This is a genomic window from Sphingobacterium sp. WOUb80 (genome assembly GCF_050058145.1).
GTDB lineage: Bacteria > Bacteroidota > Bacteroidia > Sphingobacteriales > Sphingobacteriaceae > Sphingobacterium.
This window is the reverse complement of record NZ_CP165617.1, coordinates 6170843-6401528: the sequence shown is the minus strand read 5'-3', so window position 1 is coordinate 6401528 and position 230686 is coordinate 6170843. Positions and strand designations below refer to the sequence as shown.

The window sequence follows — 230686 nt, the reverse complement described above, 5'->3', positions numbered from 1 at the left end:
GGGTTTGCTTTTCAATATCGGGAAAATTCTCTTCTTTGGGATAAATTACTGAAGGGAAAATCTGCCCGGATCATTACAACACTCGATCAACCCAGTTGGTATTATACACTGGTTTACGGTAAACCCAGCGTTAACCAACTAAAGAGATCGACACTGCTATTCTGTGGAATATCGCCAGTGAAAGTTACTTATATCGGCATTATCAAAACCTCAGATCCTATTAAACGGGATAAGTGGCTACAAAAAGTAAAACAGCTGGGACACAAACAAGCTTAAGCTCAATCGATGTGCCTAAAGGGTACTTCACAAAAATATCAAGCTTCACTTTTTGCCAAATGACAATTGTCCCCAACTTCTCAAACCCTAGCTTTGTACATAAATTCAAGACAAAAGCAACATGGACATTTTAATTGGGCTCCAATGGGGAGATGAGGGCAAAGGAAAATTTATCGATCTGATCGGGCGTGACTATGACATTATCGCACGGTTCAATGGTGGAGCAAATGCCGGGCATAGTATCTATTATCAAGACGAAAAGATTACCCTAAAACTGCTTCCTTCGGGAATTTTTTCTCCCCATATCAAAAACATCATTGGTACCGGCGTAGTCATTGACCCCCTCTCTTTGAAAACAGAAATTGAAGAAATAGCGCAAATTATCCCGGAACAAGATCTCTTAAATAGAATTCTGATATCCCAAAAAGCACATCTTGTATTACCCACTCACCGGTATTGGGATATCTATATGGAAGAGTCTGCATTATATCGGACGATAGGAACGACCAAGAATGGCATTGCCCCAAGCTATTCCGATAAAATAAAAAGACAGAATCTACGCGTGGAGGATATTTATTCCGACAATTTTAAGGATGACGTATATCAAATTTTAAATCGTCAATACAATGAACTGCAACATTTGGGACAGGAAATGCCAGCCTTAGAAGAGCTTTATCACAGTTTTATGCAAGGATGCATTTTCCTCAAAAAAATACAGATTACAGACACTGAAATCTTTCTAAATAAAGCGCTTCGAAATGGACAAAAAGTATTGGCAGAAGGAGCTCAGGCAACATTACTTGACATCGATCATGGTAGTTACCCCTATGTTACCTCTTCCAATACCCTTGCCTCCGCAGCCTGTGTGAGTCTAGGAGTATCACCGAAGCTTGTGGATAAAATATACGGCGTGACAAAAGCCTATTGCACCCGCGTGGGTCATGGCATCTTCCCAACAGAGATAACAGGCCAAACTGCCAACGATTTGCGTGAAAAAGGAGGCGAATTTGGTTCCAATACAAAACGTCCACGTCGCATAGGCTGGCTCGATCTGCCTGCATTGAAATATGCCATCATGTTGAATGGGGTTACCCACCTTGTATTGACTAAAGCGGACATTTTAAATACAATAACCGAGATTCCTGTTTGTACCCATTACGAAACAAAGGGTGAAAAGATTGCTTTGGCATTGCCTGCATGCAAGGATCAAGAAATTAAGCCTGTCTGGAAATATCTGAGCGGATGGAATACAGTGCTGACGAATGTGAGTCAGGCGAAAAATCTTCCAGAAGCGCTAGCAACATTCATCACGTTTCTCGAAGCAGAACTAGAGGTTCCCATAAAGTACCTTTCAACAGGCCCTCAACGAGAGGAATTGATTAACTTAGCTATATAATATAAAGTAAAATGGAGCAATTGCTGGAATACATCCGAAAATTTGGACAGCTCGATTTGCGGGAAGAGAATCTCATCCGGCAGGCCTTTGAAAAAAAAAGCATCCCAAAGGCAAGCTATTTTGTCGCCTGCGGGAAAGTAAATAATAGCATCGCTTTTGTGGAATCGGGGGTATTCCGTTCGCTCTATTACAATAGTAAAGGCGACGATTTTACGCGTTATTTTATCTATGAAGGTCGTTTTATTGGCGATCTGCAGAGCTTCTTGGATCGAACACCTTCCAATGACTATATAGAATCCCTGACAGACACTGAAATCTGGAGTTTGGACTTCGATAACTTCGCCTTGCTGGAAAAAGAAATTAAAGTTTGGCCACTGTTGATGGCCAAACTTTATGGTTTTGTTGTTGAAAGCAAATTAAAAACCGCGAATACCATGTTGAACCTCGACGCCAAAGAGCGATATCTGCTCTTCTTGAAGCTCTATCCCGGTTTGGCCAATCGCGTCCCATTAGCGATGCTAGCTTCTTATTTAGGTATCACCGCATCTTCACTGAGCCGTATTCGAAAAAACATCTAAGTTTCGTTTCAGAATTTGAAATAACACAGAAATCACCAATCAAGAATCGCTTAGGTTCAATTTTGATTTGATACAAAGTTATCCTCGGGATCTTGCTAAATGTAGAAACCAGACCTTCTTTTACCAACGGTATTGCATTCTAGCCGTAAAAACATTGTCTTTAATATCTGTGGAAAAATTTGTTAGACTTGTTGCCTCATTTGTTACATGTTCATTGTACACCGTAAATTTAAGCCTATTGCTAAATTGATAAGCGACACCATAACCGAGCGTGCTAAACTTGACATCACCATCAGCGGTAAAATTACCAGCCATGCCTATCGTTGAGCCACTCGCCTTTGTATTGGGATCATATACGTCATAGGCAACCATTGCTGTAAATCCTGTATGGCCAATTTCTTGTGTTAACCAAAGGTAGTAACCGTTAAATTTACGTTGATAAAGGTCTGTGGTCGGCTGAGTCGTAAAACTTCGACTTGCATAAGGTCCTTTGATATCGGCACCTCCCGCGACTCCTGGCTGGTCACCTGCAACATATTCTGTTTTGAAACTAGATTTTCCAAAGCTATTATCAAATTCAACCTGTAAGTTTGCCCCATAATAATTGCGGCCGATTGCCTTGCCTTCATTGTCATCGCTTGTATGTGCTGTATACCCATTATTGTTGGGCGTATAGTAGGTTTTGGTGTCATTACGGACCGACCCTTTATAGAATGAACCACCAAATCCAAGATGAAGTTTTTTATCGGCGAGGCTATCAAATTTAAAAGCAAGATTACCAATTAGATCTTTTTTAGAATCATAGTCCTTAGCGGAGTGGCCACTACCGTTCACCAAGGCCAGATCTAAGTTTAGGAATTTAGCTTTACCCCCGGGATGATAACTTACCATTCCCCCCAAGTCGCGTTCCCTAGGCATCAGCGTCTGAAATACACGAGCTCTTTCTGGAAAATCACGGTAGCCCGACGAATACACAATAGAGTATCCAAAAGGTCTATTGAAAAGACCGGCGGTTAAACTCAGCCCCTTTTGATCGGGATGCCGCAATTGAATAAAGGCATCCATTAACTGTACGCCATCCTGGGTTGCATCCAATTGAAAGACAATACTGGAATATGTATCCACACGGTCAATCTTAAGGCGTCCCCTGCGGATCATAAATCTGTTATCCGAATTCTTTGAAAAATCACCGCCCGAAAACGAAGTAATTCCCGGAGACTGCGCTTTTTGGAACTGTGTCTGTAGATATCCCGTAATCTTGATATCGTGCGGATCATAGCTAGAGGGCGCATTGTTATTTTGCGCAAGAGCTACAACGGGCCCTATCAGAGCGGCGAGTAAAAATACTTTTTTCATTAGCATTCAGAATAAATTATTTTTTCAGATATGATGAAGGCTATTTAGATCGTTTTTATTGGTCCAGCGCCTCATCATTTCAACGGCGTAAAAATAGATTCTCAATATTAAGTTAATATTAATAAATTGTTAGTCTATTAATTTATATACATAAAATTAATGATTTGGTAATAAACAAAAAATCACCTCAATTAAAGTTGGCGCACAAGAGAAGTTAAAAATCATTGATTTTATTCATATTTGCTAATACATTAGAATATTTTAATCATAAATGGTCAACAAAAACTTGATCTATATGTAGCACTTATATGCCCACTATCGTATAGTTACTAACTAAATCACAATATTAAACGTTAAAATTATGAAGATAAGTAAACTATTTGCATTAGTTGTTCTTTGTGCATCCTGCAAAAAAGATCATGAATCCTATCAAGACCTATATAGTAAAGCGGACAAAAAACTTACAGAAATAGAAGATTTAATTAAAAAATCATCCTGCAACGAACTTAGCAATTGGCAAGTAGATACTATTATGGATGGAATTGGCAGCGGACACAGGTATTTTCCGATAAACAACACGATTAGAAGTGACTATGAGAAATTAAAAGCCACTTATCTTGAATTATTAAATTCTGCAAGAAAAACAGATCCACGTCCCATATTGAATGATATTTTTACACCTGAAACTCATTTTGAAATCGGCTGTATTGATGGACATCCCAAAGTACTTTTAGCTTCGGATTTTACGGTTGAGCAAGTTCGAGATCGCTTGAGTTCAAATATAGAAGAGCTAGAAAAATTCTATTCTAATAAGACGTGTAATGGATCAAATAATTGGTATGCAAGGCCAATAGTAAAAGACTGTCAAATAAAATACGTATTACACTATATTGGGACCGATTCAGGAGATAACTTTGCCTTTTATGTTAAATACAATCAATATAAAGCATTGTCGTCCAGATTAGCCCAGTTAGACTCCAATTATGCAGCATGTGAAAATTCGTTAGCTCCCCAAAAACATGTTACATGCGAAAACCATATCCCTGTGATTATAGATTAGTCCATTTCTGTACGTCAACTATGAAGGACCTATCGTCGTAATTTAATTGGCACCAAAACAACAGCTATACTGAGACCAGTAAAAAGGGGAGTCCATATATGGACTCCCCTTTTTTAATTTAAGTAGGAAGATCTAACTAGTTTACATCCCAAAATATTGCATTTTTTTGAGGATCAATCGTGCCTTCGGCTAATACATTGGTACTATTATAATTATATTCACTTTGAGGATACATCAAGCGCAAAGGAATTTTTCGCGTTCCGACAGTTTGATTTACAGAAAGTGGAACGTCTTTTGGATAGCCTAATCTTCTATAATCCACCCACGCTTCGAAGTTATTTATTCCCGGCAGAGCTAAATATTTCTGATTAATTATAAGTTCCAATTTATTTGATGCGGATGCCCATGATGCAGATGCATTTAATAAATTAGTAGCTTCAGTAGTAGCATTAGCCACATTTAGATAAGTAAATGATTCTTTTACAGCATTCTCATAAGCAGCTTTAGCATCTCCAGTTATCCAACCTCGTTGTATGGCCTCTGCCTGTAAAAATAAACTCTCCACAGATGTCATTAACCATAAAGAACCGGTACCATCCTTTAAAATACCAGAGCCAATAACACGGGATTCCTGTGCGGAATTGGTTCCCACAACGGTCGGTGCTCCCAACACCTTACCAGCGGCCCAAGGTTCATTGGCATTAATTGGGTTTAGCGCTTTTAAAAAGAAATATTGGTAGCGGATATCATTGTTACCTTTGTATCTATTCAATAGATAGGGACTAACACGATTAAAACCATCTGTTTCCGCCCCTGATTCATCAGCAACATATTTCGAATAAACTGGGTTTACTTTATATTTATCATTTGAGAAAACAATAGACAATTTTGCCGTCTTCCCCGCATCAATGAATCCCGCTCCGTCACTAATAATCTTTGCAATTTCATCTTTAGGATCTTTTTTAAATTCTGATTGATGAATCAATAATTTTAATGCTTGAGTGTTCGCCAATTTTCGCCAATTTGTCAAATCCCCGCCAAACAGAACATCCGCTTTTTTTGCTTCATCAGAAAGAGTCAAATTTGCAGATTTGAGAAGAATACGAGCAGAGTCCAATTGAACCAATAGATCTTTATAAACATCTGCACCTTTATCATATTTAGGAGCAATAGATTCATCTCCACGCAAAGCATCTGAATATGGTACATTATTATACATATCGACAAGATACATAAAACCAATCGCCTTCATAACCTTAGCCGTAGCTACGTAAAAATCTTCCTTTTGAGCTCGACCTTTTTTCTCCAAAAAATTCGCATCAGTCAACACATCATACCAGGTGTTCATAGAGGTAGAAGTACTAGCCCAATGAGTTATCTCAAAATTGGTTGTAATATCATAATTCTCAAGAGGTAAGGAAGGTCCAAAACTACTTCCTCGCCCATAATAGCCTGCCCAAGAAGCTGCAAAACTATATTGAGACCCCATTCTTGCCGCAGTTTGCTCTATTACCATAGGTAATAGGTAGCTAGGTTTTATTAAGGGATCAGTTGGTTTATTGGGATTTGTATTTATATCGAAGAAACTATCTTTACACCCCGTAAAAGCTAACGCGGTAAAAAGAATCCCTATTAAAATTTTATTTTTCATTTTCGTAAATTCTTAATCATTAAAACTTAGCATTAACCGTAAATCCAAAATTTCTCACTGGAGGATTAGCGTCTGAATTTATATTTCCATATGCATTTTGATAATCAGGCATACTGTCAAACTCTGGATCCATAAATTTATTCGCTTTAGGTAGCCACAAGGCTAAATTACGCCCTACCAAAGCAATCGACAATCCTTTAATCACTTTTTGGCGAGCAACTAGCCAAGTTGATGGGACATCATAAGTTAGAGAAAGTTCTCTCAATCGCCATTGGTTTGCACTTACAATGAAGTTAGAAGCTGTATTTTTAAATTCACCGGTATAATAAGCTTCAATAGGATTATTTTTCCCTTCTCCTATCTTAGCTGTTGTATTTTCAATATATTTCCCTGGGTTATTTGGATCGGCTATTACAGAGTTTGGTAGGATAAAAGGATTTCGATCATTATAGATAGTAGCTTCCGAAACCCCAGTCCATGCCATATCGCTTCCCAAGCCGAAGAAAGAAACCACATGTCCCCCCTTATGCTCAAATAAAGCAGATAAATTGAAATTCTTCCAATTTACAGAAGGATTTAATCCTAGAATCCATTTTGGTAAAGTTCGCCCAAAGTTAACATTTTGACTAGATGTAGAAGGTCTCCCTGTTGTCGCATTAACAATAATTCTTCCTTGATCATCACGGACATAGTCCGTAGCACGCATTTGATAAGCAGCAAGTCCTACAATCGCATAATTTGACGCGGCATTGTAACCTCCAATCTGAAGTTGGTTTAATTCCTGTTGTTTATAAATGCTTGTCACCTCACTATCATTCCACAGTGCATTGGCCTTAAATTTCACACTACCATTATTAAATTTGATTAACGGGGATAAGTTAATATCAAATTCCACACCTTTGCTGTTAAAAGACGCTGCATTACGGTAACTTCTACTATATCCAGATGCCTCTGATATACTAATATTAGCAATTTGGTCTGTATTCTTTGAATAGAAATAGGTTGCTTGAACTGTCACACGATTATTCCATAACCCCGCTTCAAACCCCGCTTCAGAAGTATTAATTCTTTCAGGTTTTAAATTAGGATCATAAGTAGTATTACCCGCGGTAACACCCGAGACCGACCCAAATGGGAAACCCGTTTCTGCCTTCTGCGAAAAAACAGCAGCTAACAAATAGGGGGTAATATCTGCATTTGCAGTTTTGGTCCATGCTCCACGTAATTTTAAATAATTGAACACTTCAGATTTAATTTCCGGGATTGCATCAGATAACACAACCGCTGCATTCACACCAGGATAGAAATAAGAATTGTTAGCCATACTTAGCAAAGAAGTCTTATCCCAACGACCTGTCACTTCGACATTTGCCCAATTCTTATAATTTAGCCCTGCACTTGCATAAGTAGAAAATAGCCTTGATCTAAAACCATCTGAAGAGCCAGTTAAATTTCCTACACGATTTTCCAAGTTATACAAATCACTAATGACCAAATTAGAAGCTCCGACATCAGTAGCACGATAATCATTTTGTCGCACATATGTACCCAATATACCATTAAACTTAAAATCCTCGTCAATATTAAAGTCCACATTGGCAAAGAAATCTGATGATAAAATTGTCTGATTATAATTATACTCTTTCACGGCTGCTGGAATCAAACTTTTATTTCTTTTAAGACCAAAAGCACTTGGTGTTACTCCTTGAGTTAATGTTCTTTCAGCTATATTACGTGAATTCAAAGAAGCTCTATAAGTAAAACTTAACCAATCTGTAGGTTTTAAACCCAACTCTAAATTGGTTAATAAATCTTGTTTCTTACCATTCTTTCTCCAGTTTCCAAGAGAAAAATATGGGTTTAAACCATAATCTGTAAACCAAGTATCATAAGTAGCAAACTGACCATTTAAATAATCCTTATACTGTAAAAGAGGTATATTAGCTGCTGTATTTAGCAGTTGACTAAATAGCCCACTATTACCACCTGTATTTTTAGCAGAATAATAATCTGCTTGCCCTCTTTGATTATAAACATCATAATTTTGCTGAGCATAATTAAAGTTTAATCCAGCTCTAAAAATTCCATATTCTTTCTGCGAGTTTAAACGCACACCAGTTCTTCTATTTTTATCACCTGGTACAATCCCTTTTATCTGAGAATCTTCCAAGCTTAAGAAAAAATCTTTAGACGTTAAAGACAAATTTGTTTGATTTGTCACTCCCGTATCGTAAAATTTTTCTCTATCATCTCGTGCTGAATACGCAATTTTTTGTTGACTGCCATCAGGTAATACAGGTCCCACTTCCACCATGGAGCCATCAAATGCAGGTCCCCAATTCCAGTTTTCAATAGGATCATAAACACGTTCGGTACCATCAGTATATCCCTGTCCAAAACGTTTTTGCATTTTTGGAAAGAAGGAAATATTTTGCCATTGCGTAGAATGACTTAAATTAATGGATGGGGCATCGGAGCCTTTCTTTGTCGTTACCATAATAACACCATTCCGTGCATCTGGTCCGTAAATAGCGGCTGAAGCAGCACCTTTGAGGACCGATACATTGTCGATATCATTCGGATTTATGGAAGATAAATATTTTATATCCATTTGAACACCATCCAACACCAATAGAGGTTCATTTTTACCAGTTAAAGAACGAATACCTCGAAGATTAATTTTCACATCTTCAAATACACCAGAATTGGTGGTCGTGACATTTAGTCCTGAGACCTTTCCTTGGAGTCCATTAATTGTATTAACTGCACTTGCTTGTGTAACCGTCTTAGAAGAGACTTGATCTGCAGCATATCCAAGATCTCTTTTCTCACGTTTTACGCCTAACGCAGTAACAATTACTTCTTCTAAGTCACGATTTGAATTATCCAAACTTACATTAAAAGCAGACTGACCTTCTTTTACAATTAAAGTTTTATCAGCAAATCCGACAGAACGAAATACGATAACTTTTCCTGTTGGCACAGATAACGAATAATTACCATTCGCATCCGTTTGAGTGGCTACGTTAGATCCCTGTACAGCAATCGTCACTCCAGCCAATGGCTTACCATCAGCTCCAGTTACACGACCACTAACTTTTTTCTCTTGCGCAAATGCAACAGAAGTCAGAATCATACTACCCACGAAAAAACTGAGTAATTTGTGTTTCATATGTTTACGTTTATTAAAAAATGTTTATTCTTGATAAAATACTTTGGTTAGCAATATACTCTCCAATAATTTATATATGTTATAGTTAGTAACATTTTTCACTTTGAAATGTTTCCACATGTTAAAAAATGTTAAAGGCAAAATTATAACTTTTTTTAACATTTGCAATGCAAGCATAACTTTGTGATAACAATTAATTCACGCAAACACACAATACGCTGATTAATAGTGATTTATTTTTAAAAAAAAATAATCTGAAAGTAACATTGTTACATTTAGGTGCAATAACCATTCATAAGAGAAACTTATGACACCTTGTAAAACACTGCAATCATAATCATAGCCTCATTACTTCATCGCCGTACGACTTTCCCTATTATCTTCGGGGCAAAAACTTATCATCCCTTTTTTCTCATACATCAGCACGCCAGCATCGCGTATCACAGCATAGACCTTTTCCCGATTGGTCCTGTAGCACACAGTCGTACTTATGAGCTTATTCGGTATGCATTTCATATTTTTGACCGTAAATCCATGCCAGCGGCTCATCTGCCAGACAAATTCTGTCAGTGGGACATCTTTGTATTCACGTACAGCATTCGCTCATTGCGAAATTTTTTCGAAATCTCCGTTCGCTAAATTAAAATAGACTACCCCGTCGTATTTTTTACCCTTCGATAGATAGGGTTTGGCAACAACAACTTCGTCTAAATAATAAAGCACCTGCTTTTCGTTTGATCTTCGATCAGAGAAGAAAAACTTTTTATATGATTTTGCCCATGTAACTTGGCATAAGAGGCTAATTCAAACGTTCCGTAATCACTCGAAATTTTTCCATTGTCAGTTTGTATTACCATCACACCCCTAAACAGTTGGCTAGGTATATCTATAAGTGCCTCGCTCTCGATAAACACATGAGTACTATCTCCTTGCGTCAACGGATAACGAAGAGTTGGTTGGGCATTTAGCCGGACCCGCATACCGTAAGGGAATTCTATAACACATTGCTGACGGGCAGCTGTCCTGATCACGATAGCCGTATCGTTTGTATTTACTTCCCGCCCGCTGGATGATTTATCAACTTCCAATACCCCCTCGGTCTTGGCGAGCGAAATACCATTTAAATCAAGCAATACTCCCGTTGCATTCGTATCCAATCGAATTATAGATGAATCAGCAAGCACTATTGTACCAGCAGATTCAGACAATGATGCTCCGCACCAAAGGACATATTAGCACATTCCAACCCAATTTCAGTCCTATAATTTCTGTGTTTTGAAATCAAGATTACACTCGACACTAAAACAAATAAAACCGCTGCCGCAGCACGGCCCCACCATAATTGCCCTTTCTTCTTCCGAGCTGACCGATCTCCCACAGCCCGGATCTGTTCAAAATCAGCCCGCCACTCGATGGATAATTCGTTTAACCGATCATTAGACATTTCTTCGATCACCTCAGCATCTGTTGTACTATCCAAATTGATAAATTCATAAAAATAATGATGATCTTGTTTCCATTGACAATTCCACTTCGATCTATCAACATGCTGGCAAACTTCTCATAATCGTAGCGCAAAAGTTTCCTAACGGAATAAGGAAGATCAAACACAAATCTGTTAAATTGTCCTTAATGAGGAATATCTTTACTATTAAGATTATAAAGCCTATCTTCAATCCCTCCATTGATATACCTTAAGTAAGATTTAGTTGTATTCAACCGACCAATATGCCAATTGAACGAATGATAAATAGAGCTGTTTGGCTAATATTTGGCAATGACATTATCTTTGAGGAAATACTGTAGTTTTATACTATCTGATAATCTACCAATTAAGTCTTATTGAAAACTTCTATAGGTTTCCCCTGATTGAAAAACTATCATTAAGTACAAGCATGTCAATAGCATGCCATAGGCGTGCTTATAATCCTCAAAAATTGAAAAGCATTTTAAAGTCCGCTGAGCGATCAAACCTAACGAAAAAGGCAAGGATCAACACGAAACTTTCGAATCGAGCGTACTGATTTAAAACACTTTAAAACAAGCCATTTTAACACCATTTCATGTACAAAGTCAAGATCACTTACTTTCCGAATAGCGAACGTTGGAATGGTATTTAATCATCGGAAATGGAGCAGGTTTCTCAAAGAGTCGTCTACTATTCTCATATTATTACACCCGATCTAAGTTTGAGATCATAGAGAAGTATGGAAGGACTTTAAATCAGAACTTCAAAAATAAAATTCCCGAGATGAATGAGTATTTTAATGAACGTCTCCCAAAACAATTGGATGATAGCCAAACGTTAGAATATTGGAAATAAAAATATTATAATTTCCTTGAGAAATATAATGCACTTTTAGAGAGATAGAAATAATTTCTCTAAGAATTAAAAAAAAAGATTACTCGAAACTGTTACAAGTTGTAGAAATTGGAAAATATTTCTAAGTGTATTTTTTGGAAGATATTCTTCTAGAGTACGATGTGACAAATTTACTACGCATTAGTACATAAAAGCGGCAATTTCTTTCGAAATTGCCGCTTTTATTTGCTTATAAATCTAAAAGATTATTTCACGTCCCACCAAACTGGCTCATATAAAAACTTGATACCAGGGAAGTTACCATTGCTAGTCACCTCATTTTGAGGATATGGCAAACGTAATGGCCAACGTCCAGCTCCCAAACGCGATGCTACAGAAACCTCGAAGAAAGTCGGATAACCGGTTCTTCTCCATTCTGACCAGGCTTCAAAACCTTGACTACCACACATGGCATAATACTTTTGTGTAATAATGGATTCCAACTTAGCCGTTGCCGATTTGTCTGAGAAGTCTTTTGCATCAACAGCATTAGCCAAATAAACATCTGATTCCGCATCTGTTAATTTAGCAGCTTTAAAGCTTTCTTTTACGCCTTGATTAAACAACGCAGTTGCATCTCCGCTCCCCCAACCTCTGACGATCGCCTCTGCTTGCAAGAATTTTGATTCTGCACTTGAGAATAACCATACAGGTGCTAAAGCTGATTGTGCATCATTTGCATTTCCAGCAACTAAAGCCGATGGAGGAGAAACTAATTTTTCAGAATTAATTTCAAATGACCCTTGTGGAATATAAGCTATTGTATCTTGCTTAGGCAATATACTAAAGAAAGCATAAAGTCTTGGATCGTTATTTCTCTTAAAAGCTTTAGCCACAGTTGCACTTGCTACGATATTTTGTGTTCGGCCCAAACCGATCATCTCATTATACAAGGGGTTTTCATTTCCACCTGTACTTGTATACGTGATCGATACACCTTTATCCAAAAAAGTTGCTTTGCTATCGTAAAGCGCTTTCACACCAGCCGCTGCTTTAGTTGCATTCTTTTCACTTAATCTCAAATATGCTTTAAGCTTAAGAGTGTTTCCAAAAGCAGTCCATCGTGTTAGATCACCACCAAACAACATATCCTGAGTTCCTACTGCATTTGCATTAGGTGTTTTTAACAAAGCCAACCCTTTATCTACAAAATTGAATACGGAGTCATAAACAACTTCTTGTGAATCATATTTTGGGCTTCTGTGCTCTGCACCTGTCAAGGCTTCAGCAACTGGAACATCTCCAAAAGCATCGGTTGCCACTTGAAATGTATATGCTTTCAACAAATAAGCAATACCTTTATAGTATTCATTTTTAACCTCTTTACTATCGATGATCATCTGCGCATTATTCAATGCGTTTCTGTACAAAGCAACCCAAGCGGTATTGGTATTCGCATTGGAAACTTGGTATTGATCGACAGTCTTATACTGTGAAGAAGATGGGCTTTGAGTCCAATATTGAGCCCAAATACTTCCATAAACCTGAAGTGAATTACCGACGACCTGACTGATAGAAGCCTCTACTGTAGGTAATAGTAGGCTAGGATCAGCTTTATCGGGATTATTTGGATTGGTGTTCACATCCAAAAATTTATTACATCCGGATAGCCCAAAAACTGTTGAGGCAACCAGAACAAGTCCAAGACTTTTTATTTTAATATTTTTAATATTCATTATGATCAAGAATTAGAATGATACCTTTACGTTGACACCATAGTTACGTAATGAAGGTTGTGCTGTAAAGTCAAAACCTTGTGCATTTCCCGCTCCTGAAGAGTTCACTTCTGGATCAGCAAATTTGTTTGCTTTAGGTGTCCAAATAAATAAGTTATTACCAAAAAGACCGATGGTTGCAGCCCCAAATGGAGTTTTCTCTAATTGATGTTTTTTGAAGGTGTAAGAAACTGTCAGATTGCGCAATTTCACATAAGAACCATCAATTACACTCATACCTGTTTGGAAATTATTCCCGTAGTAAGAAGCTTTATCATACTTTACAGAAGTATTTTCTGTAAAGTTTCCATTTGCGTCCTCAATAACTGAATTAGGGTAAATCAAACCGATACGTTCACCACCTGTCTCCTCAGATGCGCCAACGAATGCCAGTGTATTTTTTGTTCTTGAGAAGAATACTCCTCCTTGCTTAGCATCAAACAAAGCACTTAATGACCAATTTTTGTAAGTCACATTCGTACCCAAAGAAGCTTGATATTTCGGATTATAAGATCCTAAATATTCCGCTTTTGAAGTCGCAACAGGCAAACCTGTTTTGCCATCCACAATAGTACGTCCTTGCGGGTCTTTCGCTTCAGTAACAGCATAAAATTCACCATAAGGGCGACCTACAGCAGCTACGATAGACATTCCAGAGAAACCACCGACAGAAACTTGCTCAACACCATCCATCAATTCAACGACCTTACTGTTATTTTTGGTATAAGTACCATATAATTCCCAGCTAAAATTGTCTGTTTTGATAGGTGTACCACGAAGTGTTAACTCAACACCTTTGTTTTGAACTTTACCCGCATTGATCACACTAAATCCATAACCTGTCGATGCCGGAATAGGAATACTTAAAATCTGGTTTTTAGAGCTATTGTTATAATATGTAAAATCTACATACAATCTATTTTGTAAGAAACCTAACTCAGTACCAAGCTCAAATGAATTTGTAATTTCCGGCTTTAAACCCGCATTTCCAATAGTAGAGCTTGACATTAAAGCAGAGACATTACCAAAAGGAAAAGTTGTACTACCAAATCCACCGTTGATTGTTGTACGGGCAAAAGTAGTCAACAATTGATATGGATCAGTATCTGACCCCACCTGCGCCCAGTTTGCACGGAATTTAGCGTAGTTCCAAGTCTTTTTGATGTTCTCATTGAAAAGCTCAGAAAACACAAATGAACCACTTACACTTGGATAGAAGAATGAATTATTATCCTTAGGCAGTGTAGAAGACCAATCATTACGGCCTGTAACCTCTAAATAGGCCATGTCTTTATAGGATATATTTGCATCCGCATATACGCCTACTAATCTTCTATTTGACCAAGTATCTTCAATCAAATTTAATGGACCGTTTGAATTTGCTAAGTTATACCATCCTGGCACCACCAAACCACCACTAGCGTTTGTTGCTGTACTGTTGCTAGTTGTTTTGCGTTGACGGATGTTATTACCAATCATTAATGATCCTTTCCAGTCGTCATTGAAGTCATGCGTTGCGGTAGCCATAAAATCATGAACGATCTCATTAACATTAAATTGATCAATACGATAAGATCCTACTCCCGAAACACGGTTTCCGTTGCTATAAGGAGCGGCAGCATCTGTTGCAACATAGTTATATTTTGGAGACTCATTTCTACGGCGATCCGAATAGTTATCCAAACCAACGCGCTCTTGGAATGTCAACCAAGATGTTGGCTTGTAATCAATATTGAAATTACCAACAATACGGTTCACATCATTGTAGTTTTTGAAGTTATCCAATATCCAGTATGGGTTAAGTGTGTAAGCTCCATAATAACCATACTCATTACTGTGTACCAAACCGTTCGCATCTGTAAATCCATATGCATTGTAAGGATTGTTCAAGTCTTTTAGTCCTTTGATATCGATATCACGAGGTGTTTGTAAAATCGCATTGTAAACAGATCCTCCACCTTGACCACCACCGACATTATTACTATTGATTCGGTTATAGCTTACAGAAATTCCTGCCGAGAATTTATTTGAAAATTCAGTATTTCCATTAAAACGTACACCATACTTGTTATAGTTATCGTTTTTACCAGGATAAACACCATTTGAATTCAAGGCATTCAATCCCAAATAGAAGCTAGATTTTTCTGTTCCTCCAGCGAAACTCAAATTGTTATCCGAAGCAATACCGGTATCGAAGAAATCACGAACATTGTTTTTTACAGCAGAATAAGGTTTTTGCTGTCTAACTCCGTTGATCGTTTGTCCCCATTCCTGCATCTTGCCTGTAAATGCCGGTCCCCAAGAACCATTTTCCCTTGGATCGTTGACATAAGTTACATCTCCGGTAGTCTTATTGATATTGTAATATCCCTGTCCATAGTCATTTTGGAAATCAGGTAATTTCAAAATGGATGAAAATGTATTTACTGTATTAAAAGTGATTTGATTCTTCGCGCCTTTATTACCACTTTTCGTCGTGATGATTAGGGCACCATTTGATGCACGGGAACCATACAACGCAGCAGCAGCTGGCCCCTTCAATATAGTTACAGAGGCAATATCGTCTGGATTGATATCATTCCCTCTATTTCCAAAATCCACACTTGACAAATCACTTGCGCCACCTACTTTACTTGTATTATCGATAGGCATACCATCAACAACGATCAAAGCTTGGTTGTTACCGCTGATTGACGTTCCACCACGCAAAACCACACGAGAAGAACTACCAGGTGAATTTGATGTTGATGTGATATTTACACCCGCAACTTTACCGGCTAAAGAGTTGATAGCACTTGAATTACCTCCCTCACGTAATTCATCCGCTTTAATTGTTGGAGCAGAATAGCCTAACGAGCGTTTCTCACGCTTAATTGCATTAGCAGTGACTACAACTTCTTGCAAAGCATTGTCTTGACCCGATAAAGAAACATTGAATACTGTACTATTGTTATTAACAATAATGGTTTTATCGTCAAAACCAACGGAACGGAATACAACAACTTTACCTGCCGGTACACTCAGAGAGTAATTACCATTAGCATCAGTTTGTGTTGCTTGATTAGTCCCTTGCACAACTACTGTTACCCCTGGTATTGCTTTACCCTCAGCAGATGTAACACGACCACTAATCTTTTTTTCTTGAGCGAATGCAACCGAAGTCAGAATCATACCGCCAACAAGAAAACTTAGTAATGTTTGTTTCATGTTTTAGTTAGTTAATTTTATTATTTTTTCTAATCCTATATATTGATATAAATTATATCCGTTATCATAATCGTCTAAACATAAATTGTTTAGACAATAAACTACAATGCGCCAAATAGCCCCTTGCAGTTCATTCAGTAACAGTTGAAAATACTATTGGAAAAGTGAGCCCAGGTAGATGCAGGGTCAGTCCTTAGATAAATATCCAGCTGTAAAATTTGCTCTTTTCAGCATTTACAGTAAATAATAGTTAGTGCGATTTTTATTAGCGGTGTCAAATATATAAAGCCAAAGTTGCTTTTACAAGTTTTTTAACATAATCTCCAGAAAACAGGAAATACCGCAATAATAAGTTCACAATCTTACAAATTAACACAAGAGAATCATTTTAGAATAAAAACTCATCAAACTATTTTCAAACAGAATTTTATACGGAATCAGCTATATTTAACAAAACATTAACAATGCTATAAGAAATCGTTAACACACTATTCTGTTATTTTTTTGCATTAGAAACTCATGTAATTTATAATGATTCTAAACACTTTAAAATCGAGTTATAACAAAAAAAGACGCTCTACCTTCTCAGGCTGAGCGTCTTTCGTTTTTATATTAAACAAGCGCAAAAGCAACTTATTTATTGCTATTTAATCAATATACTCAAATTTCGTGTACGGAACCAAAACTGCAGGAATCTTAATTCCTTTTTCCGTTTGATTATTCTCCAATATTGCCGCCACAATACGTGGCAAAGCCAATGCCGAACCATTCAAGGTATGTGCCAGTTGCATCTTGCCATCGGCATTTTTAAAACGTACTTTCAAGCGATTTGCTTGGTAGGTTTCAAAATTAGAAACCGAAGACACCTCCAACCAACGTTTCTGAGCAGAGCTATATACTTCCATATCATAAGTCAATGCAGAAGTAAAACTCATGTCTCCCCCACAGAGACGCAATACACGGTAAGGCAACTCTAATTTCCGCAACAGTCCTTGTACATATAAACTCATCTCTTCCAGCACCGCATAGGATTTATCTGGATGCACAATCTGCACCGTCTCTACTTTATCAAATTGGTGTAATCGGTTTAATCCACGTACATGTGCTCCATATGAACCTGCTTCACGACGAAAACAGGGTGTATAAGCACAATGTTTGATTGGAAACTGTGCTTCTTTCACAATCTCGTCTCTATAAATGTTGGTGACCGGAACTTCAGCTGTAGGGATCAAATATAGGTTGTCGTTACCCACATAGTACATCTGCCCTTCTTTATCCGGTAATTGTCCCGTAGCAAATGCAGAATCTTCATTGACCAAAATTGGCACCTGTACTTCTTCGTATCCTTCTTCTGCAGCCTGATCCAAAAAGAAATTGATCAATGCGCGTTGCAATTTAGCACCTTTACCTTTATAGATGGGAAAACCTGCACCTGCAACTTTTACGCCAAGCTCTAAATCAACAATATCATATTTGTTCAACAATTCCCAATGAGGCAATGCATCCTCTGACAAGGCGGGGATTTCCCCATGAGTCAAAACAACTTCGTTGTCCTCAGCACTTACACCCGCCGGAACGGATTGATGCGGTAAATTAGGTAATTGTACGATCTTCTCATTCAATTCTGCCTCAATTGTACCCAATTGATCTAAAAGTTGCTTCACTTGCTCTTTATATCCCGAGGATTTGGATTTAACGGTTTCAGCTTCTTCTTTTTTTCCTTGGCGCATCAGATCTCCAATCTGCTTTGCTGCCGCATTAGCCTCTGCCGAAAGTGCGTCTGATTCCGATTGGATCTTACGGCGCTCTTCATCTAAACTGATGATTTCGTCGACCAATCCAATTTCCTTGAAATGCTTGACAGCCAATCTTTCGATTACCGTATCCCTGTTCTCACGGATATAATTTAATTGCAACATAATATAAATGTGTTATTTAAAATAGTGAACAAACTTAGATAAATTTGCCTTTATTTACAAGCAATTTTATTCCTAAACCACCATCCAAAAGCCTTTTTAGCTGCTTTGCGGCTCTCTATTTCCATTGCACCGCACCGGTTAACATCCGTCAACCTATTGAAGACTGATCTTCAACGGGATCGGTATTTACAAGCTATAATCTATAGAAAGAGCGTATCCATTAGACTGCTAATCGATACGCTCTACAATTCGATCTATATGACAAACCCTGTCGTAAGATTCAACCTGATAGACTCATGGAACGCGCATTTGCTAAGCTATGCTTACCGCATCGCATAAATAAACATCCTGAATGGCGTGTAGTAGCTCTACACCTTCATTCATTGGCTTTTGAAAAGCCTTACGGCCGGAGATCAAACCTGTGCCACCTGCACGCTTGTTGATAACCGCTGTTTTTACAGCTTCCTGTATATCATTCTGTCCGGAAGCCCCGCCAGAGTTGATCAATCCTGCCCTACCGGCAAAGCAATTGAGGACCTGGTAGCGACATAGATCAATAGGATGATCGGAAGAAAGCTGTGTATACATACGTTCATCCAGCTTTCCATAACTGCTTTTGCCCATATTCAGTGCTTTGAAACCGCCATTCAACTCGGGGAGTTTTTGCTTGATAATATCCGCTTTAATTGTTACGCCCAAATGATTGGCCTGTCCGGTAAGATCCGCTGCTAAGTGATAATCTTTATCCCCTACTTTAAAAGCCGAGTTGCGCAGATAACACCATAATACCGTCGCCATTCCCAAGGAATGGGCTTCCTCAAACGCTTTTGCCACTTCTATAATCTGACGGTCGGATTCCTCAGACCCGAAGTAAATCGTTGCCCCTACCGCAACAGCCCCCATATTCCAGGCCTCACGAATTGTTCCGTACAAGATTTGATCGGCTCGATTAGGATAGGTCAATAGTTCATTATGATTGATTTTAACCAAAAACGGAATCTTATGTGCATACTTTCGGGCAACAGCGCCCAAAACACCAAAGGTAGAAGCTACAGCATTACAATTTCCCTCCAAGGCCAGTTTCACAATATTTTCTGGATCAAAATACTGCGGATTCGGAGCAAAAGAAGCTCCGGCACTGTGTTCGATACCCTGATCCACTGGCAATATCGAAAGATACCCGGTATTGGCTAACCGCCCCGTTCCAAAAAGTTGACCCAAACTCCGCAAGACCTGAGGGCTCCGATCACTTGAACTATATACTTGGTCGATAAATGCCGCTTGTGGAAGATGAAGCATTGTTTTGGGAACTGCGGGTTGATCAAATTCTAACAAATAACTCGCTTCAGCACCTAGATGTGCTTGTATTTTTTCAATGTATTGCATAATTTATTTAAAATAAAGTGATGGAGTTTACCATTATCTTTAAAATAGAACTCCAAAAAGCACAGAATGTTTTAGCGCAAATTATATAGTAAAAAAAACTTAACTTTGACCATGTTATATTTAGTTCCAACACCTATTGGCAATCTGGAGGACATGACGCTCCGTGCGATCAATGTCCTGAAAGAAGTGGACCTCATCTTAGCAGAGGATACAAGGACCAGTGCTCCGCTATTGAAGCATTTTGGAATCGACAAAAAGGTATTTGCGCATCATCAGCACAATGAACATAAAGCCGTATCTGAAATCATTAAATTCTTGAAAGAAGGGCAAAACATTGCATTAATTTCGGACGCAGGGACACCAGCGATCTCGGATCCGGGTTTTTTATTGGTACGTGAGGCCATTAAAGAAGGACTCGAAGTACAGTGCTTACCAGGTGCAACAGCTTTCGTGCCTGCGCTTGTCAATTCGGGACTTCCCAACGACCGTTTTTGTTTTGAAGGTTTCCTACCCGTAAAAAAAGGTAGACAAACACGCTTAAAAGCTTTAGCAGAAGAAAAACGAACGATGATCTTTTACGAGTCGCCACATCGTATTCTTAAAACCATAGAAGAATTTATCACAGTTTTTGGAGCTGAAAGACAAGCTTCGATATCACGGGAATTGAGCAAACTCTATGAAGAAAATGTTCGCGGAACATTAACTGATTTAAAATTACACTTTGAAAACAATCCGATTAAAGGAGAATTTGTATTTTGTGTAGCGGGATTGGAATAAATTTTGACAATCTTTAGGTATTAAAAAGTATTTGACATGAACATGGAACAATTTGCACAGGACGGGCAGGACATAAAAATCATTGAAAAATTGGTTACTAAAGTCCAAGATATGCTTACTCCAGGGGAAAAAATAGATTATATTGCAGTTCAAAAAAAACCTGCAGTAACCATTTTACCAGACAGTATCACCATCAGTAATAAACGCATTTTTATGTGTGAATTTACTAAACTTGGCTTGGCTACTGATTTTGAAATCTTTGGTTGGCAAGATATCAAAGATATCGCCTTCAAAGAGGAGATATTTGGATCGAAAGTTACGGTTATCCCTTTTACAGGAGAAAATCTAAGTATAGACTATATCCCAAAAGTTCAGGCCAGAAAGCTGTATCAATATATTAAAGCCGCTCTTGAAAATTATAAAAAAGCCGAATTAGCTGCCGAAAAAGAAAAAATAGTCATCGCTCCAACAGTTGCGAAGGAAGTGGTTTTTGAACGGCCAGAAAGTAATATACCGGTTCAGCCAGCGGTCACTGCACCTGCCCCATCAGCACCACAATCTTATGGGTCTGCTCAGCCAACTCCACCGGCGCCTATTCAGGCACAGCAACCGATCGGATCTACCCCTACTGTTCCTCCAGTTTCGGCAGCTCCTATCGTCCCACCAACTGCCGCAAAAGAAGAGGAAGATGATGAAATTACCTTAAAGCTCAAAAAATTAAAGACACTCTTCGACAAACAATTGATTACCCAAGAGGAATACGAGAGTAAAAAGAGAGAAGTTTTATCCAGTTTATAATCATAAATGGGAGAAAATATATAGTGAAAAACAACTATCTACTGGCACTTTTAAGTGCCTTTTTATTGTGGTTGGGTTGGCCTCCAATCCCTTATTCCAGTCCATTGTTATTTATTGGTTTTGTGCCTTTACTCATTGCTGTGGAAAATATTATCCGCAGTGAAACTTTCAAAAAGAAAGGCCGAAAAGTATTTCTTACTGCAGGACTCACCGCAGTTGTCTGGAACACGGCCTCAATTTACTGGGTATATAACTCCATTTCGGCAGTTATGCCGCCATTTGCCGCTGTTGTGATCAGTCTGATCCCTTTTTGTCTTGGCGCTGCTCTAATGGCACTGGCTTTTCGGCTATATGCGCAATTACGACGTAAAACGAACATCCTGTTATCCCTTTTCGGGTTAATGGGATTCTGGATAAGCTATGAATTTCTACACGAATCCTGGGATTTAGCCTTCCCTTGGATGACATTAGGCAACGGTTTCGCAAGTTTCCACCAATTGATACAATGGTATGACATCACAGGTGTCTATGGCGGAACAATATGGATCTGGCTGGTCAATATCTTGGTATTTACACTTTATCTCAATCGAAAAGGACTTTATCCGATCAAACGTAAGATTGTTCCGATTGCTTCTTTAGCTGCAGTATTGCTACTTCCTAGCGCCTACTCGTTAATGCGGTATTTCAACTACGAAGAACACCAAAACCCGGCACAGATTGTGGTCGTTCAACCGAATATTGACCCTTATATTAAATTCAATTTAAGTCCTGAGGAACAATTAAATACCTTACTCTCCTTATCAAGTTCAGTCGCCAAACCCAATACGGAGTTTTTTATCTGGCCTGAAACTGCACTTTCACAGAACGGCTATTTTGATGAGGAAAGTTTTCGTGAAACCTATTCATACCAGCGTATCTTAAAATTTTTAGATCAATATAAAAATGGCAATGTACTTTCAGGTATTGAAAGTTATCAGTTGTACAACTATGCAAAAACACCTACTGCGCGTGAAATAGCTCCTAATGTATATCAGGATAATTTCAATGCCGCAACATTGATCGATTATTCCTCCAAACTACAGTTTTACCATAAGTCCAAACTCGTGCCGGGCGTAGAGCAAATGCCTTTTGGCGCAGCGATGAACTTCTTGAAACCTTTATTTAAAGCATTCGGTGGTACCACAGGGGGCTATGGAAAACAGGCTGAACCTTCGGTATTCTATGCCCAGAGTGGTATTGGTGCTGCACCCGTAATCTGTTATGAATCCATTTGGGGCAATTATGTTTCTAAATACGTCAAAAAAGGCGCTCAATTTATAGCGATCATTACCAACGATGGCTGGTGGGGCAATACTTCGGGTAAAGACCAGCATTTACAATATGCGAAACTCAGAGCGATTGAAAACCGCCGCTGGGTTGCTCGCTCAGCCAATACAGGGATTTCTGGCTTTATCAACCAACGTGGCGATATTATACAGCAGACCAAATGGTGGCAGCCTACAGCCTTAAATCAGGAAATTAATTTAAATGAAGAAATTACTTTCTACACACAAGCAGGTGATATTGCGGCCTATTTGGGTTTGGCGCTCGCGATTGGAGGAATTGTGATGCTCATCGCGGTCAGACGAAAAAAAGAACTTATCTAAATAAAAAGTAGCGCCAAACTGAAATAATAGATTGGCGCTATATTTTTTTATCAGATCGGAAAATTACTCCTCCTATACCATTTACGGCAAAAAGAACCTAATTCTAACGAGACCCCATCACGCCAACACCTATCAGCTATAATTAGGAAAATAAAATGATAAAAATAAGTCATTTAATACCTTTAATTTACTTTGGAGATTTGTAATTTTGCAGCATGCAAGTATATTTTGATAATGCAGCGACTACAGCCTTAGATCCTGAAGTAATAAAAGTAATGGTCGATGTGATGGACAATAACTTTGGAAATCCATCTTCTATCCATAGTCACGGACGACAAGTAAAAACAATTGTAGAAAAAGCTCGTAAAACGATTGCCAATCTACTTCATGTATCTCCAGCAGAGATATTCTTCACATCGGGTGGAACCGAAGCCGACAATATGGCCATTGTCAGGTCAATTGCCGACTTTGGGATAAGCCATGCCATCACCTCACCAATAGAGCACCATGCGGTATTGCATACTTTAGAGGAGCTGGAGAAAGCCGGTAAAGTACACCTTGATTTATTGGAAGTTGACGAAAAAGGTAATTTAAACCTCAACCAGCTGGAAGAACTTTTAAGTACCAATCCGCGTACCTTCGTTTCCATTATGCATGCTAACAATGAAATCGGAAATCTCAACGATATTCAACGTATCGCCGAATTATGTCAAAAATATAATGCGATATTCCATTCGGATACTGTACAGACTATGGGTCATTATCCCCACGATCTTGGCAGTCTTAAAATAGATTTTATAACAGGAGCTGCACATAAATTCCATGGTCCAAAAGGAGTTGGTTTTCTTTATATCAATGCCAATAACAAGATCAAACCATTGATCTATGGCGGAGCGCAGGAACGCAACATGCGCGGTGGAACAGAAAATGTCTATGGTATAGCAGGACTTGCCAAAGCCCTGGAACTTGCCTATGAGCACATGGATGAACATCACGCTTATATTCAAAATCTAAAATCTTATATGATCGACGAATTGCAAAAAGCGATCCCAGATATTGATTTTAATGGTGTTATTGAACCCGAAAAATCATTGTATACTGTACTGAATGTTTCATTCCCTTGCAGCGACCTTGCCGACATGCTCTTATTCAATCTGGATATTGCAGGTATATCTTGCTCGGGTGGCAGCGCCTGCAGTTCAGGCACAGACATCGGATCGCATGTATTAGGTGCTATCAAATCCAGCTCAGAACGTCCTTCAGTTCGTTTTTCATTCTGCAAGCATAATACAAAGGAAGAAGTCGATTTTGTGGTAGCAACGTTGAAAGAACTTTGTACAAAGAACAAATAGCACTTACAGGTAAAGCTTCAAGAATGACCCGCAAGTGAAGAATAAATTATCAGGCTTGCAGCGAGAAAGAACTTATCTATAGCCGAAAAACAGCTATAAATCCAAAAACATAAAAAGCCGAAAGTATACTTTCGGCTTTTTATGTTTTAATATATCCCTTAGGCTACATATCAATTTTTTGTCAATACATAATATTTGGAAATATCGCCCGTAATGTCATTTCCAGAGAGATCCAGCTGACTGAGTATCCGATTTCCTAGTTTGAATTTATAATCAACCCCATCCAATGTGACGATATTGCCGTCCAATTTCCATTTTCCCTCCCGCACAAAGACATCATCACTCTTATTTAGATATTTGGATGAATATTGGTAGGTGTTGTCAGCATGTAATGAAATAAGTGTTTCAATCCCATCACAATCCGCACAAGGCATGATACCTTTATATTCTCCAATTACTACTTCCGCCTTATCTCTTCCTTTAAGGTCTTGTAAATTATCCTTATAGGCAGCCACACTTTGTTTGGGATTATCACATCCCACCATTCCAATTGTCAACAACAAACCCACAATCCAAATATACCTTTTCATCTCATTCCAAATTCAAAAAAACAGCATCTAACAGTTACACCAATAAATTCATAACAAATTAAATACCAAAAATTTAGAAAAGATTAAAAATCATCTTCATCTTCGTCTGTTATAAATGATAACGCACCCTGTAACTCGCCCAAAGCATGGAAATTGCGGGTCTTACGAGCGATCTCAATTCCGGCTCTATAAATAGCAGTCGCTAGTTCCTGTTTATTCAGTTTTTCGTATAGCTTACCCAAGTGATAATAGGTTCCTACATAATCTGGGTCCGTCTGTACTAAATTCTCAAATCTTGACATGGCCTCTTGCTCATTCTCCTGCTTGAGATATTCCGCTGCAATCGCGTATTTTAAAAAAGGATCTTCGGGGCTCTCTTTCAAAAATTCATTCAGTTGATCCAATCGTGTCGACATATCTTTTTTATTTCAAACTTAGACAAATTGCATTTTATATGCAATTTAATTGTGTATCCCCTAAAATAATCACCGCCCTTTCCGAAGTACCCAAAAGCTTTTCCAAACCGAACCTCGGACAAATTTTGCGCGGACACCTAAAATTACTATGCTAGCATATAAAATGACAATTTACTGACGTAGTAAATCTATTGTCAAAAACCAGCTATTTAAAATAAAATTTTACAAAAAAAACAACAAAACACCTCAATATCATATCACATCAAAAAAAATACAAGAAAAGAGCTGGTAAAATTAAAAATTCATCAAAATCACAAGAAGACTCTTTAGCAGAATTTAAAACGCCCTAACGCTTTTTAATTGAAAGAAAATATGGTAAGTTTGAGTAAAACCAATCGTATATGAAAATATTAGTTTGTATAAGTAATGTCCCTGACACTACATCCAAAATCACTTTTACAAATGACAACACTGCATTTAATACAGCTGGTGTACAATTCATTATAAACCCTTATGATGAAATTGCTTTATCCAAAGCAGTTGAGTTGGCCGAAGGTGGAAAAGGAACCGTAACTGTCATCAATGTGGGCGATGCATCTACAGATGCAACCATTCGAAAAGCATTGGCAATTGGCGCAGACAATGCTGTACGGATTAACGCCGTTCCGCGCGATGCTTGGTTTGTCGCGAATCAAATTGCACAATATGCCAAAGACAATGCATTTGACTTAATTTTAACTGGCCGTGAATCCATCGACTATAACGGTGCTCAAGTGGGGGCAATCGTAGGAGAACTGCTGCATATCCCTTCTGTTTCCATTGCCAAAAAAGTTGACATTTCGGGCGACGCAGTCACAGTTGAGCGCGAGATTGAAGGTGGAAAAGAAGTATTGACAGCAAAGTTGCCAATCGTCATTGGTACAGCAGAAGGTGTTGCCGAGCCAAAAATACCGAATATGCGTGGTATTATGAGTGCGCGTACGAAACCATTAGATGTGCTGGAACCTTCCACTATAGACGTTCTTGAACACATTGTCAGCTACGAGACACCTGCTCCACGGGGTACGGTCAAACTTGTTGACGCTTCCGAGGTGGAAAAATTAGTTTCTCTTCTTCACGACGAAGCTAAAGTTATTTAATCTTTAAACGCTAAAACACTATGTCTATACTAGTATATGTAGAAAATACCGATGGGAAGTTCAAAAAATCAGCTTTTGAAGTTGTTTCTTACGCAAAATCCATCGCCGATAACATACAGACTGACCTTGTTGCCATTTCAATCGGGAATGTTGCTGAAGACGAACTTGCTGGTTTGGGCAAGTATGGTGCTTCCAAAGTATTAAATGTCGATAACGAACGGCTTACTTCTTTTGTAAATCAGGCCTATGCAAGCATCATCGCTGAGGCTGTCAAAAGCACTGGTACCAAGCTACTTGTCCTATCCAACTCGTTTTCGGGCAAAGGACTTGCTCCACGTATTGCAGCCAAATTGGAGGCTGGTCTTGCCGATGGCGCACTCGAATTACCGACAATCAATGGCGACAAACTAACTGTCAAAAAAACTGCATTTTCCAATAAGGCTTTCGCGACACTAGAGCTTACTTCGGCCACCAAAGTGATCGCTTTAAGTCCAAATGCTTACGAAACCAAAGAAGTTGGTGGCACGGCGACAGTCGAAACTTTCGCGCCAAATATTGATCAACTCGATTTTACAACCTTAGTCAAAGAAATTGTTCGTGCAACAGACAAAATTTCCCTACCGGAAGCTGAAATCGTCGTCTCTGCGGGCCGTGGACTAAAAGGACCTGAAAACTGGGGAATGATTGAAGAACTCGCCGATGTGCTTGGCGCAGCTACAGCCTGTTCAAAACCAGTATCCGATGCTGGCTGGCGCCCCCATTCAGAGCACGTTGGCCAGACAGGTATTGTGGTGAGCCCCAATCTTTATATTGCAATTGGTATCTCCGGAGCAATCCAGCATTTGGCTGGAGTAAGCTCTTCTAAAACAATCGTTGTCATCAACAAAGATCCAGAAGCGCCCTTTTTCAAAGTGGCCGACTATGGAATTGTAGGCGATGCCTTCGACGTCGTTCCGAAATTAACGCAGGCATTGAAGGCTTACAAAGGTATTTAAAGCTTTCATCCGATATATTCTCCCCATTTATCCAAAATGAATGGGGAGTTTTTAGTTGTTATAATTGCATATAAAAGCAAATTTATCTAAGTTTGTAGACCGCTTTGGAATTAAAATGAAGAAAATCAGATTAGATATCGTTGGTTTATCCTATAGTCAAACACAATCTGGCGCTTATGCTCTTGTATTGGGAGAAGTGGAGGGCAACAGAAGATTGCCCATCATTATCGGCAGCCATGAAGCTCAGGCTATTGCTATTCGGATAGAGAAAATGATTCCTAGTCGTCCGCTCACACACGACCTATTTCAATCTTTTGCAGATTCTTTTGGTATTAAACTCATTGAAGTACTGATCTATAATTTGATTGAAGGTATATTTTATGCTAAAATTATCTGTTCCGACGGCAATAAGATTGTCGAGATTGATGCCCGCACATCCGATGCTGTTGCATTGGCTGTACGGTTTGAAGCGCCGATCTATGCCTACGAATTTATTATGTCCTCTGCTGGAATTATCATTGAAGGACATGAGTTTGCATTTTTGGAAAACCTGGACAAATCCAACAAAGTTCAGGATCCAAGTGTTGTTGAGGTCGAAGAAAAAACGCCTTCAAAATCCCCACAAAACCCTTTCTCCTCGTTGACAGATGAGCAACTGGAGCAAGCACTTAATCAGGCATTGACCGAAGAAAACTACGAGCAGGCCGCCTTGATTAGGGATGAGATTTCCAAAAGAAAATAACTCCTTTCATTAAAGCGAAACAAAAATTTTAAATAACATCGATTTATGTCTATTAAATTAAGATTGACCATTATGAGCTTCTTTCAGTTCTTTGTCTGGGGGGCATGGTTGATTACAATAGCAAACTATTGGTTTGGCACAAAACAATGGGATGGTACACAATTTGGAGCTATTTTCGCAACCATGGGGATCGCTTCTTTATTTATGCCTACCCTGATGGGAATTATCGCCGATCGTTGGATAAATGCCGAAAGATTATATTTTATTCTTCACTTATGTTATGCAGGTGTTTTATTCTATTTACCGCAGGTAAATGATCCAAACACCTTTTTTTATGCAATGCTTGCGGCGATGTGTTTTTATATGCCGACTTTGGCCCTATCCAACTCCATTGCATATACGGCATTGAATGAAAATAACTACGATTTGGTCAAGGCATTCCCGCCTATCCGGGTATTCGGAACGATAGGCTTTATCGTCGCCATGTGGATTACCAATTTAACCGGCAACAAGGCTACAGCTTATCAATTTTATATCGCCGGAACCGCAGCCTTGGCCTTAAGTCTCTATGCTTTTACATTACCTAAATGTCCACCGAAAAAATTACAACAGGAAGATGCTTCCTGGACACAACTATTAGGCTTGGAAGCATTTAAACTTTTTGGAAATTATAAAATGGCTTTATTCTTTATTTTTTCCATGTTCTTAGGTGCCGCACTCCAATTGACCAATGCCTATGGTGATGTATTTTTGGATGAATTTAAATTCTACCCTAAATTTGCAGAATCTTTCGTTGTGAAATATTCGACTATCATTATGTCGATTTCGCAGATATCCGAGACACTTTTTATTCTTGCTATTCCATTTTTCCTCAAAAGATTCGGTATAAAAAAGGTCATGCTGATTTCGATGTTTGCCTGGGTATTACGTTTTGGATTATTCTCATTTGGTGACCCTGCAGGCGGACTTTGGATGATTGTATTATCCTGCATTGTCTATGGTATGGCATTTGATTTCTTCAATATCTCAGGTTCCTTATTTGTCGAAACCTCGACAACATCAAGCATCCGCAGCTCGGCACAAGGCTTGTTTATGATGATGACAAATGGTTTTGGTGCCGTTGTAGGCAGTTTTGCATCAGGTTGGATCATTGACCACTACTTTACCAAAAGTTTTCAAAACAGCAAAGATCTCGCACAATACCTGGATACAACAATCGACAATACCCATTTTCTACATTTTCTGCAGGAAAAGAGTATTTCAATCTTACCTGACGGCATGTTAAGCGGTAACCTCATGCTAAAAGACTGGCATGATATCTGGCTAGCTTTTGCCATCTACACCTTGGTTATAGCCATCTTCTTTGCTGCATTCTTTAGACATAAACACGAGCGTGAACCGCTAAATTCAAAATAACAAAAAGCCGCTAATTGCGGCTTTTTGTATATTTGTAGCATGCAAAGTACAGCAACGGAATTATTCAAAGATTCCCAATCCCACATCTATAACTGGACATTTCAATGGATTAAACAACTTGGCCTCGATAATCAGAGCAGTCATTTTGTTAACTCTATTGTTTTGCTCTTACTGGTTGTCTTGTTTTTGATCATCATTGACTATTTCACCAAAAGAACATTATTACTGTTAACGATCAAAGCGATCAGACGTAGTACAAACCGCTTTGATGACCTATTGATCCGCAATAAAACACTGAAACTTATTGCTCATTTTGTCCCGATCTTAGTGGCACAATATATCATGCCCATTATCTTCATGGGGTTTCCAACCTGGAAAGAAAATAGCAATAAAGTACTTGACATAGCGACGACTGTCGTCAGTTTAATGATTATTCATTCGCTCCTGAAAAGTTTACGGGATATGTTGCGCATGAAAAAATCTTTTGCCGACAAGCCCCTGGAAAGTTATTTACAGGTCTGTCAGATTATCCTATTATTTATCGGTGGGACGATCTGCTTTTCGATATTAACAGGAAAATCGCCCTGGTCCTTCTTATTATCCTTGGGTGCCGCGTCAGCAATCTTGATGTTGGTATTCAAAGACACTATACTGGGATTTGTTGCCAGTATACAAGTTTCGGCCAATGATTCCATCCGTGTAGGCGATTGGATAGAAATGCCCAAATATGGTGCTGATGGAACGGTCAAAGAGATTAACCTCAATAATGTGAAAGTACAGAACTTTGATAAGACCATTACCACAATACCAACACATACGTTATTGTCGGATTCGTTCAAAAATTACAGGGGCATGCAGCAGTCGGGCGGAAGGCGCTTAAATCGGGCCATAAATATCAAAATTTCCACGATTCGCTTTTTGGAAAATGAAGAAATTGAAAGGCTCAAAAATATACAGATCCTCAGGCCTTATATCGAAGAGCGTGCCAAAACAATTGACGAATTCAATACGGAACGACAGATCGATCAGTCTAGTCCCATAAACGGTCGAAAAATGACTAATTTAGGAATGTTCAGAGCTTATACGCTCACCTATCTGCGGCAGAATCCCAATATCCACAAGACCATGCCTTTGATGGTGCGTCAGCTTGCCTCTACCGAACATGGTGTTCCAGTCGAGCTATATTTCTTTGTAAACGACATCCGCTGGGAATATTATGAAGGAATCGTTTCGGACGTATTCGACCACCTATTTGCCGCCACAAAATACTTTGATCTGGAGATCTTTGAAAATCCCGCATCGGATGATTTACGGCATGTTATCCGGCAACAAAGCCTTCATGACTTCGCAGACCAACAGCGGTAGAAGCGAACTGAAAATTCTTTCCGGCGAATAACATCAGTCGCTTTCAGAAAAAAAAGCAGCTACCGCACTAACATTCATATACCAGGTTAACGGTTTAACAAAGTTTGTAGCTGCAAACCGAATAAAGTGTAAAAATAGATTGTAGTATAAGGACTTAAATTTTGGCAGCATAATTTAAAGTGAAAGGTCTAAAAACAGTGAAAGGTAATCTGGGGAGATTACCTTCACTTTAAAAACAAACTAAATTTTCAGACGTGTTTCACAACAGATCTACACATTAACCCTAACTCTTTATGAATCAAAAATTACTCTACACAAATATAGGATGGTTATGTTAAGTGCATCTTAAGCTATCTTTAAACTTAAAACAACTCTACAGTCGGTTATTTATCTCACCTCAATAGTCTTCGTTGCTAGGTGTACTCTATTGAAAAGATCAACCGCTTGAACCTCAATCTGATTTTTACCAGCTTTGAGTTTTGGCAAATTAGCCGTCCACAAGTGACTGGATTTTTCAGGGTTTGAAGGTCTACGGGTATTCTTTAATTCGGTTGCTGTATCGTACTTCGCCAAAGAATTTAGAAATGCTGGATCGTTTTCATTGACAAAGTCCATTTCTTTCCATTCGCCCTGATTGATTCTATAAGTTACCTTGTCACCTTCCTTTCCAATAAAAAAATTAGCGTAGATTGGATATCTCTTTGTGTACTTTTCTGGAACTACCGAAGCACCATACAGATCTATCTGATAAGTAGCGGGTTTACCTACAACCTTATAATCAAAACTGTATTGGTTACCCTCGATTTTTAAAATGGCATACCCTTTTGGTGTACCATCTCGCATCGTAGAAACAGGAATTCCTTTGTCATTCAACTCACCCGAATACCAGTCGCCAGAAGTTGTACCCACATTATATTCGTGATGTGGCTTTTCTTGTTTCCATCCGTCCTTTTGTCCATAAAAATATTGGCGCTGAAAGTGGGTATGCGCGGATAAAGACAAGCTGTGCTTAAAGGGAGCCAAAATATCGAACAGACGTTGTCTATCTTCGTTACGAAAGACATCCGAGTTTTGATGATATAAAGGAATATGGAATGCCAACACAATCAATTTGTCTTTAGCAACGTTTTTTAAGTCATTTTCCACAAAATCAAGCTGATCTTTACGAAATCCGCCTAAATAGCCTTTACCTGTCCGTGGATTCGGATAAATGATATTATCGAGAATGATAAAATGCGTGTTTCCATAGTTGAACGCATAGTTATTGGGACCAAAAGTTTGCTCGAACGATTCATCGGAAAGACTATCCACTTTAGCATCATAGTTCATATCGTGGTTTCCCATGACATTATACCATGGTAAGCCCATCGTGGAAATCACCGATTTATATTTTGGTTGAAGTGAAAGATCGTCCCCCACCAAGTCGCCTAAGCTGATGCCAAATTTCGCAATTGTCTTATCGGAAATTTCATTGATAACACCATTTTTGAAATAAGCCAGCTCTTCCTCCGTGTAAGCTTGTGGATCACCAAAAACAAAAGCTGAAAAGTTAGGATCCTCTTCTTGCTGGTACAATGCAAAATTTACAGCAGCCGGGATTTTTCCTGTAGCAGCAACAGCAGGGTATTTTGAAACTGGACTACCGTTTAACTTATGGATATAATAGAATTTTGGATGATTATTTTCATCCAAAGGCAAAGCATATCCTGTCGGTTTAATCACGAAAATGATGTTATCATTTCCAATGGGCAACTGATAATTACCATCTTTATCAGTTGTCGTCACCTCACGTCCATTACTAACAGCAACGGATGCAAGGCCCTTTTCGTTTTTATCCAATTTTCCGTTTTTGTTTACGTCCAGATAAACTTTTCCTTTTGCAACATCTTGTGCCTGTACAGCGTTGACGCATGCCCAGGAAATTGCTAATGCCAAAAATGCTTTCATATGAAATTTTGTTTTGGCGCTAAAGTATTCGATTCAGGTTAAAGGAGTATAAAGAGAATATCAAGAATTCATCAAGAAACAAAGGGTATAATATCATATCAACTTATTTATTAATACATATTTAATACTAAAGTTATAGGGACTTTATCCGTATTTTATACGATTTTATCCGAATGAGGTCCCTATCAGGTCCCTATTAAGTCCGTATAAAACCCCTATTAATATGGATATTGTTAACTACTTAAATCCTTCCTCCCCCTTTGTTTTCAGACGGATATTGGGCACAAAAAAAGAGAAACCAATTGCTTGATTTCTCCTTTTACCTTCAGTGTCTATTTTTTAACTATCTTGCTTGCGCAGTTGCCAGCATGCGGTTGATTTCATCAATCATTGATTTTGCGGCGTCATGCATACGAGGATTACCTGCGAAATCTGCATCTAAAGTTACATGTTTAGATTTATCTTTATAGTTGAACTCCAGATAAAAACGTGGAACCTTAGAATTTGTCGAATCCTGCTGCCATTCGGGACCTGTCATATCTGTATCCAGATTCCAAAAGCCGAGCTCCATTGCTTTGCGATGCAAGTACAATAAATCGTCTTTTGTAAATTTTACAGTATCGGTAATTAAAGAATCTTTTTTGTCTAAATATTTATAGATACGCGTTTTTGAATTGTATTCGTTGACCATATGGTTCGGCTCGCCGTATTTGAATTCTATGGATTCAAAATCAGCAAAACGAAAAGGGGCATTTTTGATCATATTACTATAGTAATAAACACAATACATCAAAAACGGCACAATAATACAAAGGCCCAAAAAAATCTTCTTACTCTTTATTGTCATTTCTATAAAATTTTGACAAAAATAAGGATTTATATAGGGTATAAAAGTTTATGTCAAGATATGACATAAAACCTACATGAAATTCACGTGTTTAGATATTTGGAGAGCCCGCGTCAACAAAGGTCTTGGCATACCAACTGTCAGAAAGATCAGAGATAATAACGCCTTTGCGTGTTGAAACATGAACAAACTTATTATTATGAAGATATACCCCCACATGATCTATCCCATTTCGTCCGAAAGAAAAGAAAACGAGATCTCCCTCTTCAAGTTTATCGACCTTTTTTCTTTTTACTATCCCTTCCATGTCACGTGAAGTCCGCGGCAAATTCCCTTTGTATACTTCGATATAGAGCAAATTAACAAATCCCGAGCAATCTACCCCCGATTTGGTCTGTCCACCCATACGATGCGGTATCCCCATCCAATCGTCGATAAATGAGTAAAGGTGCGGATTTAGTTTTTTGGTACTCACATTGAGTAAGTCTGCATAATTGTCAAGCCGTGATCCGGAAAAGGTTTTTCCGCGCGCTGAACTCGCATCTGTCAAAACAGAACCATTGGAAGAATGTGTATTGGAGCTAAGTACCTTTTTCTTCGTTGAACAACTGCTCAAAAATAGAACTGCACCTAAAAAGAAGATAAAATAAGATCTGACACTCATGCTGTTCGATTTACGTTCTTGCTTAACAAACTTACTTGCACAACAAACTTAATTAAATTGCTGTTTATATGCAATAAATTTGCTTGCCCCCCGGGGATTGCTTTTCTTGATAAGAACGTCAGATAAGAAAAAGAATTGTTCAGAAATCGTAACTTTGACGCCTAATTTATTTGAGAATGGAAAAATTAAAAGGTGCATTAGCTGTCTTTTTAGGTGCGAGTAGTTTTGGGATACTATCAACGTTTGTTAAAAAAGCCTATGGTAAAGGGTTGACTTTAGGAGAGGTAACGGGAATTCAGGTATTGTTTGGCATGCTTATACTGTGGCTTATCTATATTGTCATCAAAGTCTTTTCTGCAAAGTCATTTCACTCTTCAAGCAAGAAATCTTCATGGATCAAGATATTAATCAGTGGTACTTCGACTGGTTTGGTGAGTATTCTCTATTACAAATGTGTACAGCTCGTTCCCGCCTCGTTGGCGATTGTACTGTTGATGCAGTATATCTGGATTGGTGTGGTGATCGAGTTTATCTTTTTCAAGGCAAAGCCTTCAAAAAACAACCTGATCGGCATTGGCATTGTACTCATTGCAACATTATTAGCGACTGGACTTCTTGAAAAAGGATTACAACACCTCAACTTAACAGGTGTCTTATTTGGTCTATTAGCAGCGACTGCCTATTCGGTCTTCATGATCGTCAATGGTCGTGTCGGCAATGACTATCACCCTATTCAAAAAAGCGCTATTATGGTAACGGGGTCCTGTATACTGGTCTTCACCTTGTTTCCACCGGCCTATTTATGGAATGGTCAATTTGATGGTAACTTCCTCTATTTTGGCTTGATCCTTTCGCTATTCGGCACCGTCATCCCGCCTTTATTATTTGCTTATGGCTTACCCAAAACGGGCTTCTCCTTAGGCGGAATATTGAGTTCGGCTGAACTGCCTGTAGCCACCTGTATGTCGTTTTTTATACTTCATGAAAGTGTATCTACAATACAATGGCTCGGCGTACTTTTGATCTTGGGTACCGTCATCTGGTTGAACGCTGCAAAGAGCAGTACGCATTAGAGGTACCGATCAACTTCCGGTCAGATTCCTGCCGTCAATTTGATCAGAAATACAACAGCATACTGCAATCAACGGGGGAATTATGGAATTCCCTTTAATGAAAAAAGGCAATCTTCTCTAATAAGATTGCCTTTTTTTATGTTATAAATCTTTCGTGGACTAATGTGCCAATGTCTCCGGAATTTCTTCCACCTCCACTTCACAGGAATCCGTTACTTCCATAAATTTAACTGGCACGACCTCATTCACCAATAATGGATCGTATAAGGTCCGTACTTTGACATAGTTTTTAGAAAAACCATGCATATAACCGTCTTTCTCGTCAGCCTCAAACAAAACATCACCAGTCTCACCAAGCTGTGACTCATAAAAAGCACGGCGCTTCTTCTCCGAAAGGATGTGCAACATTTTGCTTCGGTCACTACGTTGAACTCCCGGTACAGCACCGTCCATTTGAGCAGCAATGGTATTCTCTCTTTCTGAATAAGTAAAGACATGCAGATAAGAAATATCCATATCATTCAAGAAATTGTATGTATCGATAAAGTCTTCACGTGTTTCTCCCGGAAATCCGACAATAACGTCAACACCAATACAGCAATTAGGCATCAATGACTTGATAAATGCGACGCGCTCCGTGTAAAGCTCTCTTTTGTATCTTCTGCGCATCAAACTCAGAATTTTATTACTTCCAGACTGCAATGGCATATGGAAATGTGGAACAAAACGTTTTGATTGTGCCACAAACTCAATAATATCATTGGAAAGAAGATTGGGTTCTATCGAGGAGATACGAATTCTATCAATTCCTTCGACTTCATCCAATGCCCGTACCAAATCCAAGAATCGGTCTTCACGCTTGCCATCCCGAATACCAAAATCGCCAATGTTTACGCCTGTCAAAACGATTTCTTTGACACCTGATGCTGCAATTTCTTCCGCTTGACGGACAATATCTTCGATCTTACCCGAGCGGCTTCCGCCACGTGCCAAAGGAATCGTACAAAATGTGCATGAATAATCGCACCCATCCTGTACTTTTAGGAAGGTACGCGTACGATCACCAATCGAATAAGCCGAGACAAATTGATTGGTCTCATCGATTGGACCATTATAAACAATCGTTTTTTCCTGTTTCGTCAAATCATTGATATGCTCAATGATATTAAACTTTTCAGCTGCACCTAAGACCATATCCACTCCGGGAATCTCTGCAATCTCTTTTGGTTTTAGCTGCGCATAACAGCCAACAATCGTAATATAAGCATTGGGAGAGTGCTTTAAAGCTTCCTTCACTACTTTTCTACACTTCTTGTCTGCATTATCCGTTACCGAACATGTATTGATTACATAAACGTCTGCACGGCTATTGAACGCAGTGGTATCATAGCCCGCATCTTTAAATAAACGACCAATGGATGATGTCTCCGAATAATTCAGTTTACATCCAAGTGTATAAAAAGCTACTTTTTTATTCTCCATAATATTTTGCAAAATTACATTTTTTTTCAGTAACCCCTCTTATCATTTTAAGTTTTGACTTTCTCGTTATAAGGATTTTCCTTAGTTTTGACTATCTTGAAAGGCTGAATGCATCAATAGCTTATTAATGGCTGAAGAAATCAATTCGAACATCATGTATTCAAATACCCTCCGATTGAGAATCAAACATATAAAATAGCGCTATTCGATCCATTACAGTTCGATGATAGCATTGATATTTAGTATTTAATAATTACTTTTTTACAGATGAAACAATATTTAGATTTACTCAGACATGTATATACGAATGGTGTTGTAAAGACAGATCGTACAGGCACGGGCACCAAAAGTGTCTTTGGATATCAGATGCGTTTCAACCTTCAGGAAGGTTTTCCTTTGGTTACTACCAAAAAATTACACCTGCGATCCATTATCCATGAGTTGATCTGGTTTCTAAAAGGTGAAACCAATATTCAGTATCTCAAAGAAAATGGCGTAAGCATTTGGGATGAATGGGCTGACGAACAAGGAAATTTAGGTCCTGTATATGGATCACAATGGCGTTCTTGGCCGACACCCGATGGCCGTCATATCGATCAGATCGCACAAGTTATCAACCAGCTCAAAAATACGCCAGATTCCCGTCGTATTATTGTATCTGCATGGAATGTCGCCGAAATAGAGCATATGGCATTACCGCCCTGCCATGCTTTTTTTCAATTTTATGTCGCTCCAGCACAACCTGAAAAAGGAATTTTTAAACCACAATTGTCCTGTCAACTCTATCAGCGTAGCGCAGATATATTCTTGGGGGTACCTTTTAATATTGCTTCATACGCACTTCTGACTATGATGGTTGCCCAAGTGTGTGATATGGAAGCGGCAGAATTTATTCATACCCTGGGCGACGCACATATTTATAGCAATCACTTTGAGCAAACGGAATTACAGTTGAGCCGGGATCCAAAACCCCTGCCGCAACTAAAAATTAATCCTGACGTGAACGATATTTTTGCGTTTAAATTCGAAGATTTTGAATTGTTAAACTACGAATCACACCCGCATATCAAAGCGCCGGTGGCCGTTTAGTAATCAAGGCTGACAATTTTGCAATAACGTTATATTAGAGGACGACTAATCACCCTATCAAAAATGAGTAATCCAACGATCACATTAATCGTAGCTGCTTCGGAAAACAATGCGATTGGCATCGATAACCAGATGCCCTGGCATTTACCCAACGATTTTAAATATTTCAAAAAAAATACCATTGAGCACTCGGTTCTGATGGGTAGAAAAACCTTTGAAGCCATTGGCAAAGCATTGCCGGACAGAAGGAATATTGTCATCACACGCAACGCAAATTTTCAGGGCGAAGATATTGATGTCGCCAATAGTATCCAGGAGGCACTTTTATATTGCCGTGACGAACGTGAGGTATTTATTATTGGCGGCGCAAACATCTATCAACAGGCCCTTCCACTGGCGAACAAAGTGCTTTTAACACGGGTGCATACAACCATCAAAGGAGATGCTTTCTTTCCTGAATTACCCGCCGAAGAATGGGAATTAGTTTCTTCAGATTCACATCAGGCCGATGAGAAACATGCATTTGCTTATACCTTTGAGGTTTATACAAGAAAATAGATTCATGTGTATTAAAAACAAGTTGCGTACATGCTCCGGAACGTCCAGTTATGCATTGTCTATGTTATGTTTCGGGCTTGTTATGCTAAGTAATCTGTCGCAAGTTTCTGCGCAATTTCGTCCCCCATCCAGTATGCGTACACCAGGAGGAAATATTACGATACCAGGGTCGTATGCTCCGATGCTCTATTCTTTCGACCGCGAACCGATTAGCAGTAGGTACAAATTTTATATCGTTTTAAAAAATGACAGCACTGTCGTTTCAAAAACCAAAATAAAATTGAGAACGGCAACCAAACCCAGTGAGATATCTTGGCGGGAAAAAGGCAAAAAATACACCGTAACACCAGATCAAACAAAAGAAATTTATCGGATAGATTATTGGAATAAGAAAATTAAAGGCATTCCACAAGATAGCTGCTGGTTATTTTTGGTGGACACCGTTAGTTACGAAAGGCGAATCCGTCGCTATAGCATGACCGCTGATATCAATCAGCCCGCGATATCGCATTTCAAGATGGAAAAGGCGAATGAAATTTTACCACTAAAAAAAGAGACCCTAGAGCCTTATGTTCAGGAAAATGAAAAAGCAAAGAAGCTGCTATTGAAAGACCAGCTCTTAAAAGCCATAGAAGAATTTAACCGATAAGGCTACACAAGCGTAAGACTTAGATTTAATTAAGCTTTCTTTTGATTTACCTGTCTTGAAAATTTAAAACACGAAATGATTAGGCACATACACAAATTTTTAACCCTCATTTTTATCTTATTCATGTCAGATGCATACGCTCAAAAGGTAGACACCATATACTTGGAAAAGCTGCTTCAAAGCCATCCGGATCTATTTCAGAAGATATTAAGTCATCCGACTAAAAACGAGGTACAGATCCTTTACACGCGGATTGATCGTGATAAATCTAATATACCGCATTTTAAAACCTATAGCTATCGCCTTAATCCACATTGGTATTTTTATCCGGCAAGTACCGTAAAACTTCCGACAGCAATTCTAGCACTGGAAAAAATCAATGACCTACAGATTGCCGGTCTCAGCAAAGACACTCCGCTACGCATTGATTCTGCCTTCGAGAAACAGACAAGAGTATCCGTTGACGAATCTGCTGCCAATGGTCTTCCTTCCGTAGCGCAATATGTAAAAAAAATCCTATTGACCAGCGACAACGATGCCCAGAACAGGCTCTTTGAATTTATTGGCCGTGCTGAGCTCAATGCAAAACTTAAAAAATACGGCACTCAATACAGCCGGATCGTCAACCGTCTCGCTATAGGTGACAAGGGCATCTGGGCCAAACATACCAACCCGATCACCTTTTACAATGAGAAGGATATTATATATAAGCAAGAAGCACAGTTCGATCCCAAAGACTATACCATAGAACTATCAAATACCCTTCAAGGAAAGGGCTATATGAATGACAAAGATGAGCTAGTCCATGAGCCATGGAGTTTTGAGGGGCTTAATGTCTACGCACTTGAAGATCAACAGCTCATCCTGAAGAAATTGTTATTTCCTGAAGTGTTTCAGCCTAAAGATAGATTTAATCTAAAAAAAGAGGATTATGCCCTACTCTATGACTATATGTCGCGCTACCCCTTTGAATCGGATTTCCCGAAATATGACTCAACAGAATTCTGGCCAACGTATAGCAAGCTCCTTTTTTATGGTCGCGAAAAAAATGCAACCTTAAATCCCAACATCCGGATCTTCAACAAGTATGGCGATTCTTATGGCTATAATATTGACAATGCCTATATTGTTGATTTCGAACATGGGGTAGAATTTATGCTCGCTGTTGTTGTGCAGTCCAATGAAAATGGCATCTACAACGATGGACTCTATGAATACGAAACGGTAACCTACCCATTTTTAAAAAATATCGGGCAGGTAATCTATCAGGAAGAGCTAAAAAGGGTGAAAAAATTTAAACCTGACCTATCTAAGTTTGATTTCAGAAAATAAAATACAAAAAGAAGGCTTTCAATTTTTGAAAGCCTTCTTTTTGTATTTTTACTTACCGCTGCATATTTTTATCCGCTGCAATCCCACAAACCCTCGTTTCAGGCCCATTAAAAAAAGGACAATACTATTTCGATTGCAGGGCTGTTTCGATCAATTCGCCGTAGAAATCACCTTCCTTCATTCCAAAAGCCCTTACTTGCTGCGGGATAAAGCTTTGTGGAGTCTGCCCAGGAATAGTATTGATTTCGATAAAATAAAATTTATCGGTTTCGTTTTCCAAAAAGAAATCTACACGGACCATACCTTTGCAGTTCAATCTGACATAAACCTCTCTCAAAATACGTGCAGCACGCTCCTGCTGTTCAATAGTCAGCTCTGCCGGAGTAATCTCTTCGGTCAATCCGGGTACATATTTCGCTTCGTAATCAAAAAACTCACGTGTAGTCCGTACTTCCGTAGGAGGTAAAACAACCAGCTCCCCTTTCGAATTGCGAAAAATTCCTTCCGAAAACTCACGTCCGGTCACAAACTCTTCGACAATCACCTGTTTCCCTGTATTTTCTGCATCAAAAGCTTTATCGATCGCTTCTTGCAGTTGTGCCGATTCCTTTACTTTGGTCATTCCGATACTACTTCCACCGGCATTAGGTTTGACAAAATAAGGGAGTGAAAGATTGCTTTCGACGATTTTGAGCGCCTCAGACCGCTGCGATTCGAATAATAGGACCGATTTTGCTAAATGCAATTCTGGAATATCCGTTAAGATCGCTTTTGTATACCCTTTATTCATCGTCAGCGCGGAAGTCAGGGCATCACAAGATGTATAAGGAATATCTAGCAAATCAAAATAGCTCTGAAGTCTTCCATCCTCTCCAGGTACACCATGCACCATAATAAATGCCAAGTCAAAGGTCAGGGTTTCCCCGTTCAATGGAAGCGTAAAATCTGCTTTTGAAATCGGGTGACGCTTACCATCTAAATCTTCATAGTACCATGCTTCTTTGCTCACTGTAATTAGATACACATCATATTTGTCGTGATCAAGCTGAGAATTGACAAAGGCAGAACTTTTAAAAGAAACTTCTGCCTCCCCTGTATAACCTCCAGTTATTAATGCTATTTTTGCTTTCATAAATTTTAGCGATTCGAATAGCAAATATAATTTGCTATACACGGAAAAACGAATAATTTTGTGAGGAATAATTTTATTTAATCATTCTGCAAACTTGGCTTTAATATTGCGGTTCTATGCAGAATTAATTTTTATCAAACAAAGAAATGTCCAAAGTCGTACAATATCTTCAGACCCCCACTTTCAGGAAAAATCTTATTGCCGCTCTCATTGCGATAATATGTCTATTCCTTTTCGTATATGTAGGACTGAAAATATATACCAAACATGATGAATCTATTGCCGTTCCAAAAGTGAAAGGCTTGCATATCAGTGCAGCCATTCAAGCACTTGAGGATGCTGGACTGGAATATCAAATTGATTCCGTTTATCAGATGGATGCCAAGCCAGGTCTAGTCATAGAACAGGATCCTGAACAAGGGTTCCATGTAAAATCGGGCCGCACAATTTATTTGACTATTATCACGCAGGTAGCCCCTGAAGTTGCCTTTCCAAATATAAAAGACAAAACGCTGATCGAAGCAACTGCGATACTGAAAAACCATAACCTTAAAATTGGTGATACTTCTTATGTCGCGGATATCGCAAGAGATATTGTATTAGACGCCCAATTTGCGGGGCAATCGATCCGCAATGGACGTATGATTCCGAAAGGATCACGTATAGATCTAGTTTTGGGAAATGGGCTTGGAGCAAATGAAGTTGAAATACCCAACTTAATAGGTCTTCCTTTAAACGAAGCGAAGTTTGCCTTGTCTGGCGCCGGCCTCGGTCTAGGTACCGTGACATATGATCCGAATGTTACAGATACAGCCACCGCAGTAATCAGTGTACAATCGCCAGGGATAGAAAAAGGCCTGACCAGCTTAGGTGCCAAAATTGATGTTACACTTTCGTTGACCGCACCGGCGCCAACAACAGGTACTCCTTCTGGCACAACAACACCTAAACCACAGGCAAACCAAACTCAAGTTACTCCACCGGCGGCGAAGCCTCCGGTCCAGTCGAAACCTGTTGCTCCAGCGAAAAGTACAACAACGAATACGCCAGTTGCTAAACCGACAACGACGACACAACCTGCTGGACAGAAAAAAGAAAAAGAAAATAAAGGGAATAGTCTAGGCTTTTAAGTTTATTGACTCAAAAATGAAACTGCATTGAATGATCTCCACAATAATGGATTAGCGTCCTTGGCAGATTCAGGAATAGTATAAAATATAAAGATGAAACCGATCTATATGTGTGCGATTTCATCAACCAGTGACCGCTAAAGGCTGTATAAATGCCATGAACAGCGAACAACAGTTGAATAAAAAATTTTAGAATGGAAAATAAAAAAGGAATACCAAGTTGGTTAAAAATCATTGCGCTGATCGTTATCGTTGTCGGAGGTTATTTTGCTTGGACATTTTATAAAGCATTTTATGCTTCGAATGTATCGGGAGAGAAAAAGTACCTGTACATACACGAGGGTGAAAAGTATGAAGATGTACTGAAATCAATCAAAGATTCAAATCTAGTGGATGATATCGCTTCCTTTGAGCGTGCAGCACAATATAAAAAATATGAACAAAGTGTAAAACCCGGACGTTATCTGTTAACCACAGGGATGAACAATAGACGCTTAGTCGGCAATTTGATTGGCGGTTACCAAGAACCTGTAAAATTCAGATTCGCCAATGTTCGACTAAAAGAGAATATGGCGGCGCTTCTAGGAAAAAGTTTTGAAGCTGATTCTGCACAATTTATCGCTGTACTGAATGATGAAGCTACCGCGCAGAAGTACGGATTTACAAAGGAAAATCTGATTTCTATGTTTATTCCTAATACTTACGAAATTTACTGGAACACCAATCCGGAAAAGGTCATTGCCCGTTTTGATGATGAATGGAAAAAATTCTGGAATGCGGATCGCACGGCAAAAGCAAAAGCGCTTAATCTGACACCACAACAAGTCAGTACCTTAGCTTCCATTGTCAAAGGTGAAGCCTTACATCAAGATGAAATGCCCATGATCGCTGGACTTTATTTAAACCGTCTAAAAAAGGGAATGTTATTGCAGGCAGACCCTACCGTGATCTTTGCTAATAATGACTTTACCATTAGAAGGGTATTGAATAAGCACCTGAGAACAGACAATCCTTACAATACTTATATTTATAGAGGATTGCCTCCAGGTCCGATCTCTATCCCAAGCATCGCGGCAATTGATGCGGTCTTAAACTTTAAGCAACACGATTATATTTACATGTGTGCAAAAGATGATTTCTCAGGTTACCATAATTTTGCCAAAACAGAGGCTGAACATCTGATCAATGCGCGCAAATTCCAACAGGCTTTGGACGCTAGAAATATTAAAAAATAATGTTTGTATTCGACCATCAGATTCGCGTTCGCTATGCAGAAACAGACCAAATGGGCTATGTCTATTATGGCAATTATGCAGCATTTTATGAAATAGCAAGAACTGAAATGCTGCGGAGCACGGGGATATCGTACAGGGAACTGGAAGAAATGGGGGTCATGCTCCCCGTTGCCGAAATGAAAACCAAATATCTGAAACCGGGCAAATATGATGATTTGATCACCATACGGGTAACCATCCGCCAGAAGCCTGCCGTTCGTATTATTTTTGAATACGAGCTCTTCAATGAGGAGGGAGAATTACTCAACCAGGGAGAGACAACCTTGGTCTTTGTCAATATGGAGAAAAACAGACCTTGTATGCCGCCACAGGTCTTCCTGGATAAAATGAGTAAATATTTTAATTGATATGGGGAAAATCCACCAATGGCTATTAAATTTTGAACCTTATTTTAGATTAATCGAATGGAGTAAACGTGTCGTATTGCCGGGCTTTGGCTCACTACCGCTTTATACAGTGGCGGTATTTTTCTTCCAGGAGCTTTCTAGAGATTCGATAGTCAGTAAGGCTTCTTCCCTATCCTATAGCTTTCTATTAGCCATTTTCCCAGGGATTATCTTTCTCTTTACATTGATCCCCTATATTCCGATCAATAATTTTCAGGAACAGTTGCTGGATTTCCTTGCGGTAGTAATTCCCAAAAATGCTTTTCTGGTTGTTGAAACGACTTTGGAGGATATTATCAAAAACCAAAATGGCGGGTTGCTATCTTTCGGTTTTGTGTTTGCGGCCTATTTTGCGACCAATGGTATGGCCTCTCTTATGAATGCCTTCAATAAGGCTTCGTTGATGACGGAAAGAAGACCCTGGATCAGAAAACGATTGCTTGCCCTAGCCTTGGCTTTCCTGATTATTTTTGCGTTAACAGCGGGGATGACGATATTTACCATAGCTGGCATTACGATAGACTACCTCAAGGAAACGACAGGTATTAAATCCAGCTTCTGGGCTATTCTACTTAAAGTAGCCCGATGGTTGATTATATTTGCTATCTACTTTTTCACAGTAAGCTGTATTTACAAATTTGGCCCCTCCAACTCCAATAAATGGAAACTCTTCAGTCCCGGAGCATCTATGGCTACCATTTTAGCGATATTGACGTTTTCCATATTTACCTTTTATATCAATCATTTCGGTGCATATAACAAACTGTATGGATCCATTGGGACATTGATCGTCATTATGCTCTGGATTTACCTGAATACGCTTATTTTATTATTGGGGTATGAGCTTAATGCGGCCATAGCACTATCTAAACAAACCATTGTTATTGCCAAGCCACGCATTTTCAATTCTTTTAAAAGAGAAGACTAAGTTGTCTTAAGTCACTTAAAATCTATTTTATCGGAAAAGGATTTCCGCAAATAAAGTCGAGAATTAGCAATAGTACAATTCAAATACCATCCCTTGCGGGGTTGGCGTGTAAAAAGTCCCCTATAACTGAAAGTCTTTCAATAAAATAAGAAAAATAAAATTTTGCATTTAAAGTTTTTTTGTACCTTTGCAACTCCTACAAAGTAGGAAAAAGGAGAAAATTAATTAATGGCAAAAAAACAAGAAGCAGAAAAAGAATTAGCAGCGAAAAACGCAGAGCTACAAGGGGCTGACACTAAAGTAGTGAAAGACACTGAACAAATTGAATCAGAAGCTGATTCAAACTTAATCGACGAAATCAAATCAAACACTTGGATCACACCAGAAGGTGAATTTGACTGGGATGCAAATGATAAAGGTTTCGGAAATTATAGCGAAGCTGAACGCGCTAAACTTGAAGCACAATACGCAGATACTTTCAACCAAGTTAACCAAGGTGAAATTATTGAAGGTACTGTAGTTTCTATCAACAACAAAGACGTAGTCTTAAATGTTGGTTTCAAATCTGACGGTTTAGTTTCTTTATCAGAATTCCGTGACTTACCAGAATTAAAAGTTGGTGACAAAGTTGACGTATTCGTTGAATCTCAAGAAGATGCTAACGGTCAATTAGTACTTTCTCGCAAACGTGCTAAAACTCAAAAATCTTGGGAAGCTATCAATGAGGCATTGGAAAATGATGCAATCATTACTGGTTTCGTTAAGAGCCGTACTAAAGGTGGTCTTATCGTTGACATCAAAGGTGTTGAAGCATTCTTACCTGGATCTCAAATCGATATCAAACCTATCCGTGACTACGATGTATACGTAGGTAAAACAATGGAATTCAAAGTTGTGAAAATCAACCACGAATTCAAAAACGTTGTCGTATCACACAAAGTATTAATTGAAAACGACTTAGAAAACCAAAAATCTGAAATCGTTGCTAAATTAGAAAAAGGTCAAGTATTAGAAGGAACAGTTAAAAATATCACTGACTTCGGTGTGTTCATCGATTTAGGTGGTGTTGACGGTTTATTGCATATCACAGATATCTCTTGGGGTCGTATCGAGCATCCAAAAGAAGTTTTATCGCTAGATCAAACAATCAACGTTGTTGTATTAGACTTTGATGACGAGAAAAAACGTATCGCTTTAGGCTTGAAACAATTATCTGAGCATCCTTGGGAATCTTTAGATACTGCATTAGAAGTTGGTTCTAAAGTTAAAGGTAAAATCGTAACAGTTGCTGATTACGGTGCTTTCTTAGAAATCATCCCTGGTGTTGAAGGTTTGATCCACGTTTCTGAAATGTCTTGGTCACAAAACTTACGTTCTCCACAAGAGTTCTTGAAAGTTGGTGATGAGATCGAAGCGCAAATCTTAACGTTAGATCGCGATGAGCGTAAAATGAGCTTAGGTATCAAACAATTGACTCCAGATCCTTGGAAAAATATCACTGAGCGTTACCCTGTAGGTTCTAAACAAACAGCTGTTGTTAAAAACATGACTAACTTCGGTGTATTTGTTGAATTGGAAGAAGGTATCGATGGTTTGATCCACATCTCTGATTTATCATGGTCTAAAAAAATCAACCACCCTAACGAATTCACTAAAGTTGGTGAAACATTAGACGTAGTTGTTTTAGAATTAGATGAAGAAAACCGTAAATTATCTTTAGGTCACAAACAATTGGAAGAAAACCCTTGGGATACTTTCGAGACGATCTTTACTGAAGGTTCTATCCACGAAGGTACTGTGATCAAAGTTGGTGACAAAGGTGATATCGTAGCTTTACAATATGGTGTTGAAGGTTTCTGTCCTTCTAAACACTCTGTTAAAGAAGACGGTTCTTCATTGAAAGTTGATGAAGTTACTTCATTCAAAATCATCGAGTTCAACAAAGAGAACAAACGTTTGGTAATTTCTCACTCTCGTATCTGGGAAGAAGAGAAAGAAGAAGCTCGCAAAGAAGAGTCTAGCAATCGTAAAAAAGACGCTAAAGCTGAGTCTTCAGCTGTGAAAAAAGTAAAAGATTCTGTTGAAAAATCTACTTTAGGCGACTTAGACGTATTAGCTCAATTGAAAGAGCAAATGGAAAATGATAAAAACGCTAAGTAATTAGCAATTTCAATCCATAAAAAGCGGCTGTTCCAAAAGGACAGCCGCTTTGCTTTTATAGGGATGCTTTTGTAATTTTGTACCAATAAACTTTATTGTTATGTCATTCAAATCAGCCTTAATTAACCCCTCCGAACTTCATGAATCATTGGGACAGCATACAGACATTGTCCTCCTTGATTGCACCATCGACAAAGTTGGCCAATCCATCAAGGATACCAAGTTCGAAGTACTTCCCCATTCTCAATTTTTTGACATCGAAGGAAAACTCTCGGATGCTACTTCTAAATTACCGCATACTCTTGTATCTGCAGATGTATTCGAACGGGAAATGCAAAACCTCGGAATCAATCAGGGCAGTACGGTCGTATTATATGACAGATGGGGCGTTTATTCAAGCCCAAGAGCCTGGTGGATGTTTAAGGTCATGGGTTTTGAACAGGTATTTATTCTAAATGGTGGTGTTCCTGCTTGGAAAAAAATCAAATTGCCACTTGTAGACCAGTATACAGCTGCTGTAAAGCCTGGTAACTTCAAAGCCCAATTTCAAGCAAACCGTTATGCTGACAAAGAATATATCTTAACACATTATCGAAATTCCGACGTTAATATTTTCGACGCTAGAAGTAAAGGTCGCTTTAGTGGTTTAGTCGCTGAACCTCGTAAAGGCCTCCATGGTGGGCATATCCCCCATTCCAAAAACCTCCCTTTCGACGAACTATTTGATGGAATCGTTTATAAACCCATTGATGAACTGAAACAGCAATTTGATCATTTTAATGTGACCGGAAATGAATATGTATTCTCCTGTGGGTCTGGTATCACGGCCTCAATCTTAGCATTTGCTTGTCATCTTGCTGGTCACGAGCAAATCCGCGTATACGATGGTTCCTGGTCAGAATGGGGCCAAGAAGAGCTTAATCTTCCCATCGAAAAATAAGTTAAAACAAGGTATTCCAAGAATAGAGATTATCCTCCAGACGAATTTTTTCCGCATCTAGGAGATCACGGATAATCTCTATTCTTTGATTTTCTGTACCTATCGTCAAGCTCGCAACCAAATCGTGAATATTTTTAGGCCCAGCGAGCAAACTGTTTTTAATTTCGGCTTTTATGCTTGTCCGTTGCTTTTCCTGATGATTACGGATCAGACACAGATCGCATACCTGACAGAAACCAGCATTTTTCTCACCAAAATATAACAACAGCGACTGGCTGCGGCAATTGCTGTGTTCAATGTAACCGATCATGCCATTGACTTCTTCTTCCTTCACCTGATGGCGATCGCGAATAAAAATATGATCGATATGCAGGTGTTTGTAATCGACACGGTTTTGTAAAAAGGTCAGTTGTGGCGCATCTGTAGAAGGTAGATAACTCGCTATTTCCAATGTCTCTAACGACTTCAACAGCTCGACAACACGATCATAAGACAGACCTAACTTACGTGCAAATTCATATTCATTGATCAGGATATAGTTCTCAAAAACACCGCCATAGCTGCGCAAAATAGCCTTAATGAGCTTATCATATTTCACATACTGCACTTGAACTTTATACAATTCGGCACTATCAATCTCAAACTTAAAGCGGGAAGGTATTGTTACAGCTTCTGACAGTACCAACCAGGTATCCCGCTCCAAAAACTTCAGCGCATTCATAACGGGGACCAAAGGCAACTGATATTTTTTGGCAAAAGTCACAACATCAAAATCCACAGTCACTCCTTCTCCAGAACCATAGGGAATTTGAAAATGATTACATAGGTAATGGTAAGTCTGCTGAATAAATGGAATATCAGGAAAACTAGCTTGCAAATTATCAACAAGTTTCCGCTCGTCGGTCTTTTGATAAAGAATAACAGGATACGCCTTTTTTCCGTCTCTTCCCGCCCTACCCGCTTCCTGATAGTAAGCCTCTAGGGAATCTGGTAAATCGAGATGGATCACAAAACGCACATCTGGTTTGTCAATGCCCATTCCAAATGCATTGGTAGCAACAATGACGCGAACATTGTTCGCCATCCATCCTTTTTGTTTCTGATCTCGCTCCTGCCCCGAAAGCCCAGCATGGTAATAATCTGCCGAAACGCCATTATTGACTAAAATACGGGCTATCTCCTGCGTTTCTCGTCTATTTCTGACATAGACAATACCGGATCCCCCCAACTTATGTATAATCCGTACCATGCGTCCCATCTTGTCCTCTTCTTCAATGGCCATATAAGCCAAATTGTCGCGGAGAAAGCTTTTGACAAATACATTTTCTTTCGGAAAATTCAGTTTCTGCTGTATATCGCTAATGACACGCTCCGTTGCGGTCGCTGTAAGAGCCAGAAAAGGGATCTTGGGATGCAGTTCCCTTAACTTAGCGAGTTCTAAATAGGGCGGTCTAAAATCATATCCCCATTGAGAAATACAATGTGCTTCATCTATGGCGAACAAGTTGACATTCATAAATCGAATGCGCTCTTTCACCATATCATTGTACAAACGTTCAGGAGAAAGGTAGAGAAATTTAATTTGCCCATAGACGCAGTTATCCAATGTAATATCCACCTCTCTCTTCTTCATTCCAGCATAAATGGCGACCGCCTGAATTCCATTCTTTTTCAAATGTTCGACCTGATCTTTCATCAATGCGATAAGCGGTGTAACGACAATACAAATCCCTTCTCGCATCAAGGCAGGTACTTGAAAACAAATCGACTTTCCGCCGCCAGTCGGCAATAAAGCCAGTGTATCTTTACCTGAAATGACCGATTGAATAATTTCTTCCTGCAGGGGTCTAAATGAATCGAATCCCCAGTATTGCCTTAAGATTGATATACTATCTTGCGTCATAAGTTCTCCTTATCCCAAACATACGCAAAATTATCTTTCATGAGATAATTCTGTATTCCCAAACTATCCAACATACGTTTTGTATGCTTGGATTTCTCCATTGAATTGGATCCATCCAGTATAACAAGTTTTGGTCTAATTTGCTTCAATAAACGAGGTAAACCATTTAGTAAATTTTTTCTGACAATGACAAGGTCAGCATGTGTCATTGTTCCCCCTGCATGCAATAAAATAGCAATTCTACCTAAAGGGAGCGTAACAAGGTAGTTTTTCCGCTCCTGACCATTCAAAGCTACAAACTGAACTTTTTCCCTCGTCAGTAATTGGATTTCTCTTCCACATGCATATTGCAAGCCTCGGGATTGCAAAGAATCAAATGTACTGTAAACGATTCCGCGCCCGCTTTTAAAATACCCGATCGTCAGCTCATGTTTCGTATTATAGACCCGAAACCGTTCTACATCTTTATTTTCTAGGTATTTTTGCGCAGTGATCAATAGTATTCCAATTGCACAGCATCCCCCTAGCCAAACGTATTTTTTATCTTTCCATTGAAAAGCATATAAAAAAGAAAATAGTGCAAAATAGGTCAAAAATAGAAGCTCCAGTCCCATAGGTTCAACTTTTATTGTTGAAAAAGCCAAGTGGTCAATAAATTTCAAACAGTATAAGATGAAAGTAATGAGATGCTCCAAAAGGAAACCCAATAAATCGTTGAGCCCCTGCATTGGATTGATTGTCATAATAAAACCGAGATACATCGCTAGTGTTGAAGGGAAATCGACTAATACATTGGCTACCAGAAAATAAGTTGGAAATTGTCCAAAATAATAAAGGCTCAGTGGCGTTGTCAATATCTGCGCAGCAATAGAAACAGCCAATGCATCTCTCAAAAGCCGTAATATCGGTCTTTTAACCGGAAGGAATCCTTCGACAAGCGGCGAACATATCGTCATACCCAAAACGGCTAAAAAGGACAGCTGAAACCCCACATCAACAACAGCCCGGGGAATGACCAGTAAAATCAATAATGCGGCAATAATAAGCGAATTCAGTGTTGAAAAGCTTCGTTTAAAATGCTGTGCACACAGCACAAAACTAATCATAATAGCTGCCCGCGTAATGGGCGGATCAAGCCCTGCAATAAAAGCATATATCCAGATCATACTCCATAATAAAATTAGTGGCAGCCATCTGAGATAGGAAGGCCAGGCAATTCGCTTGAAAATAAGGGATAAAAAACTGAATAAAACAGCAACATGCATTCCCGAAACACTTAATACATGTATCGTTCCCGTATTGGTGAAGACCTGGATGCTTTCGGCACTGATATCGCTCCGAGAACCATATAATAAAGCTGACGCAATAGCAAAGTGTTCATCCCTTTTGATATGGGGCCGAAGCTTAACCAAAAAATATCTCCTCATTTGTAAAGCAAGCCCAGTCAAGGAAAAAGCCATTGCTTCTCTCCTACTGATCAGCTTATAACGACCAAAGACTGCGAAAGCTTCATGATAAATATGCTGTCTTTCCAAATACTCTCGATAGTCAAATTCCATTGGATTGAATGGCGGAGCTATTTTCTTTACTTGACCTTTTAACCACAATAGATCACCAAACTGCAGTGGGTTCTTCTGGCTAGATTTTAAAGATAACATTAGTCGACCTGTAGTTTCAACAAATTCACCTTTTTGGTAAGCCCCTAATACTTCTGCCGAAAAACGAATGATATCCCGCTTCACCTTGGGTTCTTCAATAATTTTGACTACATAACTATCGGTCACTATATGGGAGAAATGACTGATTGTAACCAAAGGGTCCTCGCGCCAAAATTGGAAAATCCCAAATAATACAATAGACACATAATACCCGTAGATGTAGCCATATTGGCGGATTCTTCCCTTTAATAAATAACAACAAAATGTTATCAAAACCAGCACAACCAATAGCTGCTGAACGCATTGGAAAATATGGAGCGACATAGGCAATCGAGGTGCAAGAAGAAGCGTCACAAGATATGGGACAGTAAGCTTAAGCGTAGGAAGTCGCTCCAGTCTTTGCAGAAAACTCAACGCTTTCATAACTGCCACCGCAACTGCATCTTAACCTCTGACTTTCTATTGCCCTCAATTTGATCTAATCCAGTCCCGATACTCTCCCGCGATGGATAGTAATAGACCGCATATTTGGCCCATACCTGAAGATGGCGGCTTAACCGATACTGCAGATTGAAATACATTCTCCATCCCCTTGTATTGTACATTCCATAACCAGATGCATATAATACATCCTGCTCATAAGCATAGATCCGATTATCATAACTTGCCGCATCGAAATACGCAACGCGTATATTCGACTGGAATTTTCCGGCCCTAGACTTCCAGAACACATCCTGGTAAAGCATATAACCGAAACTATTTCCCTGATACTCTTTTTGGAATAGATTGGCTTCAACACGGGAGCGAATCGTCCATATTGAACTTAGGCGGTAATGAAATTCTACCCTGAATTGCTGTTTGCTGGCATTCACAAGCCCGTGCTCGGTTTGTCCCGCTCCCTGGTAATTAACTTGTTTCAATCGGTTACGATAGCGCAATGAAAGTTGGCCTTTTTTATACCACATGTAACTCAGCTGACTAAAGAAATCAGCGCCGGTAGATAGCGTATCAGCCTGATACTTTGCTCCTGGAAAACGAAATATATCGGCATAATTCGACCAGAGCAATTTTCGTCCCAATTGATACGTTAGTCCCAAATAAGCTCCCTGTTCGTTGGAGGTGTTATCCGATTCACCAAATCCCTGTCCATAAAAAGTATGAAAGTTCTTCTTATAGTCTCGAAGCAATATAACCGATGATAAACGTGGATGTAAACTGATGATAGATCCGGCTAACGATGATGAACCTCCATCCATACTGTTCGCATACTCACCAAATAAATAGGTATTTCGAATGGTATAGTTTGCATACAGACTTATATTTCGCAAAAGATCTCCCTCAAAGTCAGCTTCCTGCCGTAATCCCATTCCCTTTGTTTTAAAAGCATCCAACTTTGTCTGATTGAAATGAACACCTACTTTGAGCCGTCTATAACGCCACAATACATTCAATCCATAGGTCATTTGAGATGCCGCATGACGGTATCCCTGTTCAGTTGGAGTACGATGCAGACCTGTACTTGCGATTGTTGAAATCGTCGCTGGAAAAACTGTGCGGTTAACTTTTCCATCAATGGATTGGTAAGAAAAGTACGGGGTAATTTCAATGTGATTTACCTGTAAGGTCCCAGCTATACCACGCATAAAATTAGCTTCATTTAACGAAGTATATGACCTTACACCAATACCTTGCCTTGCCGTATTCTGTACTAATCCCCCTTTTCCGAAATTCAGACCATTCCACATGCTAAGTCCCTGACCGAATTGTAGCGCATAGTCGCCGATCACAATATTCTTGAAATGGCCTACGGTCTTTATTGATAAACTTAGGCCATAGAAATCAAATCCCATTTTTTGCTTATCCCTAAAAAAGGGTTCCCCTGCATCTTTCTCCATATTGACGGCTAGGTGAATTCGATCGTTTAATTGGGCTCTGTACCTTAGCGCGTAGCGATTGGCATCACCGAGATAACGGGATCTCATGGTATCAGCGATACGATACCCCTTTGCTTTTTCAAGTATCCGGGCATATCTTACCGTAAATTCCTGTTTAAAATTTCTTACTTTCAGGGTTTCAAGAGGAGATTCAGCGCCTATCCTGACAAAAGGTAACAGTAAGTTGACCATCCGTTCATTAAAACCATCAATGGATTGTAATTCAAGCAGGTTGATAAAATTACCTGAAATGGTCCGATGTTCCAGCAGCTGCTCAATTAATAAAGGATTCAGGAATTGCAATTCAGCGAGTTCTCTTCCATCGGTCTTGTTGAGATCGATCGGATGTTCGAGATAGTAGTGCCACTTTTCCGTCAGTTCGCTCAAATCGGCATCCTCTGGAAGTTCTTCCGATAAGCTTTCAAATAAATCTTGGAGATCGACTTTTTCTTTTGTCTGCGCCATACAGGTTATGCCAATAAAACAACCTATAAAGAGCAAAATCTTGCTACAATATTTCATAATAGGTTTTAATTAATATTGGCTAAATGCTAGGCCATGAACCCTTTATCCCGGCAGAAAAGTGATTCACTCTTATGAAATTAGGAAATATAAAGGAATAAAAAAAGCCCGATGAAAAATTTCATCAGGCTTTTTTTTATTCCTTTATGAGAATATCAATTAAATATCAATTTTAGCATAACGCGCATTTTTCTCAATAAATTCACGACGTGGAGCAACTTCGTCCCCCATTAGCATAGAGAAAATTCGGTCACATTCCGCAGCATTTTCGATAGTTACCTGTCTCAATGTACGCGTTTCAGGATTCATGGTTGTATCCCATAACTGTTCTGCATTCATCTCTCCAAGACCTTTGTAACGTTGTACGTGTACACTGTCCTCTTTACCGGTTCCTTTCAAACGCTGAATAGCATTGATACGTTGGTCTTCATTCCAAGCATATTCATGTTCTTTTCCTTTTTTCACCTGGTACAGCGGCGGTGTCGCAATATATACATATCCTCTTTCAATCAATTCTTTCATGTATCTGAAATAGAATGTCAAGATCAATGTTGTAATGTGGGACCCATCCACATCGGCATCGGTCATGATAATGATACGGTGATAGCGCAATTTCTCAAGATTCAATGCTTTAGCATCTTCGGCAGTACCTACGCTCACCCCCAAAGCTGTAAACATATTTTTGATCTCCTCATTTTCGTAGATCTTATGTTCCATCGCTTTCTCGACGTTAAGTATTTTACCACGCAAAGGCATGATTGCCTGATGCTTTCTATCCCGACCTGACTTCGCAGTACCGCCCGCAGAATCTCCCTCAACAAAATAAATTTCGCATTTTGTAGGATCATTATCTTGACAATCGGCTAATTTACCAGGAAGTCCAGAACCGCCCATTACGGTTTTACGTTGCACCAAATCACGGGCTTTACGTGCAGCAGCACGTGCCTGAGCAGCGATTACAACCTTCTGAACAATAGACTTTGCTTCACGTGGATTCTCTTCCAAATAAACACCTAAGATCTCGCCTACGGCAACATCAACAGCGCCCATCACCTCGGAGTTTCCTAATTTTGTTTTCGTTTGACCTTCAAACTGAGGTTCTGCAACTTTGACCGAAATAACGGCTGTCAATCCCTCACGGAAGTCATCACCTGTAATTTCTACTTTTAGGTTTTTAAGCAAACCCGACTTATCCGCATAAGCTTTCAATGTACGGGTCAAACCACGACGGAAACCCGCCACATGTGAACCACCTTCAATCGTATTGATGTTGTTCACGTAAGAATGGACATTTTCAGAATAAGTATCGTTATATTGTAAAGCCAGTTCGACAGGAATACCCTGTTTTACACCTTCAACATAAATAGGCTCAGGAATCAACGACTGACGGTTACCATCTAAAAATTTTACAAACTCTTTTAGACCACCTTCAGAATAGAACGTTTCTTTCTTTTCAGAGCCATCTTCGTTGGTTTCGCGCTCATCATTCAAAGTCAAGCTCACACCTTTATTTAAAAATGCAAGCTCACGAAGACGGTTTGCTAAGGTATCGTAATTATAGACAGTAGTCTGCGTAAAAATCGTTGCATCCGGATGGAATGTTACAATAGTACCAGTCTTATCCGAAACACCAACTTCCTTCACATCATACAAGGGCTTACCAATTTGGTACTCTTGTTGAAAGATCTTTCCATCGCGATGGACTTCAGCTTTCAAAAGGGTAGACAAGGCGTTTACACAGGAAACCCCAACACCATGCAGACCACCAGAAACCTTATAGGTATCTTTATCAAATTTACCTCCAGCGTGCAATACTGTCATTACAAGCTCTAAGGCCGATTTATTTTCTTTTTTGTTGATTCCTGTAGGAATACCCCGACCGTTATCGCGGACAGAAATCGAATTATCTTTATGGATAGTAACAAAGATATCTGTACAATACCCTGCTACAGCTTCATCGATTGAATTGTCAACTACCTCGTATACCAAGTGGTGTAATCCTTTTACACCGGTGTCACCGATATACATGGATGGACGCTTACGAACCGCCTCTAAACCCTCTAATACCTGAATATTATCGGCCGAATAGGTGGATGCATTTTTATTTTCTTCGCTCATTGAAAACCTCTTAAATGTAATATTCAAAAATACGAAATTTTGGCCGATTTATCAAGTCCGTGAACAAGTATTGAACCGATATTCTGAATTGGCAATAGGTCGTATAATTTTACTTTTTTATTACTAAAAACTAAAATTTCGATTTTTTTATGTTAGGTTTGTTTTCAGTAATAATTTGCAAATAACAAAAAAATGAACACTATATTTTCAATTGTATCGAAAGTTTCCTTTGGCCTTTTATTGGTTGGAACAATTGCATCATGTAATCAAGGTGCAAAAACATCAAACGAACCTGCTAAAAACGATTCCAATACGGTAAGTAAAGAAAACCAAGGAAGTAGCAAAGATAAAATCGTCTATTTAAACTCGGATTCCCTTTCGGAAAAATACCAATATTTTAAAGATATTAAATCAAAGCTTGAAAATAAGGTAAAGAAAGCACAAGCGGATCTTCAATCAAAAAGTACTGCTTTCCAACGTGAAGTTGCCGAATACCAAAAAAATGCTGCTACAATGTCCGCTGCTGATAGACAAGCTACTGAACAGAAGCTAGCACGTAAACAAGATGAGCTTGCGCGTTTAGACCAAACGGCTTCTTCCTCTATTGCAAAAGACGAGTCTGAAGAATTCAACAATGTTTATAATAAAATTACCGAATTCCTGAAAAAACATGCAGCAGAAAATGGCTACAAATTGGTGCTGACCTATTCAAAAAGCAACCCAACTGTATTGTATGCTGACCCATCTTTGGAAATCACGAATGAAGTAATCAAACAGTTAAATGAAGAATATAAAACTTCAAACAAATAGAAGATCATAAAAATTCAGAAAAGCCATCAACTCCGTTGATGGCTTTTTTTATTTTCTTTCTTATCTTGTCCTTGCTAAAATTAGATTTATGGTCAGAACGATTGTTGAAAAAGAAATCGCAAACTACGAATGGATAGATATCTCTGAACCGACCTCAGAAGATTTCACCTTCATCAAAGAGCGCTACAATTTAAATGAAGCTTCTATCAAGGACTCCAAAGAACCTGAGCATCTACCTAAAATCGAAGAATTTGAGAACTATACTTTCGTTATTCTTCGTGTCATGTCAGACAATTTCAAAGAAAATTCCGACAGCATCGGCGAGATTACTGACCGTCTGACCATATTCTATGGAAATGATTTTGTCATTACAGTACACAAACGTCGAATCGAATTCTTAGAAAAGCTGAAGAACATTGAATTCACATCTATCAAAACAAAGAATAGTCGTAAACTAGCTGTATTTATCACGACTGCTGCTGTATTCACCTTTAGCCAAACTTTGGAGCAGCTTTCAACCCGAATTGATGCATACGAGGAATTGATATTTTTGAAACGGATGAAACAACAACCTATATTGAAAAACCTCTATTTTATCAAAAGGCAGATTGATGTTGCACGAAAAGTGATCTTTCTCTACAAAGAGGTTGTCGAGCATTTTCATTCATCATCCAAAAAGGATGTATACACACGGGATTTAAAAGATCTTCAGGTCCGTACATCGACTTTATACGAAAACTTATCGGAGAATGTAGCTCAACTGCTTAATGTGTATTTCAACATCTCGTCTAATCACACCAATGAGATTATGCGTATCCTGACGATTTTCTCCGTATTTTTTATGCCCATCACTTTTGTGGCAGGAATTTATGGTATGAACTTTAAAAATATGCCGGAACTCGAATGGTACTATGGATACCCGGTCGCCATGGGGATCATGGTTGCGATATCCCTGGCTATTTATTTATGGTTCAAAAGAAAAGGTTGGCTATAATAAGCCAACCTTTTTCTTTGCTGGGGTAACCAAAAAATCTTTAAGATAGAATGGCTCGAAATAAGCAATATCCTCAAACTCTTTCCGCTGAAATTTATCAAAGGCCAACGTCGATAAAAAAGCCGCAGAATCATTAAATCCGCTCAGCACATCCACGCGATCCATTGCGCTGAACAAATCGTCAAATTTATCGGCTCCCGATCCAAATAAATGGACACGATGATAGTTCAGCAATAATTCATTGAAATAATCAACATCAATAATTTCGGCAGATGTTGCTTTCACCAATGCAGCATTATGGTCATAAACGGCCGTATATACTTCCATACGACGGGCATCGATCATGGGAAGATAAGCTTCACCTTCTGTTATACCAAATTGTCCCTTATACCCTAGAAACAAAGCCTCTAATGTATTAATAGCGATTAAGGGTATATCTAAGGCATAACAGAGACCTTTGGCCGTAGACACCCCTATACGTAAACCTGTATAAGAGCCCGGTCCCATGCTCACCGCCACAGCACTTAAATCCTGCATCGTTCGGTTTGTCTGTGTAAGGATTTCCGCAATCAAAACGGTCAATTTAGCGGCATGGGCATTCGGTTCATCGAGATCGATAACCGCTAGTGTCTCACCATTTTCACTTAGGGCAACCGAGCAAATCGTGGTTGAAGTATCAATTTGTAAAATTAAATTATTCATCGTCATTATTGAAATCATGGCACAGGATCATGTCCATGCCCACCCCAAGGGTTGCAACGTGCAATTCGTTTTAAAGCCATCCAGCCACCTTTAAAAGGTCCATATTTCAGAATAGCCTCCTTTCCGTATTGAGAACAGGTCGGCGTATATCTACAATTAGCACCTAAAAATGGTGAAATAAAAACTTGGTAAAACCGAATAATAGCCAAGAAAATAAAACTAAACAGGGGTTGAATCCCCTTTTTCCAAATAAGCTTCAGCACATTCATCCTGCAATTTTTTCAGCATTTTATTCATTGCGGTGCTAAACACATCATACGTTAAGATCTGCTTGCCTACATATTGAATAGCCAAATACAAAGTTACATTATGTTTCAACAAAAACGGAATCAAATCATTCGATTTTTGCAAACGGTAACTCTCACGCATCATTCGCTTAATCGAATTGCGATCAACTGCTCTTTTGAACCTACGTTTGGATACGGAAATGATAGACTGACTGGAGGGAATATCGTCAGCCCCATTGTTTTTTTCGAAGAGAAAAACAACTCTAAACGGATACAAGACAAAAGAAGAACCGCTTTTAAAAAGCGTATCAATACGCCTTTTCGCACATAACCGTTCTTCTTTTGTAAATGTATTTTTCATACGATGACTTAATCTTATTAGAAAAAGCTCTTATAAGCGGCCACCGATCCTTGTCAAAGATTAACCTTTGTGACGGTATTCGTCAGACACTGTAAGACGTTTTCTACCTTTGGCTCTACGTGAAGCTAATACTCTTCTACCGTTTGCAGAGCTCATACGCTCTCTAAAACCGTGTTTGTTTCTTCTTTTTCTTTGCGATGGCTGAAATGTTCTTTTCATGACGCTATTATGCTAATTTGTTCTTACTTCAATTAATACAAAACTCCCCAAGAGGAATGCAAAAGTAAAGTTTATTTTAGACAAAAACAAACAATATTACGAACATTTAAAGTTAATGTGAAGCGGACAAGCTAATTTATTCAGCTACAGCTTCAAAAAACAATTTTTCAACTACCCTAAAATAAAAATCAGCACAGTTTGACTGTGCTGATTTTTATAAATGAAGTATATATCCTACCCTATTTATTTTTCAGAATATCTCTGATCTCAGTCAAAAGCGTTTCTTCTTTCGTCGGTGCTGCAGGTGCCGCTGGAGCTGCTTCCTCTTTACGTTTCAATGAATTTAAAGCCTTAATAACACAAAAAATACAGAATGCTACAATTAAAAATTGAATAATTACATTAATAAAGTTTCCATAATTAATAGATACTTCAGCTTGTTTAGTAGCTTCATCAGCAGCTTTCAAGATCAATTTTTTGGATGAAAAATCAACACCACCTGTTAAATAACCAATAGGCGGCATGATAATATCGTCAACCAATGAGGTGACAATTTTACCAAAAGCTCCACCGATGACAACACCGACAGCTAGATCTACTACGCTGCCGCGCATTGCAAACTCTTTAAACTCTTTTAAAAATCCCATATTTAAATTTTTTAGTCCATGAATTATGACAAAACTAATAATTGTCACATAAATCTAATTAAAATATGCTAATTTTTTATCGTTAAACTCATATTGTGCTATATTTTCTGGCCCATGTCCTATTTTATAAAAAAGATATGTACCTCGCACCCCACTAATTTTTATTAACTTAATTTCTTATATTTGCCCGTTAACTAGTAAAATATCAAGATATATTGTATATTGTTAGTACTTTATTTCATACAGTAATTAAAGCCCAGCATCAGATAGCATATCTATGAAAAAGATTCTTATAGCAGACGACCACGGCATTGTACGATTAGGAGCCTCCGTTATTATTAAAGAAACTCTTCAAAAAGCAGAAATATTCCAAGCTGAAACCTTTGACGAGGTTCTTGAAAAAATAAAGGTAGAGGATTTCGACCTATTATTATTGGACATTAATATGCCGGGAGGAAATAATATACGTGTCGTTGAGGAAATCCTTCAAATTCGGCCAAGCATTAAAATTTTGATTTTCTCATCTTATGACGAATCACTTTATGCTTTACGTTATATCGAAGCCGGAGCAGTGGGTTATCTCAATAAAACAACAGCAATGGCTGAACTTTCCAATGCTATTTTGGCTATTCAGGATAGAGGGAAGTACATGTCGAGCACTGTACAGGACCTATACATTCAGAAATTGACTCAGAGCAAGTCTGAACTGACTAAACTAAATCCGTTGGCACGTTTGTCAAATAGAGAGGTGGACGTTGCCAAGCAATTGATAAAGGGACTGGGAATTATTGAAGTATCTAGCTTGTTGGAGTTAAGCCCTTCAACTGTGAGCACGTATAAAAGTAGAATCTTTGAAAAACTCAATGTTTCTAATATTCCTGAATTGATCGAGCTTTTCAGAATACACTCCAACAACTAGTAATTTTGTTGGAGTGTTTTTTTATTCGACTAACTTAAGTCAGCCATTGTAACGACCGGAATATCTTTTACGTTCAGGTCTTTTAAAGGTTGAGATTTCTTATAAGAGTAGCCCACCTCAGCTTCTAGATCCCATAACATCGGCGCTAAAAAGTTAAGACAGGTAGTAAAGCCTTGAACTGTTGCAGAAAAATCACCTGTATCTTTCGAATTTTTAGCTTCATTTTCAATTTCAAAAGGCCCACTGAAACCACGTTCTTGCAATAAGTCAACAAAACCTCTCCAATCCATACTGTCAGAACCACCAAAACCCGGCAACATGGCTTCGTAATGATGTCTATCCCAGTCATGGCCTGGTATACTTACATTGGCTTTTTTAGCCAATTCCGCATCAACATGTTGCATTGGATACATCCCGCCCCAATCAATGCGTGCTGCAGTCTGCAAATTACGTGTGGTTTTCACATGTATACGTTGCAGTCGTGCAATATCCGTATTGCGGATTACCTCAATTGGATTTGTATTTTGCCAGACATCATGTGAAGGATCATAGATTTCGCCATGAGCTTTGCTTGGTATCATCGCATACATTAATTTACGAGCGGCTAGCACTGCAGGAAGATTGTTATAGGTAGAGCTATAACGTGATGAACGCCAGCCTTCCATTGGGCAGTTCTCATAAAGAATGGTTACACCTAAACTCTCTGCATAATTCACGATAGGGGCAAATACACGTTTGTATTCTTCAAGATTTTTCTGAAATCCATCGATTTGATTTCCCAGTTCGTGATTATAACCGACAAATGTCCCTACCTTGACGTTATTTGCGTCACCACCAAGCAAATGTGCTATGCGGATCAGTTTTAATAAATGATTTTGATTCTTTACGCGTTGTTCAGGATCTCCACCAATCATATTTTCAAAAGCACCAAGCGAAAGTTTTAAATCAGCCTGATTGAACAGCTCAATTATTTCCGTCGCTTTTGCAGGAGTAAAATCATCATAATCCAAATGTGTTGCGGTATGATCTTCACGAGTACCATCTTTTCTAAAGACACAAAGGTCTATACCACCGGCTCCAATTCTCTTGGTTGTCTGAATCAACTCTGGTAAGGATAATTTATCAAATGCAGAACTCATCACCCATACAGGGTTATTTAATTTTGTAGTCATAGCTTATATAGTTGTCTTATATCGGTATTTAAAGATACTAAAAAAGCCATCCGATCGGATGGCTTTTTGATATTTTATAGCGAATCTACTAATCTACATTATCATGTAGAAAAGAATTGTTCGGTCTGATTTCAGTATTTCCATCTTCAAAAGAAAGAGTAAAACGCGATACCTGAGACTGCGAAGAATGTGGTGTATCTTCCAGCGACATTTGCTTTCTTTTATAAGCAGGCTCATTTTCTAACTCATGTAGACCATTAGAGGATTTTAGCTTCATGCTCAATTCCTTAAGACGTAAGATGCGTTCTTTGGTACGGACCAACTGATCTTCAAACGAAACCTGTTCTTCTTCCACTTGAGGGACCTCTACTTGCTCATTTGTTGTGCTTGATGAAAAGGTAGGTTTCTCTTCATATGCCGATGCAGAAGGAGCTGTGTAAGAATCAAAAACTGTTGGCATCTGGAATTGAAACACAGATGGCGAAGTTTTCAATTGAAAATCACTATCTCCAAATGAAGTCTCTTCTTCATAACCACCATCAAAACCCAAATCATGACGTATCACTTGTGGCTCCTCAACAGCTACTTGTTGTTGTACCGCATTTCTTGGTGAAGTGAACAAGTCAGATTGCAAATTATTTGGAGTTGAAGTATTTGTAGAAGGTGCTGGTGTATCCACACGTTGAACCGGAGTTACGAAACTATTCGTAGCTGGAACTTCTCTTGGTGCTACCTGAGAAACAGGTTTGATAAAAGAATTAGCCGGTTCAGCGGTTAAGGGCATAGACACCTTTGTATTTTCACGTTCTTTATCACGTTCTTCAGATGTTTGAAAACCAGTGGCAATAATTGTTACCGACAATTCGTCTTCAAAGTTTTCATCAATACAGTTACCCCAGATTAAATCCGCTGACAAACCAGCTTTTTCCTGAATGTAATCCGTAATGATCGCAACCTCATCCATAGTTACCTCTTTCGTTCCAGAAGTAATATTTAATAAAATATAGCGAGCACCTTCAATCTCGTTGTCTTTCAACAATGGCGAAGCTAAAGCTCCTTCCACCGCACGTAGTGCACGATCCTCACCTTCTGCAATTGCATTTCCCATAATGGCAACACCACTATCGTTCATAACCGTGCGAACATCTTTAAAATCGACGTTTACATAACCAGGGATAGTTATAATTTCGGCGATACCTTTTGCCGCAGTGGTCAATATATCATCTGCTTTTGCAAAAGCCGCAGTCATCGTTAAATTACCAAAGATTTCGCGAAGGCGGTCGTTTGAAATCACAAGATAAGAATCTACATATTTACGCAATTCAGAAAGCCCTTCTTCCGCTTGTGAACGACGACGTTTACCTTCAAACGTAAATGGTGTAGTAATAATCGCAACAGTTAAAATACCCAATTCTTTGGCAGCTTTCGCCAATACTGGACTAGCCCCAGTACCAGTACCACCGCCCATACCAGCTGTAATAAACAACATCTTGGTGTTGGTACCCAACATACGTTTGATATCTTCAATACTTTCGATAGCTGAATTTTCACCTACATCAGGATCAGCTCCTGCTCCCATACCTTCGGTTAGACTTATTCCCAATTGAACTTTATTTGGGATCGGGCTCAATTCCAATGCCTGCGCATCAGTATTACACACGATAAAATCTACCCCACTAATTCCTTGCTTATACATGTGGTTTACGGCATTGCCGCCACCACCACCAACCCCAATAACCTTGATTATTGAAGATTGTTCTTTTAACATTTCAAACTGTATTGACATAACTTATCCCTATTTAACTTACAATGAAGATGATATCAAACCGAATCAAACCCACTATATGTAATGTAATAATAATATAATTTCAACAAAAGTTTTCCACATTTGTGAAATTGTGGAAAACTTCAACTATTGTGGAAAACTTACTTCTTATCTAAAAAACTTGCATCATCGATTTCATTGCCGTCTTTGATAAAACGTTTGAACCATGACAATAATCCTTGCTCTTTCTGTTGTTGTTCAGAAACCTCTTTTGTCGTCACCGTAGCGGCCTGCACTTTTTTAGATGGGGCGTGCATTTCTCTACGACTATCTTCCTCTTCCTCATGCGATTGGATTCCCTTAATCAACAAGCCGATACTTGTCGCATACAAAGGACTTTTCAATTCTTCAAACAACGGTTTTGGTAAAACTTCATTCTTAGAAAGGTATTCATTCGGAAACCCGATACGGCAATCTATTCCAGTAATATATTCAACAAGTTGTACCAGATGTTTCAATTGAGCACCACCGCCGGTAATCACAATACCACCGATCAGTTTATTTTCGTATCCAGAAGATTTAATTTCATAATACACATGCTCAATAATTTCCTCCATTCTAGCTTGAATGATATAAGCCAAATTTTTAACGGAAATTTCTTTTGGCTCACGACCTTTCAATCCGGGCACACAAATCACCTCATTTTCTTTGTTTTCATCAGCTAAAGCGGATCCAAAGCGAGTTTTCAACAATTCAGCTTGGGAGCGCAAAACAGAACAGCCCTGACGGATATCTTCTGTGACGATATTACCGCCTAAAGGAATCACAGCCGTGTGACGAATAATTCCTTCATGGAAGATGGCAACATCTGTGGTTCCACCACCGATATCTACTAATACAACACCAGCATTTTTTTCGTCTTCATCCAATACAGCTTCGGAAGACGCTAAAGGTTCGAGAATCAATTCAGCAACTTCCAGATTGGAATTATCAATACATTTTTTGATGTTTTTAATATCTGTTACACGTCCCGATATAATATGGAAATTTGCTTCAATACGACGCCCTGCCATACCGATTGGTTCGCGAATCCCCGGTTCGTTATCTACCGTAAATTCCTGTGGTAAAACATGTATAATTTCTTCTCCTGGAGGCAGTACCAGTTTATACATATCCGAAATCAGTCGTTCGATATCGCGTCGAATGATTTCATCGTCACCATCGGTTTTGGTAAATATTCCCCGGTGTTGAATACTTTTGATGTGTTGGCCAGCAATTCCCACATTCACCACTTTAATATCCACATTGGACTGTGCTTCGGCTATCTCAACAGCCTCTAAAATACTTCCCACAGTTTTCTGGATATTAGCAACTACTCCACGGCTTACACCGGCAGAGTCAGCTTTCCCCACACCTAATAATTCAATTTTGTTTCCTGAGCTACGTCTCCCAACCGTAACACAAATTTTGGTAGTACCAATATCGAGTCCCACGATAATTGGGTTTTCTCTTTCAATTTCTGCTGCCTTTGAGTTCATAATTTCCTGTATTGTTGCTGTATTACTATAATGTATTATTTGCTACTTTTTTTGTTTGATCATCCGAAAAACTCCAGTTTCCACGTTTTTCGCAGATGATCTGACCTCCATATTTCACGTTGACGACACCATAAGCATTTATACCTACCTTTGGCATGATCTGCGTATAAAAGGTCTTTAATAATTCAAATTTCTGTTCCAATGAATCTGCAGATCCGACAATCAATTGCTGTGTCCCTATACGAGGCACAAGTTCAATATCCTTATCCGAATTCACATATATCTGCACCACCTGATTACTCCATAATTCGTCGTTTTTGATAAACTCCACAACCTTCACCAAATCCTTAACTAAAGGTGTTGATATGGTATCCAGTGCTTCATTATATCCTTCCGCGATGTTACCTGTAGCGACCATAATGTGAGGTATATACTTCAATGTTGTCGGTATTTTCAATCCTTTGGGATCCACATAAAATTCCTTTCCATTTTTGTTGATAACCCGCATGACAGCCTCGCGCTGACTAATGTTAATTCTGATCGTACCATCCATATCGGCATGTATACTGGCATCGGAAACATAAGGTAATTTACGTAAGGTTTTTTCAACCTTCTGAAAGGGGATTCCATTGACTTTCTTCCCCACGAAACTACCATAGTTCTGTTCTATTAACTTAGAGATATCCGCCTGATCAATAAAGGCTTCTGTACCTTCAATGACAATCTTAATATCTTTACAGGACTGCTGCTCATCACGTTTACCCACAATAGTCATAATCACGACGACAACAATTACACCGATAAAAAACAGTGTAAAGTAGAGGACACGATTCCATTGTATGTTACGTAATTTTTTAAGCATGCTCTAAAATTGCCTGTAACGGTTTAACCAATTTGTCAATATCACCTGCCCCAACTGTAACAATTAGTTCCGGCTTTTCATCGCGTGCGAATTCCAAGACTTCTTCTGCAGTTACAAGCTGTTTTTCCGCTGCCGTAATTTTATCCAATAACCAACCCGAATTGATCCCTTCAATAGGAAGCTCCCGCGCTGGATAAATTTCCATTAACAACAGATTGTCTGCCATGGACAGTACCTCTGCGAAACCATCCACAAAATCCCTTGTACGGGTAAATAAATGCGGCTGAAAGACCACATTTAGTTTTTTTGTAGGATACAATTTACGCATCGAAGTTAAAAATGCACGCAGTTCCTCCGGATGGTGCGCATAGTCATCGATATACACCGTTCCAGGTTTACGGACAATATATTCAAACCTTCTTTTTACTCCTTTGAATGTTGTCAATGCCTTCTTGATCGCTTCATTTTCAATCCCAAGTAAACGGGCTACTGCAATCGCGGCTACCGCATTTTCAACATTGTGGGTACCAGGAATACCTAAATGGATATCATCTATCCGCCCGTTGGTATCTTGGTAATCAAAAAAGAACTCTCCATCACGTACATGCACATTGGAAGCATATGCATCAGCGATTTCATGGCCCGAATAACTGATTTGCCCCTTAAACTCGAGGCCTTTTTTTATAATACGTGTACCTCCTTCAACAACTTTATCCAAGAACAATTGGAACGATTCAAGCAAATGGCTCCGATCGCCATAAATGTCTAGATGATCAGCATCAGAAGAAGTTACTATTGCGATATTGGGGTGAAGCGTCAAAAATGAACGATCAAATTCATCTGCCTCAACCACAACTGTATTATTATTACCATAAAGCACATTAGTACCATAGTTAGAGCTGATTCCACCCAAAAAGGCCGAACAGTCGTAACCCGAATCTTTCAATACATGTGCCACCATTGTAGAAGTTGTCGTTTTACCATGTGTACCCGCAACCGCTACCGTAAATCTACTCTCACTAATGATCCCCAAAACTTGAGATCTCTTATAGAGGATATGTCCCTGGGATTCAAAAAAAGCTTTAATCTTTGAATCTTTAGGAATTGCCGGAGTAAAAATGACTAATGTCTCCGCTGTAGGAGCATGGAAAATAGCATCAATCGTATTGACATCGTCTTGATATGATATAGCAATACCTTCATTGACCAATGTTTTAGTCAATTCAGTTTCTGTACGGTCATATCCATTCACCTCACAGCCCAAATGCTTAAAATAGCGTGCAAGACCGCTCATGCCTATACCACCTATTCCGATCAAGTAAACTTGTTTTATTGCATCGAGATTCATACGCTTCGTCTATTTTTTATTTACCAATTTATATACCTCCTCAGCAATCTGCACATCAGCATTCAACTTACCGAGTTTTTTAATATTTTCACTTAATTGCGCGACATGATCGGCTTCATTTAATAAATTTAAAGCAGCAGGCACCAAGTCTTTTTTCGCATCACTATCCTTAACCAACAATGCAGCATCTTTATTGACCAATGCCATCGCATTCTTGGTCTGATGATCTTCAGCAACGTTGGGTGAAGGCACAAGGATGACAGGTTTACCAACCACACAGAGCTCAGAAATCGTCCCTGCCCCCGCCCGACTAATAATTAAATCGGCAGCGGCATAGGCATAATCCATATGCTGCAGAAAGGCCATCATCTTGACATTGTCCGGAAGCTCCCCAATTAACTCCTCACGTAACTTTTCAACGTAGAAACTACCGCATTGCCAGATCAGCTGCACTTCCTCTCCCCTTAATTCATTCAGGTAAGCAACCACGCTTTCATTTAATGTTTTAGCCCCCAAACTACCGCCGAGTACCAAAATTGTTTTTTTGTGTGGATCTAACTCAAAGAACGCTAGAGCCTCTTCTCTTTTTCCCGCTATCGCAATGGACTCTCGTCTTATTGGATTGCCCGTGAGCAATACTTTCTCAGCAGGAAAAAATTGCTCCATCCCTTCATAGGCTACACATATTTTTGCTGCCTTTGCCCCAACTTTTTTATTGGTCACACCTGCATAGGAATTTTGTTCCTGCACAACGGTTGGCACCCCCAATTTATTAGCCATCATTAACAAAGGTCCAGAGGCAAAACCACCTACACCAACAGCCACATCCGGTCTAAAATCCTTAATTATGCTCTTTGCTTTATTTAAACTTTTCATAAGCTTAAACGGCAAAAAGATATTCTTCCACAGCTGCTTTCTATTTATTCCCTGAATATCGAGTCCAACAATCTTATATCCCGCAGCCGGCACTTTATCCATTTCCATCCGGCCATTGGCACCAACAAATAGAATTTCATTTGCAGGATCCATTGCCTTCAACGCATTTGCAATTGAAATCGCCGGAAAGATATGTCCTCCGGTCCCACCACCACTGATAATTACGCGAATTGCCATGCTTAATTTATTATTATGCCGGAATAGATCCTATCACCACTTTTTTGGGTTTAGGCTTTTCATCCAATTCCTCTTTACCTTTTAATTCTTCTATATTTCTACTCACGCTCAGGATAATTCCCAAGGCGACACTCGTAAATAAAATCGAGGTTCCTCCCATACTTACCAAAGGCAACGGAACCCCCGTAACTGGACCTAAGCCTACAGCAACAGCCATATTTGCTAATGCCTGAATCGTCAAACTAAATCCCAGACCCGCAGCCAAAAAAGTACCAAAAGCTTTGGGACTCATCGTGACAATACGTATACATCGATACATAAATGCCAGATACAGAAATAACAGAATTACCCCGCCGACTGTTCCATACTCCTCGATGATGATCGCATAAATAAAATCGGAATAGGGATGCGGCAACACGTTACGCTGCACACTGTTTCCCGGTCCTTTTCCAAAAAGTCCTCCAGTTGCTATGGCAATTTTCGCATTATTTGCCTGATAGTTTTTATCATCCTGGAAGGACACGGTTTTATCTACTTTTTCAGTATGAAAAAAAGACTTTACCCGGCTAATATAGGTCGTCCTACGAGGGCCAAAGAAGATGACCATCATTAGTAGCACTCCTCCACCACAACAAACAATGGCAATCTGCTTAAAACTGATCCGACCGATCAAGAGCAATAAAACACTCACACCAAACAGCATCAATGCTGTAGATAGATTGGCCAAGGCAATCAGGATAAATACACCACATACCGAGCCCATAATGGGTAGGAACGACTTTTTCACATCTTTAATCTCTTCCTGTTTCCGGGATAACATCCGCGCAAGAAAGACGATAAGTGACAACTTGGCTAAATCTGACGTTTGAAAGGTCAAACCTATACCGGGGATAGTCAACCAACGACTAGCCTCATTCACTTTACTACCAAATAAGAGAGTAAACAACAACAAAGGGATTGTAATACCCATCATTATTTTAGATATGCCCGCATAATACCGATAATCCAGCTTATGGGAAAGATACATCAGGATAAACCCAATGGCAATAATAGAAAAGTGCTTTAACAGATACATTTCAGTCCCTTTCCCCTCTTTATAAGCCAACGTACCTACCGAACTGTATACAGCCAAAAGCGACCATCCCGATAAGATAATCACAATGATCCATATCCATCGATCACCCTTCAATTTAGACATTATATTCTGTAGCATATCCTTCCTCCTCTTATTGGGTTACACCATTTATAATTCCATGACTGCAGCTTTAAATTTGTCGCCACGATCTTCATAGTTCTTGAACCAATCAAAACTAGCACATGCTGGCGATAGCAATACCGTATCCCCTTTTTGCGCCAAATGCGAAGACAATACTACGGCATCTTGCATGGAGGTACTGTTGACAATAATCTCCACATCTTGTTCAAATGCTTTATGAATTGCTGCCGTATCTTTTCCCAAACAAACAATAGCGCGCACTTTGTCTTTGACCAAATCAGCAAGCATACTGTAATCATTTCCCTTATCTACACCACCTAATAACAATACAATTGGCGTAGAGAAACTTTCCAAAGCATACCATACCGAATTTACATTCGTTGCCTTTGAATCGTTAATGTAATTTACACCGCCGATACAGGCTACATGTTCCAGGCGATGTGGAATATTCACATACGAGCCCATGCTCTCTTTCATCACTTGATTTCTCAATTCCTGCACTTTCGCAATTAACCCAGAAGCCATGCTATTATAAATATTATGCTTCCCCTGCAATGACAATTCCTCAGCTCTCATAGTGAATGTATCGTTATTTGGTGTATTAATAATTATTGTTTTATTGGCATTTAAATAAGCGCCCAATTCAACAAGTTGTTCCTGTGTAAAAGGCAAATAGGTCCCTTTACTATGATGTCTTTCCAATCCTTTAATTGTTTCTGGATCGTCCAGGCAGTATATAAAATAATCGTTCTCCGTTTGATTCTGAATCATCCTGAATTTTGAATCCACATAATTTTCCATTTTATGGTCATAGCGATCCAAATGATCAGGCGTAATATTCAATATAACAGCAACATCTGCTCTAAAATGGTACATATCATCCAGCATAAAGCTTGATATTTCCAAGACATAGCAATCAAACTTTTCTTTAGCTACCTGAAGCGCAAAGCTCTTTCCGATATTGCCTGCCAGTCCGACATTTAAGCCTCCGTGTTTGAGCATCTCGTAGGTCAGCATGGTTGTCGTAGACTTCCCATTTGATCCTGTGATACAGATTAATTTTGCATCTGTATACTGCGCTGCAAATTCAATTTCCGCAATCACAGGTATATTTTTTGCTTTCAACGCGACCACCAAGGGCACAGTCTCTGGAATACCAGGGCTCTTCACAACCAGCGCAGCATTCAAAATCCGTTCTTCATCATGATTACTTTCTTCAAAAGCTATTCCCTCGGCTTTTAGTTGTTCCTTATAATGGTCTGCAATAAGCCCTTTATCTGACACAAATACATCAAATCCCTTTTCTTTTCCAAGAATAGCCGTTCCAACACCGCTTTCGCCGGCGCCTAAAATGACCAAACTTCCAGATTGAGGATAATATGTTGTTGCAATGTTTGACATCATTATCTAATTTTCAATGTTACAATAGTAAGAATGGCCAATATGATTCCTACAATAACAAAACGTGTTACAATTTTCGCTTCGTGATAGCCCTTCTTCTGAAAATGGTGATGTAATGGCGACATCAAAAAGATCCGTCTCCCCTCACCATATTTCTTCTTTGTGTATTTGAAATACGACACCTGAAGAATAACAGAAAGATTTTCCAACAGAAATACACCACACAAAATCGGAATCAACAATTCTTTCCGGATCAGGATAGCAAAAGCAGCAATTATACCTCCTATTGCCAAACTTCCCGTATCACCCATAAAAACTTGGGCTGGATACGTGTTATACCATAAGAAACCTACGCAGGCCCCCACAAATGCCCCGGCGAAAATCACGAGTTCTCCGGAATTGGGGATATACATAATATTGAGGTAATCTGAAAAGATCACGTTACCCGACACGTACGCCAAAATGGCTAAAGTAACACCAATGATAGCGGATGTACTCGTAGCTAAACCATCGATACCGTCCGTAATATTTGCACCGTTTGAAACTGCCGTAACGATAAAAATAACGACAACTAAAAAGACGACGAAAGTCAGATAATCGCTCTGTAGTCCGAATATTTTAAACACCTTAGCATAATCAAACTCGTTATTTTTATAAAACGGAATATTTGTCTTAGATGATTTCACGTTTTCAGCATAGGTCTTCTCCCCTGTGCCTTCATTGATAACCACTTCAACGGGCTTGGTAGAGGTTGGTTTATCCACCCCTTTGCGAACAACGATATCTGGATGAAAGTACATCGTACAAGCAATAATAGCTCCCAAGCCAACTTGTCCAACTACTTTAAACTTACCAGCTAAACCTTCTTTATTATGTCTAAAAACCTTAATATAATCGTCCAAAAATCCAATTGCACCCATCCAAAGTGTTGTCACAATCATGATAATCACATAGATATTCGTCAATTTCGCAAATAACAAGGTAGGAATAAGGATACCTGCAATGATGATGATCCCACCCATTGTTGGCGTACCAGCTTTCTTTTTTTCTCCCTCAAGCCCCAAATCACGAATTGTCTCTCCGACTTGCTTATTGTGCAAGAATTGAATCAATTTTCCCCCAAAAACCGTGGTAATAATCAATGAAGCAATTACAGCCATAGATGTCCGGAAGGAGATGTATTGAAACAAGCCTCCCCCTGGTATATGAATGTATTCACTGAGCCACGTAAAAAGATGGTATAACATATTTCTATTTTTCGTTAAATGTATTCTCTAAAACTTCTTTGTCATCAAAATGATGTTTCACACCATTTATATCCTGATACTTTTCATGTCCTTTTCCTGCTACAAGGATAATATCACCCGGATTAGCCAACTGATAGGCTACCCGTATCGCTTCCTTCCGATCAGCTATAGAAAGTGTCTTCACCTTTTGATCTGCTGCCACACCAGCCTCAATATCTTTAATAATCTGATAGGGATCTTCTGTACGTGGATTGTCGGAGGTAATCAAAAAACGATCGCTATAAAGCAAGGCCGCTTCAGCCATTTCAGGCCGTTTGGTTTTATCCCGATCGCCTCCACATCCCAATACAGTAATGATTTTTTGTTCTGGGCGTCTCAATGAACTGATGGTCTTCAACACATTTTCCACTGCATCAGGCGTGTGTGCATAGTCTACAATTCCAAAAACACCCGAAGCCGATTTCATCGTTTCAAATCTTCCTTCAGCTCCCTTTAGCGTACTTAGTGCAGTCAATACTTTCACCGTTTCCTGCTCAAGCAATATCGCAGCAGCATAAACCGCCAAAAGGTTATATGCATTGAAATCGCCGATCAATTTCACCCATACTTCCTGTCCGTCAACACTCATCAACATACCATCGAAATGGCTTTCGATCACCTTTGCTTTAAAATCTGCACCAGAACGCAAACCATAGCTTTTCCGGTGTGCCACTGTATTTTGAAGCATGACCTGACCATTTCTATCGTCAGCATTTGTCAAAGCAAAAGCATTCGCGTCCAAATCATCAAAAAACTTCTTTTTCGCTTTAATATAGTTATCAAAAGTTTTATGAAAATCCAGGTGATCATGTGTAATATTCGTGAATATTGCACCCGCAAATACCAATCCTGCAATACGTTCCTGAACGACAGCATGCGAACTAACCTCCATAAATGCATAGTCACAGCCATCATCAACCATATCCCGTAACAATTTATTCAATTGAATAGGGTCTGGGGTTGTATGCGTTGCAGGTATAATCTTCGTTCCAATCTGGTTTTGCACCGTAGATAATAAGCCTACATGGTAGCCCAACTCAGTAAACAGTTGAAACAACAAGGTAGCTACTGTCGTTTTACCATTTGTACCGGTCACACCTACAAGTTTCAGCTGCTCAGCAGGATTTCCGTAGAAATTAGCAGCAGCCACCCCCAAAGCATAAGCAGAATCCGCCACTAAAATATAAACCACAGAATCCAATGTTTCTTCTGGTAATTCCTCCACAATAACAGCTCTGGCTCCCGAAGTAATCGCTTTATCAACAAATAGGTGACCGTCTGTTTGAACACCCCGCACTGCGATAAATAAACTTCCCAACTCCACTTTCCTGGAATCAAAGCACAAAGAGTGCACATCAACCTCTTCAAGGTTCCCTACAACCTGCTGTACAGGAATAGCATGCAATACTTTTTTTAAATCCATCATTACTTAAGTTCTAAATTTATCGCCGTTCCAAAAGCCAGTTTCTGTCCTGCAGCTAACGACTGCATTCCCACTCTTCCTTTTCCTGTCACGTGCGCTTTAAATCCTGCATTCTCCACAACATATAAAGCATCCATCAATCCCATTCCGACAACATTCGGAACGATTCCTTCTTTATATTTTAAATCTATGAATGGTACGCCTCGTGTCGATGTATCCACCTCTCCCCGTGCAATTGTATCCCAATTCACGGTATTAATTCCCAACCTGTCGTATACTTTTTTACTAGCTTCCTTCGACCCTTGTAAAGTCAATGGCATTCTTCCGCCCACATTGACCGCTTTAAACGTCTTTTTCCCTTCCATCTCCATATCGTTGGCATAAACCATATCGGCAAGCTCTTTAAACACTGGCCCCGCGATAGATGCACCATAATATCCATTTCTCGGGTTACGAATCACCACAATAATGGAATATTTTGGATCTTCAGCCGGAAAATACCCTGCAAATGAAGATTGGTATCTTCTTGCACCATACCCTCTCGAGCCATCAGCCATCTGTGCGGTACCTGTTTTACCACCAGAGCTATACAACGGACTGGCAACACTTCTGCCAGTTCCTTCAGTCATGACACCTTCCATCATTCCCCGTACCTCTGCTAAAGCATGGTCTGAGGCTATCTTTTCGTTAATCACTTTCGCCTGAAACGTTTGAATTGTATTTCCTAAATGCCGAATTTCTTTAACAAATAGCGGCGCTATCAATTTACCGTTATTGGCGACAGCATTATAAAATGTCAAGGTTTGCAATGGCGTTATTTTCATTTCATAACCATAAGCCATCTGCACAAGCGACAATCCACTCCAGCTCTTGCTTTTCGATGATTTTACCAAGGGTACACCTTCCCCTGGAATCTGTAAATCTAAAGTCTTACCAAAACCGAAAGAATGCAGTTTCGAAGTAAACTGATCTGGATTATCTTTATATGCCTGATAAACAAACTTAGTGACACCCACATTTGACGATTCCTCAAAAGCCCTTTTCGCTGAAATTATAGACTTCTTAGGCGCATGTGAATCACGAATGGTATGCTTGTAAATTGGCCAATTACCATTACCAATATTCACAGTTGTACTCGAGTCTATTTTCTTATCATCAATCAAAGCTAGATAAGAAGCCAACTTAAATGTTGAACCCGGGTCTGCACTTTGCGCAATTGCAAGATTGAACTTTTCACGATAGACACCATCTTTATCTCGCATAAAATTAGCCACCGCACGCACTTCGCCTGTTTTCACCTCCATCATCACAACACAGCCCTCATCCGCATTACTCGTAATCATCTGCTTCTCCAGAGCCCTTTGCGCCATATCCTGCATATTCACATCAATGGTAGAGATAATATCAGACCCATCAACCGGGGCAACCTCAATATCTTTGTTAACAGGAATCCACACCCCACCGGCGATCCGTTGCATCAACCTCTTTCCACTTTTTCCGTCTATATATTCACCATATGCCCCCTCCAGTCCAACATGAATATTTTCCTTCACATTTTTATAACCGATGGTTCGAGCAGCGAGATTGACAAAAGGTAAAATACGTTTGTTCTGCCGATCTGTGATCAAACAACTTGGAAAACGCTCCTTGTTGACACGAGCAGATTTAAGCAGAGGAAATTGTTTTATCCGTTTTAAATCCTGATGCGACACATTCCGTTTCAACAACAAGTAGCGCTGTTTTTTATTTCGCGCTTGTTTTAATAATGTCAAATACTGCCGAGATGATTTATCTTTAAAAAAATCAGCAAGTTTAATGGCCAAGGAGTCAACCTTCAGATTGAAATACTCTTCACCTTCTTCCGGAATAGCCATTGCATCAAAACGAAGCTCATATTCAGGTACTGAAGTAGCCAACAAGCTCCCATCATTTGAATAAATATTACCACGAGCAGCTTCTACCTCCCGTTCCTGAATAGAAAGGCTATCTGCTAAAGCTTTCCAATGCTGCCCATCGACATATTGCAATTTGGTCATTTTCCCAAATACCAAAAACGCAAGCAGTACAATAAGCCCGAAAGCAAAGTAGACGCGAACAAGAATCGTATTTCTGATACTCATAACTCTTCCTATTTATCTTCTTTATTCTCTATAACTTCAACTTTGATCGGCGGCTCCACACGCTCTTTCAACCCCAAAGAATCCACTCGTTTTGCAATTTCTGTCTGTGTAGACATCTTCATCAGTTCGGCAGAAAGAGACTTATGATCCCAGCCCAATTCCTTCACCTCTTTACTTACTTTATCGATACTCCGAATAGTTCGCTCTGCAAAATGACGATTGGAAATATACAACAACATCAGAAAGGCGATAAAGGCTCCGAAAGGCAAGTACTGCAATATTTTATTTAACGAAAGGTCTCCAACGGTAAAAAGCGTTTTAATAAACGCTTCTGTTTCTTCCGCCTTTTCTTCGACAGTTTCTTGTAGTTCTTCCTGAACTTCTTCACTCAATTCTTTCTGTCTTATCGTATTTCTGCTCATCCTCTCGCTCCATTTTAAGACAAATCCAACTTTTCAGCAATACGCAGTTTCGCACTGCGCGATCTATTATTTACCGCCAACTCTTGCGCAGATGCCGTAATTGCTTTACGGCTCAACACATGAAATGGCTTAATTTCATTTCCAAAAAAATCCTTTTCAACTTCCCCTTTAAACTTACCTTTGGCCATAAAATTTTTAACCAAACGATCCTCCAAAGAGTGATAGGACATCACAGCCAATCGGCCTTCCACACCGAGCACATCAACTGTCTGCAACAAAAATTCCTGCAAAGCCTCCAACTCACGATTCACCTCTATACGAAGAGCCTGAAATACCTGCGCATGGTACTTATGTTCTTTACCTTTTGGAACCAGACGTTGAATCACCTCTTTCAATTCAGCAACAGTCTGGATCGGCTGTGATAAACGCGCAGTAACAATTGTTTTCGCAAGCGACTTGGCATTCATGATCTCACCATACATACCAAAAATACGATGAAGATCCTCCTCCGAATAGGTTGCCAACAGCGACTTCGCATCCAGATCACCAACTTGATCCATACGCATATCCAGGTCTGCATCAAAACGAATGGAAAAGCCACGGTCCGCAGCATCAAATTGATGCGAAGAAACACCCAAATCTGCCAAGATACCATCTACAGAACGTACACCTTCCAAACGAAGACTATTCTTTAAAAACCGAAAGTTTTGATGTATCAATGTAAAACGAGGATCGTCAATTGCATTTTCCAATGCATCCGGATCTTGATCAAAAGCAAACAGCTTCCCCTTCGGCCCTAATCTCTTCAGAATCTCCCGAGAATGACCACCACCACCAAAAGTCACATCCACATAGATACCCTCCGGCTTTATAGCCAAAGCATCCATGCATTCTTGTAACATTACCGGAACATGATATACATTCTCCATACACTTATAATCCAAAATTAATATCTCCCATTACCTCAGCCGCCAAAGATGATATATCCTCCACTCCGCCATCACCCATCAATTCGTCATACCCTTCTTTTGACCAAACCTCAATCTTATTAAACTGACAAGCCAAAACCAACTCAGTGTTTATACCCGCAAATTCCAACAAACTTTTGGGTAACAAAACACGACCCGCAGCATCCAATGTCAATTCTGTGGCGCCACGTGTAAAAGCACGGACAAACGCACGAACTTTAGGATCAAATTGATTCAATTTCGCCAGCTTGGCTGTCATCAAATCCCATTCCTCCCGCGGATAAAATACCAGATGTTTCTCAAAACCGCGATTCACCACAAGACCATCCCGCTCTACATGAGGCATTTGCCTCTTGAGCGCAGCTGGCAACACCATTCTTCCTTTGGCGTCTAACTTGCATTCGAATTCTCCGATCAACTGAGTCATATCGTCAATTATCCTATTCTAATTTAAATGTAAAAGTATACACTTTCTCCCACTTTCCCCCACTTTATCACATAAAAAAGTTTTCCACATCGAAAAATAGCTACAACAAACAGAAGTCGACTTCAGAAGAAACATGTATAAAACCTTATTTACAAACAGTTAAACACCTATTTATCCAAAAAAAAAGCTATTATACAAAACATGATTTATCGCACTTTTTTTTGTCAAAAACAGAAATGAATTGTAAAAATTTCCTCTTTAGAAATTTAATTTTACCTAATTTTTCTCAAAAAAGGGGGCAAAGTGGGAGACATCAAAAACAGAAACAAAACATGTGGAAGAAAGTGGGAGGAGGCTACTCAAATAACCTAAACAGAATTCGTTATTGTCGAGTAAAACCAATAATTTTGCGTCAAATATAATTTTCATAACGATATGCACAGAACACACACTTGTGGAGAATTAACACTAGCTGACTTAGGGAAAACGGTTACCCTAAGTGGATGGGTTCAGAAATCGCGCGATTTGGGCGGTATGACTTTCATCGATGTTAGAGACCGATATGGTATCACACAATTAACGTTCAATGCAGATGATGATGCTTCCTTGCGCGCAAGTGCCCGTGAGCTCGGAAGAGAATATGTCATCAAGGTAACCGGAGAAGTTATCGAACGTTCCAATAAAAATGCTAAAATCTCTACAGGAGATATTGAAATCAAGGTTTCAAATCTTGAAATATTAAATGCCGCTAAATTACCTCCTTTTACAATAGAAGATGAAACAGATGGTGGTGATGACATCAGAATGAAGTTTAGATACCTGGATTTACGTCGTAACCCCGTACGTGAAAACCTTATTTTACGTCATAAGACCTCACAAGAGGTACGTCGTTATCTTGACTCCCAAAACTTCCTGGAAGTAGAAACCCCATACCTGATTAAATCAACTCCAGAGGGAGCACGCGACTTTGTCGTACCTTCCCGTATGAATCCTGGAGAATTTTATGCGTTACCACAATCCCCACAGACCTTCAAACAATTATTGATGGTTTCAGGATTTGATCGCTATTTTCAAATTGTAAAATGTTTTCGTGATGAAGATTTGCGTGCAGACCGCCAACCAGAATTCACGCAAATAGACTGTGAAATGTCTTTTGTAGAACAGGAAGATGTATTAAATATCTTTGAAGGACTTGCAAAACATATCTTCAAAACAATCAAAGGTATCGACTTAGGGAATGTTCCGCGTATGACTTACGCAGATGCGATGCGCCTTTACGGATCAGACAAACCGGATATCCGTTTCGGAATGCAGTTTGTTGAACTAAACGAGGTTGCCAAAGGAAAAGGTTTCCCTGTATTTGATGCAGCAGAGTTAGTGGTTGGTATCAATGCGGAAAATTGTGCGCATTATACCAGAAAACAACTGGATGCATTGACAGATTTTATCAAACGTCCACAGATTGGTGCAACGGGCTTGGTATATGCGCGTGTGAATGAAGATGGTTCAGTCAAGTCGTCCGTTGATAAATTTTTCACGCCAGAACAACTGTCGGCAATTGCAGAAGCGTTCCACGCGAAACCTGGCGACTTATTGTTAATTATGGCTGGTGGAACAGACAAAGTTCGCAAACAACTCAATGAATTACGCCTTGAAGTTGCGTCACAACTTGGTTTCCGCAACAAAGAAACCTTTGCACCATTATGGGTCGTTGATTTCCCACTATTGGAATGGGACGAAGAAAGTGGCCGTTTCCACGCCATGCACCACCCATTCACTTCACCAAAACCGGAAGATATTCCACTTTTAGATACCAATCCCGGAGAAGTAAGAGCAAATGCCTATGACTTTGTTTTAAACGGTGTAGAAGTCGGTGGTGGATCAATCCGTATCCATGACAGAGAGCTTCAATCGCTCATGTTCAAACATTTAGGATTCAGTCCTGAAGAAGCAAAAAAACAATTTGGATTCCTTATGGAGGCCTTTACCTTCGGTGCTCCCCCACATGGTGGATTGGCCTTTGGTTTTGATCGACTAGTATCCTTATTGGCAGGTTTAGATTCTATCCGCGACGTCATTGCCTTCCCAAAAAATAACTCGGGAAGAGATGTTATGATTGACGCCCCGTCAACCATCCACCAAGAGCAGCTGGACGAGCTAAGCTTAAATATTGCGATAAAAGCATAAATTATTTAACTCGATTTTCGAGAAACAATTTATTAACAGTATATTTAAAAGTTGGTAATTTTTACCAACTTTTTTTGTGAAAAATTAGCAGATTAGATGGCAGAGAGTACCGCTAATACGTTTATTAAGGAAAGTGCGCAAAAAGCATTTGACACCAAACACCGCGATATTATCAATTACAATATCGACAAATACAGCATGGCTTTCGAAAAAGGCAAGAGCAAATTTGCGGACCTTGAAAATAGCAAGATAAAAGCGAACCTGATCAAATGGAAGGTCATGGAAAATCTCGATCGTTATTTGTTGCAATTTGAAGCAAACTTCACGGCTCGAGGCGGAAAAGTAATCTGGGCCAACGATGCTACGGAAGCCTTAGACGAAATCTATTCGATCATTGCACGTAAAAAAGCAAAATCTGTCGTAAAGTCAAAATCGATGGCGACAGAAGAGATCGAGCTTAATCATTTTCTGGCCTCCAAAAATATTGAAGCCATAGAAACTGATCTTGGCGAGTATATCATTCAGCTACTGGACCAAAAACCCTATCATTTTGTTACGCCGGCCATGCATCTGAGCCTGGAAGATATTGCCAAGCTTTTTCACGAGAAATTTGACACACCGCTAGATGCATCTGCGGAGCAACTTACAATGAAGGCCCGTGAATTACTTCGAGATCGCTACCTATCGGCAGAAATTGGGATTACAGGAGCCAATTTCTTAATTGCCGAAACTGGAAGTATAGCAATTACCGAAAATGAAGGAAACGCCCGATTGACATCGACCTTCCCCAAAACACATATCGCCGTCGTTGGAATAGAAAAAATCATTCCCAACGTACAAGATTTGGAAGTCTTTTGGCCACTCCTATCCACACATGGCACGGGTCAAAATCTAACGGTATACAATACGCTACTCACTGGGCCAAAACAGCCTTATGAATCGGATGGCCCCGAAGAAATGTATGTTATACTGCTTGACAATGGCCGCAGCAAACTCTTAGCGCAAAAAGAACAACGTCAGGGCTTATATTGCATCCGCTGTGGTGCTTGTCTAAATGTATGTCCAATCTATCAGAATATCGGTGGGCATACTTATGAAACGACTTATCAGGGTCCAATTGGATCGCTCATATCGCCACATTTAAATGGCATGAAAGAATTCAAACACCTAAGCTACGCTTCCACACTCTGTGGAAAATGTACAGAGGTCTGTCCCGTTGGTATTGACATACAGCGCATGCTTCTCGTCAACAGAAAAGATTCAGTTGATCAGGGGCTGGCAACAAAAACGGAACAAAAAGTATGGCAGTGGTTTACCTACGGGATAATGCGCAGAAAACTGATCGATTTCTTTGGTGGGAAATTCAAAAATTTCTTCCTCAAAAAACTCTTTCAGAAAACCTGGGGAGATCAACGGGAACTACCCAAATTGGCCGACAAATCTTTCTCCAAACAATGGAAAGAACATCAAAAAAATAAAGAATAACAAAAAAGTGGCATTAGACGATCAAGCTAATGCCACTTTTTTTGTTAGCTTCGCTCCCAAACCTCATTACAAATGACTTCCGAAAACACAAAAACTTATCTTCCATGGATTGATTTCTTGCGCATTCTCGCCTGCTTCATGGTACTCATATCCCACAGCTGCGACGCCTTTGTCGGAACCTTCGATAACAGTAGCACCTTTCATCAAGGTGTATTCTGGGGAAGTATTGTCCGCGCCTGTGTACCCTTATTTGCGATGATGTCAGGTATACTCCTTTTTCCCGTTAAGACCGATCTGGCCACCTTTTATAGAAAGAGAATTGGAAGAATAATTGTTCCACTTATCTTTTGGTCAATTGTATTGCCAATCGCTTTTTTTGTATACCTGAATTTCATTAAAAGTAGCCCCAGTGCGTTGATCGATATGAATAATTTTACGATGCAAGCAACAATTACAAAAATTTATACCGCAATATTTAATTTTAACTACGATACTACCCCCCTATGGTATATGTATATGTTAATTGGTCTATACCTCATCATACCTATCATCGGCAGCTGGTTGAATCAGGCAACAAAAAAAGACATTCAATATTTTCTTGCATTCTGGATAGTCACACTTCTCATTCCATACATCAAAATGATTGCTCCAACAATGGGATATACGGGAAATTATGAACAGATGGGGATCTGGGGAGTCTGTAACTGGAATGAATTTGGCACCTTCTATTATTTTTCAGGTTTCCTTGGCTACATTGTATTAGCTTATTATCTGGTCAACTATCCATTTCAATGGTCTATCACCAAGACCATAGCGATTGCCTTACCTTTATTTATTGTTGGATTTTTAGCCACATTTTTTGGCTTCTTGGCGACTCAAAAATACTATCCCGGAAATTATGCCAACCTCGAGGTGATCTGGTATTTCTGTAATATCAACGTCGCGCTGATGACCATAGCCATTTTCCTTGTTGTACAAAAACTAAAGATACCTGAATCTACATGGATAAAACGTATCTCTTCAGCCACCTTCGGCATCTATTTATCGCATTTTATTATTGTTCAGGCGCTGACGGATACCTTCTTAAACATTCCTAATCTTCCAGCAACATTGAAAATCCTCTCCATAGCGGTACTTGGCTTTAGTCTTAGCTATCTGATCACTAAACTAATGAATAGTAATTCAATAACAAGAAGGTTTATCAAATAAGCGCATCCTGATGGGAATACCGAAGCATTTTGCAATCGTGTAACCTTTGAGCTAGACAAAACACATCGAACAAATGATGAGCTTAGGTATTAAGCATGAGCTTACATAATAAGAAAGAGGGAACCAACGGTTCCCTCCTCTACTAACACTCACCAATATTTAATATGAAAACTATCCTTGTTTAATTTTTATGATGCTTTTACGTCGGCATCATTTGTTTTAGTTACTTCACCTTTTTTTAAGTCTTTTCTTTTTAGCTGTCTGTCTTTTTTCCAATGTTCTTTGTGCATTTTACGATTTTCAGCGTAGGAATCCTTTAACGTTTTTTGTTGCTCTGGAGTTAACATTCCCATCATTTTTTCATGTTCTGCCACACGTTGTTTTTTCATTTTTGCGCGATGTTCTTTATGCTCAGCAGCTAATTTCTGATGGTCGTTTGCTTGCTTCAAATTAAAGGCATAGATATCTTTACGCTGTTTGTCTGTAAATTTCAACTTTTGATCCATGCGATCAGTTTTCATCTTAGCAACTTCCTCTGGAGTTTTATTTTTAAAACCATCATGCATTCTTCCGCCTTTGTGTTTATGCATAGAAGTTTGCATTTCTTTCATTTCTGGTTTAACATCTTTTTTTTCTTGAGCGAAACCGGCTAACATCAATCCAGATAACGCCAAACTTAACATCAACTTTTTCATTTCTTTATTTTTTATAAAACCAACAATCATTCTTTTAATAAGTACTCTTTTTCAACTTATTTATTAGTAAGAGTCGCCTCAGCTATCGAAAGTTTAATTGATGATCTGTTAAATAAAGTTAAGAAGCATTTATTGTGAGACAGCACTTAAACGGATCGGTAAAGTATACGCTACACGCACTTTAAGTCCATTTTGTACCCCTGGTTTCCATTTTTTCGCTTTCTTCAATAAGTTTATAGCAGCATCTCCCGTACCAAATTTCATATCACGTTTAACAGCAATATCTGTCAGTGATCCATCTTTTTCAACGACAAAAGAAACCTCTATAACACCCGAAACTCCTTGGTCTAAGGCCTGTTGTGGAAAGTTATAATTCTCGGCGATCCACTTCATAAAGGCAGGCAGTCCCCCTACAGGTGTTGGCATAATTTCTACTGATGTAAATGTACTATTAGAATTATCATCAGTTCCGCCTCCGGACAATGAACCATCTTTAGAACCAGTAATATCACCATCTCTTTTTGAAGAACCAAATTCACCACGCGCAATATATGTACCCGATGGACTTGCTTTCAATGTGATCCTTGAGGTCATTGTATTGGGATTTTTCAACTCATCCTGACTCACAAGTTCTTCCGTAACTTGATTTGCTTTGGCCACTTTTATATCAGGCATTCTCACCAGATCAAATTTGGATACATCTTGCGCAACCTGCTGCGGGGCTTTCTCTTTCATCATGACAGGTTCTTCAGGAACCTCTTCTTTCTCCTCTACCTTCTTTTGAATTTCTTCCAGCATGTCGGGTCCAATATCTTGAACTGTATAAATCACGGGCGGAACAGTTTGCTTAAAATATTTATTATACGTGTAGGATCCTGCGATCAGCAAAACTGCAAAAGAAACAACAATTCCCAAACCCACATTTGTTGCTTTATCAGAGAGATTTCGCAACTCGTAAGCACCGTACATTTTGTTACGACCAGCAAAAATAACGTCCAGCCATTCTTTGCGGTAGATATTCAATTTAGAGTTCATCATAACATTAAAGTTTAAATCTTTTCATTATGATGAACGAAAGCCTTATATTTCACAAAAAAATTCAAAATACTTATGAAGTCACTTTTTTCAGCTATTTTTCTACTTACATTACATGCTTGTGGTAACAATCAAAATCAATCCAAGACTGCAATTAAGCATGAAAATAAGGAAGAGACAATTTCGCCATATTTTGGTTTTTTAAACCAGCAAAAGGACTCACTAATCGCTCTTCCTATGGATCAAGCAATGGAGGGTCCGGAAAAATATAATTATGTCATTGTGGAAAATCAAGTTAGCCCCCTTGAGTTTGTTCAGAATAAAATGGATAACAAAGAGAGTAACGGAAGACAGACCGCGCAGAACTTCGCGAATAGTGAAGGTTCGTTATTTAAAATTAGTGACGCAATTAAATCCGGCGAATTTGGCATGCTTGTCAACAAGGCTTTTTTAGATCAGTACAAAATTGAGAAGTTTACAAAAGTTCAAAAAGAAACTTCTCCAGCGATTAAGGAACAGCTTGAGAAGAAATACAATAGGAAGATTAATAAAAGTACGACAGTTGCCACCCTCAGTGATCAGTCCGAGTTTAATCTTACGGTATTTGAAAATCAACAAGATTCTGCTTTAGCTGTATTTTCCTACGCAAAGGACGAACAGCTGATCAATTTGGATTTCCCGGCTTTATACGATGATATCAGCACTTGGCGTGTTGATGATGGCGGTCAGTTTGACAACGAGGCTTTTCAGATACTAACAGTATTGCGTTCTGAGCAAGGAATTAGTTTTATCAGCATCTTTTGGGGTGCTGAGGGTTATGAACTGAACTTTTACCAGCCAAAGAAAAACTTATTTACCTCTGCGGCACAAGCCTATGGGTACAGTTCCCCCTTATAAATAAACAATTTTAAGTTTCCCCTGCACCGAAGGACAGTGTCCGGGGAAACTCATATACCTGTATTAACTACAAATGCATCCTAGCCATAGGAGCAACGTCTTGGCCTACAAAATCTTTCTTTAAAAATTTATGATAACCGGCGATAGCAATCATTGCAGCATTATCGGTGCAATATTCAAATTTAGGAATGAAAACCCGCCAGTTGTATTTCTCCCCCATCTCAATTAAGCTTTGTCTCAAGCCCGAATTGGCCGAAACTCCACCCGCTATCGCAATATCTTTTACACCTGTTTCCTTCGCAGCCTTTTTTAATTTATTCAGCAAGATCGAAACAATACGGGATTGTACACTTGCACATAGATCGGCCATATTTTCAGTCAAAAAATCCGGATTCTGCTTCAATTGATCTTGAACTAAATAGAGTATCGCCGTTTTCAATCCTGAAAAACTAAAGTTAAGACCCGGGATCTGCGGTTCAGGTAACTTATAAGCAGCAGCATTACCTTCTTTCGAAAATTTATCGATAAGTGGTCCTCCAGGATAAGGAAGATTTAAAATTTTCGCTGTTTTGTCAAAAGCCTCTCCCGCGGCATCATCCAATGTCTCTCCTAAAAGTTCCATTTCAAAATAATCCTTCACCAGCACGATCTGGGTGTGTCCACCAGAAACCGTAAGACATAAAAAAGGAAAACTAGGTTTCGGATCATCAATAAAATGCGCCAAAATATGCGCCTGCATATGGTTTACATCAATTAAGGGGATGTTCTGCGCAAGTGCAAATGATTTAGCGAAGGACGTCCCGACCAAAAGTGCACCTAATAATCCCGGTCCTCGCGTAAAACTCACTGCATCTATTTGATTTTTGCTTACTTTTGCTTGGCGAATGGCTTCTTCCACCGTTGGAATAATATTTTGTTGATGAGCACGTGAAGCGAGCTCGGGAATCACTCCACCATATTTTGCGTGGATTGCCTGAGTTGCAATAACATTTGAACGAATTTCACCGTTAATACAGATAGAAGCGGAGGTTTCATCACAAGAGGATTCAATTCCTAAAATAATAGCCATAGCTGGAGGTAATAAATTTTAATACAAAAGTATCAAAAAAATAATTAAAATAGTGTCAATAGTCCTCGGCAGTATATTCGTTATACTGCTTGCATTGGCGTTATCTCTACAGTTGAAACCGGTACAAAACTATGTTGCCCAAAAAGCTGTCAACTATTTGTCCAACGAACTAAACACAAAAATAAGCCTCAAAAGCATCTATTTCAAACCCTTTAGATCGATTGTCGTAGAGGATTTTCAACTTTACAACCCACAGGGAAAAGAAATATTAAAATCAGGAAAATTAGAAGCCAATGTTAACCTCTCGCAATTCATTGAGCTGAACAAAATTGTAATCAACAAATTAACAATAGAAGATACGGAAGCCTCCTTTGAACAATTTCAAGACAGCTCTAATATTTCATTCTTGATTCGTTATTTCAACCCACCTAAGAAAGAAAAAAAGAAAAGTTCAAAAAAAATAATTTTTGATATAAAGGAACTTGTCATCAAAAACAATGCTTTCAATTATGTTAATCATAAACGCAAGCATTACAATAAAGTGGTCGATTTTGGGGATTTGGGGATATCAAAACTCAATGCACATTTTGATAAAATAAAAATTGACTCCAATCAAATTTCAGCAGATATCAAGACATTCAACCTGCATGAAAAAAAAGGTTTGGTGATCAAAGGTCTCCTGGCCCACACGACGATCAGCAATACAAGTATCGAACTCAGTGAGCTTATGCTAGCCACCAACCGTTCTACATTCAAAAACTACATCAAACTTAGCTACAACAGCTTTGACGATTTTTCGGACTTCATCAATAAAGTCCATGTCAAACTCCGTGCACGGGATTCCCGTATTCACTCCGAGGATATTGCTTTCTTTTCCTCGCCTATGCACCAAGTCAAATTTGACGTCAATATCAAACGTGCAAATCTAGAAGGAACTGTATCTTCCATCAACGCATCACAGGTCGATTTAACGATTGGAAAAAAAACGAGTTTAGCAGGTGACCTTCAGATTATCGGTCTACCAGCTATCGATAAAACTAAATTTATCGTTCCCAAAATAGCAATTTCATCCGAGCACAAAGACTTAAATGCAGTTATTACCGATCTTGGAAACCTAAAGAATTTTAAACTTCCTGAAATTGTCCAAATCTTCGACAAATTTTCATTCAAAGGCAGCCTAAATGGATTATACAATAAATTTAAGACAAAGGGAGTTTTCACGACTGCGATCGGTAATATTGAGGCTGATGCCTTATTGGATATCCAGAAGGAAATAAAATATGCGGGCAATTTTCAATCTAAAAAGTTCGATGTAGGTACGATAACAAAATTAAAAGATCTGGGAGCAACAGGCTTCAATTTACAGGTTGACGGAACAGGTACCGATCCTAAGAAAATGAGCCTAAAGATAAAAGGAGATCTTAGTAATTTCAATTTCAAGAATTACAGTTATCAACATATACAAATTGAAGGAAATACAGATAAACAGTTAATTCTTGCTTCAGGGCAAATATATGATCCTAATTTAAAACTACAGTTTACCACAGATATCGATTGGTCTGTCAAACCCAACTATCACCTGGATGCTGATATCCAACAAGCAAATCTAAAAAAACTCAACTTCTTTCAGGGGGATTCCATCAACATTATTAACACGAAATTCCACACCAGTTTAATTGGGGACAACATCAATAATATTACCGGTGAATTTAAATCAGACAGTGTCAATTTCACTTCCTCTAAGGGCCAATTCGTCATCCGCAACATCAATTTCCTTGCCGAAGGAGATGAAAATGCACGCTCCCTAACCTTACAGTCGGCTATCGGACACATTGATCTCAAAGGAAGAATAGACCTCAATACGATAGTTCCTTATTTTAAAGCGTTAGCTATGCGTTACGCTCCAGCGATAGGGTTCGAAAACAACACTTTCAACCGCCAGGACTTTGACCTGAATATTAATATAACTTCCTTTAAGCCTATCGCAACATTCTTTCGAAAGGATATCGCGTTAGACAGCGGAGCAACGCTCAATGCAAAATTTGAAAGCGAAAAACAAACAGCTAGTTTTAATTTTTACGCACCCGAATTCAAATACAATGGCATTCGGCTAACTCACCTGATTGTCGATCAAAATGCCAATTTGAAGAATATGGAATTGCAGACCTCCATTGATCGCATAAATTTTACCGACAGTACCTATATTAAAAACGTCAATATTTCAAACACCCTGGCAAACGACAGTTTACAATTTAACATCAAAATGTCGGAACTTGAAGCAAGCAATAGTCTAGATCTTAATGGCGTCATTCGCTTTGCCCATGCCCAACCTGCCTATATCAATTTCTATCCATCGAATATCTTAATCAATAAAGAGCGATGGCTTGTCAATAATGATGCACAGTTGAAAATATCAAAAGGAAAATGGTACTTTGAAAAACTGACACTGAGTCACGACGAACAAAAAGTTCATATCGACGGCATCTTGTCCAACGAAGTCAGCGATCAGATCAATCTCAAATTTCAGGACTTTAATCTTACGTCCTTAAATGGGGTCACCAAACCCCATGGCATTAACCTTTCTGGAAATTTAAACGGAAGCATCGAAGTTAACTCAGTCTTCAAGGCCCCCTTTATTGTGGCCAACATAAAAACATCACCTATCCTGTATAACAATATTCCGATCGGATCACTAGCACTGAATGCGAATTATGATCCCGAAAATCAATTGGTCAAACTGGACAGTAAGATAGAAGAGGGCAATAAATTGATTCAGTTGCAAGGTTCCTATAACCATTTAAGCGAAAATAATAAGCTTAATCTCAAAGCTAAACTCGCAAATACAGATGTGTTCGTCTTCCAGCCATTTTTACGAAGCTTAGTGTCGAATATTCAAGGAAAGGTTAACGCAGATCTCGATATTGAAGGCGATATCCTACATCCCAAAATTACAGGCTCCGGTAAACTGGATAATGCCTCAATGGTCATCAATTATCTAAAGACGCCTTACCGGCTTTCCGATGAAATTTCGGTTACCAATAACCGAATTTTTCTAACAGGGCTAAAAGTATACGATCCCAAAAACAATGTAGCAACCATTGACGGCGTTGTAGATCTCAACAAATTGAGTGATCCCGATATCGATGTAACTGCAGAAACCAAGAATTTCATGGTATTGAATACCACGATAAAAGATAATAATATATATTACGGAACCGCCTACGCTTCGGGCACCTTTCAGTTCAAAGGATTAACTTCCGCCATGAACATCAATATACGTGCTAAATCCGAAGAAAATACGATTATCAATATTCCTTTCAATAGCGCCAGTACAATCTCAGATACCGACTTTATCTACTTTATTGAGAAAGACTCAACTAAAACCAAGAAAAACGTTAAAAAACGAGATTTCAATGGTCTGACGATGAATATGGACCTTTTGATCAACCCAAATGCAGAAATAAATCTATTTTCCAGTATGGGCGAGTTATCAGGAAGAGGAAACAGCAATCTCAACATGCGGATATCTTCTTTGGGCGATTTTGAAATGTTTGGGGATTTTATCATAAACAGTGGAAAATTCAATTTCACCGCCCAAGATTACATCAATAAGATTTTTGATCTCAAAGAGGGCGGTACCGTACGTTGGGCAGGAAACCCGACAGAAGCGAATATCAATATCAACGCCATCTACCAACAGCGAACAAGCTTGGCCCCTTTGTATAATGCAGCTGGGCGGGAAGAAAACCCAGAACGTGTATTAGCACAGGCCGACATGATTCTAAAAGGGCAATTAAGTCAGCCTGAGATTACATTCGATATCAACTTTCCACAAAACCCCGGGGTTAAAGATGAACTACAAGGATACTTTTCAGATGCCAACAATGTCAATCAACAAGCGCTTAGTCTAATCGTAAGACGAAGTTTTACCCCTGGTACACAGACAGACTTCGGAAAGGAAGTGAATAACACCTTGTTATCTGCAGGAACTGAAATAGCATTCAACCAGATCAACAACATCATCGCGCAGTCGCTCAACATCAACTTCTTTGATATTAATATCAAATCTTTAAACGACGCATCAGCCTCGCTTCGCTTGTTCAACGATAGGCTTGTTTTGACAGGCGGTATCTCCGACCGAAGAAGTCAGGCCCTAACAGATTTGAATGTATTTTCAGATCGGGTCTCAACGGATGCCGAGGCCATGTTTTATTTACGAAAGGATGGTCGCTTAGTCTTACGTGCTTCCAATCGACTCAATACCCGCAACTTTCTACTCAGCCCCAACGATGGTGAATATATCAGCGCTTTTGGATTACTCTATCGGCAGGAATTCAATACGTTCTCAGAGTTCTTAAAAAGATTATTCCCATTTGGTAAGAAAAGTATCCCTACTACCCCCACCGATACAAAGAAAAGCAAGGTTAATTAACGTTTCCGAATAGTCCCTTTGCTATTTCAACAGGCCTCTTCCAATTCAAGCAGACCTCTTTCAATTTTGGCAGTCTACCTCTAATCCCAACCGCATTGCCCCTATTTTGGGAGTCCGTTTCGATTCCACCAGTAGATCTTTTTCCAGCTCCATATAACGGCCAACACAGGCGATCTGTGGATGATCTGAACAACAATAAACGAATAGTGTCTAAGCTGCTACCACGCGACGCGCTGCACTGAAAATAAAAAAGTCCCTCCAAATAGATTGAAGGGACTCTCTTTTTATCTAAAAATAGCTTATGCTAATTTCTCGAATTCTTTGTATTCAATATCGCTAGCGTTCAATTTCACTAAACCTTTCAAGTGATCAAATACTTTTAAAGCTTTAGCTTCTTCGAACAAACGGTTACCTTGTTCTCTATCTTGCAACAATTGAATTGCAAATTGGTTCAACTGCTCATCAGAAGGTTCTTCGTTGATGTTATACATCTTGATTTGCGCGTAGATACGTTCTTTTGCTAAATTGATAACTTCATCATATTTAACTTCAAGACCATTTTCAGTAACAACGCGGTTTTCGATGATCGTCCATTTCAAGTTGTTCAAGAAATCGGCAAAACCTTCGTTCAATTCTTCTTCAGAAATGCTTGGGTTAGTTGCTTTCAACCATCTTTTCAAGAATTCTTCCGGGAAAGATACATCAACCTTCTCCATACCAAAAGTATACATATCATTACGTAATCTTTGATCTGAATTTTGCTTGAATAAGTTCTCCACTTCTTCCTTCACTTTTTCTGTGAATTGAGCTTCTTCTGTTACTTCACCTTCTGTGAATAATTTATCGAAAAATTCTTGATTAAGATCAGCTTCCTCTAAACGGTTGATGTTCTTAACAGTCAATTCAAATTTAGTAACGTCTAAAGCAGTTGCTTCTTCTTCTGTGATGCCTAAGATACGTGCTAAATCTTCAGTTTTGAATGCTTTCTTAACATCAATCTTAACAACATCATCCTTTTTAAGACCAACCAATGATTTTTTGATCTTTGCATCTTCTACGATATCTGTACGGATAGAAGTTGTTTTTTCTAGACCTTCTTCTTTATCTTGCTTCAATGTTGCATACAATACATCACCTTCTTCAGATACTTCTGGATTAGTCATTTTTCCATAGCTACGACGCAAGTTTTTGATACGATCTGCCAATGTCTCTTCATCAGCTTTGATTTCGTACGAAGTAAATTCTGTCTCAGCAGTAAAAGGTAATTCAAAAGCAGGTGCAAGACCAATTTCATATTTGAAATTGAAATTGTCTTTATAATCCCAACTGTATTGTGCATCATCTTCCAAAGGAAGTGGTTGACCTAAAACTTCTAATTTATTTTCAGCAATATAATTGGTGATTTTCTCATTCACTAATTTATTGATCTCATCAAATAAAATAGATTTACCATAAGTACGTCTGATATGTCCCACAGGAACTTGACCTGGACGGAAACCTGGTAATTTTGCTTTTTTAGCTTGCGCTTTAATCTCTTTGTCGACTTGAGGATTATAATCTTCAGGTGCTAATGCGACGTTAACTACCGCATTGATTGCATCTACATTCTCGTGTGAAATATTCATACTCTTTTTAGCTATATCGCATTCATAAAAAAATCCTCCCGAGGTTTTAAGTTCGGGAGGACATCAAGTGCGGAAGAAGGGACTCGAACCCCCACGCCTTGCGGCGCCAGATCCTAAGTCTGGTGCGGCTACCAATTACGCCACTTCCGCATTAGGATTTCTTTTGATGCCACAAAGATAGAAACCAAACCTATATCCTGCAAGTATTTTTCACTCTTTTTTTTACTTTTTTTCAATATTTTTTTTTGTTCTTGTATAATTCATTATTATTCATTTACTTTGAATATCAAAGTACTTTTATGGAACAGAAAGATTTATTTAGAGAACTTGGGCAGATCAGATCATTAATGGAGAAATCGTCCAAATTTGTTTCTATAAGCGGATTATCAGGTGTACTCATGGGCTGTTATGCTTTGCTGGGAACGCTATTGGGATACTATATTATACATCAACCCGAAAGTACCGCTTTACTATTGGGCCAAAATCTGAATAGGCCCCTACTGTTTTTAATGATTGCGCTCATCGTCCTCTTATCATCCCTAGTGACCGGCTGGCTAATGGCACGTAAAAAGGCGAGAAAAAATAAGCAGTCGATTTGGAACATTACCAGCAAATCTCTTTTATTTGCAGTTTCAATCCCCTTACTAACAGGTGGCATGATATCCTTGTTGTTTTTTGTCCAAGGCTACTACCAGCTGATTGCTGCTATGCTGCTGATCTTTTATGGACTGGCACTGACTGCGGGTAGTATCTATACCTTTGCCGAAGCAAAAGGCCTGGGTATACTGGAAATCTGCCTGGGTTTGATTGGTATATGTTTCCCGGACAGCGGATTATTATTATGGGGAGTGGGATTTGGTGTGCTACACATCATCTATGGTTTTATCGTTTACAAAAAGTACGAATCGTGAAATTAGATCTTTCCTTATATGACAAAATATTTGAAAACAGAGTTCGCCTCCAAATTATGAGTGTTCTCGCTGCCAATGAAGAATATGATTTTAATTCTTTGAAAGAATTGTTGGATGTAACCGATGGTAACCTTGCTTCCAACCTAAAAACATTGGAAAAAGAGGAATACATTATTGTCGAAAAAAGCTTTGTCGACCGGAAGCCGAACACCAGATACAAAAGAACGACAAAAGGACTTAAAGCCTTTGAAAATCACCTTATTGCACTTGAAAATTTAATAAGACAGCAATACAAATAATTTTTTTATCTATTCACTTTGAAAACCAAAGTACTTTTAAAACATAATTAAATGAAAGGAATTAGACTGAAACTGATGCTGCATCTCTACAATTGGTCCTCCAAAGTATATGCAAACATCTTTAAATGGAACAAAAAAGCCTGGGGAATCTCTAAAACAGATTTCATGACCTACCCCATCGGAAGCATTGGCTACAACCTGGGACTCTTTTATGAAAGTAAAGGTTTCGATGTCATGCCTAAACTGGAAAATCACGATGTCTTTCATATCCTGACTGAAACCGGAACGGAGATACAGGATGAAATCGCCATGCAGTTTCTATTGTTAGGCAATGGAAAGATCAGCTTGTATCTCATGGCCATGATTTTTATTGGCAGCATCTTATTTCCGGAACATTTCGGCTATTACAAAAAGCATTTTCAGAAAGGTCAATCGCTTCAAAGCTTTCACCATTTAGAATTTAAAGAAATCTTGCATTGGCAGCTAACAGAGCTTCAAATTGCCTTATACAGTAAAAATATTCAAATAAACTTAAACAGCTAAAATCATGGACAATAACAATTCATCACCGATAGAGCAATCAACGCTATTTGACAAAGTCAGCAATTCTACTGTCTTAAAGCTATTTATCATCTTCTTCCTTTCCTTAATATTGCTCATTCCGCTTTCATTAATAAGTGACTTAATCGAAGAACGGAAAAACAGGGAACAGGAAGTCTCTGGCGGAATTGCATTAAACTGGGGGAAGGATCAGGTTATCTCCAGTCCTGTGCTAGCTATCCCCTATCGCGAGACTATCCCACTTTCTGCCGAAAAAGCGGAAAAATCTAACCTTAGAGAAGCGCTAAAATGGATATTTGTCTTACCCAAAACGTCCAATATCGCAACCGATATAATGCCACAACATCTTTCAAGAGGTATTTATAATGCCGTAGTTTACAACAGCAACATGACATTAGAAGGTTCCTTTGACAAAATATCACTAGAAAAACTCGAGATCCCGCATGAGCAAATTGACTGGAAAGGCAGCAAGCTTATTTTCGGCATCCAGGATTTTAAAGGCTTAGGTAAGCGCCCATCCTTGAATTGGGATGGCAATGAACTGACTTTCGAACCAGACTTTAATAATCTCAATTTATTTACTCAAAATTTGGTTTGTCCTGTACCTTTGGATCCACAGAAAACGGACAATCGTTTCAAGATAAAACTAAATCTAAAAGGATCCAAATCATTAAATTTCCTCCCGCTGGGCGACCAGACAAACATCCAGGCGAAGGGTAACTGGGCCAATCCAAGTTTCACTGGTGCATTTTTACCGAGTAAACGTAATACCGAAGCATCCAATTTTTCAGCTTCCTGGGAAATCCCTTCTTTCAGTCGAAAGCTACCTCAACAATGGACAGGCGATGCCCGTCCAATCTTTCAGTTCGATAACAACAACCTCGAAAATGCAAATGAGGGCAACGAGCAAAAAGCAGCACAAACCGTCCCCGCTACAGTTGTCTCCGCAAATAACCTATTGGATAACAAAGACATGATTACAATTAACTTCTTACCAGATATCAACAATTATCAAAAAACAACACGGGTTGCCAAATATGGTATTTTAGTCATTATCCTGACTTTTACTTCGCTCCTATTCACCGAGGTGATCAAGAAAAAACGGATCCATATCATTCAATATATTCTGATTGGTGCAGCGATGGTTCTTTTCTATACATTGCTACTTGCGCTATCCGAGCATATTGGATTTAATCTAGCTTACCTAACAGCTTCCGTGGCTACAGTTTTGTTGATTGGCAGTTTCATTAAATCAATTACCAAAGACCAAAAATCGGCGCTGTTGCTGAGTTCAATTTTGGCTTTATTTTATCTCTTCATCTATATCCTTATGCAACTTCGGGATTATTCCCTTATCGCTGGAACAATTGGCATCTTTATCATTTTGGCGATTTTGATGCGCGTTTCAACAAAAATAAACTGGTATCAATTTGACAATAGCCATGTGGATCAATAGACAACATCTTCGACTTTATTGGGTGTTGATCCAGATATTACTTAAAAAATAAGGATTTACAACCCGAAATAAGCCATTTCTAAATGAAAGAGATGGCTATTTTTTTACTTGCCTTAGCATTTATGACCAAATTCTGTAACTTGCGAAGAAATTTTTCAGCGGCATAGATATGTTTAAACAGATGAAAAAACTTACAATACTTACATTAGCGATTATGGCGTGTAACCTAAGCAATGCGCAAGAAAGCAAAGGTGGAAAAAGCAATTTTAAATTAGTGTCGGAATCGCCACAACCGATCAACCCAAGTACACTTTGGGATCTTGGTCGTGTTTCGGCCGAAGGACTTTCTGCAGATGGCAAAACATTGGTATATGGCGTTTCCAATTATAATTTGGAAAGCAATTCAAGTGAAAAAAATCTATATACGATTTCACTGGCCAATGGCACCAACCATCAGTTCACCGATCAAAAAGGTGGTGAAACAGTCGTTCAGATCGAACCCAACGGCGACGTAATTTATTTACTAAAAGGGCAGTTATGGAAGAAGAACCTATCTAAGGGTGAAGCACTTCAATTGACAAATGGCGATATCGCCTTAGAAAATGTCAAATTTTCGCCTGATGGAAAACAAATACTCTTCAGTCAGTCTGTTCTTGTAAAAAAATACCACAGCACAGATAAATATCCCGAATTGCCAAAATCAGACGCTTATATCTATGACAACTTAGATTATAGGCACTGGGATACCTTCAATGATGGTAAGTTCAGTCATCCTTTTGTGGCGAGTTTTATTGATGGTAAAGTTGGTGAGCCGGTAGACCTATTGAAGGACCAAGCCTTTTATAGCCCTCAAGCGCCATTTGGTGGCGCCGAAGATTTTGCCTGGTCTCCAGATAGCAAAGCAGTGCTGTATGTCTGTAAAAAGAAATTCGGAACCGACTATGCTGTCAGTACCAATACCGATATTTATCGCTATGATATCGCTAGCGGAACGACTTCTAACTTGACAGAGGGCATGAATGGCTATGATACAGCTCCAACCTACTCTCCCGATGGAAAAAGCCTAACCTGGCTCAGCATGAAGACTGACGGTTATGAGTCTGACAAAAATGACATCATGCTATTTGACAAAAACAGCTCAATTCGTTTAAATCTAACAGCACATTGGGATGGTACGGTCAATAGTTTTATCTGGAGCAGCGACAACCGGAAAATCTATTTTACAGCTGCAACTAAGGGTACCGTTCAATTATTTGAACTTGAAGTACCGACCAATATCAAAGCTAAAAGTTTACCAAAAATACATCAAATTTCAGAAGGAGACTTTGACATCACCGGTATTGTAGGCCAAGTAGCGGATAAATTGATCGTAAGCTCAACAAAGTTTACCCGCGCAACGGAAATCTTCAGTTTTGATCTAAAAACCAAATCTTTAACGCCAGTTACGAAGGTCAACGATGCAAAATATGCAAGCATCAGTGAAAACAAAATTGAGAAACGTATCACAAAAGCATCCGATGGAGCCGATCTTTTTTCATGGGTAATCTATCCGCCAAACTTTGACCCTGCAAAAAAATATCCAACCATACTTTACTGTGAAGGCGGACCTCAATCTGCGCTGACGCAATTCTATTCCTTCCGTTGGAATTTACAATTGATCGCATCACAAGGTTATATTGTCATCGCTCCAAACCGCAGGGGTATGCCTGGCTGGGGGGTAAAATGGAATGAGGCCATTTCCCAAGACTGGGGCGGTCAGCCAATCCGTGATTACTTAGCAGCCATAGACGATATCTCCAAAGAATCTTACGTGGATACAGCACGCCGCGCCGCAATTGGAGCAAGTTATGGTGGATATTCTGTTTATCAGCTAGCTGGTGTACATCAAAACCGTTTCAAAACTTTCATTGCGCACAACGGTCTATTCGACATGAGAAGCTGGTATGGTACCACAGAAGAACTCTTTTTCGCCAACCACGAACTAGGCGGAGCGTACTGGGATAGCAAAAATGAGAAATCCTATACCGCATTCAACCCGATTGAAAAAGCAAATAATTGGCACACACCAATTTTGATCTTTCAAGGCGGAAGAGATTACCGTGTCCCAATCGGGCAAGGACTGGCAGCATTCCAATTGGCTCAGCTCAAAAAGATTAAGAGCCGTCTTGTATACCTCCCAGATGAAAATCACTGGGTTCTGTCAGGGCAAAATGCACAGGTCTGGCAAAGAGAATTCTTTACCTGGCTTAAAGAAACCTTATAGACAGTTCCATGATATCGGATTGTAGGACCATCAACTTTCACGATCAATAAAATCGCTAGTCAGGTTTTCAGTTTTAGCGGAATAGAAACGCCACTCATTGAGTGGCGTTTCTATTTCAATTCGATACCATACCATACCATACCATACCATACCATACCATACCATACCATACCATACCATACTCTTATTAACCATTGATTAATATCAACTTTTCCTTTAACTAGGGTTTTACAGGGGGTTAACAGGGGTATAACAGGGGGTTAACTGGGGTCTACCCCTATTAACCCGGTGTTAATACCCTGTAAAACGGCAGTAAAAACTATGTTAGTTTAGAACATGAGATAAGCTTAGCAATAGGAAAGTCCCGATCGGTAAAGCATAGATCGGGAAAGCTAATTTATGGGATTGGAGCGCCGACAAATTCAATCGCCAAAAAGGTGGCTCATGAAAACAAAAAAGCCTGCTATATGCAGGCTTTTTATGTATATCATTTGATCTGATTGCTGAAATTTATTTTTCGCCTTTTTTCCCAAAGATGGAAAGTTTGATATATTTCCCGGGTTTCTCTTTCACGTCCTTCATCAAATTATCCATTTCCTTTGAAGCATTATTAAGATTATTATATAAGGCTTCATCATTTAACAGTAAGCCGATAGAACCTTTACCGCTATTGATTTTTCCAGTGATTTCCTGAAAATCATTGACTGCGGCATTCACTTTGGTCATCGTTTTTTCAAAATCCAATCGGGCAGCCTTATCCGTTATATTATTTAAATTGGACATAATCGCATTGATCTTCTCGCCATTTTGTGAAAAATTGGAGGTAATTGATTCCAAATTGGCCATGATTCTATTTAATCTTCCTTTTTCATTTCCAACCAGACCTTCAACATCCTTGGTAATCCCTTCTACATTTTTTAATGATGTGGAGATACTATGGATACTCTTTTTAAAGTCATCCTGAAACTGTTTGTCCAATACATTGTTAACAACTGACAGCGTTGAGTCTAATTTAATGGTAATTGTTTCAATCCGTTTTTGAATCGGTTCAACCTTATCCATAATATTCGGTTGAACACCCGAAGCTAAAAAATCGCCATCCTTTGCTAATTCCTTGCTGTTCCCCATTTCAAAGACAATGGCTTTACTGCCCAACAAATCTGTGCTTGAAATTCTGGCAATTGTATTCTTCGGAACATCATAATGAGAGTGGATTTTAAACTCAGTCTTAATTTTTCCATCCGGCTGCAGGATCATTTTTGACACCCGCCCGATTTGGTATCCATTCACTAAAACAGGCTTGGATGGTGTTAGACCGTCTACAGTCTCATAAGTTGTGTAAAAGGTATTATCGCTACTAAAAACATCATTTCCTTTTAGAAAGCTATATCCAATAAATAATAAAACTATTGCAACTGTTGCTAATATGCCGACTTTTGTCTCGTTTGATATTTTCACAAATAATCTATTTAGTAATGATCATTAATTTAACTTTAAAACAGCATAAAAGCAAATCTGTTTAGCGTTCTACAGAATTTTTATAAATTTTTAGAGCAGAAACCAAATTATCAACGATCTCCTGCTGTCCTTCGTCGGACAACAAATAACTTTCCTCTTCTCTATTACTGATAAAACCAATTTCTGTCAGCACAGCAGGCATACCTGCTTCCGCTAGTACAGCTAATCCTTTCTCCCAGAACCCTCTGCTGTATCGGCCTGATTTCACATACTCACCTTCGATCATCTGTGCCAAACGGATACTTTTTTCACGGAATCGGTTTTTCATCAAGGAGAAGATAATGGCACTTTCAGGGTCTTTTGGATCAAATCCCTGGTAATTCTCTTTATAGTTTGATTCCAATAACAAGGAAGCATTTTCACGAACGGCTGCATCCTGCTGTCCCAAACGATGCGAACCAGAAACCAAAGTTTCGGTACCATGTGCACTAGCCCCACTGGAATTGCAGTGTATTGAAATAAATAAATCTGCTTTATTGGCATTCGCCAAACGAATACGTTTGTAAAGCTCAACAAATTCGTCGGTCGTTCTTGTGTAGATGATCTTGATACCTGGAATATCCTTCTGAATCTGCTTTCCCAATTTTAACGCAACTTCAAGGGCTACATTTTTTTCCAAAGACCGTCTTCCCTGCGCTCCAGTATCTTTACCGCCGTGGCCAGCGTCAATAACAATTGTTTTTATTTGGTAGTCAGGAGGCGCAGGTTGTCCATTGTTTAATTTGAAAGAATTCAACAAAAAAAATCCCAAAGTAGCAAATACGATGCTACACCATTTTCTAATTCTTAAATCTGATTTCATTGAATAATTATTTGCTCTACTATAAACGAATCAAAATGAGTCTATATTATTTCTTTAATAGATAACGATATTTAACATATTTTCTATTGCTTTTTTGACTAATTTTGTCTCTCGAAGTTTAACATTATTTCACAAAAATAACATTTGTCTTTAATTTTGAAGTCGTTAATCAACATTTTAACACTATTTATCATTCTTGCAATGAGCAATTCTAGCGTTGCTCAGAGTAATATTCCATTAAAACAGAACGGACTTCAAGGTAAGGATCCTATTTCGGCGACCAATAAATCGCAAGATACCAGTAAAACAAAGACTACGGATACAACCAAATCTGTTACCGACACAACCAAGAAAAAAGGAAGTGGCCTGCAGGCAGAAGTGAGTATCATTGCTGTCGACTCGCAGAAATCTGAAGTTGCAAAAAATATCAGTCACCTTTATCGCGGAGCAAAGGTAAAATATCAGGATTTCGAACTTTCTGCTGATTATATCCGTCTTGACCGAAACAAGAAAAAGATTTTTGCTTCGGGGATCTATGACAAAACGGGTAAATATGTCGGGCGTCCTATCGTCATCATGGGAAATGGGGAGTCACCTAAAACGGTCGATTCACTCTATTATGATTACGAGAAACAGGAGGGAAATACCTATGGTATTATGACGGAGGTCGATGGCGGATACATTCAGGCCAATATTGTACGAAAGAATATCTACGACGAAATGTCGATCTACAAAGGGCTTTACAGTACCTGTAACCTACCCTACCCGCATACCCATTTTGGCATCCATATCACCAAGGGGATTGTCACTAAAAATCAAATTATTTCGGGTCCAGCCTATCTTGTTGTGATGGGGGTACCCATGCCAGTCGCCTTTCCATTTGCTTTTTTTCCAAAACCAGATAAAAGAGCATCCGGGTTTCTTTTCCCTTCTTTTGGAGAAGATTATACACGTGGATTCTCGATGCGGGATTTAGGCTGGTATCTGGCCTTCAATGATTATTGGGATAGTGAAATTCGAGGTTCATTGTACTCAAAAGGTTCGTGGGAAGCTTCCGTAAACACACGCTATACCGTCAACTACAAATTTAACGGTGGTTTTAATATCCGTTATGCCAATACCAAAGTTGGCGTGGAAGGAACCCGAGATTATGGCTCCAACAAAGATTTTAATGTCACCTGGAACCATACCCAGCGTCAGGAGGCTAATCCAGGAACTTCTTTCTCCGCCAGCGTTAACTTTGGTACGACATCATTCTATCAACGTACCGGTACAAGTAGTAACCAGACCACCTATCAAAACTTGGCTCAAAATAGAATGGGGTCTTCCATCAGCTATGGAAAAGTATTTGCCGATGGTAAAGTAAACCTGACAGCCAGCTTAACGCATAATCAAGACATGGCCACACGGAGTATACAAATGAGCTTGCCAAATATCAGCTTGAACGTATCCTCTTTCAATCCATTTGACAGCAAAGACCGTGTCGGTGAACAAAAATGGTATCAACGCATCAATGTCGGCTATAGTTTCCAGGCACAAAATTCGATAAACACTATTGATACACTATTATTTAAACCGGGGGGATTCAAAAAATTCCAAAATGGTTTCCAACACAATATTCCAATCAGTTTATCACTGAATGCCTTTAAATATTTTCAGTTCAACACCAGTGTCAATTACACCGAGCGTTGGTATTTACAAAGTACCAGACAACGCCTTGACAATACAGCTGCAGGCTACAAACAACGTATTGACACCGTTCAAGGATTCAATCGTGCTTATGACTACTCTATATCCACAGGGCTTTCGACCAAGGTCTATGGTAATTACTTCCCTAAAATAGGTAACCTTACGCAGATCAGACACGTTGTTACACCCTCAATCAACCTGAATTATAGACCCGACTTTTCAGACCCTAAATATGGCTTCTATCAGCATTATAACGATCAATATGGAAACCAAAATGTATACTCGATCTTTAGTCAGGGTGTTTATGGCTCTCCTTCTGCAGGAAAATCTGCAGGGATAGGTTTTTCCATCGACAATAATGTCGAAGCAAAAATCAAAAGTAAATCTGATACCACAGATGGCGGTATTAAGAAAATCCCTATTCTCCAAGGTCTGACTTTCAGTGGAAATTACAACTTTGTTGCCGATTCCCTAAAGTTGTCCCCAATTACTTTCTCTGGCCGGACTGCTTTTTTCGACCAAAAGATGAATGTAAACTTCAACGGTACATTTGATCCCTATTCGGTCAATGAAAACGGCGTCCGCATCAATCGCTATGCCATTAAAGATGGTAGTTTGGCTCGTCTGACAAACTTTGGTCTGTCCTTTGACTATAGCCTGAATCCTAAGGCTGCAAAATCGCGTAATAACAACATCGATTCTTTAAGAAAAGAAATGACTGGAGCGGGCATGACTCCCGAACAGGCACAGGCTTTAGCGCGAATCAGTTCTGATCCGAACGCTTTTGTCGATTTTAATATTCCATGGAACCTTGCGGCATCGTTTAGTTTCAATACCTCCAAATCGTTTAACTCCAGTACGCGAAAAATGGAGAGTCAATTCACGAGCACCTTGAACTTGCATGGCGACTTCAGTGTTACGCCAAAATGGAAAGTAACCTTTCAATCGGGATATGATTTCAAACAGAAGCAAGTTGTCATGACCTCCTTCAATATTTATCGGGACCTGCATTGTTGGGATATGTCGTTCGGCTGGATGCCCTTTGGCCAATATCGAAGCTACAATGTCACCATTCGTGCTAAGGCATCGATCTTACAAGATCTTAAGCTCACAAAAAGAGCAAGTTCAGGAAGCGGTTATTTTTAAAATAACCGCTTTTTTTTCCTAAAGCATCTACTCTTAAAGACCAGAAAGAACCTTTTTTCGCTTTCCCAGCGGTTCATGCTTGCTAAATCATGAAGACTGTATTTTACGCAGCTAGCATTTTACCTTTTCAATAACAGCAAACTCTTCTACCTAATGCATGTTAAACATTTCGTTGAGCCACAATTTTACGTAAGTTTATATCCGGAAACGTCCAAAACTAGAATTTCACTTTTTGGATATGCAATATGCAGGTTTTAACAAGAGCAAGAGGCTAACATAATTTTTTTCAGATGAAAGCAGAGATTATTACCATAGGCGATGAGATCCTCATCGGTCAGATTATTGATACCAATTCGGGTTGGATTGCCAAGCAGCTTCTCCGATTTGAAATCGATATCGTTCAGATGACATCGATCCCTGATACAGAAGAGGCGATTTCAACGACGCTCAAAGATGCCTCAGCTCGAGCAGATCTTATTTTAATCACGGGCGGCCTAGGTCCGACGAAAGATGATGTGACTAAAAAAACGGCAGCAAAATATTTTGGAACCACATTGACCCGCGATGAAAACGTACTCCGTCATGTGACCAACATCTTTGAATCGCGCAACCTGAAGATGCTCGACATCAATCTTCAACAGGCCGATGTCCTGGCAAATTGTGAAGTGTTATTTAACGACTATGGTACCGCACCTGGTATGCTGGTCAACCAAGACCAAAAACAGTTTATTTTTATGCCCGGAGTCCCCTTTGAGATGAAATTTCTGATGGAAAAACATGTGTTGCCACTATTAGCCAAACAGGATCCTGACTTATTTATCTGTCACGAAACAATCTTGGTCGGCGGTATCGGAGAATCTTATTTGGCAGAAGAAATAAAAGATATCGAAGCAGAACTTCCTTCAAGCATAAAATTGGCCTATCTGCCAACATTAGCATTTATTCGCTTAAGACTCTCCGGAAAGAGCAGAAACAAATCCGATATTACACTCCAGGTTGCCCTTTTTAAAACAAAATTGCTTCATCGCTTACAGCAATACGTCATTGCAGATTACGATACGAGTATCGAACCCTATCTGATTAAAGAGCTTAGCCGTCGAGGTGCTACATTGACTACCGCAGAAAGCTGTACAGGGGGGAGTCTAGCCGCTTCAATAACCTCGGTAGCGGGAAGCAGCACTGTTTTTCTTGGCGGTACCATCCCTTACTCCAACACGTTAAAACAACAATTGCTGGAGGTCAATGAAGAAACATTGATCCAATATGGTGCAGTGAGCGAACAGACAGCTATCGAAATGGCTTCCGGTTCCAAAAAAGTATTTTCTTCAGACTATGCGATAGCGACAACCGGCATAGCTGGCCCAGGAGGTGGAACAGCTGAAAAACCAGTTGGAACGATTTGGGTAGCCGTAGCGGGGAAAAAAGAAGTTATCACCAAAAAGTTTCAATTTGATAACGACAGACTGATTAACATCGAACGTACCCGTATGAATGCTTTACTACTTCTATGGAAGTTGCTTGTAAAAGAAAAAGAACAAGACATACAATAAAGTAAAATAATATTTCTAAAAATACGTTATTTAAGGAATAATATTTTAAATTGTTGAAAGTAAACCACAATTTAATTAACTTCGTTTTTCTATAACGAGATTGCTAAAAAATATGGCTTTATATAAACTCTTGCTCCCAAAAATGGGAGAAAGTGTATCCGAGGCAACAATCACAAAATGGTTAAAACAACCTGGTGACCTGATTGATGAAGATGACACCTTATTGGAAATTGCAACTGACAAAGTTGATTCAGAGGTACCTTCTCCTGTAAAAGGTATTTTAAAAGAGCAGCGCTATACCGTAGACCAAACCGTCCAAGTAGGAGAAGTTGTTGCAATTATAGAAATTGAAGGACAAGATGAAGAACCTGTGATTCTACAGGAAGAAAATACAGTACCTGTAGTGACAGCTGCTGAAGAGCTTATAGATTTGACCATACCGGGTGTAGACCAGCTGCCCAACACAGCGGCTGAAACTGCATCCTCACCATACGAAAATGCGCTTCGCTTCTATTCACCTCTGGTAAAGAATATCGCACGTCATGAAGGCTTATCGCAAGATGAACTTGACCGTATCCAAGGGACTGGTGCCGAGGGACGAGTGACCAAAGAAGATATTTTAGCTTATGTAGCGCATAGAGATTCATCGTCAATGTCGCAAAAGTCAGTTCAGGCAGATCAGGCAAGCACCGGCACAGAGGCCCCAAAAATCACTCCTGCAACTTCATCTCATGTACACACCGTTGCCAATGGCAGTGATGAAATCATTGAAATGGACCGCATGCGCAGATTGATCGCAGATCATATGGTTAAAAGTGTGCAAACTTCTCCCCACGTATGTTCCTTTGTTGAGGCAGATGTAACCAACTTAGTTTTATGGCGCAATAAGGTTAAAGATGCCTATAAAAAACGCGAGGGAGAAAATATCACTTTCACCCCTTTGTTTATTGAAGCTATCAGCAAGGCACTTAAAGATTTTCCATTGGTCAACATCTCCATCGACGGTTACAATATTATAAAAAAGAAAAATATCAATATTGGTATGGCTGCAGCATTACCTAATGGTAATCTTATCGTCCCGGTAATCAAAAACGCAGATCAGCTAAGCTTAGTAGGATTAAGTAAAAGTGTCAACGACCTTGCGCAACGATCACGAGCCAACAAATTGAAACCCGACGATACACAAGATGGTACCTTTACATTCACCAATATCGGCGCTTTTGGCAATATTATGGGGACTCCTATCATTAACCAACCACAAGCGGCAATCTTGGCAGTAGGTACGATAACGAAAAAACCGGCAGTAATAGAAACGGAATATGGCGATATGATTGGTATTAGACATATGATGTATCTATCACTCTCCTACGATCACCGTGCAATCGATGGAGCACTTGGGGGTACTTTCTTAAAACGCGTTGCAGATTATCTGGAAAATTGGGATAGCAATCGAGTCATCTAGCTTCCCTTACATTGATAAACAAGAAAAGGCTCTTAACAGAGCCTTTTCTTGTTGTTTAGAATATACTTTTTGTTACTTAAACATACTTTGTTCGAACTGTATTTTCTTCTTCTTGATCACCAATTGGAACCGCAGATAAAGTAAAAGCGAAGAAGTCAGCAAGCCTAATGTTAGCCCATACCAAATTCCCTTGATCCCCCAGTTAAACACTATTCCCATAAGATACCCACTTGGCAAACCAATAATCCAATAAGCGATAAATGTAATAATAGTTGGAATATTGACATCTCCCATCCCACGCAATACCCCCAAACCGACCACTTGCGTACCGTCAAACAATTGAAACAGTCCCGCGATGATCAAGAGTTGCGAGGCGATAATCACCACAGCATGGTCTGAAGTAAAAATATAGGGCAAATAATTGTTCAGCAACGCGAACAAAGATGCTGTAATCAACATAAAGATCAACACCAATTGATAAGAAGTTATCGCAAATCTTTCGAGACGGAAGAGATTTCTATTGCCATAACTGTTGCCCACCTTGATCGTTGCCGCAGCAGCAATACCGCTTGCCATCATATAGGTCATAGCAGCCAACTGAATTGCAACTTGATGGGAAGCTTGCGCCGTCGCACTTATGGTACCTGCTAACAGTGATGCTCCGGCAAAGGCTCCAATTTCAAATACATATTGCATAGCTACTGGCGCCCCGATCCGCAATATTTTGAGCAATCGTTCCCGGTCAATCAGCGTCACTTTAAAATACTGGATATATCCCCTAAATTTCTGGGATCGCAATACATAAATCATCATCACCGACATCATTAACACACGGTCGATCAGCGTACTGTACCCGACCCCTTTGACCCCCATGGGACTTATGCCAAACATCCCTTTAACAAAGATGATCGCCAATATAATATTCAGCACATTCCCCCAAATCGTCACATTCATGGCTTGCTTTGTAAATCCCAGACCTTCTGCAAACTGCTTGAATGTGCTAAAGACCATCAGTGGCAACATCGATAAACTTAAAATAAGCAAATATGGCTTTGCCTCTTTTACCACAGCCGGATCTTGGTTGAGATGATCGATCGCCAACATAGAACCAAAGTAAACCAAACAGAACAACAATAGTCCGGCAATAATATTTAACCAAAAACTATTAGACAACAGAATGGCACATTCTTTCTTATTATCACGGCCATTTTCCTGCGCAATCAATGGCGTTATACCATAAGCGATCCCCAACCCCATCACCATCACAATCATAAAAACGGCATGTACCAGCGAAACCGCCGCCAATGGAATAGTCCCTGCAAAATGCCCAACGATCACACTGTCTGCTGTATGCACCAATGTATGTCCCAATTGTGAGATCACAACCGGCGCTGCCAACACCATCGTACTTCTGTAATACGGCTTGAATGTTTTAAATTTTCCCAACATAATCGATTTCTCCAAAAAAATAGCCACAAAAATACAAAGATATTTCTGTCCTATCGTCATATTATAAAATATTTAGCAAAAATATAACAAATTACACTAACTAAACAACCGCGCTTGGTTAAGTAATTTTTATGTTTCAAATACCTTAAAATTATCTTAAATTTACTTTTGGGTCTAAGAACTATTGAAATATAAATGTAACTTAGCATTTAGTTAGTAATCAAAAGAAGAGGAAAAAGAGTATGTACAATCCAGTAATAGCATTTTTAAACATTGGAACACAGGAGATGATCCTCATTGTGTTTGCAATCTTGTTACTTTTTGGAGGTAAAAAACTTCCTGAATTGGCGAGAGGTTTAGGAAGAGGAATACGTGAGTTCAAAGATGCGTCAGAAGGTATCAAACGTGAGATTTCAGATCAAATCAATAATTTCGAGAAAGACATAGACGTTAAAACAGAAGTAAAAGAAGAAGCTGTTCCTACCGATGTGCGTGTGGCTGAAGAGAAGGCTCAAGCAGCACATGAAAAGGAAACAAAACCACAGGAAACAGCAGAAGGTTCAGAAACAGAACAACCAAAGAAAAAATACGAGTTCTCAACACCAGCAGGTGTTGTTGAACATAACCCACACAAACAATTGGATTACGGAGAAGAACCATCTCACATCTCCTACGGGTATAACGATCATTTTGCCGAAACTAAAAACAACGAAGTAGAAGAAAAAAAAGTGCCTGAGCAGGACAACACCAATAAACCTGCTTAATTTTACTACATTAGTTTATAATTAGATATACTTAGAGCTGTTGAATTACCATTCAACAGCTCTACTTTTTAAGATTAAACCACCAATGAGCTTATCAACACATGAAATTATTATTGCTAATGAGCTTTCTATTAGCGAAAAACAGGTTCGCACGACTATAGCATTATTAGACGAAGGCGCGACGGTTCCATTTATCTCACGTTATCGTAAGGAAATGACTGGCAGTCTGGACGAAGTTCAAATCACCAATATCAGAGACCGCTTTCAACAACTGCGAGATTTAGATAAACGAAAAGAAGCGGTTCTGAAATCCATCAATGATCAAGGAAAATTGACACCAGAGCTCGAGCAGCAGATACTGGGGGCCGAAACCATGGCCAGCCTGGAAGATATCTACTTGCCTTACAAACCGAAGCGTAAAACGCGTGCCAGTGTTGCACGTGAAAAGGGTCTACAACCCCTGGCTGATCTGATTTTGGCACAGGAATCAGGAGATTTCCTTGCCTTAGCCGACGGTTTGGTCGATGAAGAAAAAGGTGTAAAAAATACAGAGGAAGCACTAGCAGGTGCCCGGGATATTATTGCCGAAGTCATAGCAGAAGATGCAGCTGTGAGAGCCAAGTCGAGAGCAATATTCCTGGAAAAAGGCTCGTTTGTTTCAAGAGTAGTTCCTGGAAAAGAAGAAGCAGCAATAAAGTATAAAGATTATTACGAATGGTCGGAATCATTGAAAGATGCGCCTTCCCACCGAGTGCTAGCAATGCGCCGCGGAGAAAAAGAAGAGTTGCTCTACTTGGATATCGATATCAATGAGGAAGAAATTCTACCTCGTATTGAATCCATTTATATTAAGGGCGCCAATGCTGCCGCTGCTCAGGTAAAACTCGCTTTGACAGATAGCTACAAACGTCTGTTAAAACCTTCCATGGAGACGGAAATCCGTGTCTTGACACGCCAAAAAGCTGATGAAGAAGCCATCAAAGTTTTTGCCGACAATGTTCGCCAATTGCTTCTAGCAGCCCCATTGGGACAAAAAAGACTGCTCGCGATCGACCCTGGATTCCGTACAGGCTGTAAAACCGTTGTATTAGATGAACAAGGACAGCTCAAAGAAAACACAGCTATCTTTCCGCACAATGGCGCAAATGGATTAGCGGAAGCAAAGAAAACGGTCCAATATCTCGTATCAAAATATGATATTCAGGCGATAGCCATTGGAAACGGGACTGCTGGACGTGAAACCGAAGAATTTGTTAGAAAACTGGGTTTAAATAATGTTACCATCGTCATGGTCAATGAAAGTGGAGCCTCTATTTATTCAGCCTCTGAGACTGCACGGGAAGAATTTCCGGACTACGATATTACGGTCCGTGGAGCTGTTTCCATTGGTAGAAGATTAATGGATCCTTTAGCTGAACTCGTTAAAATTGACCCCAAATCGATCGGTGTTGGACAATATCAGCATGATGTGGACCAAAACAAGCTCCAGACCTCATTGGATGATACCGTCATCAGTTGCGTAAATGCTGTCGGTGTTGAACTGAATACAGCTTCCAAACAAATTTTAGCCTATGTATCTGGTTTAGGTCCTTCCCTGGCACAACAGATAATAAAGTATAGAAATGAGAATGGTCCATTCGCTTCCAGACGTGAACTAAAAAAAGTTCCTCGTCTTGGTGAAAAGGCATTTGAACAGGCTGCAGGTTTTCTCCGTATCCGACATGCAGCCAATCCACTCGATTCATCTGCTGTGCATCCTGAGCGATATTCGTTAGTTGAACAAATGGCTAAAGATCTCGGCAAAAAAGTCGAAGACCTATTGACTGACGCGGACCTGAGAAAATCTATCCCCTTGAAAAATTATATTTCAGAGGAAGTTGGACTACCGACGCTAAATGATATTTTGAATGAATTGGCGAAACCAGGATTAGATCCAAGGGAAAAATTTGAAGCTTTCTCCTTCACGGAGGGGGTCAATAGTATTGGCGATTTACGGGTTGGCATGAAGCTACCGGGTATAGTGACCAACATTACAAATTTCGGAGCCTTTGTTGATATTGGTGTACATCAAGATGGCTTAGTACATTTAAGTCAGTTATCGAATCGCTATATATCAGATCCCCATGAAATCGTCAAAGTTCAGCAACACGTCATGGTGACAGTAACAGAAGTTGATGAAAAACGTAGCCGTATCGCCCTGTCAATGAAAACAGATGAAAAACCTGCGCTGACCAAAAGCAGGAAAAATGATCCTAAAAGACAGGTGGAACCTGAAACTGATATGGCGAGCAAGCTGGCTGCATTAGCCAGTAAGTTCAAATAGGTTCATGTAACTTCATGATAAAACCTTTCTGATTTCACAGCTGTTGCTACTTGCGAAATCAGGAAGGTTTTTTACGAATCAAATCCATTGACAAACATTTTTGACGACAATTTATTTCGTATCTTTAGAGGAGAACAAGATTTGACTCATCATGAGAAATTATACCCTAATCCTCTTCCTTTTTTTCGGAACGATATTTTCCAAAGTCTATGCACAGCTTCCTGATGGTGCATATATGTATCACGATGGTCTGTGTAAAAATTTGATTTTAATCAAAGATCAGTATATCTCATTTATATGCTTTGATGATATCAATAAACGCTTCCACTATACCTGGGGCGGACCCATCGAAGGGCAAAACCAAACTGTCAATGTCTTTGTAGAGTATAATTCACAGGATTCAACTGCTATTGGTAAAAAAACTTTTTTACCCTATCGGATCCAAAACGACTCTCTACGATTAAAGACAGCAAATGCTTATCATTTATATATCAAACAAAAAAACCTTCCTCAAGATCTAGATGCTTTATGGAGAATAACAAGCCGCCAACAGGAAGGAAAAATGCACGATATACCCAAAACTGATCGCAAAACAATTAAAATATTAGTGGATGGATATTTTCAATGGATAGCGATCAATCCCGCACAAAAGGGGTTCTACGGTACAGGTGGTGGCGATTACCAATACGGCAACAATCGATATACGGAAAAAATACAGTTTTTTTCGAGAGACAATAAGCGCGTGGGACAAGAACTCAAATTTGAGGGTGCACTTGTGGATGGCGCATGGCACCACAAAGGAAAAAGTTCCAAAGGAGACGATATTTATGAAATCTGGAGTAAAGAAATAACAAAATAATATATGACAATCGAAGAATTTCAATCCCTTGAAAGTCCACCTCAGCACTGGACAGCAGTACAAAAGTCACTCTGGTATGATCTGAAAGGAAATTGGAAAAGCGCACACGACCTGATCGATCAGCTGGAAGGAACTGCAGCAGCACATGTGCATGCTTATTTGCACCGCAAAGAAGGTGATCAATGGAATGCTGAATATTGGTATCGCCGTGCCAAACAAAACGTATATAGGGGTAGTTTAGACGATGAGTGGAAAGATTTGTTCGAACGTTACGTTGAATATCAGTGATAGTCCTATTTTTTCTGAAAGTGTCTGATCTCATTGGCCAGAAAAAACCTTCTTTCGCTTTCATTGCTGTTGATGCCCAGGAACTCATGAAGGTTTTGTGAATAAGAACTGTTTACTTTTTCATACAGATCAAGCAGTGCAGTAACCGAAATCATTAGGGAGATTTATAAAATTAACTCAACACACCCCAAAAGCTTTTCATATTTAAAAAATATTGCCAATTAGGAGAGAAAATCAAGGGATAACTGGTTATTTTACGTAACAAATATATCACAAAGAAAAATATTATAAAACTAACAAACAGAATGGCACAGATATTGAATGTAGTGTACTATACTTGAGAAAGTATACTTTTCATAAATTTAGGTTAATAATTGGTTAGGTTAAACACTTGAAGTTCCCCACTTCAAGTGTTTTTTGTTTAATGTCACCTGCAACCCGCCCCCTCCGTACTACTTTTTAATATGTTGCACTCCTAGCAACAGTGCATTAGATCGAAATGGAAAACTAAAAAACAAATACATTGTATTACTATGTATTTTGTTATATATTTAACATGTCCACTGCCGCAACTCATCTCAAAAAATCTTATTAAACATAAATTATGAAAAGAACTGCAACCCTATTATTCCTATTCGGAACATTATCTAGCCCCATCCTCAAAGCACAAGAATTTAACACTAACCGTATGGATAGTCTCCTTTCTGTCATGGATAAAAACAATGTTTGGATGGGGAGTATTGCAATCGCCCAAGGAGATCATTTACTTTATCAGAAAGCGATTGGATATACAGATCTGGCTCAGAAAAAGAAAGCGACCATAGATACGCGTTATGGGATAGGCTCGATCTCCAAAACTTTCACCGCAACACTTGTTCTAAAAACAGCTGAGCTCAGAAAACTGAAGCTAGACGAGCCGATATCCACATTCTTTAAAGATATTCCAAACACTGGGAAAATCACCGTTCGCCAATTGTTAAATCATAGCAGCGGAATACACAATATCACGGATAACAACGATTATTTGACCTGGAATACTAAACCACAGACAGAGAAAGAACTTGTTGAACGTATCATAAAAGGCGGAACCGACTTTGCTCCCGGCAGCAAACATGCATATAGTAATTCAAACTACATCCTACTTACCTATATCTTAGAAAAAGTTTGGAAAAAGGACTATGCTTTTTTATTGAAACAATACATCTGTAAGCCATTAAACTTACAAGAGACAACCTTCGGCCGACCTAAAAACAACAGTCAAGATGCCAGCGAATCGTATCGGTTTACCCAAGAATGGACATTAGAACCACACACAGACAATTCTGTTCCCCTTGGAGCAGGCGCCGTTTGGTCAACTCCCACAGATCTGGTCAAATTTTTCAATGGTTTATTTGGCCATAAAATAATCAATTCCACTAGCCTGGAAGAGATGAAAAAAATAGATCAAGGTTTTGGAATGGGTTTGTTTCAATTGCCATTCTACGAACACTTAGGTTTTGGTCACACGGGCGGTATAGATGGTTATTCTTCTGTTGCGGGTCATTTTGATGACGGCAATTATAACGTCGCACTTATTAGCAATGCCAACAATTATAATAATAATGAAATATTAAAGTTCAGCCTTGGCGAGCTTTACAAAAAACCTTTTCCACTTCCTGATCTTGCGGAAATACAATGGACAGAGGAAGAAATTTCAAGTGTCGTTGGCGAATATAAAAGTGAACAGCCTCCAATCCAGATAAATATTACCAGAGAAGGCAACAAAGTGCTGGGGCAAGTTGTCGGTCAGCCGGCATTTCAACTGAAAGCGAAGGATAAAAACACACTAGTCCAGCCACAATTTGGTGTAAGAATTGTTTTCGAGCGTAGCGAAAACAAAATGACACTCTACCAAAATGGCCACACGCTCGTTTTAAAGAAATAAGGAAATGCTACGTTAACTAAAGCGAAGATTCATGGTCTTAAAAAGAGCAGTGGTTGAATCCCACCCCTGCTCTTTTCAAGAACTGTGTTTTACAGTTTTTCTAAATAGAAATCATCGCCGTAAACTGTTCCGCTTAAAGGTTTGTAAAAATAGACTGTCGCTGTTGTATTGTTAGCGCCGGTTGTAAAAGTAACCGAACCATTGGAATAAGCTGTGGTACTGACCGTGGCATCAACAGCATTTCCGCCATAGTTTTTAACACCAATATTTACCGATTGTCCAGTGGCAGCAACTTTGGCATACCCGCCAAATCGATAAGTTGTATTCGGTGATAGACCTGTTAAATACTGTTCTATCGAAGTCTCTCCTCCAGTTTCCCGAACACATTTCGTTCCCGACCGTGCATCTGTTGACACAACGGAAGAGCCACCACCCCAAGTTGTCCAAGGATAAAGAGTACCACTTTCAAAATCGCCATTACTGAACAGCGGCAATTTATACACCCGCACATAATCAACCTGCATACTAAATGGCAAATCGGCGTTTGTGATCGCCCCCGGCCATCCCGCACCGCCTGCTTGATTTAAAATTAAATAAAATGGGACATCAAACGGCCATTGCTGGGTTCCCCCGCCAGCTATTCTTGTATAGGTATACTGCAATACATTATTAACGTAAAATCGAATATCATTGGGACTCCAGATCATTGTATACAGATTATAATCAGTTGCATTATAAGATGCAGATTTTGAAGCTGTACTCCCGCCATTTGCATTGGTAACCGAACTATTATGGATCGTGTGGTACATCACGCTTTCATTGTTAACATGCTCCATAATATCTATTTCTCCACAAGCTGGCCACCCTCCATAAGCTGTAGCCGGTTCGGGCATCATCCAGATCGCTGGCCAAGAACCTCTTCCCTGTGTAAATTTAGCACGTACTTCCACCTTTCCGTAAGTTAGGCTAAACTTTCCCATCGACTTAACACCACCAGCATGATAGGCAACAGGGTCTCCTGAAACAGCAGCATTATCCATCCGCAAGACGAGATTGCTCCCATCCTGTGATGCATAAGCCGGCAGGGAGGTCATATACTTATTCCATGCAACTGTCCCCCTTTCGGCATAAGACCACTTGGTGGAATCGAAATTCCCGCTACTATTAAACTCATCCGACCAGATAAGCTCATAATCGGTGGTAGCAACCGAAGTCAATGCTGACAAATTAGCCAGGGCCTTTTTATGACCAATCTGCGATATAGATGCTGTTGAAGTAGAGTCTTTTTTGCAAGCAAAAATAGACAGACTTGTTGCGATGAGGCCCAACGCTAGCCAAAATTTAGTTTTTCTCATTTAGTTTTTGATTATTGGTTTATTTAAGTTTATAGCGTTATTTGACAGCCTGTGGAGCAAGCTGTATAAGAAATGACACTTGAATTCTTTCACTCAATCCTTTCGATTAAAACGGAAAGGAATGAGTGGAAGAAAATGTATATTATATCGGCAACACAATGTGTGTGATTATTTAAAATTCACTGGCAAAAAGACAATTTTGCTATAATTTTCTTTTTCAAATAAAACACCGAGTTTATTTTTATTTAAAAGCACTAAATCGGAATAAGCGGCATAATCCCCTTTTACATCCTCAGGTGCTTTTGCAATGACCTGATTGAAATACCAGGTTTTACCCTGATCTTTACTTAAGCGAACGGTTAGATTGTCTCTTCTATTGGTCGATGCAGCATTACAGACGGCTAATAGGTATCTTCCCTTCTTTTGCCAGGAAAGCACGGCACCCTGGTTGACTGGATCGGGCAAGTTTTTATCATAATATGTTGTATCCCAAGTAACACCACCGTCGTTTGAATAAGACACAATCCTTGATTTTACATTACCTTGCTGGTTGCGGGAATTCATGTATAATCCTGTCCCCGATATTTGTGCGGCCATTGTTTCATTTGATCCTTCAAATTTTACACTCGCACCGATTTTGAATGTTTTTCCATGGTCGTCCGAATAATAAGAATGCGCAAAATAATCTTTGCCATCTGACTTCGGATTTCCTTCGGAGTGATTAGCTGGAATGTATATACGTCCTTTATATTTACCGGAATCAAATTGTAATGCATGTCCTGGTGTATTCGCATAAGTTCGCCAATCCTCCTGAAAGTTATACTGCGCATTTACCGAAGGCTGATTGGGGCGATGCGTCTCAAGCGTAATATTCTGTGGATTGGACCAGGTTTTTCCGCCGTCGGCCGAGCTAATGGACCAACATTCTCTCAAGCCATTGCCTTTGCGTACTTCGCCTTCGTGATTATTGCCCGTATTATAAAAAAGTAACAGGCGTCCTTTGGGATATGCCGGGTCTAGCAGATCAACTACGGGTGCTGGGTTGCCGACTTGCAAATTATCGTTGTCAACGGCAACATGCAGCGGACCCCATGTTTTCCCATTATCCTGACTGATTTTATAAACAATATCCACATTACCAAAATCTCCGGCATGATCTACCCTGCCTTCTGCAAAGGCGATTAGCTGTCCCGTTTTATCCTTTACAATAGCAGGGATACGGTAGCTCTTATAGCCTTCTTCGCCTGAAACAAATACATTTACTTCCTGTGCCTGACAAATCCCTGCTAACAGCGCAAATGCCCCCATTATACATAGTCTCTTCATATCTATTTATGTTTATTGTTACTTATTTTAAAATTCATCCGCTCCATCAATGGAAGGAAACATGCTACTTTTACTCCTTATCAATAGGGAGACAAGTAAACATCCATTTCAATGGATTTTGCCAGTCTTTCCCTTTTAATTTTCCAACAGGCAACTTGACCACAATTGTATTCCACCCTTTACGCAATTGAACTATGGCAGGACTTCGATAACTATACCCCTCATCAATCAATGGGATTTCCAGATCTCCCTTCTGGCCCGCATGCTGCCAATCCGGAGGGAGCACTTCATGTTCATTGACCCAAAGTCTACTCATCCTGTCGTCCCATGTGCCCAAATTTGGTGAATCACTGGCATACGAACGGGAAAGATCATTAAAACCGATCCAAAATTCCTTATTGCCCTGCACGTCACTCCAGATCCGACTCACAGCATACAGTGTGCTATTTTCAGCAGGATCATCTATGGCCCCTTTTACGACATCAGACCACCAATGGCGTAATACGATTGTGCCACCATAAAACTCACCGATCTTTTTTAAAGAAGTAAAATTTCCTTTCGCTTCCTCATTTAAACTCATACTTAGGTTGCCTTTATTTTGCAGAGGTCCATACAATACCCATTTCTGTTTACTTTGCTGATAATAAGGAAAAATAAGATCTCTAAAATACAAATGCTTATGCTGGATCAGGCGCTCCTCAAATGCTGTAAATTCGGCGAGCCCTTCCCGATCCGTTTTGATATTGCTACGCCATTCAAAATCTCCTCCACCGCACCAGCTACGTTCTGCGAAAGTCAACAAAGCAGGATAAACTGCATTCTGATGAAATATATCCTGTTCATGATTGACCGCACGATCAGGCCATGAACAGAGTGTTGCCCCCATTAACTTTTCATTTTCCGATGTCTGCCCCCCCAATTGCCTGTAAAATAACGTCGTCACAGCTTCCAAGGGATCCATATGGTTTATATACAAGTGCTTTGAATCAATTACCTCGAAAGGAGAATCTTTCGTCATCGCTTGTGGTCCCCCCATCCAAAGCTGACGAATTGTCTGTGGCTGCAGGTTGCCACCGGGTTCCCAACCAATAGTCTTCATCCCCAAGCTTTCTGTCCATTTTGTCATAAACGGTAAAAATTGCTGATTGTGAATTTTTACTTCATCTCCTCCGATATGCAAATAAGGTAATCCTGGATAAGTGACAGCAAACTCCCTCACTAATTCCTTGAGAACGGCTAGACCACTATCGCTCTGCATATCAGTTTTAAAATACCGTCGAAAGGCAGCCGAGTGCCCCGGCATATCAATTTCAGGTACGAGCTGAATATGTCTGTCCCGACAATATCGGATCAGCTCCCGCATCTCGTCAATCGTATAATACTTTCCGCGCCACCGGTCCATGTTGGAAGAATCAGTCAGACCTGGGTAGTTCTTGCTGGCAAGTCGCCAGGCAATATCCTCCGTGAAATGGAAATGGAAAATATTAAGTTTATACCGCGCCATGATGTCGACTTGCTCTTTGAGTACATCTAGAGACTGAAAATTTCGTCCTACGTCAACTAGATATCCGCGCCAGCGAAAAGAAGGATAATCTGTAATGGAGCAATAGGGTAACTGCCCATCCTGACCGCCCAGTTGCCGCAACGTTTGTAAGGCGTAGAAAATACCGGCACTCGTTCTGGCCTCAATCCGTATTCCCTGTTGATCCACAGCAATACGGTAAGCCTCTAAAGATGCAGATGGCAGATCCAATTGCTTATCACAAAAGATAGCGATATCACTATTCTTGAAACTCTCAAAATCAATCTTAGTTACATTCCAATCTTTTAGCAAGACACTTAGTGTCTGTCTATCAAAATCTGACACCTCGCCTTTGATATGAACACGAACAAGATGCTGAATAGAATAGTTTCCTGTTTTCCATTTCACAGAACGCGGCATAGGAAGCAGTGGCCTGATTGAATCCGGCAGACAACGTAAAGGACTGATAAAAAAAAGAATAATAATCAGCGTAGAGAGGAAGATATTTCGCGTAGCTTCTTGTCGTCTCATGATCTTTTACTTAATCGAGTTAAATTCCTTCAATATTTGCATACAATACCACTCTTGGCGAGGGAGGTGAAAAGGACCTTTAAATAAATTTCCCTTAGCCGTTTGCGCAATCTTTCCGTCGCGATGGAGGTAACCATACCATTCACCATTGAGTTTATCGTGGAAATGGTCATAGGCATATTGATTGATCTGTTGATGCCAGCTTTTATATTTTTCATTGCCGGTTACCACATAAGCGAGCAATGTTGCTATAATTGTTTCATTCTGTGGCCACCAGAATTTCATATCTTGCCAGTATTCTTGTACAGGTTTTCCGTATACATCTCTAAAGTATAGAATACCACCATATTCTTTGTCCCAGCCACGTTCCCACATATAATCCAGCATACGGCAGCCTAGACCAATCAAATGCGGATCATGGTCTCGGTATCTAGCTTCATGGAGGATAAACCAAGCTCCTTCGATGGCATGCCCGGGATTGAGAGTACGACCGTCAATATGATCGACAATTTCACCATTAGGCCCTACTTGTTCCATCACACAACGGATATCATCTTTAACAAAGTCACGTTCAATCTGTGCAATACAATCGCTGATAACGATATCACAGCGCGGATCGCCAATCGTTTCGCGAATCTGTTGCGCGGTATTGATCATGATCATCGGTACACCGATTCCCTTCATGGGTCTCGTCGCTTCATACTTTGGTTCAATCAGCCTTTCTCCATTTGCATATGCGAGACAAATTCCAAAAAGATGACGAGCTTCATCTGCAATATCTTCGTCTCCAGTAGCTTTAGCATAAGCTGCGAAAGCGATGGCGGCAAATGTTTCCGAAAAGAAATAGCGGCGCATGCGAATAGGATTCCCCAGACGATCGACGTGAAAATACATTTTCCCATTTTCGTCAAAGCAATGTTTTTTCAAAAATTCATAACCTATCCGGGCACCTTCTAACCATTCTTCTTTCTGTTCTACAGTTGTGTAAAGGGTAGACAGCAGCCAGCAAGCACGTCCCTGAATCCATACGGCTTTATCTGTATCAATTAAAGTACCATCGTGGTCACGCATGAATAGGTACCCACCACATTCATGGTCAATCGATCTTGGAAACCAAAATGGTACAGTATCTTTTAAAAGCTGATCACGATAAAAAACTTCCATCTCCTTCAAGTAATCAGTGTCTATTATTTTTGCAATATCTTTTATGCTTATCTGTTTCATCTTTTCTAATTTTTATAGCAATTCATTTTGTGTTTATTTAATCGTCAAATCGAAAGTGGACACCGGTGTTCCGATTTCATTTTGAAGATTTGCCCTGCTAAAAGGTTCATATCCATACAGAATTCTCATTACTTCGCCATTTGGCTTATTGATTTCGACAGTATTGTCAGAAAGGATATTTGCCCGTACATTAAAAATCCTTCCCTTATTGTCCACCACCTGAAAGCCTTTCACAGTTGTATTTCCATTGGTTTTTAATTTTGTACAATGATCAAATGTCAATAGCAGCCGATCATCGTAAACCCGATATTGAATAGGGTTTGGATGATCCGCATTTAATACCGCCCCATACAGATGCTGACTTGCTAGATTTGCCAAACGCTGTCCTACCAAGATCTTTTCTCGGGGATGCACATCCAAAGAATCGCCCGCATCGAGCGTCACTGCCATATAGGTACCTGAGATCTGTTTCTCCAGTAAACGTTGAGAGTTTCTAAAATTCCCCCAGGATGGTCTATCTAGACTTGTTAACTGAACAAAGAAGAAGGGCAGATCCTGATGAAAACTTTTGCGCCAGGAAGAAACCAATGTTTTAAAAAGGCGCTCGTGAAGTTCAATATTATGCGCATTGCTTTCACCTTGATACCAGAGTATGCCTTTCAACCCTGTGCCCAACCACTTGCTGACCCCCGCTTCAAAATTATAGGCAGGTTGATAAGGATGGCGCTGATTTTTCACGTTAGAATGGACCAAATTTTGACTGGCGCGCTCTCGGCAGAAATCCTGCAGAAAATCTGATTTTTGCCAGCTATGGATATACGAGGCCAGCAAATCATCGCTTTCCAGGGATTTCCGGTCGATCCAGGATTCCGTATTGGATCCTCCAACGGACAGATCGATAATACCGATAGGAATATGTTGTTCTTCGGTGAGTTTTTCCGCAAATGAATAGGCTACCGCTGAGAACTTTGCTGCTTCATCCGCTGTTGCTTGACTCCAGTTGCCATGGAAATACGTAAGGTCATTCACCTTTTTTAATGTAGTAGAATCCCAAGCCACGGCATCGGTTTCAACTAGATTTCCACATTTAAAAAGGCGTAGATTCTTTCGCGAAGATGCATTTTTGATCAGCGATTCACTTTTTAGGGCCCGACGCAGTGGAAAAGCCATATTCGATTGGCCGGAAGCTAGGTAAACATCGCCAAAAAGAATATTTTTCAATTCGATGTTCTTTCCACCCGAGCTCACCTTTATTTCATAAGGTCCTCCTGCCTCCATTCTAGGAAGCTTTATCTCCCAGAATCCATCCAGATTCACATGGGTCCTATAGCTCTTCTGATTAAATGCAAGTTTGATCTCAGCAGCTGCAGTGCCCTTACCATAGATACGATTTTCCCAGTTACGCTGAAGCACCATATTTGAACCAATCGTTTCGGCCAGCTGCAAATCTTGCGTAATCGGGGTCAGTACATGAGCTATTTGTGCAGCAATCAATGCAGCTCCTTGCTTATTTGGATGTAAATAGTCGTCAAAAAGATCTATTCGAGCACAGAGCGGGCTATTGAGGTCGATCAGTCCGACCTGATTATTCTTTGCAATCTGAGGAATCAACATCTGAATCTGGTCATACCAATCTCGCGTACCAGATAGAAACCGGGGATGACCGCTAAAAATAGGAGTCAACCGACAGATGTAAATTTGTACGCTGGGATTAACAGATCGTATGGAATCAATCAGCGTCGCGTAATCTGATGCAAAGGAGTTCTTATAATTCGGCCAGTTTCTCGGATCGGTATCATTGAGTCCCAGGTGAATAATGGCAACATCAGGTTTAAAATCCAATGCTTTCTGATATTCTTCCGTTTTATAATAAGGTCTATGCCCCTTTCGTAGAAGTGTAGCTCCTGAATGGCCAAAATTCCTCACTTCAAACCGTTGGCTCAGCAATGCTTGAAGCTGGCTCGGATAAGAATCCTCCACAGGATTGCCGAGCCCATAACCAAAGGTTACGGAGTTACCTATGCAAGCTATTTTAATTCGCCCCTGCCCCAGGGAGACAGAGATCGAGATAATCAAACATAAAAGCAAAGCTCCCTTTTTTGAAATATAGATTGGCATCATGTCGATTAAGGATTTCATATTCATGATCTATTAATTCAGGATATCGCTACGATTACTTTTCCATTGTTTTCGGTTTAAGAAATAGGAGTTGCAACAACAGTGCTAGCAGTACCGCTGCCCCCAATAATGCAAAACCTAACCCAAAATGGCCTTCATCCTTAAATTTCCCCAACCATTGTGTGATCATAGCTCCAGCAAACACCCCCACCATATTCATAAAGCCATAAGCGGTTGCCCGCAAATTTTTGGGAACAACCTGACAAAGAATAGGCATATTGTTGGCATCGAATATGCCAAAACCAATTCCAAAACAGACTGCCGCTCCCCCAACTGCAGGTAAGGTCTGGCCTAATCCCAAAAACAATAAAGCGGGTATGGTCAGTCCAAGGCCAATTGCGCTGGTATAAATACGTCCACGGATATGCTTCTGTGCCCAGCGGTCACTCAGTATTCCGCCGGCTATAACCCCAATAAAAGATGAGATAGCGATTGTAATCGTAGACAATGGGCCTGCGTTGGCCATTGGGATATTCAGGCTGTCAGCGAACAAGGTTGGAAGCCAATTTTTGATGGCCCAGCCCGGTAAGCTTGGAGCCGCGAAATAAAACAATAGAATCCAGAATGCAACATTGGAAAATAACAGCAATAAGCTTTTGGAAAGAGGTAATTGGCTTTCCGCAGTGCTTTCTTCATCTGAAGACGTATGTTTTTTCTCCATCAATAAAATCGCGAGCAGCAATGCATAACATATTCCGACAATTCCAAACCAATGAAAAGCGGTATGCCATCCTTTTGATGCCGCCAATGTTGCACCAAAGCCACCTAAGGCTTGACCTGTATAGAGCCCCGTCATATGTAGTCCAATAGCCAGCGATCGATTTTTTCCGGTATGGTAATCTGCGATCAAGGAAAGGGCAGTCGGGATATACAGTGCTTCACTAAATCCCATAATTGCCCGCAATACCAATAGTGTTGAATAATCATGCGCCATCCCCATACCATAAGTAACTGCTGACCACACAAATAGACTACCCACGATCAGCCATTTTCTATTGCTTCTATCGGCGACAATACCAGCGATGGGACTCATAATGCCATATATGTAGAGAAAAACAGCCATCAATACACCAAAAGTTTCGGCACTTTGCAATTGCGGAATATCGACCTGCATCGCATCACGCATAGTCGACAGCATCTGCCGATCCATATAATTCAGCAAGGCTACTCCCCAAAGGAGCGCTACAACCAGCCACGGGTAAAAAGATTTATGTCGTAAAGAAGAGATCATTTCAAGCTTTATCAGGTTTATATGAGTTTTTATATCTTATTTTTTCAATGCTATTTGTTAGAAAATGTTGCTACTAAAACCTCAGGAGTACGAACGCCCGCCTTAATTTCACCACTGGGCAAAATGATCATGTCGTCCCAGACAACAGCTGTCGTGGTTACAGGTCCATTCGATGGCAAATCCCCCATCCGGTTCCATTTATCCGAATGTAGATCGTAACGCCATATTGCTCTACCGAAGCCAGGATGGTTGATTTGTAATTTATTTTTAGCATCAATGAGTTTCTGTCGCTGCAATGGGTTTGTTTCCTTTTTAGCATCAAAGATCAGCGCTTCTACCTGATGGAAGGTATTGCCCCGATCAGCACTCAATAACCATATCCCTTGGTCTGGTAATACACAGGCAGTTCCTGCTGCCGCGGAAAAAGGAATGTCAGTCCGTTTGGACCAAGTAATTCCAGTATCGGTTGAGCACCATAATTCATGATATAACGTCGAAGGGCGCTCCGAATGAGCCTTTCTTCCACCAAGTAGATAAAGATCATTTTGGCTATTGGACAACAATTGCAAATGGGAGACTGCATAGGGTAATTTTCCCACACAGACCCATCCCTTTTCAAGATTCTCTAGATCCAATTGCAACACCTGGTCTGATACAGCATCAGGCGTTTCACCACCGGCAACGAAAAGTTTATTCCCATGAGCTACCGCTCCCATATTGGCTAGCGGAAATGGGAGATTCGGAAAGTCTAACACCGTAATTTTCTTGGCGTAGCTATCATACTTAATCAGTCTACAAGCAGCTGTCTTTCCACCTGTCGTCTCTCCTCCTATAACCAGCAATCCATCGGGTAGGCTCAGGCTAGCAGCATAAGCAACCGCCACAGAAAGACTATCCTGCGCTGCTAAGCGTAGTCCCGCTCCCTCTTTTCTATAAATAAAGACTTCTTTTTGGATCTCTTTCGTTCCGCCTTCCCAGGGTGGTAAATGTGGGAAATTCGCTCCACCGGCAATCAGGAGACAATCACCCGTGACACCAGCTATTGGTCCTGCCAGACCAATATGAGCTTTCCCTTGCTGCACAGACGGCAATTCAATGGATTGATGCCATTCCAATCGGCCAACCTGTGCGTGAACAGCACTTGTAAACAATATTCCCACAATAACTCCCATCCAATGTTGTTTTGTCATATCTATTTATTCTTGAACCTACAGTCCAGCCTGTTGTAATTTCCCTCTCGATGTAAGCACTCATGATACTCATCTCGAGAGGGAGATCTATTTTACTGTGCACAAAACGTCTGAAAATTAAGTTTGTTCACATCACTCTTAAAGAGTTCAAATTGCTCCGCCGAAATATTCTTTACAGGCAGTCTAAATGCTCCGCAATCAAGCCCAATCAATTTCATATACGATTTCCCTACTGAAATACCACCATACTTCCCTAACAAAGTGATCATATCGATAGATTGCTGCTGCAAAGCCTTAGCTTTTTCAACATCTCCTCTATCATACGCATCGATAAGTTCAAGGTATAAAGGTGCGGCATAGTTATAGGTACTTCCGACAGCACCTTTGTTACCCAATACCAAAGCGGACAGCATATTCTCATCTCTTCCCCATAACATATCATACTTGCGATCTGCATAATTCATACAGCTTAGAAAATCCATAAAATCTTCGTGCGTATATTTGATTCCTTTAAAATTGGGTATCACCCCATCAATCTGTTTCAACAGGTCGATCATCGGGAAATTCCCGCCGGTCAATACTGGGATATGATAATAGTAGAAAGCCGTATTCGGTGCCGCACGTGCAATTTCGACACAACATTTTGCCAGCTGATCTACGTTGGCGGGTTTAAAATAAGATGGTGACGTAAATGACACGGCATCTACCCCTGCATGCTCGGCCAGCCTAGCCAATTGTTGACATTCTTTGATATTCGTCCCGCCCAGAAGCATCATGAGTATAAACGCATCGTCGTCTTTTGTTAAACTGGCCCAAGCTGTCATCACCGCAACTTTTTCCTCAAAAGTCAACGATACACCTTCTCCGGTAGAGCCACAGATAAAGGCACCCGTTACCCGGTTGCGCTTTAACATCGCATAGTATTGCGGAATCAGCTCAAGATTCAATTCTCCGTTTTCATCGAAAGGAGTAAATGGCGCTGCAATTAATCCTGAGATTTTTTGATTTAGCATATGATATTTTTATTTAATATGATCGTATTTTTCAATGAGTAACTAAAACGAAGCGTAACCTTTTGTTTGCACCAGCAGCCGGTTATTGGTCAACGCATCTCTATTAATCGGCCATAAAAGGCGAAATGATTCTGCTACTGGCAATGAAGTATACTTATAAACAAAACTATCGCCCATTCTTCTCAAATCATACCAATATTTCCCCTCGCCAATAAATTCCAATTTGCGTTCTTTTAAAATTGCTTCCATGGGATCGCTGTCTATCTTCTGATTCGGAAAACCAAAAGTACCTTCGTTGTAATTACTTCCAAAAGCCCGGGCTCGAACCAAATTGATTTCCTCTTTGGGACTTTCACCGAGTAGCACCTTAGCTTCAGCTAACAGCAAGAGTAAATCTGCATAACGATAGATTGGAAAATCATTCGTGAATGCCCGAGATCCGGCATTTTGCTCACCTTGATATTTTTTCAGGAAACAACCGGCCAGATTGAACTTCCCTGTCTCATCTTTTGAATAGGCTGCTTGAATGGATGTGTTTTTACGCTGATCCAAATCGCTATAATCTCTATACGAACGAATACGTGTCGGTGCGCGTAATATTCCGCCATAATTTTCAGCTGTTACGGTGAATTTTCTATTGGAAAGCGAGTCATAATAATTGGCGATAAGCCCCGATTGCGGAACAAAATCAGATATAAAGCCTAAAGTCGCTTCATTTAATTGATGACGCGCCACAAAAATCATTTCACTGTTACCGCGATTGGTTGAGGAAAACAGACCAGAAAAATCGGATTGCAGAGACAAGGTTAGATTTGATTTTATATCCGATAAAGCATTTTTCGCAGTTAAGGCAGCCTCTTTTCCCCCACCTCGATGTGCGTTCCAAAGATTTACTTCTGCTTTAAGCATTAATGTTGCAGCTTTTGACCAATACGATTTTGTATTCTTCACGGAATAATCTGTTCCAAAAGATGTCAAAGAACTTTCTAAATCCGAAGCAACAAGACCTAAAACATCCGAAGCTGGCGAGGCAGCTTTGGCAAGGTTGGTAATATCAATATTTCCAACAGGTTCTGTCTGTAGGACAACATCTCCCCAGGAACGATATAACTGAAAATAGTAAAATGCACGCATTCCATAGGCAATTCCTAAATAGTAACCTTTATTTTGCGCTGTTACAATCTCAGTTGTATTGAGTTTGCTGATCAACAAATTGATCTGATTAATATTTTCGTAAAATGCACCAAAATTGCTCACCCCTGGGTTATCGAGATCCAAATTATGATTCCACATTCTTTCTAGCCCCTGTGGAGCTTCACCTGTAAAAGACGATGTCGTTCCAGGATCATTGCCAAAGACCTCCCCCTGGTATTCACCCAAAAGCACAAATGCGCGCTCATGATTCCGAAATCTCGCGTGTAGACCACTGACAAACGAATCAAACTGATCGGCTGTCTTCCAATAATTCCCATCGCTGATTGTACTTACGGGATTTAATTCTAGATTTTTATTACAGGAACTTAATAGGCCTAGTCCCAATACTATTGCCAAGTGTAAGGTTTTTATATTGATTTTCATCGTTTTCAATTTTTAAGATTAAAAGGATAGTTGAACACCGAGGACATAAGATCTTGGTGTGGGATATGTACCTAAATATATACCTGTAACCAAATTATTCGCATCTACTGGAGGCTCAGGCGATGGACCCGAGAATTTTGTGATATAAAAAAGATTAGATCCGGTAAAATAAATTCGTGCATGCGAAAATACCCGCGATTTTTCGAGCAATGATTTGGGCATGTCATACGAAAGAGTCAGCTCACGCAGGGCCAAATAATCGCCTTTTTCATAAAATCTCGAATTGTTGCTATTCAACACTGAATTGGCATTGTTTCCACGCGTATAATTCTGTTTGGATCCACCTACCTGATCTGCAAAATAGACCTTTGGAATATCCGTTATAGTATTGGTCGGTGACCAAGCTTGTTTTTGCAGTTCAATATAATTGAAGGTACCCTGATAATTACCCAATGTTCTTGCGACAAGATCATTGTATATTTTATGTCCCAGCGCAAACTCCCAATTTGAAAAAAGACTCAGATTCTTATAGCTTAAATTAGTTGTAAAACCGCCTGTCCATTTAGGGTTGATATTACCAATATAAACTTGATCACGTGAATCGATAATATCATTGCCATCAACATCCAGCCAATTGACATCTCCAGGCGTAATTCTTCCATTTTTTCCAATAGGAAGATTCGGCCCAGTAATTCCAGCAATATTATCCGTACGGTTACCGGCAATTGAACTTACCTCAGCATCATCTTTAAAGATGGACACTTGTTTATATGCATAAATATCCCCTAGAGATTGCCCCTCTTGATACCCACCTACCCATTTAACTTGCCCCGATGCTGGATCATAAACCTGTAGTCCACCTTGACGATTGTTTTCATTGCCATTATTCGGTAACTCCAATATTTTATTTTTCACAAACGCGGCATTGGCTCCGATATTCAAATTAATCCCATCTGGATTTCTAAGCACGCGAGCTTGTAAACCAAACTCCAATCCTTTGTTTTGTAAAGTGCCTAAGTTGGTATTTATAGACGAGAAACCGATATAGCTAGGCAAAGTCAGATCCGTTAAAAGGTTTTTAGTTTTTCTATTGTAATAATCGAATAGTAAGGTTACACGGTCTTTCCATAAACCTAAATCTAAACCTACACCTGTAGTTTTACTCGTTTCCCAAACCAGATTTCCATTTACGGGCTGAGTATTAAGGTACCCAGCGGTTCCGTTATAATTAGTTTGCAAGGAATAAGTTCCCTGAACTTCATATCTTCCTAATCCGTTTATATTTCCATTTTCTCCATAACTCAGTCTAGGCTTCAAAGTTGAAATATACTCCGCTAATTTGGTATTCTTAAAAAATGCTTCTTGATGAACATTCCACCCAGCAGAAAGACCAGGGAAGAACCCCCAACGATGGCCATCTGCTAAGCTCGATACGCCATCTAAACGGTACACAGCGTTTAACAAATATTTCCCATCATAGTCATAAGCCAGACGTCCCATGGAAGAAATAATTCGATATTCAGATTTTGAAGAAGTATTGTTACCCGCTACGAAAACGGTCGATGCATTAACGGTTGGTATATCGTCGGTAGGCGCATTCTTCCCGTAAACTTGCATGTAATCTGTCTTCGTATTAAAATATTCCGCTCCCAGCATAGCGTTCAGATTATGCTTCTCACCAAATGTCTTGGTATAATTTAAAATACCGTTGAACTGCGTTTGAAAATCGCGATTTATATTGCGATAGGCATCTCTTGAAGTACTGCCTATAGTTTCGGGATTAGAAAACACATTGGCATAGGTCTGGGTCGATTTTTGAAAGAACTCATTCAATACCTCTTTCATATAGGCATTTCCGGAGACTTTGAGGTATAAACCAGGAATAATATCCCATTTTATCGAACCATTTACGACAATGCGATTCGTTTCATTATTTCTCTCCATACGACTCAACCAATACAATGGATTCCCATCATTGATGCCATTGCCTGGATTGGGCCTGGTCTTCGCCTCATCAACCCAAGGATTGAATGTAGGCCAAATAGCCAAGTTCCGATATAATGCATTTATTTCAGATCCGCCAACCCCATATTGAGAAGCAGTTGACAAATTGACAGAGGTGGCGACCTCCAGATTCGGTTTCAGCTTATATGAACCATTTAGATCTGCAGTATACCGTTTATAATTGGAGCCTACTATGATTCCATTCTCATCATATGCATCAAATGCGGCGAAATATTTTCCTCTATCATTACCCCCGGACACATTCACATAATGATCCTTCGTGTACGTATTTCGAAATAAGATATCCTCAACTTCACCGGAATGATCCTTATAAATTATCTGACCACCATAGGGGTCATCAACAAGTTGCCAGCCTTTAGCTAATAATGGATCCAAATCAGCTGTGTAACGACGAATATCGAACGAAGATAAATTTGCGTTATCGGTCAATAGTCCCAGTCCCCTGGATCCGTTAGCTGTCTCTATTGTTTTACCAGCATTTAAATACCCCAAACGCGTATAATAAATGTAATCCCCAGCATTCATATAACGATACCCCTCACGGCGTTGGTTAAAGCCTCCTGTAAATTTATAAGATATGTTCGATACACCCGATTTACCTGTTTTGGTAGTAATCAAAACTACACCATTATTTGCACGAGCTCCATAGATTGCCGTTGCAGAAGCATCTTTTAGAAGTTCGATGGATTCGATATTATCCGAACTCACATCATTCATTTCACGAATGACACCGTCTATGACCACCAATGGGGGACTAGAACTTTTAATTGATGCTCCACCGCGTAATTTTAACATCGGCGCTGCACCAGGCGTACCCGATTTGTTTACCACCTGTAATCCAGGTACAGTCCCCTGTAATGCTGTAGCAACATTAGAACGAGGTGTATTTTGTAAAACAGTTTTATCGACCTTTGCGATTGAACCGGTTACACTTCTCCTATTTTGTGTTCCGTATCCTACCACAACAACCTCATCCATTTGCTCAACCTTAGATTCAAGCTTAATATCCAATTGATTTAATTGCCCAACTTTTACCTCGTATGGTCTATACCCCGTAGACGTAATCACTAAAATAGTATTGGGATTGGTACTGATGGAGAACGTTCCATCGGTATTTGACTGCAGAGATTGGCTGGATCCTTTGACCTTTACAGTCACATTTCCTAGTAATTCTCCAGTTTTTGCATCGGTAATTTTTCCCCGCACGGCATGGTCCTGTGCTTGAGCCAAGAGCATATTGCCCGTCAATATAGACAGGGTAAGCAGGGTTCGTAATTTTAGGTTTGAATACATATTGGTTTGTATTAAGTATTACATATATGCAAATATATAAATTACAAAATATAAAAAACAAATTTAAATCAAATTATGTATAACATATTAATCACTTTTATTAATTATCTTTGTCTTAACGCGCCTAATGCGCTATATGTAATATATATGGAACCGAATTCTTCGCTGATAGAACATCTTAATACAATTGATACCTCTTCGCTAGTAGATCGTGCAGAAAAAGAAATCATCAATCTTTTTGTCAATCAGGGTTTAAAAGTTGGAGATGCATTACCTAAGGAAATTGAATTGGCCGAAACCCTTGGTGTAAGTCGTACAGTAGTTCGCGAAGCCATGTTGCGGTTGCGTATGGTCGGATTGATCGAATCCAAAAAACATCGTGGGGCCGTTTTAACAAGTCCAGATCTTATAAAACCGCTACGCAAATCACTTTATCCAACCATCATGGAAAATAAGACCCTACAGGATCTTTTTGAAATGCGCATGGTTCTGGAAGTAGGTATGGCCGATATCCTCTTTGAACATATACAAGAAAAAGATATTGAGGAGCTCGAAGCAATCGTTGCAAAAGAACCTATACAAGCAGATAATACAATTTTTGATATTGAAACCGAAATTGCCTTTCATGGTAAACTTTATGAAATCACGGGTAATACCATCCTGAAAGATTTCCAGAATATGTTGTTACCTGTTTTTCAATATGTACATAGTAGTGGTCTACTGACCAGCCCCAGCCCTTCAAAAAGCTTCATCTCGCACCGGGGATTAGTCGATATATTGAAAGTAGGCAATGCTGAAGTATTCCGAAATGCGATGCGCAAACATCTTGATAATCATTACCAACGGCTCTTTTTGTATAAGAAATCTGTTGGGTAAACGGCACTTAAATAGCAGCATAAACACATATAAAAGCCCAATAGTTAGTATATTGGGCTTTTTCTTTTACCTGCGTTATTTAATTTGAACCATCCAATTTATCCTCCTTCCAAACTAGCGTAGCTGGTGAAATTTTTGCAGTTGATTCGGTATCATGAGTAAATCCGCTATATCCTTAAATTCAATCACGAAAAACATCAGCCATGTATGACATAAAAACATTTTCCAGGGGGGCATTTCGTCTCAATGTCTTTATCGCCCCACCTATTCCGATAGCAAAAGTACGACTATACCATGGGGAGGAAGTGTGAAGTTTCTATTTTGGCCAAGCTTCCCATCCTCCTGATGACGCCATAAATCTTTCACTCTATTTTTCGGAGACAAACTCAGTGCTTTTGCATCCAATGTAAATTGGGTTTCAATATTCGATCTATTGAGAATTGCCAGTGCTTTATTCTTTGGATTGGCCAATTCTTTCTTCCATACTTCTACCTCTCCTGCCTTCAGGACACATTGGGCCTGTTTAAAAGCCTTGTCCTGATTTAGCGCAATCATTTCTTTATTCGTCAATATAGCGAGTGTCTCCTTCGAAATTTTACGCAGATCATTTCCCGCCATCAAAGGTGAATTCAGCATGCACCACATTGAAAAATGTGTTTTATCCTCTTCATGAGTCATCCCATTGCCCACTTGAAGCATATCCATATCATTATAATGGCCTGGTGAGCTATAAGGATATAGATTACGATTGAGATCGATAATATGCAGCACCGAAGCAAAATTCGGCTGTATATCTTGCGAGATACGCCAAGAATCTACTTGCTTAATTGCCCAATTTCCAGGAAATTGCCAGCGGCAAAGATTAAACCCTACATCAGGACGAACCGCCCGCACCGCTGTTATTATTTTTGTGTATTGCTCGCGATCATCTAGTTTCATTTCCAATCCACCACACCAGTCTACTTTGATAAAATCAAAATTCCATGTTTTAAAAAACAACGCAGCATCCTCACGTTCATGGCCATACATACCAACACCAATGCCCTTAGGATCTTTATCCCAAATTGAGCCACAGGTATTTTTTCCGCCTTCCGAATACAATCCCGCTTTTAACCCCTTAGAATGAATATAATCGGATAAGGCCCGCATTCCATTGGGAAATTTTGAACGATCTTCGTAAAGTTTTCCTTCCGCATCTCTCCCTCCAAAATATCCATCATCCACATTGATATAGTTGTATCCTGCATCATGCAAGCCGGTAGTGATCATTGCATCAGCCTGCTCCCGAATCAACTTTTCGTCAATATGAATCCGAAAACTATTCCAACTGCTCCAACCCATAATGGGTGGTTTTGCCTCTTGCCCCACCGCTCTCAGGCTCCAATTACCTATTAGAGCCACTAATAGAACGCTCTTGAATAATAACTTAAATCTCATAACTTCTTATAAAAAATTGATTTACTTGTCCTTTTCTCTATTTTCCAGCCTTCAGCTCAAAAATAGCAATAGGTAATGATATGGGAAAGTAAATTCAACATCACAACTATTTTATGTAACACATAACAATTAATCGGTAATTATAAATGTATCAAAAAAGAAAGATCTTTAACCTTCAAAAAGCCCCAATGAACTCCATAATATATACAATGATCCTGCTTACCAGTGCGTTTTGAAAATGAGGTCTCCAATAGATCGGACGCCCTCGCTTTGCTACTATAGTCTTCTTCTAACTTCTTATCCTCTGCAAACTATTCAACCAAGCACAGTGGGTTCCTTGTAAAAAAGATTGCCTCTCGAACAAATAATATTAAAAAAATTCTAATAAATAAAATTCGCAATCGATTGTCTTAAAAATAAATTTTCATTTATAGTATAATTTTCATTTCTTTAATATTGTGTTAAAATGATTTACGAAAAATCATTTTAACCCCTTATATAACCAAGACATAGGCCCTTAAATTTTATGAGAATTTACTTATTTTTAATTTTATTACTTACATCAAATATAGTTATAGGTCAATCGAAGGGAAAAGTTCTCGGAACTGTATTTTCTCAAAATGCAGAACCGTTGGAAAAAGCGACTGTAACGATTCTCAATTCAAAAGACTCTTCTGTAGTTTCCTACCTCCTTACTGATACAAAGGGCAAGTTTGAATTTGTCAAAATTCCCACAGGGACCGCTTTAACGCTTTTCATTTCACATGTCAATGCAAATCCTTTTCGCAAGGAGTTTATTATTCCAAATGGAGAACAATATGATTTCGCCCAGTTGAAGCTTGATTCCAAAAGTCTCGATGAGGTAGTCGTCAATATTGTCCCGCCCGTACGGATGAATAAAGATACCTTAGAATATAATACCAATTTCTTCAAAACACGTCCTAATGCTAATGTAGAGGAATTGCTCAAAGAACTACCCGGTCTGCAGGTCAATATGGACGGTTCTATTTACTATCAGGGCAAGGAGGTTTCCAAAGTAAAGGTCAACGACAAGGATTTCTTTTCAAGTGACGTACGTATTGCTACGCGAAACCTAGACGCTTCCCTGATCAAGACGGTACAGGTATACCGTGATAAGGGGGAAACAAAGAAAGATAACGAAGATGAAGATAAACTACCGATTACGATCAATCTAAAATTTAAGAAAGATTTCCTCAGAGCCAGTTTTGGCAAACTCTATGGCAGTGCGGGCACGCGGAGCAGATATGAGGCCGGCGGTTTATTCAATACGTTTAAGGATACGCTCCAGCTGAGTTTAATCGGTTTCGGAAATAACATTAACCGCCAGAGTTTTGATTACAATGAGTTAAACCAAGAAGCTGGACTCGGTCGTTCCGAAAACTATGGTTTTGATAATTTTGGTGGCAGAAACTATTCCGGCAAGGCCAACGATATTGGTCTGGGATTTAACCTCAACAACGACTGGGGAAAGAAAACCAAGCTGAATATCATGTACATGCTGAAATATAATAAAGCTGAAAATCAAAATACTGGCAATCAAATATCCTTATTCGACCAGGAAAAACAATATTCAGAATCCAATTACCGACAACAGGAAAAAACTGTAGGACACAATATCAAAACGCTCCTCCGTCATCGGATGGATACCACAGCCTATTTCGAATTTACACCGAATCTGGGTATAAATTCCAAGAAAAATTCAAGCTTCGGAATGAACCGCTCCTATACGGACATCAAAAAACTAAATGACGCTACCGGTACAGGTGAAGATAAGGAAAATACACTGAACTATTCACATGGCTTCTACATCGAAAAACAGCTCAATAAAAACCATATTGTATCGTTTAGAAATACGATTTCCATCAACACCAATGAAAAGACCGACAGCTCTTTTCAGTATACCAATATCTATGATGCTGCTAAGCCCCAAACTAGTTTAGGGTATAAAAATCTAACGCAGAATAATTCCAGCAATCTATATTTTAGTGCTGCCTATTACAATAAAATTATTAAAAAACTCAACTTTGATTATTACTTTACCTATGTCACCAACCGCCAGGGACCACAGGAAACTGTCTATGTCGACCGCGACAGTACTGGTGAAGTACATGCAGCCCTCTATGAAAATAGTTACCGCTACAAATACCAAGATTATATCACAGGTATTATATTTTACTGGAGACCCACAAAAGATTTTAACGTAAAATTTGGAACTGCTTATCAAGTGAAAACAAATCATTTTGATCTACTTAAAATTAATTCGGTCGAGAAATCATCTTTAGGCTACTGGTTGCCCAATATTAATATCCGTTATAAAGATCTAAACCTTGGCTGGTATAAAGATCTCGAGTCTCCCGAACTCTATGGAATCCAGCAGCTCGTTATGGATCTAAATCCATTGTATACACGAAAGACATCCTTTATATTCAACAATATCGAAAAACAGAATGTCAGTATATCATACTATAAATACACCTCGAAATTGCAGTTTAATGTAAATGGAAATATCAATTATGTCAATAACAGCATTGGGACCCGTAGCTGGCGAAACAACAATACAGGACAAATGACCACCCAAATGTTTCTCGCTGGCTCAAAATATAACTATAGTGCCTATACTTACCTGAGATATAACCTAAAAGCGAGTAAAAATTGGTCATTCTATCTATCGCAAAACAACAGTATCTATACTTATGAAAATTATAGTTCCATCAACGATGTAGATAATAAAGGGACCAATGTAGGGATCAATGCCAGCCAGCAATTTTCCGCGACGTGGAAAAATCTGGTGACGATATCACCGCAGTATACTTATTCTTGGAACAAGAATATAAATTCGGTAAAAGATAACTCCGATTTTATTGAATCAACCTATTCAATACATAAAATTGGTGCAGGATTGAATATTAATCCGATCCACGGATTTTCGTTGGAATCAACCTACTCGTTGGATAATCGAGCCAGCGGACTTAGTGGCAGAAAAAACTATCATATTTTAAATGCATCAGTCTATTATACCCTGAAAAATAATTCACAGCTAAAATTGACCGGTTTCGATATCTTGAATCAGAATACGCAAAATTATTGGGGCAGTCAAGGCAACAGAACATATTTTGGAAATTCACTTACATTGAAACAATATTTTATGCTAGGTTATATTCATAAATTTAATATTGTAAAAACAAAGAAGTAGCACATTTAAAGATCCGAACCTTGTCTACAAGACGTGCTCCAGGGTATCAAATCAATACCTCTTCTTTTGCAAAGAGGCAATTGAGCGCTGGTTTAAACCTTGTTATATATCCTTTGGGTTTCCTTGACAACAGCTATGTTACAGCGTTGCTATCTGTTTGTTCTTTCGTTGCTATTTGTTTTCTATAAGACCGAATAATAAGTAACGAAACAGCAAAGGATAGGCAAGGAAACAGCAGAGAAATAGCAAACCAATACGCCGGCAATACCAATGGAGGTAGCCATAAGAAGCAAGAAAATGATCTTTACAATCTTTCAATGCTTGCTATCCTATTTTTCATATCTTCCAGTTCAGCACGAGATACTTTTTGCTTTTCAGAATAACTATTGGAATGCTGCTCGCGCAATTTACGTAGGCCTTTTCGGCTATCCGCTTCATAATCGTTAATGTCAAAGGTCACAGAATCTGTCGTCAAATTGGCAATACGATAAAGCGTACGCATCGTCTTTCCATCTTTTGCATAGGAAAGTTCGTACACATCGCCAACCTTTGGATCTTTCAGGTATTTTTCTTTCTTTTTTGCGCCAGAAATCCCAGCTATAACAATAGCAGCTGCCAAAAGTCCAATCAGCATTAAGCCCGCAAAATAACCGATAGGCGTTTTACGGATAGTTCCCGGCGGCAAGGATTGAAGTATCTGTGGATTGATTTCAGATTGGTAGCTCAACTTTTTGCAATGACTGCAAATCGTAATCATCTGCGCGGAATAAGGAAATATGGGTATCCAAAAAATGTGAAAATACTTAATTTGTCTATATGCAAAGAGGGACTGAGCAGTGCCACAATAATCACAGTTACCGATCGCTAATTGTGATTTGTTGGTTAATACCTTGGTTCGTGTGCCAAAAATAATCATAGTATTATGCGTTTTAATTCTGTATAATCGAAATACAAGAATGCTGCCCTTTCCTAACAGAAAATACGAGGATTTACAATTCGCAGGTCGTCGTTTACGATTCGCATATTCCGAATAAATATCCTGACAAGCAATATATTATAAAAACAAGATAAAGCCATTTCAGAAAAAGCAGCTGAAATTGATCACCAATGCCCCTACACCTTCCTCATTTCACTATTCTGACTCAAATATTACAAAAAACAAAAAAACAAAGTATAGTTATCAGGTAGATTTTATATATTTGCATTAACATTTTTTAACACATGAAACAGCATACACACTACATCCTCGAAAAACGAATGCCCTAAGGGGATGTTTTTACAAGTAAATTTCAAATATCTCCTATAACCCAAATCAACAAACTCACTATTATATTTAATATGGCAAAAAACAACATAAATTTTGTCGTAATGGCTGCGCTTTGCCTTAGTACTGGCGCACTATACGCACAAACCACTATAAAAGGAAAAGTAGTCGACAACAACAACAATCCGATTCAAGGGGCTACAGTTACCGAAACAAGCAGCAAAAAACAAGTACAGACAGACGCTAATGGGTTATTTGAACTCCCTTCAACAGGGACTTCACGTAGTATTCAGGTTCAATACATAGGCTTCGATTCCAAAACTGTTCAAACCAATCCGACGGGGCTGACTACAATCCAACTTTTACCTTCAACAGCCTTATTGGATGAAGTTGTGGTCACTGCATTGAATATTTCGAAAGAAAAGAAGACGTTGGGATATTCTATTCAGGAACTAAAGGGAAAAGATCTTTCCGAAGCTAAAGAAAGTAATCTCGTAAACTCCTTAGCTGGAAAAGTTGCCGGTGTTCAGGTAACAAATAGTCAAGGAAATATGGGTTCTTCGAGAATTATTATCCGTGGAGAAACCTCCATTGCGGGAAACAATCAACCTTTATTTGTGATTGATGGAACTCCCGTGGATAACTCTCAGTTGGGGACCAGCGGCAACCGTGATTATGCCAATGCAATCTCCGATATCAATAGTGAAGATATTGAATCGATCAGTGTGCTCAAAGGGCCCAATGCGGCCGCATTATATGGTTCAAGAGCCGCTGCCGGTGTGATTTTGATTACGACAAAATCCGGAAAAAAACGTAAAGGATTGGGAATAAACATCAATTCAAATAATACAATTGAACGACTCGCCGTTCTACCCGATTATCAAAATGTATTTGGACAAGGTGCCGACGGAAAGTTTAGCTATGTCGATGGTAAAGGTGGCGGTATCAATGATGGTGTTGATGAAAGCTGGGGCCCAAAAATGGATGGCAGACTCATCCCACAATTTTATTCACATGGTGAAGCCGTTCCTTTCCTCCCTCATCCAGATAACGTACGTAGCTTTTTTGGAACTGGAAGAACATTAAACAATGGAATATCTATTGCCGATGCCACAGATAAAGTTGATTATCGTTTTTCTTATAACAATAGTAATCAAACAGGAATTATCCCAAATTCTTCGATTGAAAAAAATAACTTCAATATTAACACACGTTATAAAATCACGGAAGATCTGACACTTACAGCAAATGCAAATTATGTACGCACAAACTCAGGTAATTTACCAGGTGTAGGGGGCTTTCGATCGAACGGCTATATGCTCCAATTTACTTGGTTTGGCAGACAGGTCGATGTTTCCCGTCTAAAAAATTATCGGGATGAAAATGGTAATTTAGTCAATTGGAACAATAGCTATTATAGCAATCCATACTTCATCGCGGAGGAAAATACGGTACAGCAACAACGCGACCGAATTTTTGGAAATGTTGGTTTAAATTACAAGATCAATGAGTTTTTAACAGCCAACTTCCGTACTGGTAACGATTATTACACCGATCGCCGAAAAATACGGGTTGCTTATGGCACTAATGGTACACCCTACGGTTCCTATGAAGAAGATGCTTACACAGTAAATGAAAATAACACAGAATTTACATTAAATTACAATAGACCACTTTCAACAGACTTTACATTAGATATATTGGCGGGAAGCAATATACGTAGCCAATCGCGGCAACGCAACAACCAAAAGGCTCCCCGGTTAGCTGTTCCTGAAGTGTATACATTAGCAAACTCTAGAGATGCCTTGATTTCAACAGGTGAATACAGCCCATTGAAAGCTTACAGTATTTTTTCATCGGCACAATTAGGTTACAAAAATTATGCTTTTTTGAATCTAACAGCTCGAAACGACTGGTCTTCTACTTTGCCTGTTGACAATCTTTCGTATTTCTATCCATCGGCAAACGCAAGTATCGTACTGACAGATGCATTCCCTATTCAAAGCGATATATTGTCTTTCTGGAAATTACGGGGAGGTTGGTCCAAAGTAGGTAAAGATACAGACCCTTTTAGTTTAATTGATTCTTATCTATTTAGTGCACCATACGGAGACAACCCACAATTATCGGTCAATGACATCAAGAAAAATCCAGACCTAAAACCCGAAACAACCACCTCAACTGAACTAGGTACCGAACTGGCTTTCCTAAAAAATAGAGTGCGATTAGACTTAAGTTTATACGATATCAATAGTATCAACCAGATTTTAGCCGTCGATGTGAGTCCATCGACAGGTTATAAGAAGAAACTCATGAACGCCGGAAAGATCAACAATAAGGGGCTTGAAATTCAATTAGGGGTTACACCGGTGAAAAAACAGGATTTCCAATGGGATATCAATGTCAACTTCGCAACAAATAAAAGTAAAGTTGTAGAATTAGACAATGACGGATTATTACAAAGTTATACGATCGGATCATCAGGAACCGTGCAAGTTTTGGCCGCAGTCGGAAGACCCTATGGAACTCTTTACGGAACTGGCTTTTTACGCGATTCACAAGGCCGTCTTATTTTAAGCGATGGGATACCTACTGCTGATCCGGTTAATCATTATTTCGGTAAGTTTACGCCAGATTGGTTAGGGGGCATTAGCAATCAATTTCGCTATAAAAACTTCGATCTAAGCTTTTTGATTGACATCAAGCATGGGGGCAAACTCTACTCGGGGACAAATGCGACCGGTAGAGGAACTGGGGTATTGGCCTCTACTCTTCCGGGAAGAGATCCTGAGCATGGCGGACTCAACTTTACCACTATAGATCCAAAAACACTTGTAGAAACCGCACATGATGATGGTATCCTTGTCGATGGCGTCAATGCAGATGGCTCCGAAAACACAACCATCATTTCAGCACAACAATATTATAAAGCATTGTATAGAATCAATGAGCCTAATGTATACGATGCTTCTTATGTTAAATTGCGCGAGGTAAAACTAGGTTACCAATTGCCAAATCATTGGATTTCCAAAATCGGCTTTCAGGGAGCTTCGTTCTCTTTAGTAGCTCGAAACCTGTGGATTATTCATAAGAATGCACCCAATATTGATCCAGAGACAGCCTTTAATACAGGCAATGCACAAGGGTTGGAAAGTTTACAGTTACCGACCACAAGAAGCTTTGGCTTCAATTTAAATCTTAAGTTTTAAGTAACTGAAATCATCAATGCCTAAAGCAGCTCGATTTCTTACTAGCGAACAATTGAAGAACAAATAATTATTTTGAGCATGAAAATAAACAGTAAATATATAACAGGACTTGTTCTCTTACTGGGCCTAACCACGTCCTGTAAAGATGAATTAGCAAAAGTCAATCAAAATCAGAATGAGGCAGAAAATCCTCAACCTGCCTACCTTCTCACAAGTGCGATTAAAACAACAGCCGACAGCTACTGGGGCGTAAGCAATAATCTTGCTTCTAGTCTGTTGTTTGTACAGCATTGGGCTAGGATCCAATACACGGACCCCGACCGCTATATTTTCACAAACAATGATTTCACAGAGGGATGGTCAACCTGGTACTCAAAGAGCATCAGCCAATTAAAGATCACGCAAAAATTAGCAGCAAATAGCGGCAATGACAACTACAGGGGTGTAGCACTTATCTTGCAGTCATGGGTATTTTCATTACTTACAGATGCCTATGGAGATATTCCTTATACTGAAACAGGAGATATTGATGCTTATTTAACTCCTCGTTACGACACACAGGAGAATGTATATAAAGGCCTATTGAACGATCTCAAAAACGCGCAAAGTTTATTGAAAGCTAATGGTGAGGCTATCCAGGGTGATATTATTTATGAGAATAAAATCATTAAATGGAAACGTTTTGCGAATTCACTAAGATTGCGCTTTGCATTACGTATTGCTGACCGCCTACCGGATCTAGCCAAAACTACATTGCAGGAAATCGCAGCAGAAGGAAGTGGTTACATTAGCTCCAATGATGAAATCGCTCAGCTGATCTACCGCGATGCTCCTTATCGCAATCCCGTCAGTGCATCTTTTGAAGCAAGAGAGGATTATCGAGTGAGTAAAACGATGGTTGATAAGCTTTTCGAGTTAAACGATCCACGTTTACCAATCTATGCGGATGTAACTGATAGCCTTACGAAGGAACAATATATTGGTCTCCCAAATGGTCTCACTTCAAGTGAGGCTAGCAGTATTGGTTTCAATCTTACATCCCGACCAGGAAAATATTTCCGTGAGCCAAAAGCACCTGCAGTCATCTTAAGTTATTCGGAGGTTCTTTTTGATCTTTCCGAGGCCGTAAGCAGAGGATTTATTACGGGTGATGCCGCAGATCTCTACCAAAAGGCCATTCGTGCATCTTTTGAACAATATGATATTGATAATGATCTCATTGTTAGCTACCTCAACCAACCAGCAGTCGAGTTCAACCCCAATAACTATAAAAAGTCAATTGGGGAACAAAAATGGATTGCTTTATATGGGCAAGGTTTAGAAGCATTTGCCGAATGGCGCAGATTGGATTATCCTAAGTTAACACCTGCAAAACAAGGTGCTTTGGGTGGAAAAATTCCATTACGCTTTTTATATCCGGGAACGGAACAATCGGTGAATGGAACTAATTACCAAGAAGCAATCAAGCACCAGGGCAGCAATACATTGTTAACCAAACTGTGGTTTGATGTAGAGTAAAACACCGATAAAAATTATATCAAAGAGCGGAAGAAGTTTGTTTTTCCGCTTTTTTGTTCTATAGATTTCTTATCTTAGTACGGCACTCTAAAGAATAACATGTCATGGATGATCAAACATTAGACAGAATAGACCAACTCAGCGAAGAAGGAAACATCCATTGCGATGAAGGCAACTATCAGGAAGCAATCCGGGTGTGGACCGAAGCATTGGATCTAGTCCCTAGTCCACAGAATGTTCACGCTGAAAGTCTTTGGCTCGAAGCCTCTATAGGAGATGCCTTTTTCTTACTGGACGATTTTGGCAATGCCCTCTCCCATTTTGAAAAGGCAAAACAGAACATTATCGAAAATGCCTACGAAAACCCTTTTATCATGTTGCGCTTGGGGCAATGTTACCTCGAAGACAATAATAGTGAGCTTGCCCAGGAATATCTTCTCCGTGCTTATATGATGGAAGGAAGAGACATTTTCGAAGATGAATCGCCCAAGTATCTAACATTTATAGGTAATAATATAGATTTGGATTGATACTCATCCGTCAAAGCGAATCGATGACTCCGCCGACTTCCATGGGGAGATCGGACTCGAGAATTGAGGCTCCTTCTGCAAATACAGCCTTATATTTTTCAGCGCGTTCTGCTTTTGTCTTCAATTTATCGTAAGTAGGTGCAGCCGAAATCATACACATCACGCCCTTACTGTTGAAAAATTGATACATCGCCTGATTGGCACTCTTTAGTTCTGGCCCGATATACACGATCATACGGTCATAGGGTAATCCAGAGGCTTTAAATTTTTCTAAAGCAGCCTGATCTTTAATATGCATAGACATATACTGCTCGGGACTTTGCCCCAAATAATAGCTCGCCTGCGCAACATCATGTACCGTAACCCACACCCAGCTGTAAGCATTATACTTTTTCAGTACTGCTGCGGTAGCTGCTAGCGGTAGGTCTTTCTTGTCAAGATTCAGAATAGTTTTGCCTTTTGCCCATTGAATGACTTCATCAAGAGTGTTAATACCATATCGGGTAATATTTCCTGCCTGATCCTTTAATTTCAGCTTGCGCAATTCATCCCAAGTATAATCTGATACTTTTCCTTTTCCATTTGTGGTTCGATCCAATGTCGCATCATGCATCAAAATAGCAACACTATCCTTGGTATAACGCGGATCGATTTCAAAAATAGCCGGTGTCTTTTGCAATACGGCCTCAAATCCCGCAATCGAATTTTCAGGAAGTCCCGCCTCAATTGTCCCCCGATGGCCACTCACCACCTTTTTTTCTACAGAATACGTAAAATAATCGCGCATCGCCTGCGGAGATTCAAACTGTAGGGAATGGATTTTCTGCCCAAAGGCTACTGAGTAGGAGGACACACAAAGAAATAAAAATAAAAATGTTCTTCTCATTAATTTATCATTATGGCCGAGTTGATCAGCCGAAACTATCAAAAAATACAGGACTAAATTAACTATTCAAGATCAATAAATCTTTAACAGGGTGTTCAATTAATGTAAACAGACAATCCATCGGATCATACTCCCCGATCGGTAAAAACACCTAAGTTAATTTTATAGCAGCCAGTAGTTAAATAATATACCAAATCAGTCTGAAAATCACAGAATAACAACTAAAAAAAATCAAAAAAAATAGGAGATAGATGTTAAGACAAATATAAAATAACCTATATTTGCACATTAATTTATATTTGATCTAAATAAATTACCATGAAAAACAGAACACGCTATATGATGTTCAGCAGTGGAATCCTTTTGCTTTTAAGCGCACAACTTCATGCGCAAGAACTATCCATAATCGTAAAAGACAGGGATAACAAACCTTTAAGCCAAGCCAATATCAAAATTGACGGAAAAAGTGCTGGCTATTCCAATCAATTGGGACAATTCACTTTTGCCAAAAGACCTTCAAGCAATCCAATTCAATTGCGCGTTTCTTATACCGGTTTTTCAACCGTTGAAAAAATGGTTAATTTAGATACAGTTCAACGGCCATTATTATTTCAGCTAAATTCCACCCAGGTATTAGACGAAATTATCGTGACTGCTGGGCGTAAACCAGAGAGCATCTCAACCGTTCCCTCATCTGTTTCGATCTTAACAACAAAGGAAATCGAAGCTCAGAGTCAAATTAGCACCAACCTTTCTACTATTTTGGGTAATACGATTCCTGGTCTGGGAACCTCGACCAATAAAGCGACCAATTCCGGGCAGACACTCCGAGGAAGGTCCGTATTGGTTTTGATCGATGGAATTCCGCAATCTACGCCTTTGATGAATGGACAACGTGATCTTCGGACCATTGACCCGAGTGTTATTGAGCGGGTTGAAGTTATCAAAGGTGCCACATCAATATATGGAAATGGATCTGCAGGCGGTATTATCAATTACATTACACGCAATCCTTCAAAAGACGCTGCACCTATCCAAGGAATTACCAGCCTGCGAACAACATTTAATCCTGTACATAGCGCCGGCACCATGGGATATCGCATAGGACAGACATTATACGGACAAAAAAACAGATGGAATTATACTGTCAGCGGTTCGGCCGATTATGTTGGCCTGCAGCGCGATGGCGACGGAGTTCCACTTGGTCAGACAGACGGTCTTTCGAACACCTATCAATACAATGCATTTTTAAAGGCCGGATACCGTATCGATAGTAGCTCCAATATTACGGCTGTATACAACTTCTACAGAAGTAACCAACACAACAGATACATCAGTCAAACAGGTGTCTATGGTCAAACTCCAACGATAGGCGTGAAAGGCGAAGATCCAGGTAAACCTGCTGGAACTCCGTACAACCATAATGCCATGTTGACTTATACTAAAAGTAATCTATTCGCCTCGACATCTTTAACTGCTTCTGCATACTACAATACATTTCGATCCATGAATCGTTATGTCGAGAAAGCTTCAGCATGGTATGGCCCGGGACAAACACAAATCAATTCGGAGAAAAAAGGCCTACGCGTTAACCTAAATACACCTTTTCAGGTATTGGGTTCAAATGCAGATATCACCTATGGTGTAGATTTACTTAATGATGTAACCGATCAAAATCTGACCGACGGCAGGGTCTATATTCCCTATATGAATATGTTAAACGTTGCTCCATACGCCCAGGTAAAAATTGACTTCCTAGAAAACTTAATCTTTAAAGGTGGTGTACGCTATGAAAATGCAACAGTTAAAATCAAAGATTTCAATACCATTGCCACAGGTCCCAATAACGAAGGAAGCATTGCTGTAAAAGGTGGTAAGATCCCTTACAAAGGAGCAACCTTCAATGCAGGTTTGCGTTACAATAAATACGCAATCTTTAATCCATTTGTTAGTTTCTCACAGGGTTTTGCAATCAATGAACTCGGCCGTATCGTTAGAAGGGCAACCGACAATGATTTAGATAGCCTAAAAACTGACCCTATTATCACCAATAATTACGAGATCGGATTCTCAAGCAATTACAGTATTTTCCAGCTATCGACATCATATTACTACAGTACTTCCAAAATGGGTGTTGAACTGGTGGACATTGGCGGTTACCTGATGCCACAACGTCTTCCGGAAGATGTGTATGGATATGAAATAGCCTTGAGCGCTACTATTTCCCCACAATTAACCATCGGTGGAACCTATGCTCATGTGGAAGGAAAATCAAAAAAAGACGACGGAACAAAATCTTACCTCAATGGTTCGCGCATCTCGCCAGACAAAGCAACGGGATACATCTACTACACTCCGATCAAACCCTTAACCTTTCAACTTTTTTGGGTGCATACCGGGTCCCGGGATCGCTTTCTTCCAAACGATAAAGGCGTCTACAAAAACAGCGAAGGCCCCGTTAAAACTGTGGATCTATTTAACTTAAATGGCAACTATCAAGTCAACAAACAATGGTCTATCGGTATGGGAGTAGAAAACTTATTCAACAAAAACTATTACCCTGTTGTCAGTCAATATCGTGCCTTAAACGAAGAATACGTCAAAGGACAAGGAATGTTGGCCTCATTTAACATCAACTACAAATTTTAATATGTTTAAAACCGTCATTCTTTGGTTGCATAAATGGCTCGGAATCATCACTGGCGTTGTGGTATTCATCCTAAGTCTGACGGGAAGCATATACACCTTTCAGGATGAGCTCAAACTTTGGGCTTATCCTGAAAAATATTTTATCGCCGATACAACCAATCAGGCACCAACTCCACTGCCTTTAAGCACACTTCTTTACAGCGCACAGAAAAGTCTTCAAAAAAATCAAAAAATCACGCGGGTTGATCTCTATCCTTCCAAGAATCGTACCTGGGTATTTCGTGCTATAAAAACAGATGAAAAAGCATTTGGCCATTGGAACTATTACCACTACTATAAACGGGTATTTATCAACCCCTATACTGGACAGGTACAACAGATAGAAAATTCAAAAACAGAATTCTTTCAGCTGGCACTTCAGCTTCACCTAAATCTCCTTTTGGGTAAAAAGTATGGCCATCCGGTTGTCGCCTGGTCAACGGCCATTTTCGTCCTTATCTTACTTAGTGGCATCGTTCTTTGGTGGCCAAAAAAATGGAAGGGCAAGAATCTCAAGCGCAGTTTTTGGTTAGACACTAAAGTTAAATGGAAGCGACTGAATCATGACCTTCACAACGTCATCGGCTTTTACAGTTTATTGATCGGATTGATTTTTGCCGTTACAGGGCTTGCTTTTGCCTTTCCAGGTTTCAAAAAGACCTATATTGCTACATTCAATTTATTGCAGCCTCGGGCAGAGACCGCCACGGTCGCCTCGCCGATACCATTGCCTGCTGTAGAAAAAAAGTTTCAAGACAACGCGCTTCGTTATGCTTTGACAAACTACCCAGATGCTGAAATGATGTCCATCCGACTGAAAAAAGAAACCGAAACAGAAATGGACATCCAGGTACGGCATGATGAAAAACGAAGCGGTACATTTGACTGGCTTTATTTTGACAGAAAAGACAATAGCCTCCGAGAAATCAAGTCTAGCGAAAAGCTACATTATGGTGATAAATTGGGCGCCCTTAATTATGATATTCATACAGGCGGTATCGCCGGCATGGGGACGAAAATAATCGCTTTTATCGTCAGTCTTTTTTGTGCATCGCTGCCCATCACAGGATATGTGATCTGGCTAAACAAAAGCAAAAAGAAAAAGAAAAGGTTATCAACATAATGTGGATAAGTACTGTTAATAACCTAACTTTTCTTTTAAACAGGTTTTCAACAGCGTTATTAACATAATGTGGAAAAGTCAATATTAGCCAGACATCCTTATACTGACCACATGCGAGAATAACCAGTAAACAGGCAGGAGAAACACATAATCTTATAAAAAGAAAATCCGGTACGAACTGTGCACCGGATTTCTTCCATAACAAATCAACAATCAATATACTAAAGATTCGGATTCCGAACCGTTTCTTCATAGGGAATGGAAAACAGATAATAAGGACTGTTTGCCACGAAATCAGAACCATTAGGAAATTTAATGACACGATGCCCCTGACCATTTACCAGCTTAGGTTTACCGTCTGCACCTACAATTTCTACTTGAATAGGTTTTCCCTCAGCATCAAGATAGGATTTACGCACAACCTTTCCCTGAGTCCGAAGAATATCCGACAAAGCAAATCCCTCACCCCAAAGTTCCTTGCGTCTTTCAACAAGAATGGCAGCAATTAATTGTCCATTATCATTTCCTGAAAACAGCTTAGCGTTTCTAGCCGTCCGTAATTTATTCAGCGCTGCTACCGCTTTATCGTTTTCACCAGCTCTTGCATAACCTTCAGCCGCAATCAAAACCATCTCCGAAGCACGCATATATACAATGTCACCGACCAGATTTGATTTAAATTTAAACTTTTTATATCGTAGAAATCCTTCCCGACCCGGCAGATTATCCCATTCAAATAGGGCATAACGGACATCGCTGGTATCGAATAGATCCTTAAAATAGGGATCAGCCATAAAGCTATAGTAATAAGAACCTGCCGATGATACATCTAGATAATGAAATGTATAACTTGCGACGTTCTGCTCATTCGTTTGCTGATGTCCCCAAATCCACTCTTTATTTCCAAGATCATTAAAACCATCCTGATAATCTGACGGAGTCATTAAACTATACTTCTGAGCTGCTTTTTCAGCATATTCTGCCGCTAGCTTCCATTCGCCTACCTGCAAATAGGTTCTGGCAAGCAGACCGTATACAACATTAATATTAATTTCATATTTTGCACCTATAGCGGCTGAAGCTAATAATCCTTCGCTGTCTTTTAGATCTTTCAAAATCAATTCATACACTTCCGCCTGGGTTGATCTTGATTTTCCTTCGGTCGACAATGTACTTGGTTCGGTATAAATCGGAACCGATTTTGCATTTTTATCCTTTAGGTAGCTAAACTGGTAAAACGTTGCCAGATTTAAATAGGAAAAGGCGCGCAAAGCTTTTGCTTTTCCCTTTAATACATTCTTGGCTTCAGCAGATCCTTCAGCACCATCTACCTTCGCAATGACATTGTTCATGTTATCGATCACCTTATACAGCATAATCCAAAAAGAATTGACACGATTTGATCGATTATTTGTTAATTCCGTGAAGGCATAAGCATCGCGATAGCCATATTTAGTTGTCACCGCCACATCACTACCCATTGCATCACTTGTACGCATTACTGCCGTATAGCCGGGATTAGCGTAAGTAAAGTAGGTATCATTTAAGTACTTCCAGGTACCGTTGATCACAGTAGCAACATTGTCGGTATTTTTAAACACTTCACCTTCCGGTACGGAAGTCGTCGGATCCAACTCAAGCGCATCTTTACATGATGCGTTTACCAGGGAAAGCGCCAATACAATATATATAATTTTTAATTTCATGATTTTCCTTTAAATTCTCAGATTAACAATACACCCTTAAAAAACAAGCTGAATACCACCAGATATTGTTCGCATTGCCGGATAACGGAAATAGGTCGCTCCATTTACCGTCTGCTCTGGATCCATCCCCTGATGCCCATAAAATGTCAATAAGTTTTCGGCAGTTGCAAAGACGCGAAGTTTTTCTACCCCAATGCGTTTCAATAAATCTGATGGCAGTCTATAGCCCAAACTCACATTTTTAAGCCTGGCATATGTACCACTATAAAGAAAACGCGTAGAGGCTGAAGTCCAATTCAGATTGTCGGTAGTCAACTTAGGTACATCCGCTTGCGTATTTTCAGGCGTCCAGCGCTCGAGGATCTCCTTGGACCAGGCACGTCCCGGATTATTGCCGCTATGCATAAGCTGAATGTAATCGTTATCCAATATCTTTCCACCCAAACTAAAACTCAACAGAGCAGACAAATCAAAATTTTTGTAGGTGAAACTATTTTGAATCCCACCGACAAGATCCGGCAGTGAGGTGCCTGCAATAAAATTACCGGCCTTACTGTATTCTGATGTTTTTTCTCCGGTTTTATTGCCATCCTTATCTGCGGCATACCACTGTGGTAAACCATTCTCAGGATTTACACCCGCCCATTCCGGCAAATAGAAATCATAGATGCTTCCCCCCACCCGCAGCAATTTATTACCGGTGATGATGGATTTATTATCTTTGGGCAATGCTGTAATCTTGTTTTTATAATGCGAAAGATTGACATCCAGATTCCATTTAAAATTGTCGTTCTGAACAGGTACTGTACGAATATCAACATCAACACCTGTATTTTTCAACGCGCCAATATTAGCATCGTAACCTGTATAACCAGTCGAATAAGCCATTGGCATTGTAAATAGCAAATCCTTGCTTCTGCGGTTAAAATACTCTACACTTAACGACACCCGATTCTCAAAGGCGGATACATCAACCCCAACATTCAAGTTCAGATTCGACTCCCATTTTAGGTCAGGAGTAGCTAACCTACCGGTATAGGTGCCGCCCTTACCCAAGCTGTTGGCAATGGTGTAAAGTCCTTTATAAGCATAGTAGGTTCCCAAATTATCATTTCCCTGCCCACCATAACTTGCTCTTACAGTCAGCTGATTCAACGTTGTGTTATCCTTCAAAAACTCTTCTTGTTTCAGCTTCCAGGAGCCACCTACAGACCAGAATGTCCCCCATCGTTTATCCGGAGAAAAACGGGATGATCCGTCGGTCCGTAGCGAAGTCGAAAAATAATACTTGTTATCATAGTTATACTCCGCTCTTCCCAAAAAACTCAACAATCTATAATCAACACTAGATCCTGTAAAATTATTGAGTTGTGATGCAGCAGCCGGCTCATCAAAGTAAGGAAGTACAAACTGCTGTCTGCTACCATTTATATTACTGCTGTTAAAATCATAGTATTCCTGTCCGGCCAGCACATTGAGGGAATGTAAACCAAACTGCCTTTCATAAGTCAGTAAGTTATTCCAGGTCTGTGCGACAGTACGTACATTTGAGCGATATACATAACCTCCGGTGTTGACACCATCGCCCAACAATGGATTAGTATAGTCGTGCGTATTCCCATTGAGGTAATCAACACTATACGTCGACTTAAATTTCAAATTTTTGGAAAACAACACTTCAAGATACGTTCGGGCGGATAGATTTTCCCGACGGATATCATTTCTATCCAAAGGAAGAGATGCAGCCAGATTATTACGCGGTGTCGCCCCACTGGGACGGTATTCTCCAAAATCGTAAATTTTATTTCCCGCTCCATCAAGGACATATGAGCCATCCGCATTCCGCTCATAGTACGGATAAAAAGAAGGGACCAATCTTGTGAAATTGATGATGTTAGCCGTATTACTGTCTTCAGACTGCGGATATTTTTGTTGTGTACTACTACCGCCAATATTTAGCCCGACATTTAACCAGGATTTGACTTTGCTATCAATATTCGCACGCAGATTATAGCGTTTAAAACCTGATTCAATAGCAATTCCTTGGTCATTGAGATAACCTCCTGAAATGTAATATGTACTTTTTGCACTACCACCACTAAATCCAAGATCCGCCTGCGTACGTACTCCTGTACGTTGTAGGACATCCGTCCATGGATCATTCCAAAGCGTTTTCGCTCCGGCTACCAATTTACCATCTACTCCGACCGGCTGTGGGTATTGACTTCCGTAAGGGTTGATATTTAAATCTGTCAAAACTGTTTTACTTGCATTTGAAGCAGCTTGCTCCGCTGTCAATCCATTCGACAAGTTTTTATTCCTGAGGGCTTCCCAATAAAGCTGGAAGTATTCATCTGTAGACACTTGATCATAGTCACGGACCGCCCGTGTTGAATACCCCTGTGTAAAATTGAGATTAATCTTGGTATTGTCCGAGGTCACGCCCGACTTTGTCGTAATAATAATCACTCCATTTGCTCCTCTGGAACCATAAAGTGCACTAGATGCCGCATCTTTTAAGACAGAGATGGACTGGATATCATTCGGATTGATGGAGTTTATATCACCAGCGTAAGGACTTCCATCCAATACGATCAAAGGTGCACTAGATGCGTTAATCGACCCAATACCTCTAATGCGGATGGCTGCCTCTGTCCCCGGCTGTCCTGAAGAGGCAACGGACTGCAAGCCCGGAACCTGACCTTCCAATGCTTTGGTAATATTTGACACTTGTCTATTTTCAATCGCTTTGCTGCTTACTGTACTTACCGAGCCCGTAATACTCGTACGCTTAGCAGTACCATAAGCAACCACAACGACCTCTTCCAAATCTGTACTTGATGGTTTTAACAATAAAGTCAGGTTTGTGCCGCTAGGTTTTACCCGTTGAGATTCATACCCCACAAAGGAAAATTCCAACTGAGGTAGTGCATCACCAGTCACATTAAGTGTAAATTCACCTGTTGCATTCGTTAGGGTCCCTTGATTTTGGCCGGAAATCCGGACATTTACACCAGGAAGTGCCTGTCGGGTATTGGCATCAACAACTTTCCCCTGTATAGCCCGCTGCTGAGCATAGAGCCGGTTCATATTGACACCAGACAATGCTATCGCAGCAATAGGAATGTATTTAAATTTTGCGTACATATAAAGGATGCTTTAATAAATAAGTTAAGTGTGATTAAATACAAAAAGCGTGATAACCTTTTGCTTAAATAAAAACTACATGTTCAATAGATTTTATTTGGACGCAAATATATAACAAAATCTATTGAATTACTAGATTTTGTTAAAAAAACAGAAAAACACTATTAAAAAGCTATTTAATTTAAGAAAATCTTAGAAAAAGAATTATTTAGTTAGCTAACTTACTATTATTGATCAAGCCATCTTTGAAAATTTGGGGAGCGTTCTTCGCTGACAATGACGACAATACCTTCGGGGGTCGCTGGTATTAATTCTAACTTGATCCGATTTCTGCTAATCTTTAACATGGACTGGATCGCATCGATCCGAACGAGAAATTTTCGATTGATCTGGAAAAAGACCATTGGGTCTACCTGTGTGACCAGATGGGTGATGGTATCTTCAATAATATAAGCGATGCCGGAATCTTTTTCGACCGCGTACAATTCTTTGTCTTCGGCCATAAAATAAGCAATATCAGCAATGGCAAGCGATTTTAAAAAATTGCCATATTTCACTAGAAAACGCTGTTTAAGCCGAGGTTCGACTTTGGGTAGTAGCGGTTCGATACGATTCATTACCTGTGCCAGCTCATCGCTGTCAAATGGTTTTAACAAATAGGCATAACCCTTGTTTTGATAAGCCTCCAAGGCATATTGTTCGTAAGCGGTTGTAAAAATAAGTGGAACATCGATAGTCACCTGCTTGAAAATCTCAAAGCTCAGTCCATCCATGAGGTGGATATCCATGAAAATCAGGTCAAAATGCTGCTTATTGATCGCTACCACAGCCTCCTGAATCTCTTTTGCATTGGAAAAAGTCAATACAGTTTCGCCGTATAGCGTTGTCAGCATTTCCTTTAAACCTACAAAAGCCCAATCTTCGTCTTCTACTATCAGTATTTTCCATCCCATGGGTTGAATGTAATAAAAAATCCATTTCCTTAAAAAGAAAATGGATTAATATATATAGGATTTAAAAAAAATCAATTATTTCAACAGATCGGGATTATTGTTGATGGCTTCCTGTGGATAGCGAATCACATAACGCGGATCATTCTGCTGCAGGGTTACTGTTCTGCCGAAGCTACTATGGGTGATCGTCGGTCTTGTCGTCCGTTTCAGATCATACCAACGTAGTCCCTCCAACGCCAGTTCACGTTTGCGCTCCAGCACAACCGCATCTAGCAATTGCTCCTTTGATAAACTTGCATCAGCTTTAGTTTCTTTGGTATATGCATCTGCGGTAAATCTATTTTTCTTTAATGCAGACAGATATTTCAATGCTTCAGCTGTATTTCCCAGACGAACGTAACATTCCGCCATAGTCAAATAAAGATCAGCATTTCTGAAACTTACATTGAAACGATTGTCACCACCTTTGAGGGATACATAATCGCCGCCGCTCTTTTGGAAGTAACGCCCTTTTCTTAAATCGCCTGCTAAATAACTGTCTAACAATGTCGGTGCAATAAAAGAACTCGTACGTACTCCGGGAACAGATACTTTTTCCAAAGCCATAATCATCTCTACCGATTCAAAATCGTTCGGAAGTTGACTTCCAGCAACATTTAAATCAACCAATTTATCATTTATAGCCAAAGCTTTTTTAGCAGCATCAATTGCTTCCTGCCACTCTCCGCGATACAAATGAACACGTGACGCCATCGCGTGCGCAGCGCGCTTGCTAAAGCGATAATTAACGCCTTTAGCCTGATCATCCACAGTCAATAAAGCTGTCCCTTTTTCCATGTCGGTCAGAATCTGCTCATAGGACTCTCCAATAGTCGCAGGAACAAAACGTTGTTCCAGGTCGATCTTGGTCGATAAAGGAACACCCCGAAGCCCTGCATTGCTCGCTGAATAGACCTCGCTGTAAAGATTTAACAACTCAAAATGAGCATAGGCACGCATCAGGTAGGCTTCGCCTTTAATCTGATCTACCGTGGCATTACGTCCTAATTTCTCATCAATTGTACTGATGACCTGGTTGCTATAAAAAATACTATTGTAAAATGCCAAATAAGGATAAGCAATTGTTGCGGGATCAGGGTTTTGATCGTTCCACAGGTAGACATCCTTAATACTAGAGGCATCTGTAGAACTCTCATCTATAAGTAGTTCATCTGTACGCAGGGACAAATAAGACTTATGTGCAGGAAAACCTACGTAGCTACTTGTCATTAATCCCCTAAAATCGCTTTCCGTGGCAGGAATAACTGTTCCAACCGGTTGTATATCTAAATATTTATTGCAGGATGTCAATGCACTCGCTGTCATGATCATTCCAAAATAAATTATCTTTTTCATTTTATAAATCAATTAAAAGAATTAAAAACTTGCTGACAGACCAAAGGCAAACGATTTGCTGATCGGCTGTGCATAATAGTTACCATAAGTTTCTGGGTCAAAATATCCTTCATAATTCGCTCCGAAAACAAAAAGGTTACGCCCTTCTACATTCACACGCAAGTTGTTTGCACCAATTTTTTTGCTTAGTGCAGGAGGTAGTGTATATCCCAAACGTACGCTATTGATACGGACATAACTCATTTTCTTAGCCCAAATATCATACTGGCTGAATGAATTGATTGGATCATTACTCTCCAACCACGCGTAGGCCATCCAGCGGTCATTTAATTCAGAACTTATACTTCCCAAAGCAGGCATATTACCACCCTTTTGTAGGGCATTCAAAAGATCTGTTGTATAATTCTGTCCGCGGTCGACCTTCGCTGGATTATAAGTCGGTGTACGGCTTACCCAACGCTCCAGATTGAAGACAGCTGAAATCGCCAAGTCAAAGTTAGCATAACGGAAACGGTTGGTCATACCACCGATAAACTTCGGATCTTTACTGCCTTTGTACTTAAATTTAGAACGGTATTCTGCAGCTGTCATGTCGGTTTGCGACATATAACCCGGCAAGAAATCAGCCCAAGGATCGTATAAACCATAAAACTCTTCAAAGCTTGAAACCGATCCATCTTGATTTCTAAATTGCATCACACCGTCTTTATCCAGTCCAGCTGTTTCCAGCACATATAGGCCACTGATTGGGCGCCCTTCCTGTGCCTCTGGTGCATAAGCCTTCGGATCATTCATAACCTTCAGTAACTTATTGTCATTATGTGCGATATTAAAGTCCGTTGACCAAGAAAACTTATCTGTCTGAATCTGACGGCTTGAAATCGTCAATTCTACACCTTGGTTACGTGCTGAAGCCCAGTTAACCTGCACATTTTGGAATCCATTTTCCAGAGGCAATGCGCTGAAGCCAATTAGGTCGGAACTTTTCCTGTTATAATAATCAACAGTAATGTTCAGCCTATTTTTCCACAGCCCCAGATCAATTCCAGCATTATAGGATTGTGTGCGTTCCCATCGCAATTTATCATTGGCAGGCATACCAACCACCACAGAACCTTCGGGATAACCTGGAAGTATAGTTGCATTTTTATACTCTCCAACAATAAATGGATAGGTATTCCGATCCACATTGCCCTGAATACCGTAGGAAGCACGTAAACGGAGATCCGATAACGCCGTTTTTCCTTTGATGAAATCCTCCTCAAGTACGTTCCAGGATCCGGACAAAGACCAGATTGGTAAGAAACGATATTGCGGATCTACACCGAACATATTTGAGCCGTCATAACGAATACTACCATTGACGTTGTATTTACGATCAAACGTATAGGTCGCATTTCCATAAAAAGAGGCATATGAGTTCTCAATATATCCCTTACTATACTGAAGGAATTTGGAGTTTGTTTGATCATTACTATTTGGAAAAACAATACTTTGTGTAGTTAAAGTCGCTGGATTGTAGCCAAAACCTTTGGTTGATACTGCTTTATTCGTACTACGGCGCAGCTCTGTTCCTCCCATCAATTCCAGCTCATGTCTGTCGTTCCAAGTTTTGTTATATTTTAGGTAAGTTTTCCAATTATATTGGAAGATACTATTATTGATATTTTCGATCTTACCTCCTGTAGGCAAGAAATATTTATACGTTTTAGTTGCAGAATCGTAATACCGCGTCGAAGCCCGCAACTTGCGGGTATTATAACTTTCCTGATCGGCAAATTTTTCTGTGCTGTTTTCATCAAACTGCAAACCAAATTCGGAGCGTAATGACAATTGTGGAATAATAGTATATTCCAAGTAACCAATCGCTTTCAGTGCCTTATTCGTTAAAGTATATTTAGTATTTTCCCTTTCTTCTATAGCATTGAAAGGAATATAGGTATCTTTTTCATAGCCTTCAATATCCGGATCATAATTGTATTTACCAGATTGATCACGTACAGTCAAGTATGGATTAACCAAACGCATATAATTACTAGGATTAGTAAAGGCATCGTCATCCTGGATTGGGTTCTGCCTATTTGAAACGGATCCTAATAGATTGATTCCAGCTTTGAATCTGTCGTTAATATTGAAGTCATTATTTAATGTCAAAGAATAACGACGAAGATCTGCTCCTTTTGTTGCTCCCTTCTCATCATAAAAACCGCTAGACAAATAATAGCGGTGTCCGTCATTACCGCCTGAAATTGATGCCGAATACTGTTGATTGACTGCCTGACGGTATAATTCTTTCCCCCAATCCGTCTGTTGTGTGCGCAATTGACTAATCGACTGCTGTACTTCCGGTGATAAGGCTGCCAAACCACCCGAACGGTAAGCATCCAATGCATTTGCTTTAGTTAGGATACGCATAATGGCACCCTTATCCGTACGATAATTTAAATCGGTGCGGTCGGCCATCAAGAGTTCAAAGTCCACTTTTTCATTGGCATCCATCAGGTTGAGTTTACCGAAATCCGGACGTTGCGTCACAAAGGTATTTGCTGATACCTGCAGTTTTGCAGGTCCAGATTTCCCCCTTTTTGTGGTAATCACAATGACTCCATTTGCCGCCCTCGCGCCATAGATGGAAGTCGCCGCTGCATCCTTTAATACCGTAATATCGGCGATATCGTCAGGATTGATACCCGCAATCGGAAGATTACTCAAGCTATTCAAATTGTCTTTGTCAATTCGTTTGGGCAATTCAGCTCCTTCAATCGGTAAGCCATCGATGACCCATAATGGGTCTTGTGTGCCATTGAGTGATACCGTACCCCGGATGCGGATCTGTGGCGCGCTGTTAGGTCCGCCATTAAAATTACTTAGCTGCAAGCCTGCGACCTGACCGGCCAACATTTCGTCGATTGACGCGACACCTGTTTGTTTGATATCAGCGACATTGATTTTATTGTATGCCGTCGTATTCTTACGTTTTTTGATATCCGTATAACCTGTTACGATCACCTCATCCAAAGATTCACCACTTGGCTGAAGCAAGATTGTCTTATGATCCTGAAATACCGGTACCTGAATACGCTGGTACCCGACATAGCTAATCGTTACATATTTTAAATTATTAGGAACTTTTAAGCGAAATTCTCCAGCTGCATCGGTCAATGAACCCAATGCCGACTGCTGCACCTGATTAGGTACACCGATATCTTCTGCTACTGCCGAACTTTCAACGACAACCGTCGCCCCCACGACAGGTTTTAACGTGACCGCATCCAGAACCTTTCCTTTCAGTTCTCTGGATTCCTGCGCATGCGCAACGTGCACACACATGAAGGTCAACGGTATTAAAAACTTATTCATTTTGGTAGATGTTAATATATTAGTTTAATTCTAAGGTATTTGCAATACGTAATAAAAGATCCATATAATGCGATTTGGTAGTCGCGTCACCCGTCCGCTGCTTTTGTTTCAACAACTGGTAAATCTCATATAATTCAGCACGTTTATAGGTCAGCATATCGGAAGTGCGTATCATACCAGTGACATGTACATTCCGTAATCCAGTTTGTGAAGAAGATGCATGTTGTGGATGTAAACATAGGTCAGGTTGTGTCGCTTCAACCAGTTGTTCAACGCCTGCCAGTTTCTTCGCATTTAATTTCTCCATCGATTTGTTGGTAGAGACCATCAGAACATCCACATAGTTTTGTTGCAGCATCCGTGTTTTAAGATCCAAGGATTGTCCACCGATGGTTTTAGCAAAGACTGTCTGACGTACAGAAGTTAGAAACTCCGGTGCACTCCATGCTTTCTTACTTCCGAAAAGATTTTCCATCTCAACCATACGCAGCAAACGTTCATCATTGACCAGTTTATACAACATAGCGTATTGAAATTCACGTTGTAAGTTATAAGGCGCATACTCAAATGGCCCTATCGGAGAATCTTTCAATGGAAATGTTTTTGCCATCAGCTCTGGAACGAACAACCACTCGGGCATGTAAAAGACATTCTTCTTGAGGTACTCCAAAGCGCGCACTTGTTTTTCCTTAGGCACCGGGCTATAAGCATCTTTTTGATCACCTAAAACAGCATTTTCCAGATAAATACCGCCGATATTATTTAAGACGTGATCAGCATAGGCATACCATTGTCCGACCACACCCATATACAGCTTACCCGCGCGATAATAATCATCGCCGACATTGGTTGTCCAATTGATGATATTAGGCATCATGCGACGCAGGTTTAGCATACCATATTCACCAGCTTTCATGGCGTCATCACCAAGATCTTCCGACTGTGCCCGCGGATCAACAATATTTTTAGAATCTTGCTGTTCACCATAATGATAAATAGGATCATGTACATGGCTATCAATTTCCTTTCTCAGCAAAGGGATTTCATCCCAAGGTTGTGTTTTGCCGTACCAGCGGTAGGCCCAGCCAATGGCATACTTGTCGTAAGCACCGATCACGGGAGTAATTTGCTCTACGCCGTCCTCAGGCTGTGCGACATAATTGAAACGGGCGTAGTCCATGATGGAAGGAGCAGTCCCCCCCATTTTGGCGGTAAAGCTTTTGCTGCGCAACGAATCAACAGGGAAACTTGCCGAAGAGCCCATATTGTGCATCAATCCGAGCGTGTGTCCGATTTCATGGGAAGAAACAAAACGAATGGCATGTGCCATTTTCTCATCGGAAAAAACATTAGCACGTACTGATGTATCGACGATACCGGTCTGTATGCGCATCCAGCTGTTCAGAATAGTCATGACGTTGTGCCACCAGATTACATCAGCTTCTAATATCTCTCCTGAGCGCGGGTCTACAACAGATGGCCCCATGGCATTAGCCTGAGCAGAGGCGGCATACACAATAGAAGAAACATTAGCATCATCGGGATCAAATTTGACACTATCGGGCTGCTGTTTTGCAAGAATTGCATTCTTGAAACCGGCGGCTTCAAATGCGACCTGCCAATCATGTACGCCATCAATAATGGCCTGACGCCATTGTTTTGGTGTCGCCGGATCCAAATAAAAGACAATCGGTTTCTTTGGTTCTACCAGCTCCCCTTTCAGATAGCGCGCTTTATCTTCATCACGTGGTTCCAAACGCCAGCGATTGACCAAGTTTTTCTTATCCAGTTCTTGCTGTTTATCATTGAAATACCAACGCGGTGAAGTAAAGAAACCAACTCTTGGATCTGCAAACCGTGCGACCATAGGCGTCTCAGGCAGTTCGTAGAGATTACTTGTAATTTCCAAAGAAACCGGTACAGATTCATTACCCTCGGTTACTTTGGTAGAAAATACAGATTTCACCACAATATTATTCGCATAGGATTTGATATCCTCAACCGTAGAGATACTGGTTTTAGGTGAAGTTCCCAAACCCAAAGAAGTAAATACATCTGTAAAGCTCTTCTCAGAACCATCAAATACCTTATTGACTTTGATCACAACAGCACTTGAATCTTTTGAATAACTTTCAATTTTAAAAGATTCAATATAAGAAGGGCGGTAATTATCGTGTACTGAAGCGGCTATGGCGTCACCTTTAGGAACTTCGACCTGAGGCTTAATTTCCGAAACCCACACCTCTTTCTTCTCCTTGCGGAGTGTAAACCGGATGACCTTATTTTCATAATTCATTCCTTTGTTTACCCCAGCCTCATTTAAAGCCAATGGAACGGAAGACAACTTCTGTATCAGCAGAATATCCTGCCCCATTTTTTTCAATGGAATTTCAAAATAGTAATTATTTTCCTTGTGGATCACCCCAAACATACCACTGTCAACGCGAGCATCTTTCAACAATTTGTCGTATGCGGCTGTCGAATCTTTCTTGGCAGTAGAATCTTTGGCAGAAGTAACCGTTTCTTTTTTTCTCAGGCCTACAGTTTGCAAGATTGAACAAGATTGCATGAAACCGGCGGAAAATAAAAGACCTATGGCTAGCTTAGTATAAGTGTTTTTCATCAAATAAATATTTTGAGCCCTCATTTTCAAAGGTATAAAGGGGCTCGTTGCACTCCCTGTGTTTTTCAAAAGTGATGACGGATCATCGACCTATTATCTAGTATTATCTGTAAGCTAATTTTAACTTACTCCAACATGATTAGAAGTAATTTTGTCTATTCCAAGCAGGTCAATCCCAAGGCATTTATACTTAAAACGCATGCTATTTGATCGGATAGGATTAGGCTAATCACGAACTAAAATTCCTAGATTAGGAGCCAAATTTGTTAAAAATATTATATACAAAAGTATGCAAAGGGATGAACGCGCATTTTAGAGGTATGAACGCGTACTATAAAAACATGAACACGTAAACCCAGCACCTTTTATTCTTTATTTTCAAGCTTATGAGAGTGGTAAGGATACAGAAAAATAACCCGCTTCTATCCCATATCGAAAACCAGACATCGCATAGTAACTATAGATAGATGCCAAATAATTAAGCCCATACCCCTCGCCTTCAAGCTCTGCCCCCTGTCTGGGCTGCCAGTTATTGCGGATCTCCAGGACGTTTCCTTCAGCAAGGAAGAGAACCTCAATCGTAAGTGGATTTTCGGTCGAAATGCGGGTATGCTTAATTGCGTTTTCGACGAGCATCTGCAGACCCAAGCGCGGGATCTTCTGCGCGAATAATGTTGCTGGAATATCGATCTTCATATCACTTAATGCCGCTCCAAACCGCACCTGCTGCAAAAAGAAATAAGCTTTAGCCAGTTCCAGTTCCTCCCCCAATGACGACCATTCGTTCTCATCTGTACGAAGCATCTTCCGATAGACCTTTGTCATCTTGCCAATAAAAGACTTCGCAAGATCGTCATCCTTTCCGATCAGGTATTGGAGTGATCCAAAGGTATTGAATAGAAAATGTGGATTAATCTGCTGCCGCAGCTGAACCAGCCGCATTTGTGTATACTCATTTTCCTGTTTCAAGGACTGCATTTTCAATTGCTGGATCTTACGCCTTTCCATAGCATTAAAGTAGATCAACACCATGGCCACCAACATCAAACCTACGCCAAGCAAAATACTATAGGTCAACAGCTCCTGAATTTCTTCCTCAATACTCAACAACAAGACGTATACCCTGATTTCACCGCCCACAAACAAAATATTGCAGGGGTAGGCATTGACCATGACGTCCAATTCAAGATAATCGGACTTGACAATTCGCCCCTGTTTAGTAATTTCAGCATCTTTTCGCTTCCCCCACTTGCGATTGTCCGGCGAATACACACATATCCCCTTATCATCATAAAGTTCAAAATAGGCTCTTCGTCCAAAATTGAGCCGCGCGAAATAGGCGTTTAACTTTTCAATATCAATATAGATATGGTACAGTCGATGCTGTACCGTACGGGTCTGCAGCAAGGTCAGCATCCGGCCGCCTTGCTGATCCGATTGCCCCACGGGCGCAATGACCAGCAGCGAATCGCCATTTTCGCTCGGATCAAAAGCAGACTGATCAAGTATTTTTTTTTCTGAAAGGTAGATATCCTGCTGCAACAATTCCAGCTGCTTTTTTACCAGCAACATATTCTCATCTGCAAAATCCATCAGGATCCGTTTATTAAGACGATCGACCTTATGATGGATAACACCGAGCAAACCTCCCCCTATCAGCAACAACAAAAACAAACAGACAATGAGGATAATACTATTTTTCTGTTCGGCATTTTTAAATCGAAATTTCACGCCGCAAAAATACATGAAAATTTTCAAAGCATACGTAAACCTCTTCATAAGAAAGGCTTTAGCTCAGCCTTTTGTCAATGAAACACGACATATTCCAAGAGCTAATCAAAATAAATGGGGCATTTAACCGAGATTAATAATAATTTTCTGATTTTTGTAACCACAAAAAATTACAAAGTGTCAAAAGCAACATTCATAAAGGTTGTGAAGCGAATCTCTATCGTTTTTGCAAGTATCATAACATTGGTCGTTATCAGTATATTATCTATTCCCTATATATTCGAAAATGAAGTAAATAGCAAGGTCAAATCACTCGTAAACGAACATATTACAGGCGAGTTAAATTATGCCAAAGTAAGATTGACCTTCTTTGATCAGTTTCCCTTGCTTACAGCATCGATGGATGATGTTTTGCTAAAAGGGGCCGAACCTTTTAAAAACGACACCCTGCTCGCTGCAAAACAAGTCAGTTTTGGCATCGACCTGATGAGCCTGCTCAAATCCAAAATTGTGATCGACAAATTTATCGTTAATAGCGGAAAGGTCAACATCTTAGTCGATTCTTTGGGAAATGCCAATTATTCTATTTATAAATCAAACCCATCGGATTCCACTAAAAAACAGGATAACGCAGAAAGCAGCGCTCTGGCTTTTCAATTAATTAAGCTTGAAAAAACAAATCTTCATTATGAAGATCGTTCCATTCCCCTTCAGATCGAAGCAAAAGATCTGGAATATGAAGGTAAAGGAGATCTTATGTCAAATATTTTTGATTTAAATACACGTGCGAAAATTGCATCCTTTTCATTTTCCTTTGACAATGAATTGTATGTGGACAAAAAGTCGATCGATGCCAATTTACTGACACGGATCAATACCAACACATTATCCTTCGTCTTCGAACGAAATGATATTAAAATAAATCAATTACCGGTTCGTTTCCGTGGGCTGCTGTCTTTTATTTCCCATGGCTATCACCTAGATTTCAAATTAAAATCACAGGAAAGCACTTTGGCCGAATTGCTTTCATTAGTCCCAAACAGCTATGCTTCTTGGATCAAGGATCTCTCGGTGAAAGAAACATCTGAGGTTTTCGTCAATTTAGAGGGAGATTATATAGTCGATAACAACAAAATGCCTGATCTTTCCCTGGGGCTTATGGTCAACAATGGCTATCTCGCCTTTAAACAATCGGCCAATCCATTAACTGACTGGAATGCAAAATTACGGATAGACCTGCCGGCATTAAATCCCGATTCCCTGCATATTGACCTCAAACAGTTTGATTTTAAAGTTGCATCAGGTTATTTCAATGCACAGGGCAATATTGCAGGACTACATCCTGTAACGGTACATGCCAACATAAAAAGTGACCTTGACCTGGATAAACTCCACGCCTCATTGCAGTTTCCAGATTTCTCTTTTGGTGGAAAATGGAATCTTGATGCCAAAATCGACGGCACCTATGCCAAAGCTATCCGTAAAGTAGGACTTCAAAAACGCGAGCAGGAATATATTGCATCCATCCCTACTTTTGATATCAAAAATACACTGATAGATGGAAAATTCAAATTGGCCAACCTGCCACAGGGGCTTGAAAAAATTGCTTATCAGCTTGAAGCTAAAGATCCCGATGGCCAGTTAAAAAGTGCATCCATATCAATACACGATATTTCGGTGCAGGCACTCAACAATTATATAAAAGGTTTTATTTCGATAACAGATTTTAATAAAATCGCAGTTCATTCAGATCTAAAGGCATTGGTTAATTTAGCGGATATCAAGAATTTCTATCCAATTAAACAAGTCGAATTAGCTGGACTGGTTGACATCAACTTAATGGCAAAAGGATACGTGGATCTCAAACGCAATATTTTTCCCGAGACCAATACGTCCATCACGATGAAAAATGGGTTAATCAAATCAAATGACTATCCTATCCCGATGGAAAACATTCAGGTCGAAGCTTTTGTCAATAGCGAAAAAGGCTCGCTTAAGGACCTCAATGTCAAAATCCTACCAGTATCATTTACATTTGCAGGCGAACCTTTTTTCTTAAATGCAGACCTCAAGAACTTCAATAACATCAAATACAGCATACAATCCAAGGGTAAGCTCAATCTCGGCCCTATTTATAAACTCTTTGCATTGGATGGCACCAACGTTGACGGTTTTATCTATACAGATTTCAGTTTAAAAGGCTTACAGAGCGATGCCACCAATGGTCATTATGCCCGGCTCCAAAATAGTGGCCGGCTAAGTATTGGAAATATCCAAGTTCAGTCCGACATGCTGCCACAGCCTATTGCAATTAAAAGCGGAAATTTCAGCTTTAATCAGGAGAAAATGAATTTTGATAAATTCTTGGTTGGCTATGCTAAAAATGATATTTCCATCAAGGGATATCTCAACAATATTATTAATTACGCAACAAGCAGTCTAGCACCATTAAAAGGTCAATTTACACTCAGCAGCAGGAAAATCAATGTGGATGATTTTATGGTTTTTGCTTCTCCGGCCGCGTCGACAACTGCAAGCTCTTCGGAAAGTGGTGTAGTTCTTCTACCTAAAAATTTGGACATTCAGGTATTAGGTCTTGTCAACACGATATTGTACAATAAAATGAATATCAGAGACTTTAAAGGCGACTTACAGGTAAAAGATGGTAAGATGATCCTGAACAAGACCAACTTTGAACTAGCGGGACTAAAAGTGGGTATGAGCGGAAATTATCGTCCTATAAATCCACGTAGGGCAAGCTTTGATTATGCTGTAAAAGCCGACAGCTTTGATATTCAACGCGCCTACAAAGAGATACCCATGTTTAGAGAAATGGTCAGCTCTGCAAAAAATGCGTATGGCCTCGTTTCGCTGGATTACAAATTGGGCGGTCTATTGAATGGCAATATGCAACCCGTAATGCCTTCAATCGTCGGTGAGGGATCCCTGACACTAAATCAGATTAAGTTCAGAGGCTTCAAACTACTTAATGGGATCAGTCAATCTACTTCCAAGGAAAAATTGAAAGATGGCGAAGTGAAAAAAGTTGTTATTAAATCCCATATCAAAAATAATGTGATGACCATCGAACGTACGAAAATGAAAATGATGGGTTTCAGACCCCGGTTTGAAGGTCAGGTTACCTTAGACGGACGGATGAACCTGGGTTTCCGACTAGGTCTCCCTCCTTTTGGAATATTTGGAATACCGATGCGTATCACGGGTACAGCCGATAACTTTCACCTAAAGATGGGAAAATACAAAGAAGAAGACCTCGATATGGAAATGGATGACGAGGACAGCAAAGTATATAAAGAATCTCAAAAAGTGCAAGAAACGGAGACAAAGTAAAGCGGTAATTATTTTCAATAATTTCAACCGGCACAATAGCGTTAAGTTAAAAACGTTGTTTAAGATAATCATTCTTTTTGTTATCTTAAACAACGTTTTTAATTATTGGGAGCTATGAGATATATACTAATTATACCCATTGCGGTTCTATCGATCTGCAGCTGGTCCAGTTTCAACACCGTTAACGACCAGAAAAACCCGTTATATGGCAAGGTATTCCGTGAGATCAATGAGATCGCTGAATTAAAGTCCTATACCTACGCGACCGGTGCGGTCATCGAAACCGACAAAAATACAAAAGGTGATTATCGCTTTGCTGCCGGCTATTTTACAAATTCCAAAAACGGTGTTTGTATCTTGGAAGAATTATTGCCGGATGACAGCAAAGGCAAAGTCAAATATAAGATTTTGGATACCATCAATATCCAAAGACTGAAGCCCAACGAGCAGCTCAGCCTATGCAACTGCAAACAGGGTGATAAGCCAAACAGCGAAATTATAGCCATTAGCCGGGTCGATGAAAGCAAAGAATATTTTGACAAAATTGTCAAAGCATGGCGAATGGATACCAAAAGCCAAAAAATTGTTCCTTTAAAAGACACAAAAGGTATCAGCTGTCTCAATGAGGGCTACGGAATATAGAAGCAGCAATATATATTAAATTAATCCGTCGGCTTTCAACTTATCAAACACATGCAAAACGCCAACTACCTGGATGGATTCTTCCAGGTATTCCTGGTGTGAAAAATAACGAACGGCACCAATCTCATTACTGGGTTCGATCTGCTCTGTTAATGGATATAGAAAACAATCCTGCTCCATAATGACTTCAGGCACCAGCCCATATGCCGGGGCCGTGACATGACAGTAATACGAGATTTTATCCGGATCCAGAACGATATTTAACTCCTCCAAAATCTCCCGCCGAAGGGATTGCAAAGCCTCCTCTCCAGCATCAATCTTTCCGCCCGGCAGATACCACGCCTTTCTATTGTTGCTATATGCTAATAATAATTTATCCCCGTTAATACTCACTAAACCCGCTGTAGGCAAAGATTTTGCTGTTGTCATGAATTGTTTATAAGCTATACTGATTAAACACTATTGTTGTGAAATTACTTCTTTTGCGACATTTATCAAAGCGCAAAAGCTAATCTGGGGAATTCTTCATTAAAACTTTGCAGAAAATCAATATTGAGCGGACAATCAATCAATCAATCAATCAATCAATCAATCAATCAATCAATCAATCAATCAATCAATCAATCAATCAAGCAATCAAGCAATCAAGCAATCAATCAAGCAATCAAGCAATCAATCAAGCAAGCAATCAAGCAAGCAATCAAGCAATCAATGTACCGAAACAGCGAAGGATGATTTCTCTTGTTGTATGAGCTTCCGTAGACTCTTCAAAAATAGCACAGCATGTTCTCTGCTGAAACATAATGGAGGCAATAAACGGAGGGTGTAGTGTCCTGCATATCCTGTAAAAATCTTTTCAGAAAAAAGGAGGTTCTCTCTAAGTTGCTGGATATCGTTCTCAAACTCGACACCAATCATCAAACCCTGACCTCTCACCTCGCCTACACCGTCCATTTTTCTCAATTCAGCCAACAAAAATTCCCCTACAGCTGCCGCATTGTCGATCAGCTGTTCATTATGGATCACATCGAGTACAGCCAACGCTGCCGCGCAGATTGCATGGCTTCCGCCGAAGGTCGTCCCCAGTTGCCCGATGACCGGTTTAATTTTAGGCGAAATAATTGTCGCTCCCATAGGCAGCCCATTAGCAATTCCTTTAGCAACGGTAATTAAATCAGCTTCTATTCCTGCATGCTGATGCGCAAAGAAAAGTCCCGTACGTCCATATCCACATTGAATTTCATCCAAAATAAGCATGGTGCCAGTTTTCGTGCAGATTGCTCTTACTTCCTGCAAGAAACTATGACTGGCCCTATGAATTCCCCCGACACCTTGGATAGGTTCAATAATGACAGCACAGTATTCTTCGGTTTCCAATTGTCTTTTCAAACTGGAAATCTCGTTGAAAGGTGTAAAGACAAATTGTTCACTGTCATTTAATGGTGCCCGAATTGACCGGATGTCCGTCGCTGCGACCGCTGCTGAAGTTCTTCCGTGAAACGCATTGGACATTGCCAATACCTTCTTCCTTCCGGTATGGAAAGAAGCAAGCTTCAGTGCATTTTCATTTGCCTCGGCGCCTGAATTGCTAAAAAAAACAGCGTAATCGGGATAACCACAGGCAATGCCCAAGCGACGGGCCAAACGATCCTGCAAATCGTTTTTTACAGCATTCGAATAAAATCCAATTTTATTCATCTGCTGTAAAACCTGTTTAACAACATGAGGATGGCTATGTCCGACAGAAATAACAGCATGACCGCCATACATATCCAGATAGGCCTGCTGCTGGTCATCGTAAACAAAGCAGCCAAGAGCATGCTCAATGGCAATATCAACTTTCTCAAAAACGGGAAATGGTTTCATGGATCGCTTAGCATTAGTAAAATTCAAAAATCTATTTAAATTACCTCTAATTCCTAGTCCAAGACGATTATTTATTACTGGTCCAGACCATATAGACAACAAACAAAATAGCTCATCTTAAATAAAATAGCAGATCAGCGATCAAACAGCAGCTATCCAATATATTTTAATCATGAAGAACAATTGTATCTTTGAACAATTACCCGATACCATAGCCTCATGCTTAGACCTTGGAATTTAACACTGGATATTGACAGATCCTCCTCAAAAGCGATTTACATCCAAATAGCGGATGGTATTGCTGCTGATATACAATCTGGCAGGCTGCCAAAGGGAACAGTGTTGCCCAGCAGCAGATCGCTGGCCGCCCAGTTAAACTTAAACCGGAATACGGTAGTTGATGCCATTCAATTGTTGCTCAGCGAAGGCTGGCTGGTTAGTCAAGCCCGCAGGGGTATATTCGTAGCACAACAATTACCCTATGGCTCCAACCTCTATATCGCACAGAGAAACGAATTGTCGGATCATCAGCCTCCTACACGTATTATCTTCGATGACGGAAATCCAGACAGCAAGATCGCACCGGTAGAACAGCTTGGCCGGGCCTATCGTCAGATTTTTAAACGCAGTGCGCGCTGGAAAATGATGGGTTATGCCGATCCGCGGGGACATCTTGATTTTCGGGAAGAAATCGCCAATATGCTTAACATCGAACGTAAAATGCATATTAATAAAGATAATCTCTGTGTCAGTCGAGGGAGCCAAATGGCCATGTATCTGGTCGCCCAGTGCCTGTTACAGCACGATGATTATATCTTTGTGGAGTCCCCAGGATACCATTCGGCCTGGAAGATCTTTGAAAAAGCCGGCGCAAGATTGATTCCAATCCCCGTCGATGCCGATGGTCTTATCGTTGAAGAACTGCTGCCTCATTTAGTGAAAAAGAGTCCCATTAAGGCGCTTTACCTGACCCCGCATCGACAGTATCCAACCACTGTCACCTTAAGCAAAGAACGAAGATCACAATTAATAGCGTTATCCAACCAATATAACTTCACTATCATTGAGGATGATTACGATTACGAATTTCATTTCGAACAAACGCCTTATTATCCGCTTGCTTCCCAGCAGGAGCTGATCAATACCGTTTACATCGGGACACTAAGCAAAGTTGTCGCTCCCGCCCTCCGTATCGGTTATCTTGCGACACGAAACGAGCAGCTGCTGCAGCAGGTTGTCGATCTCCGCTACATCATCGATATCCAGGGCGACAATATTATGGAGCAAGCTGTACTGGAACTGATTCAGGATGGAACAATCCGCAGGCATATCCGAAAAGCTACTCAGCTTTACAAAAAGAAGCGGGATTTTATGATCAGTCAATTGGATAAGCACCTTAAGGATCATGTTGATTATACCTGTCCGCAGGGGGGGCTAGCTGTCTGGCTATCTTTTAAACATCAAATCGACTGGGCATTCCTCTTTAAAAAACTAACCGAAAAATCGGTCCATATACCGCATCCTGAAAACTACAGCCGAGGAAATGTTTTTGGTGGAATTCGACTGGGGTATGGATCCTTATCGGAGGAACTGATTGAAGAAGGGATCGTTATTTTGGCAGCACTTTTGGAACAGGCTCGACGCTCTTCCTGACCAGGACGACAGGCAAAAATTGCTAGACTATTTTTCAATTTGGACGCACCTGATTAGATTAAAATTTTGAAAAAACAAGCTCATTCAATATTTAATTCCGCTCCATCAAGACCGATTAAAAGATTAGTATAGCCAATACGTAAAAAACAGTTAAAAGTGTTGTCAAAACGTAATTATTTTGTCAAAAATCAACTTTTTCACTTATTAATCGCATAAATTAACCGTAGTTTTACGGCGCAAAAAACGCACGGGCTATTTCTAGTGGGATAGCTATATAATAAGAGAGAGAATAGAGTACATTAATTTATGACGGAGAGAATACCCAGCAGGCCATATGCAGCAATAACTGGTGTTGGCGGATACATTCCACCAAACAAAAGATCGAATACAGATTTAGAACAGTTTTGCGATACATCCGATGAGTGGATTATCAAACGTACAGGTATTAAGGAGCGGAGAATTTTAGAAGAGAATCTTGCCACGTCAGACATGGCTGTGAAAGCTATACACGATTTGGCGAAACAATATCATAAAAATCTGAATGATGTAGATGCCCTAATTGTGGCTACTTCGACGCCAGATATGCCTATGCCGGCGACAGCAAATATCATTTTAGAAAAATTAGGTCTTACGAATGTTTGGGCTTTTGACGTCAATGCTGCATGCTCGGGATTCTTATACGCCCTGGATATGGCTTCTGCGCTTGTGGAGACAGGACGTTATAAAAACGTGCTCGTCGTTGGTGCAGACAATATCAGCACTTATGTAGATCTAAAAGACCGTTCAACCAACATCCTTTTTGGTGATGGTGCTGGCGTTATATGGCTAGAACCTTCCTTAGAGGGCGGAATCATGGACGCCTATCTTTGTAGCAATGGTTCAGGAAGAGAATTTTTGAAAATCGAGGCTGGAGGTTCTTTGTATCCTATCGATAGCAATCTTCCTGTTAATGACAACAGATTTCTAAAGCAAGATGGTAAGACCGTATTCAGACATGCAGTACAGTCCATGAGCGATGCCTGTAACACCGTTTTACAACGTAACAGCCTTCAGATTGAAGATATCAACTGGTTAATTCCCCATCAGGCCAATCAGCGCATTATTGATGCCGTTGGGCGCAGCCTTAATATACCAGAAGACAGAGCCTTGAGTAATATTGAATATTTAGGAAACACTATTGCCGCCACGATCCCATTGTGTATCTGGCAGAATATTAAAAAATTAAATACAGGTGATTTAGTCATGTTAACCGCCTTTGGCGCCGGTTTCTCTTGGGGAGCCAGCATATTTAAATGGATGATTTAAGCGTCGTCATAAAATTCACACTATTATTGAACGCCAGGAATTAACCATTTCTGGCGTTTTTCTTTACAAACCCCACACCAAAACATACTCTCTATTGCTAAACCGCTTCCAAGCATCTTCATCATGAAAGACCATACTACAGCCACGAGGACACAGGCATGCAGTGAACAAGTAAAGATCATCTTATTAAATAACAGGGACTTTATAGGGACTTCATACGGACCTTATAGGGACCTCATTCGGATGAAAGCGTATAAAGTCCGGTTTAATTCCGTATAATGTAAGTTTGAAATCTGTTTTATTTCAGAATCTATCTAGTATTTGCTCCCTGTTTTAACCAAACAAGAAAAGGGGGCTCCGCGTGCGCAAAGCCCCCTTTTAAAACTCCAATAAAATCTACTTGTTAATAATTTAATGACAAGCCCACACCAAAGCCCATATCACTATCGTAATGCGTTCTAAAGGCCATATTTTTGGTGATGACATAATTAAGTCCTGCCATATATTCTAAGTCTGAATTGACCATAAAATCGCCGCGGATCCTTCTCGAGATCGGGATATCTTCACGCATCAGCTGCAGCCGCATAATACCATCGTGATACACCTCCGCCTGAAAATTGACCAACATGGGCAAAGTGTACATAAAACCGAGGCTTACAGCTTTGCGGCTATCTTTTTTATTGGCTTGCCCAAAAATATTTTTCTCGTGTTCGTCCTCGCCCATGCGGCGATAGCGATAATCAAAACCAACGAAAGGCATAAACCATTGCATTTTCCCAAAAAATCTTCCCAAGTGGGTTTCTACCTCATAGCCATGCATATCGTTATAACCCAATCGCCATTCGGAACCAAGTTGCCAACGGGCATTCTGAAACATCGCCTGGCCGTCATTTCCATTGGTAGCAAAGTCATTTTGCGCCATGAAATGAGTCATATTGCTTTCCATCTGCAATTCTTTATAGGCTTTAGCTTTGTCCGGAAGATAGGGATTTTTATAATCGTCTACGGCAAAAACGCGATTCATCCCGGCCATCATATGATACAGAATGTGGCAATGGAAAAACCAATCCCCTTCTTCATTCGCCAGGAATTCGATTGTATCCGTTTCCATTGGCATGATATCAACCACATTTTTCAGTGGTGCTTTTGCCCCTTTACCATTCAGCAATCGAAAATCAAAACCGTGCAGATGTATCGGATGACGCATCATTGAATTATTATAGATGGTAATGCGTAATACCTCGCCCTTTTTTACAGGTATCTTATCCGTTTCAGAGAGAATTTTATTGTCCATGCTCCATACATAACGACTCATATTTCCTGTAAGGGTAAATTTGAGATCTCGTATCGGCGCTTCTTTAGGCAGTTCAGTCGCTTGAGGAGACTCCAGCATCGCATAGTTTAGCGTGACAATATCACCCAATGCATTAGCATTATAACGATTAGGATCTTCGTCCATGTTCATTTGTCCATGATCCATACCGCTATGTTTGCTGTGATCTTCTTTTTTCTTTCCATCACCTGTAATTTCGGGATACATCACCACATTCATGTCCATCTGATTCAGACTCATCTTCATACCCATATCATTGAGATCCCCATTCATCTTCATCATGTCGTTCATCATCTTCATCCCTTCAAAATATTTAAGGCGGGGAAGTGGGGAAATCAACTGTTTGATGCCATTTCCGACAAAATAACTCGCAGATTGTGTTCGATCTTCTGTTGTTGCCATGAACTCGTAAGCTGTACCTTCATTTGGGATTGTTACAACGACATCATAAGTCTCCGACACTGCAATCATTAATCGATCGACCTCAACAGGTACCACATCATTCCCATCATTTGCAACAACGGTAATTTTACCGCCCGCATAGCGCAGCCAAAAATAAGACGAAGCACCACCATTGGAAATCCGTAAACGCACTTTATCTCCTGCTTTCAATGCCTTACCATTCACCGACTTTAAATCCGTGGAATGAGCCCCGTTCATCAGGACCTTATCATAATATACATCACTGACATCCATCGCAAGCTGACGTTTCCATTCATTCGTGACTTTCGTCTTAAACTTCCCTTCTTTAATAGCTTCAACGTACGATTGTGTAGCCCCTTTTTTTATCGCGGCCCAATCATTGGCCGTGTGTAGCATCCGCTGAATGTTATCGGGGTTATAATTTGTCCATTCACTCAATATGACGGGAATCGTGGGTAAATCATCAATTCCTTTTCGGAAAGTCTTATCATCAGCACGCTTGTTGAGAATAAGGCTACCATACATACCGATCTGTTCCTGTAGGCCCGAGTGCGAATGATACCAATGTGTACCGTGTTGAATTATCGGAAAACGATAGGTATAAGTCGAATTCGCCTTTATAGGTTCTTGCGTCAGGTGTGGCACGCCGTCTTCTTTGTTCGGCAGAAAAATACCATGCCAGTGTAGCGAAGTACTCTCTTTTAACTCATTGTGAACAACAATTTCCGCCGTATCTCCTTCTGTAAAAGTCAGTGTAGGCATCGGAATCTGTCCATTTACAGCGATTGCCCGTTTTGATTTGCCGGCATAATTGACAATTGTATCCCGTACGTAAAGGTCATGACGAACCACTTTCTGGGCCAGTACTGTCAGTTGTGCCATCAATAGTAAAACAACCGTTAATATATTACTCTTTTTTAGCATGTTCATTCATTTAATTGATTAGTATTCCATTTCCCATCGGTCCTACGCCATATTGGTAGACCAGTCTCGCACCGTGATGCCCCGTGATAAACAGTGTCACCGACAAACTTATCAACAAAATCAATATCAAATAGTTTATCCAGGCACTTGTCTCTTTTCGCAATCCAACAAAATGCAGGACTGTTGTACTACTTGCAAGCCAAAAGCTGATCCAGGCAAAACGTTGATGGATCTCAAAAACCGCAAAGGCATTTTCATCTGCTTCTCCCGAAATATGGGTTGAGGTTTGAATAGCTGCAAAAGCTCCCAGTGATCCCAACAATAACAATCCAAAAGTCAGCAGAGATAAAGCCCGTCGGTGATTTTTTAAGAATAAAGCACCGACATGGCTAAACAAAGCCATCAGTAAAAGCACAATTGGAAAATGTACCCATAGCGGATGTAAACTAGGCAGTTCTTCAAATAAACTTTTCATCGCGCTATTGTATTATTTCTAAGGTAGATCCACAGCTCTGCATTGATCTACCCAAATAAGGATTTTGAACTGCCTTTTGTTTACTGAGCCAATTTGCCCCTTTTCCCTCCTGATACATCGGACAATGCTGATAATAGACTGGAGCTCCCAGTCTAACCGATTTCATCAACACATACATATTTTTGGAAAGGGTCACAAAGTGCTCGCGCTGATGTTCATTTTCCTTAATTCCAGCAATATGCTCTGCATCGAAAGCCAATTTCCGTTGGTATTCTTTCCAAAGTTTTCCTTGAACAACATCCAATTGTTCGCTATTAATTTTTTCAATGGCAGCCTGGATTCCTTTCGCGGCTATCTGTGCAGCTGCTCCATTATCCTTAACCAATGCATCTTTCAGTTCAAAATAGGCGCTGTACAAGTCTGCAAAAGGATTGCTAGCTGTTGCTAGATCAACTTTCCCTGCCGACGGTTCTATTTTTGCAGCTGTATTACTTACGTCGGCCACCTCATTAGTCAAAGCGGTATCGCCTTCGCTTTTGTTGACAGCTATCGTTGCGGTATCCTCAGCAACAGTGACCATATGATCTGCATGTGTATTTTTCGACGTTGAATTGTTGCATGCAACGAATATCAGAGCGATCGCCACAATTAGCATAAACTCTTTCATAATTAAGTGTATTTATAGGTTTAGATTTTTAATGTAATTTCTATAATTTGCTTCATTCTCAAAATAAGAAACCTCTCCCTGATCTCCGGTAATCGCAATGGAAGCCGTGGCCTTATCGATCTCTTTCTTAGAGAACGGATCAATTGCGACACGTACCGCAGCTTCTTGAGGTATACGCTTTTTGCACATTTCACAACAACCATAATAATCCCGCCCCTGGTGTCTGACCAACAATTGTTTTTTTCCCATAAAAGCATCATTGACCATACAAACCTGTTCCGTCGGCACAAGATCACCCCGTCTATATTGAACTGACTGTGCAGATAAACCAATCGCAGAAGCTGCCGGTCCCTTTTGATCTTTAACATTGGTATTCTTTTCCGAGCCGCTGCAAGCAGCTAATGAAAACAAAGCGACTGCTATAACAACATGAAAATAATTCATAGGGAGGGCGATTAGTTTAACGTTTCTACTATACTTCCACAACTAATCATTTGCGCACCAAAGAATGGGTTTTTCACTGCATTCTCCTTACTTAGCCAATGCGCTCCCTTGCCTTCATTAAACATCGGGCAATGCTGATAATAAATAGGACCATTCAATTTACTCACCTTCAGCAGCTCATACATAGCATTTGAAAGAGATGCAAATGCCACACGTTGCTTAGCAACATCTTTATTTTTACTTATACCTGTCGCGTCGGTTGCCAGCTTACTCATAACCTTCATCCATATGGTATGTTCATCGTGGCTAAGTTTATTCATATCGACAGTTTTGATTGCAGCTTGAAATGTCTCTGCTTGAGCTGCTGCCGCCACTGCATCTGTCTTCACCAAAGCATCCTTTAGCGCAAAGTAAGAATTTACCAATTGCGCAAATGCGGTCTTTTCATCTGCTAATTTTGCTTTCTCCGCAGCTGAAACATGATCTGCTATTTGCCCGCCCTGACTATGATTATTATGATCGGCCTGTTGTTCAGCTCGATTTTTTGATGCTGGCTTTAGCACTCTTTCATATTGTTCAGCTTTTGCCAATTGGGCATAAGCATCATTTGGAGCCAAGAACTTTTCATTATCGAATCCCACTAAGGCAACACGCTTAAGAACCTCATCCTCACTTGTCTTTGAAGAGTCATAGGTAATAACCGCAAGTTTGGTGGTCTGGTTCCAGTCGACTTTAGCGGACTTGGTGCTGCCTTCTTTTTCAATTATCGTTTTAGCAGCCGTCGTATTTCCAAGAATTTTTGCAGTTGCTATCTTTGCATTTTTAATTTGTGCATAGGTATTTTCGTTGGATAGTAATGCTAGGGTTACTAAACCAAATAATGGAATTAATCTCATGATCATAATATGTTTTAGATAAAAAATACTGACGAAAACCCCAGTTGCAGCGATTTACTGCATTCGAGTCTTTAATCCAATGGATCAACAGGGGTTTTCATAAGCTAAATAAACGGGGTATTGGATAGAACAATCTACCCAAAAGGACATAGCACGGGCTATCAGTTTATTATTAAGCTATCTGAGGAGGTTGCCAAATGGAAAAATAGGCATCTGCGCAATAAGGTTGTTTATAGCGCGCATAAGAATTTAAAGCATCAGCATACAAGGGTAAAATAGACTGTGCTTCGATCACTGAAACGATAGGATTGCATTGCGGAGATGTACGGCATGATTTTTCACCGCAGTGTTTACCACAGTCGTTTGCATGGCGATCTGATTTTTTCGACTCAGCTGTTCCATCTTTACAACAATCTCCAGTTTCAGCATCCTTTGTCGTTTGTTTTTCATCCAGACAACAGGATTTTTCTTCCTGTTTTGGCCTTTCTGACGTTTCATGGCAGGCAAATAACCTATTTGGTGCTAAAAAAAGCCCCAGCATACAGATTATAAAAACGATATTGCGTTTCGCCCACATAACGGATTAAAATTTGCAAAGTAAAGGTATATACTTTGGAGGTAAATGTCGGTAGAATTTTCGAATGGACAATTGTAATATTTTTTATTTTGTTTATAACATTTTGGTCCACTGCATTTCCGTCCGTCTTTTGAATGCATCAAAACTATTTTTCAAGCCTGCCGATCCAGTTCATCATCAGTAGGCAGCCGGGAGCATAGACGCCCCCATGATCGAAGCCCTGCAGCTGGTACAACGAGGTTTTGGTATGCCCTACCTGCTTTAAGATTGCTGCCAAATGTGCATTTTCTTCGAATCGTGCAGCCATTTCCAATTGTTGATCGCCAGTAATCAGGAGAACTGGAGGTGCATCTTTCCGTGCAAATGAGAGCGGCGCAAACTGATCAATCTGCGGGATCACCATTGATTCACCACGTTCCTTTTTAATTGTATAATGCGTATTAGTCTGTCCACTAATCGGCGCCAGCCCTTTTATGCGATCTGCATCAACACCATATTTTTGAAGATAATGTTTATCCAAGCCAACCATTAAAGCCAGATACCCACCTGCGGAATGACCTGATACATAAATCTTTGAAGGATCACCACCATAGCTAGCGATGTGCTCAAACGTCCAAGCGACGGCTTCTGCAGCATCTTCGATATAACCAGGTGCTTTGACTTTTGGGCTCAGCCTATAATTGACCGCCACTACCGCAACACCTTTCTCTTTAAGTTCAAGGGGAATAAATTTGTTTCCTCCCTCTAGACCGCCGCCATGAAACCAGACAATGGTAGCAAAATTTTTACGATCAGTCGGGATATAGATATCCAATTTACAACGTTCTTTCTTATAAGAATCTGGTTCATCTGGTTTGCAATAAGCAACATCAGTTGTGGTTTTATACTGCTGCGCAAAAATCAAACTTGGAGAAAACAGAAAAAAGAAGATAACAAGCAATTTGGAGGACATATAAATGATGTTTAAGTCTTAAATATCTTAAAGTTAACAAAACTCTATTAAAACCGTCTAGTTAGGTTAAAATAAGTTTCAGCTTTACACTTTTTATTATATCTTGCTATTTATCTGGCAACAGATATAACAAAACACAAATTTTCCTGTTATTACTTAGAGAACATTATTAACATTATATGGAACAGATAAAGATTGAAACCCATATCAACGTACGCGTAGAAACGATCTGGAATGCATATAACTCAGCGGAGGATATTATGCAATGGAACCATGCTTCAGATGATTGGCACTGTACAAGTTCAATCAATGATTTACGCATTGGCGGAAAGTTCAAAAACCGCATGGAGGCAAAAGATGGATCTATGGGTTTTGATTTTGAAGGTACCTATACCGCTTTGGATCCTTTTAAAAAAATAGCCTATGTCATGCCTGATGGCCGTCATGTTGAAGTCAGCTTCCATTCAAAAAAGTCCGCCACAGATATCACCGTAGTTTTCGATGCAGAATCGGAAAACCCCATTGATATGCAACGCAATGGATGGCAGGCCATACTTGAAAATTTTAGATCCTACGTTGAAAATACCTATGGTAATACGCAGACAATGCAGTCGCATTGAGGATAAACAAGCTTTGCCGGCCCTATGTAAATAATTTGTTCTTTAAAGACTGCATGGAATATCCAGTTTATCTTCATCAGTGTTGGTGTACCAAACTCGTGGATATTTGATTTGATGATCATTTGAATAAAGGAAATGCATAGGATTCCTAAAACTATAGCTATATTTAGCCACTAATTCATATCTCCTCTTGGTAAATTAGGGGATCGATACCAACAAAACGCGATAAAGAGATCACATATGACAATAATTAACAATTATGAAGAGTACAAAGCCTTTGAAGGAAAATCATTAGGCGAATCCCAATGGCATGTTATTGATCAAAAACAAATTAATCAATTTGCGGATGCAACCCTCGATCATCAATGGATTCATTTGGATAGCGAAAAAGCAAAAACTGAAAGTCCTTTTAAATCGACTATTGCCCATGGCTATCTGACTTTGTCACTCATTCCTTATTTATGGAAACAGATTGCTGAAGTACGGAATGTTAAAATGGAGATCAACTATGGGATTGAGAATTTGCGTTTTGCACAACCCGTTTTGGTTGACAATGCTGTACAGCTACATACGCAAGTAAAATCGGTCGTCAATTTGAGAGGGGTTATTAAAGTTACCATTGAAGCTACATTGAAAATCAAAGACAGTGCAAAACCGGCTTACGTGGGTGATGTTATCTTCTTATATCATTTTAATTAATTCAGGCTTTAGACGCAAGGCAGTTAGCGAAATCTTTATAAATGCGCGATAGCTTTCAAATAAAACTTATCACAAATCATAAGGATTACCCTTATGATTTGTTGCTTTTAGCAGATGAAACAGTTGCTGCGATCGACAAATACCTCTATGACTCTCTAGTTTATGTTGTATTTGAAACAGCAAAGCCGATCGCTGTTTTCTGTTTATATCCAGTCGATTCTGAAACCTTGGAAATTAAAAATATCGCTGTATCGCCAGACTTTCAATCCATGGGGTTGGGAAGTCAGTTACTTGAGTTTATCAAAACGAACTACCAGCAATATCCTAACCTAATTGTTGGCACTGCAGATTGCGGATTGGCCCAAATCCGTTTTTATGAACGAAATGGCTTTGTTAAATACGCTATCCGTAAAGATTTTTTCATCGAAAATTATGAGCGGCCTATTTATGAAAACGGCACATTATTGAAAGATATGATTATGCTGCGATATACTTTAGATTCCTAGAGACAAAAATAGATATAGACAAGCACTGGTATTGATAGGCCCAGCCACAGTATTACGCCCTGTAATATAGCCTTAAAGCCTACAGACAACAGGACTTCCCTAGACAAACTTGCTCCAATTAAAAACAACGTCAAGGTGAGCCCCATTTTGGAAATATGGACAACATAGCTTCCGATATGTTGGAAAAAAGGAATATAACTCGTTAAGATAACGGCCAGCACAAATAGCCCGATAAAATAAGGTATTTTAATTTTTGCTCCCTTGGTTTTGAAGGCTAATGCACTTAAAAATGCGATTGGAATAATCCACAGGGCTCTTGTTAATTTCACTGTCGTCGCGACCTGCAGTGCCTCATTGCCATATTTACTCGCTGCGCCAACTACTGAACTTGTGTCCTGTATAGCGACCGCGCACCATAGACCAAACTGTGTCTGTGTGAGTTCAAGCAAATGACCGATGACCGGAAAGACAAATAAAGCGACGGCATTGAGTAAAAAAATCGTTCCTAAGGCCACACTGACCTGTTTCTCATTGGCTTTTATGGTCGGTGACACCGCGGCAATAGCGCTTCCGCCACAAATTGCTGTACCAACGGAAATCAAATAAGCAGTCACCTTTTCCAACTTAAGCAGCTTCCCCAGGAGATACCCCAATGACAATGTTCCGATGATGGAAATAACGGTCAACACAAATCCCTGCTTCCCAGTCTGAATAGCCGAGTCGATATTCATCCCGAATCCAAGTCCAACGACAGAGATCTGCAATAAAATCTGTGTAGCCCTGTGATTGATTGCCAAAAAGGGGTGGCCGATCCATTGCGCCACGATAATGCCCAATAATAAGGCCAGCGGTGCTGAAATGAATGGTGTTAGACACAAGATGAATAAGACGATAAAAATGATTTCCCGAACGGATACTTTGCGATTGAGCAATTGTCGGTAACGAATTGCTGTATTTATTTTTTTGTCCATGACAATGATACCTTGATTTGGTACAAAATTGAATAACTCTTAATTATTTTAAAAGACACAATTACAAATAAGTCATAACCAAATGTTATGAATAAAAAATTACAGGTCAAGAAACTCTAAAAAAATCAGGCATAAAACGAGCAAACCTAACAGAAACGAGATTAAAGTATTACGATAAATGATTATATTTCAACTAGGTTATTCATATGGATTAAACTCGACTTATTAATTATATACAGATGACACTGACAGCCATTCATCCCAAACTGCCCATGCGCAACAAAACCATCACAAAAGATTTTTATCTACATAAACTTGGATTTTCATTATGTGGAACAGTCGATTACGAAGGTTACCTGATGCTAAAAAAAGACCATATTGAAATTCATTTTTTTGAATTCCAAGAACTTCCACCCGAAGAAAATTATGGGATGGTCTATATCCGTACAGACGATATTGATCGTTTATATCAATCTTTTCAAGAAAATAGCGTTGCCATCCATCCCAATGGCCAACTTGAAACTAAGCCATGGGGGCAGCGTGAGTTTTCGATTTTGGATCCCGACAGCAATCTACTCACATTTGGCGCTGATGGTTAGCGGCAAAAAGCCCACTATAGATCGCTTTAAGTAAGCAAAGATCGATAGTGGGCTTGGTATTGTTCGTATTGGTTCTTAGCCAAAAAGATCTGAACTCAAATAGCGATCCCCACGGTCGCAGGCAATAAAGACAATAAGACCTTCTTCGATTTCATTGGCAATTTTTAGTGCTCCGGCAAAAGCTCCGCCGGTACTCATTCCTGCAAAAACGCCTTCACGCTTAACGAGCTCGCGAGCAAGCGCTGTAGCCTCCTGCTGGGATATATCAATGACGCGATCGACCCTGCTTGGATCAAAAATTTTTGGCAGATAGGCTTCGTGCCAACGCCGTATGCCTGGTATGGAGGATTCAGGTGTGGGCTGGCAGCCTACGATCTGAATGGCTGCATTTTTTTTCTTCAGATAGATGGAGTTTCCCATAATTGTTCCAGTAGTCCCCATAGCACTGACGAAATGCGTAATTTTGCCTTCGGTATCGCGCCAGATTTCAGGTCCCGTTGTTTTGATATGCGCTTCGTAATTATCTGGATTTGCAAATTGATTCAATATAAAATAGCCTTCTTTTTCGGCTTTTTCCTCTGCATAATCGCGACATATTTCCATGGATTCCAATAAAGTAACTTTCGCCCCGTAAGCCTCCATCGTAAGCGTTCGCTCCCGCGTTGAAGAAGCTGGCATCACAAGCTCGAGGTTAAGTCCATATATACCTGCAATCATTGCCAATGCGATGCCTGTATTGCCACTCGTTGCCTCGATCAATTTGCTATCTTTTGTAATATCGCCCCGCTCCATTGCCGAACGGATCATATTTAACGCCGCACGATCTTTAACTGAACCAGCAGGATTATTCCCTTCCATTTTCGCAAAGATCCGCACTTTGGGATTTGTATGAAATTGTGTAATCTCTACTAAGGGAGTATTTCCTATGGTATCTATGATATTTCCCATGGTATCTATATTATTGGTTTTGAGTCTATAAATTTTGATGAAGCCTGGTGATACACGGTAGTATAAGGCTCTACAGAACTAGTCAACCACACATTCCCGCCGATAACCGAATGATGGCCGATGTGTGTTTCACCACCGAGGATTGTGGCTCCAGAATAGATGATCACATGGTCACCTATCGTGGGATGGCGTTTTACATTGGAAAAAACCTTATCCACACTCAACGCTCCTAAGGTTACACCCTGATAAAGCTTCACATAGTTACCGATGGTACAGGTTTCGCCGATCACCAGCCCAGTTCCATGGTCAATATGTAAATGATGACCTATCGTTGCTCCGGGATGGATATCAATCCCTGTTTTGGAATGCGCATGTTCTGTCAATATACGGGGTATCAAAGGTACACCCAACCGATGTAATTCATTGGCCATACGAAAGATACAGATCGCAAAGAATCCCGGGTAGGTGCGTACGACTTCTCTCTTATTCTGTGCGGCAGGGTCTCCTTCCATTAACGCGTCCGCATCCCAGCACATCAGTTCATAAAGCTGCGGAATCCGTTCAAAAAACCGGTGTGCTACCTCCGAATGATTGCAGCTTTGACATGCCTTGGATTTACTCAAGAGCTGCTCCAACTCCAATTCAAATTGTTCAAAAGCGAGCTTCACATCATCGACCGATTTCATCTCGCCAGAATTTCGTTCCGGGAAGAGCACATCCACAATTCGGATAGCCCATCCACAGATCTTCTTATTAGAAGGCATTTCTAGGACAGCCAATTGCTGTTCATAGATATGTTGATAAAAATCATGCATCTTCACTAGTTTATTAAAACAAATATACTATACAATATTGATAGATTAAGCCTTATTATTAAATCTTGAGTCCATTGACCATCATTTATTGCCCCTTAATAAAAGGTGTAATTCTTTCAGCTTAAAGGACCAATCGTTCAAACAGCTCTTTCAATGTCGCTTCGGGGTCCTCACACAATCCGGGATGTGATGCCGAACATTGAATCAGGGTACTCCGCTTGGCTGTCAGCCAACGGAATCGTTCGGTCATATCCAGTGCCGCAAGTTTGCCGGCATCCTTTTCCCCATGGCAGATTCGCTGAAAGGAAGAAAGATGATTTTCAATCAATTCCAATTCGATATCCGGACAAAGCGATCGGACCTTTTGTTCATTGACCAGATAAACCATCTTCGCAAAACGATGCTTACGACAGTAAAGAGCTACACCTACATTGATAAATTCCTCTCGCTCCACTCGTGGTATCAAGCGTACCACAGCATACTCATATACGGTCTTTTCTGGCATCTTCTATTTGTTTTACAAAAATGGATGAATGTCCTACACGTCTGTTCAGGAAAGAAACATACACTTCGCGCGCATCGGCAGCCGAAAGCTCGCGTTCAGGATCTTCCAGCCATTCATCAGGTACCACAGCTAATATTCCCCGAAATGCGGCTTCCGTAAAAAGAGAACGGTATTCCTGATCTATTTTCTCCACCATACTGGCATTTTTTAGCAATACGTGATCCTTAATCTGAACAAATGGTTTTAGGGATTGTTCTTCCCAGTTATCCCAACTGTGATGGAAATATAAGGAAGCGCCGTGGTCTATCAACCAAAGTTCTTTATGCCATATCAGCATATTTGTATTCCGTACGGTACGGTCAACATTCATCAAGAGAGAATCCAACCAGACAATTTTCGATGCTTCCTCCGCGCCGATAGCATCAACATTCGCATCAAATGTGATGGCTCCACTCAGAAAATGAAGTCCCAGGTTTTTGCCTACACTAAATTTGAGCAGGTCCTGAATTTCCTCATCGGGCTCCGTCCGGCCAAAGGATTCGTCCAACTCCGCAAATACAATTTCGGGAACTCTCAATTTTAGCAATCTTGCCAGCTCTCCACCGATCAGTTCAGCGATCAATGCTTTTCGTCCCTGACCTGCTCCTCTAAATTTTATAACATAACTAAAGCCGTCATCGGCATCGACTAATGCTGGTAAAGATCCACCTTCCCGAAATGGCTGAACATATCGGATGATCTCTACTTCTCTAATAACAGGTTGTTTAAAATCCATGAATTTATATTTTTACGATCTTCAAAGTTGGCAATACCATGCAAACTGATCAAACTTATCTAAAGTTACCTATATTTAAACGTTTGAGGCTATAGGAAACGAGAAATTGACGCCATGCACTTGCACAATACAACTGCCCCTTGCTATTGCGAACTTTTAATTGTGGTAATATCCAAAATTATTGCTTATATTTTAGCAATAAAGCACAAATTGTACATTCATTTGACCGTTGGAAGTATTATTTTCTAATTATATTTGTAGTGTAATCACAACTTGTCTCATCAAGTTTCTTCAATCAACGATATGGATACCATTCAGGAATATAACAGTGTTATCAAACATTGTCAGGATTTATTTATTAAAAAAACAAAAGATTATGGAACGGCATGGCGGATTATGCGCCTATCTTCCATTACGGATCAGATTTACATTAAAGCACAACGTATACGCACGCTAGAAATCAAAAAGGTTTCCAAGGTAGGCGAAGGAATTGTTGACGAATATATCGGTATTATCAATTACTGTGTCATGGCCATGATTCAGATTGATTTGGGTGAAGATGGCGAAGAAAATTTGGATCCTACCTTTGTGAATCAGAAATATACCGAAAAGGTTACTGAAACCAGAGACCTCATGCTTGCTAAAAATCACGATTATGGTGAGGCATGGCGCGATATGCGAGTCTCTTCCATGACGGATCTTATTCTGATGAAAATACACCGCGTTAAACAAATTGAAGATAATGATGGGCAAACCCTTGTCTCCGAAGGCATTCATGCCAACTATCAAGATATGCTCAATTACGCAGTTTTTGCATTAATTAAATTAGGAATCGCACAACAATAATCGGATTATGACAGCTACACAGCAGCGTACCAAAACAAATTATCTTTTAGGATTTTGCCGGATTTTTACGGGACTTCTTTTCATATTCTCAGGTTTTATTAAAGCAAATGACCCGACAGGGTTTGGCTATAAGCTTCAGGAATACTTTGAGGTCTTTCATCTCACAGCTTTTAACGAATACGCTACTGCCATCGCTGTGGTAATCTGTGGCTTTGAAATTTTGTTAGGAGCACTGTTATTACTGGGGGTCTATGCAAATGCCGTTGCTTGGGGCCTGCTGCTGCTGATCCTGTTTTTCACCTTTCTAACCTTCTATTCGGCATTTTTTGAGGTCGTTACCTCATGTGGCTGTTTTGGGGATGCCATCCCACTCACACCTTGGCAATCATTTTCTAAAGATCTGGTGCTCTTGGCGTTGATCCTTATTATATTTTTTAACCGAAAACAATTACGATCAATTATCAAAGGATCAGGCAATCAATTCGTTGCTACTTTGATTACTGCGATCATCTCCTTAGGTATTGGTGTTTACACCGTAAACTACCTCCCCTTTATTGATTTCTTACCCTACAAAGTTGGCAACAACTTACCTTCATTAATGGTATTACCTGAAGGCAAACAAGGTGATGTGTTTGAGCAAATCTATACCATGAAAAATAAAAAGACGGGCGAGACAAAAAAGGTCAATGACAAAGTCTATATGGCTGATAAACTATGGGAAGATGAATCATGGGAAATTATAGGTGAGCCTGAGAGTAGATTAGTAAAAAAAGGATATGACATCCCTATTCCTGATCTCTTAATTACAGACGCTGATGGTGCAGATCATACACAGGAAATCATTGCCAACCCTTATTATAATCTTGTGATCGTTGCAAAAGATCTCTCTTCAACCAATATTGACGCTATCCAAAAGATCAACCAGGCAGCCATCCAATTAACAAAAGATTATAATGGACTCCGCGTTGTTCTATTGACTGCTTCTGCATCCAAAGACGCTCAATATCTGAGTGATAAAATGCAATTAATTGCGGAGATCTTCTATGCCGATCTCATTCCTTTGAAAAGCATGGTCAGAGCAAATCCTGGCGTACTGCTGCTAAAGGGAGGCAATGTTGTGGGAAAATGGCATTACAATAATTTTCCGGATGCCAAGACCATTGAAGATAAATTTCTAAGTAAAGACAAATAACAAACATGCCTAAACCTATATTTTTGATTGGTTATATGGGAAGTGGAAAAACTACCCTGGGTAAGAAACTTGCCGCCAAACTTGAACTCCCTTTCATTGACACAGATGAGGAGATCGTAAAACAAATTGGCATGAGTATTACCGAATATTTTGGTCAACATGGTGAAGACGCATTCCGAGCTTTAGAACGCGAACAATTGCGTAAATTTGCTGAGAATGCAGCCGTAATATCTACCGGTGGTGGTGCCCCCTGTTTCTTTGATAACATGGAATGGATAAAGGCGAATGGTTATACCGTCTATTTACAGATGTCCCCCAAAGCACTTTTTGATCGCCTTTCTCAATCAAAATTACACAAGAGGCCTATTCTGATCGGAAAATCTCCTGAGGAACTCCGCGTATTTATTGAAGAAAAGTTGACCGAGAGGGAACCCTACTACACACAGGCACATCTGACCATCGACCAGTTAAATACGAGCTTGGAGACATTAGCCGATCTAATTAATCAGCACAATAAATAGATGATGAATATCCGTATACGACACTACTTCCTTTTATTGATCTGCTTTGTGGCAAGCAGCTGCTTTCGTAATGGAGCCAATACAGATGGATTGCCAGTGGGTAAACGTATACAGCTTCAGAATGTAGAGGAATTATATCAGTTTCTGACCTATGACGATAATCGCTATCCTTTGGTCAGTTTACATCGTGGTGGCCCGGCATCCGGATACCCTGAGAATGCTATCGAAACATTTTCATATAACGCGAGTCTGCAGCCTGTTCTTGTTGAGTGTGATGTCCGCATCAGCAAAGATTCAGCATTGGTGTTGATGCATGACAATACATTAAACCGTACAACCACAGGCAGAGGACCTGTAAATGCCAGCACTTTATCGGAACTCAAACAACTCCGTTTATTAGATAACAACAAAAAAATAACGCCCTATAAGATCCCGACGCTGGAAGAAGCCTTATCCTGGGGAAAAGGAAAGGTAATTTTCACGTTAGACATCAAGAACGATGTGCCTTATGAAGCTGTTATCAATGCTATTCGTAAACAACGCGCAGAATCTAGTGTAGTCATCATTACGTATAGTGCCAACCAGGCAGCCAAAGTCCATAGCCTTGCCGGAGACTTAATGATTTCGGCTTCTATCAATACGACAAATGATCTGGCAAGACTTAATGAAAAGGATATCCCAGACAATCGTTTATTGGCCTTCGTTGGAACACGGGAAGCGGACCCTCAATTGACAAAAGTACTACATGACCACGGCATCATGTGTATATTGGGTACGCTGGGCAACTTGGACAAACAGGCCGACAAAAAAGGCTTTCAAGTTTATGCCGGATTTATTGATCGCGACGCCGATATATTAAGTACAGATCGACCTACAGAGGCTGGTCGAGCGCTGAATTTCTATATCAAGAAAAGAGGGATTACTTCGAAATTTATTCAATAGTGCTCCTAGAACTTTTTTCCTTCGAATCAATATAGAAATCATTGCGGCATATTAATCATTACTCCGTCAAGTGAGCGCATTGAACGCCATATTAAATCCTATCGTTAGATCTTCCAATGATCCCTTTGCCCTGGATAAAGTAGTTACCTAAGCTCGTCGCTGCCCGTATAGATTTTAAATCATCAATTTAAATCAAGGTTCATCAGACGTTCTTTTTGCTGCAATTCTTTTGACCAATTTATAGATCTCGAACCATAAAACGGATACCGCAGCGACTGCGAGTGCAATTCCCAATTCATACCCACTCAGTGCCATTACGTCAAAGAATAGGGCGACTGGCGGTACATAGAGTATCACCGCTAAAAATAGCAGCACAGCCATCGAAATCCCCACGAGCAGTAAGTTTCGATTTTTAAAACTTTCAAGGATACTATAATGAAAAGATCGGTTGGCATAACTCAGCAAAATATTGGCAAAGATTAACGTAGCGAACACCATTGCCCTCGTTTTTTCCTCAGTTCCTCCCTGCTGAACAGCAAACTGATAAACAAATAGAATCCCTATGGTGATGATCAGGCCTTGAACAATACTTATTCCGAGCTCATTTATACTCAAAAAAGTGTCGCTCATAGCCCTAGGAGGTCGCTGCATCGTATCCTTTTCAATAGGTTCATTTTCATATACAATCGAGCAAGTGGGGCCCATGACCAATTCGAGGAAGATCACATGCACAGGGCTAAAAATCTGCGGAAATACCCAGCCTAAAAACAAAGGCAGGGAAACTGTTAAAATAATGGGGATATGAATAGAAATAATGTATTGAACTGCCTTCTTGATGTTTGCATAAATTCTTCTTCCGGCTGCTATACCTATGATAAGCTTTTGTAAATCGTCATTTGTGATAATCAGTGCTGCAGCTGATTTTGCTATTTCAGTACCTTTGTTGCCCATGGCCACGCCGATATGGGCTGCTTTTAATGCTGGGCCATCATTTACGCCATCACCAAGCATCGCCACGACCTCACCTTTCTTTTTTAGCGCATTTACAATAGCCAATTTAGCATCCGGAAACATTCTAGTAAATAAAGTTGTTTGCTCTGCTATCGCCATAATTTCAGCTTCAGACCTATCTACTATTTCACTGCCATTGACTGGCGGAGACAAAACATGAATTCCGGCCTGAGTCGCTATTGCTTTAGTTGTATCGGCATTGTCGCCGGTAATCACTTTGACTTTGATCCCAGCATTATAAATATCTTGGAACACCTCTTGAATACCTTTTTTGGGTGGATCATAAAATACGGTCAACCCCAAAAATTGGAATTCAAAATCCTGTTGCTTCGCGGGGAAATTATTTCCTTCGAATTTCGCTTTCCCCACACCCAATAAACGAAAGCCCTGCGCTCCATAGGATTTAACAATAGCCCTAATTTTTTCTTTCTCATGATCAGAGAGCTTGGATACACTGAGTATAGCCTCCGGTGCACCTTTGGCCGCAATAATCCGATCTTTTCCTATATTTTCGAAGAGATGGGTCATCATCGGCGGTTTACCTTCTAAAGGATATTCATGAAATAGTGTATATTCCTTTCTGAGGTCCTGCTTTTGTGTTTTTTCATATATTTTATGCAGTGTGATTTCCATAGGGTCAAAGGGCACAGGCTCACTGCTCCACATCGCATAATCGATAAGTTCACTTAAATCCCCGTTATCAAACCTTTCCTCTTCATAGGATGTATCAGTAGCATAATAGTATAGGTATTTTAATTGCATCGAATTCTCCGTAATGGTCCCGGTTTTATCTGTACAAATCACTGTCGTGCTTCCTAAAGTCTCTACAATACTACTTCTTTTGATGATGACCCCTTCACGCATGAGTTTCCATGCACCAAGTGCCATAAAAGTCGTAAACGCAACCGGAATCTCTTCCGGCAATACAGACATGGCCAAAGTAAGTCCATTGAGCAGACTTGCAACTAAATTGCCGCTGTCAATAAAACTGTATAGACATACCAATAAAAAGATAATGATGCCGACAATTGCCATTGCTTTTACAAACTTTTGAATTTGCACTTGCAATGGCGAGATTTCTTCTTTGATATTTTTAATCGATTCACCTATCTTCCCAACACGGGTCTCTTTACCGATTTTTGTTACTTCAAACACAGCAAGACCAGAGACTGTCACGGTCCCGCTGTAAACCAGATTATCTTCGGATTTACTATCCTTAAAGACAGAAAAACTCTCCCCCGTTAGCGAAGATTCATTGACAGAAAAATCATTGCTATGTAGAATACGACCATCAGCGTTTATAATTCGACCCTCTTCTGTAATACAGAGGTCGCCGACAACAATTTCATGCGTGGGAATTTCTATCACATTACCACTTCTAATGACAGTACTTAACGGTTCATTCAACTTTTCCAACTCCTCAAGAGCTTTTTTGCTGCGATTGTCCTGATAAAAAGAAATTGCCGTAACAGCAATGATAGCGACAAACATAAATACCGCTTCACCATAATTCCCTACAAGGACATAAATGATAGAGATGATAATTAACAGAATCAACATAGGTTCCTTTAAGATATCCACAAGCAGTTCATACCAGGTACTCTTGTGATCGTCTCTCAATTGATTCCAGCCATGTTTAGATCTGGAGGCATTCACCTCTGTTACAGAAAGACCTTTCAGATTATCGGGAATATTATATGACATATCGAATGAACTAGGTTGACTAAATATAATGAATAATTCTTGTATCCAGGGTTAATTCATCTGTCGACGATCATCTCCTTTATACGTAACATAATGTTACAATCTTTTTTTTGTAACCTTTACAGTTTGTAAAAAAGAAAGGCTACACAACTTATCAGCAACATATTAGCATAAAATTTACCTTCTAATACTTTTCTTTTATTGAATATTTCTATTACAATGATATATTTGCGCAGAAATTCATATGGGGACTTTGAATTTCATATTAGCCAAAAGCAATTTTACGATCATTTTTCCAATAATGCCAAGACAGCTTCTTGCGATTGAAGTCCTTCTTTGCTACCTATATTTTCAGATCATGTAAAACACAAACAGAAGCTGGAAACTAAACATATATTGTAAAATATTGCTACACCTATCATAAGATATGGAATAGCATCCAAACTTGTTATGGCTTCTCTGGTAGTATTTTAATAATAAAAATAAAATGGTAATCTTAATTGCAGAAGATAATGAGTTGATATTACGGACGGTTGAATATAAACTGATGAAGGAAGGTCATGAGGTTATAGCCACCACCAATGGAAAAGAAGCAATTGAAAAGATTAGTACGATCGATCCGGATTTAATCATTACCGACATTATGATGCCATTTGCTTCGGGGATAGAAGTGCTTTCTTCCCTCAAAAAACTCGAGAAAAAAATTCCCGTTATTGTACTTTCCAACATGGGACAAGAAGAAGTCGTCATTGAAGCTTTTGATCTTGGCGCTTCAGATTTTATGGTGAAGCCGTTTAGCCCGGAAGAACTCCTGCTGCGGGTCAAACGACTGACGAGTCACCGAATGGAAGCCAAACCCATTCCAGATAATCTTTCATGAAATGTGGACGCCTGTCCTCTATATACACTTCCAATCCTGCATCACATCGCATCCTTACGCTATCCAGTTTTCATTTTTTTATATTGATCTGTAATTTCTCTATCGTTTCCTTCTTTGCGAAATATTTCAACAGTTAGTGATAGAAAACAGTCCCATCGCTAATTATTTATTGAAAAACAGCCTTTTTGCAATTGGAAAAAGGCTGTTTTTCATATAGTTGGTTTTATTTTTAGATTATCAGCAAAAAAAACACATTAAAAGATAAGCAGTTACGGATCATTTATTGTTTATCAAAACATTAAAAAAAATATTTGGCAAACTATTTGTTTCAACAGCGAAAGTTTTCTAAGCGAAAACTCAATACTCAATTTTTTTAATTTATCATGAAAAAAGTAATTCTACCTTTTCTAACACTTTTTACACTACTATTTATTGCTCATCAGCAAGTAAATGCACAAACACCTTATCGCACAGCTATTGGTTTAGGAATAGACGTTGGCGACGGTCAAACACTATTCGGTCCACAGATTAAACACAATTTTGGTGGAAATGATGCCGGGAACGCGCAAGTATTATTTGGAGACAATATTACTGTTATCGGCGTTGATTATTCATACAACAAACGTATTCCGGGATCTCGCGGTCTTTCTTGGTATATTGGTGTTGGTCCGCAGGTCTCCTTCATTGATTATGGCAAATGGCATGATGACTGGTATGACGATTATCACTGGAAAGATGGAAAAACACATACGGATTTTGCAATCCGTCCAGCCTTGGGTCTAGAGTTCAAAATCCCTTCTGCCCCATTGGCGATGCATTTCGACTGGAAACCTTGGTGGAATCTTTCTCATGGTTCTAATTTCGAGCCATCGCGTTTTTCTTTAGGATTTAAATTCGTTCTGAAATAGAATAAAGAGAATATAAGAAACAAAAATCCTGCACATCATCCATATGGCAGGATTTTTTATTTACCAAAATCCTATTTTACATTTCTTGGAAATACATAATTCTTCGATAATGCTCGTCTTAAGGTGTTTTGATCTTTACACCGACCAAGTATGTCCTTGGCATATTGGGTCCATAAATATAATTGCTGTCGCGATTTTTTCCTGTATCAAAATCATTTTGATAGGCATTGAAAATATTTTTCACGCCCGCATACAGTTCAATGATATTTTTATATTTCGATAAATTAAATGCATAGGCGACTTTGCTATTGAACTCTGAAAAAGCTTTCGTCTGCACCATTTGGTCATCAGGAAAATTAGCTGCACCTCCGACATGGGCAATCCGCATACCTCCTGTATAGACATAGTTTAAATTGATTGTCCACGGTTTACTAGGCGTAAGATTGAGGTTTGCAAAACCGTACTCATTGGGTGTGCGCAAAAATGATTTAATCGGCGCGACTCCTTCCAAATACGATACAGGACTGTCATAGCTGCTTCGTTGCACAGTCAATCCTGTTTCTAACTGCACTTTCTTATTATAATTTGCACGCAATTCCAGCGTTCCGCCGGCAACCGTTGCATTATTGCCATTTCGCTTTTCAAAAATCTTTCCAAAATTATCAGCACCTATTTCCTCCAGTAAAAATGCATTCTTCAGGTGCGTATAAAATCCTTCCAGGGTGAAGCCAGCGATCCATTTTTCTGTTGCTTTGTCATAGTTTATTGAACCGCTAAAACTTTTTGAACGTTCTTCCCTTAAATCTGGCGATAACTGCACGCGTGACACCCCGCCACCAGCAAATGCAATATGCAGATCAGTGTCGAACGCCTGCGGTGCTCTAAAACCGGTGCCATAACTGAAGCGAAACTGAGTCGTTGGAGCATATTTATAAAGAAGTGCTATCCGTGGACTAGCTACAACCTTATTCAATAAATTGTGTTTATCAATACGGACGCCCGACAAAAGATTAAACTTAGGAGCAAAATCCCAATCACTCTGAAAAAAGCTGCCCCAATCTTTAGTATGCTGATCTACCAAATAATTATAACTTGGAATTTCATCATAAACTTTATCCGACACATATTCCGATCCGATGGTCAGCACATTGCGGCCATTTAGAAAATTGCTGACCTCATGGTTCAACTGGAAACCACCCTGAAGCGTTGTCGTCTTTGAATCACCATAGGGTGGATTCTTGATGTGGTTTTCAATCGCCTCAGGATCATCTGGAAATACGCCTGTGTAATGCTTTCTATTGGTATTTTGAAAAGCAGTATAGACGATCAATGCCGATTTATCCTGATTAAAATTTAGCTGATAGTCTGCACTTCCCATCCAGATCTTATGATGTCGTTCTTCAGACTGTAATGTCAGATAAGCCGGTTTATTAGTCATTTCACCACCAAATCGATATTCGTTTAGATTGCTTAGCGAAACTTCTAATTTTTGGTTATCCGAAAACTTATAGAATGAATTAAGTCCTAAAGAAGTATTTTCAATTTTAGGTATCTCAGAAAAATTATCAGCATTTGCATCATAAAAGCCACGGTCACGTTTATTGAAGAAGAACGATGTTCCGGCATTGCCTTTCTCGTTGACTAAAGTTGCGTTGCCACCAAGATTGAAATCATTGGTCTTACCTCCTATGCTTTGGTAGAAAGAATTAATTTCATAACCATTTGTCCGCGGTAGTTTTGTAATTACATTTACTGTGCCGCCAATCGCACTTGAACCGTATAATGATGAACCGCCGCCACGGACAACTTCGATCTTTTCAATCATATTGACAGGCAATTGCTCCATGCCGTAAAGTCCCATTAGTGGACTGAAAATCGGCCTGCCATTAATCAGAATCTGTGAATAGCCTCCCTGAAGTCCATTCATCCGCAATTGTGTATAATTACAGGTCTGACAGTCTGTTTCTACGCGCAATCCAGGCTGAAATTTCAGGCCTTCTGAAAGATTGCAGACCTGTAGATTATCCAGGGTCTTGCTATCCAAAATATTCACCATCACAGGGCTCTCTGTCTTACGCTTGAATGTTTTGGTTCCCGTTACCACAATCTCATCCAGTAAGAATTCGGTACCGTCCAGCTGCACATCTTTGGTCGATAACTCATAACCGACTTTTATCGAATCGCGGAAATCTTTAAATCCGATATGTTTGACTTCCACTTCCCAAGTACCATACGGAATATTTTCAAACACATACTTCCCCGAACTGTTCGACTTGGTTCCTAGCTGTAATTTTGGAATAACAACGGAAGCTGCTCGTAATGGAGCGCCATGCTTATCGTAAATTTTACCCATAATCTTATTTGTCTGTCCAAAGGAAATAAATCCTGTAAGCATCATTGCTGCGGTAAAATGAACCTTGTATCCTTTCATCATGTTTTGTTTTTATATTTATTAATTTAGATTGACAAATCTAACAAGTTAGATTAAACTAACAAAATAATTTCTAACATGATTATTAGACGTGGCTAATATTTAATAAATTTGTCCTATGATTTCACAAACCGAAGAGAATTATTTAAAAGCATTGTACAGTCTTACCTATTTAAAGGGTAACGCGAATGTCAATGAAATAAGCAAACGGCTGGACATCAAAATGCCCACAGTAAATAGTATGATGAAAAAACTAGCTGACAAAGGTTTTGTTCATTATGAAAGCTATAAACCGCTGCGACTAACTGAAGAAGGTAAGAAAGAGGCAGCCCTTATCATACGAAAACATCGGCTTACTGAAATGTATCTATTTCAAAAAATGGGTTTTGCCTGGGATGAAGTCCATCAGATTGCGGAACAGGTAGAGCATATTCATTCGCCAGAATTCTTCAGCAAGATGGATGAATTATTAGGGTATCCAACTGTAGATCCCCACGGATCGCCAATCCCCGATCAGAATGGGGTGATGCCTTTGGAAAACTATGTTTTTTTAAATACTTGCAAAGCAGGCGATATGGTCACATTAATGGCGGTGCAACCATCATCCAAGGAGCTTTTACAATATTTAACAGCCAAAAATCTTGAGCTTGGCACCACCTTAACTATTAAATCAATAGAGCCCTTTGATGAAAGCCTCACCGTGGCGTACAAAGACAGACCAATAGAAGTTTTAAGCAGTAAAGTTACCGCAACATTACTTGTACGTGTGATAACCGGACTTGCCTAAGTATACAACCCAAGAGGTATTTTCTGGAAAGAATCGGGCATCTTTTTCCCAAAACCAGACAAAATATATTAGACTAAACTAACATTTAAAGATGAATCCTCAAAATATCAGCCTGGTTTATGGCATTTGAATATTTTGCTTATCCATCAATTTGATACGTGATCGGTTGCCCGGTAGCAATCTCCCGTTCCAATATCTGTTCCGGAGAAAGGTGCTCCAAATACATAATTAGTGCCCTTAAGCTATTGCCGTGCGCAACAACAAGCACATTCTGGCCTAGTTTCAGCTGTGGAGCTATAACATGTTCATAGTAGGGAATAACACGCTCGTTCGTATCTTTTAAGCTTTCCCCTCCTGGTGGCGGAACATCAAAAGACCTACGCCAGATATGCACTTGCTCAGCCCCATATTTTTCTGCTGTTTCGTCCTTGTTCAGCCCTTCAAGTTTTCCATAACCACGCTCATTTAATGCCGCATCTATCACAATCGGAATGGGAGGATTTCCCATTTCGTCTAAAATAATTTTTAATGTATGCTGTGCTCTTATAAGTGTTGAAGTATAAGCAATATCAATTGGTTCATGTGCTAAGGCCACGCCGGCCTGTCGCGCTTCCTGCTGGCCTAATTCGGTGATATCAATATCTTGCCAGCCCGTAAAGCGATTTTCTAAATTCCATTGCGACTGTCCATGTCGGACTAAAAAAAGTTTTGCCATTATTTATTTTTAGTTTGTCTGCTGCCTAAATTGGTTTATCTATCCAAAAAAAGCCGATTTTTCTATGAAGAGACGATAAGATTACACTGTATCCGCCCGCAGGTATATAATAACAATATCTCCAGTTTTGTTTTATTTATACCCTTTCGCACGCACTGAACCGTCTAAAGTTTTTATCCGCAGCTTATCCAGATACAAGGACAGATTCTTTATCCCAAAAGCTATATTACCACATCCTGCCCCATTCCTATTTATATATACTTAGCGCTGATGATCAAGCTAAAAAGAAGAAACCTGTTGCCTAAATCTTATTTATTTTCAGTAAAAAAAAACAAATTAACACACTTATAATCAGTAAAATAAAGTTAAAAATAATTATTTAACATATTTTAATTCTACAATATGTAGAATGAATTCTATATTTGTAGTATGAATAAATTATCAGCTACGGAAGAACAATTGATGGGCTACATCTGGGATATGAAGAAAGCTTTTATGAAAGATCTTATGGAAGCGTATTCTGAACCTAAACCGGCGCCAACAACTGTTGCTACATTATTGAAGCGAATGACTGAAAAGGGGGCAATATCTTATGTGCTTTATGGAAATTCGAGAGAGTATTATCCATTAATCGATAAAGACAACTATTATTTAGCACATGTCAATGATATCGTAGAAACCTACTTCGACAATTCAGCATTAAAATTTGCTTCTTTTTTCACTAAACAATCTCAGCTGAGCAAAGAGCAATTGGAGGAACTGAAAAATATAATTGATTCCGAAATTAAAAACAAAGAGACATGATGCTATATATTGGAAAACTGATAGCCTGTTCGGGTTTACTTTATCTTATTTATTGGTTGGTACTACGCAATCAGAAGCTGCTTGTATTTAACCGATTTTATTTACTTGGGATTATCCCTTTGTCTGTCATCATTCCTTTGATCAAGATTGTTGTCCCGTTTGATCTTCTCAACTTATTGAACGACAGAAACAGTGATACTATCCCTATCGGACCGACCATTACACAGCCGGCAACGGATTCAGCACTCTTCAATAATTATCATGTTGATTGGTACAACATCTCTCTGCTGGTTTATGTAATTGTCACCATTGCATTACTTCTGAAACAAGTATGGTTGTACCACAAATTCCTATATTATATCCGAAGTGCCACACCAAGCCATGAACAGTCCATTTATTGTATACATGGTTTAAAAACACCCTTTTCCTTTTTTCAAAAAATTTATGTTCCCAAAGATGCCTATCAACAGGACGGTATTGATCAGTCAATTATAACTCACGAACGGGCCCATGCCAATCAACGCCATTCGATGGATGTACTTTTCATACAGATTTTGGGTATATTTTTGTGGTTCAATCCCTTCATTTATTTCATTCAGAAATCGATCCGACAAACTCATGAATACCTTGCAGATGATGCTGTAGTCAAGATTCATGAAAAGTTAAGATACCAACATTTGATTATCGAGTGGAGCATGTCCACCCCTGATATAAACACATTACCGGCCAGTAATTTTAATTTCTTAACAACAAAAAAACGATTAATTATGTTACAAAAAAGAACAACCCGAAGTAAACTTTTGCTAATGCCCGGGCTTACTTTATTACTGACAGTAGCGATATCTACATTGTTTTCAACGCAGGTGGAAGCACAGAAAACAACGCCGACCACGACAAAAAAAGCAGCGACTGCCAACACCGCAATAACGCCGCCTGAATCAAAGCAACCGGACGCTCCTAAAACTAGTGGAAGATCTCCTAAATCATCGACAAAGGAAATGGTTCCGCCAATGATATCCCAGCGCAGGTCTTCTTCCCAACAAGAAGGTAATGTACGTTTCCCGGAACCTAGGAAAAGACCTGCCCCACCTCAAAAATCACCCAAAATAATCGAGGAAGTAATTGTTGAAGAGGTCAAATTTCCGGAACCTCAAAAAAAATCTACCCCATCAAAAAAAACTTCAGCGATAATTGAAAAAGTGCAAGTAGTACCTAAAATTGAGGAAGTAAGGGTCGAAGATATTCAATTGCGTCAACAAAAGCGGATCAATCTTTCTGCCAATGCCAATGTCAGTTCAAATCAAGATCAAAAAGACATTCAAGTTAAGGAGGAAACGCCCCCAAAGATCGTTCTAAAAATGAAACCCGAAGTAGAAGTAAAATCTGTAAATAAAAAATAAATAGCAGAATTCTTTGGAATACAATAAGAGGAATACTATTCCTCTTATTGCGATTTTCGAAATCCTCACACTTACTCGACTATAAATCTCCAAAAGGTTACGATATCAAATTCCCACTATAGCATAAACCCATTCGATGACGCAACCCTGCAAAAAAATATTTTTTTTATTACCTTAGATAAATAAATCGAACAAGAAAACAACTTGTTTTTTCATTAACTATAGTTCACATATATGAAATTATATGCCTTTGTTTTGGGAGCGGGCTTACTTCCAGCGGTAGGATTATGTCAAAAGACCGTCACCCCTGGTAGTAGCGATATCAATACCAACTATATAAAACCGGAGAAATCACTGTATACGGTCTATTATGTTAAAGATAACAATTGGGACAAACAAGGATCATTGACCTACGATATTGTAGCAGCCAACAATCAGCTGACCTTAACCAATACCTATGTTCCGAAAGACAATGCCTGGACTTCGATCCGTACTACGATTGCCGACGCAAAAACACTTCGGTCAATCAGCTATTCTAGCGATGGCAAGGAAACAAAAGTAAACCTCAACTTTGGAGAAACAATTACAGGTAATTATTATTCGAAGAAAACCAAAAAGGAAAAAAAAATCAACTTACAGCCTACTAGACCTTTTGTGGATTTTAACTGGACAGATCATCTGATTTCAACTCTACCTTTAGATCTAGGGTATAAAGCGCGCATCCCACAATTTTATTACAATAGTGATTCGGACATTTTTGTCGAAGACTATACCATCAAGGAAGTAAAAAGCTACAGTTATGGCTCCCCAAAAACAGGTAAGCACAACAGTTGGCTGGTTACACTTCTAGAAGAAAGTACCGGAGCCATCTACAATTATGTCATCGATAAGAAAGATCGCCGATTATGGCAAAGGGAAATGTCCATGGGAAACGGCAAATGGGAAATTACCGTAAACGAAGAACTGGACTATCAACCCATTAAAAACAGATTCAACAAAGAACAGGCTGCCCAACAGATTTCCCAGGGGAACAGTGTTATTATCGGGACGGCTTACGCGCGGTCTAGCTCCGGAAAAAAACTTGGCGGACTCGTGAATACAGCCAAAAAGCAATATGCTCCAAAAGGTACAGAAATTACGCTCTTCGCCAACTCTGCCTATTACGAAGAATGGCTGGAAGTCAATAAAAAGATCCGAAAACAGAAAAAGGTCCAAGAAGTTCCATTAGATCCCGATTTCGGCTATGCTGTTAAAAAAGCAAAAGTTTATGATGATGAGGGGCATTTCGAATTTGCAGATCTCATGCCAGGTGCATACGTGATTATGGCGAGCTTCGATTTCACCAATTCTTACAACTATTCCTATGTATCGGGCTATACCAATTATTATAACTATTGGGGTTATACAGGTTCCACGACAAATTATGGTACGGCAAGATCATCTTATGTCGACAAAGCCAATGTTGAAAAACACGTCAACATTGACAAGGATGGTGAAAAGAAAGAGGTAAATTTAAAGGAAATGTAATCAAAAAATGCTGTTAAACTGGTTTGCTTAACGGCATTTTTTATGCTTTTTGAAACGTATTTCTAATACGATAAAATCTTCGCCCCTTCATTTACCTATCCATTTACTTTTTTCGAAGTTCAATATACCGGTCTATGCTAATGGGAAAGTTATCGGCAGTAAGCAGTAGAAAACAGGCAGCCGCTCCTACCCAGACCGAATAATCAAAAGTCGATTTGATCCCTAAGGATAGGGTCATTACCATCGCAAAGCTGATCAGTAGAATCCCAGCAACGAATGCAGTGAAACGCAGTTTATAGCCAATCAGCAATAGGATTGCTAAGACAACCTCTAATAATGTTGCACCGATAGCAAGTATATTACCGAAAGATTCAGGCACAAAAAAATTAAGGGTATTTGAATAGGCTACAAAATTAGCCCAATTTCCCCAGGAAACATGGGCTGCCCCCGGTGCTCCCCAGAGGCCCAAACGATCTGCCACAGCGGATAAAAATGCTGTAGACACAGCTATACGTACAAAAAGTTGACTATACATGGTATAAATTATATAAATATGGTATAAACGATATAAATCAAATGTAAGAGAACAAAAGCAGTTCAAACTTAAACCAGTTTAAGAAATTAGGCTCGATCATCCAATACCAGCGAAGTTGCGCCCTCATCTTTACAGCTGTGGTTGTGACTTCACTTCCATTCACCATTACGCACTGTATTTAATTCTTTCTGCTTTTATACTTAGACTGTCAAGCTCCTCACATTTATTACAGCCCGTTAAACCATTGCTGCTTTATACTTTCATATACCCCACCATTTCCCCTCTTTATTAGATCTATTTCGGGGTTAAAACAATAAGGCTGCCAACACATGAGTGCTGTACAGCCTTATACATCAATTAATACGAATAAGAATTTAATATCATGTGTCTACCCCATTAAGTGATGACACACTGCTATAATGACGACCTAGATGCTCAATAGTCCCAATGGAAATAATAATTATAAACAAAAAATAAGCTTCGTCATAAGATGATCTATCACAACTGCTATGGTTTAATGCTAAATCATCACAATAGCAATATCACATGCCTGCAAACCAAAGTACAATGTTATATTTCAATCAGCCCATAGAAAATGTTACTACAGCTGCAGGGTTAATTCCTGCTGTTGTTGGTTTCTAAAAATTAACACCTTCGGCTGGTCGGCGTGTACATGCTTTTTAATCGCTTGTTGCAAGTCTATTAATTGATCTATTTTCTCGCCCTGATAATTCAGCAGAACATCGCCGATACGCAAACCGCTTTTATAAAGATTACTTTTTTCATCTACTTGCAATACGAGCGCCCCGGCTATTGATGGCAAGCCCGCAGCCGACTGCTCTCCCAAAGTCTCCACTGATTTAAATAAGCCCGACTTCCATGCCCATCTGCTCCCCTGCTCCTTTGCTTCGGATTGGATCAACTGAGGTATTCCAGGACTAGCGGCAAGAGTTTTAAGTCTTTTACTCGTAACTCCGAAATGCAGCATGTCAAAATTTTTAAAATCCTGATCTTCCCAGTTCTTCAATCGGAAATCGCCACCTGCAGGATTCGCAAAGTTCAATTGAATAACACGACCATGTTTTTCTATGCCTTTCGCCCGATCTTTGTCTAGGTCATCCTGCCGTCCGTAAATATTATGGTCTACCTCTTCCCCCCAATACTTGACCTGTATATCCTGATGGGACTCCATCACGATATTATTACGGAATACATCGTGACTATGCTGAAACCACACATGTGGATGAAAACCATTGTTGATCATCACGTTGTTATACACTTTGCGATAAAATCCTTCTCTTAATTTCAGTCCCCCACTTAAACAAAGATTGTTGTAAATTTCATAGTTGGAAGATCCGTCGTCCAAATCAATATCCCAACCGTGATCACAGCGAAATCTATTATCATGAATTTTGGTTGTTTTGACTGCATCCAACAATATTAAATTGGGATGTTTCTCCGTCAGTTCATCCATCTCCTTGCGATTGGGATGCCAAAATCGGTCGCGACCCCATGAGTTGAAGGCTCCATGATCGCTGGTTTCCAGGACTGTATTAAAAACATCATTGTAAGCTATCTCATGACCACCCCAAGTACCATCACCTACATTAATACCTGCTCGCGGCACATTGTAAATGGTATTATGCAAAATTCGTAAAGATTCAGCCATAGAGACCTGTACACCTGCTACTTGTTTTTCGATCAATCCAATGTTATGAATCAGATTGTCACTGGCCTCACAATTCATAGGATAATTATCGGTTTTTGGCCCTTTGATAGTATCCATTTGGTCAAACGGAACAAATTTTTCATATCGAAATTCTGGTGAGCGTACTGCCGCTGGATCTCCTACAAAGTTGATTGCTCCAGCGCCGATCTGTTCGATCCGGTTGCCTTCGATTTTGACCTCTCGATTGTAATTATTAACAAAGATTGCATTCCCACCCAAAGCGATAAAATCATTCGCGCGGAAGATACAGTTTTCAGCACCCTCAATCTTTACGGCTCCCTGTCGATAGATCGTCCAATCACTACGTAAGAGTGGTTCGCTTGTTTTCATAAAGGTAGGAGCAGTATACATGAAGCGAAGGCCACTAACCTCAATATCATGCACTGGTCTGGAAGATGAACCTGAAAGATAGATTAGATTTTCCAATTGTGGTGCTACAAACTTCAGTTGGTTGGGATCAACTCCTTTAGCAGGCATATAATATAAGAGTGCCTTCTCCTCATTCAAATACCACTCCTGAAAGGTATCGAGTTCTTCAAAGATATTTTCTACAAAGCGATAGGTCTCGTGCATTTTGCTGGGACGATTATTTTGCTGCCCACCTTCAAGTGTAACTGTTGATAGGCCATCTTTTCCGGTAATCTTATAATGGAATCCTCCCCAGCGACCAGCATGCAACGCATGTACAATTCCCCCCTTAGGGTTTTTCCAGGTTGCAACACGTTCGGGACTTAATGCATCTGCAGCATAGCCTTGAAATGGCAAGACAGTGGGATCGTAGTTTGGATAACGTGCCCGAACAAGATGCTTATCATTAGCATATAGACTTTGGAAGTTTAATCCTCTTGGGACCTTAGCCTCCCAAATACCATGATCGCCCTGTTTCCATTTGAGGTTAAGCGATTTGGCACCACTCAACGTAACTTGTGCTCCATCCTCGGCTTTAATCCGCAAGGGTTGCCTTCTTGTACCCGATATCCCAGCAGACAATTCAATCGGTTTATCCAGCTGATAGGTACCTGCCATAAAGATGATTTCGATGCCTGGTGTATTTTTCCCTTGTTTCTGTTTTTCTACCGATCGCAATGCGGCTTCAGCTGTGGCATAGGGACTGGCCATAGTTCCTTGGTTTCTATCGCTTCCTTTTGTACTGACATAAATACGTTTGACTGAGCCAGCCTGTTGCCCATGCACACTAAGCGAAGTGACACCGGTAAGGCCAATAAATAATAATTTCGGAAATAGCATACAAGATATCTTCATAATTTTAATCGTTCATATAGTTTTAGCTAGATTACATCGACTATAAACCCGCTATATAATTAGGTCTATAAGTCCATAAAAATAAAGTCGTTTGCTATGCACAAACGACTTTTTCAGTTCGTGTTTCATTCGATCAGGTTTATATTTCACAAAACAATAGTATTTCGCCTAATTAACGAACGTTCTATTGAATCACTTCACTGATCTGTACCTCTGGCGTAATATTCGTGTACTTTGGAAAATCTTCGGCAAACTTTTTCCCATTTTCTTTTAAAGGATCCTGATAGGCTGCAACAGAATCAAAATACAAATGGCAAATGGCCAAATAGATCGGACCTTCTACTGAGCTACGTCCCGAAAGCCCTTTATCAATGGTTACGCCTTTCAGTGCTTTACCGTAAACTTTTTTGACAAGCGCAATATGTTTAGGGAGATAATAATTCCAATCAAATGTCTTTCCAGGTCCATTACGATAAAAGATCGATACCTTGATCATCCCTTTTTTATGAAAAGGTGGATCTGCCTTTACATTGCACTGAAACCCCAACAGCATGGTTATCAAAACCATAACTAAAATGATCTTTGTTTTCATATTTGTTGATAAGTAATATTAAATAACACTCTTTTTTCCAAAAACATTTGCCATGAGTCAATAAACAGCGAATATAGCTTAGATTAGTTCTTTTTGCGCTCTGCGGCCGCTTTCAACAAAATTTCTTTACTAGCAACCGGCACGTTTCCGTTAGCATCAGGTCCAATATTGAGCAGCAAATTTCCACCTTTTTCATTTATCTCTCGCAGCTTAGTATTTACTTCGGTAGGGGATTTCCAATTATTATCGGATTTTTTGTATCCCCAGGAATTGTTCAAGGTATAACAGGCTTCCCAATCGTAATCCAATAACGCTCCGGGATGTTCTTGTTCAGGCGTTCCAAAATCACGCTTAAATTGATCACGCTTTGCTACACGGTTATTAATGATAATAGAGGGTTTCAAGTTGCGTAGATATTGATAAAGATCTTCTCCTGCGGCCATATCCCACCAATTCACCCAATCCCCATCAAACCACAGGATGTCAGTATCATAATTAACAACCAATTCTTTCAATTGATTTTTCATGTATTGAACATAAGCAGCTTTCTGTTCTGGCTTAATGAGTATCTGGCCCCAATCGCCTTTACCATTGGGATCGACATATTGCGAATCGTGATGCCAATCGATAATACTGTAGTAGGTACCAAATCTAATCCCAGCTTTCTTACAAGCTGTGGACAATTCCCGCACGAGATCTCTTCCCTTCATTGGCGTCGAAGCTATATCATAATCTGTGTAGGGGGAATCCCACAGACAAAAGCCCTCATGGTGTTTGGTCGTCAGGACAATATACTTCATTCCAGCATCCTTAGCCAATTGAACAATACGATCTGCATTGAAGTCCTTGGGGTTCCATGTGTTAATCAGCTCCGAATAGGCTGCCTTCGGAATATTCATTTCCGATTGTATCCACTCTGCATATCCTTTGGTTGAATTCCCTTTATATATCCCTCCAAGCTGACTATAAAGCCCAAAATGAATAAACATTCCATATTTTGCTTCCCTAAACCAATGCATCCGTTCATCAAAATCCTTTTTGGATTCCTGTAAATTATTAACTTGGGCGTTTCCCATGTTCATAAACAACATGGCTAGTAGAGAAAGAATACAATGTGTTGCTTTTATCATATTTATTGTAATTGGTTAATCCAACAAGCTCAAGCGGCTGTCAAATCTTCTATTGGTATCTTGCGCATTCGACAAATGCTAAACCATTCTGCTATTGCAGAATAAATATAAAAAATATGAACAACACTTTTTATTTATTTCAAAGAAGTTACGCTTAGCGTACAGGTCTATACCTGCCTCAATTTTACAAAAATGAAAACTTCCAAAGCAGCTTATCAAACAGTCTATCTGCTATGAAATTTAATATAAATTCTTTCCAAAAAGGATTTATATTTAGTAAATATTTCATTAAAAACCATACTATAGATTGAAATTATGAGTTTAAAGACCTTAATCACAAAAAGTGCCGAGTATAACAACTGGGTTGTCAATAAATACATCGATTGGCTGGCTGATAAATCGGACGACCAACTTAATCAGGAGGTACCTTCAAGCTTCCCGACCATTTTGAAAACCTTAAACCACATCTTGCAGACACAGGAATATTGGTGGAGCCACATTTCAGAAAGCAATGATTTTGATTTTGAAAAAAAGCGAACCACAAAAGAAGAAATATTTGAAGCGCTCAGAAGAAGTTCAGTCCAACTTGTGGATTATATAAACAAGCTATCGGAGTTAGATCTTGAAAAAAATATCAAAGTGGAATCACCATGGTTTCAATGCGATTTTACAAAGTATGAATACATACAACAGCTGATCCTCCACGGAACATATCACAGGGGACAGATCGTTACAATGGGTCGAGCTATTGGAATTACGGATGCCCCAATGACAGACTTTAATTATTGGAATATTTATAAAGATCAAGGGTAGGGATTCGAGCAGCGCTATGGAACAAATTACCAGTAAAGTACAGATCCGAGAAATTGTCGCAACGGCGAAACAGCAAGGACAGCAATCCGGTATTGAATGCCTTATATTAAGCTTACAAGAGTGTTTACTGAAAAAGAAAGTTCGATTTCCACTTCTGGAGTTTGCGGCCAGGGAAATTATGCTATTCGTGCCTGAGGCACAGCAGTTACACTTGACAGATCGTCTCATTGCCACAACAGAAATGGGAAGTTATGTTTTAACGGGAATAATTCTTCAGCAACGTCTCCCCGAACACTTTGAAGCATCCATCCATAAAGCCTGCACCTATATAACCATAGGCAATCAATGGTACGTCTGTGATATCATCGGCGAACGCGTACTTGGTCACGCGCTGTTGACTTCACCTAAAAAAGCAATACCATTATTAGAAGAATTAGCTCATCATCCTGATAAATGGATTGTCCGTACCATTGGTGTAGCTACGCACTATGCTGTAAAAAAGGGACTACCAGCCACATACGTAGACATTTTGTTGAAGCTGCTGATTTCATTGTCAAACACGACAGATTTCCATGTGAAGAAAGGAATCGGTTGGGGGGCCAAAACAATCGCAAAGTTTCACCCTAAGCTAGTTGCTTGCTACAGTAAACAAATTGAATCGCCAGAAACCAAACAATGGTTTCGGACAAAAATTACGATTGGTCTCAATCGCCACAAATTGAGGGCTAAACAGATCCAGTAGGAAGCCCCAATGGTTCATCATAACCAATAAAATGAATACGTGATTTTCTTTGTGATAGTTATACATCAAGAAAGGCGAAGTCTACCATTAAACCTCGCCTTTCTTTATACATTTAGTCTATATGTAACCGCGCCCCCTCGGTTAGTGATCTTTTTTCATTGTTCCTTTTTCACGAAGATTAATATGCCAGCTAAAAGCCTCTTCTAACAAATGTGGTGTATGCCCTCCCCGCTCACAAGCGCGTTTATAATAGTCTGATAGCTGCTCCCTATAATCGGGATGTACGCAGTTCTCAATAATTACTTTCGCTCGCTCACGAGGGGCTAAACCACGCAAATCTGCCAAGCCATAATCTGTTACCAAAATATCGACATCATGTTCGGTATGATCTACGTGAGAAACCATAGGAACAATATGAGAAATTGCATCCCCTTTAGAGGCTGCCTGTGTAACAAAGATGCTCAAATAAGCATTACGTGCAAAGTCACCTGATCCACCGATACCATTCATGATATTTGTTCCCGAAGTATGGGTAGAATTTACGTTTCCATAAATATCAAACTCTATGGCTGTATTAATTGCTATAATCCCCAAACGTTTGATCAGTCCAGGTGTATTGGAAATGTTCTGTGGGCGCAATACAATTTTATCGCGGTATCGATCCAAATGATCGAACACTCTTGAATAACACTCTTCCGAAACAGTAATTGAAGAAGCAGAAGCAAAATCCAGTTTTCCAGCATCGATAAGGTCAAAGGTACTATCTTGCAACACTTCAGAAAACATCGTTAGATTACGGAACTTACTATGTATAAATCCGGTCAGAACAGCGTTAGCTACTTTTCCAATACCAGCTTGAAGGGGCATCAGGCTTTCAGTTAAATGACCTAGCTCTACTTCATTTTCGAAAAACTGTAAAATATGCTTCGCTATTGCTGTAGTTTTGGTATCCGGTTCAGCAATATCGGCTGGGCTATCAAGCTCATTCGTAAACACAATTCCCACCACCTTGCTTGCGTCCAAAGGAATAGTTTTACGCCCTATTTTATTTTCAGGAGCTACGATTGGAATAACATTACGCCGAGGGTAATCTTCTGCTTGGTAAATATCATGTATCCCTTTAATAGTCATGGGTATCGCAGTATTGACCTCCAAAATAACCTGCTTAGCCAATGCAGCAAAAGTAGCCGAATTTCCCACAGAAGTCGTTGGAACAATACTTCCGTCTGATTCTATTGCTGCTACTTCCAAAACAGCAATATCCACCTGAGGCAAATTCTTATTATGCAGCAATTCGGCTGTTTCGCTTAGATGCTGATCAATAAACAGCACATCCCCGGCATTAATTTTATTACGTAAAATACGATCTACCTGAAAAGGCATCCGCTTGGATAGTGCTCCCGCTTCCGCCAATTTACCGTCTGTTCCATGTCCCAACGAAGCCCCAGTTATCAGGGTTATTTTCAATGGATCCACTTTTGCACGTTCAGCCAAGGCTGGTAATACAACCTTACTGTCTCCAGCCTTAGTAAAACCACTCGATCCAACGACCATTCCGTTTTGAAATAGCCTAGCAGCTTCTTCCGCTGTAATCACTTTATCATGTAAGCTTTGAACTTTTATTCTTTCGTAAGCCATATTGTTATAGTTTGATTTTATTCCATTATTGTAAACTTAAGAAATTGAAACCTATATATTTCCCTTAGTTGAAAAGTTCTTTGTTATATTTCACAACCTCTTAACCAAACAATTTTAGCATTTTTTTCAACTGCATATTTATTATCATTCGACACAAAATTATCCAAACGCGACTAAAAACACACAACTTGCTACAAATCAAAAATATACAACAAATCATAATAAAAAAATATTTTATATCACACGCATTGATAATATATATCACCCTGAAAACAAATAACTTACAATAATAAAGATAAACCTAAAGTAAGTAAATACTAACTCTCCAGCCGATTAATTGCCATTTTAACGTAAGCATACACTCACTTTCAAGAAGTAAAGGTCGGGTCTAGTAAAAAAGTCTTACCTTTGTGACATAGTATTATAGGTTAAAATGAATACACAAGATATAACGACAGATGCTAAATATGTCAACCGTTATTATATGACGGAAGTAGACTCATTTGAAGATAGCATTTACTGTCACCACGCTATTATTGCAGAGAATCATATTTCCGAACATTGCCACGATAAGGACCAATTTTTATATACAGAAGGCGGTGTCGTATTTGTTAAAACAGAGGAAAAATCGTATTTTCTACCTGCCCGACATTATTTGTGGATTCCCGCTGGCATAAAACATAGTATTCATCCAAGTACCCCGGAGGTCGTTATGCGTAATTTGTACTTTCCCAAAACCAATAATGACGCACCCTTCTACAGCAAAATGGGAATCTATCCAGTAAATGATCTTTTGATAGAACTGATTATGTTTACCAACCGCTGGAATGGCAATATCTTTCCGGTCGAAGAACCTAAATATAGTATCGCCACAGCATTTAAACTTATCCTGCCGGAATTGTCGCTGCATGAGCTTCCTTTAGCCTTGCCCTATCCTAATCATCAGAAATTAAAGGATATCGTCACTTACCTCGAAGAAAATATAGAGGAAAATGTCAGCTTTAAAAAACTTGCCGGATTATTTAACATTAGTGAACGTACATTAGCCAGACTATTTCAAAAAGAATTAAATATGTCTTTTATCCAGTACTACACGATTCTCAGAATGCTGACTGCTCTTAAGCTCCTTTTAGACGAAAAACTAAGTGTAAATGAAGTTGCACTCAAAGTTGGATACAATAGCCTCCCCACGTTTAGTAACACATTTAATAAGGTCGTCGGTATCCGTCCAAGCGAATATGTCAAACAAAAAGAATTGCTTATTTAAAAATGTTTACCTAATTTAGGTCAATAAACCTAATTCAGGATGAAATTCAAACATATCATTTATAGTGCTGGAATTTTATTGCTCAGCACTTCTTTATTTGCCAAATCTCAAGATAAGAAACCCAAACCCATTCAGTTATTTAATGGGAAAGATTTGAAGAACTGGACCCCAAAAATCAGAAACCACAAAGTTGGGGATAATTATAAAAATACATTTCGTGTAGAAGACGGCTTACTCAAAGTAAGATACGATGGTTATGATAATTTCAATTTTCAGTATGGCCATCTATTCTACAATAAAGAATTCTCAGCTTATTTATTGCGCGTCACTTACAGATTTGTTGGTGAACAGGTAAATGGTGGAGAAGGTTGGGCTTGGCGTAACAGCGGAGCCATGCTACATGGACAGGACCCTAATACCATGGGTGTGGATCAAGACTTTCCAATATCGATCGAAGGGCAACTGCTGGGTGGAAATGGCAAGGACGAACGGACCACAAGTAACCTTTGTACACCAGGCACAAACGTGGTGATCGACAATAAGCTATTTACACCACATTGCATCAGCTCAACATCAAAAACCTATGCTGGAGATCAATGGGTAACTGCTGATTTCTTGGTATTGGGAGACTCACTTGTGCAGCATATCCTTGAAAACAAGGTCGTATTACAGTATAATAAACCCCAAATTGGTGGCGGCAATGTAAGTGGTTTCGATCCTAAAGTGAAAAAGGATGGTCAGCTTTTAAGTAAGGGGACTATTTCACTGCAGAGTGAGAGTCATCCAATTGATTTTAAAAAAGTGGAACTTTACGATTTAGAACCTTACATGAAAGATCCCAACAAATTGAAAAAGGTCATCGCGGAGTTACTTCCAAATTTGCAACAATAAAAACACTGCAAGTCAGTTTAAAATAAAAAAGCATCGAATATCGATGCTTTTTTATTTACCATTCGCTTGGAAAGAGAAATCCAAAGTATATAACATAAAGAAAAGGGATACAGCGAGCTGTACCCCTCTATATCTATACGAAAAGCTTACGCTAAACCGTTAACAAATTTTGTTAACTTAGATTTGTTGTTAGAAGCTTTTTTCTTGTGGATCACATTTTTCTTTGCCAAACGATCAAGCATAGAAATTACGCGTGGTAACAATGTTTTTGCTTCTTCTGCAGAAGTAGTGTGACGTAATTTTTTGATTGCGTTACGTGTAGTTTTTGCTTGGTAACGGTTTCTTAAACGTTTAGTAGCGTTTGCTCTAATTCTTTTGATCGCTGATTTATGATTTGCCATTTTTTTTAGCTAATTTTTATTCAATTTTTTCTTGTAATTCGGACTGCAAAAATAACACCTTATTTTCAATATTCAAAATCTATTTTATTTTTTAGGTTTAGTATATTTGCGACATGCAAAAATTATCGATGGATGAACTTCAACGTACAGATGTTGAATCGTTTAAAAAACAAGAAAAAACTCCTATCACAATCGTTATGGACAATGTACGGAGCATGCATAATGTGGGCTCGGCCTTCCGTACTGCAGACGGATTTGCTATTGAAAAAATATACTTGTGTGGCATTACCGGCACACCTCCCCATCGTGAAATCGAAAAGACCGCCCTCGGGGCAACTCAATCGGTCGCTTGGGAATACCATAAAGATACTACAGTTGTTGTTGATCAGCTTCGGACAGAAGGGTATGTCATTATTGCCATCGAGCAAGCAGATGATAGTGTCATGTTACATCAGTTTGAACCAGAAAATGACAAAAAGTATGCATTGATTTTTGGAAATGAGGTTAATGGAGTAGATGAAGATGTCATGGAAAAAATTGATACCTGCATCGAAATCCCCCAATACGGGACCAAACATTCCTTAAATGTATCTGTCGCAATTGGCATTATTCTTTGGGATTTTATCCAAAAACGCAATTTCAATTAAAAATTTATCAATAAAGGTCACATTCCTATTCACATTGCTTCCATTTTAGAAAGCAAAATAGTAGATTTGTGTGCAAAATTTAAAGAAGAAATGAGTGTATTAGTTAATAAAGATTCAAAAGTAATCGTTCAAGGTTTCACTGGAAACGAAGGTACTTACCATGCTACTCAAATGATTGAGTACGGAACAAATGTAGTTGGTGGTGTTACTCCTGGTAAAGGTGGTCAACAACACTTAGACCGTCCTGTATTCAATACTGTGCAAGATGCAGTTGACACTACAGGAGCTAATGTTTCTATTATTTTTGTACCTCCAGCATTTGCTGCAGATGCGATCATGGAAGCTGCCGCTGCTGGTATCGAAGTGATTGTTTGTATTACAGAAGGTATCCCAACAAAAGATATGATCCAAGTAAAATCTTACTTGAGCGACAAAAACTCTCGTTTGATCGGTCCTAACTGCCCAGGTATCATCACTGCAGGCGAAGCTAAAATCGGTATCATGCCAGGATTTATCTTCAAAAAAGGTAATGTAGGTGTTGTTTCTAAATCAGGAACTTTAACTTACGAAGCCGTAGATCAAACTGTAAAAGCAGGATTAGGCATCACAACAGCTATCGGAATTGGTGGTGACCCTATCATTGGTACAACAACGAAAGAAGCTGTTGAATTATTAATGAATGACCCTGAAACTGAAGCGATCATCATGATCGGTGAAATTGGTGGTGGAATGGAAGCTGAAGCTGCTCGTTGGATCAAAGAACATGGTACTAAACCTGTTGTTGGATTTATCGCAGGTCAAACAGCGCCTCCAGGACGCCGTATGGGACACGCTGGTGCAATTGTAGGTGGTGCAGATGACACCGCTGCTGCAAAAATGAAAATCATGCGTGAGTGTGGTATTCGTGTTGTTGAATCTCCAGCTGAAATTGGAAAAGCAATCGCAGAAGAATTGGCTAAATAATTAGACCATCGAGCATATAAAAAAGGGAATCAAATTTGATTCCCTTTTTTTATATCTAATAATTAGATGACAACATTAGATAGACATTGCTTCATCTGCCGATGGTCCATATAATCCCGGTACAGCAATATCCAATAACCGCAAATAAACAGTCAACTGACCACGATGATGAACAATATGATTATTGACAATAAAACGTATCGCTCCGGCTCGTGGCAAACGGGCAATCTCATGGTCCCCAGCTTTAAGCACCCATTCATTAAACCAATCTGATTCAGCGATATTCTCTAGTGTTGCCTTGTTCTCTTCCAGTCCAAGAGTAAGGATTGTTTTCAACTCTTCTACCGAGGATACTTTGAGTGGCTTATAATCTACTTTAAAATCAAAGACGTCCTTTGGTATTGCCTTATGTACCCAGTTATGTAACTCGACGACATGGGCGGCCAATTCGCCTAGACTCATCGATTTTTCGTGCGGGCGCCAATCCAATTTATCATCCGGTATCCTTTCTAGAATACGTTTGGTATTTTTTGTTTCGTGATCCAATTCGATCAAATAGCTCTTTTTGATACTCATATAAATACTAATTCATTAATTGAAAATCTTTTAATACGGTGACAGCATAGGGGAATTCCACTGCCTTATGTGCTGCTGCTCGCGCAATTTCTCCCTCTACATAGGTTACCTTGAGCGGTAAAAATGTATTGTTCAGTACATTTTCATGGAATAACACCTCATACCAGGTGCAGGCGGCAACGAAACGTCCATAGTTCAGATTTAGGTGATAGCCATCACGCGTAAAATTATCCCCTACAAAACTCGAACGCGCATTTTGAACAGCTGTACCCGAAGGAATCAAAAGATCGAAATTACCCCAGTTAAACACCTCTTGCGAAGTAGTAGCAATAGCCCTATACATGCTGTCTTGGCTACGGTTATAACGAACAAAGCCTTCATGCGATGAACCATTCTGATATGCCCAAGTTTGATGCAATATATACTTGGTTTCAGGAAATAGAATATGTTTTGTTACATAATCGTATAAAAGTGGTAGATCCTTCGCATACGAATCATAATCTCCTGATAGCGGACTTGCTTGCTGAAAGCTAATATAATCCCAAGCCTCATCTATAAGTGCTTCAGATAAGCGCTCATTTGCTTTCTCGGACATTTGCCCGTCAAGATTAATTTTGCGGTAACGATAAGCCGGCTTATCTTCTTTTGCGTTATTTACATGTAGACTTAAAGGAGCTCCTCCAATATAAAGATTGCCGATCACTATCTTTTTCTTCCCAGCTTTCGCCAATTCATATAAATTCTGTTCAATAGCATCTTCCGAAAAACTATTACCGATGGCCAATACTCGTAGCACACCATCGTCTAAAGATTTATTTTGCGCATTTAATCGATTATTCTTCAAAAAGAACACGATTAAAAAACCGAAAACCAATACCTGTTTTACTTTTATCATAATATAATGCAATAACAACTAAATTAGATAATATCTCGTACAAATACTAATGATATACCAAGAAAGCGAGACTTTCTGCCATCTGTAAGCTATCGGGATAGCAGTTGGGACAAGGTAGGCTCCTAGTCATTACAAGTAGCTTTTGCGATAGTTACCGAACACCTATACAATATTGGTGAAAGGCTATTTGGTTTACAATAAACGGTGGCTATAAAGATCTACCATTACAGCACAGTAAAGGCTAAAGGACAGTTGTGGGACAGTGACAGATGCAGGGTAGCGACGGTTGCGGAACAGCTTCCGATGGACCGGGCTCACCGACGTCCATGTGCTGTGATAACCAATAGGCGTAGGATATACAATAGCTTGTACATGCAAATACGGAAGTACTTAAACGAAAGAAGCCCTTGACTGTTTCCAGCAAGGGCTTCCGTGTAAAAAAAGGCACCGACCTACTCTCCCACCTGTTACGGCAATACCATCGGCTCTGGCGGGCTTGACTGCTCTGTTCGGAATGGGAAGAGGTAGACACCGCCGATATAGGCACCTAAAAATCTTTATTGGCTGACTTTTGATCTTTTCAGACCTTATACCTGCCAAATGACATATATACTGAAAGAGTTACGTTTCTTGTTCGTTTCTAAAAATTAAAGAGGAAGACAACAGTGTCTGTCTGCTTGAGAAAGCTTCGGGCTATTAGTACCACTTGGCTTTGGTCTCTCAACCTTTACACCTATGGCCTATCAACGTAGTCATCTTCTACGACCCTATAAGGAAGTCTCATCTCGTGGCTAGTTTCGCACTTAGATGCTTTCAGCGCTTATCTATTCCAGACGTAGCTACCCTGCCGTACACCTGGCGGCATAACAGGTTCACCAGAGGTCTGTCCAACCCGGTCCTCTCGTACTAAGGTCAGATCCACTCAAACTTCCAACGCCCACAACAGATAGGGACCGAACTGTCTCGCGACGTTCTGAACCCAGCTCGCGTGCCACTTTAATGGGCGAACAGCCCAACCCTTGGGACCTTCTCCAGCCCCAGGATGTGACGAGCCGACATCGAGGTGCCAAACCTCCCCGTCGATATGAGCTCTTGGGGGAGATCAGCCTGTTATCCCCAGCGTACCTTTTATCCTTTGAGCGATGGCCCTTCCATACAGAACCACCGGATCACTATGTCCGTCTTTCGACCCTGTTCGACTTGTCGGTCTCACAGTCAAGCAAGCTTATGCCATTGCACTCCACGTACGGTTACCAAGCGTACTGAGCTTACCTTTGAAAGCCTCCGTTACCTTTTTGGAGGCGACCACCCCAGTCAAACTACCCACCAAACAATGTCCTCCCCATAAGGGAGTTAGAAACCGAATACAGAAAGGGCGGTATTTCAAGGTTGATTCCATGACTCCTGGCGAAGCCACTTCAACATCTCCCGCCTATCCTACACATCCTGTACCCAATCTCAATGTTAAGCTATAGTGAAGGTGCATGGGGTCTTTCCGTCCCGTTGCGGGTAATCGGCGTCTTCACCGATACCACAATTTCACCGAGCTCATGGCTGAGACAGCGCCCAGATCGTTACACCATTCGTGCAGGTCGGAACTTACCCGACAAGGAATTTCGCTACCTTAGGACCGTTATAGTTACGGCCGCCGTTTACTGGGGCTTCGATTCAATGCTTCTCTTGCGATGACATCCCCTCTTAACCTTCCAGCACCGGGCAGGTGTCAGGCCTTATACTTCATCTTGCGATTTTGCAAAGCCATATGTTTTTGTTAAACAGTCGCCTGGGCCTTTTCACTGCGGCTGCTCTTGCGAGACAGCGCCCCTTCTCCCGAAGTTACAGGGCCATTTTGCCGAGTTCCTTAGCCATGACTCACTCGAGCACCTTAGGATTCTCTCCTCGACCACCTGTGTCGGTTTGCGGTACGGGTCTTCATAACCTGAAGCTTAGCGGGTTTTCTTGGAAGTCTGTTTACCTGCTCTATCAGCGCCACCGGAGCTTTGCTGTACTATTGGGTTTCAGCTAGAGTTGCGGATTTGCCTACAACTCCAATACCTACGCCTTTCAACGAACTATTCCGTCAGTTCGCGGCAGTGTCACTACTCCGTCACCACATCGCAGTTATGAAGAGTACTGGAATATTAACCAGTTGTCCATCGGCTTGCCCCCTTCGGGTGCGCCTTAGGTCCCGACTGACCCTGATCCGATTAACGTTGATCAGGAAACCTTGGTCTTTCGGTGGGCGGGTTTCTCACCCGCCTTATCGTTACTTATGCCTACATTTGCTTTTCCATAACCTCCACAGTTCATTGCCAAACTGCTTCCCCGGCGATGGAATGCTCCCCTACCAGATGTACCTAAGTACAAATCCATAGCTTCGGTACCGTTCTTGATGCCCGTTTATTATCCACGCCCGGCCGCTCGACTAGTGAGCTGTTACGCACTCTTTAAATGAATGGCTGCTTCCAAGCCAACATCCTAGCTGTCTGGGCAACCGGACCTCGTTAGTTCAACTTAGAACGAATTTGGGGACCTTAGCTGATGGTCTGGGTTCTTTCCCTCTCGGCCTTGGACCTTAGCACCCAAAGCCTCACTGCCGGCTATATTTGATAGCATTCGGAGTTCGTCTGGATTTGGTAGGATTTGACTCCCCCGCACCCAATCGGTAGCTCTACCTCTATCAAACTCTACGCCGACGCTGTTCCTAAAAACATTTCGGGGAGTACGAGCTATTTCCCAGTTTGATTGGCCTTTCACCCCTACCCTCAGGTCATCCGGAAACTTTTCAACGTTTATCGGTTCGGTCCTCCATTACATGTTACTGCAACTTCAACCTGCCCAAGGGTAGATCACAAGGTTTCGCGTCTACCTCATCTGACTATGCGCCCTATTAAGACTCGCTTTCGCTTCGGCTGCGTCCCTGAAGGACTTAACCTTGCCAGACAAGAGTAACTCGTAGGCTCATTATGCAAAAGGCACGCTGTCACAGAACTCGTCTGCTCCAACCGCTTGTAAGCACACGGTTTCAGGTTCTTTTCACTCCCCTGTTCGGGGTTCTTTTCACCTTTCCCTCACGGTACTGGTTCACTATCGGTCTCTCAGGAGTATTTAGCCTTACCAGATGGTGCTGGTGGATTCCCACAGGATTTCTCCGGTCCCGCGGTACTCAGGATACCACTATGTCAACATTCTTTACCTGTACGGGGCTCTCACCCTTGTCGCGCAGTTTCCCACCTGCTTCCAGTTCATAGCGCTGTACAATCTCGTGGTCCTACAACCCCGGCCATGCCGTAACATGATCGGTTTGGGCTCTTTCCCGTTCGCTCGCCACTACTTGGGAAATCATTGTTATTTTCTTCTCCTACGCCTACTTAGATGTTTCAGTTCAGCGCGTTCGCGTTTTATACGACTATTCTTCAAATAGTCAGGTTGCCCCATTCGGAAATCTCTGGATCAAGTCGCATTTGCCAATCCCCAAAGCTTATCGCAGCTTATCACGTCCTTCTTCGCCTCTGAGAGCCTAGGCATCCCCCGTGTGCCCTTATTTACTTTCTTCACCGGCATAGCCTTTTGCTACTATGCGGCTGCTTTTGATATATATACCCGTATGCTACGCAAAGATTCGTTCGGCCTTGACCGAGGGTCTCCTCTCTACATCGAACACATACACGTATTGTCTCTACTGTTGTCTTCTCTTGTAATTTTTTTTCTCTTTCAATATGTCAAAGAACTCTTTTTCCGGTTTTTATTCTGGAGCATCTGTCGATGTTCCTTCCGGAGATGTGGAGAATAACGGATTCGAACCGTTGACCCCCTGCGTGCAAGGCAGGTGCTCTAGCCAGCTGAGCTAATTCCCCGTACTTTTTCGTAGTCCCGAGCAGATTTGAACTGCTGACCCCTACATTATCAGTGTAGTGCTCTAACCAACTGAGCTACGGGACTAGCTTATCTTGTTCATCTCTTTCTCTCGGTCCTGCTCCTTGCGGGGCGGGCACTTTCTTCTGATGTTTTTTCTTCTTGCAATCATATGTAACGTGACGAGCACCGATCTTCGATACTCTAGAAAGGAGGTATTCCAGCCGCACCTTCCGGTACGGCTACCTTGTTACGACTTAGCCCCAATTATCGGTTTTACCCTAACACGCTCCTCGCGGTAACATGCTTTAGGTACCCCCAACTTTCATGGCTTGACGGGCGGTGTGTACAAGGCCCGGGAACGTATTCACCGCGTCATTGCTGATACGCGATTACTAGCGAATCCAACTTCATGGGGTCGAGTTGCAGACCCCAATCCGAACTGTGAATGGCTTTTAGAGATTAGCATCATATTGCTATGTAGCTGCCCGCTGTACCATCCATTGTAGCACGTGTGTAGCCCCGGACGTAAGGGCCATGATGACTTGACGTCGTCCCCACCTTCCTCTCTGTTTGCACAGGCAGTCTGTTTAGAGTCCCCACCTTAAATGCTGGCAACTAAACATAGGGGTTGCGCTCGTTGCGGGACTTAACCCAACACCTCACGGCACGAGCTGACGACAGCCATGCAGCACCTAGTTTCGTGTCCCGAAGGACGAGTGCGTCTCTGCACTCTTCACTAACTTTCAAGCCCGGGTAAGGTTCCTCGCGTATCATCGAATTAAACCACATGCTCCTCCGCTTGTGCGGGCCCCCGTCAATTCCTTTGAGTTTCACCCTTGCGGGCGTACTCCCCAGGTGGATAACTTAACGCTTTCGCTGGGACGCTGGCTGTCTATCGCCAACATCGAGTTATCATCGTTTAGGGCGTGGACTACCAGGGTATCTAATCCTGTTCGATCCCCACGCTTTCGTGCATCAGCGTCAATACCAGCTTAGTGAGCTGCCTTCGCAATCGGAGTTCTAAGACATATCTATGCATTTCACCGCTACTTGTCTTATTCCGCCCACTTCAAATGGATTCAAGCCCATCAGTATCAAAGGCACTGCGATGGTTGAGCCACCGTATTTCACCCCTGACTTAATAGGCCGCCTACGCACCCTTTAAACCCAATAAATCCGGATAACGCTCGGATCCTCCGTATTACCGCGGCTGCTGGCACGGAGTTAGCCGATCCTTATTCTTCCAGTACATTCAGCTATCTACACGTAGATAGGTTTATTCCTGGACAAAAGCAGTTTACAACCCATAGGGCAGTCATCCTGCACGCGGCATGGCTGGTTCAGGCTTCCGCCCATTGACCAATATTCCTTACTGCTGCCTCCCGTAGGAGTCTGGTCCGTGTCTCAGTACCAGTGTGGGGGATTCTCCTCTCAGAGCCCCTAGACATCGTCGCCTTGGTAAGCCGTTACCCTACCAACTAGCTAATGTCACGCGAGCCCATCTCTATCCTATAAATATTTAATCAACCGAACATGCGAACTGTTGATGTTATGCGGTGTTAATCTCTCTTTCGAGAGGCTATCCCCCTGATAGAGGTAGGTTGCTCACGCGTTACGCACCCGTGCGCCACTCTCACCAATGGTAGCAAGCTACCACCGGATCCCGTCCGACTTGCATGTATTAGGCCTGCCGCTAGCGTTCATCCTGAGCCAGGATCAAACTCTCCATTGTAAAATGAAGTTTTTGATTCCAACTATTTACATAATCAGAATTCTTTTTTTTATATCTCTGATCTTGGATCGAATTGAACTAATTCTTGAATTTGTTCATGACTTTCGACTTTCGTCTGTCTACTCGTCACGCTTACATGATTGTGTTTTCTTAAAGAACTTTTGTCGCTTCAACTTCCGTATCCGCTATATTCCGATGGCATTGCGCCGTCTTTATCTTTTTTGTTTTCCCCTCCGTTTCCGTTGGGACTGCAAAGGTAGAAATCTTTTCTGGACTTCCAAAAAATTTTTCAAGTTTTTTTTTCTTTTCTCTTTTTTCCGATTTCCGCGCTCAACTCTCGTTAAACCCTTCTTTTTTTTCATGATTTCTTCTTTCGAAGCAACCGTACCTCCCTTGCGGAGTGGTGCAAAGATAGGGAGTTTAAATACAAACTTCCAAGCCTTTTGTTTATTATTTTTTAATATTAAAGTTAACTAACTGTAACATTGAACGATTCATTTAAGATAGCTATGCCTTAAGCCGTCCTATCAGGTAAAATTAACCAATTAAACGACCAAGCTGCTTGCTATAAATTTCAGTTCGCCCCCTTCCTTAACAAGCAATTTCACCGCTAAAAGAGCAAGCTAAATATATTTTACTACCTTCTTCAATATCATATAAGGTCGCTATAAAAACAAAAAAGGTCCAGACGAATGTCTGGACCTTCCTATATAAAATAATCGAGTAACGATTAATCTTCTTCTTTCGAAGCCAACAATTGATCGTACTCCTCGCGAGAGCCCACGATTAAATTGCTGTATTGACGGATACCTGTACCTGAAGGGATCAAGTGACCAACAATTACGTTTTCTTTCAAACCTAATAAGTTATCACGTTTACCTGCGATAGCAGCCTCGTTCAACACTTTTGTAGTCTCTTGGAAAGAGGCTGCAGAGATGAACGATTTCGTACCCAATGAAGCTCTGGTAATACCTTGCAACAACGGACTTGAAGTCGCCGGAATTGCTTCACGAACTTCAACAAGTTTTAAGTCACGACGTTTCAGACTAGAGTTCTCTTCTCTCAACTTACGTAAAGAAACAATTTGTCCCGGACGTAAATTATTGGAGTCTCCTGCATCAACAACAACTTTCTTGTCAAACAAGGAATCATTTTCCTCCATGAAATCCCATTTGTTAACGGCTTCTTTTTCTAAGAAACGAGTATCTCCTGGATCTTCGATGTTAACTTTTTGCATCATTTGGTGAACGATCGTCTCGAAGTGTTTATCGTTGATCTTCACACCTTGCAGACGGTATACCTCTTGGATACCATTCACAATGTAATGTTGCACCGCTGATGGACCTTTGATCGACAAGATATCCGCAGGAGAGATCGAACCATCTGATAATGGCATACCAGCTTTCACAAAGTCATTATCCTGAACAAGGATATGTTTAGAAAGAGGTACCAAGTATTTCTTGATTTGACCATCACGAGACTCGATAGACATCTCACGGTTACCACGTTTCACACCACCCAATGTTACCACACCGTCGATTTCTGTTACAACAGCAGGGTTAGAAGGGTTACGTGCTTCGAATAACTCCGTTACACGTGGTAGACCACCTGTGATATCTCGCGTTTTACCTGTAGAACGAGGGATTTTAACCAAGATACCACCTTCTTTTACTGTTACACCATTAGCAACTGCAACGTGGGCGCCTACTGGGATATTGTAGGTACGAATAACCTCGCCCGATTTATCAAGAATCTTGATGGATGGGTTTTTCGTTTTATCACGTGTTTCAATAATTACTTTCTCTTTGTGACCAGTTTGCTCGTCTGACTCCTCACGGAAGGTAACACCTTCGATAATTGCATCAAATTCAACTTTACCGGCAAATTCAGAAATAATTACAGCATTATATGGATCCCATTCAACCAATTTATCACCTTTAGCTACTGTACCGCCATCCTCAACGAACAACTGTGAACCATAAGGGATATTTTGTTGGAATACGATTTTATTATGTGCATCAATGATCTTAACCTCACCAGAACGTCCTAAGACTACCTGATGTGTGCCATTATCGTTTGTTTGCGAAACAGTACGTACGTTTTCAAATTCGATTTTACCATCGTATTTAGAAATGATACTTGAATCAGCAGCAATGTTCGATGCCGTACCACCCACGTGGAATGTACGAAGTGTCAACTGTGTACCTGGCTCACCAATTGATTGAGCGGCGATAACACCCACAGCTTCCCCTAACTGAACACGCTTACCTGACGCCAAGTTGCGTCCGTAACAACAAGCACAAACACCACGCTTAGACTCACAAGTTAATACCGTACGAATTTCAATTCCTTCGATACCTGCTTTTTCGATAGTTTCAGCAATTTCTTCAGTGATATCTTCATTTGCAGAAACGATCAATTCGTCAGTATCCGGATGAAGAACATCATGCAATGGTGTACGACCCAAAATACGATCGAACAATGGTTCAACAACATCGTCATTATCTTTCAATGCCGTTGTATAAATACCACGTAAACCACCACAATCTTGTTCCACAACGATCATATCCTGAGCAACGTCGTGTAAACGACGAGTCAAGTAACCCGCATCCGCTGTTTTCAATGCCGTATCGGCAAGACCTTTACGCGCACCGTGGGTAGAGATAAAGTATTCCAATACGGACAAACCTTCTTTAAAGTTTGACAAGATTGGGTTTTCGATAATCTCACCACCAGAAGTACCTGATTTTTGAGGTTTCGCCATCAAACCACGCATACCACATAACTGACGGATCTGCTCTTTCGAACCACGGGCTCCAGAATCCAACATCATGTAAACTGAGTTGAAACCTTGGTTATCATTCGAAAGAATATCCATAACGTGCGCAGTCAATCTGTTATTGATACGCGTCCAGATATCGATGATTTGGTTGTAACGTTCGTTGTTTGTAATGAAACCCATGTTATAGTTATTCATTACTTCTTCAACCTCGTTAGTTGCTTGTTGAATCAATTCAGCTTTCGCAGCAGGAATGTTCAAATCTTCCAAGTTGAAAGAAAGACCACCTTTGAAGGCTGTTTGATATCCCAATTCTTTCATATCATCCAAGAACTGTGCTGCACGGGCCATACCCGTAGTCTTCACAATTTCACCAATGATATTACGCAAAGATTTTTTCGTAAGCAATTCATTGACAAATCCCATTTCGTCAGGAACAACTTGGTTGAAGATCACACGACCTACAGTTGTTTCTAATAAGGTATCAACGATGCTACCATCTTTTTGTCTAACTTTTGTTTTTACTTTAATCCAAGCGTGAAGGTCAATTTGCTTCTCATTTAAAGCGATGATAACCTCTTCAGCCGAATAGAAAGTCATATCTTGACCTCTTACGATGTGATCGCCAGCAGTTCTACGGCCTTTAGTAATATAGTAAAGACCCAATACCATGTCTTGAGATGGTACGGTGATTGGAGAACCATTCGCAGGGTTTAAGATATTGTGCGCGCCTAACATTAAGATTTGGGCTTCCAAAACTGCAGCATTACCAAGCGGTAAGTGGACTGCCATCTGGTCACCGTCAAAATCGGCGTTGAACGCTGTACACACTAATGGGTGTAATTGAATAGCTTTACCCTCTACTAATGTAGGTTGGAAAGCCTGAATACCCAAACGGTGAAGCGTAGGTGCACGGTTTAGTAATACAGGGTGACCTTTCAATACATTTTCAAGGATATCCCATACCACTGGATCTTTACGATCAACGATTTTCTTAGCTGATTTTACTGTTTTTACAATACCACGCTCGATCATCTTACGGATGATAAACGGTTTGTAAAGTTCTGCAGCCATATCTTTAGGAAGACCACACTCGTGTAATTTCAAGTGAGGACCTACAACAATTACCGAACGAGCCGAATAATCCACACGCTTACCTAACAAGTTTTGACGGAAACGACCTTGTTTACCTTTCAAAATATCAGATAAAGACTTCAATGCACGGTTACCTTCTGTCTTAACAGCGTTCACTTTACGTGAGTTGTCAAACAAAGAGTCTACCGCTTCTTGAAGCATACGTTTCTCGTTACGTAAGATTACCTCAGGAGCTTTGATTTCGATCAAACGTTTTAGACGGTTGTTACGGATAATCACACGACGGTATAAGTCATTCAAATCCGAAGTCGCAAAACGACCACCATCCAAAGGCACTAAAGGACGTAATTCAGGTGGAATGATTGGAACGATTTTCACAATCATCCATTCTGGACGATTCTCGATATTTTCACGTGAACTACGGAAAGCTTCAACCACATGAAGACGTTTTAACGCTTCATTTTTACGTTGTTGAGAAGTTTCGTTAGCAGCTTGGTGACGTAAATCGTATGACAATTGATCCAAATCAATACGTTTCAACAAATCTTCTAACGCCTCAGCACCCATTTTAGCAACGAATTTTTGAGGGTCATTATCGTCTAAATATTGATTTTCTTTTGGTAGAGTATCTAAAATATCTAAATATTCTTCTTCAGTCAAGAAGTCCATGAAGTTGATACCATCTTCTTCCTTAATACCAGCTTGGATAACCACATAACGTTCGTAGTAAATGATCATATCCAATTTCTTGGTAGGAAGTCCCAATAAATAACCAATTTTATTAGGAAGAGAACGGAAATACCAGATGTGCGCGACAGGAACCACCAAGTTGATATGTCCCATACGCTCACGACGCACCTTTTTCTCTGTTACTTCAACACCACAACGGTCACATACAATACCTTTATAACGGATACGTTTGTATTTACCACAGTGACATTCGTAATCCTTTACAGGACCAAAAATGCGCTCACAGAATAAACCGTCACGTTCTGGTTTGTAGGTACGATAGTTAATCGTTTCCGGTTTTGTAACTTCACCACTTGAGCGTTCCAAAATAGTTTCTGGAGAAGCCAAGCTGATCGTAATCGAAGTGAAGTTGCTTTTAATTTTATTATCTTTTTTGTAAGACATACTTATTCAAAAGTTAAAGCTTTATAAAGAAGCTTTGAAGGACTGAGCCCTTCAAAGCCCTATTTGCTTAATTAATCCAATGTGATATCTAGACCCAATCCACGTAGCTCGTGTACCAATACGTTGAACGATTCTGGTACCGATGGTGTCGGAAGGTTGTTACCTTTTACGATTGCTTCGTAAGTTTTGGCACGACCAACCACGTCATCCGATTTCACAGTCAAGATTTCTTGAAGGATGTTAGACGCACCGAATGCTTCCAATGCCCAAACCTCCATCTCACCGAAACGTTGACCACCGAATTGCGCTTTACCACCCAGAGGTTGTTGCGTGATCAATGAGTACGGACCGATTGAACGTGCGTGCATTTTATCATCAACCATGTGACCTAATTTCAACATGTAGATTACACCCACTGTCGTCGGTTGATCGAAACGGTCACCAGTCAATCCGTTGTACAAATATGTACGTCCAGATTTTGGTAGGCCAGCTTTCGCAACCCAATCCTGTACCTGATCCATTTCAGCACCATCAAAGATAGGTGTAGCAAATTTCACACCCAATTTTTGACCTGCCCAACCCAATACGGTTTCGTAGATCTGTCCCAAGTTCATCCGTGAAGGTACCCCTAGTGGGTTCAACACGATATCAACTGGTGTTCCATCTTCTAAGAATGGCATATCCTCATCACGTACGATACGTGCAACGATACCTTTGTTACCGTGACGACCGGCCATCTTATCCCCTACTTTCAACTTACGTTTCTTAGCAACGTAAACTTTAGCCATCTGCACAATTCCTGATGGAAGTTCATCACCGACAGACACTGCAAATTTATCACGTTTGAATGAACCTAACTCTTCATTAATTTTAATATTGTAATTATGAAGGGCCATTTTGATCAACTCGTTTTTATCTTCGTCAGTTGTCCATCCCATTGGGTTGATGTTGTTGTAATCTAATTCAGCTAGGATTTTTTGTGTGAACTTAGCTCCCTTAGCGACCAACAACTCTTTATAGACATTGTATACCCCTTGGCTTGTTTTACCATTCACTACTGTGAATAATTTTTCAACCAAACGATCTTTCAATGATTTAACAGCTCTATCGTGAGCAACCTCTAGTTTTTCTAAAGTTTTGCGCTCAACCTCTTTAGACATTTTCTTCGCACGCGAGAATAACTTCGTATCGATAACAACACCTTTTAATGAAGGCGGAGTTTTCAATGAAGCATCTTTCACGTCACCAGCTTTGTCACCGAAGATTGCACGTAACAATTTCTCTTCTGGAGAAGGATCAGACTCACCTTTAGGTGTGATTTTACCAATTAAGATATCACCGCCACCAACTTCAGCACCGATACGGATAATACCGTTTTCATCTAAGTCTTTTGTCGCTTCTTCAGATACGTTAGGAATATCAGCTGTTAACTCTTCCTCACCACGTTTCGTATCACGAACTTCAAGTTCGAATTCTTCAATGTGAAGAGATGTAAACCAGTCTTCTTTCGCTACACGCTCAGAGATTACAATCGCATCCTCAAAGTTATATCCTTGCCAAGGCATGAACGCTACTTTCAAGTTACGACCTAATGCTAATTCACCATTTTCAGTTGCATAACCTTCACATAATACTTGTCCTGGTTCAACTCGTTGACCTTTCTTAACGATAGGCTTCAAGTTCATACATGTATTTTGGTTGGTTTTCTTGAATTTGATCAATTTATACGTTTTGACATCATCATCGAATGATACAAGACGATCATCGTCGTTTCTGTCGTAACGGATTTTGATTTCATCAGCATCTACATATTCTACTACACCATGACCTTCCGCATTGATCAATGTACGTGAATCTTTCGCTACACGACCTTCAAGACCAGTACCTACAATAGGAGCTTGTGGACGCAATACAGGCACAGCCTGACGTTGCATGTTCGATCCCATCAATGCACGGTTGGCATCATCGTGTTCCAAGAAAGGAATCAATGAAGCCGCAATAGATGTAATTTGGTTTGGAGCAACGTCCATATAATCAAGCATATTAGGCTCGATAATTGGGAAGTCACCCTCATATCTGGCTTTCACTTTCGCATCTTCGAAATTACCTTTGTCATCATACAAAGCATTCGCTTGTGCGATTGTTTTACCATCTTCATCCTCAGCAGATAAGTATACAACCGGTTCGTCAACCACAACAACCCCATCTTTTACCTTACGGTAAGGAGTCTCGATAAATCCTAAGTGGTTAATTTTCGCATGTACAGCCAATGAGGAGATCAAACCGATGTTTGGACCCTCAGGAGTTTCAATTGTACAAAGACGACCGTAGTGTGTATAGTGAACGTCACGAACCTCGAAACCTGCACGCTCACGAGAAAGACCACCTGGACCTAAAGCTGACAAACGACGCTTGTGCGTAATTTCAGCAAGAGGGTTAGTTTGGTCCATGAACTGAGACAACTGGTTGGTACCAAAGAACGAATTGATTACGGACGAAAGTGTACGTGCATTAATCAAATCAGTTGGCGTAAATACCTCATTGTCACGAATGTTCATACGCTCACGGATTGTACGGGCCATACGAGATAGACCTACACCAAATTGAGCATATAATTGTTCACCTACAGTACGTACACGACGGTTTGACAAGTGGTCAATATCATCCACCTCGGCTTTAGAGTTGATCAAATTGATCAAATACTTCACAATTGCAATGATATCCTCACGGGTTAATACTTTCGTATCATCCGGAGTTCCCAACTTCAACTTACGATTGATACGGTAACGACCTACATCACCTAAATCATAACGTTTGTCAGAGAAGAATAAACGATCGATGATACCACGAGCAGTTTCCTCATCTGGTGGTTCAGCGTTACGCAATTGACGATAGATATGCTCTACCGCTTCTTTTTCTGAGTTGGACGTATCTTTTTGTAAAGTGTTATATATAATAGAATAGTCTGCATTGTTTGATTCATCATCTTTCGCTAAGATAATAGACTTAACGCCAGCTTCGATGATCAAATCAATGTGATCTTCTTCTAGAACAGTTTCACGCTCAAGGATAATTTCGTTACGGTCGATAGATACAACTTCACCTGTATCCTCATCCACGAAATCTTCTACCCATTTTTTCAATACCCTAGCCGCAAGACGACGACCAACATATTTTTTAAGACCAGATTTACTAACTTTTACTTCATCCGCTAAATCGAACAATTCTAAGATATCTTTATCCGAATCATAACCGATAGCACGCAATAAGGTCGTAACTGGGAATTTCTTTTTACGGTCGATGTACGCATACATGACGTTATTTACGTCAGTTGCAAATTCGATCCAAGATCCTTTGAAAGGAATTACCCTTGCAGAATAAAGTTTAGTACCATTTGTGTGTCTACTTTGACCAAAGAAAACGCCTGGTGAACGGTGTAATTGCGATACGATGACACGCTCTGCACCATTTACCACGAAAGTACCTTTAGGAGTCATATAAGGGATAGTCCCTAAATATACATCCTGAACAATAGTTTCGAAATCTTCGTGTTCTTCATCATTACAAGATAACTTTAACTTAGCCTTTAAAGGAACGCTATAAGTCAAGCCGCGCTCGATACACTCTTGGATATCATAACGTGGTGGATCAATGAAATAATCCAAAAACTCTAGCACAAAAATGTTTCTTGAATCAGAAATAGGGAAGTTTTCCGAGAATACCTTGAACAGCCCTTCCTGATGGCGGTTGTCAGAAGTAGTTTCTAATTGAAAAAACTCCTTGAAAGATTCCAATTGCACATCTAAGAAATCTGGATATTCCAATACTTTCTTACTTGTCGCAAAGTTTATTCTTTCTTGTTGAATATTATTGTTTGCCAAGGGAATATGAATTTTAGTTTTAAAAAAACTGCGCTTACACTTATGCTGTAAACCACCTTTCCACTGTGCCCAGCATATACACAGCATAGTGGCGTATTGATATAAATAGGAATAGACTCTGACGAAAAATCGTCAGAGTCTAAACCTTTTCGGGCTAATTAGTTGAGATTATTTAATCTCAACAACAGCACCAGCTTCTTCTAATTGTTTTTTCAAAGCTTCTGCTTCGTCTTTAGATACACCAGCTTTTAATTCTTTAGGTGCTCCGTCAACTAAATCTTTAGCTTCTTTCAAGCCTAATCCAGCTAAATCTTTAACCAATTTAACTACAGCTAATTTTTGACCACCAGCTTCTTTCAAGATAACGTCAAATGAAGTTTTCTCTTCTGCAGCAGCAGCACCACCTTCAGCTGGAGCAGCAGCTACAGCAACAGCAGCAGCAGCAGGCTCGATGCCATACTCGTCTTTTAAGATATCAGCTAATTCTTTAACTTCTTTTACTGTTAAGTTAACTAACTGTTCAGCAAGTTGTTTTAAATCTGCCATTTTATTTTGAATTTTTGAATGTACTTTATAAAAATTGTTAATTAAATTGTAACGAATGTTTCTGTTCTGGAGGATTCGTTAACCTCTTTCTTCTAAAGCTTTTACTAAACCTGCAACAGTATTTCCTCCTGATTGAAGAGCTGAAATAACATTTTTCGCAGGAGATTCCAAGGCTGCGATAACGTCCGCAATAAGTTCGTTTTTAGATTTAAGATTAACTAATGCAGTTAATTGATTATCTCCAACGAATGCAGTTGCTTCAATGAAAGCCGCTTTTAACAACGGTTTTTCACCTGATTTACGCAATTCTTTGATTAATTTCGCAGGTGCGTTAGCGACTTCTGAAAACATCATTGTAGACGCTCCTTTAAGCGTTCCAAAGATTTCTTCTTCATCAACACCAGCTTCGATTAATGCTTTCTTGATTAAAGTGTTTTTTACAGCTTTAATTTCGATGCCTTGTTCAAAACATTTACGACGAATGTTATTCACTTTTTCAACTGACAACTCAGCAGTATCGGTAATGTAGAAGTTACCGTAAGATTTAATCTGTTCGGCCAAAGCTAGAACAATTTCTTGTTTTTCTTCTTTTCTCATGATTAAATACCTGCTACTGATTTAGTCTCAATATGAATACCAGGACTCATAGTTGAGGAAATGTGAATACTTTTAAAGTAAGTTCCTTTAGCTGCAGATGGTTTCAAACGAGCTAGAGTTTGTAATACCTCTAGTGCGTTATCATATATCTTATCTGCATCGAACGACGCTTTACCAATAGAAGTATGGATGATACCGGTTTTGTCAACTTTGAAATCGATCTTACCACCTTTTACATCTGTTACAGCTTTACCAACTTCTGTTGTAACTGTACCAGTTTTAG

At 39.9% G+C, this 230686-nt stretch carries 174 protein-coding genes, 3 tRNA genes and 3 rRNA genes (2 of these 180 cut by a window edge); 76 read left to right on the top strand and 104 right to left on the bottom strand.

Annotated elements, in window-relative coordinates; genetic code table 11:
- The 3 genes from AB1Z56_RS26380 to AB1Z56_RS26370 all read left to right on the top strand — a co-directional run.
- Window positions 1-276, top strand: the final stretch of a protein-coding gene (locus tag AB1Z56_RS26380) for an NAD(P)H-dependent oxidoreductase (protein WP_426790554.1). It extends 306 nt beyond the left edge of the window; 276 of the gene's 582 nt are visible here — the last part of the coding sequence; its start codon lies beyond the left edge, outside the window; the stop codon is at window positions 274-276.
- Window positions 277-397: 121 nt separating this feature from the next.
- Window positions 398-1672, top strand: coding sequence for an adenylosuccinate synthase (locus AB1Z56_RS26375; RefSeq protein ID WP_426790553.1), 1275 nt, complete (start codon window positions 398-400; stop codon window positions 1670-1672).
- A gap of 11 nt (window positions 1673-1683) precedes the next feature.
- Window positions 1684-2250 (top strand): Crp/Fnr family transcriptional regulator, encoded by a 567-nt coding sequence (locus AB1Z56_RS26370; protein WP_293904598.1) that lies wholly within the window; start codon window positions 1684-1686, stop codon window positions 2248-2250.
- A 120-nt stretch (window positions 2251-2370) separates the two neighbouring features.
- Here AB1Z56_RS26370 and AB1Z56_RS26365 read toward each other — a convergent pair whose 3' ends face one another.
- Complete coding sequence (locus tag AB1Z56_RS26365; protein ID WP_426790552.1) at window positions 2371-3606, bottom strand: porin; 1236 nt, start codon at window positions 3604-3606, stop codon at window positions 2371-2373.
- A 361-nt stretch (window positions 3607-3967) separates the two neighbouring features.
- Here AB1Z56_RS26365 and AB1Z56_RS26360 point away from each other — a divergent pair, with 361 nt between their 5' ends.
- Window positions 3968-4666 carry a hypothetical protein gene (locus tag AB1Z56_RS26360; RefSeq protein WP_426790551.1) on the top strand — a complete coding sequence of 233 codons (699 nt, stop codon included), beginning with the start codon at window positions 3968-3970 and terminating at the stop codon, window positions 4664-4666.
- A 136-nt stretch (window positions 4667-4802) separates the two neighbouring features.
- On the opposite strand, the gene AB1Z56_RS26355 is transcribed toward AB1Z56_RS26360, so the two are convergent.
- The 9 genes from AB1Z56_RS26355 to AB1Z56_RS26315 form a co-directional block, all read right to left on the bottom strand.
- Window positions 4803-6317 (bottom strand): SusD/RagB family nutrient-binding outer membrane lipoprotein, encoded by a 1515-nt coding sequence (locus AB1Z56_RS26355; protein WP_426790550.1) that lies wholly within the window; start codon window positions 6315-6317, stop codon window positions 4803-4805.
- 19 nt (window positions 6318-6336) lie between these two features.
- On the bottom strand, window positions 6337-9489 hold the full coding sequence (locus tag AB1Z56_RS26350; protein ID WP_426790549.1) for a SusC/RagA family TonB-linked outer membrane protein: 3153 nt from the start codon (window positions 9487-9489) through the stop codon (window positions 6337-6339).
- Between the two features lie 348 nt (window positions 9490-9837).
- Window positions 9838-10005, bottom strand: coding sequence for a hypothetical protein (locus tag AB1Z56_RS26345; protein ID WP_426790548.1), 168 nt, complete (start codon window positions 10003-10005; stop codon window positions 9838-9840).
- 191 nt (window positions 10006-10196) lie between these two features.
- Window positions 10197-10646, bottom strand: a complete 450-nt coding sequence (locus tag AB1Z56_RS26340) for a hypothetical protein (protein WP_426790547.1) — start codon at window positions 10644-10646, stop codon at window positions 10197-10199.
- A 26-nt stretch (window positions 10647-10672) separates the two neighbouring features.
- A complete protein-coding gene (locus tag AB1Z56_RS26335) occupies window positions 10673-10969 on the bottom strand; it encodes a hypothetical protein (RefSeq protein ID WP_426790546.1) in 297 nt (98 codons plus the stop codon).
- Window positions 10970-12057: 1088 nt separating this feature from the next.
- The gene (locus tag AB1Z56_RS26330; RefSeq protein ID WP_426790545.1) at window positions 12058-13527 is read right to left on the bottom strand and encodes a SusD/RagB family nutrient-binding outer membrane lipoprotein; all 1470 of its coding nucleotides are present in this window, start codon (window positions 13525-13527) and stop codon (window positions 12058-12060) included.
- A gap of 12 nt (window positions 13528-13539) precedes the next feature.
- On the bottom strand, window positions 13540-16773 hold the full coding sequence (locus AB1Z56_RS26325; protein WP_426790544.1) for a SusC/RagA family TonB-linked outer membrane protein: 3234 nt from the start codon (window positions 16771-16773) through the stop codon (window positions 13540-13542).
- Window positions 16774-17420: 647 nt separating this feature from the next.
- Window positions 17421-18692, bottom strand: a complete 1272-nt coding sequence (gene serS / locus AB1Z56_RS26320) for a serine--tRNA ligase (protein WP_313266719.1) — start codon at window positions 18690-18692, stop codon at window positions 17421-17423.
- A 312-nt stretch (window positions 18693-19004) separates the two neighbouring features.
- Complete coding sequence (locus AB1Z56_RS26315; RefSeq protein ID WP_309366613.1) at window positions 19005-20078, bottom strand: class I fructose-bisphosphate aldolase; 1074 nt, start codon at window positions 20076-20078, stop codon at window positions 19005-19007.
- Between the two features lie 111 nt (window positions 20079-20189).
- On the opposite strand from AB1Z56_RS26315, the gene rsmI reads away from it, so the two are divergent.
- From rsmI to AB1Z56_RS26295, 4 genes are all read left to right on the top strand, one after another.
- Window positions 20190-20855 (top strand): 16S rRNA (cytidine(1402)-2'-O)-methyltransferase, encoded by a 666-nt coding sequence (gene rsmI / locus AB1Z56_RS26310; protein WP_309366612.1) that lies wholly within the window; start codon window positions 20190-20192, stop codon window positions 20853-20855.
- A 36-nt stretch (window positions 20856-20891) separates the two neighbouring features.
- Window positions 20892-21653, top strand: a complete 762-nt coding sequence (locus AB1Z56_RS26305) for a PH domain-containing protein (RefSeq protein WP_309366610.1) — start codon at window positions 20892-20894, stop codon at window positions 21651-21653.
- 23 nt (window positions 21654-21676) lie between these two features.
- On the top strand, window positions 21677-23299 hold the full coding sequence (lnt, locus tag AB1Z56_RS26300) for an apolipoprotein N-acyltransferase (RefSeq protein ID WP_426790543.1): 1623 nt from the start codon (window positions 21677-21679) through the stop codon (window positions 23297-23299).
- Between the two features lie 215 nt (window positions 23300-23514).
- Window positions 23515-24651 (top strand): cysteine desulfurase family protein, encoded by a 1137-nt coding sequence (locus AB1Z56_RS26295; RefSeq protein WP_426790542.1) that lies wholly within the window; start codon window positions 23515-23517, stop codon window positions 24649-24651.
- 170 nt (window positions 24652-24821) lie between these two features.
- Here AB1Z56_RS26295 and AB1Z56_RS26290 read toward each other — a convergent pair whose 3' ends face one another.
- Both AB1Z56_RS26290 and AB1Z56_RS26285 read right to left on the bottom strand, forming a co-directional pair.
- Window positions 24822-25241 carry a copper resistance protein NlpE gene (locus AB1Z56_RS26290; protein ID WP_309366604.1) on the bottom strand — a complete coding sequence of 140 codons (420 nt, stop codon included), beginning with the start codon at window positions 25239-25241 and terminating at the stop codon, window positions 24822-24824.
- A gap of 83 nt (window positions 25242-25324) precedes the next feature.
- Window positions 25325-25657 carry a tetratricopeptide repeat protein gene (locus AB1Z56_RS26285; protein WP_309366602.1) on the bottom strand — a complete coding sequence of 111 codons (333 nt, stop codon included), beginning with the start codon at window positions 25655-25657 and terminating at the stop codon, window positions 25325-25327.
- 401 nt (window positions 25658-26058) lie between these two features.
- Here AB1Z56_RS26285 and AB1Z56_RS26280 point away from each other — a divergent pair, with 401 nt between their 5' ends.
- The 5 genes from AB1Z56_RS26280 (at window position 26059) to AB1Z56_RS26260 (ending at window position 31314) form a co-directional block, all read left to right on the top strand.
- Window positions 26059-26796 (top strand): electron transfer flavoprotein subunit beta/FixA family protein, encoded by a 738-nt coding sequence (locus AB1Z56_RS26280; protein WP_426790541.1) that lies wholly within the window; start codon window positions 26059-26061, stop codon window positions 26794-26796.
- Window positions 26797-26816: 20 nt separating this feature from the next.
- Window positions 26817-27791 carry an electron transfer flavoprotein subunit alpha/FixB family protein gene (locus AB1Z56_RS26275; protein WP_426790540.1) on the top strand — a complete coding sequence of 325 codons (975 nt, stop codon included), beginning with the start codon at window positions 26817-26819 and terminating at the stop codon, window positions 27789-27791.
- Between the two features lie 115 nt (window positions 27792-27906).
- Window positions 27907-28533: a bifunctional nuclease domain-containing protein gene (locus AB1Z56_RS26270; RefSeq protein WP_046674002.1), complete on the top strand. Its 627-nt coding sequence runs from the start codon at window positions 27907-27909 to the stop codon at window positions 28531-28533.
- 45 nt (window positions 28534-28578) lie between these two features.
- Complete coding sequence (locus tag AB1Z56_RS26265) at window positions 28579-29949, top strand: nucleoside permease (protein ID WP_309366594.1); 1371 nt, start codon at window positions 28579-28581, stop codon at window positions 29947-29949.
- Window positions 29950-29988: 39 nt separating this feature from the next.
- Window positions 29989-31314: a mechanosensitive ion channel family protein gene (locus tag AB1Z56_RS26260; RefSeq protein WP_426790539.1), complete on the top strand. Its 1326-nt coding sequence runs from the start codon at window positions 29989-29991 to the stop codon at window positions 31312-31314.
- A gap of 387 nt (window positions 31315-31701) precedes the next feature.
- Here AB1Z56_RS26260 and AB1Z56_RS26255 read toward each other — a convergent pair whose 3' ends face one another.
- The 3 genes from AB1Z56_RS26255 to AB1Z56_RS26245 form a co-directional block, all read right to left on the bottom strand.
- Window positions 31702-33261, bottom strand: coding sequence for a calcineurin-like phosphoesterase C-terminal domain-containing protein (locus tag AB1Z56_RS26255; RefSeq protein ID WP_426790538.1), 1560 nt, complete (start codon window positions 33259-33261; stop codon window positions 31702-31704).
- A 343-nt stretch (window positions 33262-33604) separates the two neighbouring features.
- Window positions 33605-34108 (bottom strand): hypothetical protein, encoded by a 504-nt coding sequence (locus AB1Z56_RS26250; RefSeq protein ID WP_312339053.1) that lies wholly within the window; start codon window positions 34106-34108, stop codon window positions 33605-33607.
- 91 nt (window positions 34109-34199) lie between these two features.
- Entirely contained in the window at window positions 34200-34772 is a 573-nt protein-coding gene (locus AB1Z56_RS26245; protein ID WP_309366587.1) for a C40 family peptidase, read from the bottom strand.
- 176 nt (window positions 34773-34948) lie between these two features.
- On the opposite strand from AB1Z56_RS26245, the gene AB1Z56_RS26240 reads away from it, so the two are divergent.
- Window positions 34949-35845 (top strand): EamA family transporter, encoded by an 897-nt coding sequence (locus tag AB1Z56_RS26240; protein WP_426790537.1) that lies wholly within the window; start codon window positions 34949-34951, stop codon window positions 35843-35845.
- A gap of 159 nt (window positions 35846-36004) precedes the next feature.
- Here the strand turns inward: AB1Z56_RS26240 and mtaB are convergent, their stop codons facing one another.
- The gene (mtaB, locus tag AB1Z56_RS26235; RefSeq protein WP_309366583.1) at window positions 36005-37327 is read right to left on the bottom strand and encodes a tRNA (N(6)-L-threonylcarbamoyladenosine(37)-C(2))-methylthiotransferase MtaB; all 1323 of its coding nucleotides are present in this window, start codon (window positions 37325-37327) and stop codon (window positions 36005-36007) included.
- Between the two features lie 267 nt (window positions 37328-37594).
- Between mtaB and AB1Z56_RS26230 the strand changes: the two genes are divergently transcribed.
- The 4 genes from AB1Z56_RS26230 (at window position 37595) to AB1Z56_RS26215 (ending at window position 40955) form a co-directional block, all read left to right on the top strand.
- Window positions 37595-38416 carry a thymidylate synthase gene (locus AB1Z56_RS26230; protein WP_309366581.1) on the top strand — a complete coding sequence of 274 codons (822 nt, stop codon included), beginning with the start codon at window positions 37595-37597 and terminating at the stop codon, window positions 38414-38416.
- 63 nt (window positions 38417-38479) lie between these two features.
- Window positions 38480-38974, top strand: coding sequence for a dihydrofolate reductase (locus tag AB1Z56_RS26225; protein ID WP_309366579.1), 495 nt, complete (start codon window positions 38480-38482; stop codon window positions 38972-38974).
- 82 nt (window positions 38975-39056) lie between these two features.
- Entirely contained in the window at window positions 39057-39623 is a 567-nt protein-coding gene (locus AB1Z56_RS26220) for a hypothetical protein (protein WP_426790536.1), read from the top strand.
- A gap of 123 nt (window positions 39624-39746) precedes the next feature.
- Window positions 39747-40955, top strand: coding sequence for a serine hydrolase (locus AB1Z56_RS26215; protein WP_309366575.1), 1209 nt, complete (start codon window positions 39747-39749; stop codon window positions 40953-40955).
- A 124-nt stretch (window positions 40956-41079) separates the two neighbouring features.
- On the opposite strand, the gene AB1Z56_RS26210 is transcribed toward AB1Z56_RS26215, so the two are convergent.
- Window positions 41080-42087 carry a D-alanine--D-alanine ligase family protein gene (locus AB1Z56_RS26210; RefSeq protein ID WP_426790535.1) on the bottom strand — a complete coding sequence of 336 codons (1008 nt, stop codon included), beginning with the start codon at window positions 42085-42087 and terminating at the stop codon, window positions 41080-41082.
- 146 nt (window positions 42088-42233) lie between these two features.
- Here AB1Z56_RS26210 and AB1Z56_RS26205 point away from each other — a divergent pair, with 146 nt between their 5' ends.
- From AB1Z56_RS26205 to AB1Z56_RS26180, 6 genes are all read left to right on the top strand, one after another.
- Window positions 42234-43217: a PASTA domain-containing protein gene (locus AB1Z56_RS26205; protein WP_309366571.1), complete on the top strand. Its 984-nt coding sequence runs from the start codon at window positions 42234-42236 to the stop codon at window positions 43215-43217.
- A gap of 194 nt (window positions 43218-43411) precedes the next feature.
- A complete protein-coding gene (gene mltG / locus AB1Z56_RS26200; RefSeq protein ID WP_426790534.1) occupies window positions 43412-44452 on the top strand; it encodes an endolytic transglycosylase MltG in 1041 nt (346 codons plus the stop codon).
- Window positions 44452-44859: an acyl-CoA thioesterase gene (locus tag AB1Z56_RS26195; RefSeq protein WP_313266735.1), complete on the top strand. Its 408-nt coding sequence runs from the start codon at window positions 44452-44454 to the stop codon at window positions 44857-44859. The genes mltG and AB1Z56_RS26195 overlap by 1 nt, the downstream gene beginning before the upstream one ends.
- Window position 44860: 1 nt before the next feature.
- Window positions 44861-45826, top strand: coding sequence for a YihY/virulence factor BrkB family protein (locus AB1Z56_RS26190; RefSeq protein WP_088160434.1), 966 nt, complete (start codon window positions 44861-44863; stop codon window positions 45824-45826).
- Window positions 45827-46054: 228 nt separating this feature from the next.
- Window positions 46055-47986 (top strand): 30S ribosomal protein S1, encoded by a 1932-nt coding sequence (gene rpsA, locus AB1Z56_RS26185; protein ID WP_293955766.1) that lies wholly within the window; start codon window positions 46055-46057, stop codon window positions 47984-47986.
- Between the two features lie 100 nt (window positions 47987-48086).
- Window positions 48087-48926 (top strand): sulfurtransferase, encoded by an 840-nt coding sequence (locus tag AB1Z56_RS26180; protein WP_426790533.1) that lies wholly within the window; start codon window positions 48087-48089, stop codon window positions 48924-48926.
- A 1-nt stretch (window position 48927) separates the two neighbouring features.
- On the opposite strand, the gene AB1Z56_RS26175 is transcribed toward AB1Z56_RS26180, so the two are convergent.
- From AB1Z56_RS26175 to gyrB, 4 genes are all read right to left on the bottom strand, one after another.
- The gene (locus AB1Z56_RS26175; RefSeq protein ID WP_313266737.1) at window positions 48928-50829 is read right to left on the bottom strand and encodes a RecQ family ATP-dependent DNA helicase; all 1902 of its coding nucleotides are present in this window, start codon (window positions 50827-50829) and stop codon (window positions 48928-48930) included.
- Window positions 50826-52910 (bottom strand): ComEC/Rec2 family competence protein, encoded by a 2085-nt coding sequence (locus AB1Z56_RS26170; protein ID WP_426792403.1) that lies wholly within the window; start codon window positions 52908-52910, stop codon window positions 50826-50828. Before AB1Z56_RS26170 ends, AB1Z56_RS26175 begins: the two co-directional genes overlap by 4 nt.
- Window positions 52907-54886 (bottom strand): hypothetical protein, encoded by a 1980-nt coding sequence (locus tag AB1Z56_RS26165; RefSeq protein WP_426790532.1) that lies wholly within the window; start codon window positions 54884-54886, stop codon window positions 52907-52909. The genes AB1Z56_RS26170 and AB1Z56_RS26165 overlap by 4 nt, the downstream gene beginning before the upstream one ends.
- A 216-nt stretch (window positions 54887-55102) precedes the next feature.
- The gene (gyrB, locus tag AB1Z56_RS26160) at window positions 55103-57061 is read right to left on the bottom strand and encodes a DNA topoisomerase (ATP-hydrolyzing) subunit B (RefSeq protein WP_309366555.1); all 1959 of its coding nucleotides are present in this window, start codon (window positions 57059-57061) and stop codon (window positions 55103-55105) included.
- A gap of 192 nt (window positions 57062-57253) precedes the next feature.
- Here gyrB and AB1Z56_RS26155 point away from each other — a divergent pair, with 192 nt between their 5' ends.
- Entirely contained in the window at window positions 57254-57871 is a 618-nt protein-coding gene (locus AB1Z56_RS26155; protein WP_309366553.1) for an OmpH family outer membrane protein, read from the top strand.
- 88 nt (window positions 57872-57959) lie between these two features.
- Window positions 57960-58865 (top strand): magnesium transporter CorA family protein, encoded by a 906-nt coding sequence (locus AB1Z56_RS26150; protein ID WP_309366551.1) that lies wholly within the window; start codon window positions 57960-57962, stop codon window positions 58863-58865.
- Here the strand turns inward: AB1Z56_RS26150 and tsaB are convergent.
- The 5 genes from tsaB to mscL form a co-directional block, all read right to left on the bottom strand.
- A complete protein-coding gene (gene tsaB / locus AB1Z56_RS26145; RefSeq protein ID WP_426790531.1) occupies window positions 58860-59567 on the bottom strand; it encodes a tRNA (adenosine(37)-N6)-threonylcarbamoyltransferase complex dimerization subunit type 1 TsaB in 708 nt (235 codons plus the stop codon). The genes AB1Z56_RS26150 and tsaB overlap by 6 nt on opposite strands.
- Before the next feature lie 14 nt (window positions 59568-59581).
- A complete protein-coding gene (gene yidD, locus AB1Z56_RS26140) occupies window positions 59582-59836 on the bottom strand; it encodes a membrane protein insertion efficiency factor YidD (RefSeq protein ID WP_309366547.1) in 255 nt (84 codons plus the stop codon).
- Entirely contained in the window at window positions 59787-60215 is a 429-nt protein-coding gene (locus tag AB1Z56_RS26135) for a ribonuclease P protein component (protein WP_309366545.1), read from the bottom strand. The genes yidD and AB1Z56_RS26135 overlap by 50 nt, the downstream gene beginning before the upstream one ends.
- A 60-nt stretch (window positions 60216-60275) precedes the next feature.
- Entirely contained in the window at window positions 60276-60434 is a 159-nt protein-coding gene (gene rpmH / locus AB1Z56_RS26130; RefSeq protein ID WP_075991291.1) for a 50S ribosomal protein L34, read from the bottom strand.
- Window positions 60435-60673: 239 nt separating this feature from the next.
- The gene (gene mscL, locus AB1Z56_RS26125) at window positions 60674-61081 is read right to left on the bottom strand and encodes a large-conductance mechanosensitive channel protein MscL (RefSeq protein ID WP_309366539.1); all 408 of its coding nucleotides are present in this window, start codon (window positions 61079-61081) and stop codon (window positions 60674-60676) included.
- Window positions 61082-61358: 277 nt separating this feature from the next.
- Between mscL and AB1Z56_RS26120 the strand changes: the two genes are divergently transcribed.
- Window positions 61359-62000, top strand: coding sequence for a response regulator transcription factor (locus tag AB1Z56_RS26120; RefSeq protein ID WP_309366537.1), 642 nt, complete (start codon window positions 61359-61361; stop codon window positions 61998-62000).
- A 29-nt stretch (window positions 62001-62029) separates the two neighbouring features.
- Here AB1Z56_RS26120 and AB1Z56_RS26115 read toward each other — a convergent pair whose 3' ends face one another.
- The 14 genes from AB1Z56_RS26115 to mraZ form a co-directional block, all read right to left on the bottom strand.
- The gene (locus AB1Z56_RS26115; protein WP_309366535.1) at window positions 62030-63172 is read right to left on the bottom strand and encodes a sugar phosphate isomerase/epimerase family protein; all 1143 of its coding nucleotides are present in this window, start codon (window positions 63170-63172) and stop codon (window positions 62030-62032) included.
- Between the two features lie 88 nt (window positions 63173-63260).
- Complete coding sequence (gene ftsZ / locus AB1Z56_RS26110; RefSeq protein ID WP_309366534.1) at window positions 63261-64958, bottom strand: cell division protein FtsZ; 1698 nt, start codon at window positions 64956-64958, stop codon at window positions 63261-63263.
- 140 nt (window positions 64959-65098) lie between these two features.
- The gene (gene ftsA, locus AB1Z56_RS26105) at window positions 65099-66475 is read right to left on the bottom strand and encodes a cell division protein FtsA (RefSeq protein WP_070564959.1); all 1377 of its coding nucleotides are present in this window, start codon (window positions 66473-66475) and stop codon (window positions 65099-65101) included.
- Between the two features lie 25 nt (window positions 66476-66500).
- The gene (locus tag AB1Z56_RS26100; protein WP_309366531.1) at window positions 66501-67337 is read right to left on the bottom strand and encodes a cell division protein FtsQ/DivIB; all 837 of its coding nucleotides are present in this window, start codon (window positions 67335-67337) and stop codon (window positions 66501-66503) included.
- Entirely contained in the window at window positions 67330-68685 is a 1356-nt protein-coding gene (murC, locus tag AB1Z56_RS26095) for a UDP-N-acetylmuramate--L-alanine ligase (protein ID WP_426790530.1), read from the bottom strand. Before murC ends, AB1Z56_RS26100 begins: the two co-directional genes overlap by 8 nt.
- 9 nt (window positions 68686-68694) lie before the next feature.
- Window positions 68695-69798 (bottom strand): undecaprenyldiphospho-muramoylpentapeptide beta-N-acetylglucosaminyltransferase, encoded by a 1104-nt coding sequence (murG, locus tag AB1Z56_RS26090; protein ID WP_313266745.1) that lies wholly within the window; start codon window positions 69796-69798, stop codon window positions 68695-68697.
- Window positions 69799-69811: 13 nt separating this feature from the next.
- Window positions 69812-71011 (bottom strand): FtsW/RodA/SpoVE family cell cycle protein, encoded by a 1200-nt coding sequence (locus tag AB1Z56_RS26085; protein WP_309366525.1) that lies wholly within the window; start codon window positions 71009-71011, stop codon window positions 69812-69814.
- A gap of 30 nt (window positions 71012-71041) precedes the next feature.
- Window positions 71042-72415 carry a UDP-N-acetylmuramoyl-L-alanine--D-glutamate ligase gene (gene murD, locus AB1Z56_RS26080; RefSeq protein WP_309366859.1) on the bottom strand — a complete coding sequence of 458 codons (1374 nt, stop codon included), beginning with the start codon at window positions 72413-72415 and terminating at the stop codon, window positions 71042-71044.
- Window positions 72416-72417: 2 nt separating this feature from the next.
- On the bottom strand, window positions 72418-73662 hold the full coding sequence (gene mraY / locus AB1Z56_RS26075) for a phospho-N-acetylmuramoyl-pentapeptide-transferase (RefSeq protein ID WP_075991283.1): 1245 nt from the start codon (window positions 73660-73662) through the stop codon (window positions 72418-72420).
- Window positions 73663-73666: 4 nt separating this feature from the next.
- Entirely contained in the window at window positions 73667-75127 is a 1461-nt protein-coding gene (locus AB1Z56_RS26070) for a UDP-N-acetylmuramoyl-L-alanyl-D-glutamate--2,6-diaminopimelate ligase (protein WP_309366523.1), read from the bottom strand.
- On the bottom strand, window positions 75127-77244 hold the full coding sequence (locus tag AB1Z56_RS26065) for a penicillin-binding protein (protein ID WP_313266749.1): 2118 nt from the start codon (window positions 77242-77244) through the stop codon (window positions 75127-75129). The genes AB1Z56_RS26070 and AB1Z56_RS26065 overlap by 1 nt, the downstream gene beginning before the upstream one ends.
- A gap of 8 nt (window positions 77245-77252) precedes the next feature.
- Window positions 77253-77666: an FtsL-like putative cell division protein gene (locus tag AB1Z56_RS26060; protein ID WP_046673966.1), complete on the bottom strand. Its 414-nt coding sequence runs from the start codon at window positions 77664-77666 to the stop codon at window positions 77253-77255.
- Window positions 77667-77680: 14 nt separating this feature from the next.
- Complete coding sequence (gene rsmH, locus AB1Z56_RS26055; protein ID WP_426790529.1) at window positions 77681-78595, bottom strand: 16S rRNA (cytosine(1402)-N(4))-methyltransferase RsmH; 915 nt, start codon at window positions 78593-78595, stop codon at window positions 77681-77683.
- 4 nt (window positions 78596-78599) lie between these two features.
- Window positions 78600-79061, bottom strand: a complete 462-nt coding sequence (gene mraZ / locus AB1Z56_RS26050; RefSeq protein WP_309366517.1) for a division/cell wall cluster transcriptional repressor MraZ — start codon at window positions 79059-79061, stop codon at window positions 78600-78602.
- A gap of 435 nt (window positions 79062-79496) precedes the next feature.
- On the opposite strand from mraZ, the gene aspS reads away from it, so the two are divergent.
- The 3 genes from aspS to AB1Z56_RS26035 all read left to right on the top strand — a co-directional run bounded on the left by aspS (window position 79497) and on the right by AB1Z56_RS26035 (window position 83942).
- Entirely contained in the window at window positions 79497-81248 is a 1752-nt protein-coding gene (gene aspS / locus AB1Z56_RS26045; protein ID WP_088160414.1) for an aspartate--tRNA ligase, read from the top strand.
- 96 nt (window positions 81249-81344) lie between these two features.
- Window positions 81345-82733 carry a LutB/LldF family L-lactate oxidation iron-sulfur protein gene (locus tag AB1Z56_RS26040; protein WP_070564924.1) on the top strand — a complete coding sequence of 463 codons (1389 nt, stop codon included), beginning with the start codon at window positions 81345-81347 and terminating at the stop codon, window positions 82731-82733.
- Window positions 82734-82805: 72 nt separating this feature from the next.
- Complete coding sequence (locus AB1Z56_RS26035; protein WP_426790528.1) at window positions 82806-83942, top strand: acyltransferase; 1137 nt, start codon at window positions 82806-82808, stop codon at window positions 83940-83942.
- Window positions 83943-84130: 188 nt separating this feature from the next.
- On the opposite strand, the gene AB1Z56_RS26030 is transcribed toward AB1Z56_RS26035, so the two are convergent.
- Together AB1Z56_RS26030 and AB1Z56_RS26025 are read right to left on the bottom strand one after the other, a co-directional pair.
- A complete protein-coding gene (locus tag AB1Z56_RS26030) occupies window positions 84131-84667 on the bottom strand; it encodes a hypothetical protein (protein WP_426790527.1) in 537 nt (178 codons plus the stop codon).
- A 99-nt stretch (window positions 84668-84766) separates the two neighbouring features.
- Window positions 84767-85675 (bottom strand): energy transducer TonB, encoded by a 909-nt coding sequence (locus AB1Z56_RS26025; protein WP_426790526.1) that lies wholly within the window; start codon window positions 85673-85675, stop codon window positions 84767-84769.
- Between the two features lie 72 nt (window positions 85676-85747).
- Between AB1Z56_RS26025 and AB1Z56_RS26020 the strand changes: the two genes are divergently transcribed.
- Window positions 85748-86569 (top strand): hypothetical protein, encoded by an 822-nt coding sequence (locus tag AB1Z56_RS26020; protein ID WP_426790525.1) that lies wholly within the window; start codon window positions 85748-85750, stop codon window positions 86567-86569.
- Window positions 86570-86636: 67 nt separating this feature from the next.
- Here the strand turns inward: AB1Z56_RS26020 and tsaD are convergent, their stop codons facing one another.
- Complete coding sequence (gene tsaD / locus AB1Z56_RS26015; protein ID WP_426790524.1) at window positions 86637-87638, bottom strand: tRNA (adenosine(37)-N6)-threonylcarbamoyltransferase complex transferase subunit TsaD; 1002 nt, start codon at window positions 87636-87638, stop codon at window positions 86637-86639.
- Between the two features lie 52 nt (window positions 87639-87690).
- Between tsaD and AB1Z56_RS26010 the strand changes: the two genes are divergently transcribed.
- Window positions 87691-92070 (top strand): translocation/assembly module TamB domain-containing protein, encoded by a 4380-nt coding sequence (locus AB1Z56_RS26010; RefSeq protein ID WP_426790523.1) that lies wholly within the window; start codon window positions 87691-87693, stop codon window positions 92068-92070.
- A gap of 299 nt (window positions 92071-92369) precedes the next feature.
- On the opposite strand, the gene AB1Z56_RS26005 is transcribed toward AB1Z56_RS26010, so the two are convergent.
- Complete coding sequence (locus tag AB1Z56_RS26005) at window positions 92370-93695, bottom strand: trigger factor (RefSeq protein WP_309366500.1); 1326 nt, start codon at window positions 93693-93695, stop codon at window positions 92370-92372.
- Between the two features lie 68 nt (window positions 93696-93763).
- Window positions 93764-93845 (bottom strand) — tRNA-Leu (locus AB1Z56_RS26000).
- Window positions 93846-93994: 149 nt separating this feature from the next.
- Here AB1Z56_RS26000 and AB1Z56_RS25995 point away from each other — a divergent pair.
- From AB1Z56_RS25995 to AB1Z56_RS25975, 5 genes are all read left to right on the top strand, one after another.
- Entirely contained in the window at window positions 93995-94606 is a 612-nt protein-coding gene (locus AB1Z56_RS25995) for a hypothetical protein (protein WP_426790522.1), read from the top strand.
- On the top strand, window positions 94603-94905 hold the full coding sequence (locus AB1Z56_RS25990) for a winged helix-turn-helix domain-containing protein (protein WP_426790521.1): 303 nt from the start codon (window positions 94603-94605) through the stop codon (window positions 94903-94905). The genes AB1Z56_RS25995 and AB1Z56_RS25990 overlap by 4 nt, the downstream gene beginning before the upstream one ends.
- Window positions 94906-94956: 51 nt before the next feature.
- Window positions 94957-95448 (top strand): hypothetical protein, encoded by a 492-nt coding sequence (locus tag AB1Z56_RS25985; RefSeq protein ID WP_426790520.1) that lies wholly within the window; start codon window positions 94957-94959, stop codon window positions 95446-95448.
- A gap of 4 nt (window positions 95449-95452) precedes the next feature.
- Window positions 95453-96922: a cell envelope integrity protein CreD gene (creD, locus tag AB1Z56_RS25980; protein WP_426790519.1), complete on the top strand. Its 1470-nt coding sequence runs from the start codon at window positions 95453-95455 to the stop codon at window positions 96920-96922.
- A 181-nt stretch (window positions 96923-97103) separates the two neighbouring features.
- The gene (locus AB1Z56_RS25975; protein WP_309366492.1) at window positions 97104-99185 is read left to right on the top strand and encodes a S9 family peptidase; all 2082 of its coding nucleotides are present in this window, start codon (window positions 97104-97106) and stop codon (window positions 99183-99185) included.
- 30 nt (window positions 99186-99215) lie between these two features.
- Here the strand turns inward: AB1Z56_RS25975 and AB1Z56_RS25970 are convergent, their stop codons facing one another.
- The 3 genes from AB1Z56_RS25970 to AB1Z56_RS25960 form a co-directional block, all read right to left on the bottom strand.
- Window positions 99216-99380, bottom strand: coding sequence for a hypothetical protein (locus AB1Z56_RS25970; RefSeq protein ID WP_426790518.1), 165 nt, complete (start codon window positions 99378-99380; stop codon window positions 99216-99218).
- 315 nt (window positions 99381-99695) lie between these two features.
- The gene (locus AB1Z56_RS25965; protein ID WP_309366488.1) at window positions 99696-100643 is read right to left on the bottom strand and encodes an MlaD family protein; all 948 of its coding nucleotides are present in this window, start codon (window positions 100641-100643) and stop codon (window positions 99696-99698) included.
- Between the two features lie 61 nt (window positions 100644-100704).
- Entirely contained in the window at window positions 100705-101505 is an 801-nt protein-coding gene (locus AB1Z56_RS25960; protein WP_309366486.1) for an N-acetylmuramoyl-L-alanine amidase family protein, read from the bottom strand.
- A 201-nt stretch (window positions 101506-101706) separates the two neighbouring features.
- On the opposite strand from AB1Z56_RS25960, the gene AB1Z56_RS25955 reads away from it, so the two are divergent.
- From AB1Z56_RS25955 to AB1Z56_RS25945, 3 genes are all read left to right on the top strand, one after another.
- Window positions 101707-104340, top strand: a complete 2634-nt coding sequence (locus AB1Z56_RS25955; RefSeq protein ID WP_426790517.1) for a putative LPS assembly protein LptD — start codon at window positions 101707-101709, stop codon at window positions 104338-104340.
- A 290-nt stretch (window positions 104341-104630) separates the two neighbouring features.
- Window positions 104631-105890 (top strand): competence/damage-inducible protein A, encoded by a 1260-nt coding sequence (locus tag AB1Z56_RS25950; RefSeq protein WP_426790516.1) that lies wholly within the window; start codon window positions 104631-104633, stop codon window positions 105888-105890.
- Between the two features lie 112 nt (window positions 105891-106002).
- Complete coding sequence (locus AB1Z56_RS25945; RefSeq protein WP_426790515.1) at window positions 106003-107352, top strand: dihydrolipoamide acetyltransferase family protein; 1350 nt, start codon at window positions 106003-106005, stop codon at window positions 107350-107352.
- A gap of 72 nt (window positions 107353-107424) precedes the next feature.
- Here the strand turns inward: AB1Z56_RS25945 and AB1Z56_RS25940 are convergent, their stop codons facing one another.
- Entirely contained in the window at window positions 107425-108861 is a 1437-nt protein-coding gene (locus tag AB1Z56_RS25940; protein WP_408733556.1) for an MATE family efflux transporter, read from the bottom strand.
- Between the two features lie 182 nt (window positions 108862-109043).
- On the opposite strand from AB1Z56_RS25940, the gene AB1Z56_RS25935 reads away from it, so the two are divergent.
- From AB1Z56_RS25935 to AB1Z56_RS25915, 5 genes are all read left to right on the top strand, one after another.
- Window positions 109044-109565, top strand: coding sequence for a Sec-independent protein translocase subunit TatA/TatB (locus AB1Z56_RS25935; protein ID WP_309366479.1), 522 nt, complete (start codon window positions 109044-109046; stop codon window positions 109563-109565).
- An 85-nt stretch (window positions 109566-109650) separates the two neighbouring features.
- Complete coding sequence (locus tag AB1Z56_RS25930) at window positions 109651-111888, top strand: Tex family protein (protein WP_309366477.1); 2238 nt, start codon at window positions 109651-109653, stop codon at window positions 111886-111888.
- A 151-nt stretch (window positions 111889-112039) separates the two neighbouring features.
- Complete coding sequence (locus tag AB1Z56_RS25925) at window positions 112040-112747, top strand: hypothetical protein (RefSeq protein WP_426790514.1); 708 nt, start codon at window positions 112040-112042, stop codon at window positions 112745-112747.
- Between the two features lie 3 nt (window positions 112748-112750).
- Window positions 112751-113035 (top strand): hypothetical protein, encoded by a 285-nt coding sequence (locus tag AB1Z56_RS25920; protein WP_309366473.1) that lies wholly within the window; start codon window positions 112751-112753, stop codon window positions 113033-113035.
- A gap of 604 nt (window positions 113036-113639) precedes the next feature.
- On the top strand, window positions 113640-114959 hold the full coding sequence (locus AB1Z56_RS25915; RefSeq protein ID WP_426790513.1) for a serine hydrolase domain-containing protein: 1320 nt from the start codon (window positions 113640-113642) through the stop codon (window positions 114957-114959).
- 89 nt (window positions 114960-115048) lie between these two features.
- Here AB1Z56_RS25915 and AB1Z56_RS25910 read toward each other — a convergent pair whose 3' ends face one another.
- The 10 genes from AB1Z56_RS25910 to AB1Z56_RS25865 all read right to left on the bottom strand — a co-directional run bounded on the left by AB1Z56_RS25910 (window position 115049) and on the right by AB1Z56_RS25865 (window position 131425).
- Window positions 115049-116314 (bottom strand): family 16 glycosylhydrolase, encoded by a 1266-nt coding sequence (locus AB1Z56_RS25910; protein ID WP_313266789.1) that lies wholly within the window; start codon window positions 116312-116314, stop codon window positions 115049-115051.
- A 168-nt stretch (window positions 116315-116482) separates the two neighbouring features.
- Window positions 116483-117640, bottom strand: a complete 1158-nt coding sequence (locus AB1Z56_RS25905; protein WP_313266790.1) for a sialidase family protein — start codon at window positions 117638-117640, stop codon at window positions 116483-116485.
- Window positions 117641-117710: 70 nt separating this feature from the next.
- Window positions 117711-119693 (bottom strand): family 20 glycosylhydrolase, encoded by a 1983-nt coding sequence (locus AB1Z56_RS25900; protein ID WP_426790512.1) that lies wholly within the window; start codon window positions 119691-119693, stop codon window positions 117711-117713.
- 6 nt (window positions 119694-119699) lie between these two features.
- Window positions 119700-120917: an AGE family epimerase/isomerase gene (locus AB1Z56_RS25895; RefSeq protein WP_426790511.1), complete on the bottom strand. Its 1218-nt coding sequence runs from the start codon at window positions 120915-120917 to the stop codon at window positions 119700-119702.
- A gap of 33 nt (window positions 120918-120950) precedes the next feature.
- The gene (locus AB1Z56_RS25890) at window positions 120951-123056 is read right to left on the bottom strand and encodes a GDSL-type esterase/lipase family protein (protein WP_426790510.1); all 2106 of its coding nucleotides are present in this window, start codon (window positions 123054-123056) and stop codon (window positions 120951-120953) included.
- A gap of 34 nt (window positions 123057-123090) precedes the next feature.
- Window positions 123091-124326, bottom strand: a complete 1236-nt coding sequence (locus AB1Z56_RS25885) for an MFS transporter (protein WP_426790509.1) — start codon at window positions 124324-124326, stop codon at window positions 123091-123093.
- 50 nt (window positions 124327-124376) lie between these two features.
- Window positions 124377-125516, bottom strand: a complete 1140-nt coding sequence (locus AB1Z56_RS25880) for a hypothetical protein (protein ID WP_426790508.1) — start codon at window positions 125514-125516, stop codon at window positions 124377-124379.
- 92 nt (window positions 125517-125608) lie between these two features.
- Complete coding sequence (locus tag AB1Z56_RS25875) at window positions 125609-126529, bottom strand: dihydrodipicolinate synthase family protein (protein ID WP_426790507.1); 921 nt, start codon at window positions 126527-126529, stop codon at window positions 125609-125611.
- A 42-nt stretch (window positions 126530-126571) separates the two neighbouring features.
- A complete protein-coding gene (gene nanU, locus AB1Z56_RS25870) occupies window positions 126572-128107 on the bottom strand; it encodes a SusD family outer membrane lipoprotein NanU (protein WP_426790506.1) in 1536 nt (511 codons plus the stop codon).
- An 18-nt stretch (window positions 128108-128125) separates the two neighbouring features.
- A complete protein-coding gene (locus AB1Z56_RS25865; protein ID WP_426790505.1) occupies window positions 128126-131425 on the bottom strand; it encodes a SusC/RagA family TonB-linked outer membrane protein in 3300 nt (1099 codons plus the stop codon).
- 147 nt (window positions 131426-131572) lie between these two features.
- Between AB1Z56_RS25865 and AB1Z56_RS25860 the strand changes: the two genes are divergently transcribed.
- A complete protein-coding gene (locus AB1Z56_RS25860; protein ID WP_293888089.1) occupies window positions 131573-132301 on the top strand; it encodes a FadR/GntR family transcriptional regulator in 729 nt (242 codons plus the stop codon).
- A 264-nt stretch (window positions 132302-132565) separates the two neighbouring features.
- Here the strand turns inward: AB1Z56_RS25860 and AB1Z56_RS25855 are convergent, their stop codons facing one another.
- Window positions 132566-133738: a glycoside hydrolase family 27 protein gene (locus AB1Z56_RS25855; RefSeq protein ID WP_426790504.1), complete on the bottom strand. Its 1173-nt coding sequence runs from the start codon at window positions 133736-133738 to the stop codon at window positions 132566-132568.
- Window positions 133739-134264: 526 nt separating this feature from the next.
- On the opposite strand from AB1Z56_RS25855, the gene AB1Z56_RS25850 reads away from it, so the two are divergent.
- A complete protein-coding gene (locus AB1Z56_RS25850) occupies window positions 134265-136952 on the top strand; it encodes a carboxypeptidase-like regulatory domain-containing protein (RefSeq protein WP_426790503.1) in 2688 nt (895 codons plus the stop codon).
- A 304-nt stretch (window positions 136953-137256) separates the two neighbouring features.
- Here AB1Z56_RS25850 and AB1Z56_RS25845 read toward each other — a convergent pair whose 3' ends face one another.
- Window positions 137257-137868 (bottom strand): zinc-ribbon domain-containing protein, encoded by a 612-nt coding sequence (locus tag AB1Z56_RS25845; protein WP_309366445.1) that lies wholly within the window; start codon window positions 137866-137868, stop codon window positions 137257-137259.
- Window positions 137869-138290: 422 nt separating this feature from the next.
- Between AB1Z56_RS25845 and AB1Z56_RS25840 the strand changes: the two genes are divergently transcribed.
- From AB1Z56_RS25840 to AB1Z56_RS25830, 3 genes are all read left to right on the top strand, one after another.
- Entirely contained in the window at window positions 138291-141425 is a 3135-nt protein-coding gene (locus AB1Z56_RS25840; protein ID WP_426790502.1) for a SusC/RagA family TonB-linked outer membrane protein, read from the top strand.
- Window positions 141426-141503: 78 nt separating this feature from the next.
- Window positions 141504-142943 (top strand): SusD/RagB family nutrient-binding outer membrane lipoprotein, encoded by a 1440-nt coding sequence (locus AB1Z56_RS25835; protein WP_426790501.1) that lies wholly within the window; start codon window positions 141504-141506, stop codon window positions 142941-142943.
- Between the two features lie 104 nt (window positions 142944-143047).
- Entirely contained in the window at window positions 143048-143473 is a 426-nt protein-coding gene (locus tag AB1Z56_RS25830) for a tetratricopeptide repeat protein (protein WP_309366439.1), read from the top strand.
- Window positions 143474-143483: 10 nt separating this feature from the next.
- Here AB1Z56_RS25830 and AB1Z56_RS25825 read toward each other — a convergent pair whose 3' ends face one another.
- Complete coding sequence (locus tag AB1Z56_RS25825) at window positions 143484-144359, bottom strand: glycerophosphodiester phosphodiesterase family protein (RefSeq protein ID WP_426790500.1); 876 nt, start codon at window positions 144357-144359, stop codon at window positions 143484-143486.
- A gap of 318 nt (window positions 144360-144677) precedes the next feature.
- On the opposite strand from AB1Z56_RS25825, the gene AB1Z56_RS25820 reads away from it, so the two are divergent.
- Both AB1Z56_RS25820 and AB1Z56_RS25815 read left to right on the top strand, forming a co-directional pair.
- Complete coding sequence (locus AB1Z56_RS25820) at window positions 144678-147008, top strand: TonB-dependent receptor (protein ID WP_426790499.1); 2331 nt, start codon at window positions 144678-144680, stop codon at window positions 147006-147008.
- Between the two features lies 1 nt (window position 147009).
- Window positions 147010-148170 carry a PepSY-associated TM helix domain-containing protein gene (locus tag AB1Z56_RS25815; RefSeq protein WP_426790498.1) on the top strand — a complete coding sequence of 387 codons (1161 nt, stop codon included), beginning with the start codon at window positions 147010-147012 and terminating at the stop codon, window positions 148168-148170.
- A gap of 221 nt (window positions 148171-148391) precedes the next feature.
- On the opposite strand, the gene AB1Z56_RS25810 is transcribed toward AB1Z56_RS25815, so the two are convergent.
- From AB1Z56_RS25810 to AB1Z56_RS25780, 7 genes are all read right to left on the bottom strand, one after another.
- Window positions 148392-149876: a RagB/SusD family nutrient uptake outer membrane protein gene (locus tag AB1Z56_RS25810; RefSeq protein ID WP_426790497.1), complete on the bottom strand. Its 1485-nt coding sequence runs from the start codon at window positions 149874-149876 to the stop codon at window positions 148392-148394.
- Between the two features lie 36 nt (window positions 149877-149912).
- Window positions 149913-153023, bottom strand: a complete 3111-nt coding sequence (locus AB1Z56_RS25805) for a SusC/RagA family TonB-linked outer membrane protein (RefSeq protein WP_426790496.1) — start codon at window positions 153021-153023, stop codon at window positions 149913-149915.
- Between the two features lie 227 nt (window positions 153024-153250).
- The gene (locus AB1Z56_RS25800; protein ID WP_309366428.1) at window positions 153251-153976 is read right to left on the bottom strand and encodes a LytR/AlgR family response regulator transcription factor; all 726 of its coding nucleotides are present in this window, start codon (window positions 153974-153976) and stop codon (window positions 153251-153253) included.
- 75 nt (window positions 153977-154051) lie between these two features.
- Entirely contained in the window at window positions 154052-155371 is a 1320-nt protein-coding gene (locus AB1Z56_RS25795; RefSeq protein WP_426790495.1) for a RagB/SusD family nutrient uptake outer membrane protein, read from the bottom strand.
- A 21-nt stretch (window positions 155372-155392) separates the two neighbouring features.
- Complete coding sequence (locus AB1Z56_RS25790; RefSeq protein ID WP_426790494.1) at window positions 155393-158731, bottom strand: SusC/RagA family TonB-linked outer membrane protein; 3339 nt, start codon at window positions 158729-158731, stop codon at window positions 155393-155395.
- 19 nt (window positions 158732-158750) lie between these two features.
- Window positions 158751-161354, bottom strand: coding sequence for a zinc-dependent metalloprotease (locus AB1Z56_RS25785; RefSeq protein WP_426790493.1), 2604 nt, complete (start codon window positions 161352-161354; stop codon window positions 158751-158753).
- A 384-nt stretch (window positions 161355-161738) separates the two neighbouring features.
- A complete protein-coding gene (locus AB1Z56_RS25780; protein WP_309366420.1) occupies window positions 161739-163133 on the bottom strand; it encodes a sensor histidine kinase in 1395 nt (464 codons plus the stop codon).
- Window positions 163134-163199: 66 nt separating this feature from the next.
- Between AB1Z56_RS25780 and AB1Z56_RS25775 the strand changes: the two genes are divergently transcribed.
- Window positions 163200-166436, top strand: coding sequence for an AsmA-like C-terminal region-containing protein (locus tag AB1Z56_RS25775; protein ID WP_426790492.1), 3237 nt, complete (start codon window positions 163200-163202; stop codon window positions 166434-166436).
- Window positions 166437-166550: 114 nt separating this feature from the next.
- A complete protein-coding gene (locus AB1Z56_RS25770; protein ID WP_309366416.1) occupies window positions 166551-167078 on the top strand; it encodes a hypothetical protein in 528 nt (175 codons plus the stop codon).
- Between the two features lie 15 nt (window positions 167079-167093).
- Here AB1Z56_RS25770 and AB1Z56_RS25765 read toward each other — a convergent pair whose 3' ends face one another.
- Together AB1Z56_RS25765 and AB1Z56_RS25760 are read right to left on the bottom strand one after the other, a co-directional pair.
- Window positions 167094-167507 (bottom strand): NUDIX hydrolase, encoded by a 414-nt coding sequence (locus tag AB1Z56_RS25765; protein WP_309366414.1) that lies wholly within the window; start codon window positions 167505-167507, stop codon window positions 167094-167096.
- A 279-nt stretch (window positions 167508-167786) separates the two neighbouring features.
- Window positions 167787-168944: an aspartate aminotransferase family protein gene (locus AB1Z56_RS25760; protein WP_313266840.1), complete on the bottom strand. Its 1158-nt coding sequence runs from the start codon at window positions 168942-168944 to the stop codon at window positions 167787-167789.
- Between the two features lie 219 nt (window positions 168945-169163).
- On the opposite strand from AB1Z56_RS25760, the gene AB1Z56_RS25755 reads away from it, so the two are divergent.
- Together AB1Z56_RS25755 and AB1Z56_RS25750 are read left to right on the top strand one after the other, a co-directional pair.
- Window positions 169164-170597, top strand: coding sequence for a PLP-dependent aminotransferase family protein (locus AB1Z56_RS25755; RefSeq protein ID WP_426790491.1), 1434 nt, complete (start codon window positions 169164-169166; stop codon window positions 170595-170597).
- A 306-nt stretch (window positions 170598-170903) separates the two neighbouring features.
- A complete protein-coding gene (locus AB1Z56_RS25750; RefSeq protein WP_309366406.1) occupies window positions 170904-171902 on the top strand; it encodes a beta-ketoacyl-ACP synthase III in 999 nt (332 codons plus the stop codon).
- A gap of 403 nt (window positions 171903-172305) precedes the next feature.
- Here the strand turns inward: AB1Z56_RS25750 and AB1Z56_RS25745 are convergent, their stop codons facing one another.
- The 7 genes from AB1Z56_RS25745 to AB1Z56_RS25715 all read right to left on the bottom strand — a co-directional run bounded on the left by AB1Z56_RS25745 (window position 172306) and on the right by AB1Z56_RS25715 (window position 178593).
- Window positions 172306-174582 carry a multicopper oxidase family protein gene (locus AB1Z56_RS25745; protein ID WP_426790490.1) on the bottom strand — a complete coding sequence of 759 codons (2277 nt, stop codon included), beginning with the start codon at window positions 174580-174582 and terminating at the stop codon, window positions 172306-172308.
- A 10-nt stretch (window positions 174583-174592) separates the two neighbouring features.
- Entirely contained in the window at window positions 174593-175057 is a 465-nt protein-coding gene (locus tag AB1Z56_RS25740) for a DUF2231 domain-containing protein (protein ID WP_313266845.1), read from the bottom strand.
- Between the two features lie 4 nt (window positions 175058-175061).
- Window positions 175062-175724 (bottom strand): DUF3347 domain-containing protein, encoded by a 663-nt coding sequence (locus AB1Z56_RS25735; protein WP_313266846.1) that lies wholly within the window; start codon window positions 175722-175724, stop codon window positions 175062-175064.
- A gap of 12 nt (window positions 175725-175736) precedes the next feature.
- The gene (locus AB1Z56_RS25730) at window positions 175737-176168 is read right to left on the bottom strand and encodes a hypothetical protein (RefSeq protein WP_313266847.1); all 432 of its coding nucleotides are present in this window, start codon (window positions 176166-176168) and stop codon (window positions 175737-175739) included.
- Window positions 176169-176179: 11 nt separating this feature from the next.
- Complete coding sequence (locus AB1Z56_RS25725) at window positions 176180-177064, bottom strand: DUF3347 domain-containing protein (RefSeq protein WP_309366381.1); 885 nt, start codon at window positions 177062-177064, stop codon at window positions 176180-176182.
- Between the two features lie 172 nt (window positions 177065-177236).
- Window positions 177237-177605: a hypothetical protein gene (locus AB1Z56_RS25720; RefSeq protein WP_309366379.1), complete on the bottom strand. Its 369-nt coding sequence runs from the start codon at window positions 177603-177605 to the stop codon at window positions 177237-177239.
- A 181-nt stretch (window positions 177606-177786) separates the two neighbouring features.
- On the bottom strand, window positions 177787-178593 hold the full coding sequence (locus tag AB1Z56_RS25715) for an alpha/beta hydrolase (protein ID WP_309366377.1): 807 nt from the start codon (window positions 178591-178593) through the stop codon (window positions 177787-177789).
- Between the two features lie 179 nt (window positions 178594-178772).
- Between AB1Z56_RS25715 and AB1Z56_RS25710 the strand changes: the two genes are divergently transcribed.
- From AB1Z56_RS25710 to AB1Z56_RS25700, 3 genes are all read left to right on the top strand, one after another.
- On the top strand, window positions 178773-179213 hold the full coding sequence (locus AB1Z56_RS25710) for an SRPBCC family protein (RefSeq protein ID WP_313266854.1): 441 nt from the start codon (window positions 178773-178775) through the stop codon (window positions 179211-179213).
- A 240-nt stretch (window positions 179214-179453) separates the two neighbouring features.
- Complete coding sequence (locus tag AB1Z56_RS25705; protein WP_293904331.1) at window positions 179454-179912, top strand: MaoC family dehydratase; 459 nt, start codon at window positions 179454-179456, stop codon at window positions 179910-179912.
- Window positions 179913-179953: 41 nt separating this feature from the next.
- On the top strand, window positions 179954-180418 hold the full coding sequence (locus AB1Z56_RS25700) for a GNAT family N-acetyltransferase (protein WP_309366373.1): 465 nt from the start codon (window positions 179954-179956) through the stop codon (window positions 180416-180418).
- Here the strand turns inward: AB1Z56_RS25700 and AB1Z56_RS25695 are convergent.
- Window positions 180415-181389, bottom strand: coding sequence for a YeiH family protein (locus AB1Z56_RS25695; protein WP_426790489.1), 975 nt, complete (start codon window positions 181387-181389; stop codon window positions 180415-180417). The two genes, AB1Z56_RS25700 and AB1Z56_RS25695, sit on opposite strands and share 4 nt — an antisense overlap.
- Window positions 181390-181628: 239 nt before the next feature.
- On the opposite strand from AB1Z56_RS25695, the gene AB1Z56_RS25690 reads away from it, so the two are divergent.
- On the top strand, window positions 181629-181988 hold the full coding sequence (locus tag AB1Z56_RS25690; RefSeq protein WP_426790488.1) for a bleomycin resistance protein: 360 nt from the start codon (window positions 181629-181631) through the stop codon (window positions 181986-181988).
- A 75-nt stretch (window positions 181989-182063) separates the two neighbouring features.
- On the opposite strand, the gene cysM is transcribed toward AB1Z56_RS25690, so the two are convergent.
- The 4 genes from cysM to AB1Z56_RS25670 all read right to left on the bottom strand — a co-directional run bounded on the left by cysM (window position 182064) and on the right by AB1Z56_RS25670 (window position 185031).
- Window positions 182064-182936: a cysteine synthase CysM gene (gene cysM, locus AB1Z56_RS25685; protein WP_426790487.1), complete on the bottom strand. Its 873-nt coding sequence runs from the start codon at window positions 182934-182936 to the stop codon at window positions 182064-182066.
- Window positions 182937-182941: 5 nt separating this feature from the next.
- Window positions 182942-183751: a serine O-acetyltransferase gene (locus AB1Z56_RS25680; RefSeq protein WP_293904321.1), complete on the bottom strand. Its 810-nt coding sequence runs from the start codon at window positions 183749-183751 to the stop codon at window positions 182942-182944.
- Window positions 183752-183872: 121 nt separating this feature from the next.
- The gene (locus AB1Z56_RS25675) at window positions 183873-184256 is read right to left on the bottom strand and encodes a DUF3037 domain-containing protein (protein ID WP_293904319.1); all 384 of its coding nucleotides are present in this window, start codon (window positions 184254-184256) and stop codon (window positions 183873-183875) included.
- Complete coding sequence (locus AB1Z56_RS25670; protein ID WP_293904317.1) at window positions 184234-185031, bottom strand: HipA family kinase; 798 nt, start codon at window positions 185029-185031, stop codon at window positions 184234-184236. The genes AB1Z56_RS25675 and AB1Z56_RS25670 overlap by 23 nt, the downstream gene beginning before the upstream one ends.
- Before the next feature lie 303 nt (window positions 185032-185334).
- Between AB1Z56_RS25670 and AB1Z56_RS25665 the strand changes: the two genes are divergently transcribed.
- The 4 genes from AB1Z56_RS25665 to AB1Z56_RS25650 are packed head-to-tail and all read left to right on the top strand — an operon-like array spanning window position 185335 to window position 188532.
- The gene (locus AB1Z56_RS25665; RefSeq protein ID WP_088163452.1) at window positions 185335-185877 is read left to right on the top strand and encodes a DUF1599 domain-containing protein; all 543 of its coding nucleotides are present in this window, start codon (window positions 185335-185337) and stop codon (window positions 185875-185877) included.
- 7 nt (window positions 185878-185884) lie between these two features.
- Window positions 185885-187069 (top strand): BT_3928 family protein, encoded by a 1185-nt coding sequence (locus tag AB1Z56_RS25660; protein WP_293904313.1) that lies wholly within the window; start codon window positions 185885-185887, stop codon window positions 187067-187069.
- Between the two features lie 5 nt (window positions 187070-187074).
- Window positions 187075-187590 carry a shikimate kinase gene (locus AB1Z56_RS25655; protein WP_293904311.1) on the top strand — a complete coding sequence of 172 codons (516 nt, stop codon included), beginning with the start codon at window positions 187075-187077 and terminating at the stop codon, window positions 187588-187590.
- Window positions 187591-188532, top strand: a complete 942-nt coding sequence (locus AB1Z56_RS25650) for a glycerophosphodiester phosphodiesterase family protein (protein ID WP_426790486.1) — start codon at window positions 187591-187593, stop codon at window positions 188530-188532.
- 192 nt (window positions 188533-188724) lie between these two features.
- Here the strand turns inward: AB1Z56_RS25650 and AB1Z56_RS25645 are convergent, their stop codons facing one another.
- Window positions 188725-191247: a cation-translocating P-type ATPase gene (locus AB1Z56_RS25645; protein ID WP_426790485.1), complete on the bottom strand. Its 2523-nt coding sequence runs from the start codon at window positions 191245-191247 to the stop codon at window positions 188725-188727.
- A 487-nt stretch (window positions 191248-191734) separates the two neighbouring features.
- On the opposite strand from AB1Z56_RS25645, the gene AB1Z56_RS25640 reads away from it, so the two are divergent.
- Window positions 191735-192127 (top strand): response regulator transcription factor, encoded by a 393-nt coding sequence (locus AB1Z56_RS25640; protein WP_426790484.1) that lies wholly within the window; start codon window positions 191735-191737, stop codon window positions 192125-192127.
- A 383-nt stretch (window positions 192128-192510) separates the two neighbouring features.
- Entirely contained in the window at window positions 192511-193035 is a 525-nt protein-coding gene (locus AB1Z56_RS25635) for a hypothetical protein (RefSeq protein WP_309366352.1), read from the top strand.
- Between the two features lie 118 nt (window positions 193036-193153).
- Here AB1Z56_RS25635 and AB1Z56_RS25630 read toward each other — a convergent pair whose 3' ends face one another.
- Window positions 193154-195469, bottom strand: coding sequence for a TonB-dependent receptor (locus AB1Z56_RS25630; RefSeq protein ID WP_426790483.1), 2316 nt, complete (start codon window positions 195467-195469; stop codon window positions 193154-193156).
- Between the two features lie 115 nt (window positions 195470-195584).
- Here AB1Z56_RS25630 and AB1Z56_RS25625 point away from each other — a divergent pair, with 115 nt between their 5' ends.
- Window positions 195585-196253, top strand: a complete 669-nt coding sequence (locus tag AB1Z56_RS25625) for a metal-dependent transcriptional regulator (RefSeq protein ID WP_426790482.1) — start codon at window positions 195585-195587, stop codon at window positions 196251-196253.
- A 139-nt stretch (window positions 196254-196392) separates the two neighbouring features.
- Here AB1Z56_RS25625 and AB1Z56_RS25620 read toward each other — a convergent pair whose 3' ends face one another.
- Window positions 196393-196968 (bottom strand): 2,3-bisphosphoglycerate-dependent phosphoglycerate mutase, encoded by a 576-nt coding sequence (locus AB1Z56_RS25620; RefSeq protein WP_426790481.1) that lies wholly within the window; start codon window positions 196966-196968, stop codon window positions 196393-196395.
- 429 nt (window positions 196969-197397) lie between these two features.
- On the opposite strand from AB1Z56_RS25620, the gene AB1Z56_RS25615 reads away from it, so the two are divergent.
- The 3 genes from AB1Z56_RS25615 to AB1Z56_RS25605 all read left to right on the top strand — a co-directional run bounded on the left by AB1Z56_RS25615 (window position 197398) and on the right by AB1Z56_RS25605 (window position 200699).
- The gene (locus AB1Z56_RS25615; protein ID WP_112373710.1) at window positions 197398-197772 is read left to right on the top strand and encodes a BlaI/MecI/CopY family transcriptional regulator; all 375 of its coding nucleotides are present in this window, start codon (window positions 197398-197400) and stop codon (window positions 197770-197772) included.
- Window positions 197769-199172 (top strand): M56 family metallopeptidase, encoded by a 1404-nt coding sequence (locus AB1Z56_RS25610; RefSeq protein WP_426790480.1) that lies wholly within the window; start codon window positions 197769-197771, stop codon window positions 199170-199172. Before AB1Z56_RS25615 ends, AB1Z56_RS25610 begins: the two co-directional genes overlap by 4 nt.
- A 234-nt stretch (window positions 199173-199406) precedes the next feature.
- Window positions 199407-200699: a hypothetical protein gene (locus AB1Z56_RS25605; protein WP_426790479.1), complete on the top strand. Its 1293-nt coding sequence runs from the start codon at window positions 199407-199409 to the stop codon at window positions 200697-200699.
- A gap of 103 nt (window positions 200700-200802) precedes the next feature.
- Here AB1Z56_RS25605 and AB1Z56_RS25600 read toward each other — a convergent pair whose 3' ends face one another.
- From AB1Z56_RS25600 to AB1Z56_RS25585, 4 genes are all read right to left on the bottom strand, one after another.
- Complete coding sequence (locus AB1Z56_RS25600; protein ID WP_426790478.1) at window positions 200803-201234, bottom strand: hypothetical protein; 432 nt, start codon at window positions 201232-201234, stop codon at window positions 200803-200805.
- A 601-nt stretch (window positions 201235-201835) separates the two neighbouring features.
- Window positions 201836-204226: a PDZ domain-containing protein gene (locus AB1Z56_RS25595; protein WP_426790477.1), complete on the bottom strand. Its 2391-nt coding sequence runs from the start codon at window positions 204224-204226 to the stop codon at window positions 201836-201838.
- 184 nt (window positions 204227-204410) lie between these two features.
- Window positions 204411-204818: an EthD family reductase gene (locus tag AB1Z56_RS25590; RefSeq protein ID WP_426790476.1), complete on the bottom strand. Its 408-nt coding sequence runs from the start codon at window positions 204816-204818 to the stop codon at window positions 204411-204413.
- 83 nt (window positions 204819-204901) lie between these two features.
- On the bottom strand, window positions 204902-205948 hold the full coding sequence (locus tag AB1Z56_RS25585; RefSeq protein ID WP_426790475.1) for an alpha-L-fucosidase: 1047 nt from the start codon (window positions 205946-205948) through the stop codon (window positions 204902-204904).
- A gap of 315 nt (window positions 205949-206263) precedes the next feature.
- Here AB1Z56_RS25585 and AB1Z56_RS25580 point away from each other — a divergent pair, with 315 nt between their 5' ends.
- Both AB1Z56_RS25580 and AB1Z56_RS25575 read left to right on the top strand, forming a co-directional pair.
- Window positions 206264-206761, top strand: coding sequence for a DinB family protein (locus AB1Z56_RS25580; protein ID WP_426790474.1), 498 nt, complete (start codon window positions 206264-206266; stop codon window positions 206759-206761).
- Between the two features lie 16 nt (window positions 206762-206777).
- Entirely contained in the window at window positions 206778-207503 is a 726-nt protein-coding gene (locus tag AB1Z56_RS25575; RefSeq protein WP_426790473.1) for a DNA alkylation repair protein, read from the top strand.
- A gap of 141 nt (window positions 207504-207644) precedes the next feature.
- On the opposite strand, the gene AB1Z56_RS25570 is transcribed toward AB1Z56_RS25575, so the two are convergent.
- A complete protein-coding gene (locus AB1Z56_RS25570; protein WP_426790472.1) occupies window positions 207645-209141 on the bottom strand; it encodes a succinate CoA transferase in 1497 nt (498 codons plus the stop codon).
- Between the two features lie 433 nt (window positions 209142-209574).
- Here AB1Z56_RS25570 and AB1Z56_RS25565 point away from each other — a divergent pair, with 433 nt between their 5' ends.
- Together AB1Z56_RS25565 and AB1Z56_RS25560 are read left to right on the top strand one after the other, a co-directional pair.
- Window positions 209575-210408, top strand: a complete 834-nt coding sequence (locus AB1Z56_RS25565; RefSeq protein WP_075991193.1) for an AraC family transcriptional regulator — start codon at window positions 209575-209577, stop codon at window positions 210406-210408.
- A gap of 39 nt (window positions 210409-210447) precedes the next feature.
- The gene (locus AB1Z56_RS25560; protein ID WP_075991192.1) at window positions 210448-211299 is read left to right on the top strand and encodes a 3-keto-disaccharide hydrolase; all 852 of its coding nucleotides are present in this window, start codon (window positions 210448-210450) and stop codon (window positions 211297-211299) included.
- A 146-nt stretch (window positions 211300-211445) separates the two neighbouring features.
- Here AB1Z56_RS25560 and rpsT read toward each other — a convergent pair whose 3' ends face one another.
- Window positions 211446-211700 carry a 30S ribosomal protein S20 gene (gene rpsT / locus AB1Z56_RS25555; protein ID WP_046671646.1) on the bottom strand — a complete coding sequence of 85 codons (255 nt, stop codon included), beginning with the start codon at window positions 211698-211700 and terminating at the stop codon, window positions 211446-211448.
- Between the two features lie 113 nt (window positions 211701-211813).
- Between rpsT and AB1Z56_RS25550 the strand changes: the two genes are divergently transcribed.
- A complete protein-coding gene (locus AB1Z56_RS25550) occupies window positions 211814-212347 on the top strand; it encodes an RNA methyltransferase (RefSeq protein WP_426790471.1) in 534 nt (177 codons plus the stop codon).
- A gap of 90 nt (window positions 212348-212437) precedes the next feature.
- Window positions 212438-213310: a succinate--CoA ligase subunit alpha gene (gene sucD / locus AB1Z56_RS25545; RefSeq protein ID WP_070564656.1), complete on the top strand. Its 873-nt coding sequence runs from the start codon at window positions 212438-212440 to the stop codon at window positions 213308-213310.
- A gap of 75 nt (window positions 213311-213385) precedes the next feature.
- Here the strand turns inward: sucD and AB1Z56_RS25540 are convergent, their stop codons facing one another.
- The 12 genes from AB1Z56_RS25540 to rplA all read right to left on the bottom strand — a co-directional run.
- The gene (locus AB1Z56_RS25540; protein WP_426790470.1) at window positions 213386-213886 is read right to left on the bottom strand and encodes a DinB family protein; all 501 of its coding nucleotides are present in this window, start codon (window positions 213884-213886) and stop codon (window positions 213386-213388) included.
- 7 nt (window positions 213887-213893) lie between these two features.
- The gene (locus tag AB1Z56_RS25535) at window positions 213894-214781 is read right to left on the bottom strand and encodes a DUF4886 domain-containing protein (protein WP_426790469.1); all 888 of its coding nucleotides are present in this window, start codon (window positions 214779-214781) and stop codon (window positions 213894-213896) included.
- A 439-nt stretch (window positions 214782-215220) separates the two neighbouring features.
- Window positions 215221-215332 (bottom strand): 5S ribosomal RNA (rrf, locus tag AB1Z56_RS25530).
- A 126-nt stretch (window positions 215333-215458) separates the two neighbouring features.
- Window positions 215459-218336: ribosomal RNA gene (locus AB1Z56_RS25525) — 23S ribosomal RNA — on the bottom strand.
- Window positions 218337-218564: 228 nt separating this feature from the next.
- Window positions 218565-218638, bottom strand: a tRNA-Ala gene (locus AB1Z56_RS25520).
- An 11-nt stretch (window positions 218639-218649) separates the two neighbouring features.
- Window positions 218650-218723: transfer RNA gene (locus AB1Z56_RS25515), tRNA-Ile, on the bottom strand.
- Between the two features lie 121 nt (window positions 218724-218844).
- Window positions 218845-220371, bottom strand: a 16S ribosomal RNA gene (locus tag AB1Z56_RS25510).
- The 16S, 23S and 5S rRNA genes sit together here with 2 tRNA genes alongside, the layout of an rRNA operon.
- 730 nt (window positions 220372-221101) lie before the next feature.
- Window positions 221102-225379, bottom strand: coding sequence for a DNA-directed RNA polymerase subunit beta' (gene rpoC / locus AB1Z56_RS25505; RefSeq protein WP_070566328.1), 4278 nt, complete (start codon window positions 225377-225379; stop codon window positions 221102-221104).
- Window positions 225380-225450: 71 nt separating this feature from the next.
- The gene (gene rpoB / locus AB1Z56_RS25500) at window positions 225451-229260 is read right to left on the bottom strand and encodes a DNA-directed RNA polymerase subunit beta (protein WP_046672286.1); all 3810 of its coding nucleotides are present in this window, start codon (window positions 229258-229260) and stop codon (window positions 225451-225453) included.
- 168 nt (window positions 229261-229428) lie between these two features.
- Window positions 229429-229806, bottom strand: coding sequence for a 50S ribosomal protein L7/L12 (rplL, locus tag AB1Z56_RS25495; RefSeq protein ID WP_002992785.1), 378 nt, complete (start codon window positions 229804-229806; stop codon window positions 229429-229431).
- Window positions 229807-229884: 78 nt separating this feature from the next.
- Window positions 229885-230403: a 50S ribosomal protein L10 gene (gene rplJ, locus AB1Z56_RS25490; RefSeq protein ID WP_046672239.1), complete on the bottom strand. Its 519-nt coding sequence runs from the start codon at window positions 230401-230403 to the stop codon at window positions 229885-229887.
- A 2-nt stretch (window positions 230404-230405) separates the two neighbouring features.
- Window positions 230406-230686, bottom strand: the 3' portion of a protein-coding gene (rplA, locus tag AB1Z56_RS25485; protein WP_046672240.1) for a 50S ribosomal protein L1. Its footprint extends 418 nt past the window's final position; the window shows 281 of its 699 coding nt (coding positions 419-699); its start codon lies off the right edge, out of view — the gene reads right to left on this strand; it ends in the stop codon at window positions 230406-230408.

Coding starts and splice junctions, on each gene's coding strand:
- sucD (WP_070564656.1), top strand. CDS start 212,438: ATGAGTGTATTAGTTAATAAAGATTCAAAAGTAATCGTTCAAGGTTTC.
- AB1Z56_RS26215 (WP_309366575.1), top strand. CDS start 39,747: ATGTCAGATGCATACGCTCAAAAGGTAGACACCATATACTTGGAAAAG.
- AB1Z56_RS26295 (WP_426790542.1), top strand. CDS start 23,515: ATGCAAGTATATTTTGATAATGCAGCGACTACAGCCTTAGATCCTGAA.
- rplL (WP_002992785.1), bottom strand. CDS start 229,806: ATGGCAGATTTAAAACAACTTGCTGAACAGTTAGTTAACTTAACAGTA.
- AB1Z56_RS26375 (WP_426790553.1), top strand. CDS start 398: ATGGACATTTTAATTGGGCTCCAATGGGGAGATGAGGGCAAAGGAAAA.
- serS (WP_313266719.1), bottom strand. CDS start 18,692: ATGTTGCAATTAAATTATATCCGTGAGAACAGGGATACGGTAATCGAA.
- AB1Z56_RS25840 (WP_426790502.1), top strand. CDS start 138,291: ATGGCAAAAAACAACATAAATTTTGTCGTAATGGCTGCGCTTTGCCTT.
- murG (WP_313266745.1), bottom strand. CDS start 69,798: ATGGCAATTCGCGTAATTATCAGTGGTGGTGGGACCGGAGGACATATC.
- AB1Z56_RS25570 (WP_426790472.1), bottom strand. CDS start 209,141: ATGGCTTACGAAAGAATAAAAGTTCAAAGCTTACATGATAAAGTGATT.
- AB1Z56_RS25865 (WP_426790505.1), bottom strand. CDS start 131,425: ATGTATTCAAACCTAAAATTACGAACCCTGCTTACCCTGTCTATATTG.
- AB1Z56_RS25960 (WP_309366486.1), bottom strand. CDS start 101,505: ATGAAATCAGATTTAAGAATTAGAAAATGGTGTAGCATCGTATTTGCT.
- AB1Z56_RS26250 (WP_312339053.1), bottom strand. CDS start 34,108: ATGACAATAAAGAGTAAGAAGATTTTTTTGGGCCTTTGTATTATTGTG.
- tsaD (WP_426790524.1), bottom strand. CDS start 87,638: ATGGCTATTATTTTAGGAATTGAATCCTCTTGTGATGAAACCTCCGCT.
- AB1Z56_RS25650 (WP_426790486.1), top strand. CDS start 187,591: ATGATGAATATCCGTATACGACACTACTTCCTTTTATTGATCTGCTTT.
- AB1Z56_RS25985 (WP_426790520.1), top strand. CDS start 94,957: ATGAAAGGAATTAGACTGAAACTGATGCTGCATCTCTACAATTGGTCC.
- AB1Z56_RS25915 (WP_426790513.1), top strand. CDS start 113,640: ATGAAAAGAACTGCAACCCTATTATTCCTATTCGGAACATTATCTAGC.
- AB1Z56_RS25670 (WP_293904317.1), bottom strand. CDS start 185,031: ATGGATTTTAAACAACCTGTTATTAGAGAAGTAGAGATCATCCGATAT.
- AB1Z56_RS26245 (WP_309366587.1), bottom strand. CDS start 34,772: ATGAGTGTCAGATCTTATTTTATCTTCTTTTTAGGTGCAGTTCTATTT.
- AB1Z56_RS26265 (WP_309366594.1), top strand. CDS start 28,579: ATGTCTATTAAATTAAGATTGACCATTATGAGCTTCTTTCAGTTCTTT.
- AB1Z56_RS25930 (WP_309366477.1), top strand. CDS start 109,651: ATGAGCTTATCAACACATGAAATTATTATTGCTAATGAGCTTTCTATT.
- AB1Z56_RS25640 (WP_426790484.1), top strand. CDS start 191,735: ATGGTAATCTTAATTGCAGAAGATAATGAGTTGATATTACGGACGGTT.
- AB1Z56_RS26365 (WP_426790552.1), bottom strand. CDS start 3,606: ATGAAAAAAGTATTTTTACTCGCCGCTCTGATAGGGCCCGTTGTAGCT.
- ftsA (WP_070564959.1), bottom strand. CDS start 66,475: ATGAACTCAAAGGCAGCAGAAATTGAAAGAGAAAACCCAATTATCGTG.
- AB1Z56_RS26030 (WP_426790527.1), bottom strand. CDS start 84,667: ATGATTGTTGGTTTTATAAAAAATAAAGAAATGAAAAAGTTGATGTTA.
- AB1Z56_RS25605 (WP_426790479.1), top strand. CDS start 199,407: ATGAAATTATATGCCTTTGTTTTGGGAGCGGGCTTACTTCCAGCGGTA.
- AB1Z56_RS25620 (WP_426790481.1), bottom strand. CDS start 196,968: ATGGCAAAACTTTTTTTAGTCCGACATGGACAGTCGCAATGGAATTTA.
- AB1Z56_RS25850 (WP_426790503.1), top strand. CDS start 134,265: ATGAGAATTTACTTATTTTTAATTTTATTACTTACATCAAATATAGTT.
- AB1Z56_RS25945 (WP_426790515.1), top strand. CDS start 106,003: ATGGCTTTATATAAACTCTTGCTCCCAAAAATGGGAGAAAGTGTATCC.
- AB1Z56_RS26285 (WP_309366602.1), bottom strand. CDS start 25,657: ATGTCGACACGATTGGATCAACTGAATGAATTTTTGAAAGAGAGCCCC.
- AB1Z56_RS25920 (WP_309366473.1), top strand. CDS start 112,751: ATGACAATCGAAGAATTTCAATCCCTTGAAAGTCCACCTCAGCACTGG.
- AB1Z56_RS26210 (WP_426790535.1), bottom strand. CDS start 42,087: ATGAAAGCAAAAATAGCATTAATAACTGGAGGTTATACAGGGGAGGCA.
- AB1Z56_RS25715 (WP_309366377.1), bottom strand. CDS start 178,593: ATGTCCTCCAAATTGCTTGTTATCTTCTTTTTTCTGTTTTCTCCAAGT.
- AB1Z56_RS26355 (WP_426790550.1), bottom strand. CDS start 6,317: ATGAAAAATAAAATTTTAATAGGGATTCTTTTTACCGCGTTAGCTTTT.
- AB1Z56_RS26345 (WP_426790548.1), bottom strand. CDS start 10,005: ATGAAATGCATACCGAATAAGCTCATAAGTACGACTGTGTGCTACAGG.
- AB1Z56_RS25575 (WP_426790473.1), top strand. CDS start 206,778: ATGGAACAAATTACCAGTAAAGTACAGATCCGAGAAATTGTCGCAACG.
- mtaB (WP_309366583.1), bottom strand. CDS start 37,327: ATGGAGAATAAAAAAGTAGCTTTTTATACACTTGGATGTAAACTGAAT.
- AB1Z56_RS25665 (WP_088163452.1), top strand. CDS start 185,335: ATGGATACCATTCAGGAATATAACAGTGTTATCAAACATTGTCAGGAT.
- AB1Z56_RS25975 (WP_309366492.1), top strand. CDS start 97,104: ATGAAAAAACTTACAATACTTACATTAGCGATTATGGCGTGTAACCTA.
- rpoC (WP_070566328.1), bottom strand. CDS start 225,379: ATGTCTTACAAAAAAGATAATAAAATTAAAAGCAACTTCACTTCGATT.
- AB1Z56_RS25800 (WP_309366428.1), bottom strand. CDS start 153,976: ATGGGATGGAAAATACTGATAGTAGAAGACGAAGATTGGGCTTTTGTA.
- AB1Z56_RS25660 (WP_293904313.1), top strand. CDS start 185,885: ATGACAGCTACACAGCAGCGTACCAAAACAAATTATCTTTTAGGATTT.
- rpsT (WP_046671646.1), bottom strand. CDS start 211,700: ATGGCAAATCATAAATCAGCGATCAAAAGAATTAGAGCAAACGCTACT.
- AB1Z56_RS26290 (WP_309366604.1), bottom strand. CDS start 25,241: ATGAAAAGGTATATTTGGATTGTGGGTTTGTTGTTGACAATTGGAATG.
- AB1Z56_RS25750 (WP_309366406.1), top strand. CDS start 170,904: ATGACGGAGAGAATACCCAGCAGGCCATATGCAGCAATAACTGGTGTT.
- rplJ (WP_046672239.1), bottom strand. CDS start 230,403: ATGAGAAAAGAAGAAAAACAAGAAATTGTTCTAGCTTTGGCCGAACAG.
- AB1Z56_RS25770 (WP_309366416.1), top strand. CDS start 166,551: ATGAGATATATACTAATTATACCCATTGCGGTTCTATCGATCTGCAGC.
- AB1Z56_RS26120 (WP_309366537.1), top strand. CDS start 61,359: ATGAAAAAGATTCTTATAGCAGACGACCACGGCATTGTACGATTAGGA.
- AB1Z56_RS26175 (WP_313266737.1), bottom strand. CDS start 50,829: ATGACGCAAGATAGTATATCAATCTTAAGGCAATACTGGGGATTCGAT.
- AB1Z56_RS26230 (WP_309366581.1), top strand. CDS start 37,595: ATGAAACAATATTTAGATTTACTCAGACATGTATATACGAATGGTGTT.
- AB1Z56_RS25710 (WP_313266854.1), top strand. CDS start 178,773: ATGGAACAGATAAAGATTGAAACCCATATCAACGTACGCGTAGAAACG.
- AB1Z56_RS25835 (WP_426790501.1), top strand. CDS start 141,504: ATGAAAATAAACAGTAAATATATAACAGGACTTGTTCTCTTACTGGGC.
- mraY (WP_075991283.1), bottom strand. CDS start 73,662: ATGTTATACCATCTTTTTACGTGGCTCAGTGAATACATTCATATACCA.
- AB1Z56_RS25645 (WP_426790485.1), bottom strand. CDS start 191,247: ATGTCATATAATATTCCCGATAATCTGAAAGGTCTTTCTGTAACAGAG.
- AB1Z56_RS26060 (WP_046673966.1), bottom strand. CDS start 77,666: ATGAGCAGAAATACGATAAGACAGAAAGAATTGAGTGAAGAAGTTCAG.
- AB1Z56_RS25875 (WP_426790507.1), bottom strand. CDS start 126,529: ATGCTAAATCAAAAAATCTCAGGATTAATTGCAGCGCCATTTACTCCT.
- AB1Z56_RS25820 (WP_426790499.1), top strand. CDS start 144,678: ATGAAAAACAGAACACGCTATATGATGTTCAGCAGTGGAATCCTTTTG.
- AB1Z56_RS25940 (WP_408733556.1), bottom strand. CDS start 108,861: ATGACGATAGGACAGAAATATCTTTGTATTTTTGTGGCTATTTTTTTG.
- AB1Z56_RS26020 (WP_426790525.1), top strand. CDS start 85,748: ATGAAGTCACTTTTTTCAGCTATTTTTCTACTTACATTACATGCTTGT.
- AB1Z56_RS25725 (WP_309366381.1), bottom strand. CDS start 177,064: ATGAGATTAATTCCATTATTTGGTTTAGTAACCCTAGCATTACTATCC.
- AB1Z56_RS25680 (WP_293904321.1), bottom strand. CDS start 183,751: ATGCATGATTTTTATCAACATATCTATGAACAGCAATTGGCTGTCCTA.
- AB1Z56_RS25890 (WP_426790510.1), bottom strand. CDS start 123,056: ATGAAATCCTTAATCGACATGATGCCAATCTATATTTCAAAAAAGGGA.
- mltG (WP_426790534.1), top strand. CDS start 43,412: ATGGAAAATAAAAAAGGAATACCAAGTTGGTTAAAAATCATTGCGCTG.
- AB1Z56_RS26225 (WP_309366579.1), top strand. CDS start 38,480: ATGAGTAATCCAACGATCACATTAATCGTAGCTGCTTCGGAAAACAAT.
- AB1Z56_RS25590 (WP_426790476.1), bottom strand. CDS start 204,818: ATGAAAACAAAGATCATTTTAGTTATGGTTTTGATAACCATGCTGTTG.
- AB1Z56_RS26360 (WP_426790551.1), top strand. CDS start 3,968: ATGAAGATAAGTAAACTATTTGCATTAGTTGTTCTTTGTGCATCCTGC.
- AB1Z56_RS25550 (WP_426790471.1), top strand. CDS start 211,814: ATGCAAAAATTATCGATGGATGAACTTCAACGTACAGATGTTGAATCG.
- cysM (WP_426790487.1), bottom strand. CDS start 182,936: ATGGGAAATATCATAGATACCATAGGAAATACTCCCTTAGTAGAGATT.
- AB1Z56_RS25970 (WP_426790518.1), bottom strand. CDS start 99,380: ATGGTTAATAAGAGTATGGTATGGTATGGTATGGTATGGTATGGTATG.
- AB1Z56_RS26005 (WP_309366500.1), bottom strand. CDS start 93,695: ATGAATATTTCACACGAGAATGTAGATGCAATCAATGCGGTAGTTAAC.
- AB1Z56_RS25705 (WP_293904331.1), top strand. CDS start 179,454: ATGACAATAATTAACAATTATGAAGAGTACAAAGCCTTTGAAGGAAAA.
- aspS (WP_088160414.1), top strand. CDS start 79,497: ATGCACAGAACACACACTTGTGGAGAATTAACACTAGCTGACTTAGGG.
- AB1Z56_RS26260 (WP_426790539.1), top strand. CDS start 29,989: ATGCAAAGTACAGCAACGGAATTATTCAAAGATTCCCAATCCCACATC.
- AB1Z56_RS25585 (WP_426790475.1), bottom strand. CDS start 205,948: ATGATAAAAGCAACACATTGTATTCTTTCTCTACTAGCCATGTTGTTT.
- AB1Z56_RS26040 (WP_070564924.1), top strand. CDS start 81,345: ATGGCAGAGAGTACCGCTAATACGTTTATTAAGGAAAGTGCGCAAAAA.
- AB1Z56_RS25810 (WP_426790497.1), bottom strand. CDS start 149,876: ATGAAATTAAAAATTATATATATTGTATTGGCGCTTTCCCTGGTAAAC.
- AB1Z56_RS25595 (WP_426790477.1), bottom strand. CDS start 204,226: ATGAAGATATCTTGTATGCTATTTCCGAAATTATTATTTATTGGCCTT.
- AB1Z56_RS25855 (WP_426790504.1), bottom strand. CDS start 133,738: ATGAGATTTAAGTTATTATTCAAGAGCGTTCTATTAGTGGCTCTAATA.
- AB1Z56_RS25540 (WP_426790470.1), bottom strand. CDS start 213,886: ATGAGTATCAAAAAGAGCTATTTGATCGAATTGGATCACGAAACAAAA.
- AB1Z56_RS25740 (WP_313266845.1), bottom strand. CDS start 175,057: ATGAAAAGTTTATTTGAAGAACTGCCTAGTTTACATCCGCTATGGGTA.
- AB1Z56_RS25765 (WP_309366414.1), bottom strand. CDS start 167,507: ATGACAACAGCAAAATCTTTGCCTACAGCGGGTTTAGTGAGTATTAAC.
- AB1Z56_RS26205 (WP_309366571.1), top strand. CDS start 42,234: ATGTCCAAAGTCGTACAATATCTTCAGACCCCCACTTTCAGGAAAAAT.
- mraZ (WP_309366517.1), bottom strand. CDS start 79,061: ATGACTCAGTTGATCGGAGAATTCGAATGCAAGTTAGACGCCAAAGGA.
- AB1Z56_RS26370 (WP_293904598.1), top strand. CDS start 1,684: ATGGAGCAATTGCTGGAATACATCCGAAAATTTGGACAGCTCGATTTG.
- AB1Z56_RS26220 (WP_426790536.1), top strand. CDS start 39,057: ATGCTAAGTAATCTGTCGCAAGTTTCTGCGCAATTTCGTCCCCCATCC.
- AB1Z56_RS26195 (WP_313266735.1), top strand. CDS start 44,452: ATGTTTGTATTCGACCATCAGATTCGCGTTCGCTATGCAGAAACAGAC.
- AB1Z56_RS26325 (WP_426790544.1), bottom strand. CDS start 16,773: ATGAAACAAACATTACTAAGTTTTCTTGTTGGCGGTATGATTCTGACT.
- ftsZ (WP_309366534.1), bottom strand. CDS start 64,958: ATGTCAATACAGTTTGAAATGTTAAAAGAACAATCTTCAATAATCAAG.
- AB1Z56_RS25905 (WP_313266790.1), bottom strand. CDS start 117,640: ATGAAGAGACTATGTATAATGGGGGCATTTGCGCTGTTAGCAGGGATT.
- AB1Z56_RS26150 (WP_309366551.1), top strand. CDS start 57,960: ATGGTCAGAACGATTGTTGAAAAAGAAATCGCAAACTACGAATGGATA.
- AB1Z56_RS26100 (WP_309366531.1), bottom strand. CDS start 67,337: ATGCTTAAAAAATTACGTAACATACAATGGAATCGTGTCCTCTACTTT.
- AB1Z56_RS26350 (WP_426790549.1), bottom strand. CDS start 9,489: ATGAAACACAAATTACTCAGTTTTTTCGTGGGTAGTATGATTCTGACT.
- AB1Z56_RS25690 (WP_426790488.1), top strand. CDS start 181,629: ATGACACTGACAGCCATTCATCCCAAACTGCCCATGCGCAACAAAACC.
- murC (WP_426790530.1), bottom strand. CDS start 68,685: ATGAATCTCGATGCAATAAAACAAGTTTACTTGATCGGAATAGGTGGT.
- AB1Z56_RS25995 (WP_426790522.1), top strand. CDS start 93,995: ATGGAACAGAAAGATTTATTTAGAGAACTTGGGCAGATCAGATCATTA.
- rpsA (WP_293955766.1), top strand. CDS start 46,055: ATGGCAAAAAAACAAGAAGCAGAAAAAGAATTAGCAGCGAAAAACGCA.
- nanU (WP_426790506.1), bottom strand. CDS start 128,107: ATGAAAATCAATATAAAAACCTTACACTTGGCAATAGTATTGGGACTA.
- AB1Z56_RS26035 (WP_426790528.1), top strand. CDS start 82,806: ATGACTTCCGAAAACACAAAAACTTATCTTCCATGGATTGATTTCTTG.
- AB1Z56_RS25755 (WP_426790491.1), top strand. CDS start 169,164: ATGCTTAGACCTTGGAATTTAACACTGGATATTGACAGATCCTCCTCA.
- AB1Z56_RS25635 (WP_309366352.1), top strand. CDS start 192,511: ATGAAAAAAGTAATTCTACCTTTTCTAACACTTTTTACACTACTATTT.
- AB1Z56_RS25880 (WP_426790508.1), bottom strand. CDS start 125,516: ATGACAAAACAACATTGGATGGGAGTTATTGTGGGAATATTGTTTACA.
- AB1Z56_RS25790 (WP_426790494.1), bottom strand. CDS start 158,731: ATGAATAAGTTTTTAATACCGTTGACCTTCATGTGTGTGCACGTTGCG.
- AB1Z56_RS25845 (WP_309366445.1), bottom strand. CDS start 137,868: ATGATTATTTTTGGCACACGAACCAAGGTATTAACCAACAAATCACAA.
- AB1Z56_RS25950 (WP_426790516.1), top strand. CDS start 104,631: ATGAAAGCAGAGATTATTACCATAGGCGATGAGATCCTCATCGGTCAG.
- AB1Z56_RS25955 (WP_426790517.1), top strand. CDS start 101,707: ATGAGCAATTCTAGCGTTGCTCAGAGTAATATTCCATTAAAACAGAAC.
- AB1Z56_RS25830 (WP_309366439.1), top strand. CDS start 143,048: ATGGATGATCAAACATTAGACAGAATAGACCAACTCAGCGAAGAAGGA.
- AB1Z56_RS25600 (WP_426790478.1), bottom strand. CDS start 201,234: ATGTATAGTCAACTTTTTGTACGTATAGCTGTGTCTACAGCATTTTTA.
- AB1Z56_RS25925 (WP_426790514.1), top strand. CDS start 112,040: ATGAGAAATTATACCCTAATCCTCTTCCTTTTTTTCGGAACGATATTT.
- AB1Z56_RS25860 (WP_293888089.1), top strand. CDS start 131,573: ATGGAACCGAATTCTTCGCTGATAGAACATCTTAATACAATTGATACC.
- AB1Z56_RS25805 (WP_426790496.1), bottom strand. CDS start 153,023: ATGTACGCAAAATTTAAATACATTCCTATTGCTGCGATAGCATTGTCT.
- tsaB (WP_426790531.1), bottom strand. CDS start 59,567: ATGAATAATTTAATTTTACAAATTGATACTTCAACCACGATTTGCTCG.
- murD (WP_309366859.1), bottom strand. CDS start 72,415: ATGTCAAACATTGCAACAACATATTATCCTCAATCTGGAAGTTTGGTC.
- gyrB (WP_309366555.1), bottom strand. CDS start 57,061: ATGAGCGAAGAAAATAAAAATGCATCCACCTATTCGGCCGATAATATT.
- AB1Z56_RS25695 (WP_426790489.1), bottom strand. CDS start 181,389: ATGGACAAAAAAATAAATACAGCAATTCGTTACCGACAATTGCTCAAT.
- AB1Z56_RS26315 (WP_309366613.1), bottom strand. CDS start 20,078: ATGCAATACATTGAAAAAATACAAGCACATCTAGGTGCTGAAGCGAGT.
- AB1Z56_RS25775 (WP_426790492.1), top strand. CDS start 163,200: ATGGGGCATTTAACCGAGATTAATAATAATTTTCTGATTTTTGTAACC.
- AB1Z56_RS25895 (WP_426790511.1), bottom strand. CDS start 120,917: ATGAAACAGATAAGCATAAAAGATATTGCAAAAATAATAGACACTGAT.
- rpmH (WP_075991291.1), bottom strand. CDS start 60,434: ATGAAAAGAACATTTCAGCCATCGCAAAGAAAAAGAAGAAACAAACAC.
- AB1Z56_RS25565 (WP_075991193.1), top strand. CDS start 209,575: ATGAATACACAAGATATAACGACAGATGCTAAATATGTCAACCGTTAT.
- AB1Z56_RS25535 (WP_426790469.1), bottom strand. CDS start 214,781: ATGATAAAAGTAAAACAGGTATTGGTTTTCGGTTTTTTAATCGTGTTC.
- rsmH (WP_426790529.1), bottom strand. CDS start 78,595: ATGGAGAATGTATATCATGTTCCGGTAATGTTACAAGAATGCATGGAT.
- AB1Z56_RS25825 (WP_426790500.1), bottom strand. CDS start 144,359: ATGAGAAGAACATTTTTATTTTTATTTCTTTGTGTGTCCTCCTACTCA.
- AB1Z56_RS25625 (WP_426790482.1), top strand. CDS start 195,585: ATGATTTCACAAACCGAAGAGAATTATTTAAAAGCATTGTACAGTCTT.
- AB1Z56_RS26305 (WP_309366610.1), top strand. CDS start 20,892: ATGAACATGGAACAATTTGCACAGGACGGGCAGGACATAAAAATCATT.
- AB1Z56_RS25760 (WP_313266840.1), bottom strand. CDS start 168,944: ATGAAACCATTTCCCGTTTTTGAGAAAGTTGATATTGCCATTGAGCAT.
- AB1Z56_RS26180 (WP_426790533.1), top strand. CDS start 48,087: ATGTCATTCAAATCAGCCTTAATTAACCCCTCCGAACTTCATGAATCA.
- AB1Z56_RS26190 (WP_088160434.1), top strand. CDS start 44,861: ATGGGGAAAATCCACCAATGGCTATTAAATTTTGAACCTTATTTTAGA.
- AB1Z56_RS25780 (WP_309366420.1), bottom strand. CDS start 163,133: ATGAAGAGGTTTACGTATGCTTTGAAAATTTTCATGTATTTTTGCGGC.
- AB1Z56_RS25560 (WP_075991192.1), top strand. CDS start 210,448: ATGAAATTCAAACATATCATTTATAGTGCTGGAATTTTATTGCTCAGC.
- yidD (WP_309366547.1), bottom strand. CDS start 59,836: ATGAATGTGCTGAAGCTTATTTGGAAAAAGGGGATTCAACCCCTGTTT.
- mscL (WP_309366539.1), bottom strand. CDS start 61,081: ATGGGATTTTTAAAAGAGTTTAAAGAGTTTGCAATGCGCGGCAGCGTA.
- AB1Z56_RS25580 (WP_426790474.1), top strand. CDS start 206,264: ATGAGTTTAAAGACCTTAATCACAAAAAGTGCCGAGTATAACAACTGG.
- AB1Z56_RS25675 (WP_293904319.1), bottom strand. CDS start 184,256: ATGCCAGAAAAGACCGTATATGAGTATGCTGTGGTACGCTTGATACCA.
- AB1Z56_RS25720 (WP_309366379.1), bottom strand. CDS start 177,605: ATGCTGGGGCTTTTTTTAGCACCAAATAGGTTATTTGCCTGCCATGAA.
- AB1Z56_RS25910 (WP_313266789.1), bottom strand. CDS start 116,314: ATGAGAAAAACTAAATTTTGGCTAGCGTTGGGCCTCATCGCAACAAGT.
- AB1Z56_RS26240 (WP_426790537.1), top strand. CDS start 34,949: ATGGAAAAATTAAAAGGTGCATTAGCTGTCTTTTTAGGTGCGAGTAGT.
- AB1Z56_RS25730 (WP_313266847.1), bottom strand. CDS start 176,168: ATGAATTATTTTCATGTTGTTATAGCAGTCGCTTTGTTTTCATTAGCT.
- AB1Z56_RS26070 (WP_309366523.1), bottom strand. CDS start 75,127: ATGATGGATTTAAAAAAAGTATTGCATGCTATTCCTGTACAGCAGGTT.
- AB1Z56_RS26115 (WP_309366535.1), bottom strand. CDS start 63,172: ATGACTACAAAATTAAATAACCCTGTATGGGTGATGAGTTCTGCATTT.
- AB1Z56_RS25610 (WP_426790480.1), top strand. CDS start 197,769: ATGATGCTATATATTGGAAAACTGATAGCCTGTTCGGGTTTACTTTAT.
- AB1Z56_RS26135 (WP_309366545.1), bottom strand. CDS start 60,215: ATGAAAAATACATTTACAAAAGAAGAACGGTTATGTGCGAAAAGGCGT.
- AB1Z56_RS26275 (WP_426790540.1), top strand. CDS start 26,817: ATGTCTATACTAGTATATGTAGAAAATACCGATGGGAAGTTCAAAAAA.
- AB1Z56_RS26165 (WP_426790532.1), bottom strand. CDS start 54,886: ATGGCGCAGACAAAAGAAAAAGTCGATCTCCAAGATTTATTTGAAAGC.
- rsmI (WP_309366612.1), top strand. CDS start 20,190: ATGTTATATTTAGTTCCAACACCTATTGGCAATCTGGAGGACATGACG.
- creD (WP_426790519.1), top strand. CDS start 95,453: ATGGACAATAACAATTCATCACCGATAGAGCAATCAACGCTATTTGAC.
- AB1Z56_RS25735 (WP_313266846.1), bottom strand. CDS start 175,724: ATGAAAGAGTTTATGCTAATTGTGGCGATCGCTCTGATATTCGTTGCA.
- AB1Z56_RS25795 (WP_426790495.1), bottom strand. CDS start 155,371: ATGAAAAAGATAATTTATTTTGGAATGATCATGACAGCGAGTGCATTG.
- AB1Z56_RS26065 (WP_313266749.1), bottom strand. CDS start 77,244: ATGAGTATCAGAAATACGATTCTTGTTCGCGTCTACTTTGCTTTCGGG.
- AB1Z56_RS25785 (WP_426790493.1), bottom strand. CDS start 161,354: ATGAAAAACACTTATACTAAGCTAGCCATAGGTCTTTTATTTTCCGCC.
- AB1Z56_RS25745 (WP_426790490.1), bottom strand. CDS start 174,582: ATGCTAAAAAAGAGTAATATATTAACGGTTGTTTTACTATTGATGGCA.
- AB1Z56_RS26025 (WP_426790526.1), bottom strand. CDS start 85,675: ATGATGAACTCTAAATTGAATATCTACCGCAAAGAATGGCTGGACGTT.
- AB1Z56_RS26270 (WP_046674002.1), top strand. CDS start 27,907: ATGAAGAAAATCAGATTAGATATCGTTGGTTTATCCTATAGTCAAACA.
- AB1Z56_RS26170 (WP_426792403.1), bottom strand. CDS start 52,910: ATGAAAGCGTTGAGTTTTCTGCAAAGACTGGAGCGACTTCCTACGCTT.
- AB1Z56_RS25815 (WP_426790498.1), top strand. CDS start 147,010: ATGTTTAAAACCGTCATTCTTTGGTTGCATAAATGGCTCGGAATCATC.
- AB1Z56_RS25935 (WP_309366479.1), top strand. CDS start 109,044: ATGTACAATCCAGTAATAGCATTTTTAAACATTGGAACACAGGAGATG.
- AB1Z56_RS26085 (WP_309366525.1), bottom strand. CDS start 71,011: ATGCTACAGAATATAATGTCTAAATTGAAGGGTGATCGATGGATATGG.
- AB1Z56_RS25655 (WP_293904311.1), top strand. CDS start 187,075: ATGCCTAAACCTATATTTTTGATTGGTTATATGGGAAGTGGAAAAACT.
- AB1Z56_RS25885 (WP_426790509.1), bottom strand. CDS start 124,326: ATGATCTCTTCTTTACGACATAAATCTTTTTACCCGTGGCTGGTTGTA.
- AB1Z56_RS26280 (WP_426790541.1), top strand. CDS start 26,059: ATGAAAATATTAGTTTGTATAAGTAATGTCCCTGACACTACATCCAAA.
- AB1Z56_RS26155 (WP_309366553.1), top strand. CDS start 57,254: ATGAACACTATATTTTCAATTGTATCGAAAGTTTCCTTTGGCCTTTTA.
- AB1Z56_RS25615 (WP_112373710.1), top strand. CDS start 197,398: ATGAATAAATTATCAGCTACGGAAGAACAATTGATGGGCTACATCTGG.
- AB1Z56_RS26255 (WP_426790538.1), bottom strand. CDS start 33,261: ATGAAAGCATTTTTGGCATTAGCAATTTCCTGGGCATGCGTCAACGCT.
- AB1Z56_RS25630 (WP_426790483.1), bottom strand. CDS start 195,469: ATGATGAAAGGATACAAGGTTCATTTTACCGCAGCAATGATGCTTACA.
- AB1Z56_RS25900 (WP_426790512.1), bottom strand. CDS start 119,693: ATGAGACGACAAGAAGCTACGCGAAATATCTTCCTCTCTACGCTGATT.
- AB1Z56_RS26330 (WP_426790545.1), bottom strand. CDS start 13,527: ATGAATATTAAAAATATTAAAATAAAAAGTCTTGGACTTGTTCTGGTT.
- AB1Z56_RS25700 (WP_309366373.1), top strand. CDS start 179,954: ATGCGCGATAGCTTTCAAATAAAACTTATCACAAATCATAAGGATTAC.